This is a genomic window from Psychrobacter alimentarius (genome assembly GCF_001606025.1).
Classification (GTDB): domain Bacteria; phylum Pseudomonadota; class Gammaproteobacteria; order Pseudomonadales; family Moraxellaceae; genus Psychrobacter; species Psychrobacter alimentarius.
This window is the reverse complement of sequence record NZ_CP014945.1, coordinates 115343-346028: the sequence shown is the minus strand read 5'-3', so window position 1 is coordinate 346028 and position 230686 is coordinate 115343. Positions and strand designations below refer to the sequence as shown.

Annotated in this window: 190 protein-coding genes, 7 tRNA genes, 1 pseudogene and 1 riboswitch (2 of these 199 cut by a window edge); of the genes and pseudogenes, 81 read left to right on the top strand and 117 right to left on the bottom strand. The window is 43.4% G+C overall.

The annotated features are described in order from the left end of the window. The 8 genes from gspF to A3K91_RS01455 all read right to left on the bottom strand — a co-directional run. On the bottom strand, positions 1–1011 hold the 5' portion of the coding sequence (gspF, locus tag A3K91_RS01490; RefSeq protein WP_062843699.1) for a type II secretion system inner membrane protein GspF. It extends 192 nt beyond the left edge of the window; only the first 1011 of its 1203 coding nucleotides appear in the window; the start codon lies at positions 1009–1011; its stop codon lies off the left edge, out of view. 85 nt (positions 1012–1096) lie between these two features. Then, on the bottom strand, positions 1097–2173 hold the full coding sequence (locus A3K91_RS01485; RefSeq protein ID WP_062843698.1) for a hypothetical protein: 1077 nt from the start codon (positions 2171–2173) through the stop codon (positions 1097–1099). Between the two features lie 281 nt (positions 2174–2454). Next, positions 2455–3387, bottom strand: a complete 933-nt coding sequence (locus A3K91_RS01480; RefSeq protein ID WP_062843697.1) for an AraC family transcriptional regulator — start codon at positions 3385–3387, stop codon at positions 2455–2457. A 494-nt stretch (positions 3388–3881) separates the two neighbouring features. Next, positions 3882–3957 (bottom strand) — tRNA-His (locus tag A3K91_RS01475). Between the two features lie 40 nt (positions 3958–3997). Next, positions 3998–4074: transfer RNA gene (locus tag A3K91_RS01470), tRNA-Arg, on the bottom strand. Positions 4075–4168: 94 nt separating this feature from the next. Continuing rightward, a tRNA-Pro gene (locus A3K91_RS01465) sits at positions 4169–4245 on the bottom strand. 236 nt (positions 4246–4481) lie between these two features. Next, positions 4482–6029: an McrC family protein gene (locus A3K91_RS01460; RefSeq protein ID WP_228139883.1), complete on the bottom strand. Its 1548-nt coding sequence runs from the start codon at positions 6027–6029 to the stop codon at positions 4482–4484. Between the two features lie 12 nt (positions 6030–6041). Beyond that, on the bottom strand, positions 6042–7520 hold the full coding sequence (locus A3K91_RS01455; protein WP_062843696.1) for an McrB family protein: 1479 nt from the start codon (positions 7518–7520) through the stop codon (positions 6042–6044). A gap of 534 nt (positions 7521–8054) precedes the next feature. Between A3K91_RS01455 and A3K91_RS01450 the strand changes: the two genes are divergently transcribed. Both A3K91_RS01450 and A3K91_RS01445 read left to right on the top strand, forming a co-directional pair. Next, the gene (locus A3K91_RS01450) at positions 8055–8702 is read left to right on the top strand and encodes a DUF4442 domain-containing protein (RefSeq protein ID WP_062843695.1); all 648 of its coding nucleotides are present in this window, start codon (positions 8055–8057) and stop codon (positions 8700–8702) included. 162 nt (positions 8703–8864) lie between these two features. Further along, positions 8865–9356: a RidA family protein gene (locus A3K91_RS01445; protein WP_228139882.1), complete on the top strand. Its 492-nt coding sequence runs from the start codon at positions 8865–8867 to the stop codon at positions 9354–9356. A 21-nt stretch (positions 9357–9377) separates the two neighbouring features. On the opposite strand, the gene gspE is transcribed toward A3K91_RS01445, so the two are convergent. Beyond that, entirely contained in the window at positions 9378–10865 is a 1488-nt protein-coding gene (gene gspE, locus A3K91_RS01440) for a type II secretion system ATPase GspE (protein ID WP_418064588.1), read from the bottom strand. A 574-nt stretch (positions 10866–11439) separates the two neighbouring features. On the opposite strand from gspE, the gene A3K91_RS01435 reads away from it, so the two are divergent. Both A3K91_RS01435 and A3K91_RS01430 read left to right on the top strand, forming a co-directional pair. Further along, positions 11440–12261 carry a thiazole synthase gene (locus A3K91_RS01435; protein WP_062843692.1) on the top strand — a complete coding sequence of 274 codons (822 nt, stop codon included), beginning with the start codon at positions 11440–11442 and terminating at the stop codon, positions 12259–12261. Between the two features lie 172 nt (positions 12262–12433). Continuing rightward, the gene (locus A3K91_RS01430; protein ID WP_062843691.1) at positions 12434–13861 is read left to right on the top strand and encodes a WS/DGAT/MGAT family O-acyltransferase; all 1428 of its coding nucleotides are present in this window, start codon (positions 12434–12436) and stop codon (positions 13859–13861) included. A 62-nt stretch (positions 13862–13923) separates the two neighbouring features. On the opposite strand, the gene A3K91_RS01425 is transcribed toward A3K91_RS01430, so the two are convergent. Further along, positions 13924–14751, bottom strand: coding sequence for an inositol monophosphatase family protein (locus A3K91_RS01425; protein WP_062843690.1), 828 nt, complete (start codon positions 14749–14751; stop codon positions 13924–13926). A gap of 368 nt (positions 14752–15119) precedes the next feature. Next, entirely contained in the window at positions 15120–17195 is a 2076-nt protein-coding gene (gene dxs, locus A3K91_RS01420; protein WP_062843689.1) for a 1-deoxy-D-xylulose-5-phosphate synthase, read from the bottom strand. 581 nt (positions 17196–17776) lie between these two features. Here dxs and ribA point away from each other — a divergent pair. The 3 genes from ribA (at position 17777) to A3K91_RS01405 (ending at position 20349) form a co-directional block, all read left to right on the top strand. Next, the gene (ribA, locus tag A3K91_RS01415) at positions 17777–18448 is read left to right on the top strand and encodes a GTP cyclohydrolase II (RefSeq protein ID WP_062843688.1); all 672 of its coding nucleotides are present in this window, start codon (positions 17777–17779) and stop codon (positions 18446–18448) included. A gap of 11 nt (positions 18449–18459) precedes the next feature. Continuing rightward, complete coding sequence (gene hemF, locus A3K91_RS01410) at positions 18460–19458, top strand: oxygen-dependent coproporphyrinogen oxidase (RefSeq protein ID WP_062843687.1); 999 nt, start codon at positions 18460–18462, stop codon at positions 19456–19458. Positions 19459–19878: 420 nt separating this feature from the next. Further along, positions 19879–20349 carry a c-type cytochrome gene (locus A3K91_RS01405; RefSeq protein ID WP_062843686.1) on the top strand — a complete coding sequence of 157 codons (471 nt, stop codon included), beginning with the start codon at positions 19879–19881 and terminating at the stop codon, positions 20347–20349. A 79-nt stretch (positions 20350–20428) separates the two neighbouring features. Here A3K91_RS01405 and A3K91_RS01400 read toward each other — a convergent pair whose 3' ends face one another. The 3 genes from A3K91_RS01400 to A3K91_RS01390 all read right to left on the bottom strand — a co-directional run bounded on the left by A3K91_RS01400 (position 20429) and on the right by A3K91_RS01390 (position 22898). After that, positions 20429–21433: a mechanosensitive ion channel family protein gene (locus A3K91_RS01400; RefSeq protein WP_062843685.1), complete on the bottom strand. Its 1005-nt coding sequence runs from the start codon at positions 21431–21433 to the stop codon at positions 20429–20431. Between the two features lie 96 nt (positions 21434–21529). Further along, positions 21530–22099: a lactoylglutathione lyase gene (gene gloA, locus A3K91_RS01395; RefSeq protein WP_062845799.1), complete on the bottom strand. Its 570-nt coding sequence runs from the start codon at positions 22097–22099 to the stop codon at positions 21530–21532. 160 nt (positions 22100–22259) lie between these two features. Further along, entirely contained in the window at positions 22260–22898 is a 639-nt protein-coding gene (locus A3K91_RS01390; RefSeq protein WP_062843684.1) for a carbonic anhydrase, read from the bottom strand. Positions 22899–23510: 612 nt separating this feature from the next. Between A3K91_RS01390 and potA the strand changes: the two genes are divergently transcribed. From potA to A3K91_RS01370, 4 genes are all read left to right on the top strand, one after another. Then, positions 23511–24767, top strand: coding sequence for a spermidine/putrescine ABC transporter ATP-binding protein PotA (gene potA, locus A3K91_RS01385; protein ID WP_062843683.1), 1257 nt, complete (start codon positions 23511–23513; stop codon positions 24765–24767). Next, positions 24767–25645, top strand: a complete 879-nt coding sequence (gene potB, locus A3K91_RS01380) for a spermidine/putrescine ABC transporter permease PotB (RefSeq protein WP_062843682.1) — start codon at positions 24767–24769, stop codon at positions 25643–25645. Before potA ends, potB begins: the two co-directional genes overlap by 1 nt. Further along, positions 25645–26475, top strand: a complete 831-nt coding sequence (gene potC / locus A3K91_RS01375) for a spermidine/putrescine ABC transporter permease PotC (RefSeq protein WP_084387216.1) — start codon at positions 25645–25647, stop codon at positions 26473–26475. The genes potB and potC overlap by 1 nt, the downstream gene beginning before the upstream one ends. Before the next feature lie 97 nt (positions 26476–26572). Further along, a complete protein-coding gene (locus A3K91_RS01370) occupies positions 26573–27463 on the top strand; it encodes a LysR family transcriptional regulator (RefSeq protein ID WP_062843681.1) in 891 nt (296 codons plus the stop codon). Positions 27464–27711: 248 nt separating this feature from the next. Here the strand turns inward: A3K91_RS01370 and A3K91_RS01365 are convergent, their stop codons facing one another. From A3K91_RS01365 to A3K91_RS01340, 6 genes are all read right to left on the bottom strand, one after another. Further along, positions 27712–27930, bottom strand: coding sequence for a DUF4926 domain-containing protein (locus A3K91_RS01365; RefSeq protein ID WP_062843680.1), 219 nt, complete (start codon positions 27928–27930; stop codon positions 27712–27714). 91 nt (positions 27931–28021) lie between these two features. Beyond that, positions 28022–28486 carry a hypothetical protein gene (locus A3K91_RS01360; RefSeq protein ID WP_062843679.1) on the bottom strand — a complete coding sequence of 155 codons (465 nt, stop codon included), beginning with the start codon at positions 28484–28486 and terminating at the stop codon, positions 28022–28024. 190 nt (positions 28487–28676) lie between these two features. Then, entirely contained in the window at positions 28677–29048 is a 372-nt protein-coding gene (gene crcB, locus A3K91_RS01355; protein ID WP_062843678.1) for a fluoride efflux transporter CrcB, read from the bottom strand. Positions 29049–29101: 53 nt separating this feature from the next. Next, entirely contained in the window at positions 29102–30160 is a 1059-nt protein-coding gene (gene tsaD / locus A3K91_RS01350) for a tRNA (adenosine(37)-N6)-threonylcarbamoyltransferase complex transferase subunit TsaD (RefSeq protein WP_062843677.1), read from the bottom strand. Positions 30161–30398: 238 nt separating this feature from the next. Beyond that, positions 30399–30920, bottom strand: coding sequence for a c-type cytochrome (locus A3K91_RS01345; RefSeq protein ID WP_062843676.1), 522 nt, complete (start codon positions 30918–30920; stop codon positions 30399–30401). Positions 30921–31009: 89 nt separating this feature from the next. Further along, entirely contained in the window at positions 31010–31417 is a 408-nt protein-coding gene (locus tag A3K91_RS01340) for a hypothetical protein (RefSeq protein ID WP_062843675.1), read from the bottom strand. A 425-nt stretch (positions 31418–31842) separates the two neighbouring features. Between A3K91_RS01340 and rpsU the strand changes: the two genes are divergently transcribed. Both rpsU and A3K91_RS01325 read left to right on the top strand, forming a co-directional pair. Then, complete coding sequence (gene rpsU, locus A3K91_RS01330) at positions 31843–32058, top strand: 30S ribosomal protein S21 (protein ID WP_010195908.1); 216 nt, start codon at positions 31843–31845, stop codon at positions 32056–32058. A gap of 197 nt (positions 32059–32255) precedes the next feature. Further along, a complete protein-coding gene (locus A3K91_RS01325; protein ID WP_062843673.1) occupies positions 32256–32705 on the top strand; it encodes a GatB/YqeY domain-containing protein in 450 nt (149 codons plus the stop codon). Positions 32706–32815: 110 nt separating this feature from the next. On the opposite strand, the gene A3K91_RS01320 is transcribed toward A3K91_RS01325, so the two are convergent. Beyond that, positions 32816–34510 (bottom strand): M48 family metalloprotease, encoded by a 1695-nt coding sequence (locus A3K91_RS01320; protein WP_062843672.1) that lies wholly within the window; start codon positions 34508–34510, stop codon positions 32816–32818. Positions 34511–34917: 407 nt separating this feature from the next. On the opposite strand from A3K91_RS01320, the gene A3K91_RS01315 reads away from it, so the two are divergent. The 4 genes from A3K91_RS01315 (at position 34918) to thiS (ending at position 37263) form a co-directional block, all read left to right on the top strand. Next, positions 34918–35376, top strand: a complete 459-nt coding sequence (locus tag A3K91_RS01315) for a sulfurtransferase TusA family protein (RefSeq protein WP_062843671.1) — start codon at positions 34918–34920, stop codon at positions 35374–35376. 241 nt (positions 35377–35617) lie between these two features. Beyond that, entirely contained in the window at positions 35618–36481 is an 864-nt protein-coding gene (rpoH, locus tag A3K91_RS01310; RefSeq protein ID WP_208855365.1) for an RNA polymerase sigma factor RpoH, read from the top strand. Between the two features lie 128 nt (positions 36482–36609). Next, positions 36610–36984 (top strand): DUF423 domain-containing protein, encoded by a 375-nt coding sequence (locus tag A3K91_RS01305; protein ID WP_062845797.1) that lies wholly within the window; start codon positions 36610–36612, stop codon positions 36982–36984. Between the two features lie 78 nt (positions 36985–37062). Next, positions 37063–37263, top strand: a complete 201-nt coding sequence (thiS, locus tag A3K91_RS01300) for a sulfur carrier protein ThiS (protein ID WP_062843669.1) — start codon at positions 37063–37065, stop codon at positions 37261–37263. Between the two features lie 292 nt (positions 37264–37555). Here thiS and hpf read toward each other — a convergent pair whose 3' ends face one another. Continuing rightward, entirely contained in the window at positions 37556–37936 is a 381-nt protein-coding gene (gene hpf / locus A3K91_RS01295; RefSeq protein WP_062843668.1) for a ribosome hibernation-promoting factor, HPF/YfiA family, read from the bottom strand. Positions 37937–38296: 360 nt separating this feature from the next. Beyond that, positions 38297–39961 carry an RNA polymerase factor sigma-54 gene (gene rpoN / locus A3K91_RS01290; protein WP_062843667.1) on the bottom strand — a complete coding sequence of 555 codons (1665 nt, stop codon included), beginning with the start codon at positions 39959–39961 and terminating at the stop codon, positions 38297–38299. A gap of 455 nt (positions 39962–40416) precedes the next feature. On the opposite strand from rpoN, the gene A3K91_RS01285 reads away from it, so the two are divergent. Continuing rightward, positions 40417–41301, top strand: coding sequence for a nitrilase-related carbon-nitrogen hydrolase (locus tag A3K91_RS01285; protein ID WP_062843666.1), 885 nt, complete (start codon positions 40417–40419; stop codon positions 41299–41301). Positions 41302–41485: 184 nt separating this feature from the next. On the opposite strand, the gene A3K91_RS01280 is transcribed toward A3K91_RS01285, so the two are convergent. The 4 genes from A3K91_RS01280 to lptM all read right to left on the bottom strand — a co-directional run bounded on the left by A3K91_RS01280 (position 41486) and on the right by lptM (position 45723). Next, positions 41486–42508 (bottom strand): tyrosine recombinase XerC, encoded by a 1023-nt coding sequence (locus A3K91_RS01280; protein ID WP_062843665.1) that lies wholly within the window; start codon positions 42506–42508, stop codon positions 41486–41488. 209 nt (positions 42509–42717) lie between these two features. Continuing rightward, positions 42718–43605 (bottom strand): diaminopimelate epimerase, encoded by an 888-nt coding sequence (gene dapF, locus A3K91_RS01275; protein WP_062843664.1) that lies wholly within the window; start codon positions 43603–43605, stop codon positions 42718–42720. 318 nt (positions 43606–43923) lie between these two features. After that, complete coding sequence (gene lysA, locus A3K91_RS01270; protein ID WP_062843663.1) at positions 43924–45276, bottom strand: diaminopimelate decarboxylase; 1353 nt, start codon at positions 45274–45276, stop codon at positions 43924–43926. A 120-nt stretch (positions 45277–45396) separates the two neighbouring features. After that, positions 45397–45723: an LPS translocon maturation chaperone LptM gene (gene lptM / locus A3K91_RS01265; protein WP_062843662.1), complete on the bottom strand. Its 327-nt coding sequence runs from the start codon at positions 45721–45723 to the stop codon at positions 45397–45399. Between the two features lie 685 nt (positions 45724–46408). Here lptM and A3K91_RS01260 point away from each other — a divergent pair. The 8 genes from A3K91_RS01260 (at position 46409) to tdh (ending at position 56385) form a co-directional block, all read left to right on the top strand. Next, positions 46409–47641 carry an acetate/propionate family kinase gene (locus tag A3K91_RS01260; RefSeq protein WP_062843661.1) on the top strand — a complete coding sequence of 411 codons (1233 nt, stop codon included), beginning with the start codon at positions 46409–46411 and terminating at the stop codon, positions 47639–47641. Positions 47642–47770: 129 nt separating this feature from the next. Next, positions 47771–49918 (top strand): phosphate acetyltransferase, encoded by a 2148-nt coding sequence (gene pta, locus A3K91_RS01255; protein WP_062843660.1) that lies wholly within the window; start codon positions 47771–47773, stop codon positions 49916–49918. Between the two features lie 358 nt (positions 49919–50276). Beyond that, complete coding sequence (locus A3K91_RS01250) at positions 50277–51194, top strand: nicotinate-nicotinamide nucleotide adenylyltransferase (RefSeq protein WP_062843659.1); 918 nt, start codon at positions 50277–50279, stop codon at positions 51192–51194. Positions 51195–51324: 130 nt separating this feature from the next. Continuing rightward, a complete protein-coding gene (gene rsfS / locus A3K91_RS01245; protein WP_062843658.1) occupies positions 51325–51738 on the top strand; it encodes a ribosome silencing factor in 414 nt (137 codons plus the stop codon). A 197-nt stretch (positions 51739–51935) separates the two neighbouring features. Continuing rightward, positions 51936–52700, top strand: a complete 765-nt coding sequence (locus tag A3K91_RS01240) for an MOSC domain-containing protein (protein ID WP_084387215.1) — start codon at positions 51936–51938, stop codon at positions 52698–52700. Positions 52701–52795: 95 nt separating this feature from the next. Next, the gene (locus A3K91_RS01235) at positions 52796–53671 is read left to right on the top strand and encodes an N-acetylmuramoyl-L-alanine amidase (RefSeq protein WP_062843657.1); all 876 of its coding nucleotides are present in this window, start codon (positions 52796–52798) and stop codon (positions 53669–53671) included. A gap of 298 nt (positions 53672–53969) precedes the next feature. Further along, on the top strand, positions 53970–55160 hold the full coding sequence (gene kbl, locus A3K91_RS01230) for a glycine C-acetyltransferase (RefSeq protein WP_062843656.1): 1191 nt from the start codon (positions 53970–53972) through the stop codon (positions 55158–55160). Between the two features lie 199 nt (positions 55161–55359). Further along, complete coding sequence (gene tdh / locus A3K91_RS01225; RefSeq protein ID WP_062843655.1) at positions 55360–56385, top strand: L-threonine 3-dehydrogenase; 1026 nt, start codon at positions 55360–55362, stop codon at positions 56383–56385. Positions 56386–56613: 228 nt separating this feature from the next. Here tdh and A3K91_RS01220 read toward each other — a convergent pair whose 3' ends face one another. From A3K91_RS01220 to purL, 3 genes are all read right to left on the bottom strand, one after another. Beyond that, positions 56614–59103, bottom strand: coding sequence for a hypothetical protein (locus A3K91_RS01220; protein WP_062843654.1), 2490 nt, complete (start codon positions 59101–59103; stop codon positions 56614–56616). Further along, the gene (locus A3K91_RS01215; RefSeq protein ID WP_062843653.1) at positions 59076–59897 is read right to left on the bottom strand and encodes a hypothetical protein; all 822 of its coding nucleotides are present in this window, start codon (positions 59895–59897) and stop codon (positions 59076–59078) included. Before A3K91_RS01215 ends, A3K91_RS01220 begins: the two co-directional genes overlap by 28 nt. Positions 59898–60042: 145 nt before the next feature. Further along, positions 60043–64035, bottom strand: coding sequence for a phosphoribosylformylglycinamidine synthase (purL, locus tag A3K91_RS01210; protein ID WP_062845795.1), 3993 nt, complete (start codon positions 64033–64035; stop codon positions 60043–60045). A gap of 369 nt (positions 64036–64404) precedes the next feature. Here purL and A3K91_RS01205 point away from each other — a divergent pair, with 369 nt between their 5' ends. Next, complete coding sequence (locus tag A3K91_RS01205; protein ID WP_062843652.1) at positions 64405–64899, top strand: pyridoxamine 5'-phosphate oxidase family protein; 495 nt, start codon at positions 64405–64407, stop codon at positions 64897–64899. Positions 64900–65119: 220 nt separating this feature from the next. Further along, on the top strand, positions 65120–65614 hold the full coding sequence (locus tag A3K91_RS01200; RefSeq protein ID WP_062843651.1) for a pyridoxamine 5'-phosphate oxidase family protein: 495 nt from the start codon (positions 65120–65122) through the stop codon (positions 65612–65614). 164 nt (positions 65615–65778) lie between these two features. On the opposite strand, the gene A3K91_RS01195 is transcribed toward A3K91_RS01200, so the two are convergent. The 4 genes from A3K91_RS01195 to acs all read right to left on the bottom strand — a co-directional run bounded on the left by A3K91_RS01195 (position 65779) and on the right by acs (position 71338). Further along, entirely contained in the window at positions 65779–66534 is a 756-nt protein-coding gene (locus A3K91_RS01195; protein WP_062843650.1) for a hypothetical protein, read from the bottom strand. Positions 66535–66739: 205 nt separating this feature from the next. Beyond that, complete coding sequence (gene pgsA, locus A3K91_RS01190) at positions 66740–67426, bottom strand: CDP-diacylglycerol--glycerol-3-phosphate 3-phosphatidyltransferase (protein ID WP_062843649.1); 687 nt, start codon at positions 67424–67426, stop codon at positions 66740–66742. A 553-nt stretch (positions 67427–67979) separates the two neighbouring features. Continuing rightward, positions 67980–69158, bottom strand: a complete 1179-nt coding sequence (locus A3K91_RS01185) for an NAD(P)/FAD-dependent oxidoreductase (protein WP_062843648.1) — start codon at positions 69156–69158, stop codon at positions 67980–67982. Positions 69159–69376: 218 nt separating this feature from the next. Then, positions 69377–71338, bottom strand: a complete 1962-nt coding sequence (gene acs, locus A3K91_RS01180; RefSeq protein WP_062843647.1) for an acetate--CoA ligase — start codon at positions 71336–71338, stop codon at positions 69377–69379. A gap of 438 nt (positions 71339–71776) precedes the next feature. Between acs and A3K91_RS01175 the strand changes: the two genes are divergently transcribed. Further along, positions 71777–73060 carry a BaiN/RdsA family NAD(P)/FAD-dependent oxidoreductase gene (locus A3K91_RS01175; protein WP_062843646.1) on the top strand — a complete coding sequence of 428 codons (1284 nt, stop codon included), beginning with the start codon at positions 71777–71779 and terminating at the stop codon, positions 73058–73060. A gap of 118 nt (positions 73061–73178) precedes the next feature. Next, positions 73179–74189 (top strand): pirin family protein, encoded by a 1011-nt coding sequence (locus tag A3K91_RS01170; protein WP_062843645.1) that lies wholly within the window; start codon positions 73179–73181, stop codon positions 74187–74189. A gap of 124 nt (positions 74190–74313) precedes the next feature. Here the strand turns inward: A3K91_RS01170 and nemA are convergent, their stop codons facing one another. Beyond that, positions 74314–75417, bottom strand: coding sequence for an alkene reductase (nemA, locus tag A3K91_RS01165; RefSeq protein WP_062843644.1), 1104 nt, complete (start codon positions 75415–75417; stop codon positions 74314–74316). 285 nt (positions 75418–75702) lie between these two features. Beyond that, a complete protein-coding gene (locus A3K91_RS01160; RefSeq protein ID WP_062843643.1) occupies positions 75703–76599 on the bottom strand; it encodes a DMT family transporter in 897 nt (298 codons plus the stop codon). 266 nt (positions 76600–76865) lie between these two features. Here A3K91_RS01160 and A3K91_RS01155 point away from each other — a divergent pair, with 266 nt between their 5' ends. From A3K91_RS01155 to A3K91_RS01125, 7 genes and pseudogenes are all read left to right on the top strand, one after another. Beyond that, a complete protein-coding gene (locus tag A3K91_RS01155) occupies positions 76866–77870 on the top strand; it encodes a lipoate--protein ligase (RefSeq protein ID WP_062843642.1) in 1005 nt (334 codons plus the stop codon). Positions 77871–78089: 219 nt separating this feature from the next. After that, positions 78090–79100, top strand: coding sequence for a PAAR domain-containing protein (locus A3K91_RS01150; RefSeq protein ID WP_062843641.1), 1011 nt, complete (start codon positions 78090–78092; stop codon positions 79098–79100). 290 nt (positions 79101–79390) lie between these two features. After that, positions 79391–79945 (top strand): hypothetical protein, encoded by a 555-nt coding sequence (locus tag A3K91_RS01140; protein ID WP_062843639.1) that lies wholly within the window; start codon positions 79391–79393, stop codon positions 79943–79945. A gap of 44 nt (positions 79946–79989) precedes the next feature. Continuing rightward, positions 79990–80265: an SEL1-like repeat protein gene (locus A3K91_RS14265; RefSeq protein ID WP_062843638.1), complete on the top strand. Its 276-nt coding sequence runs from the start codon at positions 79990–79992 to the stop codon at positions 80263–80265. A 20-nt stretch (positions 80266–80285) separates the two neighbouring features. Beyond that, positions 80286–80531, top strand: a pseudogene (locus tag A3K91_RS14335) (tetratricopeptide repeat protein); the annotation flags it as partial. Beyond that, positions 80508–80888 (top strand): tetratricopeptide repeat protein, encoded by a 381-nt coding sequence (locus A3K91_RS14260; RefSeq protein ID WP_418064587.1) that lies wholly within the window; start codon positions 80508–80510, stop codon positions 80886–80888. The pseudogene A3K91_RS14335 and the gene A3K91_RS14260, both read left to right, overlap by 24 nt. 79 nt (positions 80889–80967) lie before the next feature. After that, on the top strand, positions 80968–81555 hold the full coding sequence (locus tag A3K91_RS01125) for a lysozyme inhibitor LprI family protein (RefSeq protein WP_062843636.1): 588 nt from the start codon (positions 80968–80970) through the stop codon (positions 81553–81555). Between the two features lie 316 nt (positions 81556–81871). Here the strand turns inward: A3K91_RS01125 and A3K91_RS01120 are convergent, their stop codons facing one another. The 5 genes from A3K91_RS01120 to hemA all read right to left on the bottom strand — a co-directional run bounded on the left by A3K91_RS01120 (position 81872) and on the right by hemA (position 88317). Further along, positions 81872–84007: an NADPH-dependent 2,4-dienoyl-CoA reductase gene (locus tag A3K91_RS01120; protein WP_062843635.1), complete on the bottom strand. Its 2136-nt coding sequence runs from the start codon at positions 84005–84007 to the stop codon at positions 81872–81874. Between the two features lie 236 nt (positions 84008–84243). Next, positions 84244–84663, bottom strand: coding sequence for a DUF6691 family protein (locus A3K91_RS01115; protein WP_062845794.1), 420 nt, complete (start codon positions 84661–84663; stop codon positions 84244–84246). A gap of 51 nt (positions 84664–84714) precedes the next feature. Further along, a complete protein-coding gene (locus A3K91_RS01110; RefSeq protein WP_084387214.1) occupies positions 84715–85152 on the bottom strand; it encodes a YeeE/YedE family protein in 438 nt (145 codons plus the stop codon). Between the two features lie 205 nt (positions 85153–85357). Beyond that, on the bottom strand, positions 85358–86494 hold the full coding sequence (locus A3K91_RS01105) for an aminotransferase class V-fold PLP-dependent enzyme (RefSeq protein ID WP_062843634.1): 1137 nt from the start codon (positions 86492–86494) through the stop codon (positions 85358–85360). A 464-nt stretch (positions 86495–86958) separates the two neighbouring features. After that, positions 86959–88317 (bottom strand): glutamyl-tRNA reductase, encoded by a 1359-nt coding sequence (gene hemA, locus A3K91_RS01100; RefSeq protein ID WP_062843633.1) that lies wholly within the window; start codon positions 88315–88317, stop codon positions 86959–86961. Between the two features lie 535 nt (positions 88318–88852). On the opposite strand from hemA, the gene A3K91_RS01095 reads away from it, so the two are divergent. The 10 genes from A3K91_RS01095 to A3K91_RS01050 all read left to right on the top strand — a co-directional run bounded on the left by A3K91_RS01095 (position 88853) and on the right by A3K91_RS01050 (position 97942). Beyond that, positions 88853–90778 carry a tetratricopeptide repeat protein gene (locus A3K91_RS01095; RefSeq protein WP_062843632.1) on the top strand — a complete coding sequence of 642 codons (1926 nt, stop codon included), beginning with the start codon at positions 88853–88855 and terminating at the stop codon, positions 90776–90778. 184 nt (positions 90779–90962) lie between these two features. Beyond that, a complete protein-coding gene (gene lolB, locus A3K91_RS01090) occupies positions 90963–91589 on the top strand; it encodes a lipoprotein insertase outer membrane protein LolB (protein WP_062843631.1) in 627 nt (208 codons plus the stop codon). A 61-nt stretch (positions 91590–91650) separates the two neighbouring features. After that, positions 91651–92607 carry a 4-(cytidine 5'-diphospho)-2-C-methyl-D-erythritol kinase gene (gene ispE / locus A3K91_RS01085; protein WP_062843630.1) on the top strand — a complete coding sequence of 319 codons (957 nt, stop codon included), beginning with the start codon at positions 91651–91653 and terminating at the stop codon, positions 92605–92607. 240 nt (positions 92608–92847) lie between these two features. Beyond that, positions 92848–92923, top strand: a tRNA-Gln gene (locus A3K91_RS01080). Positions 92924–93162: 239 nt separating this feature from the next. Then, positions 93163–93238 (top strand) — tRNA-Gln (locus A3K91_RS01075). Between the two features lie 110 nt (positions 93239–93348). Next, positions 93349–94296, top strand: a complete 948-nt coding sequence (locus A3K91_RS01070; RefSeq protein WP_062843629.1) for a ribose-phosphate pyrophosphokinase — start codon at positions 93349–93351, stop codon at positions 94294–94296. Between the two features lie 425 nt (positions 94297–94721). Continuing rightward, positions 94722–95405 (top strand): 50S ribosomal protein L25/general stress protein Ctc, encoded by a 684-nt coding sequence (locus tag A3K91_RS01065; protein WP_062843628.1) that lies wholly within the window; start codon positions 94722–94724, stop codon positions 95403–95405. Positions 95406–95634: 229 nt separating this feature from the next. Continuing rightward, positions 95635–96216 carry an aminoacyl-tRNA hydrolase gene (gene pth / locus A3K91_RS01060; protein ID WP_062843627.1) on the top strand — a complete coding sequence of 194 codons (582 nt, stop codon included), beginning with the start codon at positions 95635–95637 and terminating at the stop codon, positions 96214–96216. 98 nt (positions 96217–96314) lie between these two features. After that, a complete protein-coding gene (gene panD / locus A3K91_RS01055) occupies positions 96315–96695 on the top strand; it encodes an aspartate 1-decarboxylase (protein WP_010196068.1) in 381 nt (126 codons plus the stop codon). Between the two features lie 269 nt (positions 96696–96964). Continuing rightward, complete coding sequence (locus A3K91_RS01050; RefSeq protein WP_062843626.1) at positions 96965–97942, top strand: calcium/sodium antiporter; 978 nt, start codon at positions 96965–96967, stop codon at positions 97940–97942. Between the two features lie 64 nt (positions 97943–98006). On the opposite strand, the gene A3K91_RS01045 is transcribed toward A3K91_RS01050, so the two are convergent. The 3 genes from A3K91_RS01045 to A3K91_RS01035 form a co-directional block, all read right to left on the bottom strand. Continuing rightward, the gene (locus A3K91_RS01045; protein ID WP_062843625.1) at positions 98007–98678 is read right to left on the bottom strand and encodes an RDD family protein; all 672 of its coding nucleotides are present in this window, start codon (positions 98676–98678) and stop codon (positions 98007–98009) included. Between the two features lie 180 nt (positions 98679–98858). Continuing rightward, positions 98859–98935: transfer RNA gene (locus tag A3K91_RS01040), tRNA-Arg, on the bottom strand. Between the two features lie 184 nt (positions 98936–99119). Continuing rightward, positions 99120–99209: transfer RNA gene (locus A3K91_RS01035), tRNA-Ser, on the bottom strand. Between the two features lie 331 nt (positions 99210–99540). Here A3K91_RS01035 and A3K91_RS01030 point away from each other — a divergent pair. Beyond that, the gene (locus A3K91_RS01030) at positions 99541–100335 is read left to right on the top strand and encodes a hydroxymethylpyrimidine/phosphomethylpyrimidine kinase (RefSeq protein WP_062843624.1); all 795 of its coding nucleotides are present in this window, start codon (positions 99541–99543) and stop codon (positions 100333–100335) included. A 153-nt stretch (positions 100336–100488) separates the two neighbouring features. On the opposite strand, the gene A3K91_RS01025 is transcribed toward A3K91_RS01030, so the two are convergent. From A3K91_RS01025 to ppx, 5 genes are all read right to left on the bottom strand, one after another. Then, the gene (locus A3K91_RS01025; protein WP_062843623.1) at positions 100489–101058 is read right to left on the bottom strand and encodes a YggT family protein; all 570 of its coding nucleotides are present in this window, start codon (positions 101056–101058) and stop codon (positions 100489–100491) included. Between the two features lie 127 nt (positions 101059–101185). Then, the gene (gene proC / locus A3K91_RS01020; RefSeq protein ID WP_062843622.1) at positions 101186–102019 is read right to left on the bottom strand and encodes a pyrroline-5-carboxylate reductase; all 834 of its coding nucleotides are present in this window, start codon (positions 102017–102019) and stop codon (positions 101186–101188) included. 178 nt (positions 102020–102197) lie between these two features. After that, on the bottom strand, positions 102198–103784 hold the full coding sequence (gene tilS / locus A3K91_RS01015; RefSeq protein WP_062843621.1) for a tRNA lysidine(34) synthetase TilS: 1587 nt from the start codon (positions 103782–103784) through the stop codon (positions 102198–102200). Between the two features lie 344 nt (positions 103785–104128). Beyond that, positions 104129–104932 carry an acetyl-CoA carboxylase carboxyltransferase subunit alpha gene (locus A3K91_RS01010; RefSeq protein WP_062843620.1) on the bottom strand — a complete coding sequence of 268 codons (804 nt, stop codon included), beginning with the start codon at positions 104930–104932 and terminating at the stop codon, positions 104129–104131. Positions 104933–105118: 186 nt separating this feature from the next. After that, positions 105119–106645 carry an exopolyphosphatase gene (ppx, locus tag A3K91_RS01005; protein ID WP_062843619.1) on the bottom strand — a complete coding sequence of 509 codons (1527 nt, stop codon included), beginning with the start codon at positions 106643–106645 and terminating at the stop codon, positions 105119–105121. Positions 106646–107063: 418 nt separating this feature from the next. Here ppx and A3K91_RS01000 point away from each other — a divergent pair, with 418 nt between their 5' ends. Further along, positions 107064–107498, top strand: coding sequence for an Mpo1-like protein (locus tag A3K91_RS01000; RefSeq protein ID WP_084387213.1), 435 nt, complete (start codon positions 107064–107066; stop codon positions 107496–107498). A 67-nt stretch (positions 107499–107565) separates the two neighbouring features. Here A3K91_RS01000 and hemL read toward each other — a convergent pair whose 3' ends face one another. Continuing rightward, positions 107566–108867, bottom strand: coding sequence for a glutamate-1-semialdehyde 2,1-aminomutase (hemL, locus tag A3K91_RS00995; RefSeq protein ID WP_062843618.1), 1302 nt, complete (start codon positions 108865–108867; stop codon positions 107566–107568). Positions 108868–108973: 106 nt separating this feature from the next. Beyond that, a complete protein-coding gene (locus tag A3K91_RS00990; RefSeq protein WP_057758016.1) occupies positions 108974–109327 on the bottom strand; it encodes a zinc ribbon domain-containing protein YjdM in 354 nt (117 codons plus the stop codon). 257 nt (positions 109328–109584) lie between these two features. Between A3K91_RS00990 and ygfZ the strand changes: the two genes are divergently transcribed. Then, complete coding sequence (gene ygfZ, locus A3K91_RS00985) at positions 109585–110352, top strand: CAF17-like 4Fe-4S cluster assembly/insertion protein YgfZ (protein WP_062843617.1); 768 nt, start codon at positions 109585–109587, stop codon at positions 110350–110352. A gap of 56 nt (positions 110353–110408) precedes the next feature. Next, positions 110409–111734: a D-amino acid dehydrogenase gene (locus A3K91_RS00980; protein ID WP_062843616.1), complete on the top strand. Its 1326-nt coding sequence runs from the start codon at positions 110409–110411 to the stop codon at positions 111732–111734. Positions 111735–111935: 201 nt separating this feature from the next. Here the strand turns inward: A3K91_RS00980 and A3K91_RS00975 are convergent, their stop codons facing one another. Both A3K91_RS00975 and A3K91_RS00970 read right to left on the bottom strand, forming a co-directional pair. Further along, entirely contained in the window at positions 111936–114164 is a 2229-nt protein-coding gene (locus A3K91_RS00975) for a molybdopterin oxidoreductase family protein (RefSeq protein WP_062843615.1), read from the bottom strand. Positions 114165–114281: 117 nt separating this feature from the next. Next, positions 114282–114977, bottom strand: coding sequence for a TetR/AcrR family transcriptional regulator (locus tag A3K91_RS00970; protein WP_157769646.1), 696 nt, complete (start codon positions 114975–114977; stop codon positions 114282–114284). Positions 114978–115469: 492 nt separating this feature from the next. On the opposite strand from A3K91_RS00970, the gene A3K91_RS00965 reads away from it, so the two are divergent. Next, entirely contained in the window at positions 115470–115673 is a 204-nt protein-coding gene (locus A3K91_RS00965; RefSeq protein ID WP_062843613.1) for a CsbD family protein, read from the top strand. Between the two features lie 804 nt (positions 115674–116477). Next, a complete protein-coding gene (locus A3K91_RS00960; RefSeq protein ID WP_062843612.1) occupies positions 116478–116945 on the top strand; it encodes a hypothetical protein in 468 nt (155 codons plus the stop codon). Between the two features lie 106 nt (positions 116946–117051). On the opposite strand, the gene A3K91_RS00955 is transcribed toward A3K91_RS00960, so the two are convergent. The 8 genes from A3K91_RS00955 to A3K91_RS00920 form a co-directional block, all read right to left on the bottom strand. Then, entirely contained in the window at positions 117052–117363 is a 312-nt protein-coding gene (locus A3K91_RS00955; RefSeq protein WP_062843611.1) for a YqfO family protein, read from the bottom strand. 64 nt (positions 117364–117427) lie between these two features. Then, positions 117428–118060, bottom strand: a complete 633-nt coding sequence (locus tag A3K91_RS00950) for a DNA-3-methyladenine glycosylase (RefSeq protein ID WP_062843610.1) — start codon at positions 118058–118060, stop codon at positions 117428–117430. A gap of 34 nt (positions 118061–118094) precedes the next feature. After that, a complete protein-coding gene (locus tag A3K91_RS00945) occupies positions 118095–118520 on the bottom strand; it encodes an N-acetyltransferase (RefSeq protein ID WP_062843609.1) in 426 nt (141 codons plus the stop codon). Positions 118521–118929: 409 nt separating this feature from the next. After that, a complete protein-coding gene (gene purC / locus A3K91_RS00940) occupies positions 118930–119643 on the bottom strand; it encodes a phosphoribosylaminoimidazolesuccinocarboxamide synthase (RefSeq protein ID WP_062843608.1) in 714 nt (237 codons plus the stop codon). Between the two features lie 128 nt (positions 119644–119771). Continuing rightward, complete coding sequence (locus A3K91_RS00935; protein ID WP_416231966.1) at positions 119772–120086, bottom strand: hypothetical protein; 315 nt, start codon at positions 120084–120086, stop codon at positions 119772–119774. 124 nt (positions 120087–120210) lie between these two features. Further along, positions 120211–121116, bottom strand: coding sequence for a 4-hydroxy-tetrahydrodipicolinate synthase (gene dapA, locus A3K91_RS00930; RefSeq protein WP_062843606.1), 906 nt, complete (start codon positions 121114–121116; stop codon positions 120211–120213). 418 nt (positions 121117–121534) lie between these two features. Continuing rightward, positions 121535–122740 (bottom strand): hypothetical protein, encoded by a 1206-nt coding sequence (locus A3K91_RS00925; RefSeq protein ID WP_062843605.1) that lies wholly within the window; start codon positions 122738–122740, stop codon positions 121535–121537. A gap of 236 nt (positions 122741–122976) precedes the next feature. Then, the gene (locus A3K91_RS00920) at positions 122977–124341 is read right to left on the bottom strand and encodes a Do family serine endopeptidase (protein ID WP_416231989.1); all 1365 of its coding nucleotides are present in this window, start codon (positions 124339–124341) and stop codon (positions 122977–122979) included. A gap of 673 nt (positions 124342–125014) precedes the next feature. Between A3K91_RS00920 and A3K91_RS00915 the strand changes: the two genes are divergently transcribed. Next, positions 125015–127312: a cation:proton antiporter domain-containing protein gene (locus tag A3K91_RS00915; RefSeq protein ID WP_084387211.1), complete on the top strand. Its 2298-nt coding sequence runs from the start codon at positions 125015–125017 to the stop codon at positions 127310–127312. A 129-nt stretch (positions 127313–127441) separates the two neighbouring features. Here the strand turns inward: A3K91_RS00915 and tmk are convergent, their stop codons facing one another. Together tmk and mltG are read right to left on the bottom strand one after the other, a co-directional pair. Then, positions 127442–128152, bottom strand: coding sequence for a dTMP kinase (gene tmk, locus A3K91_RS00910; RefSeq protein WP_084387370.1), 711 nt, complete (start codon positions 128150–128152; stop codon positions 127442–127444). A gap of 92 nt (positions 128153–128244) precedes the next feature. Beyond that, positions 128245–129528, bottom strand: a complete 1284-nt coding sequence (mltG, locus tag A3K91_RS00905; RefSeq protein WP_062843604.1) for an endolytic transglycosylase MltG — start codon at positions 129526–129528, stop codon at positions 128245–128247. 169 nt (positions 129529–129697) lie between these two features. On the opposite strand from mltG, the gene A3K91_RS00900 reads away from it, so the two are divergent. Next, positions 129698–130462 (top strand): DpnI domain-containing protein, encoded by a 765-nt coding sequence (locus A3K91_RS00900; RefSeq protein ID WP_062843603.1) that lies wholly within the window; start codon positions 129698–129700, stop codon positions 130460–130462. A gap of 97 nt (positions 130463–130559) precedes the next feature. After that, entirely contained in the window at positions 130560–130751 is a 192-nt protein-coding gene (locus A3K91_RS00895) for a DpnD/PcfM family protein (protein WP_062843602.1), read from the top strand. A 17-nt stretch (positions 130752–130768) separates the two neighbouring features. On the opposite strand, the gene A3K91_RS00890 is transcribed toward A3K91_RS00895, so the two are convergent. Further along, the gene (locus tag A3K91_RS00890) at positions 130769–131758 is read right to left on the bottom strand and encodes an aminotransferase class IV (protein WP_062843601.1); all 990 of its coding nucleotides are present in this window, start codon (positions 131756–131758) and stop codon (positions 130769–130771) included. 15 nt (positions 131759–131773) lie between these two features. Continuing rightward, a complete protein-coding gene (locus A3K91_RS00885; RefSeq protein WP_062843600.1) occupies positions 131774–132448 on the bottom strand; it encodes a hypothetical protein in 675 nt (224 codons plus the stop codon). Between the two features lie 386 nt (positions 132449–132834). Between A3K91_RS00885 and aroE the strand changes: the two genes are divergently transcribed. Next, the gene (gene aroE, locus A3K91_RS00880) at positions 132835–133695 is read left to right on the top strand and encodes a shikimate dehydrogenase (protein ID WP_062843599.1); all 861 of its coding nucleotides are present in this window, start codon (positions 132835–132837) and stop codon (positions 133693–133695) included. Positions 133696–133790: 95 nt separating this feature from the next. On the opposite strand, the gene A3K91_RS00875 is transcribed toward aroE, so the two are convergent. Continuing rightward, a complete protein-coding gene (locus tag A3K91_RS00875; RefSeq protein WP_228139881.1) occupies positions 133791–134921 on the bottom strand; it encodes an FUSC family protein in 1131 nt (376 codons plus the stop codon). 407 nt (positions 134922–135328) lie between these two features. Here A3K91_RS00875 and A3K91_RS00870 point away from each other — a divergent pair, with 407 nt between their 5' ends. Both A3K91_RS00870 and A3K91_RS00865 read left to right on the top strand, forming a co-directional pair. Continuing rightward, complete coding sequence (locus tag A3K91_RS00870; protein WP_062843598.1) at positions 135329–137149, top strand: acyl-CoA dehydrogenase C-terminal domain-containing protein; 1821 nt, start codon at positions 135329–135331, stop codon at positions 137147–137149. Between the two features lie 249 nt (positions 137150–137398). After that, positions 137399–137869, top strand: coding sequence for a hypothetical protein (locus A3K91_RS00865; protein ID WP_062843597.1), 471 nt, complete (start codon positions 137399–137401; stop codon positions 137867–137869). Between the two features lie 116 nt (positions 137870–137985). Here A3K91_RS00865 and A3K91_RS00860 read toward each other — a convergent pair whose 3' ends face one another. Continuing rightward, the gene (locus tag A3K91_RS00860) at positions 137986–138360 is read right to left on the bottom strand and encodes a 5-carboxymethyl-2-hydroxymuconate Delta-isomerase (protein ID WP_062843596.1); all 375 of its coding nucleotides are present in this window, start codon (positions 138358–138360) and stop codon (positions 137986–137988) included. Positions 138361–138461: 101 nt separating this feature from the next. Next, a complete protein-coding gene (gene ybaK, locus A3K91_RS00855) occupies positions 138462–138932 on the bottom strand; it encodes a Cys-tRNA(Pro) deacylase (protein ID WP_062843595.1) in 471 nt (156 codons plus the stop codon). A 273-nt stretch (positions 138933–139205) separates the two neighbouring features. Here ybaK and plsB point away from each other — a divergent pair, with 273 nt between their 5' ends. Then, a complete protein-coding gene (plsB, locus tag A3K91_RS00850; protein ID WP_062843594.1) occupies positions 139206–141965 on the top strand; it encodes a glycerol-3-phosphate 1-O-acyltransferase PlsB in 2760 nt (919 codons plus the stop codon). 92 nt (positions 141966–142057) lie between these two features. On the opposite strand, the gene ettA is transcribed toward plsB, so the two are convergent. Next, positions 142058–143719 carry an energy-dependent translational throttle protein EttA gene (gene ettA / locus A3K91_RS00845; protein WP_062845788.1) on the bottom strand — a complete coding sequence of 554 codons (1662 nt, stop codon included), beginning with the start codon at positions 143717–143719 and terminating at the stop codon, positions 142058–142060. Positions 143720–144193: 474 nt separating this feature from the next. Between ettA and A3K91_RS00840 the strand changes: the two genes are divergently transcribed. The 4 genes from A3K91_RS00840 to A3K91_RS00825 all read left to right on the top strand — a co-directional run bounded on the left by A3K91_RS00840 (position 144194) and on the right by A3K91_RS00825 (position 147982). Continuing rightward, positions 144194–145384: a flavin reductase family protein gene (locus A3K91_RS00840; RefSeq protein WP_062843593.1), complete on the top strand. Its 1191-nt coding sequence runs from the start codon at positions 144194–144196 to the stop codon at positions 145382–145384. Between the two features lie 190 nt (positions 145385–145574). Continuing rightward, positions 145575–147011, top strand: coding sequence for a fatty acid desaturase family protein (locus A3K91_RS00835; RefSeq protein ID WP_228139880.1), 1437 nt, complete (start codon positions 145575–145577; stop codon positions 147009–147011). Between the two features lie 270 nt (positions 147012–147281). Further along, positions 147282–147575, top strand: coding sequence for a GNAT family N-acetyltransferase (locus A3K91_RS00830; RefSeq protein ID WP_062843592.1), 294 nt, complete (start codon positions 147282–147284; stop codon positions 147573–147575). A gap of 113 nt (positions 147576–147688) precedes the next feature. Continuing rightward, complete coding sequence (locus tag A3K91_RS00825) at positions 147689–147982, top strand: 4a-hydroxytetrahydrobiopterin dehydratase (protein ID WP_062843591.1); 294 nt, start codon at positions 147689–147691, stop codon at positions 147980–147982. Between the two features lie 112 nt (positions 147983–148094). Here A3K91_RS00825 and A3K91_RS13895 read toward each other — a convergent pair whose 3' ends face one another. Further along, the gene (locus A3K91_RS13895; RefSeq protein ID WP_084387210.1) at positions 148095–148250 is read right to left on the bottom strand and encodes a DUF1328 domain-containing protein; all 156 of its coding nucleotides are present in this window, start codon (positions 148248–148250) and stop codon (positions 148095–148097) included. A gap of 583 nt (positions 148251–148833) precedes the next feature. Here A3K91_RS13895 and A3K91_RS00820 point away from each other — a divergent pair. The 3 genes from A3K91_RS00820 to A3K91_RS00810 all read left to right on the top strand — a co-directional run bounded on the left by A3K91_RS00820 (position 148834) and on the right by A3K91_RS00810 (position 152363). After that, on the top strand, positions 148834–150120 hold the full coding sequence (locus tag A3K91_RS00820; protein ID WP_062843590.1) for a saccharopine dehydrogenase family protein: 1287 nt from the start codon (positions 148834–148836) through the stop codon (positions 150118–150120). Between the two features lie 494 nt (positions 150121–150614). Continuing rightward, positions 150615–151394 carry a hypothetical protein gene (locus A3K91_RS00815; protein ID WP_062843589.1) on the top strand — a complete coding sequence of 260 codons (780 nt, stop codon included), beginning with the start codon at positions 150615–150617 and terminating at the stop codon, positions 151392–151394. A gap of 489 nt (positions 151395–151883) precedes the next feature. After that, on the top strand, positions 151884–152363 hold the full coding sequence (locus A3K91_RS00810) for a hypothetical protein (RefSeq protein WP_062843588.1): 480 nt from the start codon (positions 151884–151886) through the stop codon (positions 152361–152363). A 217-nt stretch (positions 152364–152580) separates the two neighbouring features. Here the strand turns inward: A3K91_RS00810 and A3K91_RS00805 are convergent, their stop codons facing one another. Next, a complete protein-coding gene (locus tag A3K91_RS00805) occupies positions 152581–155130 on the bottom strand; it encodes a Tex family protein (RefSeq protein WP_062843587.1) in 2550 nt (849 codons plus the stop codon). A gap of 389 nt (positions 155131–155519) precedes the next feature. Here A3K91_RS00805 and ompR point away from each other — a divergent pair, with 389 nt between their 5' ends. Together ompR and A3K91_RS00795 are read left to right on the top strand one after the other, a co-directional pair. Next, positions 155520–156278, top strand: coding sequence for an osmolarity response regulator transcription factor OmpR (gene ompR / locus A3K91_RS00800; protein WP_062843586.1), 759 nt, complete (start codon positions 155520–155522; stop codon positions 156276–156278). A gap of 20 nt (positions 156279–156298) precedes the next feature. Beyond that, positions 156299–157486, top strand: a complete 1188-nt coding sequence (locus A3K91_RS00795; RefSeq protein WP_062843585.1) for a CobW family GTP-binding protein — start codon at positions 156299–156301, stop codon at positions 157484–157486. Positions 157487–157576: 90 nt separating this feature from the next. On the opposite strand, the gene A3K91_RS00790 is transcribed toward A3K91_RS00795, so the two are convergent. From A3K91_RS00790 to ubiG, 4 genes are all read right to left on the bottom strand, one after another. Further along, a complete protein-coding gene (locus tag A3K91_RS00790; protein ID WP_062843584.1) occupies positions 157577–157843 on the bottom strand; it encodes a DksA/TraR family C4-type zinc finger protein in 267 nt (88 codons plus the stop codon). Positions 157844–157948: 105 nt separating this feature from the next. Beyond that, entirely contained in the window at positions 157949–158773 is an 825-nt protein-coding gene (locus tag A3K91_RS00785; RefSeq protein ID WP_062843583.1) for a YciK family oxidoreductase, read from the bottom strand. A gap of 83 nt (positions 158774–158856) precedes the next feature. Further along, positions 158857–159567: an HAD family hydrolase gene (locus A3K91_RS00780; protein ID WP_062843582.1), complete on the bottom strand. Its 711-nt coding sequence runs from the start codon at positions 159565–159567 to the stop codon at positions 158857–158859. 67 nt (positions 159568–159634) lie between these two features. Next, on the bottom strand, positions 159635–160483 hold the full coding sequence (gene ubiG / locus A3K91_RS00775; protein ID WP_062843581.1) for a bifunctional 2-polyprenyl-6-hydroxyphenol methylase/3-demethylubiquinol 3-O-methyltransferase UbiG: 849 nt from the start codon (positions 160481–160483) through the stop codon (positions 159635–159637). A 359-nt stretch (positions 160484–160842) separates the two neighbouring features. On the opposite strand from ubiG, the gene A3K91_RS00770 reads away from it, so the two are divergent. Continuing rightward, entirely contained in the window at positions 160843–161463 is a 621-nt protein-coding gene (locus A3K91_RS00770) for a thiol:disulfide interchange protein DsbA/DsbL (protein WP_062843580.1), read from the top strand. A 185-nt stretch (positions 161464–161648) separates the two neighbouring features. Here A3K91_RS00770 and yjgA read toward each other — a convergent pair whose 3' ends face one another. From yjgA to mazG, 8 genes are all read right to left on the bottom strand, one after another. After that, positions 161649–162161, bottom strand: a complete 513-nt coding sequence (gene yjgA / locus A3K91_RS00765) for a ribosome biogenesis factor YjgA (protein WP_062843579.1) — start codon at positions 162159–162161, stop codon at positions 161649–161651. A 55-nt stretch (positions 162162–162216) separates the two neighbouring features. Further along, positions 162217–163182: an RNase adapter RapZ gene (gene rapZ, locus A3K91_RS00760; RefSeq protein WP_084387209.1), complete on the bottom strand. Its 966-nt coding sequence runs from the start codon at positions 163180–163182 to the stop codon at positions 162217–162219. A 41-nt stretch (positions 163183–163223) separates the two neighbouring features. Beyond that, the gene (gene panC, locus A3K91_RS00755; protein ID WP_062843578.1) at positions 163224–164129 is read right to left on the bottom strand and encodes a pantoate--beta-alanine ligase; all 906 of its coding nucleotides are present in this window, start codon (positions 164127–164129) and stop codon (positions 163224–163226) included. A 35-nt stretch (positions 164130–164164) separates the two neighbouring features. Beyond that, positions 164165–164965, bottom strand: a complete 801-nt coding sequence (gene panB, locus A3K91_RS00750) for a 3-methyl-2-oxobutanoate hydroxymethyltransferase (protein ID WP_062843577.1) — start codon at positions 164963–164965, stop codon at positions 164165–164167. Positions 164966–165067: 102 nt separating this feature from the next. Continuing rightward, positions 165068–165565 carry a 2-amino-4-hydroxy-6-hydroxymethyldihydropteridine diphosphokinase gene (folK, locus tag A3K91_RS00745; RefSeq protein ID WP_062845786.1) on the bottom strand — a complete coding sequence of 166 codons (498 nt, stop codon included), beginning with the start codon at positions 165563–165565 and terminating at the stop codon, positions 165068–165070. Positions 165566–165841: 276 nt separating this feature from the next. Then, positions 165842–168007 carry a polynucleotide adenylyltransferase PcnB gene (pcnB, locus tag A3K91_RS00740; protein WP_062843576.1) on the bottom strand — a complete coding sequence of 722 codons (2166 nt, stop codon included), beginning with the start codon at positions 168005–168007 and terminating at the stop codon, positions 165842–165844. Positions 168008–168179: 172 nt separating this feature from the next. Beyond that, positions 168180–168548 (bottom strand): ComEA family DNA-binding protein, encoded by a 369-nt coding sequence (locus A3K91_RS00735; RefSeq protein ID WP_062843575.1) that lies wholly within the window; start codon positions 168546–168548, stop codon positions 168180–168182. Next, positions 168535–169398 carry a nucleoside triphosphate pyrophosphohydrolase gene (gene mazG, locus A3K91_RS00730; protein ID WP_062843574.1) on the bottom strand — a complete coding sequence of 288 codons (864 nt, stop codon included), beginning with the start codon at positions 169396–169398 and terminating at the stop codon, positions 168535–168537. The genes A3K91_RS00735 and mazG overlap by 14 nt, the downstream gene beginning before the upstream one ends. 194 nt (positions 169399–169592) lie before the next feature. Between mazG and A3K91_RS00725 the strand changes: the two genes are divergently transcribed. Continuing rightward, positions 169593–171080 carry a phosphohexomutase domain-containing protein gene (locus A3K91_RS00725; RefSeq protein ID WP_062843573.1) on the top strand — a complete coding sequence of 496 codons (1488 nt, stop codon included), beginning with the start codon at positions 169593–169595 and terminating at the stop codon, positions 171078–171080. 97 nt (positions 171081–171177) lie between these two features. On the opposite strand, the gene A3K91_RS00720 is transcribed toward A3K91_RS00725, so the two are convergent. From A3K91_RS00720 to A3K91_RS00710, 3 genes are read right to left on the bottom strand one after another with little or no spacing between them, the layout of a single operon-like run. After that, positions 171178–172578: a UDP-glucose/GDP-mannose dehydrogenase family protein gene (locus tag A3K91_RS00720; protein ID WP_062843572.1), complete on the bottom strand. Its 1401-nt coding sequence runs from the start codon at positions 172576–172578 to the stop codon at positions 171178–171180. 35 nt (positions 172579–172613) lie between these two features. After that, positions 172614–174287, bottom strand: a complete 1674-nt coding sequence (pgi, locus tag A3K91_RS00715) for a glucose-6-phosphate isomerase (protein WP_062843571.1) — start codon at positions 174285–174287, stop codon at positions 172614–172616. Between the two features lie 3 nt (positions 174288–174290). Then, on the bottom strand, positions 174291–175172 hold the full coding sequence (locus A3K91_RS00710) for a UTP--glucose-1-phosphate uridylyltransferase (RefSeq protein ID WP_062843570.1): 882 nt from the start codon (positions 175170–175172) through the stop codon (positions 174291–174293). A 176-nt stretch (positions 175173–175348) separates the two neighbouring features. On the opposite strand from A3K91_RS00710, the gene A3K91_RS00705 reads away from it, so the two are divergent. Both A3K91_RS00705 and A3K91_RS00700 read left to right on the top strand, forming a co-directional pair. Then, entirely contained in the window at positions 175349–176338 is a 990-nt protein-coding gene (locus tag A3K91_RS00705; RefSeq protein WP_062843569.1) for a capsular polysaccharide export protein, LipB/KpsS family, read from the top strand. 42 nt (positions 176339–176380) lie between these two features. Then, positions 176381–177640: a nucleotide sugar dehydrogenase gene (locus tag A3K91_RS00700; protein WP_062843568.1), complete on the top strand. Its 1260-nt coding sequence runs from the start codon at positions 176381–176383 to the stop codon at positions 177638–177640. A gap of 126 nt (positions 177641–177766) precedes the next feature. Here A3K91_RS00700 and A3K91_RS00695 read toward each other — a convergent pair whose 3' ends face one another. The 16 genes from A3K91_RS00695 to sdhC form a co-directional block, all read right to left on the bottom strand. After that, positions 177767–178996, bottom strand: a complete 1230-nt coding sequence (locus tag A3K91_RS00695) for a glycosyltransferase family protein (RefSeq protein ID WP_062843567.1) — start codon at positions 178994–178996, stop codon at positions 177767–177769. A gap of 171 nt (positions 178997–179167) precedes the next feature. Beyond that, positions 179168–180298, bottom strand: a complete 1131-nt coding sequence (locus A3K91_RS00690; RefSeq protein ID WP_208855352.1) for a DegT/DnrJ/EryC1/StrS family aminotransferase — start codon at positions 180296–180298, stop codon at positions 179168–179170. Continuing rightward, positions 180285–180848, bottom strand: coding sequence for an LbetaH domain-containing protein (locus A3K91_RS00685; protein ID WP_062843566.1), 564 nt, complete (start codon positions 180846–180848; stop codon positions 180285–180287). Before A3K91_RS00685 ends, A3K91_RS00690 begins: the two co-directional genes overlap by 14 nt. 36 nt (positions 180849–180884) lie before the next feature. After that, positions 180885–181790, bottom strand: a complete 906-nt coding sequence (locus A3K91_RS00680) for a Gfo/Idh/MocA family oxidoreductase (protein ID WP_062843565.1) — start codon at positions 181788–181790, stop codon at positions 180885–180887. 102 nt (positions 181791–181892) lie between these two features. Continuing rightward, positions 181893–182921, bottom strand: coding sequence for a glycosyltransferase (locus A3K91_RS00675; protein ID WP_136139169.1), 1029 nt, complete (start codon positions 182919–182921; stop codon positions 181893–181895). Further along, positions 182911–184887, bottom strand: a complete 1977-nt coding sequence (locus A3K91_RS00670; RefSeq protein ID WP_062843563.1) for a glycosyltransferase family protein — start codon at positions 184885–184887, stop codon at positions 182911–182913. The genes A3K91_RS00675 and A3K91_RS00670 overlap by 11 nt, the downstream gene beginning before the upstream one ends. Before the next feature lie 118 nt (positions 184888–185005). Then, positions 185006–186058, bottom strand: coding sequence for a UDP-glucose 4-epimerase GalE (galE, locus tag A3K91_RS00665; RefSeq protein ID WP_062843562.1), 1053 nt, complete (start codon positions 186056–186058; stop codon positions 185006–185008). Between the two features lie 99 nt (positions 186059–186157). Then, positions 186158–187033: a succinate--CoA ligase subunit alpha gene (sucD, locus tag A3K91_RS00660; protein ID WP_062843561.1), complete on the bottom strand. Its 876-nt coding sequence runs from the start codon at positions 187031–187033 to the stop codon at positions 186158–186160. 151 nt (positions 187034–187184) lie between these two features. Beyond that, complete coding sequence (sucC, locus tag A3K91_RS00655) at positions 187185–188351, bottom strand: ADP-forming succinate--CoA ligase subunit beta (RefSeq protein ID WP_062843560.1); 1167 nt, start codon at positions 188349–188351, stop codon at positions 187185–187187. Between the two features lie 157 nt (positions 188352–188508). After that, positions 188509–189963 (bottom strand): dihydrolipoyl dehydrogenase, encoded by a 1455-nt coding sequence (lpdA, locus tag A3K91_RS00650; protein ID WP_062843559.1) that lies wholly within the window; start codon positions 189961–189963, stop codon positions 188509–188511. A 264-nt stretch (positions 189964–190227) separates the two neighbouring features. Beyond that, positions 190228–191469 (bottom strand): 2-oxoglutarate dehydrogenase complex dihydrolipoyllysine-residue succinyltransferase, encoded by a 1242-nt coding sequence (odhB, locus tag A3K91_RS00645; RefSeq protein WP_062843558.1) that lies wholly within the window; start codon positions 191467–191469, stop codon positions 190228–190230. Between the two features lie 142 nt (positions 191470–191611). Next, complete coding sequence (locus tag A3K91_RS00640; RefSeq protein ID WP_062843557.1) at positions 191612–194497, bottom strand: 2-oxoglutarate dehydrogenase E1 component; 2886 nt, start codon at positions 194495–194497, stop codon at positions 191612–191614. Positions 194498–195484: 987 nt separating this feature from the next. Further along, positions 195485–196195, bottom strand: coding sequence for a succinate dehydrogenase iron-sulfur subunit (locus A3K91_RS00635; RefSeq protein ID WP_062843556.1), 711 nt, complete (start codon positions 196193–196195; stop codon positions 195485–195487). 210 nt (positions 196196–196405) lie between these two features. Next, entirely contained in the window at positions 196406–198256 is a 1851-nt protein-coding gene (gene sdhA / locus A3K91_RS00630; RefSeq protein WP_062843555.1) for a succinate dehydrogenase flavoprotein subunit, read from the bottom strand. 358 nt (positions 198257–198614) lie between these two features. After that, the gene (gene sdhD / locus A3K91_RS00625; RefSeq protein ID WP_095569553.1) at positions 198615–199019 is read right to left on the bottom strand and encodes a succinate dehydrogenase, hydrophobic membrane anchor protein; all 405 of its coding nucleotides are present in this window, start codon (positions 199017–199019) and stop codon (positions 198615–198617) included. A 2-nt stretch (positions 199020–199021) separates the two neighbouring features. Continuing rightward, entirely contained in the window at positions 199022–199408 is a 387-nt protein-coding gene (gene sdhC, locus A3K91_RS00620) for a succinate dehydrogenase, cytochrome b556 subunit (RefSeq protein WP_084387208.1), read from the bottom strand. A 1023-nt stretch (positions 199409–200431) separates the two neighbouring features. On the opposite strand from sdhC, the gene gltA reads away from it, so the two are divergent. Beyond that, positions 200432–201718 carry a citrate synthase gene (gene gltA / locus A3K91_RS00615; protein ID WP_062843553.1) on the top strand — a complete coding sequence of 429 codons (1287 nt, stop codon included), beginning with the start codon at positions 200432–200434 and terminating at the stop codon, positions 201716–201718. 117 nt (positions 201719–201835) lie between these two features. Here the strand turns inward: gltA and A3K91_RS00610 are convergent, their stop codons facing one another. Continuing rightward, positions 201836–202795, bottom strand: coding sequence for a hypothetical protein (locus A3K91_RS00610; RefSeq protein WP_062845783.1), 960 nt, complete (start codon positions 202793–202795; stop codon positions 201836–201838). A 66-nt stretch (positions 202796–202861) separates the two neighbouring features. Next, on the bottom strand, positions 202862–203374 hold the full coding sequence (locus A3K91_RS00605; protein ID WP_228139879.1) for a type IV secretion protein Rhs: 513 nt from the start codon (positions 203372–203374) through the stop codon (positions 202862–202864). Between the two features lie 494 nt (positions 203375–203868). Here A3K91_RS00605 and A3K91_RS00600 point away from each other — a divergent pair, with 494 nt between their 5' ends. Both A3K91_RS00600 and ribBA read left to right on the top strand, forming a co-directional pair. Then, positions 203869–205119 (top strand): replication-associated recombination protein A, encoded by a 1251-nt coding sequence (locus tag A3K91_RS00600; protein ID WP_062845782.1) that lies wholly within the window; start codon positions 203869–203871, stop codon positions 205117–205119. A gap of 356 nt (positions 205120–205475) precedes the next feature. Next, positions 205476–206588, top strand: a complete 1113-nt coding sequence (gene ribBA / locus A3K91_RS00595; protein WP_062843551.1) for a bifunctional 3,4-dihydroxy-2-butanone-4-phosphate synthase/GTP cyclohydrolase II — start codon at positions 205476–205478, stop codon at positions 206586–206588. 115 nt (positions 206589–206703) lie between these two features. On the opposite strand, the gene A3K91_RS00590 is transcribed toward ribBA, so the two are convergent. The 6 genes from A3K91_RS00590 to A3K91_RS00565 form a co-directional block, all read right to left on the bottom strand. Further along, complete coding sequence (locus A3K91_RS00590) at positions 206704–207195, bottom strand: acyl-CoA thioesterase (protein WP_062843550.1); 492 nt, start codon at positions 207193–207195, stop codon at positions 206704–206706. A 49-nt stretch (positions 207196–207244) separates the two neighbouring features. Next, complete coding sequence (locus A3K91_RS00585) at positions 207245–208246, bottom strand: hypothetical protein (protein WP_062843549.1); 1002 nt, start codon at positions 208244–208246, stop codon at positions 207245–207247. 57 nt (positions 208247–208303) lie between these two features. After that, the gene (locus A3K91_RS00580) at positions 208304–209263 is read right to left on the bottom strand and encodes a uroporphyrinogen-III synthase (protein ID WP_062843548.1); all 960 of its coding nucleotides are present in this window, start codon (positions 209261–209263) and stop codon (positions 208304–208306) included. A gap of 84 nt (positions 209264–209347) precedes the next feature. Beyond that, complete coding sequence (hemC, locus tag A3K91_RS00575) at positions 209348–210382, bottom strand: hydroxymethylbilane synthase (protein WP_062843547.1); 1035 nt, start codon at positions 210380–210382, stop codon at positions 209348–209350. A gap of 223 nt (positions 210383–210605) precedes the next feature. Next, positions 210606–211343 (bottom strand): LytR/AlgR family response regulator transcription factor, encoded by a 738-nt coding sequence (locus A3K91_RS00570; RefSeq protein ID WP_062843546.1) that lies wholly within the window; start codon positions 211341–211343, stop codon positions 210606–210608. Positions 211344–211567: 224 nt separating this feature from the next. Continuing rightward, positions 211568–212593, bottom strand: a complete 1026-nt coding sequence (locus A3K91_RS00565) for a histidine kinase (protein WP_228139878.1) — start codon at positions 212591–212593, stop codon at positions 211568–211570. A gap of 239 nt (positions 212594–212832) precedes the next feature. On the opposite strand from A3K91_RS00565, the gene argH reads away from it, so the two are divergent. Together argH and A3K91_RS00555 are read left to right on the top strand one after the other, a co-directional pair. Continuing rightward, a complete protein-coding gene (gene argH / locus A3K91_RS00560; RefSeq protein WP_062843544.1) occupies positions 212833–214206 on the top strand; it encodes an argininosuccinate lyase in 1374 nt (457 codons plus the stop codon). A gap of 330 nt (positions 214207–214536) precedes the next feature. After that, a complete protein-coding gene (locus tag A3K91_RS00555; RefSeq protein WP_062843543.1) occupies positions 214537–214827 on the top strand; it encodes an oxidative damage protection protein in 291 nt (96 codons plus the stop codon). Between the two features lie 123 nt (positions 214828–214950). Here A3K91_RS00555 and phoU read toward each other — a convergent pair whose 3' ends face one another. The 5 genes from phoU to pstS form a co-directional block, all read right to left on the bottom strand. Then, complete coding sequence (gene phoU / locus A3K91_RS00550) at positions 214951–215742, bottom strand: phosphate signaling complex protein PhoU (RefSeq protein WP_062843542.1); 792 nt, start codon at positions 215740–215742, stop codon at positions 214951–214953. A gap of 107 nt (positions 215743–215849) precedes the next feature. After that, positions 215850–216785, bottom strand: coding sequence for a phosphate ABC transporter ATP-binding protein PstB (gene pstB, locus A3K91_RS00545; RefSeq protein WP_099046687.1), 936 nt, complete (start codon positions 216783–216785; stop codon positions 215850–215852). Between the two features lie 84 nt (positions 216786–216869). Continuing rightward, the gene (gene pstA / locus A3K91_RS00540; RefSeq protein WP_062843541.1) at positions 216870–217775 is read right to left on the bottom strand and encodes a phosphate ABC transporter permease PstA; all 906 of its coding nucleotides are present in this window, start codon (positions 217773–217775) and stop codon (positions 216870–216872) included. 70 nt (positions 217776–217845) lie between these two features. Then, positions 217846–218799: a phosphate ABC transporter permease subunit PstC gene (gene pstC / locus A3K91_RS00535; protein ID WP_062843540.1), complete on the bottom strand. Its 954-nt coding sequence runs from the start codon at positions 218797–218799 to the stop codon at positions 217846–217848. A 217-nt stretch (positions 218800–219016) separates the two neighbouring features. Then, the gene (pstS, locus tag A3K91_RS00530; protein ID WP_062843539.1) at positions 219017–220195 is read right to left on the bottom strand and encodes a phosphate ABC transporter substrate-binding protein PstS; all 1179 of its coding nucleotides are present in this window, start codon (positions 220193–220195) and stop codon (positions 219017–219019) included. A gap of 254 nt (positions 220196–220449) precedes the next feature. After that, positions 220450–220594, top strand: a riboswitch (TPP riboswitch). Between the two features lie 235 nt (positions 220595–220829). Between pstS and thiC the strand changes: the two genes are divergently transcribed. Continuing rightward, a complete protein-coding gene (gene thiC, locus A3K91_RS00525; RefSeq protein WP_228139877.1) occupies positions 220830–222977 on the top strand; it encodes a phosphomethylpyrimidine synthase ThiC in 2148 nt (715 codons plus the stop codon). 211 nt (positions 222978–223188) lie between these two features. Then, entirely contained in the window at positions 223189–226842 is a 3654-nt protein-coding gene (locus A3K91_RS00520; RefSeq protein WP_062843538.1) for an autotransporter domain-containing protein, read from the top strand. A gap of 95 nt (positions 226843–226937) precedes the next feature. Here A3K91_RS00520 and A3K91_RS00515 read toward each other — a convergent pair whose 3' ends face one another. Both A3K91_RS00515 and A3K91_RS00510 read right to left on the bottom strand, forming a co-directional pair. Then, a complete protein-coding gene (locus A3K91_RS00515; protein WP_062843537.1) occupies positions 226938–227828 on the bottom strand; it encodes a fructose bisphosphate aldolase in 891 nt (296 codons plus the stop codon). A gap of 160 nt (positions 227829–227988) precedes the next feature. Beyond that, positions 227989–228837 (bottom strand): DMT family transporter, encoded by an 849-nt coding sequence (locus tag A3K91_RS00510; RefSeq protein WP_062843536.1) that lies wholly within the window; start codon positions 228835–228837, stop codon positions 227989–227991. A gap of 378 nt (positions 228838–229215) precedes the next feature. On the opposite strand from A3K91_RS00510, the gene A3K91_RS00505 reads away from it, so the two are divergent. Further along, on the top strand, positions 229216–230686 hold the 5' portion of the coding sequence (locus tag A3K91_RS00505) for an ABC transporter ATP-binding protein (RefSeq protein ID WP_062843535.1). Its footprint extends 434 nt past the window's final position; only the first 1471 of its 1905 coding nucleotides appear in the window; the start codon lies at positions 229216–229218; its stop codon lies beyond the right edge, outside the window.

Here is a 230686-nt window from a genome sequence, read left to right as displayed (position 1 = left end):
ACCACTTTTGATCATTTGTACCATCATTGGTGGAAAATATGGTGATTTTTCAAGTTGACTCGATAGGCTTGAGCCTTCAGTCACTCTATCAGCAGCCACAATAATGGTCTGCTTGATATGCAAATTGGTCGTTACGGCAGCGCCTATATGTAGCGCTTCAATTAGTGGCACACCTGAACGTACCAATATGGCAAGTGTACTGGCAAAGCGTGCGGCATTGAGGCCTTTAGACAATCGTGCCAATATGGGCAATCTCAGCACGACACTATCGATGGTCAATTTGCCTGCATTGGTCTGAGCAAACCGATAAAACAAAAACGCCATACTTCCCAATACCAAGAGCATCAACCACCACCACTGGGTGATAATGTTTGAAAGCGTCAAAACCACCTGAGTAATCAGCGGCAACGCTTGCTCAGACTGCTCAAACACTTTGACAATTTTGGGCACCACAAAGCTCATCAAACCCATAATCACCCCAACGGCCATCACCATCAGTACAATGGGATAAACCATCGCGCCTTGAATCTTTTTTTGCAAGGCAAAACGATTTTCGGTGTAATCTGCCAACTGGTTGAGAATTAGGTCCAAGTGTCCTGATTTTTCACCAGCAGCAATAGTGGCAATGTATAAAGGTGGAAAGCTCGCCGCTTGTTGTAATGCCCGCGCCAAACTAAGCCCTTCTAACACATGGGAGCGTACCGCCAGCATTAACGATTTGATATGGGTTTTTGGAGACTGTTTGGCGACCGCTGCTAAAGTTTCTTCAAGCGGAATACCAGCTGCCAATAAGACAGACAATTGGCGTGTGAGTAACGCCAACTCATAAGCGGAGGGTTTTTTGTAGCGGCTTTTATGTTTACTTTGTCGATCATTGACTGCACTGATTTCAACAGGCGTCCACTGCTTGTCACGCAATTGCTGACGCACTTGCCGCGCAGAGTCGCCCTCGAGCAAGCCTTTTTGGACACCGCCGCGATCGTCAAGCGCTTTAAAATGATAAGCGGGCATAGCAGCAAATATCCTAAGGTCAACAAACAAAGGTACAGGTTTAAGCGCCTGCTTTAAGAGAGTCTTTACCTAGCGTATGGCATGTTCAAAAAAGTGGGGTAGAATCATTACTGTCTGGCATTAACCCTTGTAATAACAAGACGTCTAAATGCTGCTGTTGCAACTTCTTATCAAAATCATTGACTTCTGCAATCAGCATTCTCTCGATACGCTTATCACTGGCAAACACACTCAAACGTGCACAAATAACCGCCAGTTGATAAATGCGTTTTTTGCAATAACCATCCAACCCCTGTAGCAGTCTCACCATATGCGGGGTTTCCAGACTGGCATAGTCATAATCTGCTATCACTTGCTGACCAAGCGCTGAGACACCATAACTGATCGACAGATGGGCGCAAAAATAGCAACTGAATAAATACCCAACCACATGCCCTATATAGTAGCCGCGATCATAGGTAAAGCTACTCACACCAAAATGACCGAGTACGTAGCTATTTAAACTGCCTTGATCTCGAATCGGTTTGCCATGTTTGAGCTTACCGACAGTCGCAAAACACAGTGGATTGTGTCCATCTTGAGTAGTGAGTTGCCACCCTGCTGGCTGCTGCGCTGGCATATGGCGTACAATGTCAGCGATGATATCATCGACCACGTGCAGCTGCTGCCACAAACGATCCAATCCATCCGTATCCATCAGACCACGCTTATCAAGTTGCTGGGCGAGTAGATATTGATGATACTCTGCAAATTGCGATTTGAGTGTTTGGACCAAATAAGTGGGACGTATTGCAGCTGATGCGAGGTACAGTAACCGTGTACGCTCATGTTGAGTGTGATAAAGCGCCACTCGTTGCTCAGCAATACTACTTTCAGTCAGCGCAGTAGATGACTCTGCACTTTCTCGAACTTTGGTATTTTCAGCACTGGTTTGTCCAGTAATGTGTTCTTCAGTATCTGGTAATATAAATAGCGCCAATAACGCCGCTTTATCGAGTGTTTCAGTCATGTGACCCTTTGGCGAAGGCTCTACCAAATCTTGATTGTCCTTATTTTCTATCTCAGTATGATTGTCACTCGTCTTGCTTGGTTCTTTGGCAGACGCAGCATTGCCCTGTTGGTTATTCGGGTGTGCGTTTGGCTTTGCGGTCGGTTCAGTCATAACGTACCATCAGCAGCAAAAATAAACATCGTCTAGATCATGCTATCAGACAGCGCTATCAGTAATATGGCGCGCTCACAAACATTTTTGTCTAGATGACTCATCCCTCCATAGTACCTGAACACACACACATTGTCAGCTGTGCATCATCAAAATACCACGTGTCAGAATCAGATTGCTAACCTTATCAAAAAGTCATGCGTATATGCAAAAACAGGCATTAAGGGCGCAGTAACTGCCTTAATGCCTGTCTATAGTGGAAGATATCTGATTGTGCTTAGCTAAGCGATGTTTTGTTGACGATATTGCTGACGGTACGCTTTTGGCGATACGCCATAAACACGCTTAAATGCTTGGCTGAATGTAGAGTCAGAAGCATACCCGACAAGCTCACTGATACGACTGATACTGTTTTGTTGCAAGCGCAGATACCGCGCTGCCAGCCGTAAACGGTAATCGATAAGATACGTCAGCGGTGGCACACCAACCGTATCTTTAAAACGTTGCGCGAAGCTTGAGCGTGACATGCCTGCCGTTTCAGCAAGTCTATGGATGGTCCAGTTTTGACTCGGCGCTTCATGCATCGCTGCCAGCGCTTTGGTCAAAAAAGGATCCTTCATGGCTTTTAGCCAATTCTCTGTCGCCTCTGGTAATTTTTCAATATACACACGCAAACATTCAATCATCATAATGCTTGCCCAATGATTGATAATGGCTGTTTTGCCCATGCGCTCGCTCTCTGCCTCCAACGTCAGAAGCTTGATTTCAACATCAATGACTTCAAATCTGCCTGATTTATCATTAATCTCAGGCAAAATAGACGGCAACATAGACAATAAAGGACGAATCATCTCTTTATCATATTTGCATTCTATCAATATCAAAGACGAATTGGGCTCACCATCGCCATCGATTTCAAGCGTGTGCTCTTTACAATGCGTCAGCATCTCATCTAACGGTTTAGCATCATTGCCATTGTGATTGAGTGCGTAACTGACATGCTGATAGGCATTGGGAATCATAATGATATCGCCAGCATGTGCCTGTCTTAGGCCATTACCAACATCAATACAAAAGCTTCCAGACATGACTAGGTAAAATAAAAGGGTATCCTTTCTGGTAATAGAATAAGACCAATTTCCATTACCATTCAAACGATAATACTTGGTTTCAAACAAATGCACGTTTTGCAACAATACACTTAATGCGTCCATCAATCACTTCCTTAGTTGTACAAGGTCAGTAGTAGCTTGTAAAAAATAAGCAAACACCTACCTACTAATTGCTACCGCCCTAAACTCGCTCAATGTTAAATACATGATGTTTCATTATATTTTTGCACCAGTTCGATAAGACTCGTATGGTAGCGGTTGAATCTTATATCAATTAACAAAGTATGGGTATTCAATTGAGTTACCGTTCTATTCTAATACAACACTTGACCGTTTGTTGCTTTGTGTGAAAGTGATTGTCAAATAATGAGAAAAAAATGCAGCAACACTCGTTATGAACCTATGATAAAAGCGAATCATAAGGAGATTAGTAAATTGAAAATAAGCAAATACTTATTATATTCATAAATACGAATATATTGAATTTAATGTAAAACCAATCAGACACGCGAAAATGCCAAAAATGGCAAAGGCTGATAACAATAGCACATTATGTAATAAGATAGAAATAAAGGGGAGTTTTTGCAGAATAAAAATGGGGCGACTGATGGGACTCGAACCCACGACAACCGAGATCACAACCCGGGGCTCTACCAACTGAGCTACAACCGCCATAACTGTTGCCAAGGACTGGCAAAATATGCAGGCTAAATGGTGCGCCTGGCAGGGCTCGAACCTGCGACCACCTACTTAGAAGGCAGGTGCTCTATCCAACTGAGCTACAGGCGCTCTTAGGGGCTTTTTATATATTACATCAGTTTAAGGAATACTCTAAACTAAATCATTATACATAAAAAAAAGCCTGTAAGGCTCTTAAAATAGATGGTCGGAGTGATAGGATTCGAACCTACGACCCTCTGGTCCCAAACCAGATGCGCTACCAAACTGCGCCACACTCCGAAATTCTCTATTATCACGATAGTTTGTTGACTAACTGGTTATTGGCAATGCCGCTAACTTGTTAATGTTCCTCGCTATCGAGGTGCACATATTAAGGGGTAAAGCCGATTGTGTCAACACCTATTTTTAATTAATTTAAAATAATTCGCAATTATTTGAAAAATACGCATCATTTATCAAAATACGTGAAACCAAAAAACCTTACCAGCCATGATATGCCATCGCCCGTAGCGTGATTATACTACATCTAATGCGGGAAGCAAGTCGCTGTTTATCGACCCTGTCAGGACATTGAAAGGCATAAGCCATAACTGAGCAATACAGGGTTCATTATCGGCGCTTTCGTTCTCATACCGTACTTGTTTGAGTGCAATGGGGTGCCGCTCATCATCTTGAACAGGATAAACCAGCCACACTTGCTGTGCTTGATACGCCTGCGCATAACTTGTCAATTGATAAGCATCACTTGCGCTAATCGCAGCTGCATGGGATAGCGGTTTCCATTTAATATCGATGACATGACTATAACGCCTTAACGCTTTCGCATTAGGTACATCGTTTTTATGGTTCTGACTGTGGTAATGCTCATGGCTAGTGGCTGCCTCATACATTAGTAAATCTGGACGAATGGACAAGCATGCCTGCCCTTCTTCGTCACTGAGCCAAACCCGCTGCGTTTGGTACAACGGTCGATATTGGCTACTTGCCTGCATAAATGTCGATGCAATGCGCTGACTTGCCCATTGTTCAAACGCTTGATTCATATCAATCAACAGGCACAAGCGCAGTTGTGACAGATTATTCTTAGAGGTTTTTTTTGGGTCAATACCATTACCCGCTGCCATATCTGACTGCTGTAATAACCAATATGCCAAGTCTAATAATTGCTGCGCCGCTTGTAATTGCTTCGCTTGTAGTGGCTGTATCTCGATCTGCCGCTTTGCTCGCTGGTAAATCGATGTTAGCTGCTGCCTCTCATGCTGGGTCAGCATAGGCACTTTTTGCCACGCTTGTAGGCATTTGAGTGACATAGATTTAGAAAACATAGGTGCCAATAAAACCAAGGCACTTTTAATCAAGCGATTGCCTAGCATGTCTTGATTTAACACGCTGCTCTCACACATAAATTTATGTGGCTGCATACTATTATGACGCAGCTGCTCCTTGATGAGCAAACGGCCTTGTAATGAAGCTTGATTATGCGTCTGTGACTGATAATGTTTGATGGGTTGATAATGCATCAATCGCTGCAAGAACTGCTCAATCAGCCAATCAGGCAGTGGCAATGTCGCTATGGGCAAAGCCGTCAAATGATGACTCAGTTGACCCAGATTTTTTGTATTGGGTAACTTAGAGTAAGGATGATCGCTACCATGAGTCAGATCAGACAACATATTTTGCACCCATTGACGGGTTTTTCCTATCTGGGTTTGATGCGAGGCGGTATGACCAGGTTGTAGCTGCCTACGAGGGTTTTCATTATCAGCCGCCAGCTTTGGCAATATCTCAAGCATCATGCCACTCGGTAGTAAGACGATACCGATATAATGCCCAACCTTTAACTGCCACGCCCCTTGCTTACGCTTGATAGTAAATACTGCAAACTCTTGTGCCATCAGCCAATAAAAATCAGCGCTGTGTATAAAGTCCTGTGCTATCAGACGTTGATGCTCAAACACCGTAATGACACGATTGCCATGATTGTTAATAGTAAGCGCGTCAATATGGGTGCGACTCGCTTGCCTCAACGTAGGATTCTGATAGGACGCTTGGCTATTTATCACTACGACACACCCTTAGTCATACAAACGCTGATAGACAAAAGGCTTGGCAAATTCGCCTGTCTTGGTGATGAGATCCGTATTGATTCTATAATTACCTGTAGTCATCGACTGCGTCAGAAAAGCGTTATGTCCTGAAAACATTGGATGCTGAGCAGCGTTATTATTTTGGCTATCCATATGATGACTTGCACCATGGTCTATCAGCGCTTGATGGTCTTGAATAAACTGCGCACTCAGCGGCTGCGGCTCATCTTTAAAAATATACTGTAAGACGACCACTTGTCCACCTGCCGCTTGTGCCAATTGTGGAATAACTTGTTCACACAGCGCTATTTGTAGCTGTTCAAGGGTGCTCACCGACCATAAAAAAGCATGTCCGAGCTGAGCCTCTGACCCTAAGACTTGCGTAATACGAGTGTTTAAACCCATCAATAATTTGGACAAATCAATGGTTTCTACAGCATCATCAGTTTGTGCCTCTGTGCTAAGACTGATGATAGGCAACAATTCAGGCTGCGGTGGACAATCTACAAAACGAAAACGACGACGCAGCGCCATATCGAGCGGTGCCAACGAATGGTCTTGCGTATTCATCGTGGCATAAATATCGACGTTAGCAGGCAAACTAAAGGGACGTCCAGAATAGGCAAGATTGACCGTCATCGCATTTTGCATACCGGCCCGTTTATCTGGCTCAATCAGACTAAGTAACTCCCCAAACACTCGTGAGACATTGGCACGATTGATCTCATCAATCAGCACCGCATAACGCTGCTCAGGGTCGTTAGCCGCGCGCTGACAGAGCTTTAAAAATGCACCTTCTTGGATAGCATAACTCATTTGGGCAGGCATATTATTGGCCTGTATATGACTGTCTTTATGGGAATGAGAGGTTGTCATAACGGGGCGAATCCCTTCCACGAACTCTTCATAACCATAGGCTTGATGAAAGCTAACCATACTAAACCGCTGCTGACTAAAGTGATGATCTTGACTTTTATGACAGTCACGCTGCGCCTGCTGAAATTCGGCTAACTGCTGTGATAAATCCTCTAATAGTGTGAGGCTGTCGGGCAACAAATACCACGCGCCGCTATGATCTTTATCAAAGTAAGCTTGGCTGGCTCGATTTTTAGAAACGACTGTTTTTGAGTCAGTAGGACTGTGTGTTTGTAGTACCGCCCATGCCGTGTTTCTCAAGTGATTGTCACGGGCATTTAGTGAGGCTTTTGCAATATAAAACTCATGATTGACAAGTTCAGGCACTTTTACCAAGTCTTGCTTTCTGGATTGAAACTCCAAAAATATCAAACATACTACTTCGCGCCAGCTCAATTCTTGTAAGAGTTGTACCAGCAAATCCTCATAATTGGTTTTAGGCAGATAATCGGTATATTCTTTAGCGATTTGTAGCAGTCGGTAGGTTTTACCCGTACCAGCGACGCCTGTATAAATGATATTGATGGGCTTATGAGGAAACATATCAGGCATGGCATTATCCAGCAGTCAACAATCGCGTGAGAAACAAATACAGCACGCTAAAATCTCACTATTATAGCGCGGCTCGCCACCTAGCATCTAGTAGTGCCGATACGTGAGCAACTGGTGTGACTGAGCCATTTTTTGTACCTACTTGGTTTGGTTGTATGTTATTCATTTGTCTAGAGAGTATGGCTCAGCCATCGCATTGCATGACTGCAGTTTTATGAGCGCAGCAGTTCAAGGTAATAATGGTCGAGATACCTGCGTTAATGTAACATAGTCCAAATAGCTGTTAGGATAAAGCTTGTAAGGTTACGCTTTTTAATCGTTTTGAGTACAACTTTTCATGAGCGCAGCTTACCTGAACGATAGCCGATTGACTTTAAAAACGAGACAGGGCGAGCTGGAACGAGCTTTTCGTAGCCTCTGTGTTAGCAGCAAGCTATGGAAATAAATCCTAGTCGCACGCAACGCTCTTTTATGTCGAACTGACTATACTCTGTCACTAACATGTTGAAACCACTTCACCTTAAGGAATTTTGTATGTCAGGACTATTAAAAAAACTGCCTATCAAACTGGCAAAAAAATCGTCAACCAAAGTTTCTGACAATGCAGGACTGCCAGTCGAACAACCAAACAGTACGCTTAAGCCAATCAGTAACCAATTCACCAAGCTCTTATCTGTCACCAAATATTTGCCTAACAGCGCGCGTTCTAGCATCTTGTCTAAAGCCTTTGGTAAAGTAGTGCCCTACGTAGGAACGACGGGGGTTTATTACGAAATCGTCGAGCCCAATCGCGTCGTGGTCAGCTTAAACAATACCAAAACGGTTCAAAACCATATCGGCTCTATTCATGCCGTGGCCATCACGTTACTGGCAGAGACCGCCACAGGTTTTATTTTGGGTTTAAATCTGCCGTCTGATCGTGTGCTACTGATTAAGTCGTATTCGGTCAATTTTTATCGTCCAATCAAAAAAGGACAAATAGCCGCCATCGCCAGTTTATCGGATGAGCAGCGTCTAGATATTTTAAACACTCCAAAGGGTGAGATGGTGATTCCTTGCGTGATTCATGATCGCGAGTCTGATAGTGAGCGCGATCCTATTGTGGTTGAGATGACATGGGCATGGATACCCAAAGCAGAATTAGAAGCGCGGCGCCAAGGCAAAAACAATGAACCGTCTTAAAAACCGTTACTGATTCTAAAAGTGACTCAATCATTCGACCAAGCCTGCTGCTCATAAGTAGCAGGCTTTCGCTTCATACCCATAAAAGCCATGCCTCAATAGCTCGATAGCGTGTACTTGGTGTATCGATAATCAAAAATAATAATAATGAAGGAGACAGTGATGTCCAAAAAAGCTCAAGTATTGTTTAAAACATTGTCTCAGACGGTGCTCGTTACTGCCTGCGCCTTAGGATTTACGATGGCGACCCATGCAGCGCCAGTAGGAGCAACCACCGCCACTACCACAAAATCTGGCCCTGTATTTCTTGGCGAAGGTGGAGATTATCCTTTTTCAGAAGCGGTACGTGTCGGCAATACCTTATACCTATCTGGTCAGATTGGTATGAGAGAAGGTAGGCTGGTCAAAGGCGGTATCAAATCTGAAACCAAACAAACCTTAGACAATATCAATGCCACTTTATTAACATACGGCTATCAAAAATCAGATATCGTCAAGTGTATGGCAATGCTTGTTGATATGGATGACTTTGACGACTTCAACGACGTCTATAGAACTGAAATGACCAGACCTTATCCTACACGTTCTGCTTTTGGCGTGTCAGAATTGGCAGCTGGTGCTAGTGTCGAGATTGAGTGTATGGCAGTAAAATAATATCGCCATAGAAAAGTACGATTAGCTAATAATCGCCTCGTCAATGAGCGCGCTTTCTTTGGTCACTCGCAGTACCTCTTCTAACGTGGTACGCCCTTCTATGACCTTGCGCAGACCATCGGCACGAATCGAGGGCGTCTGCAAACGCGCGTACTCTTCTAGCTCGTACTCAGCGGTATTACTATGAATCATGCGACGTAACGTGTCATCAATGGGCACGACTTCATATATCGCCGTACGCCCTTTAAAACCTGATTGATTACATTTATCACAGCCAATGGGTTTGGGCAATTGGATAGCGCTATCGACTCCCTTCTCAATCTCCACACCAATCTCAGTAAACAACTTGGCTTGCTCTGTGTCGGCTGCTTGCCAGCCATGACAGTGTGAGCACAAAGTACGCACCAAACGCTGCGCTACCACGCCGATGAGCGACGACGATAATAAAAACGGCTCAACGCCCATGTCTTGCAGTCGTGTGACTGCGCCAATGGCCGTATTGGTGTGCAGCGTTGATAATACCAAATGTCCTGTTAAAGACGCTTGTACGGCAATCTCTGCTGTCTCAAGATCACGAATCTCACCCACCATCACTACGTCTGGATCTTGACGCAACATCGCTCGCAAACTTTTGGCAAAGGTCATATCGACTTTATTATTGACCTGCGTTTGCCCGATACCATCGAGCTGAAACTCAATGGGATCTTCAGCGGTCAAGATATTACGGGTTTGATCATTTAAGTCTGTCAATGCCGAATACAGCGTCGTGGTTTTGCCTGAGCCTGTCGGCCCTGTCACCAAAATAATGCCATGTGGGCGATGAATCAAACGTTTAAGCTCGCTATAGTCATTATCAGACAACCCCAAATACGTCATATTGAGACGCCCTGCTTGCTTGTCTAACAAACGCATCACCACTCGCTCACCAAAGCTTGAAGGCAATGTCGATACTCGCACATCCACCTCACGACCTGCCAATCTTAGACTGATACGCCCATCTTGCGGCACACGCTTTTCAGCGATATCCAGTCGAGCCATGACTTTAATACGTGAGACCAGTAATGGTGCCAACTGTCGTTTTGGGGTGATGATCTCCTTCAATTCCCCATCGACACGAAAACGTACCACTAATCGCTTCTCAAAGGTTTCGATGTGAATGTCCGAGGCATTCAAACGTATGGCTTCAGACAACAGTGCATTAATCAGACGAATAATAGGGGCATCGTCTTGCTGATCCATCAAATCTTCCGTCTCTGGGACACTGTCTGCCAAACTATCAAGATCGGGATGATCTTCTAGCCCAGCAGCAATGTGCTGTGATTCTCCCGTATTACCGGCGTAGGCGGCGTTCATACGCCTTTCAAAGTCGTCCGCGTTGACACTTTCGTAAGTTGGTACAGCGCGCACGCCTTGCTGCTGTAAAAAGCGTACCGCCTCATTGATGGCGGATAAAGGAGTGGCTTTGGTCAGTAGCAATGTCGGCGGCAGCTCAGGATCGATTGCCAGCATGACCAAAATTTGATGACGTTTTGCGAAACTGTATGGTAATTGCAGCATAAAGACGGCCTGATAAAGGAAAATGATTTCAGAAAAAATCGTGCCCAAGCATCGTATAGTCGATGTACTCTAAAACCGATACCCTGCTACTGAGATGAATGTTGCGCAGCCTGTTTTTAGAAGCACGCACGGAACATTTATACCAGTAACACGCGACTATTCACGTATCTATTTTATTTCGACCCAACTATATAAGTAGCGCAAACGCATTGTGCTTGGCTGGCTGACCCAAAAAGAGTGTAAGTAAGATTGCACGAGTTTGTTATAATAGCATTTTGTTTTAAATGAGTATGACTTTATATAGAAGGCGCTATAGACCCATCGTTTTCCGTTTATTTTTAGCATATTCACAAAAAAATTACCGTCAATGCCATTTGAATTTGATACAAAGAAGTGGCGTGCATAGGTACAGGTAGTCCTTTTCCTAACAGTACGTTATGATTAGCCACAGCACGTATTTTTATCACATTTAGATGGCATATTGTTTGCCTTTTACCTTGCCCGCCCGCTATTAGGATTTTTCGTTATGTCAGAGAACGCTAGCATTATCCAACCGACACCCCTTTTACAAGATACTTTTACCGTAGGCAGTCGCACCTTCTCTTCTAGGCTGTTGGTAGGTACGGGCAAATATAAAGACATGACTGAAACGGGTGACGCTATTGCTGCCTCAGGAGCAGAGATTGTGACAGTCGCGATTCGTCGTACCAATATTGGACAAAATAGCAATGAGCCTAATTTGCTTGATGTGATTTCGCCTGACAAATACACCATTTTACCCAATACGGCTGGCTGCTTTGATGCAGAGACAGCGATTCGTACTTGTAAGCTTGCGCGCGAGCTATTGGGCGGACACAATTTGGTCAAGCTTGAAGTGTTGGGTGATGAAAAAACCCTCTATCCCAATGTGACCGAAACCTTAAAAGCTGCCAAAGTATTGATTGATGATGGTTTTGAAGTCATGGTGTATACCTCAGATGACCCTATCGTTGCCCAAGAATTAGAGAGCATGGGCTGCGTTGCTATTATGCCGCTTGGTAGCTTGATTGGCTCAGGTTTGGGTCTGCTCAATCGTCACACGCTCAGCTTAATTATTGAAAATGCCAAAGTACCCGTATTGGTTGATGCAGGCGTGGGTACTGCGTCTGATGCAGCGCTGGCCATGGAGCTGGGTTGTGATGGCGTATTGATGAATTCGGCCATTGCCAATGCGCAAAATCCAGTGATGATGGCTCATGCTATGAAACACGCCATATGGGCAGGGCGTGCCGCCTTTTTGGCCGGTCGTATGCCTATGCGCAAGATGGCAACAGCCAGCTCACCGCAGACTGGCTACTTTTTTCAATAGATTGATACCTCTATTTCTCTAGAGAAAAGAGCAATTATAAAATAATAATAAATAAACGGTATAAGACTTATTTATATCAAGACGCTCTTTTTAATAACCATTTGAGAATTGATTAATGGAGATTTATCAATGATGACTTCTTATTCAACTTATCATCATAAAAGGATTTATTATGCGACTTCTCACCGCAGTTGATCAGTTATTTTTACTTATTGAGTCGCGTAAACAGCCCATGCATGTCGGTGGTTTGTTCTTATTTGAAAAACCAGAAGCGGCGGACAGCGATTTTGTTTATCAGTTAGTCAAACAAATGCAAGAATCCGATGTACCGCCAAGCTTTCCTTTTAATCAGGTTTTAGAGCATCTGATTTTTTGGAAAAAAGACAAAAACTTTGATGTCGAGCATCATTTTCATCATGTTGCTCTGCCAAGTCCTGGTCGTATTCGCGAGCTGCTGATGTACATTTCAAGAGAGCATGGTCGTCTGCTAGATCGTGCGATGCCGCTATGGGAATGTCACATCATCGAAGGCATTCAACCAGAAAACGAGCACAGCCCTGAGCGGTTTGCATTATATTTTAAGATTCATCACTCGCTGGTCGATGGCATAGCAGCCATGCGGTTGGTGCAACGATCTCTCTCGCAATCGCCAGATGAGCCAGTTACGCTGCCCGTGTGGTCATTGATGACGCGCCATCGCAATCAGGTCAATGCTATGCTGCCTGCCAAGCGATCTGTACGGCGCATCATCAAAGAGCAAATCTCTACCATCAAACCTGTCTTTACCGAATTGCTCGACAATTTTAAAAATTATGGCGACGATGGTTATGTCGGCACTTTTGATGCCCCAATGAGCGTTTTGAATACGCGAATTTCAGCCTCACGGCGAATTGCTGCGCAGTCTTATGACATACAGCGCTTCAACGCTATTGCTGAGAGATTAAAAATCAGTAAAAACGATGTCGTACTGGCCGTTTGTGCTGGTGCCATTCGTCAGTATTTGATAGCCATGGATGCGCTGCCAAGCAAACCTTTAATTGCCTTTGTGCCCATGTCGCTGCGTACTGACAACAGTATTGCAGGCAATCAGTTGTCGTTTGTATTGGCAAACTTAGGCACCCATTTGGATAACCCACTCCGTAGGATCGAGCTTATTCATCGCAGTATGAATAATGGCAAACGCCGGTTTCGCCGTATGAATCAGGCGCAAGTCATCAACTACAGTGTGATTGCTTATGCTTGGGAAGGGATTAACGTGGCAACAGGGCTGTTCCCTAAAAAGCAAGCCTTCAACCTTATCATCTCCAACGTGCCCGGTTCTGAAAAACCTCTGTACTGGAATGGGGCGCGCCTACAGTCCCTATACCCCGCTTCTATCGTCTTCAATGGTCAAGCAATGAACATTACCTTAGCCAGTTATTTGGATAAGATTGAGTTTTGCATTACCGCTTGCAGTAAAGCTTTGCCACACGTACAAGATATGCTGGCGCTTATAGAAAACGAGTTGACGCTGTTAGAGACGATGAGTAAAGAGCTTGAGTTTCAAGGGATCACGGTTGAAGATAAATGCACCAGAAAAACAAAAAAGCTGGCTCCATAATGGAACCAGCTTTTTAGGGGTTGTGCTTTTACTCACATACCAGCGTTCTTAAACACTCGTACTTATAATGCATCGCCCCACGAAGGAACGACCGTCTGCATCAATGGTTTCAACAATTTGACATTACAAGCAAAGATAGAGCCTGAGGTCATAGAGTTGTGTGCGCCAGTATGATCGACCACCACACCGCGTGCTTCTGTTACGATAAGCTCGCCCGCTGCGATATCCCAAGGCTTGATAGACATCTCAAAATAACCATCGAAGCGACCAGCAGCCACATAGCATAGATCCAATGCCGCTGAACCTAGACGACGAATTTGACCACCCGCTTCAGAGACTTTTTGTAGGCTCTCAAAATGCTGTTTTGCATAAGAGATTACTTCACCATTGCGCTTACGTTCAAGAGGGTGACCAGTCGTAAATAAGCCACCGTCGATGGTTTTGCGTTCGCTCACACTGATGCGGCGCTGGTTCAGACGAGCGCCTTTACCACGGCTCGCAGAGAACATCTCATCACGAACTGGGTCATAGACAACACCATGTTGCGTGACACCTTTATGCTGTACTGCGATAGACACACAAAACTGCGGCACACCATGGACGAAGTTTTTGGTGCCATCTAATGGATCGATAATCCAGCACCAGTCCGCATCTTCGCCGCGACCTTCTTGCATACCGAACTCTTCACCCAAAAATGAATGATTTGGGTAGCTGGCTTTTAGTGTTTCAATCGTCAGCTCTTCGCTGAAGCGATCGATGCGCGTCACTAGACCATCAAGTCCTTTAGACTCAATGTCCAATTCAATTTTATGACGGTTTTGATGCGCATATAAAATTTCTTTACCAACTTTTTCAGCAGTACGTGCTGCGATGACGACCATGGGTTCCATAAATAACCTATTTGCTTGATGAATGAATATAAAAACGATAAGACCAAATCTGTGTCCACAACATGCCAATGAGCCGTTGCATCACATCGTACCTAACACACACTGTATTCATGCGATGAAAAAAGAGCCTTTTAAAACGCTCTTCTTAAAAGAATCATCGCATTATACTAAAATTGTCCGACAAAAACGAAAAAACCACCATACGCATCAAACCAATCGATAATTCGATGGTCATCACATACTGCCCAAGTTGTAAAAAAGTCAGCACCTACGGCTAGTAGGCGTTCGCTCTATCGAGCTTTTTTCTATTAAAACCCACGCTTTTAATACGCATGGCAAATCTTAAAAACATGTCTTAAAAATATTGCTTACGACAATAGCTGCTTGAGTTGTTTAACCACACCATCAATATCCAAACCGCAGTCAGCAAGCTGCTCTGCTGGCGAACCATGGGCAATGAAGCGATCAGGAATACCAATATTGCAAATAATCGGATGATGGCGTTTAAAAGCAGGCGACTCATTGAGCAAATACTCATTCACCGCACTGCCCGCGCCGCCCATAATCACATGTTCTTCCAACGTCGCAATATGAGTCACCCTTTGCGCCAATAAGGACTCTAGCAATGCCGAATCCAGAGGCTTTACCCAGCGCATATTAACGACCTGCACCTGACAATCTGCTGATGCATCCTCGCTGATAAGGTTTTGGGCGGCTTGCTGAGCGGTTGCCACGGTCGTACCAAACGCTAATAACGCCAGCTTTTTGGGCGCAGTATCATTACCAAGAATCGACTCTACTACGGCCTCACCGATGTTGTACGTTTGTGCCGGCTGAGTAATAACGGCTCCTGTACCCGTACCGCGTGGATAACGTACGGCCGTACAGCCTTGGTATTCATAGCAGGTGTTGAGCAAATGGTAGCATTCATTTTCATCTTTTGGCGCTGCAATCAGCATGTTAGGCACACAGCGTAAAAACGCTAAGTCAAATACCCCAGCATGGGTTGCCCCATCTTCGCCAACCAAGCCTGCACGATCGATAGCAAACATCACATCTAAATCTTGTAATGCTACGTCATGAATCAGCTGATCATAACCACGCTGCAAAAACGTCGAGTAAATCGCTACGATAGGCTTGACACCTTGCGTTGCCATGCCAGCTGCCAACGTGACAGCATGCTGCTCAGCAATCGCCACATCAAAAAAGCGCTCTGGAAAACGACGCGCAAAGTCGATCATGCCAGAGCCTTCTTCCATAGCAGGCGTGATGGCTAGCAATTTATCATCTGTAACTGCTTTATCACATAAAAACTGCCCAAATACTTGCGAGTATTTCAAAGCAGGTTTCGTTGTTACTGTTGAAGCGGCTGTTATGTCTGAAGCTTCTGTGGCCTTGCTCTGTGCGTCGTTCTCAGTTTCCACAGGCAACTTACTGATCGCATGATAACCGACTGGATCCAGCTCAGCAGGCGCAAAACCTTTGCCTTTAGTCGTATAGATATGGATTAAAACGGGACCTTTTAGCTGCTTGGCAATCGATAATACGCGCAGCAATTCAGGGATATCATGACCATCAAAAGGGCCGAAATACGTAAAACCAATTGCTTTGAATAAGTTGTCTTCTAGCTGCGGCACATCGCGCATCTCTTTATGACGTTTGCGACGATCGAACGTTTGCATATCAGGGCGACGACATAAAATAGGCTCGCCTGCGTCAGAGATATCTACCTGATAACCCGACTCCCAAAGCATCGCTAAATGCCGTGAAAAACCGCCAATAGAACACGATATCGACATATCGTTGTCATTCAAGATAACTAAGAGATCAGCGTCTTGCTGTACCGCGTCGTTCATGGCCTCAAACGCCATCCCGCCCGTCATTGCACCATCACCAATAATACAAGCAACGGTCTGCGTCAGGCCTTGATAACGCAGCGCCAGACTCATGCCCAAACCCGCTGATATGGATGTCGATGAATGTCCAACCCCAAAAGTATCATAAGCGGATTCTGCTCGCTCAGGAAAGGCAGTCAAGCCATCTTTTGAGCGAATAGTACCAATCTGCTCACGGCGTCCCGTTAATACTTTATGCGCATAAGCTTGATGTCCCACATCCCAAACGATCTGGTCTTTTGGTGCGTCTAATAAATAGTGCAAGGCAATGGTCAGCTCAACCACCCCTAAATTGGCACCAAAGTGCCCGCCGCTTTGTCCTGCTGAATACAACAAAAACAGACGCAGCTCATCAGCCAACGTGATCAATTGAGCCGTTGTAAAATCATTGAGATCAGAGGGTGTAGCAATACCATCAAGCAGAGGCGTTTCAGGACGCACGCGCGGAATAACAGTATAAGTTTGCTGTAAATTCGACAGCTGGGCAGCAGAATCAAACGCTGACGCAGATACGGAATGAGACTGTGGGGAAGAAGGTGACTGCTGCATAAACCGTACGATACCTACCAATCTGCTGATAAGACGCTGTCTTAGTGCATAATGCGGACTAAGCGACGTCAATAATATCTACATCATTATTGATGTAATTGACTATATAATTATTTGGACAACGTGGAACGTGCCTCTTTCAACGTGCCTACAAATACTAGGGTGCTATCTGTGCTTTTTTAACATAAATACACTGTCATAGTGGACAGTAATGAATCATAGCTATGATACTTCAACGCCGATGGTTGATATTATGCCTGAATTCATCGGCATCAATATCGGATGTAAGTGACGACATAGTAATGTAAGGACAAAGACTTGTCACTGTATCCGTCAAAATAGTATGGCATAATAGCATTTTTTTTTAATTGTCGCTTTAATCATCGTGCGTCGTTTGTGAACTTTGTGTGTTTTCATCCCAAAGACAATCAGCACGCTGTCTCTACGAACAGGTTATACTATATACCTTAATAACTATAATAATGTGTCTTGGAAATAAGATGTCTCGGATCACATGGCTATTTTAATGTGGTGATAACATACCCTTTACCGACACGATTATCGGATTATGTAGGACATTAATGTCATATCAATTTATTACTAGCGCCAAACTACCAACTCGTCATGGCGAGTTTGATATTCATATCTTTGAAAACGATGATGGTCAAGAGCATGTGATGCTGACCGTTGGCTTGTTTGCGGTCGACCAAAACCAAGATCATATCCCAGACGTGCGTCAAGATGACACGCCAATAGAGCGACCGCTTCCGTTGATTCGCATTCATTCAGAGTGCCTGACTGGGGATGCTTTTAGCTCCTTAAAATGCGACTGTGGACCACAGCTCAATACTGCCATGCAAGCAATACAAGAGACGGGCTGCGGGGCTATTTTGTATTTGCGTCAAGAGGGCCGCGGTATTGGTCTGACCAATAAAATTCGTGCTTACGCCCTTCAAGATCAAGGCCATGATACGTTAGATGCCAATCTCATGTTGGGCTTGCCCGCGGATGCGCGTATCTATGATATGTGTGGACCGATGCTGGCACATGTGGGTGTAGATGCAGTCAGACTCATTACCAACAATCCAGACAAAGTGGCATATCTGACTGAACATGGTATTAATGTTGTTGAACGCGTGCCATTATTGGTTGGGGTAAATGATATGAACGCTGAGTACCTAGCGACCAAGCGCGACCGCATGGGACATTTGCTGGATAAAGACTTCAATACCGCCCTACACCTTAATAAATAGGCAGAGATGTTATGAGTATGCCAACTTTAGATAATAAGCAAAATCTGCCAGCAGCAGATGACGCGACGACACCCACCAATGATGATATCGTGCGTGTGCGTGAATTTTTAGTCGATTTACAAGCCCGTATTTGCCAAGCGTTAGAAGCGCAAGAACGCGCAGGCGGTGGCAACGCAACCTTTGTCCCTGATGATTGGGAGCGCCTTGAGGGAGGCGGTGGACGATCAAGCGTATTAGCAGGTGGCAAAGTTATTGAAAAAGCGGGCGTCATGTTCAGTCATATCCATGTGCACAACTTACCTGCTTCCGCTACTGCTCGTCATCCTCATATTGCTGGTCGTAAAGCACAGGCCATGGGCGTCTCATTGGTGGTTCATCCTACTAACCCAAATGTCCCTACCAGTCATGCCAATGTACGACTGTTTGTCGCAGAAGCCGCGGGTGAAGAGCCGATATGGTGGTTTGGTGGTGGGTTTGATTTGACGCCGTTTTATCCGGTGCTCGAAGACTGCGTCCATTGGCACCAAGTCTGTCATGATCTTTGTGCGCCTTTTGGTAACAATGTCTATGCAGATTTCAAACAGTGGTGCGATGAGTATTTTCATTTGCGCCATCGCGATGAGCAGCGCGGTATCGGTGGTTTGTTCTATGATGACGTCAATACTGACAGTCGCGGCTGGGACTTTGAGACTTGCTTTAATTTTATGCAAGCCGTTGGTAATGGTTATCTTGATGGTATCCTACCGATTTTTGAGCAGCGTAAAAACACCCCTTATACCGATGAGCAGCGTGAGTTTCAGCTTTATCGTCGTGGACGTTATGTAGAATACAACCTCGTCTACGATCGTGGTACGTTATTCGGACTGCAAAGCAATGGGCGTATCGAGTCCATACTTGTCAGTATGCCGCCTCTCGCCAGCTGGCATTATCGTCTAGAACCGGCCGAGGGCACCCCTGAGTTTGAATTAACCGATTACTATCTAAAACCGCGTGATTGGTTAACACCATAGTTAGCATCGCTCTCTGAAAAATAAAAGTTATTTTGCATAACCATCATCAACATCAGTATTTTTAAAATATATAAGGTCAGCTATTATTGCTGGCCTTTTTTATAGCGGGTCTTTTTATCATCGTTTCAATAATTATAGTCGCTTCAATAATGATAGTCGCTTCAACAACCTCGAATATAGTCAACTTAAATTAACCCTAATGACCCTATCACTGGTGTAAATTTTACGAGGATATAACAACTATCTTAACTATTGTTGCGTCAATAGTGGTTACAATGGCCTATATTTTCTCGAAAAATGATGTAGGAGTGACGGCGCTTCTAGATTAGGTTTAAATAGCATTTTTATAATAATATTTTGACATGAGGCCAGCACTTTATAGCCCGCCTATTATCAGTCATGTTTAAAGGAGTAATTTATATGACACAGGTTTATACCAACAAATCATTGAAGTCTGTTATTAGTATTACATTGATGACAGCTGCCCTAGGTCTCACCGCTTGTAGCAGCCCAACCGATACTGACGTAAAAACCCGTCAAGACAGTATGAAAAGCTGGGGTGATGCAATGGGTGTCATGGGTGATATGGTGAAAGCACCTGATACATTTGACGCTGCTGTATTCAAAGAACAAGCCGCTTTTTTGGCAGAGGATTCCTCAACACCTTGGAGTCACTTTGAAAACCAAGACGCTGCGGGTAACGCGACTGAAGCAGTCTGGTCTAATGCCGATGGCTTTAGTGCTGAGTCTGACAACTTTCAAAAGGTCACGGCGGAGCTAAGCGCTGCTGCACAGACAGCGACCAGTGTTGATGATGTCGCCCCTGCCTTCAGTGAAGTGGGTGCAAGCTGTAAATCTTGTCATACAGAGTTTCGAGCCAAAGCCAACTAAATGCTCCTCTACGATCATTAAAAAACCGCTCCATCATGTGATGCAGCGGTTTTTGTCATTCTATTTTGTACCAAACAATTTACTCTAGTGCAGATTCATTCGCACCTTTATGACTCTTCGCATTTTGCTCATGATTGATAGCACGTTCGTCATTGAGTTTTTTGACAATGGCTGTCACTGATGGATCACTCAAATCAATCGTCCTAATAGGGAATGGTATGTTCACCCCTGCGGTATCTAGGGCTGTCTTAATCTCAACAATAACTTCGTGAATGGAGGCCACTTTGTTGGCTTGCGTACCATCTTCGATAAACCAGCGCACCATCAAATCGATCGTGGAATCACCAAAACCAGTTGCTATTACACTCGGCTCTGCTTTTTTAGAGACACTATCAGCCTTATTAAGTGCTTGTATGATCTCCGCTTTTGCCGCCTCGATATCATCTTCGTAGCCAATGCCAACCGCGACTTGTAAACGGCGCTGCTTATACGCGGTATTGACGGTCAATGCTGACGTGTACAAATCAGAATTGGGAATCACCACTTGTCGCCCATCATAAGTCCGGATGGTTGTAGCGCGAATTTTGATGTCCTCAACGGTCCCTTCGTATTCTCCCGACACGATCTGATCGCCGATACGAAACGGCTCTGAGATGAGTAGCAGGATACCTGACAATAAGTTCTGAAAAATATCTTTAAAAGCAAAACCAATCGCCACAGAGCCAATACCAAGTGCGCCAATCAACTTGGCAGGAGTGAATCCTGGCACCGCAATTACCATAGCAATCATCACACCTACAAAGATAATCAAGGCGCCGCCTACGCGCTGAAATACCTTCACCAAGTTTTGATGGTGAATGCGACTGCCTAAGACTTTTTGCACCACTTTTTTAAAGATAATCGATAAGAACCAAAAAATCAGGATAACGACGATTGATGCTACAAAATAAGGAATACGTTCAAGAAAGCCAACCACTATCTCATTTGCTGAATTGATGATGCTGTGATAGGTCAGCGCCTCAGGTGGTACGGTTTCGACCGCTGTCGAAACATTGGCTGCTGTTTCTGCCTCAGAGGTAGGCATATCAACGTTACTCCCTCGATTTGCTTGGTTCGTTTACTTTGTACTTACTGGCTATATAGAATTGCCATCAACAGCATGACTCAGTCTGTTTTTATTTTAACGCATCAATTCGGCTTGTACGATCTCAATCCAGTAGCCATCAACGTCTTTGATAAAGGCAATGCCTTTCATCTTGCCATCTTCTGGACGCTTTTTAAACTCAACGTCATTTTTGTCAAACCAAGCCACCGCTTCTTCTAGATTGGGCACGCTAAAGCAGATATGACCAAAACCTTGTGGGTCTTGATTGCCATCATGATAGCTAAAGTCCGCTTGGGTTTCGGTACCATAATTATGGGTCAATTCTAAAATACCACGCTGACGGAAGGCAAAAATTTCTAAATTATCACCTGTCGGTAAGTTTTCTCGTTCACTCTCCGTAAGCTTGGCCAAAAAATATAAATCAAATCCCATCTCAGGGAATTTTTTTAGGGCAAGCAACGTCATACCGAGCATACCCGTATAAAACGCTAAGGATTTTGCAGGGTCTTTGACTCGTAGCATGGTGTGATTGAACGTAAAGCCCGTGGTTTGAGCAGAGATAGCTTGGACGCCTTCGGCCTTGATACTGCTCTCAGGCTGGGCGATGTTTGTTTGATTATTATTGTCGGTCACTGAAGTAGACATAATGGTCATTATCCTAGTTTTTACAGAATATAAAGGTGAAAAACGAGCGAGCCATGTACGTCACGACTCGCTTGACCCTGTCATCATAATAAAAAATAGACAAAAGATTGAGGGGGTTTTGTAAGAAAATACATTTGATAGCACTAATATAACAGCGACATTAGCTGTCTAAGAACCGCACTTTTCCTGTCTCTAAGTCATACTCTGCACCAACGACAAGCAATTGACCACTGTTGGTTAAATCCTCTAGCGCTCGCGAACCATGCTTGAGCTGACTGACTGACATGCGGACATTGGCGCGAATAGAGCGATCAACCAACTCATCGGCATCGACATCTTGACCATTGGCAGTCGCCAGTTCGTGCAAGTTGTAAACGCTTGGGCGAATACGATCGACGATGGATTGTAAGTTAGGAGAGTAGTTTTGTTCTGGGTTGATAAGCGCATCTACGCAAGCCGTGACTGCACCGCAATGTGAATGCCCCAATACAACAACCAGCTTTGTACCGAATTTTTCGGCGGCAAATTCAATCGAGCCGATCTGTGAAGGTGCTACGATATTACCCGCAACCCGAATGACAAACAAATCACCCAAACCTTGGTCAAATACAATCTCAACTGGCACTCTTGCATCCGAACAACCCAAAATAATAGCCAATGGGTCTTGGTCTTTGACCAATTCTGGACGTCGCTGCATCAAAACGTCTGTGCTGCTAAGGCTATCAACGTAACGTGCATTACCTTCTTTTAAAAGCTCAAGTGCTTCTTGACCTGTGTTTGGGCGTTTATCATTAGGCATGGGAAATCCTTTGTTATCAGACAATTAAAATAATGTATGGTTCTAACTTTGCTTTAAGGTTTATCTCTCAATATCTTATCGATACGACTTAATAAAGCGTAAAGGCTTACTATATGGCTTAGCCACCAAGTAATTGTATAGCATCAAAAGCCAAAAAATGACAAAAAATTTTGTTTTAATGTCGTTATATAATCGATCTACTATGCAGTAAATACAGCGTCACTGGTATCACTTTTGCGGAGCCTCTTGAATGCGAAGCGCACAGCAAGCAAGGAAAATTGATACCAGTGGACCGTTATCATATTTGCATTTATTGTATTCAGAACTGTCTTTCGGACTGGCTATATGCTGACAATAATCGCCAATCGTGCAAGAGATACAAATACCATAACGCGCTTTAACCTATCAATACGTGTCAACAACGTCATAAACTAAAAGCGCCCTCTCATCGTCAATCGTACGACTTTAACGAACTTGCACTGATTTATATCACGGGTTTGTTATAATACGCAGCAATCAGACGACCGCGCTTATGCTCATATCACTTATCGGTATTACAGCAGTCTATTTTAAATATTGCACTGGCATATTGGCGGCTTAGGAACAGATACTATGACCAATTCATCTTTGAACCCACACAAAGCCACTGCGCGCGCAGACGAAAGTCCTGTGCTATTGCAACTAACTGGTCTCAAAAAAATCTATGACCAAACTGAGGTCTTGACCGATATCAACCTTGATATTAGGCATGGTGAATTTTTGACCTTGCTTGGTCCATCAGGCTGCGGGAAAACCACCTTGCTCCGCTTGATTGCAGGGTTTGAGCAACCAAATGCTGGAGCGATATATTTGGATGGTGCGCAGATGGCAGGGTTGCCAGCGGATAAACGACCCGTTAATACGGTGTTTCAACAGTATGCTCTGTTTCCACATATGACCGTCGCTCAAAACGTGGCCTATGGTCTTAAGCTCAAAAAAGTACCCAAAGATGAGATTCAAACTCGCGTACGTGAGATGCTGGCCATGGTGCAGCTAGAGCACTTGGCCAATCGTAAGCCACAAGATTTATCAGGTGGTCAGCAACAACGAGTTGCCATTGCACGTGCCGTCATCAATCGCCCCAAACTTTTATTGTTAGATGAGCCTTTGTCCGCACTCGATCATAAGCTACGCCTACAAATGCAATCAGAGCTAAAGCGTTTGCAACGCGAGCTTGGCATTACTTTTGTTTTTGTGACTCATGACCAAGAAGAAGCGCTTTCTATGTCAGATCGCATTGCTGTGATGAAAGACGGTAAGTTTCAACAAATTGGCACACCAATTGAGATTTATGAAACACCGTCCAATTTATTTACTGCCAAATTCATTGGTGAGACCAATCTCTTTAAAGCAGAGGTCAAAGGCGTGTATCCAGACCAGCCTGACCGTGATGGTAAAGTGACCAATGGACGTATCGAGGTCGAGGTCTGCGAGGCACAAGCGCAAGAAGGTCCAACCACCTTACGCAACTTACGTCTTCCTGATTTTGCGAATGGGGTGCAAGTGGGCGATATCGTGAACTTGCTACTGCGCCCTGAAGATTTACGGATTTATGATCCTAAAGATCTGACGCATACGGGCTTGCTGGGTCACGTCATCGAAAGTAATTATAAAGGCAGCACCTTAGATTCGATTATTGAGCTGGCAAATGGTCATGTTATCAAAGCGTCTGAGTTTTTTGATGAAGACGATCCAAGCTTTGATTATAAGTTGAATGAACCAGTCAAAGTCTCGTGGGTTGACGGCTGGGAATGGGTATTGCCAGACGATCCTAATGCTGAGCAAATAGGTGATGGACAAAACTCAACCGTACAAAAGGATGGCAGCTAATGGCACGTACTAGCTTAGGCAATAAAAGTCCTTTTCGTACGGCGACCCTGTGGCTGATTTGGGGTTGGTTGCTGATTTTTGCATTATTACCCAACATATTGGTCATCGCGGTCAGTTTTTTGACGCGTGACAGCAGTGCATTTATCAGCTTGCCGGTCAGCATCGATAGCTATATCCGTATGATGGATCCGCTGTATTTTGAAGTGTTTGTCCACTCATTATGGATGGCAAGTATCACAACCGTTATTTGTTTATTGCTGGGTTATCCCTTTGCATGGCTGGTATCCAAGGCAAAAGTTCGCTGGCAGCCTCTGCTCATGATGCTATTAATCCTGCCGTTTTGGACCAACTCTTTGGTACGGACTTATGCCCTCAAATTGCTATTTGCCAATAATGGTTTGATTAATAAATCCTTATTGTCCATCGGTGTAATCGATGCACCTATTGATATCCTATATACGCAAGGGGCCGTGATTGCGGGCCTCACCTATTTACTATTTCCTTTTATGGTACTGCCCTTGTATGCGGTGTTTACGGATTTGCGCAACGATATGCTGCTCGCCTCACAAGACTTGGGGGCGTCAAAAGCGCAGACCTTTTGGCATGTGGTACTGCCTTTGACCACGCCTGGGATTATCTCAGGCGTGCTTTTGGTATTGTTACCGGCGATGGGCATGTTCTATGTGGCCGATATTTTGGGCGGTTCACGCAACCTACTGGTTGGTAATATCATCAAAAACCAGTTTTTGGATGCGCGCGATTGGCCGTTTGGGGCAGCGGCTAGCGTGCTACTGACAGTGGCGATGGCGGTGCTACTACTGGCTTATCGTGCCAGCAGTCGCCGTATTGGTAAAACTGACTTTAATGAGGTGGCCTGATGTCGAATAACTCATTACACCACTCGCCTAGTCACACATCTATCAAACACAAACGCTCGTTCAAGATCGGTAGTATGGCGGCAAAAGGCTATCTAGGACTGATTTACGCGTTATTGTATTTACCCATCATTGTCTTAGTGGTGATGTCATTCAATAAGTCAAAAATTGGCTATAACTGGGGCGGGTTTAGCTTAAAGTGGTATGAGTCGCTCTTTAACAATCAAGCCATGCTTGACGCTTTTTGGCACTCTATTGTGCTCGGATTGGTTGCTGCCACTGTTTCAACCTTGATTGGAACCTTAACCGCGCTTGCTCTGCATCGGTACAAATTTCGTGGTAAAGGCTTACTTAATGGCCTGCTGTTTGTGTTAATGATGTCGCCTGAGATTGTCCTTGCCATCTCCTTATTGGCACTATTTTTATTAATTGGTATGCAGTTGGGCTTTGTCTCACTACTGCTGGCGCACATCACGTTTTGCTTGCCTTTCGTGGTTATCACAGTCTTTGCTCGTTTAAGCAGTTTGGATGAGCGTCTGATGGAAGCAGCACGCGATTTGGGCGCTAGTGAGTCAACGATGGTACGTACTGTACTGATTCCGGTTATTCTACCAGCCGTCATGGCCGGTTGGTTGCTTGCCTTTACTTTATCATTAGATGATGTGGTGGTGTCGACCTTTGTCACAGGCCCTAGCTATGAGATTTTACCCCTACGTATTTACTCGATGGTACGCGTGGGTCTCAAACCAGAAGTCAACGCTATCGGAACGCTGCTGCTTGCTGCTTCTTTAGTGCTGGTCATTATCTCACAGCTATTGTTACGTCGACGCTAACCAATTACGTAACGGCTATTAACCATAAGCTTTGAGTGAAAGTCAGCGCTATATGGATTATAATGAATGCTTCTCATCTTAGTGGTCAGGTTATCTTATGTTAGAGCTCCGCCATCTCAATACTTTAACAGCGCTACGAGCACACGGCTCGCTTGCTGCGGCCGCCGATGAGTTACACGTGACCGCTTCTGCTGTCTCACACCAACTAAAAGAGCTAGAGAATTATTACGACATCAGCCTAGTCAACCGTCGTACCCGCCCGCTCACTTTTACACCCGCAGGCAAAATGGTGTTGGCACTGGCAGACAGTATCATGCCGCAAGTGACCCGCACCAAATCCAATCTGAAACGCTTAGCGCATGGTCAAGCAGGCAGATTGCGCCTCGCGTCTGAGTGTCACAGTTGTTTTGACTGGCTCATGCCAGTACTCAATCATTATCGCCGCGAATGGTCAGATGTAGAGCTAGATTTTGCGACTGGCTTTGAGCCTGAGCCGCATCACTTATTGATGGAGGGGGATATTGATTTGCTGATTACCACCAGTGACTTGCCAATAGAAGGTATCAGCTATCAACCCCTGTTTGAGTATGAAAGTCGCTTGGTACTCTCACCCACCCATGATCTGGCAGCACAAGACCATATTAACCCTGAAGATTTGGTGGACGAGATATTGATTGCGTATCCAGTGGAAGCGAAGCGTCTCGATATCATTGCCAAATTTATGACACCCGCGCAAGCAAGCTTTAAGAGTATCCGCACAACAGAATTGACCGCCATGCTTATCCAATTGGTTGCGAGTGAACGCGGTGTGGCTGCCCTGCCCGATTGGGTGGTGGCCGAATATGAGAAAAAAGGCTGGGTGGTCTCACGAAAACTGGGCGATGGTGTGCGTTGCCAGCTTTATGCCGCCACGCGTACCGCCAGTCAGGATATTGCCTATATGCAAGGATTTGCCAGTTTATTGGCAGGAATCGTAAAACCAGTTTAATATTTCACTGTTTACTACATTTTTTGATTATGATATATCGTCCGCTTTCCTACGTTATGATAGGCGCTGGGGGGATGATGGTTCCCTAGTGAGGGCTTGAATCTTTGGCTTTAGCCCAAGTAGTTTCAAAGAATATAGACTTTTATATTTAATCAATGTACATCTGAGCGTAATTAATGAGCTTGGATTGATGGTTTTTTAACTAGGTTATTAAGTAGTCATTGATAGTCAGGACAATTCACCGTTAACTATTCGATATATGTTTCAGTGCTAGCAACCCAATAAAGACTCATGTCTTCTTCTTTCAAAGGTACAGTTTCAATTGTACGACCCTGATCATCAGAAAATTCAATTTCATATACGGGAGGAGTCATACCAAAGATATGTACTATAGTTCCCACATCACCCTCTTTGATATTCTCTTGAATATCTTTTGATACCTTAATAACATCGTTTATATTCAACATACTGCTAATCCTTATTTGTCATAAACTCTAATTATGCGAAAAGTGGACTGTTTTTTCAGAGATCTCAATAGTAAGGCTAGACTACGTTCTTTCAAGCTTTACCGTTTGCCTGCTTCCAGCAATAACTGTTTTTTTGCCAGGATATTCTAACTGTAAAATCGCCAGGTACTCCTATTCGATTCTGACTTAAGTTTAGGCTTGTATCACCATAACAATAGCTCTTAAAAATGCCAGGATCATCTTGCACTCTTGGAGAAATTTCTTTCCAATAAGTCTGTGATTGAATATTGTTTTCAACTATATCGATATTAGTACTATAGTTATTATAGTAGTAAGTTAGGCTACTTCCCCAATTTTTAGTCAGCTGAAAAGTATCTTTTGGCTCATTTAAACTTTGTGTGACAGATGACATTAGGGTACTAACTTTTGCTTCCATTGTTTTCAATTTCTTATAGCTGATAACGACATCATCAGCTGGTTCACGAATATAGTCAATAACGTTCCAACCTAGTATTAAGGTAAAAATTAGGTAAATTAAAATAGATGAATGCTTCATGATATTCTGCTTTGCTTTTTAATGAGATTATCTGCCTCAGTACGAGATAAGATATATTTTTTTTAAGCTATACCCCAACAGAACCAGTGATTTCACCCCTCAAACTTATTAACAGACCATTTAAAACAGACTATATTTCGGTAACTACTTAAATCAGATCACTAATTAAGCAGGTGATATCGATAAAAGCTCAAAGTACGCACTTAAAGAAATAAAAGCCAAGCGCGGTTGCCAGTAACGTCAGTCCAACGTGCAGACCTATTAACATCAAACCTGATAATAGACGACCATCATTTATCAAAGCAAAGGTCTCAGCACTAAACGTACTAAACGTGGTTAATCCACCCAAAAACCCGGTGACAATAAACAGTTTGACGTTGGGAGGCAGACCACTTCCCATACGCTCAAACCACACCAATGCCAGTCCTATCAGCAGTCCACCCAAGATATTAGCGCTCAAAGTGCCAAGTGGTATCCAATTGTGTAGCGCATTAAAGCGCGACAACCACGCCCGCAAACAAGCACCAAATGCTGCTCCCAAACCAATAGCGAGCCACTGCATAGACGGTTCCTAAATCAAATAACCATTAATAAATGTACGGCCAAATAAAGCAACTATACGGCCGGTAGCTCGGTCATTGGCCAACGAGGCACACAGCTGACCGCCAAATCATCTGACTGCCCAGCTTGTAGGCGCTCGTAACCAGCATAAGCAATCATCGCGCCATTATCAGTACATAAAGCAGGCGGCGCATAATGGACCGTTGCATGTATCTTGGTCAGCTCAGCTTCTAACGTCTCACGCAAATGAGTATTGGCACTGACACCGCCGGCAATCACCAATCGGCTCATATCTGCTTGCTTAAGAGCTTTGACGCATTTTTTTACCAAGGTATCGACCACGGCATATTGAAAGCTGGCAGCAATATCGGCACGAACTTGTGGGTCGCTATCAGAGCCGTTTCCTGAGCCGCCTGAGAGTGGCGTATCTTTAATCAGATTATGTACCGCTGTTTTCATACCACTAAAAGAAAAATCCAAGCCGCGATGTAACATGGGACGCGGTAAGTCGTAGGCATTTGGATTGCCAGTTTCGGCCAATTTGGCGATATTGGGGCCACCTGGGTACGGCAAGCCAAGCATCTTGGCGGCTTTATCAAAGCACTCCCCTGCAGCATCATCTATCGATTCGCCTAATATCTCATAGCGACCCACACCATGAGCAGCTATCAGCAAAGTATGGCCGCCCGACACCAATAACGACACAAAAGGAAATGCTGGCGGATTGGCGCCCATCAGCGGTGCAAGCAAGTGCCCCTCCATATGGTGAATACCAATCGCTGGAATATCTAAGCCATACGCCAAGCTACGTCCAAATAACGCACCCGTCATCAAAGCCCCAATCAGTCCCGGTCCTTTGGTATAGGCAATCGCATCAATCTCATTTTTACTAATGTTGCATTGTGCTAACAACTCATTTAATAAAGGCACAAGCTTACGTATGTGATCACGACTGGCAAGCTCAGGCACCACACCACCATAAAGCGCATGCAGCTCTATTTGCGAATACAACACTTGACCGAGCAAACCTTGATTATCACTATCCATTTGCTCACTATCAAAAATCGCAAGTCCCGTCTCATCACACGATGTTTCTAACCCCAATACCTTCATACTTTTGCCTTTATATCGTCTTGTGCCGCGTTTTTTATTTTATGCCATTTGCTAACATCTCAGTAGTAAAAAAATGAGTGTCATCATCACAGTTATTACACCAAATGCGTTTAAAACCGCCGATGGCATTTGTGAGCAAGGCATTGATAAAAACGAGCATAAAAAAACCGTCATTGTCAGTCACAATGACGGTCAGTTTAGCAAATTTCAATGGCTGCTATACTCTATATATACCGTATCAGCTGACCGATGCCAGCATATAATCAACAGCCGCTTTTACTTGCGCGTCCGTGACACCGTTTACCGCTTGTGCAGGCATTTTATTAAACCCTTTAGCAGAATGCATATAAAGGGTTTCTTTATCCTTGGTCAGACGCGTCGACCACGCCATCTTGTCACCATACTTGGGTGCATTTAGCAGTCCTGCGTCATGACACACTTTGCAGTTGGACTCATATAAAGTCTTGCCTGCATCTGCAGCCAACATTTCAGGTCCAGCAGACACCGCTTGCCCTGCCGCTTCTTCAACGACAGGCTTGACAGCAGACTCTGCTGCAGGTGTTGCAGTGTCGGGTTCATCGGTCGGTGCTGCTTCTGTCACCTCAGCGGTAGCGACAGAGTCACTCACCGCGGTCGAGTCTTCAGCAGGCTGATTACTACCGTCATTACCACTATCACTGCTACAGGCACTAAGTAGCAGTAGCGCGCTTATACCGACAGCAGATAAAGTAAGTATGTGTGTACCCGATTTCTGTCTCATGCTGACATCTCTATTCGATCATTCATATTGGCTACTGCTTATCATAATATTGGCTTATGCCACGCTTATCTAACATACGCATCTAGCGCTTATTGAGGAGCCGCGTCAGTTGTTGCCGTTTCAGTAGTAGCAGCGGTATCGGTACTATCTGTAGCAGCATCAGCGTCCGTACTAGTCATGGCTGCATCTGTGCTGTCAGTAGCAGTCGCGGTATCAGCTGTTCCTGTTTCTGTCGTGGCCATATCTGTAGTTGCCGTGCCTGCTGCCGCATCCCCTTCAGCTGCTGGCATTGGCGCTGCGGCTTCTGGAAAATCCATCTTTTCGGCTTCAGGCGCCTTTGCACGAGCCATTTCAGCTGCTTCATCTACGCGATCTATTGCTAATACTTCATGTGACTCATGTTCACCTTCTTTGTCACTACTACAAGCACTCACACCAAAACCAAGCGTGACGATAAGGGTGGTGCTTAGTGCCGTATTCAGTACAGATTGTCTCATTCCAACATCCTCAATAAAATGCATATAAAACGGTTGATATGCTGACTACTATTTGCAAATATCATAGCATAAAGTCTAGACAAACCGTTATAGACAGTAGGGTTTTTTATTATTGCTCTATAAGGCGACTCACCATCCTTTTCCGTTATTTTTCGTGCATTTGCAAGCCATATTCTATAATCTTCATACCCTTCATACACCGTTATGATTGTCGCAATCTTCTTCTGCAACTTAATGATAAATAGGGATTAATCCATTAAAATCATTGACTTTGTTGGTATTTTTGATTAAAATACGTGCCCTTGCACCAATGCGCAAGATTGTCCTAGTTTGAGCTGATGCCTGTAATCTTGAGATATTACGGCTAAATACTAATACACAGCCAAACTAATGCCCTTATATCTCATCCTAATCGAGGAGTCTTCATGCCTGCAGTTAAGGTTAAAGAAAACGAACCAGTTGATATTGCTATCCGTCGTTTCAAGCGTGCTTGTGAAAAAGCTGGCGTATTATCAGACGTACGTAAGCGTGAGTTTTATGAAAAACCAACGCAAGTACGTAAGCGTAAAAAAGCAGCTGCTGTAAAGCGTTATAAGAAAAAGTTACAACGCGAAACTATTCGTACCACTCGTATGTACTAATCAATACTCTGATTAGTTAAGTACAAGCGCTACACTAACGCCACTGTTATCCATCGATATCAGTGGCGTTTTTTATGCTACAATTTTTGTTATTATTGCTTATATCATTTTGCTCAAAAACTGCATCAGCAGGCGTTTAGCCAAATATTCACAAATAGCATGTATCAAATAAAATTTAACGTACAAGGATAATAACAGTGAGCCAACTTAAACAGACGTTATCAGACACCATCAAAATTTCTATGAAAGCTCGTGAGCTTGAGCGTGTTAAAGTTTTGCGCAATGTGCAAGCCGTCATCAAGCAAATTGAGATTGACCGTCAAACAGAGCTTGACGATGCGCAAGTATTAGAAGTGCTACAAAAACAGCTCAAGCAACGTCAAGAGTCGCTGACTATTTTTACAGAAAACAGCCGTGATGATTTGGCAGCCAAAGAGCAGTTTGAGATTGATATCATCAATGAGTTTATGCCAAAACAAATGAGTGATGACGAGATCAGTGCTTTAGTCAATGCCGAAATCGCTGAACAAGGTGCCACATCAATGCGTGATATGGGCAGCGTCATGGGCGTATTGAAGAATAAAACGGCTGGTCGTGCGGATCCAGCTTTGATCTCAAAACTGGTAAAAGACGCACTCCAAGGGTAGAGCGATAGACAGTCTGCAATAAACCAAGACGTTCACAACCTACTCTAAAGACAGTACGGTTCATAAATATAGTGCTATTCATAAAGAGAAAGCACTATGAAAATGACCGCCTAAGGCTCAAAGTCTTTGGCGGTTTTTATGGCTTTGAGCTCGGCATTTATATTGGCGAGTAACGGGCGTGCGCTATTGGCTTGAGGCGTATTTTGCAAGTTCTCCGCCAGTTGTTTGGCCTGTGTGAGCGACGTGAGGGCGCGCTCGTAGCGACCGCTCCATAGTTGGTCATGGCTGCGATAGCGTAACGCGTTGATGGTCGCGATACTGGCAAGCTCTGGCGAGGTTGTGGTTTTGGCAAGTTTTTCATTGGCCAACTGTAGGCTTTGCCAAGCAAAACGATCGCTTGGCTCCTGCTGCGTCAATGGTTTGAGTAATGCTTGAGCCTTCATAGGTTCATTACTATTGGTCAGCGCTTCTGCGAGATACAGGCGTAAATCACGACGCTCAGGATATAAACGCTGCTGGCTCTCCAAAATGTCAGCGGCCTGTGTCCATTTATCTTGTTCACTTAAAATTTGGCTCTGGGTAATGGATAGCAAAGGCTCTAAGGCTTGACGCTGCACCGCTGGCAATGCATTGATGCTCGCCAACAACTCATTGGCATCTTGAAAGCGTTGTTGTTCACCATACCAATGCATTAGTGCCAACTTCGCACCCACACTATTTTTAGCAGCCGTACTTAATTCTGTCTCAGAAGCATGCTTACCCGTACTTTTTACGCGCCAGTAGAGCAAATCAAACAAGGTCTGATAGCGCTGCTGCTGTTTCAATGATAAAGAAGGATAATTCTGCGCGCGACTCTGTGCTTCACTCAAACGCTCATTACTGAGCGGATGCGATTGAACAAAACTGGGTAAAAACCGATTTTCGACTTGGTTGAGCTGACTTTGTTGATTCATGGTGGCAAAAAACCGTGGCATGGCTCTTGGGTCATAGCCAGCTTGGGTCATGATTTGCATGCCTACGCGATCGGCTTCACGCTCATTGCTACGACTAAACGCCATACTGCTATTCATTGTAGCCGTTTGACTGCCCATCATGACTGCCGCAGCTGCATCACCATCGACCGCTGATGCTGCAATAGCAGCCAGCATACCGCCCAGCTGCATGAGTATGGCCTTTCTGCGTTCATCTGCCCCACTCTCATAATGATGTTGGCTAATATGAGCGACCTCATGAGCCACCACACTGGCAAGCTCATCCATACTTTTGGCGGACAGTATCGTCCCTGTGTTGAGACCAATGACCCCGCCTGGTGCTGCGAACGCATTGATACTTGGACTATCGATAATCACCACAGCCATTGGTGCTTGCTGCCGCGCTTGCGCATTCAAACGCCACGTCATGTCTTTTACCGTCTCTTGAATCCAAGGATCGTGCTCCATCTTGATTTGACTATTGGCTTTTCGTAGTGACCATTCACCGAGCAATTTATTTTGATATTGCTCATCGAAGCTCAAGCCCTGTCCGCGTAAGCTCGGTAAACTTAACTCTTTTGGGTCAGTGGTGCTCCATGAATTATAAGCAAATGATGATGCTTGGTTATTACCGCTGTTACTCATATCATTATTACTAATGACATTATTGATATCGCTACTATTGGCGCTCGTCGCTACCAACAATACTGAGGACACACCAAACCTGATAGCGCTTGATACTGCCATAGACAGACGGGTTTTTTGTCGATTGTATAAAGGCGATGTGGTTTTTAGCAAGCCTTTGGTAATCGTATATGTATTGAAAAAATTCATGGTTGCTCCACCAAATATCGACTGTCTATCAGCTCGGGACAAGTACGCATCCTATGCAAGTGAAAGATGTTTTTCGACTATACGAGTTTGCCTATGTTAGGTCAATTCTCATATGCATTTAACTACCAATCACTTAGCGGCGCGTCACTATTGTGAAACATGACTGTGTAATTCTAATGAACCGAATATTGTGTTGATAATATTCAACTGCAATTGCGCATCGGCTCTTTGGTATAATAGCAATAGGGTCAGACTGCTGGTTGATTAGTGCTAATACTTCAATGCGCTATAACAACTGGTATCAGACAGTGATATGGTTACTATAAACATTACCGTCCTAAACCCCAAATACTGCTCATAATCATAGTAACACATACCAACTGATTGATATTTATAAGGTTTAGTTTATGTCCACTGATAGTCAGTCATCCATCACGAACGCTCTACCCTCTATCAGCTTGGCAGCCACTTTGTCTGACGCTGACGAGCAAAAGGTCAATGGCCTACTAGCATTGTTACAGGCAGCGACTAATACGCCAAGCCATGACGCGGACGTAAGCCAACAGACTATCGTTATCAAGCGCTTTGTCGATGGCCGAGGATTTGCCTGTCCGATGCCATTACTAAAGACTAAGGTGGGACTGCGCGATGTTGTAAATGGCGAATCTTTATATGTAGTTGCCACTGATGCCAACTCACAAGCAGACATCACCGCTTTTTGTCGTCAAAGCCAGCAATCGAATACAGAAAACCCGTTATTATTAACTGTGAATAAGTACACTAATGAGCCGCCGACTGATGGCTCTTTAACCCAGCATTTCGATACAATATATCACTTCATCATTACCAAAACTGATAGCAACTAAACGTTGCTATCCTTTACAATTAGAACTATAAAGATTTTTATCTGACTATTTGTGTAACTATCTAATCAAGGTCAAGAATATGGCTAATACTACTACTGATGCTGCAAAAACGAGTAAAAAAGACAGCGCAGCACCCATAAAAAATGACGCACGTGACGCCGCGTTAAAAGCCGCTGCCCAGCGACCCCCTTATGATGCGAGCGCGCTTGGCGATACCAGTACTCGTGATTTAGTACCGGCTATGCCGACTCATTTGTCAGCGCCTGGCGTCAACTTGGGTGCTTATATCAATACTGTGCATCAAATCCCAATTTTGACCCCGTTACAAGAACAGGAATTGGCGCATCGCTATTACGATGAAGGTGATGTGGAAGCTGCGCGACTGCTAGTTATGTCGCATTTGCGTTTTGTGATTCATATTGCCCGTAGCTATTCAGGATATGGCTTGCCGCAAGCAGATTTGATTCAAGAAGGCAATTTGGGACTCATGAAGGCGGTCAAGCGCTTTGACCCAAATAAAGGCGTGCGTCTGGTTTCTTTTGCTGTCCATTGGATCAAAGCTGAAATTCATGAATTCGTCATTCGTAACTGGCGCATTGTTAAAGTTGCGACGACCAAAGCGCATCGCAAACTGTTCTTTAACCTTCGTAGCCTCAAAAAAACCAACAACCAACTGACGTTGGAAGAAGCGGACGCGATTGCTGCTGACTTGAATGTCACGCGTAAGCAAGTGCTCGAAATGGAATCTCGTCTCACTTCTTACGATGCATCGTTTGAAGCACAATCGAGTGATGATGACGATGGCCGCTATGCACCGCAGCTGTTCTTAGAAGATGGTATTGATCCTGCTGAACAGTTAGAAGAAGAAGACTGGGAAGAAAACAATTCATCCGCCTTAATAGCAGCGATGGGCACATTGGATGATCGTTCGCGTGATATCGTCGAGCAGCGCTGGCTCTCTGAGCAAAAATCTACTTTGCATGAGTTGGCAGCGGTCTACTCCATCTCGGCAGAGCGGGTACGCCAAATCGAGAAAAACGCCATGGATAAAATTCGTGACGCGATGACCATCGATAGTGTTATCTTGCCAGAAGACATTCAGTAGCAAGGAGCAGTCATCGCTAGGTTTGGACAATAACTGTCGATGATTGTGGCGGTTAACGACCTTTTGAGCTGTATATATTGAATATATTGATACGCTATTAACGGCTTTTAGATAATATGAGTGTTGCCATGATAAATTGGATAGGTGTTGCTGCAATCAATATGGCGATAGCAGTCGCTCTAGGCGCCTTTGGCGCTCACGGTTTAAAAAGCTTGGTCAGTGCTCAGCAGCTTGAATGGTGGCATACGGCAACCTTATATCTATTTGTCCATGCACTTGGTTTGCTACTCGTGGGTTTATTGATTCAATTAAAATATATCTCTCATACCACAGCGTGGTTATTACAGATTGGCGTTATTATATTTGCTGGTAGTTTGTATGCCATGACGCTGGGTGCGCCGCGCTGGTTTGGTGCCATCACCCCTATCGGTGGTATTTTGATGATTGCAGGTTGGCTATGGCTTGCCGTATCGGCTTTTCGTTTGGGTCACGCCAGCAGTTAATTGATTCGCTATTAGGTCAAGTCGATGGTAAGAACGGATTGGCAATAAGGACTACCAAATTATCAAGGAGATCGTTGTATGAGTAATATCAGTGTGAATGGCAAACACTTACAAACCACGCATCAGACCGTGCAATTGGTCATTAACGAGCTTGGATTAAGTCAAGGCCGTTATGCGGTAGAAGTCGATGGTGAGCTTATTCCTAAAAGCGAGCTGACCCAATTACATATCGTTGAAGGTATGAATATCGAAGTCGTCCAAGCAGTCGGTGGTGGCTAATCACTGGATCAAGTTTATACGTCGCCTTAAGCCACGACCGTATTGTTTACTGTAGAGTATATTTGCTGAATAAGTGTTCTGCACGACTATTTATTGAACAGTATTAAGAGTGAATAACATTAATCAGAAGCCATATTAATCAAAAGTCACTAATAAAAAAAGACCTCAACGTATTGTACGTTTGAGGTCTTTTGTAGATATTAGGGTCTCGAAAATTAAAATGACACGGGGTTTTATATACTTATTATACTATTAACCCACACTCATTTGATATTCCCAAACCTCAATATAATCAGACGGCTGGTTCAGCATCAGCAACGGTCAAGTCTTCATAACGATGATCGCGCCCTGCTCCCTGAGTCTTCTTACGTTCTTGACGCGTTTTATACTTACGCACCTGTCTATCAAGTTTGTCGGCCATTTCGTTAATAGCTTTGTACATATCATCTTCACAGGCTTGTACAAACATTTCTTGACCTGAGACTCGCATAATCGCTTCAGCTTTATGGCTTTTTTGACCGCCATCACTCGCGCCGCTATTGTCTAAAGATAAGATCACTTGAATACTTTGTATCTGATCAAAGTGTCGTTCAACTTTTACAAGCTTTTCGCGAACCGCTGTGTCCATAGCTTCGGTAACACTGATATGGTGACCACTGATAGAAACATTCATATTATTGTCCTTTTATTATTACTTGCATTGTTACTTTTAATCAACAGATGAGCCAGCGTTCTTGCCTTTGTCATCCTGCCTTACCAACAATAATCTAAACATTTGGAATATAAGAAAGACGTCTCCTTTCGTCATGCTTTCTTTATTACTGTAGAACAATGATTAGCGATTCATTGTTGGTATGGCTCTAATTTGTCATGAAACTGAAATAGTAGCAAGACGCTAAGTTGTAATTAAATGTAAAAAACGCTGTTGTTTCATAAATGTTTCTATATAATCAAAAAATTTTATTTTTTATATTTGACTGGTTTATCAATAGATATAGGACAAATTGGCTTATAATTCATTACCTTATCAGCATTAATATTTCTGTTTACGCTGGGTAGATGAGCCAATATTCATTGCTTCACGATACTTGGCCACTGTTCTTCTGGCTATATCAATTCCCTCTGCCAATAAACAATCTTTTATGCGACTGTCTGATAAGGGCTTTTTGAGGTCTTCATCGGTGATCATTTTTTTGATCATTGCACTGATGGCAGTCGATGAGATGTCACCGTCTGCACTGCTGACATGAGATGAAAAGAAATGCTTGAGGGAGAACAATCCTTGCGGCGTCAAAATGGTTTTACTGGTGGTCAAACGTGAGACCGTGGATTCGTGTAAATCCACTTCTTCTGCAATAGCCTTTAAGATAAGGGGCTGCATTGCCGTCGCACCGTATTGCAAGAAATCTTGTTGATAACGAACGATGCTGGTTGCGACTTTGAGTAGGTTTTGATTGCGCTCTTCGATACTGCGAATGAACAACCTGGCGTCAGTAAGGTGTTCACGTAGATATTGATTGTCTGGGCTATCATCGCCGCGTCTGACTAGATTGGCATACTCTTGATTGACTTGTAGTTTTGGCAACGTATCAGGGTTGAGGCGCACATGCCAGCCCGTTTCTTGGGCCTCTGAGTCGCCATTACTATCGCGGCGGCGAATGGGCGTGACCAACACATCAGGAATATCATAACTGTCAGTCGAGCGAGTATAGTCTGGCTGATTACTCTGAAATAACAGGCCTGGCGAGGGGTTTAGTGTGCGTAGTAGATTGAGCGCAGGTGTGAGGTCTTTAGGTGCAAGACCAGTGCATTCAGTGAGTGCTTTGATATTATTGCTGACCAAATGCTCACTGGCCAATAATAGCGCGTGTGCTTCTTTTAGATATGGCGTATTTGTATCGAGTTTGGACAACTGAATTGCCAGACATTCATTCAGATGGCGCGCACCCACACCCAATGGATCGCAAGATTGAATGACACGCAGCACCGCCATGACTTCGTCATACTCAACCCGCTCATCCCACTGATAGAAGTTTGCCATGGTATCAAAGCTTTGCAATAGCTCATCGATATCCAGTCGAATAAACCCCATGTCATCCATAGAATCCATCAAATACGTGGCAATTAAGGTGTCCACTTCTGACAGTCGCTTAAAATTAAGCTGCCAGCGTACGTGGTCTTGAATAGTGGCAGAAGTGCCGCCTTGATAACTATCAAAGTCCTCATCACTTTTGCTGTTACTAGAATTCTTAGTTGCAGATGCATAGTTACTGTTATCGAAATTATTCGTGTCAAAAAGGCTATCGCCATCCGCCGCATAATTATCGATGGCACCGTCATCAATACTGGCTTGCTGTAACTTATCTAAGCTGTCACTAAATTCATCACTGTAGTCAGAATCATAGTCAAACTTCGACTCATTACCATCATAATCTTCACCAAAAGAATCCGCGCCAGTGCTTTGGTTCCAACTGTCTAGTGTCAATGAGGTGTCTGACTCATTGACACTATCGTCAGTACCATACTCGTATTCGTCTTCTTCAATCCGCTCAAGCAAAGGGTTGCTGTCCAGCTTGATCTGCACCTCTTGCGCCAGCTCAAGACTAGAGAGTTGCAGCAACTTGATGGCTTGCTGCATCTGCGGTGTCAGTTTTTGTGAGGTATTCAGCGTGGTTGCCAATCCGAACGACATATTCATGGGTGGCTTATTACACTCCGATGGTGGTGATAGTCTATATATGTTGCCAATTCAGGCAGAGATTTAACGATCTTAGGACACGACGATAGCATTTTTTGCTGCGATTTTGCTATGATAATTTATGGTCTACCCAGATATAGTCAGTTCATTTAAAGACAAAAATGCCGTTACGAGCAATTTTTACAGCTGCTGGCAAGCAAAATGTACGACCAATGAAAAGAGCTTATCTTGTCACAATACTATTTGAAATACCCTTTTGCTACTTTGAAAATACCATGCATTTGTTATGTATCTTTTATCATCATTGATTATTTTTTTACTTTGGCGGTGGTTACTCAATACTAAGCAATGTAAATATATTCAAAAACCCAAGCGCTTGATAAAAAACGATGGGATTTATACTCTAAAACCTTAGAATCACTCTCATAAATCATAAACCAGCTGAGAACAATACTATGAATAATAAAGCAAATAACCATCCATTTATCACGGCGGCCATTCAAATGAATAGTCAGCAAGATGTCGAAAAAAACCTAGCCGATATAAAAGCCGCTATTGCTGATGCGTGTAATCAAGGTGCACAGCTTATTATCTTACCTGAAAACTGCTGTAGCATGGGTGAGCAATTTGCCACTGCAGAGCGGTTCGATGAGCTGTCAGCGACGATAGCCCATTATGCCAGTACTTACAATGTCTATGTGCTGATAGGTTCACTACCCTGCACTTACCGTCCTGATGGCATGCTTGTGCCTAACGATAGGCTGAGACAGGTCAGTCAGCTGTTCGCCCCTGATGGCACACGCGTGGCACGCTATGACAAGATTCATTTGTTTACGGCGACCGTGGCTGACAAGCAAGGTAATTACAATGAGGCGGCAACATTTGAGCCAGGTACCCAAACCGTGGTCACACCGCTTGAAATCAATGACGTGGTCTATCAATTGGGTATGATGGTGTGCTTTGATCTGCGCTTTCCTGCATTAGCGCAGCGTCTGCGTCAGGCAGGTGCCGACTTGTTGAGTGCTCCGTCAGCCTTTACCTACTTGACAGGTCAAGCGCACTGGTCGCTGTTATTGCGCGCGCGTGCCTTGGACAGCCAGTGTATGGTGATTGGCGCCGCTCAGGGCGGTGACCATATTTATAAAGGCGGCAACATTCGTCAGACATGGGGGCACACAGCGATTAGCGCTTATGACGGCACCATTATAGACAGTTATGATGATAGCAAGTTGAATCAAGACAATAAGAATTATGCCATTGTCATGGCTACATTTGAGAAGCAAGCACAAGTACAAGGTCGACAAAAACTGCCTATTTTTGATTGCCATCGTTTGGCATAAGACTGTTTATATAAGTACAGTCGACTCCAAATAAAACAGATACGTTGTACTCCAACGCGGCACTGGCATATATTTTTCTTGCTTGCTGTGCCTACGCAGACAGAGGCTACGAAAAACGCATTTCAGTTCCGCTGTATCACTTTTATACTGAACTCACTATAGATGTAAAGTTATATAAGTAAGCTTAAAGACTCTCGCTCTCATTTTGTGCGTGCGTCGCTCGCGGATGAGCGCGGTCATAGACCTGTGTCAATTTAGCAAAATCAACATGGGTATAAATTTGCGTGGTACTGATATCACTGTGCCCAAGCATTTCTTGAACTGCACGCAAGTCGCCACTGCCTGATAGCATGTGTGAGGCAAAGCAATGACGCAGTAAATGTGGATATAGGTTTTGCGCGATGCCAGCACGAGTCGCCGCCACCTTTAATCGTTGTTGCACGGCGCGCGTCGATAAGCGAGTTCCCAGTTTTTCGCTGATGAACAATGCCCTATCTTGTTGCTCTACCCATAAATCACGGTGCGGCAGATAGCGCATGATGGCCTGTGCGGCCTTGGCGCCCAAAGGCACCAAGCGCGTTTTATTACCCTTACCCGTGACTCTCACCCGTAAATCAGACAAATCTACATCTGCCATATCAAGTGCGACCAATTCACCAACGCGTAGTCCACTACTATAAAGCAACTCAAACATGGCTTTATCGCGTAACCATAAACGGGCTTGCTCGGGCGTGTCAGGCATGTCTTGATCGAGCAGCTGCGTCAATAAATCCACATCCGCGATAGACGGCAACGGTCTCGGGCTACGCTTTAACTGATAACCTGTGGTTGGATTAATACGTGCCAAATTCTCTTCAATTAACCAACCATAAAAATGGCGAATAGCCGATAGCTCTTGTTGCACACTAGCCAGTGCCAACTTATCCTCATCTAGACGATGGCCGATATGTTGTGCCAATTGACGCTTATCACAGCGTGTCCATGACAAACGCTTACCGCGCAAAAACAGTGCCAACTGATTGAGTCCAGCAAAATACGCCGTTAGCGTATGCGGCGAATGGTTACGCACCGACAAAGTATTGAGCCAACGGTGGACAGGCGATAGTAGCTCTTGTAGTGCGGTATCCAGCTCTACCGCAGCGGCCAGCTCGGCTGATAGCCATGGCGCCGCGTTCGTAGATTGTTCGTCTTGATTGGACATCACCATATAAAAACCTGCCTTAACATTGGCTCGATCATCAGTGTATAGTCGATACTAAATAAAATAGATACATTGCGTCAATACGCAAGACTGGCAGCAATTTTTCTTGCGTGCTGTGCCTCTTCCGACAGAGGCGACAAAAAACTGATGCCAATCTCGCTATACCTTTTTTATATTGACCTGACTACGTGCAGCTTATCATTGATGACACGTGCTTAGTCTTCTGAGTGAGGTTTGAGACCGGCTTGTGCCATCAGCCCATCAGGGCTAAATACACCCTCATAGACAAAGGCTGTTGGGCCAGTCATCATGACTGAGTACCCTGGCTGCCATCTGATAATCATACTGCCGCCATAGAGCTGCGCGCGCACATCTTCGCCTTCATCAAGCCAGCCTTCGCGTATACCGACAGCAACAGCAGCACAAGCGCCCGTTCCGCAAGCTTGTGTTTCACCAACACCGCGCTCATAAACACGCAGACGAATATGACGCTGATTCATCACTTGCATAAACCCGACATTGACGCGATCTGGAAACGCAGGATGCGACTCAATGGCTTTACCCAGTGTTTCGACATCGGCATCAAGTACATCATCGACTTTGATCACCGCATGTGGGTTGCCCATGTTGGCAACATAGAGCTGCACTGGCGTACCATTGACATCCAAATGATAGGCATTTTGGATTTTTGTGGTGGCTCTGGGTGTAAATGGAATCTCATTTGGCTCAAATTTGGGCTTGCCCATATCGACTTCGACCCAACCATAACGGTCGGTCGTCAAAGAGATAATGCCACTTGCAGTCTCAACACGCAGACGCTGTTTGAATGACAGCTTACGTGCTTGAACAAAACGGGCAAAACAACGCGCCCCATTGCCGCACTGCTCAACCTCTGTACCGTCGGTATTGAAGATGCGATAGCTAAAGTCAACGTCAGGGCGCATCGGTGGCTCGACCACGAGTAGCTGATCAAAACCAATGCCTAAATGACGATCTCCCAATAACTGTACCAAATCCTTGGTTAACTCTAAGCGTTGGGTCACCAAATCAATGACCATAAAATCGTTGCCCAGACCATGCATCTTAGTGAATTCTATTAGCATACCCTTGATATCCTATCCTATTTTTATGTATGCCTTATATTAGCACGCTGTCAGATACAATCATAATTATCACTGCTATCAAATGTCCAGTTATCTCAGCGTTGTACCGTCTCTCAAACCTATATTTGACATCATCGCACTCTTTAATGCGGCTCACATGGCGGTTTATATTTATTTTGTGAGACATTTAAGCCGTTAGCTATAGCACGACTTTCCTCGTTGCAGCGTCAATTGCTCTCAAATTCGCCCATAAAAAAACCCATTGCTGTTATCACAATGGGTTTTGTAGCGGTTCTGAATACTGCGCTTTACTACTCTTTAGTCTTGCCACAAAACTTCATCAGCGTACAAGGATTCAATCGTCTCACGTTTGCGGATCAGTTGATGACGATCCTCTGACACCATCACCTCGCTTGCACGTGGGCGCGAGTTGTAATTGCTGCTCATGGTAAATCCATAAGCACCCGCACCCGTAATTGCTAAGATATCCCCTTCCGCTAGGGATAATAGACGGTCTTTGGCCAAAAAATCGCCCGTTTCACAAATAGCCCCGACAATATCCCATGCTTTCGTGTCATTGGTATCAAGGCCAGCGTCAGGCAATACGTTTGGAATGACTGCCATTTCTGCTTGATATAACGCTGGGCGAATCAAATCATTCATCGCTGCATCGACAATAGCGAAATTCTTATGCTCAGTTGGCTTGAGCACATCGACTTGGGTTAAGAGCACGCCAGCATTGGCAACGATACTACGACCCGGCTCAAAGAACACCGTTAAACCAAGCTCACTCAGTTTGGGCAGTAATGCTGCTGCGAATTCTTCAATAGACACAGGGGTTTCATCAATATAACGCACGCCCAAGCCACCGCCCAAATCAATATGACGCAGCTCAATACCATGCTCCCGTAGGCTATGTATCAACTCAATGACTTTGTCCAAAGCGGCAACAAATGGCTCAACTTCCGTTAACTGTGAGCCAATGTGGCAATCGATACCGACAATATCGATATGAGACATTGCTGCTGCCTGTTGATAAACTGCAAGCGCATCTTCGTGCGTGATACCGAATTTGTTGTCTTTTAGACCAGTCGAGATATAAGGGTGAGTTTTAGCATCGACGTTTGGATTGACGCGTAATGAGATTGGTGCAGGCTTATCAAGTGTCTTTGCCACCTCATTGATGAGGGTCAGCTCACTGATAGACTCAACATTGAAGCAGCCAATGCCTTGGGTCAGCGCATACTCGATATCGCCATAAGTTTTTCCCACGCCTGAAAATACCAGGCGTGACGCCTGAGCTCCAGCCGCTACCACACGCATTAGCTCACCACGTGAGACGATGTCAAAGCCTGCGCCTGCTTGTGCCAATACGCTCAGCACTGCCAGATTGGAGTTGGCCTTGACGGCATAGCATATCTGATGGTCTAGACTGGCAAAGCTGTCGGTATAAGCTTGATAAACATCCAATATGGCCTGTTTTGAGTAGACATAGCATGGCGTGCCATACTGTTTGGCAATGCTCTCAATACTGACTTGCTCCATATACAGCGCCTCATCACGATACTGCAAGGCTGGCAAGTGATTGGTTAAAGCCTTGGGATCGACATACAATCCTTGCTCTGTTTGGGTAGTGACAGATTCGCCAGTAGGTAACTCAGAATGACTCATATAAACATCTCTAATATAATCGGGTATCAAATGAAAATGAAGCTAAGAAAGGGACAAGAGCGCATTAGACAAAGGCATGCTGTCGTAAGCCCTCTTTTTAATAAAAAATCTGAATTGGCATTAATAGTCGTTGGGATCAGTACTCGGTTCTGGTAGCTCAAAATCCTGCGCGTTTTGCGTATTTGATACGTTGTTAGCATTATTAGTACTGTCATCATCGATACCCGCAAAGGCAGCGTCTTGTGGATGACTGGTACTGTCCAATACAGCAGTGCTACTCTGTGCTGATTGACCATCAGCATTTGCCAAGTATAAATCGCCTTTCTGTCCACAGCCTGACACACCCAGTATCGCAACACTACTGATGATAAGCGTTGAGACGGCACATCGACTGATGGTAATCATATTGGCGTACTCGGTTTTTGAAGTGCGGCGGATAGTAAGCATAAAGTAGGCAACCTGTGACCTTACAGCGGTGTAAGTATGTTAAAAAACGTATGATAGAGAAAACAATATCAAGTGCCAATCACACTATAACAAGTGAGCACTGACATATAGGGGCAGTCCATTGCTACTATGAGCAATAGGACTGCTTTAAATCATAGCATTATTACATAAAGCGATGCTGATACTGAATACAACTGGCAATAAATTTGGTTAGATACTTACTCAACCTGACAAACAATAAATTTTAACATAGTCAACAATTTTTTACTAAATACTATTGGTTATGTTCATAGCTAAAGATGCTTTGGCTAATACTTGGAAAAACTTTCTTACAATTTTTATTAAGTGTCATTTTCTCTGATTGTCTATGATCAGCCCTAACTACAATCGGTGTACAGTTGTTATCGATGTGTATACATCTTAGGTGCCAATCCTCATAGTTATCATGGTATAGCTTCAAAAATATGGTACATTATGGTCAGCCTTGTGGCCATCACTATAGAGCTAGGGTAAGGTAATAACATGACTGAACCCGCTCTCATCAGTAGAGTCAGCCCAAGTGTGATTGAAATCAGCGATATCATTGCCATTGGTATATCAGCAGGGATGTGGCTGGTTTTTGTTTATTGAACCGGTATTCATTGAGAATGAATATCTTTATAAAAATATAATCTAAGGATAGAGTATGAGCGCGAGTCTAACCAACACTTTTGATGACAAAAATTCTGAAACATCAACCCTAACCAATCCTACCTTAGTCCTCAACTGTGGTTCTTCTTCCATTAAGTACGCACTGATTAGTGACGATAATGCAACTCGTATCACAGGTCTGGCCGAAAACTTAGGACTCGATACCGCCCGTATCAAACACACCACTTTAAACGGCGAGAAGCTTGAAATCTCAATACCAGGTGGTAATCATAAGTTCGCCCTACAAAAAATTCTTGAGCTATTAGAGCAATATCATTTCATCGCGGTCGGTCATCGCGTGGTTCATGGCGGCCGTGAATACTCTGAAGCGGTACGTGTCGATGATCATGTCCTTGACGAAGTTAAGCGTCTAAAAGTATTGGCACCGCTACATAATCCTGCTCATGCTTTAGGTATTGAAGCCGTTCAAGCCATTTACCCTGATATTCCACAAGTCGTCGTTTTTGATACTGCGTTTCATCAAACTATGCCTCCTGTTGCCTTTCGCTATCCGCTACCAAAAAACCTGTACGAAGAACATAAAATCCGTCGTTACGGCTTTCATGGTACGTCTCACGCTTACGTCTCAGAGCGCGCAAGTGATATCACCGATGCAAGCGGCACACATGGTTGGCTGACCGCACATTTGGGTAATGGCTGTTCAGCGACTGCGGTCTATGATGGCAAGAGTCTTGATACCAGCATGGGCTTGACGCCACTTGAGGGGCTTATGATGGGTACGCGCAGCGGCGATGTCGATCCAAGCTTACATATTCATTTAAAGCGCCAGCTGGGTATGAGTTTAGAAGACATCGATACCATGCTCAATAAAGAAAGCGGTCTGCTGGGTATTTCAGGGTTGTCGAATGACTTGCGTACCGTTGAGCAAGCCGCCAAAGAAGGTCACAAAGACGCCCAGCTTGCTATCGAGATGTTCTGTTACCGCGTGGGTAAATACCTTGCCAGCTTGAGCTGTGCGTTGCCTGAATTTACTGGTATCGTCTTTACTGGCGGTATTGGAGAAAACTCGGTCAGCACACGTACGCGCATTTTAGAAGTGATGCGTCATTTTGGTATTAAGGTCGATGCAGATAAGAACGCAAACTTGGTTGGCGGTAACGAAGGCAGCTTCCATAGTAGCGATAGTAGCCTTGAGCTATGGGTCATACCAACCGATGAAGAAGGTCGCATTGCTCAAGAGACGCGTGAAGCGTTGCATCTGGTCTAAGTGCACAGTTTTTGAGTCGTTTTTTAAACGCGCGCTTCTGGCAAATCTTGTGATAAGAAGCGTGGTGTTTTACGCATTTTGGCAATGATAAATTGAGCCTTAAAAATATAATAAACCGTAGGATACACTATGCAAACCATTTTACTTGTTCCCATTAGTCGCGGTATCGGTGTCACGTCAGCCGCGCTTGGACTGATTCGTGCTTTTGATTACAACGGTATCAAAGCTGGTTTTATGAAACCGTTTTTGCAAGATGATACACTGGATAAGCAGCGCAGCTTGGACAGCTCAAGTGCTTTAACCATGCACGCTTTTGGGCTAAAACCGCCCAAATCCATCAGCCGTCAGCGCGTTGAGCGCATGATTGGTGATGGTAACCTTGATGATCTGATGGAAGAAGTGGTCATCAATTATCACACCATCGGTGATGGTCATGACGTCATCATTTGTGAAGGACTAGTACCAACCACTGAGACATCTTACGCCTCACAAATCAACCGTGCCATTGCTCATGCACTGGATGCCAAGATCATCTTCGTCAGTACGGCTGATACCAGCAACCCTGCCTATCTGGCTGACAAACTCGATGTTCACGCTCGTGAGTTTGGTGGTATTGCCACTGCGCGTACACTTGGGGTGATTTTGATGCGGGTACAAGACGTACCCAATACTTTTGAGACCCAACCGGTCGCACCAGGTGAAGCTGTCGTGCACTTGGATGACTCGTTCATGCAAGAAGTAAAACGCTTGTCCCCCCACTTTGACACTGATGCCTTTCGCTTGATCGGTGTGGTGCCTTTTAGCGACTCACTCTCTGTGCCGCGTACGTGGGACATCGCCACTGAACTTGATGCCAAATGGCTCAATGTGGGTGAAGCAAAAACGCGCCGCATTAACCGTATTAGCTTAACCGCTCGCTCCGTTGCTCGCGTCGACGAGGTGTTCAAACGTGGCACTTTAATCGTCGTCCCTGGTGATCGTGATGACTTACTACTGGCAGCTGGCTTGGCCTGTATCAATGGCATCCCGCTGGCAGGTTTGGTTTTAACGGGCGGCGTTGAGCCAAGTGCAACCGTTGCGGAATTGTGGCAATCAGCGCTCAAGACGGGTATACCTGTCATGAGTGTGGAAGATGACAGTTATGAGACCGTACAGAGCTTGGTACACATGAGTTCTGAGATTCCAAGTGATGACACTGAACGTGCGGAAGAAGTGGCACGTTACGTGGCAGCGCATCTAAACTTGGACTGGATTAAAGAGTATTTCAGCCGTGATTATGAGCGACGCTTGTCTCCTTCTGCCTTTCGTCATCAAGTGGTCAAAAAAGCACAAACGGCCAAAAAACGTATCGTCTTGCCAGAAGGGTCTGAGCCGCGCACTGTCGAGGCCGCCTGTATCTGTCAGAGTCGCGGTATCGCCAATTGTGTGCTACTTGCGAAGCGTAGCGACGTTGAACAAGTGGCCAAAAATCGTGATTTGGTCATTCCAGAAGGGTTAGAGATTATCGATCCTGATGATCTCGATATGAGCAAATATATCGCTGCCGTCGTTGAGCGCCGTAAAGGTAAAACCAGCGAAGATGTCGCTGCTGAGTATCTCAAAGATACAGTGTATTTGGGTACGACCATGCTACAGATGGACGAAGTCGACGGCTTGGTTTCTGGAGCGATTCATACTACTGCCAACACCGTACGCCCAGCGTTTCAGTTGATTAAGACAGCACCGCAATACTCTTTGGTATCGTCCATCTTCTTTATGCTATTGCCTGAGCAAGTGGTAGTTTATGGTGACTGCGCCATCAACCCTGATCCAACCGCAGAAGAGCTGGCTGAGATTGCTATTCAGTCCGCGCAATCGGCTGCGGCTTTCGGTATTGATCCAAAAGTTGCGATGATCAGCTACTCTACTGGCTCATCAGGTGCCGGTGCAGATGTCGAAAAAGTCACTCGTGCCACTCAAATTGTGCGTGAGCGCGCGCCAGATCTAAAAGTCGATGGCCCCCTACAGTATGACGCCGCCTCAGTCATGAGCGTCGGCAAACAAAAAGCGCCAGACTCACCAGTTGCTGGACAAGCCAACGTCTTTATTTTCCCAGATCTCAATACAGGTAATACCACTTATAAAGCCGTACAACGTAGTGCCAATGTCGTCAGTGTTGGTCCTATGTTGCAAGGATTGAACAAGCCTGTGAACGACTTGTCACGTGGCGCCTTGGTCGATGATATTATTTATACCATCGCGCTGACGGCCATCCAAGCTTATAGCGATGAGATTTAATCGCTATAGCTTGATTGCTATCTGGTCAATGATAAATAAGAGTCATGCATAGAGTAACGCTGTACTACTGAGATGAATTTTTCTTCGCTGCCTGTTCGCAAGCGTGACAGAAGCTTTGAAAAATCCATCTCAGCAACATCGTATTATTTTTAGTTTTATTATGCTGATTAAAAATAGATTTGATATTACCGACTGTCGTTATGATGGTCGGTTTTTTATTGGTCATTTTTGATGACTTTTGAGGGCTTTTAATGACAGATGCTGCTGCGCCCTCTACAATAGCGATTTTCTGTTTCGCCTTTTCGCTTCCCTATCCGTGCCAAAGCATCTCTACGACAAACCATATCTGTGCCAAACTATGCCAAATACCACTGACAGTCTCGATGATAAAACCTCTAGGCCTGCCATTCGTGCTTACTTGGGTGGCTCGTTCGATCCTGTGCATCAAGGTCATGTGCAAATGGCCATGTATGTGTATGAGCGTTTGTTACCGATAGCGGCGCAGCAGCAGCGCGACCTGCATGTGTCATTATTGCCAAACTCACGCTCCCCATTTAAACAAAAAAGCACAGACCCTCACCATCGTCTAGCGATGTTAAAGCTGGCGACCCTAGAGACACCCATTCAGATTGATGAGCTTGAGCTATGGCAAACGCCGCCTGTTTATACCATCGATAGTGTACGTACGTTAAGGGAGCGCTATCCACGTGACAGTTTGATCTTTATCATTGGTATGGACAGCGCGCTGAGCTTGCCGCATTGGAAAGAAGGGCTGGCGCTGACGAATCATGTCAATCTCTGGATCTTTAGTCGCAGTCATGTCAGTCGCATCTTTGATAAAGATGATGCGGATAAAGATGATGTGGATAATGATATTCTGCCAGACCCAGACAATATGCCGAACACAGACACCATTCAAGCCAAACTGCCCGTGCCGCTACAATCATTAGTCGTTGGCACACCGACAGAGCTAGTCACGCCCATTACTAAAGCGCTTGCGACGAATACTGGCTTGAAAAGCACGCATCAAGGCCATATTTATATAGACGCGCGGCCTGTCGCAGCCGTGTCGAGCACGCAGATACGCGAGCAGCTACAGTCTGTGCAAGATCGATTGAATATAATGCAAGCAGCCGACAGGCAAATGACCTCTATACCACCAATAAATGATATCATGAGCCATACTGCCATCAATCCGTTACCTAAATGGCTAAATTCGGCTGTTTATCACTATATTATCGCCCATCAGCTATATTCTGCTGCTCAATTCCGTTAAAATCGCCTTATCTTTGTCATTTTGCCCATTTTGTCTGTACATACGGCTGGCGACAAATGGTCATTTGGACAATCCCTATTAATGCTTTACCTTTTATTTTACATATTTACGATTCAAGAGATTAAAATTTATGACCAATACCATGACTGAAGAACGCATAAAAGAGTGTTTGACCCTTGTAGACAGTGCGCTGAACGATATGAAAGCGAAAAATATCACTGTAATGGATGTAGCAGATTTGACTGACGTTATGGAACACATCGTCATCGCTGATGGTACGTCGAAGCGTCACGTGCGCGCCATGGCCGATAGCGTCGGTGCTGAAGCCAAAAAATCTGGCTTTATGCCACTTGGCCGTGAAGGCGGTATCGACTCTGACTGGACGTTGATTGATTTGGGTGCTGTTGTTGTGCACATGATGACGCCGCAAGCTCGTGAGTTCTATGACTTAGAAGGCTTATGGTCATCACCTGATCAGTTGGCTGAGCTGGTTGCAACCCCGCGTGAAAAGAAAACCGCAGGCCGTCGCAACAAAAACAAATAAGTGTATTGAGTTCGATATATTTATTGCCTTAAAAAGACCAGAGACTGATTCTGGTCTTTTTTTATGGGTGACTGTTCAAAATAGCTTTATAAATACACATGGTATAAATAAGCTGAAAGCTGTCTATGATTACGCTAAGATGATGACAATCATCCAATCGTATTTGCCTAAAAAATGACCAGCCGTTAGGAACCCCAATGCGCATAGAATCAACCGAAACATACGTACAAGAAAACACTAACCTTGATTTTAACCAACCCCTGCCCTTGCATATCGCCACTCTCATCTGTGTCCGCGCTGGCAAAGCCATGCCCTTCACTCGTGAAGAGATGAGCGCCATTGATAAATATCCAATCGATGCGCCTGTCGCCGTCAACTTTATGGGCTTGACCACCGACGAGCAAGCCGATCGTAAGCATCACGGTGGCCCATTAAAAGCGGTGCATCAGCTAGCCCCTGCGACTTACGATAAGATTAACGCTGAGTTTGGTCTAAAGGTACACGTCGGTACACTCGGTGAAAACCTCACGACCGAAGCCGTCAATGGCTTGCCTGAGATGACCGAGTCTACCGTCTGTATCGGCGACGTTTTTCAATATGGTGAAGACAAAGTAGGTGGTGAAGATAGCGTGCAACTGCGCATCGTCCAACCGCGCCGTCCGTGTTACAAGATCAATGATCAAATTGGTCAATTTACCAAAGTGCCAAATATTGCGTCTTGGGTCAGTAAGCAAGGTATCTCGGGTTGGTATTTTCAAGTGGTACGTGATGGGATGATTAACGCGGACTTACCTGTGTATTTGATCGAACGTCCCTATCCGTTTGCCACGCTTGAGACACTTTGGCAATTGTCCAATTCAAAGGAAAAGTTCGATGCCGAGGTGATTGAGCCGTGGCTTGAGATTGAATGTTTGGAAGACAGTTGGAAAAAAGTATTGGCGAAGAAGATTCGGAAGGGTTAAACACAAGTACCAAACCTTAGACATCATTTAATAATACTATTCACTTAAGATAAAGATTGGTTTAACGGCACACCTTTATTCACACAGAGCATTTCATGGTAAAAAACATCTTCTTAGCACTTAGCTTAACTCTGCCTTTAATTGGCTGCGTAACCACTGCCCCGCACGTAGCAACCACCAAAAATTACAGCGTCGATAGCGATACTTACCAATCGACAGGCAAAAGCCAGCGTATCAAAACCATCGTCTTGCACTATACGGTCTCAGACAATGAGCGCTCCATCAAAACCTTGACCACGGGCAACGTGAGCGCCCATTATTTAATCTTGGACAAAGACGACAATAAAATCTATAACCTCGTACCAGAATCTGAGCGCGCGTGGCATGCAGGGGACGGCGGCTTTTCAGGTAGAACCATCCTCAACGATACGTCTATTGGCATCGAGATTGTAAATGCAGGTATCAAGCCTGAATACCGAGATGCGCTAAAAAATAGCACGCTCGACTATCATCCTTACGACCATTATGTCGAATTTAGTGAGCTGCAAATTAAGAAAGTCGCAGAGCTGGTGCAAGATATCGCCACGCGCTATGACATCTCACCCAAAAATATCATCGGTCATGCGGATATGGCACCCTCGCGCAAGATAGACCCCGGTGCAAAATTCCCTTGGGAGCGTTTATACAAAGAATACGGCATTGGCGCTTGGTATGATGAAGCGGACAAGCAAGAAATTATGAATCGTCGTACCTTGGTCGCGCCAAGTGTGCAGGAAATCAAGCAAGCCTTTCGCAAATATGGCTATCAAATCAATAATAGCGACGAGTGGGACAAAGCCAGCCGTGATGTCATTTATGCGTTTCAATTGCATTTTAGACCGCAGCAGCCCACAGGTGTGATAGATAGCGAAACCTATGCGATATTGCAGGCGCTCAATATGAAATATGCTGGTCGGGATGATTTTTATTAAGTAGTACAGAATATCAGGAGACATCAAGCATGAGCGATTCTCAAAAAGATGAGCAAAAAGCATCCTCATCCAAGCAGAACGACAGTTACTCAACATAGGATTGCTACTTGGGCTACTTATTGCGACGGGCTAATGATAAAATTAGCGCTTACGGATTACAGATAGCATCACTGCTCACCTCATATCATTGGTCTTACTAAAGGCTAGGATGATGCGTGGCTTTAATGATTGATCCTATTAGCAGTCCTAATATCTGCATTGCTAATGCAGACTCTAATAATAGTAACAAGGAATATGTATGTACCAAGCCTTTCAAAAACATCTACAACAAGAAATCAGCGACATACGCGCGGCAGGACTATATAAAAACGAGCGCATCATCACCTCTCCACAAAATGCCATGATTAAAATCACTGATGGCCGTGAGATGCTGAACTTCTGTGCCAACAATTATCTTGGCTTGTCCGATCATCCTGAGATTAAACAAGCAGCTATCGAGGCCATTGAAAACTCAGGTTATGGTATGTCATCGGTACGTTTTATTTGTGGTACGCAAGATTTGCATAAGCAATTAGAGGCGTCGATTTCTAAGTTTTTTAATACCGAAGACACGATTCTTTATGCGGCTTGTTTCGATGCCAATGGCGGTGCTTTTGAGCCACTGCTGACCAGCGAAGATGCCATTATTTCTGACTCGTTAAATCATGCATCAATCATCGATGGTGTGCGCCTGTGTAAAGCGGCGCGTTATCGCTATGCCAATGCGGATATGCAAGATTTGGAGACGCAATTGCAAGCGGCGCAAGCACAGCGTTTTCGTTTGATTGTGACCGATGGTGTGTTTTCGATGGATGGCAATGTGGCGCCAATGGATGAGATCTATGCGCTCGCACAAAAATATGATGCCATGGTGATGATTGACGAGTCGCATTCAGCAGGCGTTGTCGGTCGCACGGGTGGCGGTGTGACTGAACTGTTTGATCTGCGCGGTGATGTTGAGCTGATCACGGGTACGTTGGGTAAGGCGTTTGGCGGTGCGATTGGCGGCTTTACAACAGGTAAAAAAGAAATCATTGAGATGCTGCGTCAACGCTCACGCCCGTATCTGTTTTCCAACTCCATTCCGCCTATGGTAGCTGCCGCTGGGGTAAAAGCGTTTGAGATGCTGTCACAAGACAATACGCTACAAGACAAACTGCATGAAAATACCGCCTATTTTGTGAAGCAAATGCAAGATGCAGGCTTCGACATTAAGCCTACTGAATCGGCCATTTGTGCAGTGATGCTCTATGATGCCAATGTCTCGCAACAAATGGCAGACGCACTGCTTGAAGAAGGCATCTATGTGATTGGCTTCTTCTACCCTGTCGTACCCAAAAATGAGGCTCGTATTCGTGTCCAGCTCTCTGCTGCCCATACGCGCGAGCAGCTCGACCAATGTATCGCCGCCTTTATCAAAGTCGCTAAGCAAATGAAGATGATTGATTAAAATATAGTCAGCGAAAAATTACATCGATAGATCAGATACTGCTGGTATAAAATTTCCTCGCTGGCTGTTCGCAAGCGTGACAGAGGCTTCATAAAGTTCATCCCAGCAGTACCGCAGCTAAACTATTGTTCTTTGGCTATAGTTCAGTATTTATCTAGACTCAATAATAAAATGCAACACCGTTAAATAAGAGAAAAATATGAAAGCACTGGTTAAAGCTCATGCCAAAAAAGGCATCTGGATGCAAGACATGCCAGAACCGACCGTCGGCATCAATGACGTAAAAATTAAAATTAAAAAAACCGCCATTTGTGGGACAGATTTGCACATTTATAAGTGGGATGAGTGGTCACAAAACACCATCAAGACGCCAATGATTATCGGACATGAATACGTCGGTGTCATTAGTGAAATGGGCGATGGCGTCAAGCATCTGGAAGTGGGTGACCGAGTCACAGGCGAAGGCCATATCGCTTGCGGGCATTGCCGTAACTGCCGCCGTGGTAAGCTGCATGTGTGCGAAAACACCATAGGCGTGGGCGTTGACCGCGATGGCGCGTTTGCCGAATATTTGGTGATCCCTGCCGATAATGTTATCAAACTCGATGAGCGTATCAGCGATGAGATGGCCGCCATTATGGACCCCTTTGGCAATGCCACTCATACTGCCCTTTCATTCCCGGTACTGGGTGAAGATGTGCTAATTACGGGTGCAGGGCTGATCGGGTCAATGGCAACCGCGATTTGCCGCTTCGCAGGCGCACGTAATATTGTGGTCAGCGATATCAGCGATTATCGCCTAGAGCTTGCCAAAAGAATGGGCGCGACGATGACCATCAACCCAGCTAAGGGTGAAACCATCGAAGGCGCTATCGAGGATCTAAAAATGCACGGCTTTGACATTGGGCTTGAGATGTCAGGCTCGCCTCAGGCCTTTGATTCGATGATTAGTAACATGTATAACGGCTCTAAAATTGCGCTCTTGGGCATTTTACCCAACACCACCACAGTGGATTGGAGCAAGATTATTTTTAAGGCTTTAACCCTAAAAGGTATTTATGGCCGTGAGATGTGGGAGACGTGGTATCAAATGGAGCAAATGCTGATTAGCGGTATTGATTTGACACCAATCATTACCCACCGCATGCACATTGATGACTTTCAAGAAGGCTTTGATATCATGGAAAGTGGGCAATGCGGTAAGGTGATTTTAAGCTGGGATTGATTTTGGCGATTTAGTATTTGAAGAGTCGTGGTTAGCTTTGTCACGATTTATAAGACGGCACTGATTTCAGTGCCGTTTTTTTTGGTATTAAAAATTAAGACGATTCATGAGTTGATTGCTGAGGCTTAGAAGGATGATTTAGAAGAGTAAGACGAAAATGTACTTTAAAGGAACTTCTCTGATTAATATACTTATGGTGGACTACGCTTGCTAACCCACCTTAGCAATCTATCTTCGATAAGTTGGGAGAAATTTTAAAAACCTATTTATCTTAGAGAGTACTTTATTTCCATCCAATTCTTCTTGAGGAATATCAGCAGTATGTTCTTCAACGGCTTCTTCGTCATTCTCGATATTTTCTGGCACTAAACTTAGTTTAATAAATGGTCTAGTTTTATCAGTTTCAATATCTAATTTATAATCAAATGATAAATCACCTTTTGTTTTATCCTGTTCATTCTCATTGAAGACAACATTTACGATATTACCATCTTCAAAGTCTTCGATAATCAAGGCTTTGAATCTATCTTTCGTTGTAAGAATACATGAATTTAAAATATTAAAACTACAATCATAAACCTCACAATCACCAATTTTGCAGAAATATTCTTCTGAATAGTACTTGGTAACTTGCAATCTTTCAAGCTTTTGTTCATCTTCATTTAATAAGTCAAATATTAAATCAGATATACTTTTATGACATAGAAGAACAGCATCAGGCATTTTAATTTCATTTAAAATATAAAACAACATGTCCTCTAAAGAGTCAAATGACTCATAGCTTGTTGGGATGTTTACGACTATTTTTCTTAATATGGCATTTCTTAGATCGCCTGACACTTCTTCGCCCAAACCTTCAACCAAATTATGAATTGGAGGACTATCTTGACTCATAATATAAGATTTTTTAAAATCTCTTGTAACAATCTGATTATGAATAATTAGTCCAACTCCATTTCTTCTTATTTCATCAAACATATTAAGTGGAGATTTCGTTTCATTAGCTATGAAGTCATTAGATGCTACTTTAGCGATTTCAGAAAGCATCGTTTTGTCGACATCAGAATTTACAATATGATTATTATTAATGTACTCAATCTCCTTAATCAACTCTTCCATTGACTCTACAAAATTTTTGCGATAGCTCACAACTTTTTCAGGTACCATTTCAGCAGATAACAACTTGTACTCAGACGTTCTTTGAGCAGTATCAATTAAGGTTCTAAAATTATGAGTCATTTTTTCTCTGTTTGAAAAGCTATAGATGTCTGATTTAAAGATATTCAACCAATCTCTCGATAGTTTCCACTTACTTGATGAGTAAGAAATAATTAGTTGAATAAATTCGTTATCTATACTTACGTTACGCTGTCCTGCATACATTCTGCCAGAAACCATTTTCTGACTAAATTTATTATTGTACTTTTCAAGCAGATTTTTTTGCCAGTTAAACTCACTCTCTATACCACCAAGATGAAATTTTTTGTGTCTAATATAAATACCCAATAGTTGACTAGCTTGATCGATACTTTTAACTATAGTATCGCTAGTACCGGTAGGATAGACTCTCTTCTCTTCTAGTAATGCATCAATATAAGGTTTGACTCTTGGAACATCATCGCTGTTAGCTAATATGCAACATACTGTTAAAAATCTTATATCAACATAGGCATTTTTCAGAGCTATGTTGATGGCTGACTCTACATTCTCATCTTTTCCTTTTCTAATCTTAATCCACAAGTCAGAATTCTCTTTAAATAGCATTTCTATATCGATAACTCCTGAATGCCATGAGTACTCTTCCTTATAAGTCTGCACATCTAAAGTTCTATTCTTCCAGTGAATTAACATATCGACAGACCAACCGAATGCTTGATCATTCTCGACTCTTAATGACTCTACCACCATTTCAGATGTATTTTTTAGATGCTCAAACAATACTGGATACGATTTAGTAGTATCTTTATATTTATATGTAATATATAAATTCTTCCATTGCTCCCAAACTGATACAAAATTATGTATAGCATCGTTGAAACTACTTTCAATTATTACATCAGAACCATTAGATTGGTCTTTCCATTTTAAAAGAGCAACCCATAAATATAATACATTTCCAAAAATAGCGTTAGTTTCGGTATGACTTATATTTTCTCGACTAGAATAAATGCTTCTATAAAAATGTAATGCATAATAAAAATATTGTGTACTAGCAGGAATTTTATTAATAGTCTTTTTTAGTAGAATATGATAATTTCTCATAAAATCCGTGAAGTAAGAACTACTCCAAGCACCTTTGGTTACAAACAACCAATTATCAGGCTCGCTATTAGAATTTTCGAAATCTAAAACCTCAACTAATTGTATATGATACTTTTCTAGCCTCTTTAGTGATTCGGTAAAATAGCTTTCATCATTATTATCCAATGCAGTATATACAGGACTAGTAAATACTTCTAAGGCAGATGATATCCCAACACCTGTTCTATTATTATTTTTCTTATATTTTACAGAATTTCTTATCAACAATGATATAAAGTAATTGACCTTAAAGCCAGAATACTTTGCAAGAGTTACTTTCTTTCTTCTATACGTAGATTTGGGAATACAGACGTATAAATTAAAATTGTTTGGCTCAACTTTATTTTTAGAATGCTTTAATATCTCTATTTGCAACCATAGTGCTAAATTTATCTTCCATAATGAAATATTACGCAATTCCTTACTTTTTTAGTAAAATAAGTAATTTCGCCTTCATATTTTTTTAGCATTAAAACATTCGATGTTATTAACAATTTACTGTCACTAACTCTTAATAAATTATATTTAAATAGATCTTCAAGATATAAATCTCTTATCAAATTTTTTAAGTCAAATTCACAAATTTGATTCGTTACGAATCGAAATATAAAATTATCTTTTTTATCTTCATCCAAAATACTTAATGTTTTTACAAAAAACCAAATCATTAAGAATAAGTTAAAAACAAACCAAAATGTTAGGGTTGTATTTAATATGAAGCTTAGTTTATCTGTCAAATTTGTATTAAAAATTAAGCTAAATGCGAGAATAATGGTTAATGATAGACCACTTAAACCAGCAAACATAAAACCTGAGAATTTCTGATATAGAGAAAAAACGACTTTTTTTCCTACTTTATCTTGAAATAGAATACTAACAAGTGAAATCACTAAAGGATAAATTAGACCTATGATCGTAATTTGACCAGTTAACAACACGCCTAACAAACTAGAATCTTTCTTAATCTCAGCATACGCTGATATGTAATCTATCCATAGATATGTATTTATACTGACTGTCAAGCATAAAAACATTAGCAAGAATAGATATTTTCTATAAGAATTTGACCAAGAAACTATACTTGCTTCAAGAAAACTTGAACGGTTATCTTTATAAGCTTCGTTTTTAAACAAGGTTTCTTTAATCTCTTTATCAACATAATGAGATAGAGGACGAAACTTATTTAAGAAACTATCAATCTTTTTTAGCATATGTCTCCCTCTCAGAATTTAGGATATTAAGACTAATCTTTCATCAGAAAAAACTAATAAATATCTACATATTAGCTCAAAACACAAAAAAGGTGAGCCGAAGCCCACCTTTTTTTATTATCTAAAATAACCAAATCAAACTAGCCTATCTAAACCAAGCGCGAGCGTTACGGAACATACGCATCCACGCGCCGTCCTCGTCCCATTCTTCTGGTTTCCAGCTGTGGTTATACGCTTTTAGGTTACGCTCAGGATGCGGCATCATGATGGTGACGCGACCGTCCGTGCTGCATAGACCCGTGACACCGCCGAGCGAACCGTTTGGATTGAGCGGATAGGTCTCGGTTGGATGACCTTGGCTATCGACATAACGCATGGCGAGCTGACCGTGGTTTGCCATACCGTCGATCTCAGTATTGTCTAGCGTGGCATAGCCTTCACCATGCGCCACCGCGATTGGCAAGATACTGTCTTGCATGCCTTTAAACAGGATCGACTTGGTACGCTCGATTTTGACATTGACCGTACGCGCTTCAAAACGCGCAGATTTATTAGCGATGAAGCGTGGGAAGTTCTCTGCACCTGGGATGAGGTCTTTTAACTGCGCCATCATCTGGCAACCGTTACAGACACCTAAGCTAAAGGTATCAGGACGGGCGAAGAAGCGCACAAACTGCATGCGTAGCTCGTCATGGAATAAGATAGAGTTCGCCCAGCCAGAGCCTGCGCCGAGTACATCACCATAACTAAAGCCACCACAAGCGACCAGACCGTCGAAGTCACGTAGATTGATACGGCCACTGAGTAGATCGCTCATGTGGACATCGACCGCTTCAAAGCCCGCTCGCGTAAAGCCTGCTGCCATCTCCGTTTGACCATTGACGCCTTGCTCACGCAAGATAGCGACTCTTGGCTTATTTTCACGACTGTTTAAGTACGGCTCTTCGACTTTTTGATTGAGATCAAAGTTTGGTGCAGCGATAAGCCCTTGATGGCTGGCATCACTGATTAAGTCATACTCCTGCTGTACGCACGCAGGGTTATCACGGCGGCGCGCGATCTGATAGCTGACCTGCGTCCACGCTTGCTGTAACTCACTACGGCTAAAGCGTAAGGTGTCGTCACCCATGCGTGATGGCGTTTGGATAAGCAGACTGTCTTCTTCAGTGCTTTGACCGACGAGACTTAGCATATCGCTGACATTAAATTCTTCTGCCAATTGCATGAGTGCTGCGACGTTTTCTGGCAATACTTGGATGACTGCACCCAGCTCTTCGCTGAATAGCTGACCAAGTAAGTTATCATCGCTCAATGCCAGCTTGATACCTTGGCGACTGGTGAACTGCATCTCTGCGATGGTCGCCAATAGACCACCATCACCGATATCGTGATAGGCGCTGATGACGCCTTGCGCGTTACCTGCCTGCACAAAGTTAAAGAAGTCGACCAAGTCGCTTGGCTGTCCCAAATCTGGGCAGTCGTTACCGAGTTGGCTTAGCGTTTGCGCGAGGATAGAACCGCCTAGACGCAGTTTGCCTTTAGACAAGTCAATACGGTAGAACGCGCTGTCACCATTGATTAGCTCTGGCGTTAGGGTTTTTGCCACATCGACGACTGGCGCAAACGCCGTCACGACCAAACTCATTGGCGATACGACAGATTTGTCCGTACCATCTTCGTCATTCCAGTTAGCACGCATCGATAGCGAGTCTTTACCAACTGGGATCGCGATACCGAGTGCTGGGCACAGCTCTTCACCGATAGCATGTACCGCATCAAATAATGCCGCATCTTCTGCATCATCGCCACAAGCCGCCATCCAGTTCGCTGACATGGTGATATCAGACAACTGAGCGATACGCGCACCCGCAATGTTAGTAATCGCTTCACCTACGGCAAGACGTGCAGAGGCTTTTGGATTGATTAGCGCAACAGGCGTACGCTCGCCCACACTCATTGCTTCACCAGTCATTGGCTGACCATCTAGCGCCACCAAGCCAGAAGCCGTCACCGCGCAATCTGAAACAGGCACTTGATAGCGACCCACATACTGATCGCGCACGACCATACCGGTGATAGAGCGGTCACCGATGCTGATCAAGAATGATTTGCTCGCTACCGTTGGGTGACGCAATACATCGGTAATAGATTCGGCTAAATTAACGTCATCAAGCGCTAATGCTGACAATGTATTATCAGTACGCTCAAAGCTACGCTGCATTTTTGGTGTACCGCCGAGTAGTACTTGCATCGGCATATCGACTGGTTGTTCAGCCAATAGCTCATCATCAACGATTAGCTGACGGATATCCGTCGCCTCGCCCAAGATGGCATAGGGGCAGCGCTCACGGGCACAGATCGCATCAAACTGATCTTTGCTCTCTGGACGAATCGCCAGCACATAACGCTCTTGCGCCTCATTAGACCAGATGGCCATTGGCGACATGCCCGCTTCTAACGATGGAATCTTACGCAAGTTCAGATGCGCGCCCATTTCATGGTCATTGACCAGTTCTGGCATCGCATTAGACAGACCACCTGCCCCTACATCATGTAGTGAGACAATTGGGTTGCCGTCTTTACTGTTATTACTCGCGTCTACATCATCACCAGCTAGCGCCCAGCAGCGATCGATGACTTCTTGGCAACGACGCTCCATCTCAGCATTGTCGCGCTGGACTGAGGCAAAATCCAAGCCTTCATCAAGCTCGCCACTATCGACCGATGAGGCTGCGCCGCCGCCCAGACCGATTTGCATCGCAGGGCCACCCAGAACGATTAGCAAATCGCCTTTTTTAATGGCATTTTTTTCAATCAAATTGCGTTTAATATTGCCGTAACCACCTGCCAGCATGATTGGCTTATGATAGCCACGCATCTCGCTACCATCTTTTGCCGCAGAGGTATCTAGCTGAAAGCTACGGAAGTAGCCGCATAAGTTCGGACGACCAAATTCATTTGAGAAGTTGGCGCTACCTAATGGCGCTTCGGTCATAATCTCAAGGCTGGTTGCCATACGGTCTGGCGTACCATAAGCTTGCGTGCTCAGCTGACCTGACTGCTCCCATTTCTCAGCAAGCTCTGGGATATGTAGATGCGACACGTGGAAGCCTGCTAGACCGGCTTTTGGCTTACCGCCGCGACCCGTTGCGCCTTCGTCACGTATCTCACCACCAGAACCAGTCGCTGCACCTGAATACGGCGCAATTGCGGTTGGGTGATTGTGCGTCTCAACCTTCATCAAGATATCGATGTCTTCTTGATGGAATCCATAAGGATGGATTGAATTGGCATCCATCGCGTCCGTTGGGATAGGATAAAAACGCATGCCATCAGAGCCTGCCATCACAGCGGCGTTGTCTTTATACGCTGATAAGATACCTTGTGGATTCGACTGGTACGTGTTTTTGATCATTTGGAACAGTGATTTTGGCTGTACGTCGCCATCAACGGTCCACTGAGCATTAAAGATCTTATGACGGCAATGCTCTGAGTTTGCCTGTGCAAACATCATCAGCTCAACGTCGGTTGGATTACGCTTTAGCTCATTGACATAAGCATTCATTAAATAGTCGATGTCTTCGCTGGATAACGCAAAACCAAACTCGGTATTGGCAGACTCTAGCGCTGACTGACCTTCGCCAATGACATCGATATGGTTTAGTGAGGCTGGCGCTTGATCGTCAAACAATTTGCTGACATCGCTCAAGTCATAAACCAAGCTCTGAGTCATACGGTCAAACAACAACTGCTCAGCGGCAGCGGGTAGCTTGTTGTCAGCCGCTTTATTCTCAAGCGTTAGCGTGTAAACCACGACACGCTCAACGCGGTTGATTTTGATTTCACAGTTATTAAAGATATCGGTGGCTTTACTCGCCCATGGTGAGATGGTGCCAAAGCGCGGCGCAACGATCACTTGCAGTTGGTTGTCTTGTGGCGCTAAAACGTCAATACCTTCATGAATCCCAAACAAGTCCAAGGCTTTTTTGTGCTCATCACCACTTAACTCGCGTGATAGCACATATACTTGCTGAGTATGGATTTGGCTAACATTTAGCTCGGTTTTTTGCTGAAACTGACTGATGAGTTGCTGCGTCTGAAAATCGGTAAGAAACGGTTGTCCGGCGATGGTCATCATAAAGGCATAATCCGTAAGATCAAGGCATCTCTGCCATGCAAAGTAAATGGTCTGCGTATTATAACAAGAAGCCATATAAGAAGCAGGTCTAAACCAAGATAAATTGCCCATCGTACTTATAAATTCAAATGCCACTCTTTATCTTTACCCAATTTTTCTATAGCAGTAAGGTTTCGCTTGGCGGGTCACATTTTTTACCTAACCTTTATATACCTTACAAACACTAACATCGCATTACGCTCAGACTATATAACTATGAGGGTCTCTGTCGGTACTCTACCACTTGACAATAATTAAAACGATCAACAATTAAAACGACTTACCAACATTTTATTTTTTACCAAAATTCTAACGCAATAAGGATATATCATGAACAAGCAAGAACAAATCGACAAAATCCAAGACGTGATCAAAGACGTAAAATTTGCCATGATGAGCACCGTCAACAGTAAAGGCGATGTCCATGCTTGGCCAATGACCACGAGCGAAACCAGCATTGGTGCCAAAGAAATTTGGTTCATCGGTGATAAAACCTCAGACGTCGTCAAAGACATTCTAGACAATCCAAAAATCGGTCTTTCTTACGCCTCTGAAGATGAAAAAAACTATGTGTCTGTGAGTGCCAATGCAGAGCTATCATCAGATCAAGCCAAGTTAGATGAGCTATGGTCACCTGTTTACAATGCCTTTTTTGAGCATGGTAAAGAAGATCCTAATGTACAATTAATCAAAGTCGTCCCACATGGTGTCGAGTGCTGGTTAAGTGGTAGCTCAACTGTCAACATGTTCAAAATGGCAGCCGCTGCCCTACAAGATGGCAAAACAGCTGAAGACATGGGCGAACAGTTTTCGGTCGCTCTATAGTTCAGTAACTGTTCTCCATAAACCAGTATCTGTATAGTAGAAAATAATAAAGTTAGTAAAAAGCAACAAAACATAAAAATATTCTACGATAGATAGTATGTATTTAAAGCGTCAATAGGCAGTGGTTTATTGGCGCTTTTTATCTCTTAAAACTGGTTATAGTAGATTTTGAACAAAATAATTCCAAACCTTACCTGTTAAATAGTAAAGGATAACTATTATGAGTAAACAAGCGCAAATGGATACCATCCAAGCAATGGTAAAAGACATCAAATATACGATGATGACCACTCGTAATGATGAAAATCATCTACATTCTTGCCCGATGAATACTACTGAAACCAGTATCGGCGCCAAAGAAATCTGGTTTATTGGTCACAGCCCTTGCGAAACCGTGAGCAGTATTGAAAAAAACCCTGAAGTGAACTTGGCTTATGTCAGTGAAGATGGCAAAAAATATCTTTCTATAACGGGTAAAGCCGAGCTGGTTGAAGACGAAGAAAAACTCAATGAGCTGTGGTCACCTATGTACAATGCCTACTTTGAAAAAGGCAAAGAAGATTCACGCGTTCAGCTGATTAAAGTCGTGCCACATGGCGCTGAATACTGGACGAACGGCAATGCTATTACTAGCGCTGTCAAAATGGCAGCGGCGGCAGTCACAGATACTGCCATTGAAAAAAGCTTGGGTGAGAATTTTTCAATAGAGTTATAATACCTTAAGCGTTTAAGTAATTTAAGCGTTTAAATATTAGAAGTAGACAGTAAAAAACGCCAGTCACATGAGCCACTGGCGTTTTTTATTGTCTGTATTTATAGTTCGTGTTTATGGTTATCATTTATGTGATGGTCTATATTCGTGACTGCCGTTATTCATAACTACTGCGGTGGTTTTGCATAACCCTTGTCTGCTGGATATGCTTGTGGTTGTCGCGGTTTGGGCTTAGAAGGATCGTATAGCTCATAAATCACCGTACCAATAACTCCCGTATTTTCTATAGAGCCACTACTGGTATTCGCTGCATAAGCATTGTCTGGTTTGCTAAAAATAAAGGAGGCCACTGCACTTTGACTTTTGCGAAAGCCTTCAATCACCAAATCATCATTAGGTCTTAAAACGTATCCATCATCATAGCGACTGGCGGCACTACCATTGAGAACATTTAGACCATCGACACTGGCAACGATTTCATAAGTATTGGCGCTGTTATTATGATACACCAGACGATAAGCTTGACCAGCCATACCTTTAAGATAGTAGTTACCAGCATCACGATACAGTGGTAATTTACCATTGTCAGTGTGTACTGAAAACTCAACTTTTCCTGCCAATAATGACATACTGTTTACCGCACGCCCTTGATAATTTTTATCAGCATACGATATCTGCATCTCCTGAAGTGGATTGTCACTGGTACGACTCAGATCGACAGTAATAATCTCTGAATCAACATCATCACCCCACTGTGTACCCAACCGCTCTGATTCAGCTGCGTCTTGCATAGATTCTGCTTGCACAGCCTCTGCTTGGATACTCGGTGCTGTTTCTCTCTGTATACTTGGTGATTGTGAACACCCTGCTAGTATTACCAACCATAAAGCAGCAGCGAGCAATTTTTTCTTGTGTAATACCATTGTTGTGTCCTCAGTCCAATGACGTTGTTTTATATTTTATCTAAAATCCTTGTCATTTGTTTGTTTTTTCGAGTATATAGGAACCACCCAAACAATCAAAGTAAAATACAACGGCTCTCTCGCACCTTTAACAGCCAAACAATAAAAAACGCCAGCGGCTGATGCGACTGGCGTTTTTTGTGCATATGAATTTGACTATAAACAGCTACCCACTTTGTTTTAAGTAAGGCCAAGCCGCCTTTAGATAAATCATCATCGACCATAATGTCAAAATGACAGCGCCAACCATCAAGATATAGCCAATCATTTCAAGTGACTGCCAGTTCAGCAGCAGTACTGTGATCGCGACCATCTGAAATGTGGTTTTAAGCTTACCCACATAAGACACTGCCACGCTGGTGCTTTTACCCAACTCTGCCATCCACTCACGCAGCGCCGATACCGCGATTTCGCGTGAGATAATGACGATAGCGGCGATCGCCATAATAATATTGGGGTGCCACTGTACCAAAACGATCAGTGCGGCGGCGACCATAAGCTTATCAGCAACTGGATCCAAAAAACGACCAAAGGCTGACATCACATTGAGTTTACGAGCAAAATACCCATCAAGCCAATCAGTAATCGCGGCAATGATAAAGACGCTGGTCAATAATAAGTGGCGTAATAAGCTATCACTGAACTCGCTCATGCCTACCCGTGCAATCACGTTATCTGAGATGGCAGGCAAGCCAATACCCATGGCAGGTGGCCAATAGGCAATCACCACAAATAGCGGAATCATCAGGATACGTGCAATTGTCAGATTATTGGGCAAGTTAAAAATACTTTTTTCACTTTGCACTGGCAATGATTCTGGCTCTGGCTTATGCAGCGGTGTACTCTCGGTCATGGAAAACCCAGTCTATGGTGGACGTAAGAATGCTGGTTGCTAGCTTAGCACTTTTCATGGATGCCGTCATGCCATCTCTGTATCTTCCTCGATACTGGACATATCTTGCAACCTTTACTGCTTTTCTTACTCATACTTTATCAATCATTCTACTTATTTAAGCGAATTATTTGTTATAGATATCTCAGAGTAGCAGCCTCATAGTATTTTAAAGCCACGGCTACAGTTGTACACCAGAAGTTGTAAGCAGATGTAAGAATTTATTGAAATCTGACGCTTTGGTATTATCTTAATCATAACAATAATAAAATGTTAGCCACTTACCTTGCAGCCTTATCGCATAATAAGTTTCCTCAGCCCACAGTCTCCTCCTCTGTGGGCTTTTTTTTGTCTACTCTATGATGAATGAGACATTGTCCTTTTATTACTGAACAGCGTCATGTTTTGAAACCCGGCCAGTCACAACAATATGCGCTTTATATTCGTATATCATTACCTTCTATCGTTGGTCATTTTACTCAAAGGCTGTTTTGCCCAAGTACATAATTATCTCTTAGTAAGAGACAATAGCGGCGACGGCTTCTTGTGCCATTTGATAACAGCTTTCGATATTGCCTTGTCCGCACCAATCGCCACTGACAATCCAGCGATGTTGGCGATCAACCAAAGCGCCCAATATCTCACGACTGTCTTTACCATCAACCACGGTTGCGGCATAACGCCAGCGATGACAGTCGATTTGGCTGGGCGCACTGCAATTATTCCAATGCAATAATTGCTGCGCCGCTGCTAGCAGTTTTGCTTTTACTGTCTCAATATCGTCATCGACGTGCTCCTCTGACCAATCATTGCGAGTATGAATAGTGATACTCGGTAGCAACTCATGATCGGCAGGCTTTTGATGTTCGATGAACACTCGGTCTAGTATTGAGTCCTTAACATAAGCCACATCCCAGCAGTCTATTTTTTGATGGTCTAACGCCTCAGGCAAGGATTGGCCTTTCTCCCAACCTAACATCAAGGTATAACACGCCAGCATTTGCGACGTGGTAATATCCGCCTGCCGCTCAAACCCACTGTTTGCCATCAGCTCTACTGCCTGAACGTTAGGCGCTGTACAAATCACCCAATCAAACAAGCCAAGACTGGTACCCGTATCATCGAATAACTCGGTTTGTTTACCAGCTTCATGCTTTGTGTACTGCGCGAGTGGCGCAACTCGCGTCTGAAACTCGATGGTTGTGTGTGCCAACTCATCAGCCAATGCACGTCCCCAAGCCGTCATCTTTGGCGTGCTGATATAGCGCGGTTGCTGCGTATTCCATTGCTCTTTGTGTTCGATATTGAGTAATGCCTCATTTTCATCTTTAGTTACTGACGCTGGTGACAAGGTGACCACCTGCGCGTACCACGGCTGTAGCAAACCTGTCACGAGCCAAGGCTTGATAAACTGCTGAAACGGCGCGGTCTTCGCCGTAAAAAACTGCGCGCCAAATGCCCATTGCCAATTTTTGCCTGTGGTACTGTTAGTACGATAACGAGTCGCTAGTCGACCCACACTACGAGATTTTTCAAAAATAGTAATGTGCGGGCTGCGAGATGGTTGTTGGTTTTGGCCTTGATTGAACGCCCGCTCTAGTAACGTGGCGGTAAATAGCCCAGTCAGCCCTCCACCAATGATAGCGATTTTTGGCAATGCGGTTTTGGTGGCAGATATAGAATGATTGGTCATAATGACGGTAGGCCTTGTATAGCGTTCAATGAAAAAGTGTGTAGATAACATTGAACCTTTAAAATCCCTTGATAGCAATATCATCTGCGTAAAAAAGCCATGCTATCTTCTATAACATGGCTTCTCTTAGACATGACTACGATGGATTTACGTGCTTACTCTCACTTGCTCTCAATGAGCACAGTTAGCCATCGTCTTTAATAAACTTGTATCCCAGCTTATTTTTTACGTTCCGCTTTGACGATATCAATCAGCTCAACAATGACTGAGCTGTCAGCCAGCGTAGACAAGTCGCCCAACCCGTCATATTTCCCCGCTGCTAAGCTCCGCAGAATACGACGCATGATTTTACCCGAACGGGTTTTTGGCAGCGCATCGACAATATAAATGGCATCTAAATTGGCAATTGGCCCAATCTCGGCACGCACATGACGATTTAGCTCAGTTTTTAGGGATTTTGTTGCCTCTTCACCAGATTTTAGGATAACAAAGGCGCAGACACCAGTACCGCGAATCTCATGCGGCATACCCACAATCGCAGCCTCAGCAGTAGCAGGATGCGCAACGACGGAGCTTTCAATTTCGGCAGTGCCCAAACGGTGACCTGATACGTTGAGCACATCATCAACACGCCCAGTAATCCAGTAGTGTCCATCTTCGTCGCGCTGCGCCCCATCACCCGTAAAATAATAGCCCGGATAATCGCTAAAATAAGTGGCCAAAAAGCGTTTGTGGTCGTTATAAACTGTCCGCATTTGTCCTGGCCAGCTGCTGTTAATCAGTAGATTTCCTTCGGCAGCACCTTGTAGTATCTCTCCATCACCATCGATAATTTCTGGTTTGATCCCGTACAGAGGATTCATCGCAGCCCCAGGTTTGAGGTGGTCAGCGCCTGGCAATGGTGCCATCAAGATGCCGCCTGTTTCGGTCTGCCACCACGTATCAACGATGGGGCAACGACCATCACCGACCACATGATAGTACCAATCCCATGCCTCAGGATTGATCGGTTCACCAACCGACCCAAGCAGGCGTAGGCTTGAGCGATCCGACTCACGAACGAAGGCATCGCCCTCTTTCATCATCGCTCGAATCGCTGTCGGAGCTGTATACAAAACCGTCACGCTATGTTTGTCGATGATATGACCGATACGCGCCCACGTCGGATACTCAGGCACCCCTTCAAACATCAAGGTCGTTGTGCCATTGGCAAGCGGTGCGTAGGTGGCATAAGTATGCCCTGTGATCCAGCCGACATCCGCTGTACACCAATAGACGTCATTGTCTTTTATATCAAACACATCTCGGAAGGTAGACAGTGCATAGGTAAGATAGCCACCCGTGGTGTGTACCACGCCTTTTGGCTTACCTGTAGAGCCTGAGGTATACAATAAAAACAGCGGATCTTCAGCATTCATCACCTCAGGTTCACAGTGCACAGATTCGCCATCGACCAAACTGTGATACCACACATCACGGCGACCGCTCATCGGTACTGAGTTGCCTGTACGATGGACGACAATGACATTTGTCACACTCTCTGTCCCATCCATATCCAAAGCGCGATCGACATTGGCCTTAAGCGGGGTATGCTTGTTGCCACGTACACCTTCATCAGCGGTGATGACGATTTTTGATTGGCTATCGATCAGACGATTGCCCAAACTCTCAGCAGAGAATCCACCAAAGACCACTGAATGTACAGCGCCAATACGAGCACACGCCAGCATCGCAATCATGGCTTCAGGAATCATCGGTAGATACAGCGTCACACGATCGCCTTTTTCTACACCACGCTTACGCAGGGCATTGCCTAGCCTGCAAACCGCCGCATGCAATTCTTTAAAGGAGATGATTTTGTGTAAAGAAGGATGATCGCCTTCCCAAATGATGGCAGGCTTGTAAGGATTGTCTTTTAAGTGTCTGTCGAGACAATTGACCGAGAGGTTTAGCTCGCCGTCCTCGAACCATTTGATGCGAAAATCGTTTACGTCATAACTGACGTCGCGGATTTTGGTGGGTTTTTTTATCCAATCAATCAGCTCGGCACGCTGCGCCCAAAAGTTAGCATTGGCGTCAGGTGATTCAATCGATTGCTGATACTCTTTGCTATATTGTTCGGGTGAGGTGTTGGCAGCAGCGATAAATTCGGCGGCAATGGGAAATGATTTCTGTGTCATAGTGTTCATCCTTGTTGATTATTATAATCTGTGTTCATAAACGTCGATCGCGACGTCTCGTACAGGTAATCAGAGGCGTCTTCCCTAACGTTTAGTACCTTCTACAACATTTTACACTTAACATCAGTTTGCCAAATAAGCCAGGTGGTTGCAAGGTCTCAACAGCCAATCATAACAATTCCTCTGTACAGATATATACTTGGTAATTTATGATAAATCCCATTAACGCCGTCACTGACTCATTAGAACACTTACTGATTCAAAATGGCTGATTTCTGATGGGTTACTGCGGTGATATGGCATTTAATCCTTGTAACCTGATAGTAAATATGGACAATAGCCACTCAAGTCATCGCTTCAAACAATGAGATCGCTTTGATTGTTTCACTATTGTCGATTGGCTTTGACCTTTTATCTTTATCACTTTATGAGAACACCATGAGTCATCCCCAAAGCGCACCACACCACACTCACTACGATGTCATTATCATCGGCGCTGGCGCGTCTGGATTATACTGCGCGCTCACTGCCGGTCGCCGTGGTCGCCGCGTACTGGTGTTAGACCATGCCAATAAAGCGGGTAAAAAAATCCTCATGTCAGGTGGTGGCCGCTGTAATTTTACCAATTATTTCGTAGAGCCTGAACACTTCATCGGTGACAATCCTCACTTTTGTAAATCAGCGCTTAGTCGCTATCCCAGCTGGGAATTTATTGGCATGGTTGAGGCGCATAAGATTCCTTACCATGAGCGCGAACATGGTCAGCTATTTTGTGATGACTCTGCCCAAGATATTTTGACCATGCTGCTGGATGAATGTGCGGCAGCAGGTGTGCAGGTAAGGCTGAATACCAATATTGATCGTGTACAAACACTCAACCAAGACAATCAAACACGCTTCCAACTGACAACCAGCAAAAAGCTGGGCAAAAAAGACATCGCAAGCGAGAGTAAATCGTCGCAAACGAGCTATCGCTGCGAGTCGTTAGTCGTCGCCACAGGAGGATTGTCCATTCCAACCATGGGCGCAAGCGGTTTGGGTTATGAGGTGGCGCAGCAATTCGGTCATACACTCATTGCCACTGATGCCAGCTTGGTTCCCTTTACCTTTACGGATAAAACAGGCGAGTTGATTCGTGCGCTGGCTGGTATCAGTCTGCCCGTGATTGCCAGCAACGAGCGCATCTCTTTTAAACTGCCGGTACTGTTCACCCATCGCGGACTCTCTGGCCCTGCCATGCTCCAGCTCTCAAACTATTGGCGTACTGGTGAAATCATCCGTATTAATTTGTTGCCAGAGACCGATGTGACAACCCTCCTGCTTGCCCGCAAAAAGTCACACCCAAGACAACTCATACGTACCGTACTGACAGAAAATACGGATGGTGCGCTGCCCAAAAAGCTACTGGCAGCTTTGCAAACGCACTTATGGGATGATATAAAAGAGACCGAACTTGCCAATATTAAAGATGAGCGACTGGTTGAGCTGGGTGACACGCTAAACGGTTGGCAGCTCAAACCCTCTGGTACAGAAGGCTATCGTACGGCTGAGGTGACTCGCGGCGGTGTCAAAACCGATGAGGTGTCGTCAAAAACCATGCAAAGTCATTTGCAAGAAGGCTTGTACTTCATCGGAGAGGTGCTCGATGTGACAGGCTGGCTTGGCGGTTATAACTTTCAATGGGCATGGGCCAGTGGTTTTGTATGTGGTGAGGTCGTATAGCCAAACCCTGCTTGATAAAACATACTTAATAAACCCTGTGTGATGAATCCTGATATAAAACGTTTTAACCACCCTTTTTATGAGTAGCAATCACACATATCGTATGATGAGGTGACAAATGCGTGCAATTAAACATGTTCATGGTGATAAAGCGCCCTATTGGGTCGGCGATGGTTTTTTTGTCAGAACCCTCATTAACTATGTAGATAATCATCCTGATTTTAATTATAGCCACACCGATCCTTTTTTATTGTTCGATTATGGCGAGCCCACGGTTTTTGAGCCCAATCCTGAGTATCAGTCGCAGCCTCATGGTATCGGTAAACATCCGCACAAAGGTTTTGACATCGTAACCATCGCTTATGCAGGCGAGATCACACATGGCGACTCGATGGGTGGTCGCCATGATATTTCGCCAGGCGATGTACAATGGATGACCGCAGGGCGCGGTATTACCCACGAAGAGTTTCACTCGGAGGCATTTGGTCAGCGCGGCGGTGTCTTTAGTATGGTACAAATGTGGGTCAACTTGCCAAGCACTCACAAACTGACTGATCCTAAATATCAAACCTTTAAACGGACTGATATGCCAGTCGTTACTCTGCTAGACGACAACGCTACAGACCATCAAACGCCTATTGGTAAAGCTGTCATTATCACTGGCGAATGGCACGGTATCACAGGCGCTGTCAGTACGTTTACGCCTGTCAATGTCTGGGATATTGAGCTGCATACTAGCGGCAAGGCGACCTTGCATGTACCCAACCTGCACAATACGTTATTGCTGGTGCAAGAAGGCGAATTGCTCGTTAATGGGACGGCTGTGAATGCGGGAAGCTTGATTCAATTTGAAGCGCCTTCTGATCAAAACGTCCATACTCAAGGCAATCAAGCCCAAAGTAAGCAAACTGAAAGCGAGCAAAATACTCACACTTCTATACCGTCTACTGACACGATTGAGCTGCGCTACCGAACTTCAGATGAATCATCCACACCCGTCAAACTCCTGCTGCTTAGCGGTGAGCCTATTGGAGAACCTGTGGCAGGTCATGGGCCGTTTGTAATGAATACGCAAGAAGAATTGCGCCAGACGTTTCGTGACTATCAAACGGGGAATTTTGGTAAATAGTTAATGATGCTGCACAAAAAAAGCCAGCTAACGGTATCATGTAGAGACCGCTAACTGGCTTTTTTGGTGAGTAGCCTTTTAATGAGTGACGTTTGTACTGTCCCCTACCTCAGCTACCAAACCTTTATGCTTGATTTAAGAATGGATAGTCGGTGTAGCCTTCAATACCGCCACCATAAAAAGATTCTGGACGCTGCTTATTGAGCGCGGCACCTGTGCGAATACGCTCAGCCAAATCAGGATTGGCAATGTAGTCACGGCCAAACGCAACCGCATCGATATAACCTTCTTTGATATTGCGCTCAGCTTTTTCGGCGGTATAACCACCAGCAGCGATAATTAAGTTGTCAAAAGCGTCACGCACATTTTGACGGAATTCATCGCTATAAGGCGTACCACCCGCCCAATCAGGCTCTGATAAATGTAGATACATCAATCCACGTTTATTGATCTGCTCGACCAACCACACATTGTCCTCTTCATTGTAGCCAGCTTCCACATTGTTAAACGTACCCAGTGGAGAAATACGAATACCCACATGATCGGCGTCCCACGCATTGACACAAGCATCAATGACATCAAGCGTTAAACGCGCACGGTTCTCACGACTGCCACCATATTCATCATTACGCTGATTGGTCTGCTCAACCCAGAACTGATGCAACAAGTAACCATGCGCACCATGAATCTCTATCCCATCAAATCCTGCTTCTTGCGCGTTTTTGGTGGCTTGCGCAAAATCAGCAATCACTTGCTCAATCTCATCAAGCGTGGCAGGACGTGGCGGTGTTGCATCAACACGAATCGCTTGATTGTCGCTATCACGTAGAGAGGTACGTATACCAACATCGACATCAGAGGCAGAAATAGGCGCTTTACCATCAGGCTGTACGCTTTTGTGCGATACAAGACCGGTGTGCCATAGTTGTACGACGATTTTTCCACCTTTTGCATGGACATTATCGACAACCGTTTTCCACGCGACGATTTGCTCTTGAGTGTGGAGACCAGGCGCGCCTGCATAGCCTTTTGCCTGAAAAGAAACCTGCGTCGCCTCCGCAATGATCAGCCCAGCCCCTGCGCGCTGTGAGTAGTACTCTCCTGCAAATGGAGTCGGTACGTCACCTGGTTCGATTGAACGAACACGCGTTAGCGGTGCCATGATAATGCGATTTTTTAACGTCTGCGTACCCATTTTTACGGGTTCAAATAAGCTGTCGTGTGCCATAAAATATCCTGTTGTTATCTATTATAAAGATTATTTTTCGTGGAAAAATGCTGATAAAAGCATCTGTAGATATGCTTTTATTGATTTTCTTTATAAGGGATAGATGAGGTTATTCAAGGAAAATTTACAAACAAAAAGGCCAATACGACATGATATCGGTATTGATAATACTCATTATTCAAATCTTCTTATTACCTTATTAAGTGAATGCCTTTAATAAGATTTGCTAACAAAATTATCGATCCGCAAAGTCGCTGTCTGCCTGAGCTTTTAGATGCTTAAAGCTCAAGATTTAAGCATTTTTTTGATAGACAGATTCAAGGATAAATAGGTGCCAAACAGTATCACCACTGAACCGATGATCGCTGGCGTATCCAACGCTTCACCCAGCAATAAGTAACCCAAAATAATCGCAAAAATCGGAATGACTAACGTAATACTGGTGGCGCGCATCGGACCAATACTTTTAATCAACTGATTCATAAAAATCAAAGCGATGGCTGTTGAGAGCACGCCAATACAAATGACAGACACCCACGCGGTGAGACTGATACTCTTGCCATAAGGGAACTCATAAAGGGCAACTGGTAGCATTATCACACTGGCAATAATGAGTGAGCCTGCGGTAATCGCCACTGGTGAGACATTGTCTAAATAGTTTCTGGTGATGTTTGCCCCCACGGCATACCCAACACAGGCCAATAATGCGTAACCCATCGGCAATAACCCAGATCCTGATGTGGCACTCTGCTCGCCAAACAGATTCTCACTCATCAAAATAATGACCCCGATAACCCCAATCACCAAGCCTAGGATTTGTTTCTTTGAGAGTCTGTCTTTAAAAAACGTACTGGCGATAAAGCCACTCATCATGGGTACAGAGGCGTTGAGTACTGCCAATACGCCCGCATTTACCGAGCGCGCTGAAAAAGAAAATAAGATAAAAGGTATGGCAGCAGAAAACAGCCCAACTAGGGTCAGTACCTTCCAGTTTTTAACGATGCCTTGTCTGTTTTTCTTTTTGATCAGCACAAAAACCAACATGGTCAGCCCTGCCAATACCACTCGCAAGCTGGCAAAGGCCAATGAACCAAACTCAGGAACGCCAATACGATAAAAAATAAAGGACAGCGACCACATAAAGGAGAGGGTTATAAAAATGATGAGGTCACGGTTGGTCATGGGTTGATCCTATCAGGCGTTGGACGGCATGGGCATATTATAAAAATGCGCAGTCGTAAAAGTAGCAGGGAGATAAAAAACCTCGATGATAACTTTTTACGCGCTCAATGGGTATGATGTTTTCTGTATTTCTTACGGGTTTTGTCTCAATACATTTGCCAGATAACCATTGAGTTTTGACCATGCATCAGTAAAAATGATTTCATCTGTTTTATAAATCGATTAATAACGCCTAAAACACAAAACCATTCTAAAAAGGAGCTCTAATGAACCTGCGTATTTTAAAGTCTGCCGTGACTAACCCTTGGTTTAACCTCGCTACCGAAGACTGGATATTCCAAGCATTGGACGCCAATTCTCATACGCTATTCTTATGGCGTAATTCTGAGACCGTCGTCATCGGGCGCTCACAAAACCCATGGGTAGAATGCAAAATCGATAAGATGGAGGCAGACGAGGTATTTTTAGCGCGTCGGCAGAGCGGCGGCGGCGCGATGTTTCATGATCTGGGTAATACCAACTTTACTTTTTTGTCGCCCAAAGACAGCTACGACCAAGCAGCGAATTTTACCATTATCATCAATGCGCTCAAAAAACTGAGCATAGACGCTCAGCTTTCAGGTCGCAATGACATTCAAGTCGGCGATCGTAAGATATCGGGTAATGCCTTTAAACACGCAGTGGATCGCAGCTTTCACCATGGGACATTACTCGTGAATGCCGATATGCAAAAGCTGGGTGACTACCTCAATCCACACCCACTTAAGCTAAAAGCCAAAGGCATCAAGTCGGTACGCGCGCGCGTCGCTAACCTAATTGAGTTCAATGAAGACATCACTCATGAAATCTTATCTAATGCGCTTATTGAGGCGTTTTGCGAGTATTACGGAGAGATTGCACCAGTAGAAGAGCTAGATGAGGCCAGCCTTGCTGAGCAACCAACGCTTAATCAGTACTATGAGCAAATGGCGGACTGGGACTGGCGCTTCGGCAAGACGCCTGAATTCACCCATCATATCGAAACGCGCTTTGATTGGGGCATCATCGATATGCATCTCGATGTGAAGCAAGCCGTCATTTCCGATGTGGTCATCTTCTCTGATGCGCTGACTGTAGAATTGATTGATTTATTAAAGGATGCTCTAACTGGTATTAAATATAATAAAGATAACATCAAGACTAGGCTTGATGAATTGAGTCGAGCAAATACCGAGTTGGCAGCGCAAATTGACGATGTATCTCGTTGGTTGATTGATGTACTAGAAGGTTAGATTTTTGCTGGTTATTGCTGTCAGTAAAAATAGCCTGCTTTTCTTCATGACCTCATATTCAAAGACCTCTACATTCAGTATAAGCCCAAGCTGCTATATAAGCCAAAAAATTAGACGAACTTAAGTTTGATATTTAAGGTGTTAGCCCTCTATAATGCTCTGCAAATAATGGATTCGCTGTAAGAGTCTGAACATTGGGCATTTTAGCAAGGTAGCATTATGGCAGCCTATATCACAGTTGGCGCAAAGACCTCTCACGGTGGGACAGTCATGACTGGCTCGCCGCACACCACTCATAACGGTATTCCTGTCGCTCGAAAGGGCGATCAAGTCATGTGCAAAAAATGCAAAAAGATGACCGTTATCGTGAGTGGCGATGCGTCTTTTATCGTCGATGGTGCGCCCATTGCACGTGGCGGTGATGTGACGAGCTGCGGCGCGAAACTGATCGCCAATCAGCAGGCGTTTGCGGAGTCGGATTTTAGTGTCGGTAGTATCGCGCAGGCAGCGCCTTTGGTGTTTCCTAAACCTGATTCAGAAACTGTATTTTCTAGCTTTGCAGCTTCTGACAACAAAGATTCTGAAGATGAAATGTCTGATGAGGAGTTAGGGATGTGGGTTGACGTATCTACTGAACAAGCATTGAAAGACGGTGGGCTTTGGGCAGGAGCAGGTACTCCCGAAGAGCTAATTTATCAAGAACGTCTTAATTCTCTCTGGATAGATGTCAATGGTGATCGTAAGAAATACCATGAAGGTGTGCAAAAAATTGGAGATGAGGCTGGATTGGTTTTTGACATTATGTCATTTCCGCTAGGTTTGGGTGCTTTATCGGCTAAGACTAGTGTTAAAGCTGGACAGTACGTGATTCGAAAACGAGCGATAAGTAATAACAATATTTACAGAGACTCTGAAAAAGGTTTCGACTGGACTTCTACTAAGAAAAGATCTCCTAATACAAACCTAGCAGAGCATTGGAGTAAACATAGCAAAGAATTTCCTGAGCTAAAATCTCAAAATGACTACTATCGTCATGCTCAAGAGTTTGTCAGTGACCCTCCGCGTGGAACTTTAAATAAAACTAGAAAGAATGGTGATACGGTTTTATATAATCCAAAAACAAACACATTTGCCGTCAAAACGAAAGATGGTGCACCTCGAACAATTTTTAAGCCTGATGCTTCAACACATCCCTACTCAACTAATTTGGAATATTTTCATGCTCAATAGAAAGTTACACAGTTGTAAAATATGCGGTTACTATGATGAGGATTTCTTGCCATGGGGTCTTGACGGTGAATTCCCATTATATGAAATATGCCCTTGTTGTGAAGCGGAGTCTGGTTATGAGGACTTTACCTTAGAATCAATTATTCATAATCGTAATAAGTGGATTGAATCTCCAAAATTTAAATCGGATAAGAAATATAGAGAACAATTAGTTAACTACTTGGAATATTTAAAGCAGATTAAATAACCTAGTTTTGAAAAATATTATTAAGTATGTAGGAAAATAATCAGTGAAAACAAGAGGTAAAAAATATAAGTTATCTGATATTTCACTTATTGCTTTCGTTATTATTTTATTTATATGGACTGTAGACTTAGAACCAGATAAAGAGCTAGAAATATATCAACAAGAATTAGTTGCGAAGGAAAGTTGGTTAATATCTCAATTAAATGATATCGCCAATTTTATTAACTTCAACAACAGTGAATATGATTACATTAATCGAGAAGTTTGGTTCACTGCTTGGTATGTCAGTCCCGAGTTTGATAAGAATAAAATGTTACATTTACATAGCTTTCTTCTCAAGGAAGGCTGGATAGATATGACTGATAAAATTGACAAAAACGATTATATAGCTAAGACCTCAAGTAGATCTGATAAAACAGCCAAACGTGTTCGCATTCTATGCAAAGATAAAGCTACCGTTTTCATGTATATGACCGACATGCAAAATGATTATGAATATGAATCTTTTGAAGCACGTACTTTAGTAGACTTACTATATGACTATAGTTTACCTTGCTATGACTTAAATGAAAAAAATATGACAATCCTAGTGCTATAGCATTGGATAATTAATAGTTATAACAATTAAAAAAAGGATATTCAATGCATCAAAGAAAAAATACTACTCTCATTCAGTCTTTACTATTAGCTACTTTATTATCAAATATATTAATCGTTTCCGCTTGTTCAGCTGAATCATCAAACGCACCAGTACTATCAAATCAAAGCACTCCTGCTGAGACCTATGATTTTGGCCTTGCCTACTATGAAGGCAACTCAGTTCCTGAAGATGATAACAAAGCTTTTGAACTATTTGAAAAAGCTGCCAATCAAGGCTATGCCCCTGCTAAACATTATCTAGGTATTATGAAGGTTTAGGCGTAGATCAAAATTATCAAAAAGCATTTGAATGGGTTAAGCAAGCCGCTAACCAAGGAGATTCTGATGCTCAATTTGATTTAGGTGTCATGTATCACGAAGGTATTGCTGTTAAGCAAGATGATTTCAAAAAATTTGAATGGTTTCAAAAATCTGCTAACCAAGGAGATTCTGATGCTCAATATCGTATAGGCATCATGTATTATGAAGGTAGTGGTGTTGAGCAAGATTATCAAAAAGCAATGCAGTGGTATCTATTAGCAGCTAACAACGGATCTTTTGATGCTCAAAATAATATTGGTAATTTTTATGAACACGGTTATGGTGTGACGCAAAATTATGATAAAGCTTTTGAGTGGTATATCAAAGCCGCCGATCAAGGATTAGATGTAGCACAGCTTAATATTGGCGGTCTCTACGAGAATGGTTATGGTGTACCGCAGGACTATGATAAAGCTTTTGAGTGGTATCAAAAGGCAGCAGATCAAGGCAATCAAGAAGCCAGTAATCGCATCGGTAAATTGGTCATGAATGGTAAAATCGATGATAAAGACATCACTATTTTTAGCACTCAAGAGACAGGGCTTACCTTGGGTGATTTAGAGGATAGTTCAGAGAATTAATTAGTACTGAATTTATCCTACATTTACATCTTTCCTATCTCCATTCAAGTGTAATCAAATCATAAAAAATGAGGATAGTATGAAAAAAAAGCTCTTAACCCCACTAATCATTTTAGGCACTGCCCTACTACCCGCTGCAGCACATTCAGCCAGTTTTGATTGTAAAAAAGCGGCTACTTGGATAGAAAAGAGGGTTTGTGCGAACACTGAGTTATCAAAGCTTGATGACGCTATGGCAGAAAAATATAAACGAGACCTTGCTAATACTTCTGATTACGAAGACAGCGGAATTTTTAAAGATAATATGATTATCGATCAACGACGTTGGCTTAGATTTCAGCGCAATACGTGTACAGATACAGAATGCCTTATACGAGAGTATAAAGAATATATTGAAGATAAAAATTATAATGGTGTAGCTTGGGATTTCCCAGATGAGCTAAATCGTTCTAACTTACCTAGCAAAAAGTCATTTGGTGAGTTTTTTCAAGATGTGGAAGTTCCGATGTATAACTCAGAAACTAACGACTGGAAGGTAGTAGCAAAGACAACAAATAGTGTCTTGATTCATAGGGTCGCTAATAAGCCTTATCTTGCCATTATCGATGGCATTTTAGTGTTTACTAATGGACATACCTGTGAGATTGAAGAGAGTAAGGCAACGTGATCAGAAAACCATTGGGTCATCGACAATGACCTGCAAAATGAAACCGCTGAACTGCGTTTGTATCCAGCACTCTATAAAGGTAAGACTCAATTATTATTAAAAGACATGGATAATAAATATAGAGAAGTACATTGTGGTATGAGAGGCTATTTTGACGGTATCGTATTAGAACGAGAGTAAGTGCGCTGCATCCCTCAACTCTCTCAAAATCATCATAAGCTGAACTGAAGCTTTAATATCAAAAACTAGATTCACTAAACCAAAAAAGCGGCAAGATAATTCACCTTGCCACTTTTTTATTCAAACTGTAAAGCTATTAAATCCCCGCCGCAACCTCTGCCCCATCACGAATCGCGCGCTTGGCATCCAGCTCAGCGGCCAGTTTTGCGCCGCCAATAATATGGTATTGTGCATCTGGCGCATCACCCACATTTGGCATCAGCTCAACCACGGATTCTTGACCGGCGCAGACAACCACACTATCGACTCGCAACAGTTGCGTTTGTCCTTGGTTGTTGGTGATCCAAATTCCTTCATTGGTGATTTTATTATATTGAGCGCCTGATACTTGGATGACACCGTGCGATTTGACATGAGCGCGATGTACCCAGCCTGTGGTTTTGTTCAGACCACTACCTAGGCGACCTTTGGTACGCTGCATGAGGTAAACTTGGCGAATCGGTTTAATACTTTCAGGCTTAGTCAATCCACCATCGGTTTGATAGGCCGTATCTTCAGTCACGCCCCACTCTTCACGCCACTCGCTCACTGACTGGGGTTTTGGACGGTAGCTTGGGTCTTTTAGCAACTCAGGGCCTAGCTCATCAAGTGGCTGCCCGTGTCGCGCGGTAAGGTATTCACTGACATCAAAGCCAATACCGCCCGCCCCAATGACGGCAACGGTATCGCCAACAGACTTCTCGCCCGAGAGCAATTCAGCGTAGCTCATGACTTGCGGCAGATCTGCCCCTTCAAGCTTACCAGCAAGGCTTCTTGGTACGACGCCTGTTGCGACAATGACGTGATGGAACTTGGCTTTTTCAAGCATGGCTTTATCGACTTTGGTGTTCAGTTTCACGTCAACGCCTAAGTGCTCAAGCTCATTGATATAGTAGCGAATGGTCTCAAAAAACTCTTCTTTACCTGGGATGACTTTGGCGTAGTTAAACTGTCCACCCAAGATATCTTTGGCCTCAAACAGCGTCACGTCATGACCACGCAGCGCTGCCACGTGCGCCGCTGACATGCCAGCCACCCCGCCACCGATGACCGCCACCTTTTTAGGCTTTTTCGCCTTTTTGTAGACCAACTCCGTCTCATAGCAAGCTTGCGGATTGACCAAACAGGTGGAGCGTTTGTGCTCAAAAGTGTGATCGAGGCAAGCTTGATTACAAGCGATACAGGTATTGATACGATCTGCTTGACCATTTTTGGCTTTATTGACCCAGTTTGGATCGGCCAAAAACGGACGTGCCATTTGAATCATGTCCGCTTGACCACTAGCGACAATTTCTTCTGCCAAGTCTGGCATGTTGATGCGGTTGGCGGCCATCATAGGAATGCTGATGTGTTTTTTGATTTCAGCACTAAAATCAACAAAGGCGGCACGCGGTACACTCGTCACAATGGTTGGTACACGCGCTTCATGCCAGCCAATACCAGTATTCATGATGGTCACGCCAGCCGCTTCCAGCGCTTTGGCAACCGTGATGACTTCGTCCATGACGTTGCCGTCTTTGACCAAATCAATCACCGACAGACGGAACATAATAATAAAATCTTCTCCCACTGCTTCACGTACGGCTTTGACAATGTCAACGGCAAAGGTCATACGACCTTGGATATCACCGCCGTACTTGTCCGTGCGTTTGTTTACATGACGCGATAAAAACTGGTTGATCAAGTAGCCTTCAGAGCCCATGATTTCGACGCCGTCATAACCTGCTTGCTTGGCAAGACGAGCTGAGCGCGCGTAATCTTTAACCGTTTGCTCAATGTTTTTGATGCTCATCTTGCGTGGTTTAAAAGGCGAGATTGGTGATTTGACAGGACTGGCTGATACGACAAAAGGATGGTAACCATAGCGACCACTGTGCAATATTTGCATGATGATTTTGCTGTCGTATTTGTGGGCTGCACGGGTGACGCGTTGATGATTGATCACATCAGCTTTTGTATTCATAGTACCGCCAGCAGGCAGTAACCAACCTTCACGATTAGGCGAGATACCACCTGTAATCATCATAGCCACGCCGCCTTTGGCACGCTCTGCAAAATAAGCAGCCAGCTTACCGTAATTATAAAAACGGTCTTCAAGTCCTGTATGCATAGAACCCATGACCAAACGGTTTTTTAGTGTGGTAAACCCCAAATCTAGCGGCTCAAACAAATGCGGATAGTGTTCGTTGGTGCTGGCGGTATCAATCATACTGGCAGTGGCGCTGGCGGTCATGTCATTTTCCTTATGAATCGTTGGTGAGACTAAGCAAGCTATAGAATTTTGTGTTGTTGTTATCGTAACACACCGCCCTTATTATCAGCTATGCAGACAAACGACTGATGAGTGAGCACTATGTTGGTCACGCTATTTTAATCAGGAAATCTGCTCATCATATCGATTATAAGAGCGCTTCAAGTCAGCTCAATTTATTTTAAATTGACCGTATCCATATCTTATTAAAACTGCTCTTACCCAAGCTTAGGCTCAAACCACTGATATATCAGCATGCCTACGATCATCGCGGGAATAAATACATAAGCCTGCCATTGTCCAGCTCCTAGCAATACAATGCCTGGTCCCGGACAGATACCTACCAAACCCCAGCCAATGCCAAACAGCATCGCGCCGATAAGCAGCTTTTTATTAATAACGGTTGTGGTTGGCATCTCAATTGAGCTGCCGATCCAACTGGTTGGTTGAAGTCTAGCAATTTGCACCCCAGTGATGGCCACGATCAGACCACCGCCCATCACCAGTGCCAGAGAAATATCCCATGCACCAAAAACGTCTAAAAACCCTTGTACCTTGGTAGGATCTGTCATACCAGATATCAGCAGTCCTAAGCCGAATAGTAGCCCCGCTAGTAGTCCAATCATATTTTTTAGCATTGTCTGTCTCTCTATTTTTTTATGTAGGTAGTAATCAGCCATCTTACTCGTTTAGATCAGCCCCAAAAAATGGCGACCAATATAAACCGTCACCATGCCAAATAACATAAAGGTCACCGTTGCCACCATCGAGCGTGGAGACAGGCGCGCATTACCGCAGATACCATGTCCACTGGTACATCCTGAACCCAGTCGGGTGCCAAAACCAACCAACAACCCTGCACCAATCAACAACGGCAAAGACGTACTCATTTCTATAGCAGGTAATGGTTTGACCAGACCATATAGCACGGGTGATACAACCAGCCCCACTATAAACAACACTTGCCAAGCTTCTACTCGCTTGGGCTTAAGCAAGCTTGAAAAAATACCACTGATACCGGCAATTCGTCCAATGCCCAATAGCAGTATGACTGTCGCTACGCCCAGCAACAGACCGCCTACCAAAGAGATGGGCGTAAATGCTTGCCAATCTATTTGTATGTTCATCATAGTTCTCTCAACCCATTGGTAGCAAAAGCAAATGTGATTTTTAATTTATAAAAATACATTATATTATTAAATATAATAAAAAGGTAAAAAAATACTGAACCTAGCGTGACACTAGCGTTCAGTATTTTAGCTAAACGTTTACTACTCTTATATCTTGATACTTACTATTATTGATACTTACTATAAAGGTAAACGACTTGAATTAGTGAGCCAGCACCTCTTCTAGCGCTGATTCAAAGCGGGTCACCGCACCGTCAATGTCGGTCAATTTATCCAAACCAAATAGACCCAAGCGGAACGTTTTAAAGTTATCAGGCTCACCAACTTTGAGAGGGACACCAGCAGCAATCTGCATGCCCGCTTCAGCGAAAGCGCTACCTTTATGCATATCATCGCGATCAGTATAAGCAACGACCACGCCTGGCGCTTCGAATCCTTCAGCCGCGACGCTTTCTATGCCTTTGTCTGACAATACCTTGCGGATACGTGTGCCCAACTCCCATTGAGCATCGCATAATGTATCAAAACCAATCTTTTTGGCTTCCAATAGCGTGTCACGGAATTGGCGTAAGCCATCGGTCGGCATGGTTGCATGATAAGCATGACCGCCATTCTCGTAGGCACGCATGATAGTCAACCATTGCTTCAAATCTAAGCTAAAGCTATCTGACTCTGTATTGTCTACTTTTTTAATCGCCGCATCGCTTAGCATCACCAGACCCGCACACGGCGTGCTGCTCCAGCCTTTTTGCGGGGCGCTGATGAGGACATCAATGCCCAGTTCTTTCATGTCCAACCAAACACAGCCCGACGCAATACAGTCAATGACCAGTAAGCCGCCCACGCTATGAACCGCAGCACTCAGTGCTTTGATATAGTCTGTTGACAAAATCATGCCTGACGATGTCTCAACATGCGGCGCAAAGACCATCGCGGGTTTTTCCGCTTTGATTTTGGCGACTGCCGTGTCGATATTCACTGGTGCAAATGGTCTTGGGGACTCGCTATCGTCTGCGCGCTCTGCGGTTAATACCGTAGACGACTTGGCGATTTTGCCTTTTTCTAAGATTTGTGTCCAGCGATAACTGAACCAGCCGTTACGGATAATGAGGCAATCTTCATCGTTTGCCAACTGACGCGCCACCGCTTCCATACCATAAGTACCAGAACCTGGCACAATCACGACAGCGTCAGCGTTATACACTGATTTTAACTCGCTTGATAGGTCTGTCATCACTTGCTGAAAGACTTGGGACATATGGTTGAGGGCGCGGTCTGTATAGACTACTGAATACTCTAATAAGCCGTTTGGATCAATATCTTGACGTAATGCCGTCATAGGACGCTCCTTGTTTATGGTTAGATCATTGAATATTTCTCTGAAATTGGCTGCCACAAAACTCTGGTACGCTTTTACCAATTATTTGAATAAGTCAGCTTGCACTATAGTTAATATAAAATAAATACAGTACTGCCAACATCAAGTGTGTAGAACGTAAGGCAGAGATGACAATATAGCACTATATCTTAGCGCCACTGTCATTGCTAAAGATGTCTTGTACTCATGAGTTTTTTCGATGGTTTATGAGAGCATACCAAATAAAATCATCAATTTTATGATTGAGACAGAAAATAAGGACTAATAACATCAGGCTTACCGAATGCTAGTACAAGAGATTTTGAAGAAGATTGAGTTAGCGGAATGGCTTAAGGATGGAGAAGGAATATAAGTAGCTGTATAGCAATCAGTAAGCGAGAAATAATCGATAATTTTAGACAATAAATGATGGTATGAGATACAAGTTAGCGACCACGATGAGTATCTTTTAATCCTGATACAACAAAATTGAGCAATTCACTGTCACCTTCGCGGGCTGCCTTACGCATCAGCTTAGATGGCGAATGGGTCAGCGACTGGGTGAGACGACGTGACAACTCGATGAGAATCTCTTCCGGACTGGCGTCATCTTGCTGTAATTTGGCAATAGACTCGTGTAGTAGCTTATCGACTTTATCCTGAGTATGCGCACGATACTGCTGAATGTCTTTACCCACTTGTCGTACCTGAAAGCGACGATCGACCTCAACGACTAACTGGCTGACCAGTAACTCAGCATCGACTGCCGCTTGGCGACGCTGCTCGATATTACCAGCAATGACATGCTGTAAGTCATCAACAGAATATAAATAGATATCATCTATACGGCTGATCGAGGAGTCAATGTCACGTGGCACGGCCAAATCAATCATGAGCATGGGCTGATAACGACGGCGCTTGAGTGCCTGTACGGTCATGGTTTTATCAATCAATAAATCCATACTACCGCTACAGCTGCTGACAATATCCGCTTCTGCCAGTACCTGAGGCAATTCTTGTAGGGTTCTGACTTCCACACGGCGGTCAGGATGACGCAGTTCAGCGGCTAGCGCTTCTGCTCGCTCAGGGTTACGGTTGCAAATAATCACGCGTCCCACACCCAGCCCAGCGATATGTGTGGCTACCAAACGGTTCATCTCGCCTGCCGCAACGACCAACAAAGTACGGCTAGGTAAATCATCAAATATTTGCGTCACCAGCTTGGCCGCAGCAAAACTGAGAGACACTGCTTGAGCGCCAACTTTGGTCTCATTACGCACACGTTTGGCGGCAGCAAACACTTGATCGACGATCCAGCCAAGCTGATTGCTTAGTACTTTTTGCTCTTGCGCAAGGTGTACTGAGCGTTTGATTTGACCCAATATCTGCGGCTCACCCAGTATCATAGAGTCCAGCCCTGCCGCGACTCTCAGCCAATGAGTCAGTGCATGAGTATCACGATGCACATAGAGATATGGGTCGATATCAATAAGCGATAATTGCTTAAAATCAGCCAGCCATGTTTTAATTTTGACAACATGGGCGTTGATATCAGCCGCAGAGACATGGTTACTACCGCTCACAGCCGTCGTTTCTTGTGCCTCAGATTGTGACGCTGCTTCTGTTACTACAGGGACAAGAGCATAAATCTCAGTACGATTGCAGGTAGAAACAATCACGCTACCATCCGTGAAAGTCTCTAATTGTTTGAGAGCGATATTCACGTCGTCACCCACAAGCGCCAAACGCTCGCGCAGAGCAACTGGTGCAGTTTTGTGATTGACCCCAATGACCACTAATCTCATTATCAATAGACCATAAATATGATGCTCACCTGCCCATCACGCTGTCTTCTTTCTGTTGAAAGACAGTCCTGATGAACAGCGCTGAGAGGAAGAACCTAAAAATCGCTTATTATATCATTATTGCTAGCTTTAATTAACACTCGCCCTTCTATGAAGCGTATTTGCCTGTATCTGGGCGTATATATTACAAATCAACTACCCTTATGATTGATAAAACCAATGGTCGGGTTTTGGGGTGTGATCATAGAAGTAGACATAAATGGGTCGCTTAGTTCCTCGTAACTTGCTATATTTTTAAAGTATTTTTCAATAATTAACTGCGTGACGGATTTTGGTCAAAAGCAGACAATATAGAATAAAAATACGTTTGGTGGCAAGATTGCTGCCACTATCAAGTAACATGGACACTATTGTTTATCGTCTTGTTCTACTCGTATAATGCTTGTAATGAGTACTCACTACCAATATTTGGTTGATATGATTAAATAAAATTGCTTTATCACGATAGATAAGCAATGGGCGAATACGGCTATCTATGATTTTTTTTGGGTCAGTGTTTCAATCACAGTTTCGATTATTACTTGTAAATGGCGAATCGTTTAGCCTTCGTGCTTTGCTGCGTGTCATTGTGGATAGCCTATATCGACGTTATAAACTGACGTTGTCATTGGCGGTTTGTCTGTGCCTGATGACACCAGCACACGCCAGTCATGCGGACTTGGGGCAAGAGACAAATTTGCCCGAGATATCCACGCCGTTTATTAATTCTAAAACCTCTATAAATGCGCCTAGCGATGATCAAACACAGCCTATAGAAACGGTCGATAATATCAATGGCTTAGCACCGACGAGTATCTGGCAACCTGAGATGCAAGAGCCAAGCCTATATGCCCTATTGGATGCCGAGTTTGCAGCAGATCGTGATGACAAACGACGAGCCCTCGCCATCTATAAACAGCAATCCTTTAAAGATGATGCGACTGCGGTATTTGAAAGGGCGCTGAGTCTGTCTTTACGCAGTGAAAGAGTTGAGGATTCGTTGCAGTTTGCTAAAGCTTGGCAAGATCAAAACCCGGACCATGTACCTGCATGGTTTTATGTCGCGCATCTCGCACTTCGAGCCCATGACTACCTGCTGGCTGGTGAAACGCTTAACCGTATTTTACGTTATGACCCTCGCGCTGATTTGAGCGAGATTCTGATTGGCATTTATCCAAATAATGATGAAGACAAACGTGAACTGCTAGCCGCGCTACAACCACTCGATAGCGAACAAAATGCCTCATTGTCTGTTTTAAAAGCAGGTCTCCTCTATCAGTTTAACGAGCCTGAGATTGCCATCGTACATATCAACCGCGCTTTGGAGCGTCAACCTGATTATGTGCCTTTTATCACTTTAAAAGCTGATATATTGCGCAAAATCGTCACAGCGGAAACGGTTGTTAATTACCTAAACCAAGCCCGTATGCGTAATCCTGATAGTAAAAGCTTATACTTATACGAGATTCGCTACTTACTGGACATCAAACAAAGTCAGGAAGCATGGGAATTATTGCTTAACGCTCACAGTCAGTTTATAGACGACGAAGAAATCACTTTATTGGCAGCGTTGGTCAGTTTGGATATTGAAAAATACGACAGCGCCGATCAGCTACTCAATACGCTCGCCAAAACACCCGCTTATCTTGATCGCGCCTATTATTATCTTGGTATCAGTGCCGAGCGTCAGCAAAACGTGGAGCAAGCAAAACGTTATTTTAATAATGTCATGCAAGAGGATTTGGTACTAGAAGCACGTAGAAAAGTCGTGGCGTTTGAGCTGTTAAATGACGATACCGATGCGGCTATCGCCACGCTAGAAAAACTGCGTAAAGACTTTAGCGTATTCGCGCCTGACACTTATGTACTACAAGCCGATATTTTATGGCAGCAAAATGAGCCTGAAGAAGCGCTTCGCCTCTTAACGCGCGCCGCTCGTAAGTACCCTGATAACGAAACACTTCTGTTTGCACGCGCCCAGCTGCTTGATGACAAAAATGACTACATTGTCAAACGTACATTGCTCAACCACTTGCAAGCATTAGACCCTAGCAACTTGTCGTATCAGCTGAGTTATGCTCAACTACTCCTCGCCAACGAACGCAGCTCCGAACAAGGATTAGCATTGGCCACAGCTATCATTCAAATTCGTTACGATGACCCACGTTACGACAATGATCTACACTTGCAAGCACTCAATGTACTGGCCAGTAATTCATTGGCCAACGAAGACTATCAACAGGTCATCGACTACCTACAAACGCCTTATGATGTATTCCCAACTTTGCGTTCAGGTACGTTGCTATTACGCGCTTATCAAGGTCTAGGCAATAATGAAAAGGTCGAAACATTGCTAGCAGATTTGCAGCAGCGTTTTTCGTTCGGACAAAGCAATATCAGTGACCGCATACAACTGTATTAATTCATGCTTAGAGTAAACCACTGGTTAGCGCCAAACATTTTGATGCCTTACATATATGACTTGGGCTACTTGGGTATGATGATTACAAGGTCATTATAAGAAGCTAACAACCACGTATAACTGAGTAACAAATAAGAATTAAGCTAATATTTTGTCACTTTGTCCATTTTGAGGAAGCAATATTATGTCAACACGCCCTTTTTACAAAACCAATAAGTTAGCTTTGTTCTCTGCTTTGACGGCAGCAATGGTGATTACCTCTGGTTGTCAGTCGTTGAAGACCGCAAATGCGACCAATCAACCAACCATGATGCAAGGTCAAAACGCAGATCAACCTAAAAAGCTTGAAAACTTTAACATTACAGGCAAAATCGGCGTTACTACTCCGGCCAATGACACCGCAGGAAGCCAAGGCGGCAGTGCGTTTTATGCGTGGGGACAAGAGAACGATCGCTTTGCCATTGAGCTGATTGGCGCATTGGGTATTGGTAAAACCAACATCGAATACAATGGTCAAACTGCCACCTTGGTCAGCGAAAAGACAGGAACCTTGACCGCTGATGATCCTGAGACTTTATTGCAAAAAGCCACTGGTTGGAAAGCGCCCATCTCACAACTGCCTTATTGGATATCTGGTCGCCCAGCGCCTTCAGATAGCGCCCCACAGCTTGATGCTCAAAATCGCTTAATCAGCTCGGTCAATGGCGAATGGCGTGCCAGCTTCACATATAAAGGGAATGACAAGCTGCCTAATAAAATCAGTGCGGTACAGTCACAAGGTAATAAAGTTGTCATGACCATCAATCATTAAACTATTATTAATGAATTGGTATTAATGAATTAGATTTTTGTGTTTATTAAGATCGTTTTTTATGATTAACCCCTTAACTTCTGCCTCTACTATCAGCCGCTTATCCCATGCAAAAATCAATCTGTTTTTGCACATTACGGGCAGGCGTGCTGACGGCTATCATAATTTGCAAACGGTATTTCGTCTTCTCAATTGGGGCGATTATTTGCATTTTTCGGTGGCTGAAGCTCCTGTGATACAAACAGCTAAAACCGAAATAGATGCTAATACCCTCTGTCATCAGTTATTGGTATTGGCTGGTGCTGAGAGCATCACTGCCGAGATAGAAGACAACTTAATCTTTAAGGCGGCGTGTGCATTGCTCGCGTTTGCCATACAGTCAGATACGCTACCTAAGCAGTTGGCGCAAGTAGTTATTACTTTAGACAAGCATTTGCCAATGGGTGCAGGATTGGGCGGTGGCTCTTCCAACGCGGCAACGACCATGCTTGCGCTCAACGAGATTTGGCAGCTTAACCTCACTTGCGATGAGCTGATAAAAATCGGTGCAAAGGTCGGTGCAGATGTGCCTATCTTTATCTTTGGCCGTGATGCCATCGCGACGGGTATTGGTGAAAAATTGACTGCCATTGACTTACCTGACCAGCAATATTTGCTCCTCACTCCTAATGCGCATGTCAATACCGCTACCCTATTTGCTCATACCAAGCTAAAGCGAGATATCGTCCCTATTTCGATTGATACCATTCAAAGCCAATACACTGACTATGTTCAAACGCTCACCGCGTCCTATCATAATGTCTTCACTCCAGTAGTGACAAGCCTCGCTCCTGCTGTTGCAGAGGCATTACATTATCTGCAAGGGTTAGAGGCACAAGCAATGAGCATAGCACGCATGACCGGCTCTGGTAGCTCGGTGTTTTTGCCGTTAGATGCAAGTATTGCCTCTGATAAAAAGCTATTGGCGAAGTGGATTAAAGAGGCGCCTTGTGCAGGATATGTGGTGGGGAGTTTATAAGTGGTTATTTTCCAAAATAGCTTTTAAGCGAAAAAGATGCGTATCCTTTAAAGATTCTGTACAGAACATCGTATACATAAGCTTCGAACTATCACTAGTCGTAGATATCAAATACAATCTTGTACCTTAATATTTATCTGTCAAAATGCCTTCAACGTCAATTTAATATGAATAAATCCTAGAAAAAGGCGCAAATGACTTGCAAAATCTGAAAATTTACTTATAATAGGTCGCCTCAATAGGGGTATAGCCAAGTTGGTAAGGCATCAGGTTTTGATCCTGACATCCGTTGGTTCGAGTCCAGCTACCCCTGCCATTTTTTAGTACGAAGCGTTTGAGATAGATTTATTATAAGCGGCTTATAAACAGTCACTTATCTTAATGTCATTGACAACGTTATCCCAGTTTCGGTATAGTTCGCAATGGACACCGCTAGGGAAAAGTTATGTTTTGGACGGTTTATCCGTTTCTTAGATAACTAACAGGTCGTGAGCCCATTCTGAGAGTGACTAATTGGTTACTATTAGATATCGGAGTCCACAGCCTAGACATTACAGGGGTATAGCCAAGTTGGTAAGGCATCAGGTTTTGATCCTGACATCCGTTGGTTCGAGTCCAGCTACCCCTGCCATTTTTTACTGTAATAGTATACTTCAACTTTTTTCACCACTCTTTTCTTAATTTGAGCAGTTTGTCACTGCTTAGCGGTCGCTGCTTGAGTCAATCAATAGGACTTCTGTCATGCCTTATTTGGCGATTTTTACGGGCAATGCCCACCCAGAATTAGCAAAAACCGTAGCCGATCACCTTCATATACCTCTTGGTAAAGCTGACATCACGCGTTTTTCTGATGGCGAAATTGCCGTGGAAATCAAAGAACACGTACGCGGTAAAGACGTGTTTATCATGCAGCCTACTTGTGCACCAACCAATGACAACTTGATGGAAATCATGATGATGGCCGATGCTTTGCGTCGTTCTAGTGCTGGCCGTATCACAGCCGTCATGCCGTATTTTGGTTACGCTCGTCAGGATCGTCGTCCACGTTCAGCTCGTGTGCCTATTTCTGCTAAGGTCGTCGCTGACATGCTCAACATCGTCAGTATTGATCGCGTGATGACGGTTGACTTGCACTCAGATCAGATTCAGGGTTTCTTTGATATTCCTGTTGATAATATCTACGGTACACCAGTTCTATTGAATGACCTACAAAAACAAGACTATGACAACATCATGGTGGTTTCACCTGACGTTGGCGGTGTGGTTCGTGCACGTGCAATGGCGAAACAGTTGGGCGATACGGATTTGGCAATTATTGATAAGCGCCGTGCACGTGCCAACGAGTCACAAGTCATGCACATCATCGGTGATGTCCGTGGCCGCGATTGTGTGATTGTTGATGATATGGTTGATACCGCAGGTACCCTATGTAAAGCGGCTGAAGCACTAAAAGAACATGGTGCACGCCGCGTCTTGGCTTACATTACCCACCCTGTTTTATCTGGTAACGCGCTAAAAAATATCAGCGAGTCAGCATTAGACGAAGTGGTTGTGACTGATACTATTCCCTTATCAGATGAAGCCAAGGCTTGTAATAAAATCCGTCAGGTAAGCATTGCACCAATGCTGGCTGAAAGCTTACGCCGTATTAACAATGAAGAATCTATTAGTGCGATGTTTGACGCTTAAGCTCAAAACGTAAACAATCATTACGGTGATTTTTATAATCATACGTGTGATAATAAATTGTCAGTAGCCAAATATAAAGCGTCAAGTGTCTTCACTTGGCGCTTTTTTTACTGAATAGTTTGTACAGTCATTTTGCGTAGGTCTTTATTATTACTACAAAACCACGTATAATGCGCGCCTGTGTCGACCACTTTTGACTTTGTCAGGTCGATATTACCAAAAGTGCTGATCAAGCTTAGCAATAACGATTTTTAATGACTGTAATAGACATATCAGTCGTTATGATGAGCGAATGGCAAGATTTGAGTGTTGTCTGTTTTATCAGCAACGACAAATTTTCGCTATCATCACCCATTAGTGGATTGGTCGCAAATCCACTTTTTTATGACCAGACACTTCATCATTCTTTTTATAGGATTATATCCATGAGCACTAATCATTTTGAGCTAAATGCAGTTGATCGTTCTGCTGACCTACAAGGTAAAGGTGCGAGCCGCCGCCTACGTAAGCAGAACCTAGTTCCTGCTATCATCTATGGTGGCAACGCAGAGCCAACAGCAATCTCTATCAAGCTAAACGAGTTGGTAAAAGCGCTTGAGTTTGAAGCATTCTTCTCACACATCTTGACCATCACTGTTGATGGCGAAGAGCATCAAGCCGTTATCAAAGACTTGCAGCGTCATCCTGCAAAAGGCTTCCCAATGCATGCTGACTTCCAGCGCGTTGTAAAAGGTCAAAAAATCCACATGAACGTTCCTGTGCATTTTGTTGGTCGTGAAGAAGCACCAGGTACAGCTGCTGCAGGCGTACTATCTACGCTAGTATCTGATATCGAAGTTGTTTGCTTACCATCACAATTACCTGAATACCTAGAAATAGATGTATCTGGTATGGAAATCGGTGATTTGTTCCGTCTATCAGACATCACTCTTCCTGAAGGTGTTGTGATTCATGAGCTTGAGCTAGAAGACGGCCATGACCGTACTATCGTTAACATGCAGCCACCAACGGTTGAAGAAGTTGACGAAGCTGCTGACGACGTTGATGCTGATGAAGTACCAGCTACTGAGCAAAACGACGGTACTGAAGAAAACAAAGACAGCGAGTAATCATTCCTTTATATAGCCACTCGTTGTAGTGCATATAATCGATGATTTATTCAGTCAAAAAAACAGCAGGTGATTCAGATCTCCTGCTGTTTTTGTAAGTAGGGTTTGGACACCATTATTGGTAAGCTAAGACAGTTCTGTCACACCATCTTTTTGAATATGACTCGACAATGTTTTATGCTGTAGCAAACCTTACCACTCATTTATTACATTCAAGCAGGGTGTTTTTATGGCCATAAAGCTTATCGTCGGTCTTGGTAATCCTGGTGAGCAGTATATGTTTACGCGGCATAACGCTGGATTTTGGTTTGTCCATCATTTGGCTCAGGAATTTAATATCACCCTCTCCCATGACAAAAAATTTCATGGCGTGACGGGGCGTGGACGTATTCATGGGTCTGATGTGCGGCTTTTGATGCCATTGACCTTTATGAATAAGTCTGGTCAGTCAGTGGTGCCGATGGTCAACTTTTATGGAATCAATAATGACGAATTATTGATTGCTCATGATGAGCTCGATATTCCTGCTGGAAGTATCAAGCTCAAAACCAATGGTGGACATGGTGGTCATAACGGTCTACGGGATATTACGCCTCATATCGGCAATGATTTTCATCGTCTACGCATTGGTATTGGGCATCCAGGCCATAAATCAAAAGTCAGTGGCCATGTGCTTTCCAAAGCTGCTCCTAATGAGCAGATTGCCATCGATAGCGCTTTGACAGCTGCTTTTGAGGCATTACCCTTATTGTTAGCTGGGGATGTCGAAAAAGCGCGTGCACAAATCAATGGTTTTAAATTGCCTGAATAACACCATATACAGGTCAGCAGTCTTTTATTTTAGCAAGTTAATCTCTATTAACCTTTTGATTTAGTTAACTAATATCAGCTACGCTAAGGAAGCAACCTATGCTACTTAATATGCTTAAATGCAAGTTACACCGTGCCCGTGTCACCCATGCCGAACTGCATTACGAAGGCTCGTGTGGTATCGACGGTGATCTGCTCGATCTCGCTGGACTACGTGAAAATGAGTCTATCGATATCTATAATGTGACCAATGGCAAGCGCTTTCGCACCTATGCCATCCGTGCTGAAGCAGGCTCTGGGATTATCTCATTAAATGGTGCTGCAGCTCATATGGCAGACTTAGGTGATATCGTCATTATCTGCGCTTACGCCCATTTTGATGAAGTGGAAGCATCAACGTATCAACCAAAGCTTGTCTACTGCAACGAAGACAACACGGTGAAAGATACCGCCAACATCATTCCTGTCCAAGTGGCTTAGATTGAAAAAACACAAAATCTTCGGACAGAATAGACATAACTGATCAACTAAACTGTTGAAGTTATTGTTATTATTTAGTCAAAACCTTTATACTAATACAAAAGCTGAATCCACATGTAGATTCAGCTTTTTTTATACCTTTATGCTTAGGATGTGTTATTAATTAGCCCATTGATACAGCGAGTGGTCTTAAAATCTGAGTAACAACACATCCTAGGAAATTTATATTTTTTATGACGATTTTTGATAATTGATAAGGAACAATACTAATGTGGCTGGCTGTTATTGCGATACTCATTGGATTAGCAATTTTGGTTTGGAGTGCGGATGTTTTTATTGACGGGGCGACCACACTGGCAAAGAAGTTCAGTGTACCTAGCTTTTTGATTGGTGTTTTGATATTAGGAATAGGAACGTCAGCGCCTGAAATGGTTGTGTCAGTGCTGGCAGCAATAGAAGGCAGCCCTGAGTTGGCGCTGGGTAATGCTTATGGCTCTAATATTATCAATATTGCTTTAGTCCTAGGCGCAACGGTATTAATTAGCCCTATTATCATTCGTAAGGCTATCGTAAAACGTGACTTGCCCATCTTAGTAGGGATTACCGTTATAGCGGCATGGCAACTGCGTGATGGCGCATTGAGCGCAGTTGACGGCATTGTCCTAGTGGTATTGCTCATCGCGGTATTGGGGATGCAGATTTTTCTGAGCCTACGTGAAGGCTATCATGAACATGAAGACGATGTAGTAACAGAAATAGACGAAGAAAAAGCCGAACAAAGCGTTGCACGAGGACTTGGCTCTTTATTTATCGGTATTCTAATGCTGGTCATAAGCTCACGTGCAATCGTTTGGGGCGCGGTGGAGCTGGCCACTTTTTGGGGATTGAGCGAGCTGATTATTGGATTGACAATTGTCGCTGTCGGCACGTCATTGCCTGAGCTGGTATCGAGCTTGTCAGCGGCACGCAAAGGCGAACATGACATGGCACTGGGCAATATTATTGGCTCTAATATATTCAATACGCTGGGCGTCGTTGGTCTTGCAGCCTTGATTGCACCCATCACTGTCAACCCTGTTATCTTGTCGCGTGATGTCCTGACAATGGGCGCAATTACCTTATTGCTCGTTGCTCTATGTGTTTATGTGTATATGACCAAGCGTAAATTTGGCCGTCTTTCTGGTACCACGCTGGTACTATTTTTTGTAGGCTATACAGGATGGCTTATTCAAACCGTCAACATGTAGTTTTTGCTATTTAAAACAATGTGCTTAAACGAACGACAGACAGTAGACTGAGTGCATTTTTACCCTACTGACTTTTCTGGTTTTTCTTACGATTTTTGAATCCACTCCATAACCCTTCGTGTGCTACTTTTGGCATTTTTAGGGTAATGGTGTTGGATAGCATATCTTGCACCGCAAGACCACGACGATTGAACACACAAAATGCGTAATTAAATATCAAACCCAAAAAGGCGCTGGTTAATAATAAAGCACGCGATCCGCCGATAAGACTACCAATAATACCAAATAGTAATGGCATCAAACATGCCGCTAGGATACGTTTAAAAGACTGTCCCCATGTCAGCAAGTGACCTGAGTTGTTCACCGTTTTTAATCGCCAAGTTTGCATACCCAATGTCTGCCCACCGCGGCGCCAAAATATGCCATAAAATGCGACCAGCGTTAGTACAAAAGATGGCGTCATTACCACGTTCTGATACCATGTCGGTAGCGACTGTGCTTGCGATGATTGTGTCCCTGTCTGCATCGTCAGCACTGTACCTATCACGGTAAGTATTGTCCCGACCAGAAACAGCAATGCCAAAATTAACATACCATCATAGATAATCGCCACAACGCGAGTCGTTGGCTTAGCGATCGTTGGTTCTTTATCAGGCAGTGGTTGTGTAGAAGGGTTGCGCTTAGGCATTGACTTATTGGCCGCTTTTGCTGGGCGTTTGGATAAACTCTTTGACATGGACAAGCTCATAGCAAGCAGTGAATAATGTCTCTATTGTACCGTAATTCACAGTCTTAGCGTACATTATCATAAGGTGTCACTGTGTGACAAAATAATGGTATCAGACAAAACCTATAGACATAAAAAAATCGCCAAGTTGTCATAAGACAGGCGATTGATTTAATTGATTATGCAAAATGGTGCGCTTGGAGAGATTCGAACTCCCGACCCCTTAGTTCGTAGCCAAGTGCTCTATCCAACTGAGCTACAAGCGCGTACTTTGCAAATCATTTACCGAGTTGTTAAAAACAATTTCAGTAAATTAGGTTGGCTATTATATAGATAATATCGCTTGTGTCAATATCTTTTTTTACTAAATTCAAATTAATTTTTGATCTAATAACTAAAAAGACTTAACGCCAATATATTGCTTTATTACTCTAATAACAACTGAATAAATGGCGGTGAAGGAGGGATTCGAACCCTCGATACGCTTACACGTATGGTTCCTTAGCAGGGAACTGGTTTCAGCCACTCACCCACTTCACCGAACGATATAAAACGCTTATAAAATAACTATAAACTCAGTATCATTGCTAACGATACGTCTTATGTCGTGGGCGAGTATTATAGCAAAGCCAAAACGAATTGCAAGCGTTGTCTACAGATTTATGAGAGTTTTCGTATAATTATTTATTTATAGGCATTTATAGACGTTTGAGTAGATAAAACTTTGGCAAAAATAGTCCTTTGGCTCTCTAACGTGATATTTATCGATGTGTCATGTATCTAAGCGCAGCATTTGGACGACTATGGCTTTTTTGCCGGTAGATGGCTATAGTATTTGCTGTTCATTTCAAACCATATAAAAGGAAGTGTTATGCGACCAGTGGTACTGTGTTTTTCAGGATTGGATCCCTCAGGCGGCGCCGGACTACAAGCAGATATTGAGGCCATTGGGCAAGCAGGTGCCTACGCTACCGTCGCGTGTACAGCAATTACCATACAAAGCTCACAGCAAGTATTTGGTTTTGACGCCTGTGCTGCAAACCTAGTCAAGGCGCAAGCCACGACAGTGCTCGATGATTTACCAGTCGCTGTCATCAAATCAGGTATGCTAGGCACAACTGACAACATCGCAATGCTGACCGGCCTATTTGCTGAGCGCGTGATCGCTGCTACGGTGCCTTTCGTGTTAGACCCTGTATTGGTCGCCAACAGTGGCGGTAGCTTGGGTGACGAAAAGACACTAGTAGCTGCCTTCAAGAAGCTGTTGCCTTACGCCACTTTAGTGACGCCCAACAGTCATGAGCTGCGCGCTTTGAGCGGTGAGCAAGATCTACACGCTGGCGCACAAAAACTATGCGCGCAGGGTACGCATGCGGTCCTTGTCAAAACCTCGCATGATTTTGATAGCGGTGATATCGAACAGTATCTATATGTCAAAGGCGAGATGATACATCAGAGTACTTTGCCACGCTTAGAGGGTGAATTCCACGGATCAGGCTGCTCACTCGCCAGCTTTATTGCGGGACGTTTAGCCATGGGGGATGAGCTTGTTGATGCCGTCAAAGCAGCAGACAGGTGGATTACCCAGACACTGCGCGCGGCTGATGTTCCGCATCCTGACAATGCCGACGCCCAACTGATACCCAATCGCTTCGTTCGCATTTAATGTATTGGTCTTCCTATTCATGTAGTCACACAGATAATACGCTATCTTAAACAGGTTCAACTGAATTAAAAAAGGCGCTCTAAATAGATAGAGCGCCTTCTTGGTTCAAAATTTTATAAACAGTCAATGCTGATTTCAGTAACTAACGTCAGCCTATCCCAGCATGGGCATAAAATTGGCTGTCAAACCACCAATAAATATCTCAAGCAAATAAAATGCAAAGAAAGCAACCATTGGTGATAAATCCAGCATACCTAAGTTTGGCGTGATGCGGCGAAACGGCGCCAAGATAGGCTCAGCAAGATTGATAATAATACCAATGATGGGATGCTCAGATCGGGTAAACACCACAATCCAGCTAACGATAATAGAGCCTATTACCAAATAGCGGCATAGACGCAAGAAATCTAACACTAAACTTGTTGTACCCGTAAAAAATAACGGCACGGGGGCAATGCCTTTATGCGTGAGCGCCGCTTTCCCTGAAATATCAATAAGGCGAATCAAAAACATAAGCACAATGGCAGCAATACTGATACGACCTTGGGCGACAGTTGGAAAAATACGTCCAAATACGTCGACAATATGTGTCGCTTTATAGGCTGGGGCAATCATGGGGTTTCTGGCGTCCATTCCTGCAAACTGTAGCATAAAGCGAATAAATACCAACATCATGGCGAATGTGGTGACCAAATCAAAGATTTGAAATAACATGTTGTTCATGAAGTGCTACTCAATATGATCTTATTAACAGGTTATAGGGTGACAAGTGTCATGTAGGTGTGGGCGCGGTATTACTTCAAGTGCATTATCGGTTGCAGCAATAACGCACTTGATACCATAGAGTAAACTATTTACTCATCTCTTCACTTAACGCTTGGCTGCGATCATAACAAGCTTGCATGGCTTCACCAATTTGGCGACCAATATCATTGGCTTGCATGGACTCAATTGCCGCTTGAGTGGTGCCATTTGGAGACGTTACTTTGCGACGTAATTCAGCGGGCGCATCTTCACTATCCATCGCCATTTTTGCGGCGCCTATCATAGTTTGTAGTGCCAGTGCCGACGCCTGCTCTGTATCTAGTCCTAAGGCGATGCCTTTATCGACCATCGATTCGATAAAGTAAAACATATAAGCGGGCGCTGAACCTGACACGGCCGTAACCGCATGCATATGCGCTTCATCTTCAACCCACATGACCAAGCCTGAAGCTTCCATCACAGCAGTGGCTAATTGTTTTTGCTCAGCAGAAATATTGTCCGTACCATATAGCCCTGTGGCACCCATCTGAATCATAGCGGGTGTGTTCGGCATCGCACGTACAATATTGCGGTAACCATTTAACATGTTAGATAACAGCTCCGTCGATAAGCCTGCCGCGACTGAAATCACCAATTGACTGCTCAAGGCGTCAGCAAACGCGCCAATAACCGCTTTCATGACTTGTGGCTTTACCGCCAGTACTACGATGTCAGCATCGATAACCGCTGCATTTGCATCGGCAGTAGGATCGACGGTGTTCAATCCTTTCGCTGCCAATTGTTCACGTACAGACAGATTAGGGTCAGCAACCGTAATTAGATTCGGTTGGATACCGCAGCCAATCAGCCCACTAATCAGGGCCTGCGCCATATTACCGCCGCCAATGAAGCTGATTTTCTTGTTATCTAATACTGACATACTTGTCTCCTACTCGCAAAATTCAAAGGCATTAAAACTAACATAATGCTAGGTAAAATGACACTCAGTTTAACATACTGCCACCGCCATCGTTTGAGAAATTCAAACGGTCAAAACGCGTATCAAGTAACAAAAAACTCAATGCAGCTAAACAACGTCATCCGTTTTTTAACAGATACTATTGAATACGCAAATGACTATTCACCAGCTCACTGAGTAGACTTTCTGTGAGCTGACTAGATAGATCAGCAGAACTCAAATGCCAGCTCTCAAAAGGTGATAGTAATAATATCGGAATCTCCTTTGCTGGCTCACTTGCAATTTTTTCATTTCTGGCTTCATTTTCTAAAGCTACACTTACCACCACCAAACTCTCTCGCAACCAAAGTGGAATACCCAGTGTTTGGTACAGCTTTTTGCCTGATTGTGGGCTTGAAGCCTGTCTAGTTTGAATGCGCTGCTGGCGATTTAATGGCGCTATTTTTAATACTTGTTTAGTCGCTGTTTCACCGTTTTTACTATTGCTATTATGATCTGATAGTTGCGCCAACACATTTGGGGTCACGTGCAGTTGCCACATAAAGTCTGGACTCATACGCAAGCTTACGAGCGTAGATTTGGTAGCAGCAACATCAGGAACTAAATTAAGATTACAATTTAACTCTACCTGTTCAGTAAGCGGCATCTTAAGCCATTTTAGCCAATCACTGCTCAAGCGATACAGCTGCTGGCGGTAGCGACGAATGGTATAGGACTGCTTGCGACCTTGCCAAAATAACTCGGTTTGATGATCATGATCACAGCGTTGGCTTAGCTGTATCACATCATCTATCAGTTGTTTGGCTGGTGGTAACGGCTCATCTTGACCAAGCCAGTGGTGCAATAGTTGGCGCTGTCGATGCAACGGTAGCGCTGCTAATTTATCAATATCGAGTACTCGCTGAGCAGAAGACAATTGTAATGAGCCAATAGCGGTTTGCTCTACATCTTGTATCGCTTGAGCTCGAACAGTCGCCTCTGCATCGCTCAGTAGCTGCGCGCTACGAGCAATATTATCGATGACATTTGGATTGTATTCCGCGAGCATTGGCATAATATCCCGTCGCAGACCACTGCGTACGTTATCGCCAGTCTCATTGGTCGGATCGTCAATATAAGGGAGCTGCAAGCGCGTGGCATAAGCACTGATATCGGCGCGCTGAACGGTGAGCCAAGGTCGCCATAATATAATGCGATGCGCCCCTTGCGTTTGTACTCGCCAAGGCTGTATACCAGACAGACCGTTAACGCCTGCTCCTTGAATCAGACGCATAAGCACTGTTTCTGCTTGGTCATCAGCGTGGTGCGCCAATAGTAATACATCGTCTTGATTCATATGGGCGCGTATAACGTCATAGCGTGCCTGCCGCGCGGCTTGCTCATCATGACCGTTCACTTGTGCTTGTAAGACATGACACGGCAGTTGCTGCTTTTGCGCCCACTGTGCCACATGCATCGACCAGTGGTGACTGTCCGCTTGCAGACGATGATCGACATGTAAAAGCTGTGGCAAAAACGGTAACTTCCCTTGGCGATAAAGCTGGACACATAATGCGGCGAGCGCCAATGAGTCACGGCCACCACTACAAGCCAGCCAAATACGCCGACCATGCAGCCGTGCACCATAGTCAGATAAGCTATTCAAAAATGCGGCTGCCAATTTGGCATCGGTAGGTCGCGCTGCTATGGGCTCAATGGGATGTGGCACGATGGCACTACTGGTCATAGTTAACCCTGCTTATTTGATGGTCATATGAATTGTATAGTCGATTGACTTTAAAAAGGAATACTTATAGCAGTCGCACGTAGCCTCTCATGTATCGTTTTCATGTTGTACCGGCTACAGTCAATGTACTTTAAAATCGACATTATACGCATGGCATGAATTTTCATAAGCGTTTGTAATCTTATAAAGTTTGATCCTAAAAAGCCTATGGTTAATGTTGCTTAACCGTTCTGTTCTATCCGTTCATAGATTAGTTCATAGGCATAAAAAAACGCGCCATTAAATGACACGTTTTTATTTTAGCACTAAGCTTGGCGCTCTCACATAAAAAGCTCGAGCTCAAACTAGCAAGGCAACATCACATCTGAGTTAAAAGACTTCAGCTTCTCATAGCGTAACTCACAACGCTTTTGTGCATCCAAATCTATAATCTCGTCCAATTGCTCAGCAATCAGCGCCTTCAAAGCATTCATCACAGGCTGCGGCTGGATATGAGCGCCTTCCCCTTCTTCGATAACGGCATCAATCAAACCCATCTGATGCAGATTAATCGCATTCAGTTTCAACGCTTCACTGGCATCTTGTGCTTTTTCAGCCGTTTTCCACAGGATAGAAGCACAGCCTTCAGGAGAGATGACCGAATAGATACTGTTTTGCAGCATGTTTACTTTGTCACCCACCCCAATCGCCAATGCACCACCAGAACCACCTTCACCAATAATAGTCACAATAATAGGGACTTTTAGGCTAGAAAAAACAGCGATACTTTCGGCAATAGCTTGTGCTTGTCCACGTTCTTCAGCGCCAATACCCGGATAGGCACCTTGGGTGTCTACGAAAGTCATCACTGGAATATTAAAGCGCTCAGCCATTTTGACCAAACGAATCACTTTGCGGTAACCTTCAGGGTTTGCCATACCAAAGTTATGAGCAATACGCTCACGAGTGCTACGACCACGATGTTGACCAATGACCATCACAGGTTTACCGTCGAAGCGCGCAAGTCCGCCTAGAATGGCTTTGTCATCGGCATAAGCACGGTCGCCATGCAACTCATCAAATTCGGTAAATAGCTGATTAACATAGTCCATAAATAATGGACGCTTGGCATGTCGTGCAAGCTGCACACTATCCCAGACAGTGCTCATAGACGCTTCCCTTTAATCGTTATACATAATAATGGTATCGTTATCTATTTTTAGATAATGAAAGTACAGTTGTAAACTCAATAGAAGCTATAGTAGCACATCTTATTTGGCATGGCATTACTGACAAAGCAGCTTTTGTTACGTTAATCTTTAACGCCATCATTACAATAGTAACCACTCACCGTTTTAAGCAGCGACAATGCTTAGCTTCACGCCCCACTTTGCAAATTGATCGACTTCAGTATAAAGGTCAGGCAGCAAAAAAGCATAATGTTCACTATCATTAGCCACCGTGATTTGCCAGCAATTATCTTCAATGATTTCTAGCTGCAGCTCTGGTAACTCCTGATCGCTACGGCTGTGATGCGCCAGCACCGCAAGACGCAACAGTAGACACAAATAAACGAGCTGATCACCACCGATGTTAAGAGTTTGCTCCAGCATATCTGCTTTGAGCTTACGACGATGATTGAGCATCAGTTGTGCCATACGCTTTTGATCAACTTGCGAAAACCCTGGGATATCAGAATACTCGAGCAAATAAGCACTGTGTTTATGATAGCTACTGTGACTGATCGCAAGGCCAATTTCATGCAAAAAAGCCGCCCGTCTGAGCAAATCACCATCATCACTACTCAAAAGCAATCTTTTCTTCACTTGCTCGAACAAAGCCCGGCTGGTTTTTACCACTTGTTTTGCTTGCTTTTTATCGCCTGAATAGCGCTTAATGAGGGCGAGTACACTACGGTCACGCACATCTTCACTCGCAAAGCGTCCAAGCATGTCATACATGACGCCTTCACGTAGCGCCCCGTCTGAATAGCTGATGGTGTCAATACCCAATACTTGCATCACAGCGCGCAGTACTGCTACTCCTGCAGGAAATATGGCTTTACGGTGTTCCTTGACACCTTCTAGATCAATATTATCGACATGACCTGTTTTGAGCAGTAATTTTTCGAGATTTTTAACGCCTTTATAGGTGATGCACTCTTGCTCATCAGCCCAGCCTTTTGATACCAAGACATTGCGCACCGCTTTAATCGTACCACTCGAGCCAACCACACTGGTCCAGCCCATTTTTTGGTAACGACCATTGATAGCGAGCACTTCTTTACGCGCACCTGACATGGCTTTGGTAAAAGCTTCTTTGGTAATTTGACCATCAGCAAAATACTTTTGCGTGAAAGCCACACAACCCATTTGCAAGCTTTCGGTCAATAGCGGATCGAAGCCTTGACCGATGATAAATTCTGTTGAACCGCCGCCGATATCAATGACCAAGCGCTTGTCGCTACTGGCATTGGTGTGAGAGACACCCAAATAAATCAATCGCGCCTCTTCTCGCCCTGCAATAATTTCGATGGGCTTTGGCAAAATTTTATTGGCATGAGCGATAAAATCGTTGGAGTTTTTGGCTTGTCGCAACGCGTTTGTTGCTACCACACGAAGACGTTCGGGTGGTACCGAATCCAAGCGTGCCACAAAACGGCTTAAGCATTCAAGACCACGCTTTTCAGCGGCCGCACTTAAGATATTATTTTCGTCCAGTCCAGCCGCCAGCTGAACCTTTTCAGACATAGAAACTACTTTTCTCACCTCACCATGATCAAGACGAGCAATGGCCAAATGAAAACTGTTGGAACCGATATCGATAGCTGCCATCATCTCATCGTCAGTGAGAGGTGGGTTTTTAAGATAGTCAATAGGCATAGGAGAAATCGTTACCATGTCAGATAAATAGGAAGAATAGGGATTAAAAGTGAGACAAAGAACCGATAGAAATTACACGGGCAGAAAACATGACATTTATGCGAACCGATGTAATTGCCACCATTAAAGCATTTATGCCAAAAACTGGCAAGAGACACAACATTGGCACATAAAGACAAATACACTATTCATGAAATAATGGACGCATGCGGCGCATCTGTTACTTGTATTCACCAGATTGGTTTGCTACATTAAAATTTAAGAATATTATAATAGATAACAGTTACTTACTGAGTAGTTATACATGTAGAGTAAAAATAAAAGCCGCCATGATGTCTATTCAAACGTGTTTTGATCGGTGCATAAATGGGTACATCATACGTGATATATAATAAATGACTAGCAAGGATGCTAAACCATGAACCTCAATGACACAGCGCTCTCGACCGAAACTGCAGCCACTCAGGATGGCGATTACACCAATAAAACTACCAAAACAGACCTTATAAAAGCCGATCCTTCGATAAAACAAAATTTTTACGATTTTTATTTGGGTGAACATCAAAACATGGCATGTCGCCGTTTGCATTTTGCTGGCAGCAGCTTTGGTCTATTAGGTCTAGCAAAATCTGTCAAAGACCGCTCTCCAACCCCCTTACTAAAAGGTATTGCTGCCGGCTACGCCTGTGCATGGGTTGGGCATTTTTTCTTCGAAAAAAACAAACCAGCCTCTTTTAAATTTCCGCTCAAAAGCTTTGCCAGCGATTTTCGCATGTATAGTGATGTACTACGCGGTAATCTAAGTTTAAAAGATCGCAAATACGACAGAGCCAGAAAAAAACCAGCACAGTAATGGATTTACTTGTGCTGGCAATGGTTTAAAACCACGTATTCTAAAAAAACAGCGTTAAGCGGTCAAATTATTGCTTTGCCATGTTTGCAAAAATCTCATCAGCAGCAGCAATCGACGCATCAATATCTTCTGCACTATGTTTGATAGACATAAAACCTGCTTCATAAGCCGATGGCGCAAGGTAAATACCACGATCGAGCATACCGTGGAAGAAAGTATTGAACACATCCATATCGCATTCTGTCACGTCATCAAAGTTTTTTGGCGTTTCAGTTGTGCTGTCTTTGACAAAGAACATACCAAACATACCGCCAAGCTTATTAGTACGTAGGTTGATACCATGCTTGTCAGCTGCCGCTTGGAAGCCATCGACCAGATGATCGACTTTAGCAGATAAGTCTTCGTAAAAACCCTCTGCCGTTAAGTCTTCAAACATCGCAATACCAGCACGCATTGCTAGCGGATTACCTGATAATGTACCAGCTTGATACACGCCGCCAAGGGGTGCGATACAAGACATAATCTCTTCTTTACCGCCAAACGCACCGACTGGTAGACCTGCACCGATGATTTTGCCAAAACATGTCAAATCAGGGGTGATACCAAAATGTGCTTGCGCACCGCCCAGACCCACGCGGAATCCTGTCATGACCTCATCAAAGATAAGCACAGCGCCATTGGCGGTACATTCTGCACGCAGGGTATCATGGAATTCTTGCGCCGGAATGACCATGTTCATGTTGCCAGCGATAGGCTCCAAGATAACGCAAGCAATCTCGTCGCCCCATTTCTCAAAACAGTCTTTGATCGCCTGTGGATCATTATAAGGAATCGTAATGGTATGCTTCGCAAAATCCGCTGGCACGCCTTTAGACGTTGGCTCACCGATATCGAGCATGCCTGAGCCTGCTTTTACCAGCAGACTGTCTGAATGCCCATGGTAGCAGCCTTCAAATTTGACGATTTTGTCACGCTGAGTGTAGCCGCGCGCCAAACGAATCGCACTCATGGTCGCTTCTGTCCCTGAGCTGGTCATACGAATCATCTCAACACTTGGCACAATCTCACAAATCTTGTCAGCAACCGTCGTTTCAAACGGCGTTGGTGTCCCAAAGCTCAAACCATCGTCAGCGGCTTTTTTGACCGCATCAATGACTTTTGGATGCGCATGACCCAAAATCATTGGGCCCCAAGAACCAACATAATCAATATAAGCATTGTCTTCGGTGTCATAGATTTTGCTGCCATTGGCACGGTGCATAAAGATTGGCGTACCACCGACCCCTGCAAAAGCGCGGACGGGTGAATTGACGCCACCTGGGATATGTTTACGGGCTTGTGCAAATAGCTGTTCGTTTTTAGTACTCATAGCTGTTCTCTATTTATAGGTTTTATATTCTATACGGTCTGTATTTTCTAAATGTCGTCAGTCTTATATTTGTTTACTATCAAATCTTTCAAGACATTTTTACAATTTATGCTTTTTTAACCACAGAAGATTTGAGCTTCATAGGACCATAACCATCAAGTTTGCAGTCAATATCGTGACCATCGGTCGCGTCTGGCAACAGGCGAATGCTTTTTGCTTTAGTGCCCACTTTGATGACGATTGAGGAACCTTTAACTTTTAAATCTTTAATCACGGTGACCGCGTCGCCATCCTGTAACTCATTACCCACCGCATCGCGGATGACGGCATCTTGGTCTTCAGCTTGCGCCGCATCCGTCTCAGCCGCCGTCCACTCGTGAGCGCACATCGGACATACCAGTAACGCACCATCTTCGTACGTATATTCAGCATCACATTTTGGACAATTAGGTAAGCTCATTATTTCCTCGGCAGCCATCGTAAATTAGGGGTATTCTGGAGCTCACATTGTACCGTAACTCGTCACCTTTAACCAATTTGTACCTTTGAAAATTGGGTGTCGGCCCCAAGCTATAGCCAAGCGATGACATTTTTTATGACTGTCGGTTTTGTGGTACTCTTTGTAGCTACATCCAGATTTATTTTTACGCTTTTTTCTCACTCAATTTTGCTGCTCATACCTTTACTAAATACACTTTTATTAGAAGGATAATAATAATGACTCAAGTTTCAGACACATCAATACTGCCGCAGTTTGCCCAACTCACCATTCAAGGGGAAGACGCGGAAAAATTCCTCCAAGGTCAGCTTACCTGTGATGTCACTAAACTTGGACTGAGCTACCAAGCCGCAGCTATCGGCAATTTAAAAGGTCGGATTGAATTTGGTATTTGGATTAAAAAACAGGCAGAAAAACAATATGATGTGGTCATTAGTGCCGATTGTGCCGCATCTCTACAATCGCACTTGAAAAAGTTCGGGGCATTTTCTAAATTTGATACCAGCGAACCGATTGCTATTTATCCCTGTGTACTGGCAGATGAGCCCACTTTTAGTCATAAAGAAGATCATAATACGCCCAAAGACACGCAAGCGTGGATGCAATGTAGTCTTGCTACGGGCAACTATTGGATCGTTGCCGCCACTCAAGGTGAGTTCCAACCACAAGAGCTGCGCCTGCATCAGCGTGGCGGCATGGACTACGACAAAGGCTGCTACTTGGGTCAAGAAGTCATTGCTCGTATCTATTTTAAATCTGCCCCAAAAGCATTTTTACACTATGTAAAAGGCTCCAGTGTAAAAGGCGCAGGTACCGCGCCAACAGCAGGGGATAAGCTGGACAAAATCCAAGTGGTCAATACCCTAACGACGGCTGAGGGTTTTGAAGCGCTCGTGGTGGCTCGCCCAGAACACCTTGCTGAGAGTGAGTTAACGGTATTGGATTTACCGCCTGCCCTACAAGCAGATGTTGCTCGCGCAAAATAGCCCCAAACAATCCGTATATCTCTTACCTATTTTACTAAAACGCAGCAGAGCGTCCTATGACACATATTGTGGTACTCGGAGCAGGTGTGGTGGGCGTGACCACCGCATGGTATCTACGTCAAGCTGGTTATGACGTGACTGTGATTGAGCGCGAATCAGCGGCAGGCATGCAAACGTCTTTTGCCAATGGTGGTCAGATATCGGTCTCGCATGCCACGCCTTGGGCCAATCCAGCCACGCCGATGAAAGCGCTTAAGTGGTTGTTTAAAGAGGACGCTCCGTTGCTTTATCGGCTTCGTGCGGATAAAGCGCAGCTCAAATGGGCCATGCAGTTTTTGCAAGAATGCCGCGCTGACAAAGCCGATGCCAATTTGGTACAAATGATACGTCTGGGGCTGTATTCACGGGATGCCTTGCAACAATTGCGGGCTGATATTGGCATTGATTACGAGCAGCAGACTCGCGGTATCATGCATTTTTATACCAGTCAGGCCGAGTTTGATGCCGCTCTCAAACCCACAGAACGCATGCAAGCACTTGGCTGTGAGCGCTACGTCATTGATATCAATAACGCCGTGAGTCTGGAGCCAGCGCTGTATCACATTGCTCACAAACTCACGGGAGCGACGTATACCAGTCGCGATGAGTCTGGCAATGCGCACCTCTTTACCCAGCGGCTTGCTCAGCGCTGTATAGAAGCGGGCGTCCGTTTTTTATATGACACCGAGATTTTAGCTCTCAATACCGACACGCAAGCCAGTCGACCACGTATCCATAGTATTACCATCAGACCCAAAGGCGAAAACGCCCAAACCTTTAGTGCTGATAGCCACGTATTGGCGCTTGGCAGTTATAGTGCGCCATTGATGAAGACGCTTGGTATTCATCTGCCTATTTTTCCTGCAAAAGGCTATTCAGCCACTTATCAAGTTAATCCTCGTGCGCCGCACCATGCTCCTTTTATCAGCCTTATTGATGACGAATTTAAGCTGGTGACTTCACGTCTTGGTGACAAACTACGAGTCGCAGGGACGGCAGAATTCAATGGCTATAATTTAGATTTGAATACGGTGCGCTGCGAAGCCATTACCAAGCGCGTACAGCAATTATTTCCAAAAGGCATCATTGCAAACTCTGTCCAGTATTGGACAGGACTGCGACCTATGACGCCCTCTAATGTGCCTTTAATTGGACGCGCCCATGTGGGTCAAGTTCGTCACGGCAGTCATAATGTGGATTCGACCTACGATAATTTGTGGCTCAATACCGGTCATGGAACGCTTGGTTGGACACATGCCTGCGGTTCGGCAAAGGCGCTGAGCTTATTGATGCAAGGCGAGACACCCGCTGTCGATTTTGACTTTGTGGGCATAACCGCATAAGAAAGGCGCTTAATGTAACGATAGTCAGTCCTAAATAAAAAAATAACATCCATTATCATGCAATACTGATATAAACTTTTCTTACTTGCTGTACCTTTACAGACAGAGGCGGCGCAAAATTTATATCAGTCTCGCTATCTTTATTTTATAGTGGATGAACTACATATGAGCGCTTTTTTATACAAGCTAAGTCTGTCTAGCCTAGGCTGCACTGCTGGATTCGCTATCAGATGTAGTGGTTGGTGAATCAGTTTTTGAGTCAGTAGTGTCCAGATTAGACGTTTCAGGCGCGACTGCCTCTAATTGCACTGGCACGCCATTCACCGCTGCATTACCACTTAATGTATCAATCAATGTATCGTCTGTCAGATCGTTCACACTGACACCAGCATGGGCTTGCGCAATTTTTTGCTTAACGCCTTTACGTCCATGACCAAAACCATGCGGAATACTGACAACACCTGGCATCAGCTCATCGGTCACTTCTGCTGTAATGACCACGCTGCCTACTCGAGAGGTCACTCTCACATCTTGACCGTCTTTAATACCGTGCTGCTCTGCTGTTTCTGGATGCAGCATGAGCGTACAACGAGACTTGCCTTTGACCAAGCGCTGGCTGTTATGCAACCAAGAATTGTTGCTACGTACATGGCGACGACCTATGAGTAAGATTTGTGTGTCGTCATAATCTTGCATCATCGCTTGTACACGGTCTAAATCTGCTTGATAAAAATCTACATTTAGATGGATTTTCTGATCTTTGTGCTTTAAGGCTTGTGGCAGCATTGGTTTGAGCGGCCCCAAGTCAACGCCGTGCAGATTTTTTTTCAATTTTTTTAAATTCAAACCTTTATAGGGGCCGCGTCTTAGGCCTTGATCAAGTATGAATTTCGGTCCCAAGACACTGATGAGTAGGCGTTCAACCTTAGTAGCCATCGATACTTTTTTATCCAGACGCTTTGCCAGCTCTAAATAAATCTGCCAATCGTGTTTGGCTTTTTTATGTTTACGAAACAAGGCTTTTGAATATTTAGCGACATTGTGTACCGCAAAGTTGTTAAAGGTCACGTCGTAATGATCGCGCTCTAAAGGTGAGACGGGTGGCAAAATAATATGGGCATGACGACTGGTTTCATTGATGAAATAATCCAACGACACCATAAAGTCCAAGTTTGCCAGCGCCGTATCCAATTTTTCACCATTGGGGGTACTCAAAACAGGATTGCCTGCAACCGTCATAAATCCTTTTAATTGTCCTTCGCCTTCTACCAACATCTCATCCGCCATGGCAACCACTGGATAATCGCCATTGAAGTCGGGCAAATTATTCACTCGGCTGTGGCGCTTGCCCAAATAGCCAGGGCCTGAGTTATTGACCACATCCACCGCAGGTTTAGGGAACATCAAGCCACCGGCTTCATCTAAGCGCCCAGTGACGATATTTATCACCATAATCAGATACTGGCTTAACAAGCCAAACGCTTGTACTGAGACGCCCATACGGCCATAACAGACGGCGCTCGGTGCTTCACAAAACTCTGTCACCATGCGTTTGATGTCAACTGCGGCAATACCAGTAATGCTGGCCACTGACTCTGCACTATAATCTTTGGCAAAGTCTGCGATTCGCTCAATCTCTGGAGCTAACGACACCGCTTTATTATTGTTAAGCCGCGCTTTATCGGCATAACCTTGCGCGTAGGTTTCGTTCAGCATTGCTAGTAGCAATAACACGTCGGTCGCTGGGCGTATGAAATGATGCTCGCTTGCAATCTCTGCGGTTTCGGTCCGTCTTGGGTCAATCACCACCACTTTACCATCGCGAGCTTTGATGTCTTTTAGTTTTTGGCGCATGTTTGGTGCGGTCATAATACTGCCGTTAGACGCCAGCGGATTACCACCTATGATGAGCATGTATTGGGTACGATTGATGTCAGGAACAGGAATACGCAGCATATGACCGAATAAATGCATACTCACGATGTGATGGGGTAACTGGTCGATGGAAGTGGCAGAAAAACGACTGCGCGTCTTGATGCTACCCAGTAGATGCTTAATCGTTAGCATCCCGCCCAAGTTGTGGACATTTGGATTGCCAAGGTAGATCCCAAGGGCGTTTTTGCCATGTTTTTGCTGTACGAATTTGATGCCTACTGCTACTTTGTCCAAGGCATCAGGCCAGCTAATTTCCTTCCAGCCATCTTTCGTTCTCTCGACAGGCTGGCGCAAACGATCAGGGTCTTCATGTAAATCCTGCAAGGCAGTCGCTTTTGGGCAAATATACCCTTGTGAGAACGGGTCATCCTTATCACCCTTAATCGATAGTACTTTGTCACCATCATGTTTGATAACGATACCGCACATCGCTTCGCACAAATTACAGGTCCGAAAATGCGTTTGTTCGTTGTCCTGCACAGCTTTGCTACTCATGGTCACGCTCCTTATTATGTGTTTACGATCATCCCTGCTATATAAATTCCATTTCATAATAATGTGATAACCATCACTTTTTTACGAGGTTGCTCACCACAGTACTTTTTATATTGATTAGTGACAGCTTTCGTGAAAAAAACTACTAAACAACACATCAAAATTTTTGCACAAGATAGCAATGGCCTGCGACCTTGAGTATCGCTCTTGGTGGCAGCCTATTATCAACTCATGGACTTGCGCCACAGCCACATCAACGCAGAGATTGACTTGAGAGGCTTCAAAAGAACACTGCGCTGACGTCAATCCTTGGGCAAATATTTCTGCCCATGACTCTTTTATCTCACCAATCAAGCGACCCAAACCTTTATCTGATAAACGATCAGTGACACCGCCCTTTTGGCATATCTCTTGATGTTCTGCCTGCGTTGTCGCACGCAAACCATCTTCGATTAAGCGCTGAAACAGCTCGATATTTTGAAAAGCTGCATCAAAAATCATGATCAAACAATACTGGCAACGCTGATAAAACTGCTCGCTTGTCAACGTTGTATAGTCCTTGAGCATGGTTATCCAAGCCGTACGCATGGGTGAGAGATAGTGATGTTTGAGCTGCTCACTCAACTCGTTTTGTAGCGCCTCCAAGCTATCGAAATGATTGTAAAAACTGGGCTGTGCAATACCAGCGTTTTTTGCAATCTTGTTCATACTCATGCCACAAGCGCCTTCTGCACTATAGAGTTGCAACGCACTTTTTAGCAGAGCATGCCGTGTTTTGGCTTTGGCTTGCTCACGCTTTGATTCTGTAGGCATTTCAGTCGCTATGTCTATCAAATTCATTGGGTCAAATGTATCCACTGTCTATCTATAGAAGCTTTATAAAGTACTTACTAAATATGATGATTATTAAATATAAAAATAATTTCAACTATAAGCCTATAGCCATTTCTCTAAAAAGTATATCATTAAGTGTTTAACACCCGTACATAGATTTGGGACAAAGGTGTTAAGCGACGCTATAACCGCAATTATTTTTGCTAAATTTGCTTACGGTTTTTACGTAGATTACTGAGAAAGCGCGTCAGTTATTACACAAATAAGCGGCTTATAACACAGAAGTGTAAATCACTATAATGGAGAAACACTCTAAACATTGCCTATACAGACAAGTGGATTAGGAATGCCTATATTAGATATCACCAGTTGGCTCATATATGAGCTTGCTGAGTAAAAAGTTAATGAATAAAAGACAGATGGAACAATTGTCTTTACAACCACTTTGATAATAATAGAAGGAATATAATAATGAACGAACATACTCTAAAAGGTGACTGGAACCAGATGAAAGGCTCAGTAAAACAAAAATGGGCTGATCTTACTGATGACGATTTATTACATGTTGAAGGCAGTCGTGATAAGCTAGTAGGTAAAGTCCAGGAACGTTATGGTCATAACAAAGAAGACGCTGAACGTGAAGTTGATGCTTGGCGCACTGAAAATAAATACTAATTTTATTCAGTTACTACTTGATAAAAGTTAAATCGTCTTATGAGCAATAGATAAATTAAAGATACCAGACAATAAAAAACCGTATGATGATTCATACGGTTTTTTTAGTTTGCGCCATTCATGAAAAATCAAACGATCGCGTATTTGCCATTTGATAGATGTTAACACGATAATAAATAAGCAAAACCCAGATACGATAAAACCGCATAACACTCTTGTTATGCGGTTTTATTGTTAACCATCCATGTTACCTATCACCACTGCTTCCTATGCATCCTTGCATGATATTCAGTATATTGTGATACTGGGCATCCTGCCCTTTTTACTACACTTAACAGCATACTACTGCTGTCACTGGCAAAACTTATGTGTCCTTACTTCATTTATCATCATCATCCTGATTCTAATAAATGACTCATTATCCTTAATGCGGTTCACTCAATCATTGAGTCACACTTCCTAATGCCGTATGAACATAATGCTTGAATCCTAACCTGCTGTTAAGTCGCGTAAGCGTCATTACGTGTAAGCATATGCTTACAACACTCTTATTATTAAACAATAATTACAACTTATTAACGCACAGGACACGTAATATCAAGCTTTGTCACTTATTATAGATAATGTAAGAAAAGATTTCTAAATATAGAAATTGTCTTTTATATTTTAATTATCTTCAAAAGCTACCTGATATACGTATTTTGAAATGTGATTTTTTACCATTCATAACATGCAATACCTTTTTGGCCACTAATAACCTCACTATTAGCCAGCTATCTTAACCCTATCATAGGACATTGGATTATGAACTTCTCAAACCTTTTTTCATTTAAGACAGTGGTCTCTACGAGTCTGGTCGCTGCATTCTTAGGTACTACTGTCGGCTGTACCGTTGCAGGTCCAGGTTATGGCTATGACAATCGCCCTGTTTATCGTGATAATAGTAATAACGACAATGCTAACTATAATCGCGCTAAGCAGCAACTACGCGAAAACTTGCGCCGTCAAGGCTATCAAGTCATGGATATCAGATCTGATAACTACCGCGGTGATCGCGCCCTAACGGCCCATGTTAGAAAAGACAATCAAAACTATGAGCGTCAGTACGCCTACCCTAGTCTTAGACTGATTAGCTCAAATAGAACTGGTTGGTCAAATAATGGGGAGCACAATAAATATGATAAAAAGCATCCTAATAAAAATAAGTACAAGAACAAGGGCAAACATAAAGACAAGTATCATGATAAGCGCAACAAGCATCGTTGGTCTTAAAACGCGTTTACGACTTTGACATCACTACGCTATGGATACTTTAGGTCAAATAAACCCACTGCTGGTTTATTTGACCTTTTTTATGCTTTAAATAATATCAATGCCTTTAAAGTTCCAATACCTTAATCACATCATAGGCGGGCGTTTCATAAGGGTGGGTATGTTTTAATGCAGCAATAGTCGCTTCAATGGCGTTTTCCTCAACCACCATCTCCACTCGCCACTCATCAACGGTTTCAAGACAATTGTGTGTGCCAATATGCGGTGTACTACCAGTCAATGGCATGAATTGTCCTGTGCCCTGCACTTGCCAGCAGCACTGTTCATAATCACCGATCGTCCCTGCGCCCGCGGCAAACAAAGCCGACTTTACTGTATCTAGGGCATCATTGGGAATGAATACTGTCAGCTTATACATGTCTCTACCTCATAAAATGGCGTTAAGATAAAAGTGGCTATGTGCACAGCATTTGCACAGATGCCTATTTTTTGGATAAAGAAGGGTGATCCGTCCATACATAGCGTAATAGCCAGTCTTTGGCGTCACCAGCATAATCGATCCCAATACGAGGGCGCAATGATATGGGCGGTGCACAGCCATCATCTTCTATCCAGACATCGGATGTAGGCTCAATTGATTTTCCATATAAGTCACGGTCAATCTGCAAACGTTTTGTGAGTTTGCCCGGACCAGCAAACTGTTTGGGATGAGTCAGTTGCTTGTCTGCGCTTTGATATTGCTCATCAATCAGACGATCACTATCTTCTGTCAAAAACCCTGCTCGAATCAAAACCGATTCAGGCGACTCGGCAACCGCTGTAATCATATTGAGTAAGTAATGGATGCCATAGGTTAGATAGACATAAAATACGCCGCCTTGTGCATACATGATCTCAGTGCGTTCCGTCCGCGTTCCTGCATGGGAATGACAGGCAGGATCTTCTAAACCAATATAGGCTTCGGTCTCAGAAATGCGCATTCGCAAAACTTTTTCTGATCCGTCGCTGTCGGTCAGTTTTCGACATAGGACCTTACCTACCAAATCAGCGGCCACCACACAGGTTGGACGCGTAAACCAAGCTGGCTCTAAAACAGTTGATGAAGCAGTAGACATTAGCGAAGCCTTTTCTTACTTGTGAAATTGGAAGTTATATACTTGTGCTCATGGTGTATTCCTGACGTCCTGTATGCTCATCAATTTGTTCGCTGACAACAGTAAAACCTTGCGATAGATAAAAGTTAAAACTTGGCTCATTTTCTTTATAAACAGAAAGAACAATATTTTCCCTTTGCTTTTTTGCATGGTTCATTAATTGCTTACCGATACCTGCTCTCTGATTCTCAGGAGATACAAAAATAGCAGCCAAAGTATTTTCATGTAAAGAATAAAAACCTAGTACTTTGGACTCTCTTTCGTAAACATAATTTTCTGAAGCTGGTATGTAGATATTCCGCATATTATTTACTTGCGACCTCCAAAAATCAGGCGCAATAAAATCATGTGCTTCGATAGACGCTCTTAACCAAATATCCAACAATATTTCGATGTCATCTTTTCTGTATTTTCTAATCATCTCTAATTTCAACTCATAAATAAGAATTTAGGGTATACTCTAATATGATAATATCTTTTTAACATTTAGTAGTTTGGCTGGTTCATATCTTTGTCTATCAGAGTAGAGTGGTCAATTTTAAATATCGGATACACCTCAATAATAATTCTTTTAGCGTATGGCTCTTGATAGTTCAAGTATGCTCAATATTAATGTTTCATCTTGATATATAAGCAGATATAGCTGAAGGCTTAATATCTGTATAGTGCGCCAATTGTAAATAGACTATGACTATTTTAGTACGTTAAGACGTCGATACTATTGGCCTACAACCAAAAATTCAAGTCCTCATTAGGAAACCCAAATTAATTTAATACCATAAAAAAACTGAGCACATGGCTCAGTTTTTTTAACGTTAACTATTAAATCCTTAGCTCAGTGGCACACCAATACGGTTAGCTACTTCTTCATAGGCTTCGATCACATCGCCTAGTGACTGACGGAAACGATCCTTATCCAGTTTCTTCTTAGTCGTCTTGTCCCAAATGCGACAACCATCTGGAGAGAACTCATCTCCTAATACGATGCGGTCATGGAATACGCCAAATTCTAATTTAAAATCAACCAGTATCAAATCGCCTGCTTCAAACAACGCTTTTAATACATCATTAACTTGATATGTCAGCTCTTTCATTCTAGCCAGCTGTTCTTCAGTTGCCCATTCCAGCGATACTGACAATGATTCATTGACCATCGGATCACCAAGGGCATCATCTTTATAAAACAACTCATAAGTAGGCGGCGTCAATGCTTGGCCTTCTTCTAAGCCCAAACGACGAACCAAGCTGCCTGCCGCAAAGTTGCGAACCACGCACTCAACTGGAATCATGTCCAAACGCTTGACCAATACTTCGTCATCAGACAACTGCTTTTCAAAATGCGTTTCAATGCCAGCATCTGCCAATTTTTGCATGATAAAAGCGTTAAAGCGATTGTTGACGACACCTTTACGTGCCAATTGTTCGATACGCTTGCCATCAAGCGCTGAGGTGTCATCACGGAAATGTAGAATCAAAAGATCATTGTCTTCTGTTTCATAGACAGATTTGGCTTTACCTTTATACAGCAGTTGTTGCTTTTGCATGAGAGGAGTCCTGTTCGTTCAAGCTTATGTGGTAAAAACGCGCAGCTACCGCTGAGTCTTTATATTACTACATTAATCTCATTAGATTAATTGCAATAAAAGCCAGCGGTATAAAGAAGGAAATAGAATTAGTTTGCGGGTGTGCTCACCGTGCGCTGAGGTTTTGGCAGTTGATACTGACTACCTGATTCATTCTGTAGTATCAGCGTATTTGCCCCTGCATTTGGTGTTGGGTACAGTGGTACAAATGGGGCCGTTTCTTTATCAGCTGGTAGCGCTATTGGCGCAAGCTTTTTACTTTGCTGATACTCTAAACTGCCATTGTCACGCTTACCAAGTACGTTTTTCACACTTTGGCAGCCACTTAATACGATGGTACTACCTAAAACTAGGGTCAGCATCGCAGGGAATATTTTTGCAGTCTTTGATGATACTGTCATCATGTTATCTCTCTGAGTTAGCAATGATTGCTCATTTGAGCAATTGGCTTATTGTGTTTACAAGATCTTAGATAGTCATGCAATGCTTATGTTATCACTCATATGCTTCGCAATTATCTGCTCAATTTTACAATAAGTTCGCTTTGACTAAGGCGTTATCAATGGTCGCATGATGTTGTTCTGCCAACCATACTAATGGTAAGCGAATACCTGTATCTATCATGCCCATTTTATGTAGGGCGTATTTCGCTGGAATGGGGCTCGACTCAATAAATAAATCACGGTGTAAGTGCTTAACGACATCATGGGCTTTATTGGCCGCATCAAAATCACCGCGTAAGCCTGCGGCAAAAGTGTCGCTCATAGCTTTTGGCGCGACGTTGGCAGTGACTGAGATATTGCCTTTACCGCCAAATTTCATCAATTCAAGCGCTGTACCGTCATCGCCTGATAGCACAACCATTCTATCACCAACCGCTTTGATGAGTTGCTCACCGCGTAGTGCAGAACCGGTAGCGTCTTTAATCGCAACGATGTTTTCGATATCAGCCAAACGTTCAACCGTTTCTTGAGCAATATCCACGACCGTGCGTCCAGGGACATTATAAAGCATCTGAGGTATGTTGACCGCCTTGGCAATCGCTTGATAATGCTGATATATGCCTTCTTGAGGGGGCTTATTATAGTAAGGCGCGACCAACAAGGCACAGTCTGCACCAGCATCTGCTGCATCCTGAGTCAGTTTAATCGCTTCCATCGTATTGTTAGCACCTGTTCCAGCGATAACCGGTACGCGACCTTTGACATGCTGCACAAAATAACGAATGACATCGCTGTGCTCTTGCATAGATAGGGTTGCCGACTCACCAGTTGTACCGACAGCAACAAGACAATGAGTGCCTTGCTCAATCTGCCAATCTATGAGGTCTGCCAGACGTTTATAATCAACCGTGCCGTCAGGATGCATGGGCGTTACCAAGGCTACCATTGAGCCTTGTAGTCGGGTTTTGATCTCGTCGTATGCTGTGCTCATAACCGTGCCTTACTGTATTATCCTAGCTTTTGTCAAAGCTGTCACATGATAGGTCGTTTGCAAGTGTCCATTGATATGGTAGCACCCATGAATGTGTGCACTTATAAAGACCATGGCCAATTTCTTGCTTGATAACTTCTTGCTCAGTATTATGCTGAGTATTTGGCTGTTATTTATGGCATTGATAGCGTAGATTTTGAACGCTAACACCAGTATTGCCAGTATTGTTGCCAATCACCAAATATGCCTTTTAAATAAGAAACTCATAATAATAAAATCGCCTGCTAGTGTAGCATATTTTGATTTAACCGCTATCAATCAATTATCCGTCAATAGCATTAATGAATACCAAATCGCCTCTTATTTTTCTTTTTAAGCATGATAGCGATGGCCTCAACCTCATATCTTTTCGGCTTAATTAGCGAATGGTCAACACATCGATAGTAGGACGATATAAGCGAAAAGGCAAGCCTCGCGTGCCGACACCACTACTCACAAATATCTGTGCGCTACCATATTGATATAAACCGTGCTGTTTACTCATACGGTTGTTTCTTAGCAAGGCGGAGCGTTCTTTATTGCGCTGGATATCTTTTTGTTTTTGCGCCAACCATATATTTTTTTGAGTTGTTTTTGCCGCACCCGTGATCAATAAAGGGCGTGGTTGCACCGATCTTGGCAAATGACTAATACTATCAAATCGTGATGCTAAAATAATAACAGGCTGAGAGGCATGAGTAATTTTGTCAGCAAGCGCCGCTTTGGCTGCTTTACTGGGAGTTTCAACCTCAGTCGTTGGTTGAGGAATATCTTGCCAGCCGCACAGCAATGCGACCACAGGATTATTTTTTGTGCTTTTTTTCTTGGTTAGCTTTTGAGCATTTCGGGAGTAACTTGACACGCTGGCTACTGAATGGCCCTTTGCAGTTGCCGCGCAGGTCAGGGGCAATGACGTACACTGCTGACCAATATAACTGATATCCAGTATGTCAAAAGCGCTGGCCAACGTATCTTCTAATAAAGGCTGACCTTGCTTTGTAGTATTAATCGACTGATAACGCAGATCTGAGACGCTCATCACAGTATAGATGGGCTTATTCACACCTTTGAATAGCATGAGCTGCCCAACCAAATCAGCGCTCGGGTAATACAACCAGTCGCCTGTAATCATGACCGCATCCGCTGATAGCGCATTGATGGTAGCAACCAATTTACGAATGTGGCGCGGCTTGCCACTATATAAACCAATACGCAAATCCGCCAGTACAGCGACAGTCAGCGGTGAGGACAAACTCAAATCAACCGCATGATGCTCTACGCGCAAACGATTGGGCTGTACAATCACTGTATAAAAATACAACCCCATGACCAGTATTGCCAAGACTAAGAATGATACGGCGTCTTGCATCATCGGTAGCGTCTTTTGTAACCACCCCAAAACCAACAGCACTATCCAAACAGGCATGGTATAAGCAGCATAATACAATATCAACTTGACCCAAATACGCAAAAAACGCTTGGTGGGATTGGCATTGAATGTCTGTAGCCCTGACCACAGTACTATATACGCTAGCAATGCTGCTGCCGTAGAAGTACTGAGTATATAAAAAGCATGGTCAGTCATAATTACCTGGTAGTTACTGAAGAATAGGAGCCTATCAAATGGCTTACTCTATGTTAGAACGCATTGAGCAATAAATCTATCACTCATGGCGTCAGTTAGTGACGGCTTTTGGTCATTTGCCAAAAAAATCAGCCATTATAGAGGTCAAGCTCTGTGATAGACAAGTACAATTATCGACTCGCTCTCCATACTATCCTGAAGCCCAGTCTCTATTATTGCATCTGCGACAGTGCTATTTACTCAATGCGTAGACCGATAATACCAGGCACACCTTGACGAATAACCTCGATAGTCACCACACCTTTTTTGGGTAATGATGAGATCGCACTTGAAAAATCTGCCACTTTTCTGATTGGTTTTTGGTGGAAATTGGTAATCACATCGCCTGCCATGATACCAGATCGCGCTGCCAAACCAGTTGGATCAACGGTGGTCACCAAGATACCTGAGCTTTTGTCTACACTGATTTCTGCTTGTTCATCGGCTGTCAGGTTACGTAGACGCAAACCCAGTTGTATATCGTTACTTTGCTGATCGCCACCTTGTGCTCGCACGTCATCGGGTGCATAAGTAAGCTTACCACTCACTGTCATCTGCTGACCGTTACGTTGGATTTGGGCGCGAAATGTATCGCTGGGTTTTGCACGATTTAGCAGATTGAGTAAGTCTGAGGCACGCATAATTTGTACATCATTATATTGCAAAATGATATCGCCCGATTTTAGACCTGCTTTTTGAGCGGGTGAATCTGGAGAGACACGGGTCAATAATGCCCCTTGCGGACGTGCTAAATTGTAAGCTTCTGCCAAATTGCGATCAATGTCTTGAGGATAAATACCCATATAGGCGCGCGCCACTTCTCCGTTCGTTTTTATCTGCTCATAAATATCCATGGCAGCATCAATCGGAATCGAGAAGGACAGCCCCATATAGCCGCCAGTACCACTGAAGATACGTGAGTTAATACCAATCACTTCACCGCGCTGGTTAAACAATGGACCACCTGAATTGCCAGGGTTGAGTGCCACATCGGTTTGGATAAAGGGTACACTGATCTCGCGTGAAAAGCTGCGTGATTTGGCACTGACAATGCCCGCTGATGCTGAATAATCAAAACCGAATGGCGAACCAATAGCAAGTACAGGCTCCCCTACTTTTAAGGCATTTGAATCCCCAATGGGTAGCGCTGGGAACTTACTGCCTGCCACCTTAAGTACTGCCACATCTGAGCGCTCATCACTACCCACCAAGGTTACATCCAGCTCTGTTCTGTCATTAAGCGTGACCGTGATTTTATCAGCCCCTTCTATCACATGATGATTGGTCAGCATATAGCCATCAGAAGTCACAAAAAAAGCCGTGCCATAAGCATGCTCAACCGCTGGTGTGGTGGCCTGATCTGGAATACGTAGGCGATCACCAAAGAATTGTCGCAATAATTCGGCCGTTTGCGCTTTTGCAAGCTCCTCCTCACTGACTGTTTTTGTGACGTTGACGCGCGCAACCGCAGGCGTGACTTGTTGTACGAGATTAGAAAAATCCGCAGTGGTTACGGCGGCTTGAGCAGAAGTCAAGGTCGTTGCAGTGATGCCAGTTGCCATTACTGTGCCAACAGCAAGCGCCAATGCACTGCGGCGTAACCAATGTTGCATACTAAGTTTAGTGCGCGCTTTGAATATAGTGATAGGCATATCGTCCTCTGCATGAATGATCAATTATTATTAAGGGCCATATTGGCTGTTATCGGTCGTGACTTGTATAAGCTAAAGTGATCTTAGATAATGTCGCCTGCATAGCTTTCGCTCTGTTTAGCGTTTTATTAGATCAGTTATTGATGTCGTTGAGGCTGTTTATTCTTACTCACGCTTCTGCAGTTACAAAGTATTTGTGCTGATACGGTGGTAATTCCTATCATGATAGGTAAGAAATAAAATCATGGTATGATAGCAGCCAAATAATTTCTCAAAAAACAAACGTTGAATTTACTGACAGTAAGTTTATCAAATTGACGATCATCACTCTTATTTTTCATCTTTTGCATTTCTAAAATGGCGTTATATGTTTGGGAATGCTTTTGTCTCTACTACTTTATAGTATATATATCATATTTAGCTCATGTTGTGATTCATGATGGCTATCATTGTTGTAGCTCAGACTTTATAAAAAGATGCCATTATCAACAGACGCTTCTAATTATCACGCGACTGGCGACAGTTTTTCTATAAAAACGATTGATAGATATAAAATATGACAAGATTATAAAAGGATCAACTTATGGATACCGCCCTATTATTATCTGGCGTGGTTGGGATTGGTATTGCCGCCCAATGGTTGGCTTGGTATTTAAAGCAACCGTCCATTTTATTTTTATTGCTAATTGGCATTATTGTAGGACCCGTATTAGGCGTTTTCGACCCTGATTTGGTGCTTGGGGAACTCATGTTTCCTTTCATCTCTTTGGGTGTGGCCATTATCCTGTTTGAAGGCTCACTGACATTGGAATTCGATGAGATCAAACAGCATGGCACCGTTGTGCAGATGCTAGTCTCAGTTGGCGTTCTGATTACCATTGCTATCGTTGCCCTATCGACGTACTTGTTATTCGATGTGGACCCATTGGTCGCTCTATTGTTCGGTGCGCTGGTTTGTGTCACAGGTCCCACCGTAATCATGCCTCTACTGCGTAGTGTGCGTCCCAATAAGACGATATCTAATATCCTAAAATGGGAAGGCATCATCATTGACCCAATCGGCGCCATTGCCGTGGTATTGGTCTATGAGTACATTATTTCAGGCGGCGAAGCCAGCAGTATCTTACTGTTTGCTAAAATCGTGGTATTGGCGACCGCACTTGGTATGGCTGGTGCTTGGCTGTTGGCGTTTCTGATGCGCCGTCACATGATTCCTGAGTTTTTGCGTAATGTGTTTACGCTTGCCTTTGTGCTGGTATTGTTTTCGGTCTCCAATCACTTAGAACACGAATCAGGTCTTTTAACCGTCACGGTCCTAGGTGTTGCCTTGGCAAATTGGCCAAAATTTCCACGCGAGACCATTTTAGAGTTTAATGAGTCTTTGACCATTCTTCTGATTTCAGTGCTCTTTATCATTCTTGCAGCTCGTGTGGAGTTGGCAAGCTTGCTCAGTGTTGGTTTTGCAGGCTTAGTATTACTCGTTATTGTCATGTTCGTGGCGCGTCCACTATCTGTGTGGGCCTCTTCGATCGGCTCAAACCTCAAAACCAGTGAAAAATTCATGATCAGCTGGATTGGGCCACGTGGTATCGTTGCGGCTGCCATTTCGTCGTTGTTTGCTATTCGTTTGCAAGAGTACGATATTCAAGGGGTTGAGTTATTAGTGCCGCTCGTCTTTATGGTCATCATCGGTACGGTCATGATTCAAGGCTTGGGTGCAAAGGTAGTCGGTAATTTGCTGGGCGTACGTGAGCCTGAAACCAACGGTATTCTGATCGTCGGCTCAAACCCTATTGCCCTTTTGGTGGCCAGCTCTTTGAAAGACCAAGGTTTTGACGTCATTGTCGCCCACAACAACTATACCAATATTGCCCGCGCTCGCATGAGTGGGCTACGTACTTATTTTGGTAATCCCATTTCTGATCATGCTGATCGACACCTTGACCTGATCGGTATTGGTCGTTTATTTGCCATGAGTATGGATAAAGAGATGAACACCTTGTCTGAGATTCATTACCGTCATGAATTTGGTGAGCGTAAACTGTATCGTCTCAAATTCAGCGACGAAAAAGCCAGAAGTGAGCGTGATGACAAGCAATCAAACTTCCATTCGCAGTGGCTGTTTGGCAAAGATGTGACTTATACCAAGCTTGCCAGTATGCTGTCAAAAAAGGCCCGTATCAAAATCACCAACATTACAGACAGTTATAGTTTTGAGCAGTATAAGGCAGATAACAAACAATTTGTGCCGCTCTATACTATTGACAAAGAAGGTAAGTTGCACGTTATTACCGATAAATTCGATGGCAATGTGCCACGCGATCGCAAGCTTATCTCACTGGTGGTCGAGGATGAAGTACAGCCAAAGCCTGTAGATGTCACCCCAAAGCAAGAGCAAGCGCGAATGGCAGCCGATGCCAGCTTTGAATCCAAATCCAAAGCGCCTGAAAAGCGTAAAGAAAAGGAGCTGAGCGATATCAGTGCTCAAGCAGCAGCGCAAGAGTCTGTGGCAAATATAGAAAAAGACGGTGAGCAAAACATAAGCAATGATTCCTCGCCAAAACCAAGCAGCTCAGAGACTTTATCGGACACCGTAACATCCTCTAAGGATAAAGCGACAGAGTCAAAAGATGCCTCTACTAACCCTGCGAATAAAGGCGTGATGTCCGCCAACTCAACAGCGACGTCGAAGACCAAAACCTCTGGCAGTAGTACCAATGGTAATGGCAATGCCCCAAAAAACAAAAAAGGAGGCCTTGACCCAAATCGCCTGCCTGATTCTGGTCAAGACAATACGGCTAGTGCAGACGTTGATAGTCCTAAAACGTCTGAACAAAAAGAGCCTGAGAAAAAAGACTCAAGCAACGCAGACAAACGTTAAAAGTTTCTACATAAAATGCTTATAACGAAAAAAGCCTCAACGTAATGTTGGGGCTTTTTTATGCTGCTTATGGCACAAGGCTTTTAACCTTACTATGCTTCTTCAAGGCTGTTATTTTTTTAAAGGTTGCTATTGGGCAAGCAGTTTTTCTTGTACCATCTGCCAAACTCGCACGCCAACCTCATCTGCACTGCCTGACGCATCAATACGTTGTATCCGCATAGGATAATCACTAGCTAGCACGCTGAACCCTTTATGAACCCACGTAAAAAACTCGGTGGCTTGCTGCTCAAACCGATCAGCAGCACCGCGTTTGTTAGCGCGTGCCATCCCTTCTAATACTGGCAAATCTAACCACAATGTCAAATCAGGTAGTTGCAGTACAAACTGACTGATCAGCCCATCGATCTTAGCACGCATAACATCATCGCCATGTCCGCGTCCAAACCCTTGATAAGCAATGGTCGAATCAGTAAATCTGTCACAGATCACCCATACACCACGCTGCAACGCTGGCAAAATGACTTGCTGCATGTGATCGCAGCGCGCCGCAAATAACAGCAATAGCTCAGTATCGTCCGTAATATCGGTGGCTGGATCTAATAATATCTCACGTAGACGCTCTGCAAACGGACTACCACCGGGCTCACGAGTACGCAGATAGTCGATGCCATTTTCCTGCAAGCGTGAGCATAATTGTTCAATCGCTGTGGTTTTACCCACACCTTCAGTGCCTTCAAAACTAATGAAGCGACCTTGATTGGTCACGTGTGACGTTTTCGGTACGTTAGATGAGACATGATTGGATAAGGAAGAATCGGCTTGCGAAGAGACTGACATGGTATGACCTTTTGCCATTAATGAGCGTTATATGTGCTGTTATAACGCTCATTAAATGATAGGTTGCTTGATAAACAATGACTAAAAATAACTTACTGCGGCGGTGTTTGCGATCTCTTTTCACGCATGACACCCAAATACTCTTTTACGGCTTGATTGTGTGCATCTAAGCTATTGGTAAATTTGTGCCCACCTGTACCAGTGGCGACAAAGTACAAGGCATCGCTATCGGCTGGATGTAAGGTTGCTTCAATAGCAGAGGCGGAAGGCAATGCGATTGGCGTTGGCGGCAAACCATCAATTTGATACGTATTATACGACGTTTTCTCATCGATGTCGCGGCGGCGAATATTGCCCTCATAACGACTTCCCATCCCATAAATAATGGTCGGATCCGTTTGCATACGCATGCCTTTATTCATACGGTTATTAAACACCGCTGATACCAAAGGACGCTCGTCAGGCACACTGGTCTCTTTTTCGATAATAGATGCCATGACTAAAGCTTCATAAGGACTCTTATATGGCAAATCTGGGGCACGATTTTCCCAAGCGTCCGTGAGTGCTTGCTGCTGACGTTTGTATAAATCCGTCAATACCTGTTTGTCGCTGGTGCCTTCTCCATAATAATAAGTATCCGGAGCAAACCAACCTTCAAGATTGTGATTGACGATAGGATCATTACTGTTGACCACCTCATCTGGCAATATACCAGCCAAATCCAGCGCTTTCGCGATACTGGCATTGTCACTATCGGCAGTCAGTACCTCTTTTTTGATGCCCGGATTGTCACGTAGCGATTGATATAAGTCTTTAGATGTTTTGCCTTCGATAATCTGTACTTTTACCATGGCAGCTTTTGCGCCTTGTTCGAGCACTTGCAGCGCCTCAGCCATGGTCGGATTTTCTGGTAGTTGGTAAATCCCTGCATGTAGCGGCGCATCAACTTGCGACTTGATATATAGCTTAGCAATACTGGCAGAAAACAGAGGTATCTGCTGTTGCCACTGCGGTAGCAAACCATAATAGGTCTGACCTTTCTCAATCGTGACCATCTTTTGTGGCTGATCGATGCGTCCAAACAATGTCTGATACACCATGACTAAGAAAAACGCCGCAATGAGTCCAAGCACAAGCAATATTTGATAGCCGCGCTGCATAAAAAACGATTGGTTGTCCGTTTTATACTTACGCGGCTTATTATCACCACTGATGAGTGAGACATCTGTCGCAGGTTTACCCTTTACTTCTTCTACGGCAGGCACATCTGAGTCTGTGGGCGTGGTATCAGCACGTTGACCAACATCACTATCTTGTTGATTTGATGAGGTATCATTAGGACGTTCAGGAGGCGTTTCAGATGTAGGCTTACTCATGGCAACTCGCGAGGCAGATGTTTGCTAGAATTTAGCACTGAACTGTGGGATTTTCAATGGTATTTGCTTAGCTTGTGAATTAACTGGATACTGGCACTAAGCAGCATGGCTTAATATTCCCACTTTAGATATGTGCTTTTGCGACCCTCTTTTAATAAAAGAAGCTATTATGAATCTACATTTTGATCAACGTCTTGCCAAAAATTATCACTCTCAAGCGCAGATTATTCGTGTGCTGAGCGAAGCTTGGGTCAAAAATAATGGCTACTGCCCGAATTGCAACACCCAGCCGCTAAGAGAATTTGCGAATGGTAAACCTGTTGCTGATTTTTATTGCTCTACCTGTACTGAGCAATATGAGCTAAAAAGTAAAAAAGCGACCTTAAGCAATATTATTAACGATGGCGCTTATAAGACAATGATTGAGCGTATCAATAGCGACGACAATCCAAGCTTCTTTTTTTTGACATACTCAAAAGCGCTGACGGTAAATAATTTTATGATTATTCCTAAGCACTTTTTTACACCTGATATCATTATTAAACGCAATCCTTTATCAGCAACGGCCAAACGTGCAGGTTGGATCGGCTGCAATATCGACTTACGACACGTACCAGAATCGGGAAAAATCTTTTTAGTAAAAGACCAGCATGTGATACCTCGTGATAACGTCACACAGCAATTTCAAAAAACCTTGTTCTTACGTGAGCAATCTAGTACTTCGCGTGGTTGGACACTGGATATATGGCAATGTGTTGACAGACTTGATACCCATTTTTCTCTCAATCAAGCTTATGCTTTTTCTGATGAGCTACAGCTCAAACATCCTAATAACAATCACATCAAGGATAAAATCCGTCAGCAATTACAAGTCTTGCGTGATAAGGGTATTATTGAATTTATAAATCGCGGGAACTATAGAAAACTATACTAAGCATTTTGCATTTTTGATTACAGAAGACGATCATTTGTATTTGCTCTTTTTGCTAGGATCACAGGCACAATAAATCTAGCTAAAGGGAAAACGGCACATGACGAACGAAATAGGCTTAACCACTTATCAAATAGAAATCGTTGAAACTATGAGTCGTATTGTTGAAGTAATGGCGACAGATGATTCGTCAGCCATTCTACAAGCTCGGACAATATATAGAAACGAAGACGTTGAGTTGTTTTACGATGACTTGATAGATACCAAATTTAATATTTTTGATAAAAAATAGTGTTTTGTACACACGTTTTACAGCATTGTCACTACGCTATCATTCAATAACGTCAGATTAGCCATCGGCATGATACCGCGCAAGGCATTGCAAAAAAACAAGCGCCTTAAAAGTGGCAAATCATCATCTTGCAATGGCCTGATGATAACTGGATAGGCTGTATGGGACAAAGCATCTATAATCACTTGTCGCATCACGCCAGCAACGCCCGATTGCGTCAAAGAAGGCGTATACCATTGACCAGTCATCAGATAATTAGAATCCTCTTGGACGGTATCAATGATGTTTTCCGACTCTAGAGACTGTGGTTTTGTTACTGGCGCATCCGCTAGCTGATAGAACACATTACTCATCGTGCCCTCAATCCAGCAGCCATTCATGTCTCGCAGCAGCCCTTCTTCAATGCTTGGCTGTGCAGGAGTATGTGATGATGAGTCAGATGATAATAAGTGTGATTTGATGCGTTGTAGCTCAGCACTTGCCATCACGGTATCGAGCCGGTTAAGACTTTTTAACCCTGCTAATGGTGGCGGCAAGCAAGCAATTTGTGCTGATAAGCAAATGGCTCGACTAACTGGCTGTATAGGAATGAAGCGCCCATCTGGTAAGCACAGCTGCTTATCAGTTGCGACCACCATATCTGAGGATTTTAGCCAAACGTCACAAGCGCTCCCAGACGCATTGGATATGTAGCCATACCCACGGATAGCTTGCGCGGCTCGCACAACGATAAGCTTGAGCACCCCTTGTTGTAAGCACTGAGCATGCGTTGTTAAGGCAGTTATTAAAGAATGACTATCTAAATCGAGTTGCAGTGCTTTTTGATGGGAGATGAGACGCTGATGATGATAATCCAACCACAGTATCTGCCCGTCAATCACACCCATGGTGGTAAAAAAACCATCGCCATATGCCAGTCCACGATTGTCCAACGACAAAGTAGCTTGCGTAAGATCTGTCTCATTTTCTGATGAGTGTAGACAAAACCAGCTGCTAGACATCGGCATTGCTTCTCTCACAGCTTAACTGTTATTTTCTGGCGCTTCAGATTTATTGATGACCAGCATACAGCTATAAAATTCACATTTTGCCAGTTCTACTTTTTGTCCGCCGACCACTTTATTTTTGGTGATTTGACTGTTAAGCATATCACCAACCATCTTACCGCCTTCATCACCCATTAATTGACGGGCAATTTTGTATGCTTTTTTGGCATGGTTTTGGCTCAGCTCTTTTTCTTTATCAGAGTCGGTAGGATTGGCATAATACCAGCCAAGCTCCAAGTATTTTTCAGAGTCAATCAGATCCAAATAAGGCGCATCAGCCTTCATAAAACGGTATTTGGTAGCCGCATTACTGGCGTAGTCCAAGCTGTTCTCATCGGTGCTTACCACTTTACCAAAAGTCGACTTAATCTCCTCTAGCTTGTCAATACCAAGCGGCGTCACCTCACCCGAGCCCCAAGATGAAACATCATATCTCACCGGTGTGGCTTGCGCAGTAGTTGCCCCATCCAAGTCAGCAGTCCCAGCAGCACTGTCTTTTGCTGGCGCATCATTGGCGCTTGCCTGCTCGCTAGTGTTTGCATTAGCATCTTGATTTTGGGCATCGCTTTGGCTATTGTCACAGCCACTGAGCGATACACCAACCGCCATTATCATACCGACCATTAAGGTCTGCAGGTTGTTATTCCACATGGACAATTTACTCACACTTTTAGATTGGTCTCAAAATAGTATTAACGAGCGATCAAAGAAGCCGCTGATAATGAACAATGTTTTTACTGACAAGCTTGTTTAGCTCTTAGCGTTTTACAACAGAACCATCACTAGAGCAGACCCATATTTTTTTGCAATCTATAGTTTACCCAACTGCTTAACACTTGACTACCCTTTACGTTACGGATAACGGTCCCAGAGAGTACAGATTTGTTAAGGACCTTCCATATCAAAACCTCTTGCTTATTCAAATGGTTATTCGCTCCGTCTCCAGTTTGTCAAACCTTACCGTATCCCTTATGATAAGCGAGCTTTAACGACGCTCTTATTCATGAGTTTTGACTCTCACCGCCAGCGGAATATTTATGACTCAGCATTTTATAGTGATTGGCAATCCGATTGCCCATAGTAAGTCTCCCAAAATCCATACGCTATTTGCCGCACAAACGGGCATGGATATCAGCTATCAGCGTCAATACTGTCCCAATGATGCAGACAGCTTTACCGCGGTGGTCGAGGCGTTTTTTTACGGCGGCGGCGTTGGTGCCAATGTCACTGTGCCATTCAAACAAATTGCTTATGCATTCTGTGCGGCGCGCGGCGGCTTGTCAGCACATGCCAAAATTGCAGGCGCAGTCAATACGCTCTTATTAAACAAGGCTCTGTTGGATAAGGGCGTACCGCTAGCAGAGGCTATTTATGGCGATAATACCGACGGTCAAGGATTGGTCAATCATATAAAAAGTCTGAACTGGCCACTAACATGCGCGCGCGTTGCCATTATCGGTGCCGGCGGCGCTGTTCGCGGTATCATACTGCCCTTGATTGAGTCAGGCATCGCAACAGTAACCATCGCCAATCGAACCGTAAGCAAGGCGGTAGAACTGGTTGAAGAGCTGAGCACAGCCAGCACTGTTATTGATGAGCAGCAGATTAAAACATGCAGCACCGCAGAACTAGAGGGATCATTTGATATTATCATCAATGCCACTTCTATTGGCTTATCAGATGATAAACTACCACTTAGCCATGATTTAAATTGCCAATACGCCTACGACTTGATGTACGGGCGCCCGCTACCATTTTTGCAGCATTTTGAAGCTCGCGGGGCACAGACCTCTGACGGTTATGGCATGCTAATTGGACAAGCGGCGTTAAGTTTTGAGCGTTGGACAGGCCACCGTATTGATGTTACAAAGGCGACGGAAGACTTAAATAAAAGCTAAGCGGTCTATATGCTAAGTACGCAAAAAAGCGCATAAACTGAGTCTATGCGCTTTTTTTACGTACTTTTTTGAACACATACTATCTAATACATCATTTATGAAAAACGCGCCAGTAGCCAATTTTCCATACGCCGTAACGGCACACGTAAATTGGTCGAGTGCATGACGACTCCGCCAGCCAAACCCACTAAACACCCAATCGCTGTGTCGTATAAACGCGCACGCATCACCACTTGATAGGCTTGTTCAGAAAATGGCAAACCACTGCCATATTCAGCAATAAATATGGTCAGCGGCGTGATAAATATTACGGCCAGTCCATAATGCCGATCAACCAAATTTTCGATAAACAGCATCATGATCAAGACTGTTAATGCCACCCCCCATATCGACAAGTTCCAAGACAACATCCAACTGGCCAGTCCCACACCCACGATCGTCCCGAGCAGACGATGTATTTGTTTGATCCATACCGTACGTAAATAAATCCCTTGAATAATCAGAAAACAGCTGATTGCTGCCCAATAGGGATTGGAGAGGTTCAAAACCAAGGTGACAAACAAAGCCAAGCTCACAAAACCCGCCACAATGATACTTTCGGCAATCGTATCTGGCTCATAACTATAGGTAGGTGTGGGCGTAGAGGGACGTGTGGCAAGTAAAAACAGCGAATACAGTAGCGACAAGACAATCGCAAAACCACTCCCCAGCATCACTAGGCCTGTGGCTGGCATGATATCTTCTAAAGGCAGCGGTATAAATAATGCAATCGCTCCTGCCATCAATATAAACAAACCTGCTGGCGGCGGCTGACGATAATAACGACCAAGAATGACCACACCAAAAGCCATGAGTGTAAATATCGGTAATATCAATGCGGGAATATGCTGTGCCATCAAGCCTAGGGCAAAGCACAATGACATCGCAAAGCCCCATGCCATCACTGTCACCAACCGATAAGGCAACTTACCAACCAGTGGGGTATTCAAGATAATCATCGCCCCAAGCGATGCCTTGATACCAGAGGGCAATGCTTCAAAATAAGCGCCGACAAATACAGGAAAGCTGATAGCGATTGCAGCGATAATCGGCATATGCCAAGGTCGCTTGCTACGGTTCACTGTCAATAAATGCGACAGCTCACCACTGAGTAAAATTTTGATGCGAGCAAACCATTCTGTTAGCCAAGATGCTCGCTTTGGCTGGTGCTTTAATGCACTCATCATTGGTGCTCCTTATACTATAGACACGCGTAAACGTCGTACTTTGGATACGATGCCGCCCATTATAAAGCCATTCTTATTAATCAATATTAATAAAAACCTAATTCAGCTATTTATAACTTATATTTTTATCTTATTAGATATCTTATGAATATTAGTTATTAGTTGTATATTTGTCTTCATAGAAGACTTATACTGCTATGACGACTACAGCAATCATGGTCGAATGAGAAAGGGTTCAAATTAATCGAAATTAATCATCTTTTTTTGACAAATCTAAGTAATGAGCAACGATATTGTTTACATTTATCTAAATAATCAAACAATAGTTTATAATGTTAATTTGTGAACGTCATGGCTTACGGACTAAGCTGACCATCTATGATAATGAATAACTAAAGAGAACGACTATGTTAACTTACAAAGCACCTTTACGTGATATCAAGTTTTTGATTAATGATGTCTTTGATTATCAAACCCATTACAAAAGCTTGGATAACGGTGAAAACGCTGATCCTGAAACGATTGACATGATCCTACAAGGCATGGCTGACTTTTCTGAGAATGTCCTCGCTCCTATCTATCAATCAGGCGATGAAGAAGGCTGTCATTTTGAAAATGGCGAAGTAACCACGCCAAAAGGCTTCAAAGAAGCTTACAACCAGTTTGTAGAAGGTGGCTGGCAAGGTATCTCATATCCTGAAGAATACGGCGGGATGAACTTACCGACGTCAATTAACTTGATCAAAGCTGAAATGATCGGTACTGCTAACTGGCCATGGGCGATGTACTCTGGCCTATCAACAGGCTGTATCAACACGCTACTGCAATACGGTACGGATGAGCAGAAAGCTCTTTATCTACCGAAGTTGGTCGAAGGCTCGTGGGCAGGTACGATGTGTTTGACTGAGCCACAGTGTGGTACGGATCTGGGCCAAGTAAAATCAAAAGCCATCCCGCAAGATGACGGTACCTATAAAATAAGTGGTACTAAAATCTTTATCTCAAGCGGTGAGCATGACCTAACAGACAATATTATTCATATTGTCTTAGCACGCCTACCAAATGCTCCAGAAGGCACACGCGGTATCTCACTATTTATCGTACCAAAATTCACGCCGAATGCTGAAGGCGAATCTGGCGAGCGCAATGCGGTTGTCTGCGGCTCAATCGAGCACAAAATGGGTATCAGCGCCTCTTCTACCTGTGTCTTGAACTTTGATAGTGCTACTGGCTACCTAATTGGCGAACCGCACAAAGGCTTAAAAGCGATGTTCACCTTTATGAACACTGCTCGTATCGGCACTGGTATCCAAGGTCTAGCGCACACTGAACTATCTTTCCAAAACGCGTTACCCTATGCAAAAGAACGTCGTTCTATGCGTACGCTATCTGGCACCAAAGACCCTGAAAAAGTAGCTGATGCTATTATTCACCATGCCGACGTACGCCGTATGCTGTTGACGCAAAAAGCCTTTGCTGAAGGCGGTCGCTCAATGATTTATCATTCAGCACGTTATGCGGACAAAATGGCACAGGGTATCGTTAATGGCGATGATGAAGAGTTCGAAAAATGGGATGACAAGCTAGGCTTTTACACCCCAATCCTAAAAGGTTTTTTAACTGAGCTGGGTATTGAAGCAGCCAAGCACGGTCAGCAAATTTATGGCGGTCACGGCTATATCAAAGAATGGGGTATGGAGCTAATCGCTCGTGATGCTCGTATCGCGACCATGTACGAAGGTACGACTGGCGTACAGGCACTGGATCTATTAGGCCGTAAGGTTATTTTACAGTCTAAAGGTAAAATCATTCGTGATTATACCTCAAGCATCATGAAGTGGTGCGGTGAATATGCCCTTGATAAAGACATGCGTAAATTTGTTTGGGCACTCACTAAGCTATGTGCTGAATGGAACACATTGACAGTACGCTTGATGCTGATGGCTCGTAAAGACCGTGAAATCATCTCAGCGGCCTCTGATGATTTCTTAATGTACTCAGGTTATGTGATGATGGGTTACCACTGGGCACGCATGGCAGCCGTTGCTTATGAAAAGCTTAAAAACGGTGGCACTGAAGCACCAGAGTTCTATCAAGCAAAAATCCAAACTGCCGAGTTCTATTTTGATAAGCTTTTACCACGTACGTCTGGTCACGCTGAGGCAATGGTGGCGCCAAGTGAAAGCATGACGTCAATGGAAATCGAGCATTTTGCTTTTCTAGACTAGAATCACATACAAGTCATACGATAACTGATGAAAAAGCGCCTAAATCATAGGCGCTTTTTTGTGCCCAATTAACACTCACTATTTGCTTAAGTGCTTATTTACTTATGTAGATTCGCTTACGCTGACTCACTTACGTAGTTACTAAAGACAATCGATATTTATCAGAGCACCATAGTTTTACGACTCTGTAATCGAGTTTTTACTGCCTTTTTTATCTTAATAGCCAGATTGTCATGTTAGGAGCCAACCATGTTATCCATTAACCATCAAACAGTATCGTTAGCATCAAAGGGTATACAAGCGTTATTGCTCAGTACGGCGCTTGCCGTTATCACCGCCCATAGCGCCGTTGCTAAAAATAGCGATACCCCTATTCACTTTGCAAAAGGTGCTATTACTAGTACAACAACGGGGAAGCTCAGTCCCAATGAAGATGAGCACTGGTATCGTTTTCAGGCGAGTAGCTCGCAATATGCGGTGATCAATATTTTGCCATTAGCGGGCACGGCTGAAACAGCCAATGTGGGGGTATTGCACATGCCAAATGGTACACAAGATGGCACCAAAGGCGGCATCATTTATCAAGGCTGTCTGCCAACCACGGGGGATTATCGATTGCGTATCGCACGCAACCTTATGGCAACACAAGGCAAAACCGCAAGCTATAAAATAGAGACCATGATACTGCCTAAATACGCTAGTCAGTCGCTATGTAAATAGTGATTTTGAAATACCTATCCTAAAAATAAAAGCAGCCTACTTTCAATAGCAGGCTGCTTTTATTTGGGTCAATCAATGACAGATAAAGGCTTTAAGTAACAAAAATATTGGGACGTTTAACTGCCTAGCATTTTTTTATGATACACCGCGCTGATTTCTTCGACTTCAACGCATACTTGTAAGGCGGCGCGCCCTGACTGTTTTGGGCCTAACTCTTTTTCTATAGTGCTTACCAATAGCTCTGCGAGTTGATTGCGAATCACCAAATCACGGCCTGTCATTATTTTTAAGCTGGCATAGATAAAGCCGTTGGTTTGTTCATCGTCTTCTACCCCTACCAAAAACGTCTCAAGCGGTATGATACGGCTCTTGATATCCGCTGGATTACCAAAATGTCCACTATCCCACAGCACTTTGTTCAACGATTTGAGTAAAGATTCTTCATGAGAAATACTGACATTGGGCGTCGCTTGGATGGTTAAATGCGGCATGGATATATCCTTATAAAGTACAAGTAAAAAACAACAGATCAGTAGCAACATGCCACTGAATTTATAAACTGTTAACGACTAATCTTTTAATAGCTAGTCTTTTAATCATCAGTAATAGCACCAAAGCGAGCAGTAAGCGTGGCTGATAGCTGCTCAGGTGGTAGCTCAATCTCTAAACCTCGACGACCGCCACTCACATAGATGGTGGCATAACTTTGTGCCGAGTCATCGATGATCGTCGTCAAACGCTTTTTTTGTCCTAATGGACTGACGCCGCCCAATACATAGCCAGTCGTACGTTCTACTTGCTTGGGATCTGCCATTTGAATCTTTTTACAGCCCACTGCCTTGGCCATTTTTTTAAAATTCAACGTCTTGTCTACTGGTAAGATTGCAACGGCAAGTACATTACTTTCTGTCGACACCACCAAGGTTTTAAAAACCTGCGTGACATCCACGCCAAGCTTTTCTGCGGCTTCTAAGCCAAAAGAGGTTGCCTGACTGTCATGAGTATATTCGTGTAATTGGTAATTAAGACCACGTTTTTTGGCAAGATCCACGGCTGGTGTCATAATAGTTTACCTTATTTTATTGGCATGAATGCAATAGCATACATAGGCTTTATTGTTTTTAGGCACACACATTATTAAGCCAAAACGCTTCTTTTTCAAATAAAAGTCTATCTAACATTTTGTGCTTATATTGAGTCCCTTCACTCATATTGGATACCCCATGTAATTGTTGGGCACTATGAATAATAGCAGTATATACAGACACTATATATCGCTTTGATGGCTTTTATGGCATTATAAGCGCAACATATTTGACTATTTCTGATACTGATTATGATACCGAAGTTCCTGAAAAAACGGATTTTTACAGCGCCAACGACTACTGATAGTGCTATGACAACTGATGGCAACCCAGTCGCCTCTACGCCTTATGCAAAAGCCCCGATCAATCAGCTGTACCGTAAGCTCTCGGGTCAGTTACTTGACGTCGCAGTCAAACCCAAACTATTAGGGGAGCTGCCGGAGTTCGATGCAGACGATCAGACACTCATATTTTATGTGTTGCAAGATTATTCGCGTTCAAACAGTATTTTGATTGACTTGCAGACACAAGAGCATCGATTGCCGCCCGCATTGGTTGGGGTCAACGATGCCGCTCATCGTATCAAAGAAAATGCGGCTATCGTTTTTTTGAATCATCCTCATGCCAAAGACACGCCATTGTCACCGCGCCTTTCACGTCTCGTGTCTGCGGTATTGCAATATCCAGAGCTAAAGGTACGTTTGGTACCTGTATCTATCTTATGGGGACGGGCGCCAGAAAAAGAAGATTCGCTCTTTAAGCTATTAACAGCCGATAACTGGGAAGATCCTAGCATCACAAAACAGCTGTTTAATATCGGTGTGATGGGACGTGATACCTTTGTCCAGTTCCATCCACCCCAAGATTTACGCACCATTATTGACACTCATCTTAAAGACGATACAGAAGACTCTGACCTCGTCGATGCGGTCACCACTGACTTAAAAGACCCATCAGAACAAGCGACCAATAGCGACAGCAAACAAGACGCCGCTGCAACACCACATTATGCATTGGTCGCAACCGCTGACAGCAACCGTGAATTGGTGCGTAACATACAACAGCAGCTCACGATTTATTTAGACAAGCAACGGGCCAGTATGTTGGGTCCTGACTTATCAGATAGGCGCAATTTGGTTGATAAGCTGGTGTATTCGCCAGCGATCAAGCACGCCATAGAAGCGGAAGCCGAAAAGACGGGCACCAGTGTTCGTGATGCTCGTTTGCTTGCCAAAGGGTATGCCAATGAGATGGTTAATGACTATTCGCACTCAATTGTGCGAGGTTTTTATAAGTTCTTAACCTGGTTGTGGACGCAATTGTATGATGGCGTAGAAGTGCATCATTTCGAGCGTGTTCGTGAGATTGCCACTGACTACGAACTGGTTTATGTGCCTTGTCATCGTAGTCATGTTGACTATCTGTTGCTGTCTTATGTGATTTATAAAAGTGGTCTTAGTATTCCGTATATCGCCGCGGGCGACAACTTAGATGTTCCTGTATTAGGGCCATTATTACGGGGCGCTGTTGCCTTTTATATACGTCGTAGTTTCCGTGGTAATGCACTCTACACGGCGGTTCTACGTGAGTATATGCATACGCTCATCACTCGTAATACGCCAATTGAATACTTTATTGAGGGTGGTCGCTCACGTTCAGGGCGTTTGTTACCGCCTAAAATGGGTATGCTAGCGATGACCGTACACAGTCAATTGCGTCAGACCAATAAACCTGTGGTATTCATTCCGACTTATATCGGCTATGAGCGTATCATGGAAGGCGGTACGTATGTTGGTGAGCTAAAAGGTAAACCAAAAGAGTCCGAATCTTTAATCGGTCTGCTCAAGGTGGGTCGTAAAATTGAACGTATCTTTGGTACAGTTCACTTAAGCTTTGGTAAGCCTTTATACCTAAGCGAATTCATGCAAAAATTCGATGTGTCTGCTAATAGTCTGCCTGCTGATCGTACCGATACACCATTAGACGACAAAACCAGTGCCATGGTCGATAACATTGGTGTCAAGGTGATGCAGCATATCAATAAAGCAGCGGTAGTCACGCCAGTATCGCTGTTGTCATTGGTACTGCTCTCTGCCCCCAAGGCAGCATTGGATGAGGAAAGCTGCCGCGAGCAAATCGCCCTTTATCAGGGTCTTGCTCAGCAGCTGGCGTATTCAGATGACACGGTCATCACAGACATGAGCCCGCAGCAAATCATTGATTATGGTATCAAACTCAAGCTCATCGAACGCACACCACATATTTTAGGCGATATTATTCAGATCGCAGGCAAGCAGGCGGCATTGCTGAGCTATTTCCGTAATAACATTTTGCACGTCTTTATTTTATTGTCTTTCTTAGCGGCACTGGTCGCGCGTAACGGTCGTATGGAGCGCAGCCGCTTAGACAGTATCGCTGAGCAGCTATATCCATTCTTACAAAGCGAGCTGTTTTTATACTATCCAGCGCATGGCTTAGCCGATACCATCAACAAAAAAGTCGATACCTTACTGTCTCATGGTCTGATTGTAGAGCTTGGTGATGGTAAGCTCAGCGTGCCTGAGTCAAATAGCAAGTGCTATCAGCAGTTGCAAGTGCTGGCAACACCAGTTGGTCAAAGCCTTGAGCGTTATTTCATGACGCTTGCTCTACTCGCTCAGCAAGGCTCAGGCAATTTGACCGAAAGCGAGGTTGTTGATTTATGCCACCTGCTTGGACAGCGTTTGTCTGTACTCTATGCCGATGACATTCCTGATTTCTTCGATCGAGCTTTATTCACCAGTTTCCTCAGTGCATTGACTCGTCTTGATTATTTACAAAAAGACGAAGAGACGGGGGTCTTGACCTTTGACCATCGTATCAATGACATCGCTCACCATGCCAAGTACGTTCTCACGCCTGATATGATGCAAATCCTACATCAGGTGGCAAGTTTGGATGAAAGCGAGATCACTCACGCGATTACCGAGATTAGCAATAAGAAGCAGCGTAAATTTGGGCGTAAGCGCTAATAAATAGCCAATTAAATCCAGCACAAAAAAAGACCTCTAATCATTAGAGGTCTTTTTTATTACTTAAGAATTAAGCTGTTAAGGCCAAACTCCTAGGTAGAAATCTTTTTATATTTCATGCGCTTAGGACTGGCGTCATCACCCATGGTCTTTTTGCGATACGCTTCAAATTCAGTGTAATTCCCATCGAACCATACTGGGCCTTCATCTTCAAATGCCAAAATATGCGTCGCAATACGGTCAAGGAACCAGCGATCATGCGAGACCACCATAACCGTGCCTGGGAATACTTGAATTGCATCTTCTAGGGCACGTAAGGTTTCGATGTCCAAATCGTTTGAGGGTTCATCGAGCAGCAGTACGTTTGCGCCTTGTTTCAGTGTCTTCGCCAGTTGCAGACGGTTACGTTCACCACCTGATAGTTGACCAACGTGCTTTTGCTGATCTGAACCTTTGAAGTTAAAGCGACCAATATAGGCACGGCTTGGCGTGGTGTAGTCGCCCACGGTAATGATATCAAGGCCGTCAGAAACTTCTTCCCACACGGTTTTATTGTCATCTAGATTGTCACGCACCTGACCGACATAAGCCACTTTGACACTCTCGCCCAAGTCAACTGAGCCAGTATCTGGTTTGTCGCGCTCGGTAATCATGTTAAATAGCGTGGTTTTACCAGCACCATTGGGACCAATAATACCAACAATCGCACCCGCTGGTACGTTAAAGCTTAAGTCTTTATAAAGTAAGCGATCACCAAATGATTTGGAGATGTCATTCACTTCAATGACTTTATTACCTAGACGTGGACCAGGTGGAATATAAATCTCAGACGTCTCATTACGTTTTTGGAATTCGGTTGAGTTCAACTCTTCAAAACGCTGGACACGAGACTTAGACTTGGCTTGTTGGCCTTTTTGGTTTTTGCGAATCCACTCAAGCTCTTTTTTCAGTGCTTTAGCAAATGATTCTTCTTGCTTGTTTTGCTGCTCAAGTCGGTTGTTCTTTTGCTCTAGCCACTCAGTATAGTTACCTTCATACGGATAGCCATGGCCACGGTCAAGCTCCAAAATCCACTGAGCAACGTTGTCCAAGAAATAACGGTCATGGGTAATGGCCACAATCGTACCACTATAGTTCTGTAAGAACTGCTCAAGCCATGCGACAGATTCAGCGTCCAAATGGTTGGTCGGTTCGTCAAGTAATAGCATATCAGGACGTGATAGCAGCAAACGACACAATGCCACGCGGCGTTTTTCACCACCTGACAGTTTGCTTACATCCGCATCCCATGGTGGCAGTCGTAGCGCATCAGCGGCTTTTTCTAGCTGCGTGTTTAGGTTATGCGCATCCCATGCTTGAATGATGTCTTCCATTTTGCCTTGCTCTTCTGCAAGCTTATCAAAATCGGCATCAGGCTCTGCATATTCTGCATAAATGGCATCTAAACGTGCCAGCGCATCTAATGCTTCGCGCATACCGTCTTCGACGTTACCACGGACATCTTTGCTGTCGTCAAGCTGTGGTTCCTGCGGCAGATAACCGACTTTCGTACCTGCTTGCGCACGTGCTTCGCCGCTAAACTCAGTATCTACACCCGCCATAATACGGAGCAAAGTTGATTTACCAGAACCATTGATACCTAAGACACCAATCTTGGCACCAGGGAAAAACGACAGGTTAATATTTTTGAGAATTTCACGTTTAGGGGGAACAAGTTTTGACACGTTGTTCATCGTGTAGATATATTGAGCCATTAACACTCCGATAGACTGCATAGAAGAGGCAAGCGAATCATACTCAGCCATGATGCCAAGCACGCTGCACCTCAAAATCAGGGTTACAAATTATAAGTCATTATCGCATTGTGACGCATACCCTGCAAGCTGAGAGGTTGTTTTAACACGTGTTTTACCCCTTTTGTCGCAAAGCGCTGTCATTTCTATCTGGTCACTGCTATAAAATTAGAAATAAGCTGGGTTAACTGAGCAATACAAGTCACCAAGCTGTTGTAAACGGCTTTATAAATTGCACAAAAAAAATCATTAAACCTTTCGATAGTTTAACCAATAGCCGTTAGAATGTTAGCATGTCTTAATAAAAAAACATTAGTATCAAGCAGTTTTCGCATGTTCGTCTCAGTTAGACTTAGCTTAGAAACAGTAAAGATGCTCAAAGACTGATAGGACACTGAGCACGTCATTCACAATCATCACAAAGGTAAGAGTTTTATGGCCACCGGCTACCGTCCTGAATGGGTTCAAGGTGCTTTCGTTGATTTTATTGAATCACGTTTGCATCCGTTTTGGTCATTGAGTATGCCCAAGATACGACTATTAGCACGGCATCGGCTGAGTGATGATTTAATCGCGCTACGATTTGAGACCAATCGCGCTTTTAGACAGCAAGCACTCCGCACACAAGAGGGCTGGCAGGGTGGACAATACCTCAATGTGAGCGTTGCCCTTGCAGGAATTTTTCATCAGCGCAGTTACTCGCTAGTGGGCTTGCCAGAGCACCCACTTTGGTGGATTGATGACAGCACCAAGGCTAAAACCAGTAAAAATCCACTGCGTCACACTGTCACTGTCGCGATCAAACCGCAAGGGTTGGTGTCGGATTATTTGACCAAACGTATGCCAATCGGCACAACCCTTCAAAGCAGCGTACCAACAGGCTCTTTTACCTTGGCACAAGCATCATTGGTCAAAGAGACAGAACACAATCAATTAGCACCATTATTATTTATTGCTAGTGGCAGCGGTATCACGCCAATGCTGGGTCTCATCACTGAGGCATTGCACAATGGCCACCACGTCATTCTATTGCATTATAATCGCACCATTCTACTCCAAAGCCAATGGCAACAGCTGGCAACCGCCTACCCAGAGTTTACTTATCATTTGATTGATACAGCAGACGCTAGTACTTATTTAGCAGGTACGCGGCATCTAACTGCCGACAGTTTATTAACACTCGACCTCTCATTGGCAGAAACACAGATATTCGCTTGCGGTTCGCGCGCCTTGTTAACGAGTTTATATAACGCCGCTGCCCAGATCACCTTACCCGATGGGAAATCGCTGCGTGATAACATCATTGTAGAAAGCTTCGGCACCAACTTTTTTGATGCAACCCATGAGCCAACCCTCAATAAAGAATCGACAGCACCGCCACAGACGGTCTATTTACGAGCACGGCAACGACAGTTTAGTAGTGATACCACCCTATTGGCTGCCGCCGAAAAAGCAGGCATCCGCCTAACTCATGGTTGCCGCCAAGGTATTTGCCAATTGTGCCGTTGTCATAAAATCAGCGGCGTGGTCAAAAATATCCAAACAGGCAAGCTAAGCCACGATGGTAATGAATTCATTCAAACCTGTATCAATGTTGCGGTAACGGATGTGGTGCTAGATGTGTAACAACACCATAACCGCTTGATATGTGTCACTGTCTATCATTGAAAGTTTTTAAGCGAACGTCTGTTAATGACGGACTAGCCTAATTTTTTTATTAACCTGCTTTTATGCTTTTTATTATGCGTTAGTCAACTCACTACATTGAACCGAACCCAATACCCATAAGTTGGATGGTTTGGACTAAGGATCATTTATGCGCTTACTACCGATTACCAAAGCTCAATCAGCTGTACCCTATTTGCCTCTTTCAAATGAAGGACAGTTGGAGACGTCTCAGCCTTTAGCATCAGAGAAAACTCATAGTATGCCTAAAAAAGAGAACGTAGCGATGGATGAGAGCCATCATTATGACAATAGTCATGCTAACAGGCAGCCACAGTCTGGACATTATCCAATACTGACAGGCAACCCTTTAACAAAGGCTCAGACCGAAGCACTCGGCGAAGAGTTAAACGCACTGTATCAAGAGGTAATGGCGTCGCTTGGGAGTGACGAAGCGCGTTACATACAACGAATTTATGCCGCAGTCGCCTGTAGCGAGATGGCTGGTCGCGGACTGCTCGCAGTGGCAGGCCGATTGTCATCGAAGCGCTATCAAGGTGGCACTTGGTTATTGGGGACCGCCCTACTCAGTTTTAGCAAAATAGTGAACAATATGGAGCTTGGCCATAATGTCATGCATGGCCAATATGACTGGATGCAGCATCCGCACCTTAATAGCCAAAAATTCGATTGGGACAATGTTTGCCCTGCGCCATTATGGCAGCATTCGCACAATTACTTACATCATACCTTTACCAATATTTTTGGTCTCGATCACGACGTAGGCTACCACCTTATTCGGATTACTGAAGAGCAGACTTGGACGCCAAGTGACCGTAACAATCTGTTCAAAACAGCTGTCTTAGCACTGGGTTTTGAATGGGCAGTTGCTTTTCATGACATTCAAATCAGCGTTGAAGAATATGCCGACTCTACCGAGTTGCACCAAACGATGCAACAAAAAACACGGGCCTTACTTGCCAAAATCGCAAGACAATTGGCAAAAGATTACGTCGTCTTGCCAACTGCGATTGGATTGACACTCGGTGGTCGTAGTGCATTGACTACCTTGAGCGGCACTGCCACTGCCAATGTTGCCCGCAATCTGTGGACATGGGCTGTGATTTTTTGTGGACATTTCACTGAGCAGGCACATATTTATACGCATATTGATGCCAATGAGAGCAAAGGCGATTGGTATGTACGACAAATCCTTGGCTCTAGTAATATCAAAGGCAGCAAGTGGTTTCACATTTTAACAGGCAATTTATCCCATCAGATTGAGCACCATATTTTTCCTGATATGCCCGCCAGCCGCTATGCTGGCATTGCGCCGCAAGTGCAAGCACTGTGTCAAAAATACAATCTGGAATACAATACGGGTCGCTTTAGCCAGCAATTATGGCAAGTATTAAGGCGCATTCATCACTTTAGCCAGCCCACCACCGAAGAGTACCACGCTTATACGCAATCGTTGGCTAAAGCAGATACTGCTGCTGACAATATTGATAAGAGTGAGCACCGTTTGGGTAGTTGGAGCCGATTCTTGCCACCTACCCTTCGTCATACTTTGGCGTATGCAAAATAATATATTGTGAAAAACGATGCTGTGATCGAGCACATCAGTAGCCAATGCCACTTTTTTAGGTAGGGGCACACGTAAATATATTAACATTCATACTATCTAGATTTACGGTAAGTTCCTAGATAATTGTACGCCATTCATCCATAATTGGATCTATAACATGGCATTTTTTGACTATTCACTAATGAGTAATAGAAAATTATCAAAATGCCATGTATGACACTGAATAAATACTAAAAATTCGATAATAATATTCAATATTGGAGCATCACTATGAGCAACCAAATGTCTGATCCAACACCAGAGATTATCCATAATCAATCAGCAAACCGTTTTGAGACTTCTATCGACAATCAAACGGGTTACATCAGCTATCAAGAACGTGGCGATGCCCTTGTTTATGACCATACCATTGTACCGCAAGCCTTGGGCGGACGCGGTATTGGCTCTGCATTGGTAAAACAAGCTTTAGATTATGCGCGTGAAAATGATAAAAAAGTGGTACCCCAATGCTCGTTTGTATCCGCGTACATCAGCAAACATCCAGAATATCAGGACTTACTATAGTTTGATCGTCATTCACCATAGAGACAATCATAAAGGCATTAAAATCTTACGGCCTATTTTGTCATCCATATAACTTTAATAAACCAACCCCACATAATAATAAGGTTATTAATATGAGCAGTTTATCTGACAAGCAAATCGATTTGCAGCTAGAAGACCTAGCAGGCTGGCAGCGTGATGGCAATAGTATCGTCAAAAGTTATCACTTTGGCGATTTCATCGAAGCCATGAGCTTTATGAATCAAGCTGCTTTTCATGCTGAAGCGCTAGAGCATCACCCTGAATGGCACAATGTTTATAATGTGGTTAAAGTTCGTTTGACCACACATGATACTGGCGGTATCTCAAGTTTGGATATTCGTCTAGCAAAACGTATGGAGCACATTATTCAACCAAAACGGTTTTAGTTAATTATGCATTTTTTGGTTAACCATCTATCTATAGCGCAATAAGTTTTATGATACGCATAAAAAAAGTCCTCAATTGAGGACTTTTTATCTAAACCAATCAAACTTAGTATTACATCTTGCGACCGACAAACGCAACGATGAACAAAATGACAGCAACTGCTAAGAAAATATATGCCAAATTAGCAGATAGTCCAGCAACACCGCCGAAACCTAATAAACTTGCTATCAACGCAACCACTGCAAAAATTATAGCCCAGCGAAACATAATATTCTCCTCAAATTATTGTTGAAAGATCGAATAGGTAAACATATACAGTAGATACAGTAGATTCAAACTGAATGACTTATACTAAAAAGTCACTACCAATATTTGCTTTAATTCCCCTAACCTTCCTTTAAATTACTTCTTATTTTTTTAGTATGCTTTCTAACCGTTTACGATTATAGAGTAGCAATATCCAATTAAAAAAAACGTTCACTTTAGTAATGATAGCGATAACTTATGTAATCTTTGTAGCAAACCTTATTATTATGACGCGTTTGTCCCTCTTTATATGACTTATGTGTCTCGATGGTGAATGACACTAGATAATAAATGCCTTCATTTTATAATTTGCTATAAATATTAAGGATAAATAAAGCATTTTTATAACTACATACATTCCGCTAAATATTTATTATCTAAAACATCGGCGCTAAAAATCTAAGCAGTAATAGATATAAATACCAATAGTAAGACTGAGCGAGCAAATAAACCTATTGCTCAAAGAGACGATTTGGCTCAGTATTTACTAACACCATCATTTATACAGATTCCATTTATCAAAATACCAATAAGGACAGTCAATATGAGCAACAATATGGATACGACAAAAACCACATCAGAAACCGCGACAGAGAACCGTCCCTATGCGGTGGTTCTGTATGGGGCAACCAGCTTCGTTGGCAAGATAACCGCGCACTACTTAACCAATTTTCTATCAAACGCCAAAGACAAGAATGGCGCGAATGTCACTTGGGCGATCGCAGGTCGTGATGAGGAAAAACTCAATAAATTGCAGTCTGAACTTGAAAGTCCAGTCGACATCATTATTGCAAACAGTAATGATGCAAGCAGCCTAAATGAGATGACCAAACAAACCCAAGTCATTATCTCAACGGTTGGCCCTTATCTGAAATATGGTGAGCCTCTGATTAAATCTTGTGCTGAGAATGGTACCGACTACGTTGACCTTACTGGCGAAGCCATTTTTATTAAAGACATGATGGATAAGTATCAAGATGCTGCTAAGCAAAGTGGCGCTCGTATTGTCAACTCCTGTGGCTTTGATTCGATACCATCAGATTTGGGCGTTTACTTTACCCAAACCAAAGCAGAAGAAACGTTTGGCGAAGCTTGTGACGTGGTACATATGAGGGTAAAAGCAGCCAAAGGTGGTTTGTCAGGCGGTACCATTGCTTCAATGGCCACTATTTTTGAAGAAGTTGGACAGGATCCTTCACGTCGCAAACAAGTGGCAAATCCTTATTTGCTTAATAACGATGAAGCAGCACCAAGCGTGCGTCAAACCAATATTAACAAACCAGAATATGACGATGAGCACAAACGCTGGCTAGCGCCTTTTGTTATGGCGAGCATCAATACTCGTATCGTTCATCGTACCAACCAGCTACTCGACTATGAGTATGGTCGCGACTTTAAGTACGACGAAGCAATGTGGATGAAAGATGGCGTCAAAGGGCAACTATCAAGCTACGCCATGAGTGCTGGCCTGTTTGGGTTTGCCACAGCCATGATGATAAAACCAAGCCGTGAGTTTTTATCCAAGCATGTGTTACCCAAATCAGGCTCTGGGCCGTCTAAAGAAGAGCAAGACGATGGTTATTTTGATATTCGATTCTTTGGACAAACCGCTAAAAACGATACCATTCAGACCAAAGTGACCGGTGATAAAGATCCAGGTTATGGCAGCACCTCGCAAATGTTGTCACAAGCGGCATTGTGTTTGGCACAAGATATTAGCAAAGACGATGTTGGTGGTGGTTTTTGGACCCCTACTTCTGCCATGGGTGACAAACTGTTGACCCGTTTAGAAGAACATGCAGGTTTGAGTTTTGAAGTGATCAATGACTAGTAGTGCCACTGGGCTATATGAATAAACTCATATCGCTTATATTTTCTGAGTTTTTGAATCCATCGTAGGTTATAGCTTTCAACGGTCACAGCCGTGCCTTGCATATAAGGCACGGCTTTTTATTGCCTGAGATTCTGCTTGAGTAATGTTAAAAAAGAATAATAACGTTATTTTCAGGTAAACGATGTTGCTAATTTTTGAGTTTCCAACACACTATGCTACATATCTTCTGCTTAATGTCACAGCCATATTGCAGTGAATGGCGTAGGATTAGACAGGTTGTGGCATCAACTGCATTCTACTGTCTGTTTATTTGAATGTTGAGCGTATTGATTTTCAAAAATTAATTTATTCTTTTAAACATAATCAATGCCTTTTATATAGTGAATGCCAGCAAAAAATTTCGTTATAACAAACGGCATTCTGAAATTTTCGCTGTTTTTATCTGCGACGTTTTTCATTGAAAATTTATCTATTATTTAGAGGAAACCATTATGAAATTAAATATATTAGCGGCTGCTGTATTAGGTTCAGGCTTTGCCATGTTTGCCAGCTCGGCGAGCGCGGCTATGGTAACGGATAGCCATGGTAATGTGGGTTACGATAGCTATGAAGAGTGCGTCACTGCTGTCAAAGATGGCTCAGCTAAGTTTTATACGCCTTATACTTATCAAAACCCCAAACGCCAAGCAGGAGAAGCAAGCGTCAAAAAAATGCGCTTGTCAGAAGTCATGATTCCTCAAAGTGTCGTTGATAGTAACCGCTTGACCACGAGCGATTATGCGGCAGGTGCTTGTGACTTAGGCGTCGGTCAATCAAATGGACGCTATGGTGTCTCAGGTGCCTTGGTAGGAAAATATGTGCCTATCGCCGCTGACATGCCTGTCAACGTTTATATGGATGCGGCAGGCAATCCAGTGCGATTGACTATGCAGCAGTGTGACAATCACTTTGGCAACAAATTTCCTACTCCCATTGTCAGTGAAGTCAAAGAGCCAGAGGCACAAGTAGCAATTGCTGAGACTCGTACCATGGAGCCTGTCGTTGTTAACACCACTCGTGTCATCCGACCCGCTAAATACAGTGTAAAAGAAGTCATCATAGCGCCCTCAGATCAGATCAACCGTGTGAATACCGCACAAGGAACAGCAGTTGCTATTGAGGGAGCGGATCGTACGGTTGTCGTTGGTGAGGAAGCAGATGCAGACATCATCGATAATACGGAGATCAATCAAACTTTCCCTGTTAAACGTGTACCTGATACCAATCCTTAATCGTAAATAATACGTTGAGAATGGCAAACTGCTAATGGGTTAGTAAACCGTAAAAATCTCTGCTGTATTTATATTAGTTACTATCGATATTAATAGAGGCAGTGATAACGTCAGAGACAGTGTCTTTTATGACGTTATTCAATCTGACAATAAGCGTACAGTAGTTGCACAAAGTCACCTGCCAACATCAATCTGTTAGACTTTTAATCTATGCACTACTGAATCATTGATTGTTTAATTGCTATTCTCCAACTCAGAGTTTGTAACCCATTTAGTTTAGCTTATAAAACTCTTCATCCAAATCGATCATGATAATCGCTTAATGGTTATCATGATTTTATTTTTTCTATAGATTGAATGTTAGAGATATTAAATATATATATTTGAAATACTACATTAATTTTTTATATATAAAACAACGCTAAACAGTCATGAAGTTTAAATCCCTTTAAACTGACACTATAAGACTATAAATTAAGGAATCCATTGATGAAAAAACGTACTCTACCTTTATCGCTACTTATTGGTGCCACACTTACTCTCCCAAGTTTGGCTATGGCCGCACCTGCTGATACTGCGCAAGCAAATGTGCAAACTGCACAAGCAGACATGGAAGCTGCGCAAGCGAATATACAAACCGCACAAGCAGAGATGCAAGCTACATCTGCCAATGATGGTATGGAGACTGAGGCTACCAGTCCGAATGTCGAACAGGGTGCTAATCAATCCAGTCCGTTTGTAATTAATGAAACTCAAACCATCTCAAGAGCCAGTGTGAATAAAGTTAGTAACCCTGCCAGTGCTCAGCAAGCAATGCCTACGGCGATGCAAGCTCAACAAGACATGCAAGCTCAACAAGACATGCAAGCTCAACAAGACATGCAGTTACAAGTTGAACCACAAGGCATGCAAGACTCACAAGAAGACATGCTACAAGAAGAGCAAGAAGCAGACATGATGGATCAGTAGATCCTGATAACTAGTTTTAAATATGTCAAATATATAAAAAGATTCAGGCACGGATTGGTTTTGAAGGTTGAATAAACTCAAATACTCAAACAGTACTTGGAAGTTTCTTTTTTAACACATGTTTAATGCTCATCTCCACAAATACTATATACAAAAAAGGCAGCCCGATGGCTGCCTTTTTTATTATTTGAAATTATTCATATCAAATGCATATGAGCTATTTTTTTGTTTTCGTCACGCCTGCTTCTTTTAACAAGGCACCAAATGTACCCATCTTGCTAGGCACTTCCGTGCTCTCATTTTTAGCAGCTTTACCACGCGTATTAGTACTGCTCTTGTCCTGTCGGCCTTCTTGGCGATTGTCTTGACGACTGCCACGTGGTTTTGACGATGACGGACGCTTATCAGCTGCAGGACGGCTACTGCGAGGACGAGTAGCTTTATCATCGTGACTTGAGTTAGCCTCAGCAGCCTTTGTCGCTGTGCGAGTTGGCTTTTCAGCTTCAGGCTTCATACTAAAGCCAATGCGACCGCGTTTTTCGTCGATAGAAATGACGCGTACTGAGACAATATCGCCTGGCTTAACACGGTTCATAGGATCAGCGACAAAATCATTGGCCATCTGTGAGATATGCACTAGACCGTCTTGGTGCACGCCAACATCAATAAAGCAACCAAAAGCAGTGACATTCGTAACCACACCTTCTAGAGTCATACCTTCGCTAAGGTCTTTGATGCTATTGACATCATCACGGAAGTTAGCTGTTTTAAACTCAGGACGTGGGTCACGGGCAGGCTTAGCAAGCTCATCTAGAATGGCTTTTATACTGACATTATCATCGTTGGCTGCAAGCGCTGTGGTATCGATGGTGTTTAGCACCCCTTCATTACCAATAAGGTCTGGTAATGCTTTGCCCGTTTGCGTCAATAAGCTATCGACCAACGCATAGCTTTCTGGATGAACACCAGTGGCATCTAGTGGGTTGCTACCATCATGAACACGTAAAAATCCTGCCGCTTGCTCAAAGGTTTTTACCCCTAGACGTGGGACATTTTTTAGCGCTTCACGGCTCTCAAATGCACCATGTTCTTTGCGGTAAGTGACAATTTGCTGTGCGACATTCTTATTCAGACCAGCAATATGCGCCAAGATAGCAGGACTGGCCGTGTTTACATCAACGCCGACCGCATTCACGCTGTCTTGAGTGACTTTGTCCAAACTATCAGCCAATTGGTTTTGATTGACGTCATGTTGATACTGACCCACGCCAATCGCCTTTGGATCGACCTTGACCAGCTCTGATAGTGGATCTTGTAGACGACGAGCGATAGATACGGCGCCGCGCACTGACACGTCTAGATTTGCCAACTCATCACTGGCAAGCTCACTGGCTGAATAGACAGAGGCACCTGACTCATTGACAATAACGGCTTTGGCTTTTAGGGCATCATTGGCGGCCAAAATCTCTTTAATCATCGCATCGGTTTCGCGACTGGCAGTACCATTGCCGATAGCAACCAAGTCGACCTGATAGGTGCTTAGTAGCTCATCGATGACTGCTTTGGCTTCATCTATCTTGTTATCAGGCGCGAATGGATAGACGGTTGCGACAACAGGCTTGTCTTCGCTATTCAACATCACATGACCTTGAGCATCAACAATAGCCATTTTTACACCATGACGGATACCAGGATCAACGCCCAAGATCACTTTGCGGCCAGCAGGTGCTGACATCAATAAATGCTGCAAGTTATTCGCAAACACTTCAATGGCATCTGCTTCGGCTGTCAAACGCTTTTCAGTCAATAGACGGTGCTCAATATGCGGACGCCATTTGTCTTTCCACAAACTGCTAGCCGCTTCTGCCAAAAACTCGCGACGGGCGGCAGGGGCTTTTGCATCAATATCAAAATGATTGATGATTTTTTCGATGAAAGGTGCGTCTTCGCCCTCAACCTTTAACCCTAGTACGTTTTCTTGACGACCACGCAGCATCGCTAATAAACGGTGGTTCGGTAGACGCTGAAGGCTTTCACTATGCTCAAAATAATCTTTGAATTTCTCACCGACTTCACGTTTTTCTTCACTGGCCACAGTCGAGACGATACTGGCAGTTTTGGCAAAGCCATTACGTAAGTTATCCAGCAAATCTAGGGCTTGCGTCCATTCATCGACAATAATGGCTTGCAGACCAGCCAATTGCTTTTCAATGTCACTGAAATCAACCTCAATTTCTTGACCGCTATCATCGGTCACATTTGACTGAATCTGATAATCGGCCAAAGCATCGGTGGGCGCTATTTCTTGAGTAAGAATCGCTTGGGCAGCAACGTCAAGGCCCGCAGCTCTTGCTTTGGCAGCTGGCGAACGACGACGTGGACGATATGGCAAGTAGATGTCTTCAAGCTCAAGCTTAGACGTCGCATTATCAATACGGGTCTGTAGCTCGTCAGTCAAATTACCCTGCGTGCTCAAAAGCTCAGTGATCTTAAGGCGACGAGTGGCCATGTCGCGCTCATAATTAAGCGACTTTTCTAAAGCGCGTAATTGAGCATCGTCAAGATTCTGAGTCTTCTCTTTGCGGTAACGGGCAATAAACGGAACAGTCGCGCCTTCATCGTAAAGTTTGACAAACGCATTGACTTGAGCAGTCTTAATGCCAAGCGCGCGAGCAAGCTTGTCGTGAATATTCGCGTGTGTGGTTGCATCAAAAACCTGCGCATTTGTCGAGGTTTGAGATGGCGTTAAGGTATCAGTGCTACTCATATACGTATCAATCGTTGAGAAATGTAGTTTTGCATTATAGCAAAAGCTGCATGAATAAAAATCCTTTTTATCTTTTCGTTATTTATCGCGTGTTTTGTAGCAAAAATCCTCTTATATCATAAGTTCTGTCGCCTTGTTAAACAAACGCATACAGCATTTTTCTTTATGGGTGATGCAATTGGGACTGCAATCTTATACACTAAAGTATCAATAGCACAAATATCGCTAAGTACTGCTGTATTGAACAAATGTTTTAAAATTTTATACCGTTTTGCTAGGTTATGGACTGATTCGAAAGTATTGACCCAAAAGCAATGACAATACTTTATAAACCATCTTATTTTTACCCATTGTTTTGCTGATAATAATTTTTATAAGAGGATGCTTATATGACTGACAACAATAGCCCTGACACTTTAACTCAGCGCATTCTAGTGGTTGATGACGATGCCCGCTTGCGCTCTTTGTTACAACGTTTTCTAGAAGACGATGGTTTTGTCGTACGTACGGCGCATGATGGCAGTCAGATGGACAAACTGATGCAGCGTGAGCTTTTTTCACTGGTGGTATTGGATTTGATGTTGCCAGGCGAAGACGGTATCAATATCTGTAAGCGCCTGCGTGAAAACAATGGCGATATCCCCATTATTATGCTGACAGCCAAAGGTGGCGATGCCGATCGTATCGCTGGCCTTGAAGCAGGTGCGGACGATTACCTGCCTAAGCCGTTTAACCCAAAAGAGCTACTGGCTCGTATCAAAGCGGTATTGCGCCGTCAGAATCGTGAGCTACCTGGTGCGCCAAGCCATCAGCTTGAAGTTGTTGAGTTTGGTCCATGGACGCTTGATCTCTCCACGCGTACACTCAAACGTGATGGCAATGTAGTTACGTTAACAACCGGTGAGTTTTCGGTATTAAAGGCCTTGGTTCAGCATCCACGTGAGCCATTGACTCGTGACAAACTGATGAATTTGGCCCGTGGTCGCGAATGGGGTGCCATGGAACGCTCAATCGATGTACAAGTATCACGCCTACGTCGTCTGATTGAAGACAACCCTTCACAAGCGCGCTATATCCAAACCGTATGGGGTGTGGGTTATGTATTTGTTCCTGATGAAGCCGAAATTGAAACCATCAAAAGTGAATAGTTTGTTTTAATGTCATTATTATGATGAATGTTGCTTTGAAAAAATCTACTGTTTTCCAAAACATACCCTGCACTTTAGTGACAGGGTTTTTGGGTGCGGGCAAAACCACGGTTATCAACCAGCTGTTAGCCAGTAAGCCTGTCGATGAGCGCTGGGCATTATTGATCAATGAATTTGGGCGTATTGGCATCGATGGTTCGCTGTTGGCAAGCTCCCAAGACGATACAGTCAATAAGAATAGCATTGCTATTCGTGAGGTCAGTGGCGGTTGTATTTGTTGTACCAGTCAGCTGCCGCTCCAGATTGCCATTAGCCGTCTGCTCAGTGATCATCATCCGCAGCGCCTTATTATTGAACCCACAGGACTTGCTCATCCGCGTGAGCTGATACATCAGCTTAGTGCGCCGCATTGGCAGACCGCTCTACAAATGCAAGCAGTCATCGCAGTGTTGAGCGGTGCGCAATGGCAGCAAGACAAGTATCGTACCCATGACGGCTTTCAAGCTCATGTTAAAGATGCCGATGTCTTGGTAATTAACCGCTATACACACTTGAGTGATAGCGATAAGCAAACACTACAAGCATGGGTAACCAAACTCAATGCGCAGGTACATATTATCTGGGCAAGTGCTGTACAAGCTGTGCCTAACAATGACAGCTTGTCGACTACAGATATAATCACGCTAAATAACCAACTAGCGACGCCCAGCCATATTATCGCGCAGCAGCGCACTATTAATATTAATTATCCTCAAAAACGCTCTGTTGGCTTGCGACCACCGAATACCGTTTTATCGCCTACTTCACGCTCAAATTCTATGCAGGCCAATGATGATAATCCGGTCAGTCCAGATATTGAGCTGCCTTATCGTTATCATGAAAAGCAGCAAGACATGCTATTGGCGGGTTGGCGACTACCAGCACACTATGTATTGCTTGCTGATGAGTTACAAGAATGGTTGTTAAAACTGCCAAGCTGGCAACGTATTAAAGGCGTGGTTCATACTTCTGACGGTTGGTTACAAATCAACTTTACCCCTGACAGTTTGACCACGAGCACTGTTGCCAGTCAATTAGACAGCCGACTTGAGGTTATTTTACAGGCAGGGGATGAAAGCGATCAGATGGACTTGGACGACGCTTCTCCTGTGACGTCTGCTATAGATTGGGAAGTGCGCGACCGAGAATTGATGGCATTAGTGATATAGTGACTTTATTTTCAACATCATTGCCTTAAAAATGAGAATAAAAAAGAAGCCTACTATGTATGCATAGTAGGCTTCTTTTTTATCCTGCCACTAACGCAGTTGACTGTCTTTACTACCGCGGCGATTGAATAGCTCCGCCGCCCTTGCCTCTTGCTCAAGCTCAGTTTGACAGCTCACGCAGTGCTGAATACCTGGCACTGCCAATCGCCGGGCTTCTGGAATGGGATTGCCGCATTCATCACAAAACTCAGCGCTCTCGCCCGTTGGCAATGCACGCCGAGCGCGCTCTAACGCATCATTAACGGTTGCATCCATTTGTTCGTGCTCTGCACCATCTCTTGACCAGCCACCTGCCATAGTTTTATCCTATTTGTTATTATTACTTATATATAAATTCTTTAATAACAAATAGATGGGGTATCTGCCAACTGATTGCAACCTAAAACTATATAAAATATAAAGCTAGTCTTTTGGTTGTAACTCAATCACTTGTCCGCGCACCCCAATACTGTCATCACTCATCAGACAGACATACCCTGGCATAATGTCCTCAGGTGTTTTTAAGCTCATGGGATTTTCTCCTGGATAAGCATGAGCACGCATATTGGTGCGCGTACCACCAGGATTGACACAATTGAATCTGAGATTGGTGGTGTTTTGCGTCTCTTGGGTAAAAATATCGCTCATACCCTCTACCGCCTGTTTTGAGAGCGCATAAGCACCCCAGAATGCACGCGGATGCGTACCAACCGTGCTGGACGTAAAGACGATAGAACCATGATCGGCGTCTTTTAACAGCGGTAGCAAAGCTTGGGTGAGCATAAAGGTTGCCGTAAAGTTAACCTTCATCACTTCGGCAAACATATCAACGTCATACATCTCAAGAGGTGTCAGTTGCCCCAGCATACCAGCATTATGCAAAATACCATCCAGCTGACCAACTTCTTTATTGATCAGTCCTTCTAGTTGCTGCATCTCGGCATAGGTTGCGCCTTCTAAGTTCATCGGGAGCATGGCTGGCTGCTTACCACCGAAGCTCTCAATTTCATCATAAACGTATTCAAGTTTACTGCTGGTACGACCGAGTAGCAAAACGGTCGCGCCATAACGGGCATAAGTTAATGCAGCCACACGACCAATACCATCGCCCGCACCTGTCACCAGAATAGTCTTTCCATCTAAACAGTTATCAGGTGGCAAAAAGTTACGGATAGCGTCATGAGTCAAAGGCTCGGTACGGCTTTGAGTGGCTTGCGTCTCCACTGATTGATCAATTTTTGTGCTCATGGTATGGCTCACTACTTATCGTTTAAGAATTGGGAATACTGGCCTAACATTGACGCTAAATAACGCCTTACATAAAAAGCTATTTATATATACTCAAAACGACCAGAAGACAGTAACAGCTCATTCAACTGTTTAGGTGTATCGACAATATAATCAGCGCCCCACGTTTTTAGGCTTTTTTGATCTTCAGGAGGAATATAACCATAGGCTGCTAAAATTGTCGGCATACCCGCAGCCTTACCAGCTTCGATATCACGTATGTGATCGCCCACATAAAGTACACAGCCAGCAGCACCGCGAGGAATACTGAGCTTCTCTAATGCCATATACATGGGCTCTGGATCAGGTTTTGAGCGAGACACATCATCAGGGCAGATCAACACAGCACAGCGCTCATCTAACGCCATCTTTTGCAATAACAGCTCTGCCAAATAGCGCGGCTTATTGGTCACAATACCCCATGGCACGCTTTGTTTTTCAAGCGTGGTCAAGACCTCTTCTAACTCAGCAAACACGCAACTATCTACGCATATATCTGCTTCGTAGTCATCTAAAAACTGTTGACGAAAAGTCAGTAAAGCGTCTTCGCTCACTTCAAGTTGATCATTGTACCTTAGCATCAGCTTTACCATTGCTGACGCACCTGCCGAAACTTGCTCACGGATTTCTGCTTCAGGTGGCGCTTGCAAATCGTTTTCGAGACTCATTTTGCCAATGATACGGACAAAATCAGCAGCGGTATCGATTAGCGTCCCATCAAGATCAAACAAAACCGCTTTTACAAATTCAGTCATAATTAAGGCTCTTAATACGGATAACATGTTGAGTAAAATAGGAGGTCACAAAACCATTAAGCACAGTTTAAGCAACGGGTTTTTGTACGGCAATCATATAATTGACATCGACGTTTTGTGCCAGCCAGTAGCGTTTGGTCAATGGATTGTAATGCAAACCAATGATGTCTTGGCGCGTAAAACCGGTATTGATTGCCATTTTATCAAGCTCAGCAGGGGTGATGAATTTGGCATAGTCATGCGTACCGCGATCAAGCAAGCGTAATACATACTCTGCGCCAACGATGGCAAATAAATAAGATTTAGGATTGCGATTGATTGTTGATAGTACGCACACACCGCCTGGCGCCAGCAATTCAAAACACGCCTGCACAATCGAGCTTGGATTAGGCACATGCTCCAGCATCTCCATACAAGTCACCACATCAAACTGACCTGCATGCGTTTTTGCTAAGTCTTCTACTGGAATATGCTGGTAGCGTAAGGTATTTTCTAAACCGCTTTGCTCGGCATGCAGTGCTGCCGCTTTTAGATTTTCGGTACCCAAATCAATTCCTGTAACATCAGCACCGCGACGCGCCATCGATTCTGACAATATACCACCGCCACAACCGACATCCAGCACTTTTTTACCACTAAGCCCTGTCTCAGCCGTTTTATTCAGGGCGTGAGGCGCTTCATTGCTTTTATTGAGATCTTTGCTTTGATAACCACGCTTAACGTTTTCTTCTATCCAGTTCAAACGTAGCGGATTGATCTCATGTAAGGTGGCAAAAGCACCCGTGTTGCTCCACCATTCACTGGCCAATTTATTGAATTTTTCTACTTCACTAGGATCTACATTGATAGTACTAGTCGCTGTGTCATTGAGATTGCTGTCTGCGTGCTCATTTGAAGAAGGAATAGCTGAACCCATAACGGTTTTCCTGTATTGTCGTTATCGTTATTGTTGTCTAAAGCGTACGATTATGCGCTCAATATTAGCATGAGACAGCCGACTTTGTCGTAAGTACATCGTCACTGATTGTGAGCAGTTTTAACCAATGCAAACGTTTGTAAGAAATGTACCTTAAATAATAACTGACAGCTTTACAACTGTTAGTTAAGATTCGGATTCACAAGCACACGCGTTTTACGTTATCATAGTCGATACGCTACTATGGCTAGATTATACTTGACGCTATATCGTTTATGTACTTAAAGCCATCTATCTGTCGATATTCAAACAAACCGATATTCACACAAACCTAAGTTTCCACACCTCAAGGATAAAGTATGAAACGTGTCATTACACTGACTGGTCTGGCTATGGCCGTTGGATTTGCTACTATGGGCGCACAAGCTGCCAACTACGTTGCTGGAAAAGACTATCGCGTGATAGACAATCCAGAAAAAATCAGCGGTGATGCTATCATTGTTCGTGAATTTTTCTGGTATGGTTGCCCGCATTGTAATGTGCTTGACCCGCATATGGAAAAATGGGCGAAGACCAAAGATAAAGACGTGGTATTTCTCAAGACTCCAGCAGCGCTTAACCCAGTATGGGAAGCCAACGCTCGTGGTTTTTATGCCGCACAGCTTTTAGGATTTGAAAACAAAACCCATAGTGCACTATTCAATGCGATTCATAAAGATGGCAAAAAGCTATTCGATCAGGCGTCTTTAAGCAAATGGTATGGTTCAAAAGGGGTTGATGAAAAGAAATTCAACAGTCTTTATAACTCATTTGCGGTTGGTACAAAGATTGGTCGTTCACAAGCTGGTGCTAAACGCTATCAGCTTTCTGGTGTACCTGCTGTCGTCGTACAAGGTAAATACGTTGTGACTGGCGAAAATGCGACTGTTCCTAAAGTGGTCGAGTTCTTGGTAGACAAAGTTCGCGCTGAAAAAAAATAATGTAGTGCTTCTTGCTGATAGGTCATGTATGAGTAACTGCTAGCTGACCTATCACTCTACAAGAAAGCCACCCATAAAAAAGCCAATCCTTCAAAGATTGGCTTTTTTTCTTAAGACTGTATGACTTTGCATCAAAATGATCATTAAATCAGATTACCCAATGTTATAACCATTCTGTTTTATCTTTATTTTTTCAACTGCGACAAGATAGCCACTTCACGAATGTAACTGGCCAAATCTTCTTTAGACTCAGCCATCAGCTCGTCATCTTGTGTGTGTTTGGCATACTCAATCCATAGCAGCAGTTGATACATGCTGTTGTGCTCAGAAGCCTTGTACTGTTTAACAAATTGTTTTAGCGTCCCTTCATCATTGATATTCAAGCGATCAGCCCAGCTTTCTATCTTTGAGATTTGTTCTTTAGGGAACACAGCATTAAACAAGGCTTTGACCAATTCATGGCGATTTTCTTCACTAATAAGTTTACCGACGCGCTTGGTCTGGCGATTACGAGCATTGGCGCTAGTGATATCAGCCAAAGCCATCAACTCTGCCATAAAATAATCACTGGCTGGCAGGGTTTTTAGCTGCTTTTTTGATAGGTTAGCAAGCGGTATCGACAACTCTTGCAAGCGCTCATGAGCTTTTTTGAGTTCTGTGCGCGAGACACGCATATCCTGTTCTGACCAGTCAATCATAAACACTTTCCAAAATAATGAATAAAAAAATTAATAATCTTTAATAAAATAGTAGCTACCAACGATGCTTTTCGCGGTGCTTCGCCAGTACTTTGATGCCTTCTGGCATAGTAGCAGCAAGGCGACGTTGCAAATTATCCGTAATAAATACGGAGCGATGCTTACCGCCAGTACAGCCAATGGCCACTGTCACCGTGTGGCGGTTGTTGTGTAAAAACTCTGGCAACCAGCGGGTTAAAAATACAGCGATGTCACTGGTCATTTCAGCCACTTCTGGACAATCAGCAAAAAAGGTGGCAACTTCAGCATCAAGACCTGTTGCCATGCGTAGCTCCGGATTCCAATGAGGATTTGGCAAAATCCTTACATCAAATACAAAGTCTGCATCAATAGGACTGCCATATTTAAAGCCAAAAGACAGTAAATTGACGACAATTTGATTGTCCATGCCGATGTATTCACGTAAAAGATCTTTCAGCTGATGAATATTGAGATCACTTGTATCAATTCTTATATCTGCATGATCTGCTATTGGTTCTAGTAGCTCAATTTCTCTTTTAATCGCGGCTGGTAGATTAAAAGCGACGTGCTTAGCATGCTCGTCATTAACGTCTTGAGACATTAATGGATGGACACGGCGAGTTGCATTGAAACGTGCTACCAATGTGCTCTCTTGAGCCGTGACATATACCACCTTGACGGCATGATCACCATATTCAGCCTTTAAGGATTCGTGCATCTCTGCAAAGTTGGACAAATCCGCACGAGGCGTTCGAATATCGACACCCAGTGCAATGCGACGAATACCGCTTTCATTGATCAATTTATGAGTGGCATTCGCAAGCAAAGATAAAGGTAAGTTATCAATAGAGTAATAGCCTAAATCTTCTAGTATATTCAATACTGAGGTTTTACCTGACCCTGACAGACCTGATATGACCAAAATACTGAGCTTGTCAGTAGCGACTTTACGCGCTGCCTGCTCAGAATGATCGTTACTTTTATCCTGACTTAAATCCATGATCTATCTACCCTAGTCCATTGCATTTGCAGGTTGCTCTGTCATAACGGTCGATTAACCGCTACTAATTGGTTGTCCAATAAGCGTGCACGTCCCAGCCAAGCGGCGACCAGAATGATTAAATTTTTGTTTTCTGTATTAAAAGCTGCAGACTCTGTGATATCGTTCAATTCATCGGTTTTGATTTCTAGATAATCAACCGTGAAACCAGCCTCATTAATACGCGTCTGTGTTTGCGCCAATAATGAATCCGCTTCTTGCTGACTCAGCTTACTACTGGTTAACTGATGTGCCAAATGTTGTAATTCTTGATGCAATACGGGTGCGATCTGTCGCTCGCTTGCGCTAAGATATTGATTGCGTGAAGACAATGCCAATCCATCATTAGCACGGACGATAGGCGCCCCTATAATATCGATAGGATAGCTTAAGTCACGTACCAATTGCTTGATGATGGCCAATTGTTGATAATCTTTTTGTCCAAAAACAGCAATATCAGGTTGTACAATGTTAAATAACTTAGAGACAACAATACCAACACCGTCGAAATGTCCAAGACGCGACTGACCACATAGCTGAGCAGTAATCGCCCCTGCACGAACCGAAGTGGGCGGTGGCAAGACTGGATACATCTCATCAATGCTAGGAGCAAAAACAAAATCTGCATCGACCGTAGCGAGCTTGGCAACATCTTCATCTAACGTACGAGGATAGCTATCAAAATCTTCCCCTGCCCCAAACTGTGTAGGGTTGACAAAGATACTGACGACCACAATATCAGCATGTTGTTTCGCAATTCTGACTAATTCAAGATGGCCTTCATGCAAATTGCCCATCGTCGGTACCAAAGCAATACGCTGTAAGTTACTTTGTTCGATATTTTTTTGGTCACGATAAGGCTGTAGGGCGGTACGCAATGCTGATATGTGATGATGAATAATGGGCATGGTTTAGTCGTCTTCTCTTCCAAATTTTGGACAAATTAGCTAAATTGGTGCTGTTCGGTTGGAAAAAGCCCTTCTCGTACTGACTGCTGGTAAAGGGCAAATGCGCCTTCGATACTGCGTGCACTATTGCGCTCATCGGTCAAAAAATCATGTACAAAGCGCGGCACACGACCATGCGCCATACCTAGCATGTCGTGCATCACCAAGACTTGCCCATCAGTGTCTGCACCAGCCCCAATGCCAATCACTGGCACGTCAACAGCTTCTGTTATGGTTTTGGCAAGTGCCGCTGGCACACACTCTAAGACAAGCAGCGCCGCCCCTGCAGCAACCACAGCCTTGGCGTCAGCCAGTACTTTATCAGCCGCGGCGTCACCACGTCCTTGAATTTTGTAGCCACCAAAGACGTTGACTGATTGCGGTGTCAAGCCCAAGTGTACACAAGTGGGTGTCCCAGCTTGCGCCAAGGTTGTGATGAGATCACAAAGCTCACTACCACCCTCGATCTTGATAACATGGGCGCCTGCTTGCATCAGTTGGCGACTATTGGCCACTGCCTCTGGCAACGTCACATAACTCATAAATGGTAGATCAGCCAATATCAGGGCGTGCTTATTACTACGAGCAATATTGGCGGTATGATAAGCCATATCATCAACCGTCACAGGCAACGTAGAGTCGTGACCTTGTACCACCATACCCAAGCTATCACCAATCAAAATGGTATCAATTTGCACTTTATCCATCATTCTGGCAAACATCGAGTCATAGCATGTCAAGCAAGTAAACTTGATACCCTCTTTTTTAAACTTGTTTAAAGTGGATAGCGTTGTCATATGATCCTCAATATTTTTAATTATCAATCAACCACTGATGTCATGAATTTTTGAATAAACATCTCTAACTATTTTTAATGTTTGATAAAACTGCCACCGTTCCTAACTATTGGATAAACGTGTTAAACCTGTCCAGTCCGCACTTTGTGAATACTCCTGTATCGGGATTCCCGAAATTTTCAGATCTGGCGCCAGCTCTTTCAGCGGTATCAATACAAAATTGCGCTCGGGCAAGCCTGCATGCGGTATGGTCAGCTGAGGATCTGTCATTTGTATGTCACCATACAGTAGAATATCGACATCTAAACTGCGCTCACCCCAGTGTCGTAGGCGCGCCCGCTTCGCTTGTTGCTCTAACTGCTGACAAAACATCAGTAACTCAAATGGCGTCAATGTCGTCTGAAAGCTGGCAACGGCATTGACAAAATCTGGCTGATCTTGTGGTCCCATAGGCGCAGACGCATAGAAAGAAGACACACTAACGTCACGTATATTCTTATGGTCTTGCATGCTAACAAGTGCTTGCTGCAAGTGCTCTACTGGCGAGCCCAAGTCATTAGCTAAATTACTTCCCAAACCAATATAACAAGTGACCCACATGATCTCCTCTTGACTGCCCTCTATAACGGCAGCGCGTTGTGGATGATGAGATTTGTTACTGGCTTCGACGTTATTCATGATGATCACTGTGTTCTAAAGTCTCAGGTTAATATAGCCAGTTCAACATAACATCTGTACATTAGTGGCTACGTACAACTGGCATAACTTTTCCTTGCGTGCTGCTAATACAGAGGATGCAAAAAACTTATACCAATCGTATCGCACCGTTGTTAAAGTCAATTGACTATATCGCTATAAACCTCAACACTACCAACGCTAGACTTTATCCGCACTTGGCTGACGACGGCGACGCTTTGCCGGTACAGGACCTTTATGTTCAGGTAGTGCATCGGCTACAGATTGACTGTCAACTGGCTGGCTAATTTTAGTAGACGTTTTTTGCGTGGATGTTGCCTCTGCTGATTTTCGAGACTTCTTAGCTTTAGTTGCTGGCTTGTCGCTAGACTGAATCGCTGGTTTTGGAGCTTTTTTTGCATATTTTGCAGTCGTTGGTTCGTTATGAGCAGCGTCTTGCGTCTCTACATTATTTACAGTTTGAGAGACCTCTACGCTAGGCTGACGACGGCGACGCTTGTAAGGTATCGGCTCGTTATTCATACTGACCAATGCAGGAGACGTTGCGACCGAACGAGTGACCTTGGCAGCGGTTTTAGCAGATGTATCCTTAACTTCAGCGTACTCGGTTTTTGGTTGCGGTGCTTTCTCAGTTGGCGCTCTGTTAGCAACAGATTTTTTCTCCACCGTTACTGCGGTAACAGGGTTAACCTTTTTATCACTTGCCAGCTGTCTCTTCAATGGCGGTACTACTTTTTCGTGCTCTATGACGAACAGCGGCTTCGGGCTAGCATGATGGCGTTTGGCTGTGCTGCTATTGGCAAGAGACAATTGCTGTAATTGCGCAAGCTCACTGCTGTCTTGTTTTGCTTGCTGCGTATCATAACCTTTATCATGATGACCACCAGATTGCTTAGCCGATGAAGATTGACTAGTCGCACGTCGTCGGCGTGATGGAATATTTGCTGGATCGTTTACCATAGTTTGCTCATTCACATCTGTTCTAGTGTTGCCAGTGGCTTTACTATGCTTGGTATTTTGTTGGTTGGTAGCAAAGGTATCAACGCTATTTGACTCTGGTTTTTGGCGATTGCGTCCGCGACCACGCTGACCTTGACCTTGCTTGTAAGCTCCGCGACGGATATTTTCGTCAAATGCGTCAATAGCTTGCTGTTGCTCTCTCTCAGATAAGGTCTGATAGGTCTGCCACCACTCACCCATCTCATTGGTTGATTCCGATAATGGATGCTCTGCATCACCGCATTGCTCACGCAACAATAAGAAGTCAAAACCTGCGCGGAAACGTGGATGTTCAGAGAGCTGCACGATTTGTTTGCTACGCGGCGCGGCAAGCTTTGGCTGCAATATCCAGATATCACGAATGAACTGCTCAGCAAATTTAGGAATAGCCGTTTTGATGCGTTGACGGTCAATCACTTTGCCAGCGGCATGCATCTGTGCTTCAGCAAAGGGCATGTTGCGCTTCTTGGCTTTCGCTAATTGATGCAAATAGTTTTCCCACAAAAGCGCCGCATAGAAAAACGCTGGATTGATGCTTTTGCCCGCGGCGATACGTTTGTCGGTATTAATCGCCACTTGTTTGACCAGCGCACTTGGCTCAGAGGGTGGATAGATAATTAAGCTATCAATTGCTCCTGACTCAAACAACAACGGCAGCAAGGGCACCAAGTAGCCACCTGTAAACATTTTTTGCGTCTCATCGTAAAGACGGTGCGGTGATATTTGCTCAAGTAAGGTCCAATTGCCATCATGAAATTGCGCAGCCAACGCGTCGTCAAATTCGAAGCCCAGTTTTGCCTTAAAACGTAAGGCACGCAACAATCGTACTGGATCTTCTTCAATGCGAACGGGCGCATCACCCAATAGGCGAATAATCCTATTATCAATGTCTTCAAGTGCACCGCAAAAATCGTGGACGATGCCTTTGAGCGGCTGATAATAAAGGGCATTAATAGAAAAATCACGGCGAGAAAAATCTTGCTTGATGTCGCCCCACACATTGTCACGCAGGATCATACCATCTCGATTGGTATTGGCGTCACTTGTTGGTGGACCACGGAAAGTTGCCACTTCAATTAACTCTCGTCCTGAGTACACATGAGCCAATTGGAAACGGCGACCAATAATGCGGCAACGCTTACCAAATACATCTTTGATTTCATGCGGCTTGGCATCAGTCACAGCGTCAAAGTCTTTTGGACGCAGGCCTAATAAGGTATCGCGCACACCACCACCGACGATATAGGCATCAAACCCAGCGCGGGTCAATGTCGCAATCACTTCAGTAATGGAATTGGGTAATTCAGATTTATTCAGTTCTAACTGCTTGGCGGCACGCTCGGCCATGCATCTACTCCTCGCCGGTATTCTTTAACCACCCTTGACAAACGAAGCGTTTATCAGGCGGATGTACCCACTAGTTTAACAAATTTTGTGAGTGGTAGGTGTGTTATGACACTTACTTACGTGCTATTTTGTCAATATTAAGGTTAATTAATCCAAAATATGGCACTGTTTTCTATACTCTCAAACGCGCTCGGTTTTTCTCAATGGTTTTTGCACCAATCCCTTTGACCTTTGCCAATTCATCTACGGTTTTGAAATCACCAAACATGTCACGGTACAAAATGATGGCTTGTGCCTTGCTGCTGCCAATGCCATGAAGAGACGTAAGCTCACCTTCACTGGCACGATTGATATCAATTATTTTTTGATCACGGGCTTGTATGGCTGATTTTTCTTGTGCCAATAAATACTCATAAGCGCGCTGTGGATTGTCAAAACACGGAGCTGCACTGGCATTATTAAGCGCAAGTAGCGCCAATAATAAACAGCCACCAGCATGGACTATCCAACTTATAAACACGTTTTTGCTATAAACGTTCATGGCGTTTGGCCGCATCCCATAGTGCATCCATCTCTGTGATATCGCTTTCCTCGAAGCGTTTGCCAACCGCTGCCAACTGCTCTTCGATATAACCGAAGCGCGATTTAAATTTATGCACACAAGTGAGCGTTGCCGTCTCTGCATCCAGATTGAGCTTACGCGTGACATTGACTAGCGCAAACATACAATCGCCAAGCTCTTTTTCTATGTCCCTAATATTGGCCTTAATCTCCGCTTTGGATTTGTTCGTCAGCTCAGCCTTTAGCTCATCAATCTCTTCTTCCAACTTGTCAAAGGCTCCACTGATACCGTCCCAATCAAAGCCAAGTTTTGATGCTTGTTTTTGTACATCTTGAGCTTGCATCAAGGCACTGCCTGCTTTGATAGCATCTAAACGGCGCGGTGGTTTACCTCGCGCCTCGCGTGCCTGATTTTCCTCAGCCTTAATCTCATCCCAGCGCTCTTTGACGGCTGCATCATCTTTGAGCGTTTCGGCTTCAAAAACATGGGGATGGCGTCGAACCAGCTTTTCTTGTAAGGTGGTAATGACATCACTCATATCGAAGCGACCTTGCTCTGCATACATCTGGCAATGAAATACCACTTGTAATAGCACATCCCCAAGCTCACCTTTGATGTCTTCATCGTCCTCACTTTGTACGGCCTCGCCCAACTCATACGCTTCTTCAATCGCATAAGGAATTAAACTGTGATTGGTTTGCTTTTTGTCCCACGGACAGTCGGCCCGCAGTCTTGCCATGAGCGCCAAAAGATCTTCAAGCTGCCCACTGCCGGCAGGCGTACCTTGTACTGGTGTTGGCGCTACGATTTTATTGTTTAAAGTCGTCATAAAGGAGGCTCTTATATGCTTAACGTTTTTTCGGATTATTAGGGCATGTCCTTATTTTTAATCTTGTCAGATAACTCTCGATTAGAGTGAGGACATGCGCCAATGTTAGTGTATCATTGAACACTGATTGACTTATAATTGTGTCTCTTACTTCTTCATTCTATCACTACTCACGCGCAAGGAATTTTATTACTATGTCCACTTCTGCGACCACCAGCTATCAACCAGCAACTGAATTCAATCCTATAACGATCAATTCATTTAAGGCTTATGATATTCGTGGCGAGCTTGGTGTTACTCTTGATGAAGACATTGCTTATCGTATCGGCCGTGCCTTTGCACAAATTTTATATCAGCGCTATCACACAGTCTCTGACAGTCAAAGTAGCGATATGGCAACACTACAGCCTGCTATTGTCATCGGTAGTGACATCCGCCATTCAAGTGAACAACTCAAACAAGCAGTTATCAAAGGTATGCTAGATGCTGGCGCTGATGTCATCGACTTAGGTATGACAGGGACAGAAGAAGTATATTTTGCTACCAGCCATTATCAGGCGCTAGGTGGTATTGAAGTGACTGCCAGTCACAACCCGATTAATTACAATGGCTTAAAATTGGTGAAAGATCAGTCAAAACCCATCAGCGCGGATGATGGTTTGGCAGAGATTCAAGCATTGGCCGAATCAGGAGAGTTTGCCACCAACATCTCACCAGGTAAATTGCAATTATTAACCGATAAAAGCGCTTATATCAACCATGTGATGACTTTTATCGATACCGATAAACTCAAACCCCTCAAACTGGTGATCAATTCAGGCAATGGCAGTGCCGGCCCTGTTGTGGATTTATTGATTGATAAATTGATCCAAGCTGGTGCGCCAATCGAAGTCATTAAACTCCACCATGAGCCTGATGGTAGTTTTCCAAATGGCATCCCCAATCCAATGATTGAAGCCAATAGAGTCGCAACTCAGCAAGCGGTGCTAACGAACAAAGCCGATCTTGGTATTGCCTTTGATGGTGATTTTGATCGCTGCTTCTTATTTGATGAACATGGCAAGTTTATTGATGGCAGCTACGTAGTGGGTATGCTGGCGCAAGCATTTTTAAACAAATATCCAAACGAAGCCATTGTCTACGACCCGCGCGTAATATATAACACTGAAGCGGTAATAGAACAGCATAATGGCAAAGCCGTGATCAGTAAGTCTGGTCACTCCTTTATCAAGCAAGTCATGCGTGACTCTGGCGCTGTCTATGGCGGCGAGATGTCGGCGCATCATTATTTTCGCGATTTTTTCTATTGCGATAGTGGCATGATTCTATGGCTGTTGACCATTGAGCTATTGTCCATCACGAGTAAGACTTTGTCCGAATTGGTCACAGGCTACATACAGGAGTATCCAAGCTCAGGTGAACAAAACTTTCACCTGACCACCCTCGATGCGCCAACCATTATTCAGGCGATTGAAGAAAAATTTAGCACTCAACAACCAACCAAATCTACCCTCGATGGTTTAAGCCTTAACTTTGGCGAATGGCGTTTTAACTTACGAGCGTCCAATACCGAACCACTCATTCGATTGAATATCGAAAGTCGTGGTGATGCGGCGTTATTGGCCACCAAGATTCAAGAAATCCAGCAATGGTTGGCACTGCAAGGTGCCGTACCAGCTTAAGGTTATTAAAAGACCATGTATATTTGAAGATAAAAAAAGGCTCACTAATATATATTAGCGAGCCTTTTTTAATGAAAACAACATTCAAATAAAACGGTTAGTTGGAGCGACCAATACCTCTATAGTCGCCCACTAACTGCTGAATTTGGGTGCGTGTCAGGGCATTTTGTGCATCAAATACAGGCATTGCTTGCTGATTGATTTTGACAATATCAAGCTCGTCTCGGGGTGACCAGCTAATGATAAAAATTGCCTGAGCTTCATTCATCTGATGATAAGGACTGGCAATCAATTTAAATAGGGGTTGCTGATTATAAAGTGAGACCAATTCAGGTTGGGCTTTGTCGCTATAAATAAGAGTTCGAATATTATAAGACCATAATAAGTCTAATAACGGGTGAATGGCTGAACCTGCCGTACGTCCTGAGCCAGACTTGTAACTCCCGCCCCAAATCATCACGGTTCTATTATCAATAAATCCATCAAAATACTGCCAAAACTTGCGAAATATCAGCTCTTTTTGATCTTCATTGATATGAATAATAGACTCTAATAATGGCATCTCCAAACTGTGCGCCTGACTCGACTGCTGTAGCTTAGATAGCTCTGCTGGTAACGTATTACCACCAAACCCCCAGCCAGCTTGCAGATAACTACTGCCCACCCGCTCATCTAGCCCCATGATATGACTCACCTGTTTGATATCGACCTGTTGGCTGTCTGCCAAGCGTGACATCTCATTCATAAAGCTCACCCTTGTCGCAAGCATTGCCATGATGCTACTACGTGCAAACTCTATCGTTGCGATATCAGCATGATGCGTGGCGCGTGCCTGCTGCATCAAAGGCTTTAGTGCCTGTAAATGATTGCTACTGTTTACCGTCTTTTCACCAAGCAACCATAATGACGGGTTTAACATCGAGTTGTAGGCGTCCCCATCTTTTAAAAAGACAAAGGGTACGTAATACACCCAAGCCCGCTGTAAACGTTGAGCAAGCGCTGATACATCTCCCAATTGCTCAATGCCACTCATGATCAAAGGCAATGCTTGGCGATTGCTGTGATTAAAGGCGGTAATCCAGTGATCTTCTGTCCAGCTCGTTCTCATACTGTTTAAAAATAACCAGTATAGTGCGGCTGTTGGGGGGTGAGTATTAGGATTGTCGTTGTCGATATTATCACTATCAGCACAGTTTGTTTTTTCATAGCCTTGTATGAGCGTATCAGCACTACTTGGTAACGCTTGGCTAACAATCATTTGCTGCTGCTCATACATCTGCCACAGCGCGTGCAAATGATGCTCAAAGCCATATTGATGTAATTGCTGTGACAATATATCCAAATCTGCATATAAGTGAACGCGCTGGCCTAAACTGGCAAGCACGACCGCACTGGTGATGGCTTCAATACTATGGCCGACAAGCACACAAACGTCAGATTCATTCGATAGACTGGGTGCGTACTGATAATGGTGATTATGACTTACGTCAGCGCTCATAAGGATACCCTATAGCATGGTTGAGATATTGGCAGTTATTGAGATAGCTGTCTAATGTGCTGTAGTAATTGGTCAGTCGAGGAGTCGAACTGACCTCCTGTGCCCTGCTCCATAGCAGCATGTACAGATTCTGCCATTTGCTTGCCCATCTCAACCCCCCACTGATCAAATGGATTGATGTCCCAAATACTGGCCATGACATAAACTTTGTGCTCATAAAGGGCAATCAAAGCTCCCAAGCTATGCGGGGTCAGCTCATCAATCAATAATGTGGTTGAAGGCTGATTGCCTCGATAATACTTGTATTTGTCCGCCTCAACATCCGCTTTAGTATTCGCGATATTTGCAACGGCTGTATTACCAAAGGCTAGGACTCGGCTTTGTGCCAAACAATTGGCCAAAGACAAGTCGTGCTGCTGCTGTAATGAGGCATTTTTTACCTCGGTACTATAACGACGCACACAGGCGATAAAGTCACAAGAGACCTGCTGCGTGCCTTGATGAAGCAACTGATAAAACGCATGCTGGGCATTCGAACCAATCTCGCCCCATAAAATTGGACACGTATTATAATCAATACGGTCGCCGTGCTGGGTCACCGATTTACCATTACTCTCCATCTCAAGCTGGGTTAAGTAACTTGGCAAATAGATTAAACGACCATCGTAAGGCAATACCGTATGCGCATTCACTCGTAAAAAAGTACTATTCCAAACTGCCAACAAACCCAACAGTACTGGCAAGTTTTCGGCAAAATCTGCCTGCGCAAAATGCTCATCCATACTATGAGCGCCGCTTAATAGCGCCTGAAATTGAGACATACCAATACGAATGGCAATCGCCAATCCAATCGCTGACCATAAAGAAAAGCGGCCACCAACCCATTCCCAAAGCTGTAGTTGATGCTCGGGATGGATGCCCCATGCATTCATTTTCTCACTATTGGCGGAAATACCAATAAAATGTCGGCGCAACACACTGTCTTCAGTACCAGCGCGCAATTTGGCAGTAGCAAGTAACCAAGATAATGCCGTTTTGGCATTTGATAAAGTATCAACTGTACTAAAGGACTTGGACGAGATAATAAATAAGGTCGTTTCAGGATTCAAATGTTTTAGTAAGTTGTCAAGCTGAGTGCCATCCATGTTAGAAACGAAGTGTACTTCAACCTCTGTATCTGCCCACTCATCTAGTGCTGTTGTCGCCATCAGTGGACCCAAATCAGAGCCGCCGACGCCAATATTGACTACATCGGTAATGGCCTTTCCTGAAAACCCACGCCATGTCCCTTGACGGACTCGCTCTGATAGTTTTGCAACTTGTGCCAGACTATGATGCACATCGGCGACTACATCCTGTTCACCCGTCTTTAAGGTTGATGTAGACGGTAAACGCAGCGCTGTATGTAAAGCTGCACGTTGCTCACTGGTATTGACCATAGCACCTTGCATGAGTGCTTCAATTCGAGCGGATAACTCGCAACTTTTTGCCAGTTTTAAAAGGTTTACCAGCACTTCCTCATCGAGACACTGCTTGCTGTAATCCATGTACAGTGCATCAGCTCGCGTACTAAAGTGTGCGGCACGGTCAGCATCTTGCGCAAATAACGTAGACAACGACCATTCTTGCGTGGCCAACATTTGCAGTTGTTGCCAGTAGGTAGAATGTCGAGCACTACTATACGCTCTATCCTTGCTAATCTCTGCCATCAGCTATTCATCATCTGCTAATTGCTGCTCGGCAAAATAGATAAATGCTTGCATGTAAGAGTGCATGTCGCCTGCATCATAACTATCGCCACGCATGGTGGTTACATTAACTCCATACTCACTAATCAGTGCATCGATGGCATCGGTTAGCTGTATCTCGCCACCCACTGAGGCAGTCGTATTAGCCAAATAATCAAAGATTCTATTGCTAAATACATAGCGACCTACGACGGCAAGTTTTGAAGGTGCTTCTGCCAAACTGGGTTTTTCTACAAAACCTGCAACCCCAAAGCTAGTATTCACGTTCGTATCATCTACTTTACTATTATCACTTTGCTCTTCATTCAATTGAGCAATACCATACTTATGGACATCCTCATCGGCCACTGTATTTACGAGGATTTGTGAATGGTTGTCTTTAACAAACGCATCAAGCATAAAAGCCAAATTATCGGTAGCAGCGTCGGTCATAAATGGATCCAGCACCACATCAGGCAATAATACAGCAAAATCGTGCTCACCAATGATAGGACGAGCAGCAAGTACGGCGTGACCTAAGCCCAATGCCTTCCCCTGACGTATCATTGACACCGTCACGTCAGCTGGTAACCAGTTTAAGCTATCTGCCAGCTCATTCTTGCCTTTATGACGCAATTGAGTGTCTAGCTCAGCATTAATATCAAAATAGTTTTCGATCGCGCTCTTTTGGGCGTGACCAACCAAAACAATGTGCTTAATACCAGCGGCAATCGCCTCTTCGACAACATAATGAATGGCGGGCCGATTACCAAGAGGTAGTAGCTCTTTTGGTACAGACTTAGACAAGGGCAGCATGCGCGTACCAAAACCTGCGACGGGAATGACAGCGTGGGTTATTTTTTTCATATTATTTGGGCTGTGTTAAAGAGAAAAGTGAAGTTAAGGTGATTATAAAGTATCATTAGAGAATTATAACTCAATAAATTTTAAGTAACCCAAGTGTATAACTTAGATGTATTCTCTGGGTATATCATTTATGTGTCTTCGGTTGTCTGTTACTAACTTAGCTCATTAAGCCTACTATGAACTTCAACTCTTATATTCTACCTCTATTATCAGGTTATTGCAGACACTACTGGCAACCGCACCAGCGCTTGGCTTTGGTTATCGGCATGTTGCCATGGAAAGATAACGTTGGAAATTGGATATTAGAATTGTCGCACATACAAATACAGCGCCATTTTGATGAAAACTATTTTCAACAATGGCTCAAACCTTTTATCAAACGCGTAAATCCTGTTGTATATATTTGGGGTTACAAAGCGCCTGATTTTTTCATTGATTATATACGTGAGCAAGAACTGGATATCTTCTTTTTAGAAGATGGCTTTATTCGCTCAGGGCCTTATGATGAGAGTAGCGCTCCTCCATTATCTATCATGATAGACAGTCAAGCGCCCTATTTTGATACCACTCGTCCCAACGATCTGACCAATCTGATTGCTAATTTTGACTTCGAACAGGATGGCTATGATGAGACATTAGCACAGGAGATGCTTGATTATTATGTGTCAAAGCGTGTGAGCAAATATAATCATCAACCTTATGTCGATGTCGTACCAATATATGGTATTAAGAATAAGAAACGTATCTTAATATTAGGGCAAGTACCATATGATGACTCATTGAAATATGGTGGCGGCATTGATATTACATTGCTAGATGTGGTTAATAAAGCAGTAGCAGAAAATCCTAACGATCAAATTATCGTCAAACCGCATCCAATGACACTCAATGACCCTTCTATCATCGACACTCTTACTGAATTGGATTGTCTAGTCCTTACCCAATCTATTCATTTGGTAGATGCTTTAGAGACCGTAGATCATGTCTACACGATTACTTCTCTGGGCGGGTTTGAAGCTTTGTTAAGAGGTAAAGAAGTTACGGTATTAGGAAGGCCTTTTTACACCCACCTATGTACTAGTCATATAAAATCAAACACACCGTCACTTTCTCAGTTATTTTATATCTGCTATTATGCTTACAATTTTACAGCTACTACTTCGTAGTTAATATTAATATCTCATTAGTTCATGTCAAAAGGCCATTCAATGAATTCCAAAAAGATCGCGATCATAGGGTTAGGCTATGTAGGTCTACCACTAGCTTGTGCGTTTGCAAAACAATATGATGTTATAGGCTTCGATATAAATACAACCCGTATCAATGAGTTATCCAATAATATTGATAAAACTCGCGAAGTGACTAGTGAATATTTACAGAATATCTCTCGCCTTAATTTTATTTCTGATACTAGTGAGTTAGCCACAGCGAATGTTTTCATTATTACGGTACCAACACCAATTGATGATAATAACTTACCTGACTTATCACCATTGGTTAAAGCTTCACAGATGCTAAGTAATATTCTCAAAAAAGATGATATTGTTATATATGAATCCACGGTATATCCAGGTGCTACAGAAGAAGTTTGCATTCCAGAATTAGAGGAATCTGGTTTGAAATTAAATAAAGACTTTGGTGTAGGCTACTCTCCAGAACGTATCAATCCAGGTGACAAACTCCGTACTGTGGAAAATATTTTAAAAGTAACGTCAGGTTCAAACGCTTACTACACAGATGTGGTAGATGAACTTTATGGCTCAGTTATCACTGCTGGCACATTTAAAGCTTCTTCAATAAAAGTTGCTGAAGCTTCTAAGGTGATCGAAAACACCCAGCGCGATGTCAATATTGCTTTGATAAACGAGCTGGCTCTTATTTTTAACGAAGTTGGTATCGATACCCATGAAGTAATTGAGGCTGCCGCTACTAAGTGGAACTTCATCAAGCTTATGCCTGGCTTAGTAGGTGGACATTGTATTGGTGTAGATCCTTATTATTTGGCTCACAAAGCGTCATCTTTGGGGCTCAACCCTAATTTGATTTTGACTTCCCGTGCAATTAACAACTCTATGAGTAAGTTTGTTGCTGAACAGACTATCAAGAAGCTTATCTCATACGGAAAGAACATTAAAGATGCTCGTATTTTACTTTTAGGAGTTACCTTTAAAGAAAACTGTCCTGACGTAAGAAATACCAAAGTTACAGATATTGGTAGTGAGCTTGAAAAATACGGCGTAAAAATGACTTATTCAGATCCTTGGGTTACTGAAGAAGACTGGAATAATCTAAATGTTGAGTGTGTGGACTATAAAGCTATTGAACAAAATAGTTTTGACGCTGTTATTGTAGCTGTTAACCATTCAGAATTCATCGATGAAGACAAAAAAATAGATAGCTTCTGTACTAGGCCTAAAGTAGTCATCGACGTCAAGGGCACATTAGTAAATCCAGACTGGCGCTTGTAATTAAATTATTACTTTATAGGTAAGAGTATCACAAAGTGCTCTTGCCTATAATCTAATTTTTTTACATTTATAATTATTTCTTTTTTAGAAACAATCAATAATTATGATCGTAAAGAATATTTCTGACTATAATTTCTTACAAACTATAGCTTTTTCTATATCTATTTTCATAGATGTTTTCATACTAACATAAATTTCTTCACTAATATTATTCAAAAAATTTACATCAGTTTTATCAGAAAAAATTAGCCCACATTTAAACTCCAAAATTATATCTGCTAGATAGGTTTTTTCGTATGCAATAATAGGACATCCAATAGCTTGAGATTGAAAAAACTTATTAGGTAATGCGTATCTATAACTAGGGTGATTTGGATTTATTAGAATTAAAAAGAAGGGATATCGATATTGTTGAATACTTTCGGATAGTATATCCTGATAGTCCATTCCTTTAAATATTTTAAGACGGTTCAAGTCACTATTTTGTTCTAAATAATTAATAGCTTCTTCTTTATAATTACATGCGATAATTAATATATCATATTCGAAAGAAAGTCTAACTATGTCTTCAAGACCTCGGTCCAATGATACGTTACCTACATATATCAATAAATAGTTATCTACATTAGAATTCTCGTTAAACAAAACTTTTGGACTACTGAAGTTTCGGTTATAAATGCAGTTTATTTTATAAGGTTTATAACAGTACATATTAGACAAAGTTTTAGCAAGATGGCTACTAATAGTAATTATATTCTTTTTATTATTTAACTCTTGCATCTCATTAAGATATATATAAAAAGATCTTTGTATTGATGGTTTATTCCTATTTCTAAAAACCTCAAGCTCATGAATGTCATATATATATTCAACTTGATCATGAGAATCTACAATACTTGCAGATATTAAGTTATTACAAATTACGCAAGTATAGCCTGAAGTATCAATTTTCTCTGATAAAAAGTAGCTATGATCGTTATAAATTCCTTGTTTCGCCTTAGTTCTGAAATTTAAACGTGGATGATGCATCATAACTAATATAAAAAACCATGGAAAATATAGAATTTTCTTTAAAGATTCTAAATAAAGACTTTTTAAGATATTATTTTTTTGAATAGAAGTATAATGATTATTTGGTATTACTCTTAAAATAGTTATGTCTTCAGTTTTTTCCCGTAATGCTACCAACTGATTAAGTACTCGTACATCTGTTTCTATTTTTTCGTCAGTAACAAGTAAAACACGTTCTAGGTTAAAATCGGAAAAGTACTCAGAAAAATCTCTAATAATTGGTGCTGTGTGCTCACCTTTAATAAGATGAATAATGGAATCAAAATTTATTTCTTCAATCAACATGTAAATATAGCCTGCTGTGTTTCTACTTATTAATTGACCTTTATGCTTTTACATAAAAGTTTCTATCAGAAAGACTCAAAAATTTTAATATTTTTTCTACCTAAGTGTAGCAACATTATTTTGAAGATAGTTATAAACCTTAGCTCAAAAGAATTTAACTGAGTGTGATTTTTAACGACTATAAAATTTTAATATCTTTTCACAGATGTAGTTAACTTCGTTATCAGTTAAGTAAGCATGCATGGGAAGACTTAATACCGATTGAGCAAATTTTACAGAATTTTTTAGTTCTCCAATCTGGTATTCAGAAAATAAATTTAACGCTTTAGTTTGACTCATCGTCTTAGGATAGTACACGGTGGTTGGAATACCTTGGGCTTTTAAATAAGACATCAGCTCTTCTCTTCTTTCTACCCTTAGAGTATATTGTGCCCAACTACTACCATAACCCTCTGGAACTACTGGCACATTAATTTCAGATATTTTTTTCAAAGTAGATGTATACATAGCTGCTACTTCATTCTTCCTTAAAACCTCACTATCAAATATTTTTAGTTTTTCGAGTAGAATTGCAGCTTGGATGGTATCAAGTCTACTATTATATCCGATATTAACGTTTTCGTATTTATGCGATCCTTTACCATGTACTCGTAGTGATCTGATGTATTCTGCTACTTCTAAGCTATCTGTAAATATAGCACCTCCATCGCCATAACAACCCAAGGGTTTGGCAGGGAAAAAGCTAGTGGTACTTATATTTCCAAAACTACAAGCTCTACTAGTATTTAGTTTGCCCCCAAAGCCTTGTGCAGCATCTTCAATATGCCACAATCCATAAGTTACTGCTAATTTATCTATTTCAGTATGATTAGCAGGAAGTCCAAAGAGATCGACACTAAGAATACCAGCCAATTTTTTGTTATTACTTTTCAGCTCTAGTATCTTTTTTTCTAAATCTAAAGGGCAGATATTATAAGTTTCATCAATATCGACAAAGATAGGTACAGCACCTAGTTCTGCTATGACCTCAGAAGTTGCAAAGAAAGTAAAGTCAGTAGTAAGTACGAAATCCCCTTTTTCAACACCAAGCGCTACTAGTGCTATACGAATCGCATCTGTTCCATTTGCGCAGCTAATACAATACTTTCTACCTGTATACTCAGCTAATTGCTTTTCTAAATCCAAACATTCTTGACCCATAATGTATTGACCGGACTTCAGAACGCGCGAGATCGCTTCATCTACTTCTTTTTTTATCCTATGTTGCTGTCGTTCTAAATCTATAAAATTAATTGTCATCATTATTCTCGAAATTATCGATTAACTGTTTAAGTGTTAAACTATCAACTTTATTACGTTCTAACCCTATTTGATTGATGCCTATCTTCTTGGAAGGATTTCCTGCATAAATACCACCTGGTAAGATTTTAGCCTTCTTAGTTATTACAGTTCCCATACCGATCATCGCGTAACTACCTATTCGTTGACGAGGATGGGCAATAGCACCCATACCTATATTCACGAATTCGCCAACCATTACATGACCACCTAGACAAGTATGAGCTGATAGAATAGAGTTTCTGCCAACTATTACATCATGAGCTATATATACGGCTTTCATGATAAAGCAACCTTCGCCAATAACGGTATTTCTGCGAGAACCTGCATCTATAGTAATATTACCTGTAAGAACAACATTATCTTTAAGCTCAACTGTATAATCTAGCTTCGTACCAAACCCTTCTTTATATTCGGCTGGAAAACCAATAGTACAGTTGGGCCCAATATATAGATTATTTCCTAGTATAACGTTCTCATGAATAACGGCAGACGGATGGATTGTATTGTTCATAAAAAAAAATACACCTTTAAATAATCTAATAAATAGTTACTGATTTCTAATTGATTCCGTCATCTCAATGCAGCAAGCAGCTTCTTGTGCACCAAAACCTCGACCTTCTAGAACTTCTTTATAACTGATTGTATGCAAATCAGTAAAACCTTTTGAAAATTCTACTAAATCATCACCAATCTTGATTGCACGAAAAGTAGGTTGTTCACCTTTTACTTCTTCAGGTAAATCATCAGAATTTACAGATAAAAACCAATTAACATCAGCATTCTTGAACTTCAATTTACCTTTTGAAGAATGAGAACCTTGAAAATCTTTCTCATTATAAGTAGGTTCACCAAAAAGATGATATAGAAGATCGAAGAAGTGTACACCAATATTTGTCGCTATACCCCCTGATTGATTTACATCTCCTTTCCAACTCTCTTGATACCATTTCCCGCGAGAGGTTATATATTGAATCTCGCAATCATACCTTTTTTCAGGGTTTTCCAAAAGCTCTTGATCAATTTTAGACTTTAAAGAAATAACAGCATTATGTAAACGTAACTGAAGTATATTGTAAAGACGTTTCCCAGTCTCATTTTCTACCAATTGTATCTCTTTTAAGTCATCTACACTCAATACCAAAGGTTTTTCGCATATAACATCACAACCCATTCTCAAGGCAAGAGTAATATGAGATAAATGCAAATAATTAGGAGAACATATAGAAATATAATCTACTCTAGTACTTTCTTCTCTTTGGAGCTGATATATATAGTGTGAAAAACGCTCAAACTCTGTAAAAAACTCAGAATCAGGTGAAATACTATCGATAACGCCTACTGAATCCGACTTATCATAGGCTGCCACTAAAGTACCGCCTAGCTCTTTAATCGCCTTCATGTGACGTGGCGCTATGTAGCCTGCAGCTCCAATCAGCGCAAATTTTTTCTTCATAAAAAATCACCTATAGGATAATCAATTGATAAAAAATGATATAAAGCTATTCATAAAACTTTTTTAAACTATTGATTGTATTTAAGTTACCTAAGCTAAGAACTATATAATTAAATCGGAAAATTGTTTGCAAAGATAATCTCCCTGGCTTTCAGTTGAAAACATTTCATAGCGAAGCTTGAGTTGCTCTACTATTTTATTTCTAAAGAAATGATTTTCTAATATAAACTTAGCAATGAAATAAGCTTCTTCTTCTGAGTTATAGAATCCTAAATAATCTTTCCCTAACTGTTCTTCTCTAACTGCACTTCTATAAGATAAGATTGGAATACCAGCAGCAATTGCGTCTAAGACCTTCCCAGAACCAAGGTACTCAGTTTCAACACCTTCATTTGCAATCAGACATGTACAAGTTTGTATATAATTAGGTATACTTTCATAGGGAAGATACCCTAAGTAATTAACTTTGTTAGGAATTACAGTATTTTGATATTTTTTACCTGCCGCTATGATATTAATTTCATAACCATTACTAATCATTCTCTGTAAAGCCTTAATAGCCAAATTTGGAAATATTTGCATTGCCAAACTACCGAAGAAACCAAACGTTGGCTTCAGACCAAATGATATTCTATTTCTCATTAGGCTATTTGCATCAATTTTTTCCATGAAGTTAGAATCAATAGTTTGACGTATATTTATAATTTTTTTTGGAACAATTATCTTTTCACTGTTTCCATACCAATCCCCGACTAGTTCTCTGTAGTAAGCAGAGTCATTATAGTTTAGTATAGCCTGCTTCCAACTTTCTGTCGTGGTTATAACTGCATCTACATGATGATATAGCCAACTACTATAAGGTATACCCATAGCAACTTTAGGTCTTGGACAATTATAAAGAATTCTGTTATTTGCTCTAATGTAGTAAAGATCGTAATTATCTTCAGGAATTTGAATTGGAAGATCTTTGATTCCATAATCTCTTGCATGAGGGTTAAATAATTGCCCGTTATAGTAAACTTCAAAATGCTTACTGAGTGCAGTATAAAATCTTATTTCATTAATTTTGTCCCCACCAGTAGTATTTAACGTTGTGTTATTACCTAATAAGGTAAATATTTTAGGCTTCATAAACTTTTCCCATAAATTCGTAAATGTTTTTAGATATTTTTTTAGGATCATGCATTGATTGCATTTTCTGACTTAGCTCTAGTCTCTCTGCACTATAATAATGATGTAAATTTTTAGTACTTATTAAATCTGATCCTTCTATATCTTCAAATATATAATCTTTAAGGAATGGGTATAATTTACTCACACCTCCAAACTTTTTGACCATTGCCCAATCTATGATTAAGGGAATAGATCCTGAAGATACACCTTCTACTAAAGCTTCATGTGTACCTTCCCTATCACTTACCGATAGTATAAAGCCGATACCTTTTAACCATTGGGGAATATTTTGATAACCATCAAATATAATTACTTCTTGCAAGTTGTTATGTAAAATATAAGGTTCACATACATTCTTCCAATATCCATAATCCAGTGAGTCAGTTACAAAATGATCTCCTGCTAACCTTAACTTCCACCTATTATCTTCTGTATGTAGCTTTTGGAATATTTCTAATGCTCTAATAAGACCTTTATTAATTTTGTTAAAACCAGCAAGACCTAAAGTAAAAGCAGATTCTTTATCTTTTTCTGTTGTGATAGATGAGTAATCTTTGACGTTAGGAAATACTTCAATATGATTGTTCATTTCACGATCATAATGGATAGAAGATGCATTTTTTAGAAAAATATCTTTAATATGAGGGGCAACAAAGATAAAACCATCGACTCCACCTAAATTTATAAATAAATGCCAAAAAGTGAATACTTCGTAACTATGTATTCTAACAATTATCTTTGTATTTGGAGGTGCAAACTTAGATAAAAATACGGCTGTCTCATTGCCCCATTCGCAAAATACAATATCAGCATTTTCTAGCTTTTCAAAAAATACTGGGTCTATTTCTTTAAGATAGTTTCTATTTACTGTATGCTCTTCCAATGTAGTAGATAGAGGAGAATATAAAACCTTAGCATAAATATTTTTATCTTGTCTCTTCATTATTTTAGAAAAAGAAGAATAATCATAAACATCAATATCAGTGTGTAAGGACTCAATTTCTGAAATCAATGTGGTCAGAAAATTCCAGTTAGCATCTGTAACAAAAAGTACTTTCTTATTGGATCTAAATTCTTTTATATCTGTACTTTTTTTAGAAGTTTTCCTTAATTCATGATCAATGCTTAAAGCTTCTTTCCAAGTATCGGTATAATAACTATGAATAAATTCGGAGTGATTTTCAAAAAACCTAGTAGCTACTTTATTATCTAATAACGGATGCGCGACAAGGCTGTCATTTCTTTGAAAAAGTTTATTGATGAATAATTTATTATTATTTCCTATTACATAATTTATAGAAGGAGTAGTTTTATAAAACAATGTATACTTAAAATAGCTATCCCTTGATTGACCTAAGTTCATAGCTAAAGTATAAGCTTGAGACAGTCTCAAACGTAAATAATTTATATCACTGTGTTTTACAGCCTCTTCTAAATAGGTAATAATATTTATCAAATATCTCTTATCTTCTTTCGTACATTTACTTAGCCACACATCCAAAAACTCATCTGTTACCTCTATATTCTCACTGTTCAGTATAGAAGATATTTGATAAAAATTCATTTGCTCTTCTTGAAGTCTATTAAATACTTTATTTGATTTAATCATTTCTGGAATTTTGAACAAGTTACTTACTGAGTTGCTATCGACAATATCTAGCTTATTGTCTAGTAAGTTAATACCAGTATCATATTTTTTTAATAGAGTCCCTAGTTCTCTGTTTATATCCGTATTCTGATAGCCTTTTTCTTCAATTTGTTTAGCCAGAAGACTGACACTTTTTCTCCCCCAATTAGTCTTTATCGCCCTACCTATAGCAACATTATATTTAACTTGAGTTGGAAACCATTTAGGATTCTTTATTAATATATAATCTGCAAGTCTGGCAGATCTACTTCCAGCGTAGATAAAGATGTTTTCCACAAAAATCTCTCTTTAGTTAGTTATTTAGTTAGTTATTTCAAAAGTCAAATAACTCAAGCCTTTAATGATAGAATACAATAAAAGCTATGTTTTATTTAGTAAGCTTTTCAAATTTAGCTTAAATATCTTTAACTCTATAACCATTCGGGTTATTACTTTGCCAATTCCATGTATCCTGACACATTTCAGTGATAGATAGCTTAGCCTCCCATCCTAATAAAACTTTCGCTTTATAGGCACTAGCGCAACAGCTAGCAACATCGCCTGCACGGCGACCTACAAATTGATATGGAATAGCTTGTCCTGTAACTTGAATAAAAGCGTTGACAAGCTCTAAGACCGAGGTTCCTCTTCCAGTACCTAAGTTAATAGGTAAAAAACCTACTGAACGATTTTTATTTAAACTGGTTTGTTGTTCTAAGTGATTTAGTGCTGCTACATGACCTTGTGCTAGATCGCTAACATGAATAAAATCACGTACACCTGTTCCATCTACGGTAGAATAGTCGTTACCGAAAATATTGAGTTTATCAAGTTTGCCGACTGCTACCTGAGAAATATATGGCATCAAGTTATTCGGAATATCGTTAGGGTCTTCACCAATTTTCCCTGATGGGTGCGCACCTACTGGATTAAAATATCTTAAAGAAATAAGATTCCAGTTATCATCTGATATGGCTAAATCTTCTAATATATATTCAACTGCAAGCTTACTTTGTCCGTAAGGATTAGTACAAGAACGTGGTGAACTCTCATCGATAGGTAGCTTTTCAGGATCGCCATAAACGGTGGCAGAGGAAGAGAATACTATATTTTTAACATCATACTCCGCCATAACTTCTAGCAGATTGATAGTACCGCTAATGTTATTATTATAATATAGCAAGGGTTTGGAGACTGATTCTCCAACCGATTTTAGACCAGCAAAATGAATGACGCCAAAGAAATAATTGGAGGAAAATACTTGTCTCAGCATCTCAGTATCGCGGATATCGCCTTTGATAAACTCAATCGGCTTTCCAGTTAGGATAGAGACACGGTTGATCGCTTCACAACTACTATTTGACAAGTTGTCGTACACTACAATATCGTAACCTGCTTCATGCAAGGCAATACAAGTATGAGAGCCTATATACCCAGCACCACCGGTGACTAATATTTTATTCTTCATAATATTACTTTCACCACAAAAAAAGACACCCCATTGTAGGGGTGTCTTTATTTCTTTTCAATGCCATTTTAGTAGTTAGACTGTAGATTTTTGCCTACATTACCAGCCAGTAACTTCTTTCAACTTTTCACCAAGCTTAGACGGGTCGCGCGTGTATGCGATACCAGCATCTTCAAAGGCTTTGAATTTTTCTTCAGCAGTACCTTGACCACCAGAGATAATAGCGCCAGCATGACCCATACGCTTACCTTCAGGAGCAGTAACACCAGCGATGTAACCAACAACTGGCTTAGTGACATGGTCTTTGATGTAAGCGGCTGCTTCTTCTTCAGCAGTACCACCGATTTCACCGATTAGGATAATCGCTTCAGTTTGTGGATCAGCTTCGAACAATTTCAATGCATCAATCTGGTTCATACCAGGGATAGGATCACCACCGATACCGATACAAGTTGACTGACCAAAACCAAGCTTAGTCGTTTGCGCGACGGCTTCATAAGTCAATGTACCAGAGCGTGAGATGATACCCACTTTACCTGGCTGATGGATGTGACCTGGCATGATACCAATTTTGCACTGACCTGGCGTGATAACACCTGGGCAGTTAGGACCAACAAGACGTACGTCGCCTGCTGCTTCAAGATAGCGCTTGGCTTTTAGCATATCAAGCGTTGGAACACCTTCAGTGATCACAACGATTAATTTAACACCTGCATCGATTGCTTCGATGATAGAGTCAAGTACGAATGGTGCTGGTACATAGATAACAGAAGCATCCGCTTGAGTGGCTTCCATCGCCTCACTCATCGTGTTGAATACTGGTAGGCCTAGGTGGGTTTGACCACCTTTACCAGGGGTTACACCGCCAACAACTTTCGTACCGTATTCGATGGCTTGCTCAGAATGGAACGTACCATTTTTACCAGTAAAACCTTGTACCAATACTTTGGTATCTTTATCGATTAATACACTCATTATGTTTTCCTTGTATTCGGTTGTCTTGTGATAACCACTTGCTGACTTGTCGACTGATCAATATTGATGGTCTGTTTTGTATCAACAAGCTGCTATCACGCTTTGACTACTATGCTTAAGCGTCTATCTCTAAACACTTAGGTTTAAAGACTTAGGCTTTAACAGCATCGACAATTTTTTGAGCAGCGTCAGATAGGCCTTGAGCAGAAATAAGCTTCAAACCAGACTCTTCTAAGATCTGTGCACCTTTCTCAGCGTTGTTACCTTCTAGACGAACAACGACTGGCACTTTTACGTCAACTTCTTTGATAGCAGCGATAATAGCTTCTGCAATCATGTCACAACGTACGATACCGCCAAAGATGTTGATAAGAACGCCTTCAACACTGCTGTCTTCTAGGATGATTTTGAACGCTTCAACAACGCGATCTTTGGTTGCACCGCCGCCAACGTCCAAGAAGTTAGCAGGCTTGCCGCCGTACAATTTGATGATGTCCATCGTCGCCATTGCAAGACCAGCGCCGTTGACCATACAACCGATGTTACCTTCCAGCGCAACGTAGTTTAGATCAAACTCAGCCGCTTTGAGCTCACGCTCATTTTCTTGCGTTTTGTCTTGTAGCGCTGCGATTTTTGGCAGACGATATAAAGCGTTTGAGTCAATACCGATTTTGCCATCAACACAAACGATTTCGCCATTTTCACGAACGGCCAATGGGTTGATTTCCATCAAAGCAAAGTCATTTTCAACAAATGCTTTATAAGCGCCAGTCATCAATTTAACGAACTGATTGATTTGCTTGCCTTCTAGGCCTAGCTTGAACGCAACATCACGTGCTTGGAAAGGCAATAGGCCAACTAATGGATCTACATTTACTTTGAAGATTTTTTCTGGCGTGTTGTGAGCCACTTCTTCAATATCCACACCACCTTCAGTAGATGCCATGAAAGTCACGCGACGAGTCGCACGATCAACCACTGCACCAAGATATAGTTCAGTTTGTACTGGATACATATCTTCTGCAACCAATACAAAGTTAACTGGCTGACCGTCAGCATCGGTTTGGAACGTTACTAGGTTGGTACCAATTAGTTCCTCAGCAACTTGCTTGGCTTCCTCACGAGTCTTAACCAGTTTCACACCACCCGCTTTACCACGACCACCTGCATGTACCTGTGCTTTGATAACCGCAATGTCAGTTGGTGTCTTATCAAAAGCAGCGGCAGCTTCGTCGCCGTTGTGGGCAATAATACCTTCTTGAATAGGCAGTCCGTAGCTCTTTAATAGCTCTTTTGCTTGATACTCATGTAGATTCATTGATTGTATCCTTTATTTTTTACAATTAATAAAAAGTGAAAACAAGTGCGCCCTACATAACTGTTAGACGTCCGTCTGACGCACTCATGATCGTAGCAACCGCTATGCTAGCGATGCCACAATCAGGTTATAAGTCGGTACTTATGAAAATAACTACTTATTTCTTACGCTTTTTACGCTGAATGGCGTGAATAGCACGACCATCAGCAGACAGAGCAGCTTCATGCACTGCTTCTGAAATGGTTGGATGAGCAAACGTCATCAGCTGTAAATCTTCGATACTAGAGACAAACTCCATCGCGATCATGCCTTGATGGACGATATCGCCCGCGCCCGCAGAAATAGCATGCATCCCTAATAGACGATCTGTTTTGGCATCTGCGACGACTTTGATAGAGCCTTGAGCTTCGCTTTGCGCCAATGCACGGCCGTTAGCCGCTAAATTGAACGAGCCAGTTTTAACTTCATAGCCTGCTTCCTCAGCTTCTTGCTCAGTCAAACCAACCCATGCGATTTCTGGATGCGTATAGATAACGTTGATGATGGTATCATAGTTAACTTGCGCTTTTTCGCCATGGATACGCTCAACCGCCATCATGCCTTCTTCCATCGCTTTATGCGCAAGCATAGGGCCACGTACTAAGTCACCAATCGCATAAACGCCATCAAGGTTGGTTTTGCACTGATCATTGACATCAATCAAACCACGTTCAGTCAACGTGATACCGCTATCATCGCCGAGCAGTTTTTCGGCGTAGGCACGACGTCCAACACAAACGATAAGCTTATCGAAACTTTCTTCAGATGACTCACCTTTGCTTTCGCTAGTGACAACGACTTGGTCACCTTTGACTTCAGCATTGGTTACTTTGGTATCCACACGGATATCAAGGCCTTGCTTCGTCAGCATTTTACCCGCTTCTTTAGCAATATCTTTGTCAGCAGCGGCAAGGAAGCTTGGAAGCGCTTCATAAACGACTACTTCAGCGCCTAGACGACGCCATACTGAACCTAGCTCAAGACCGATAACACCAGCACCAATAACACCTAAACGCTTAGGAACTTCTGTGAAATCAAGAGCGCCAGTAGAATCAACAATGCGATCACCGTCAGTTTTTGCAACAGGGATATCGATAGGGACAGAACCTGCAGCAAGAATGACGTTTTTAGCAGTAATAGTAGTTTCAGAATCATCTTCTAACGCAGTAAATTTCACTTTTTTATCAGTGCCCGTGCCATCAACCAGTGTGCCCCAACCTTGTAACCAATCAACACCATTGCCTTTTAATAATGCAGCAACACCGCCTGTTAATTGCTTAACAATACCTTCTTTACGGGCAATCATTTGCTCGATATCAATGGCTACGTCGCCAGTAGTAATACCATGTTCTTGTAGATCATGTTTGGTCGCTTCATAACGATGCGAACTATCAAGCAAGGCTTTTGATGGGATACAACCCACATTCAGGCAAGTACCGCCAAGCGCAGGCTCACCTTTATAAACACGTTTTTCGATACAAGCAACGCTCATACCCAACTGGCCTGCACGGATAGCGGCTTCATAACCACCAGGACCGCCGCCGATGACGACTAGATCATAATTGTCTTTCATAGTACGTTCCTATTTTTCAATTCTAAGTTTATGTATTATTCAAACTGCGGGCTTTGTTATCAATGAATAAAAGCCTGACTCTCATCATAGTTAATACACTATGACAGCAGATTACGCTCTTACTCGCTGATAAGAAGTACTCAATAATAATGACCAGATTGCTTTAACATACCAATCGATACACAAATTATTGACCACCTTGCCCAACATCTATACTAAAGTTAAAAAGCTTGTATCAGCGTTTGCCAATACAAGCTTAGAAGCTTATAAGTCTAGTAGTAACATGGCTGGATCTTCAACCAACTCTTTGATCGTTACTAAGAACTGCACGGCTTCTTTACCATCAATCATACGATGGTCATAAGACAGCGCAAGATACATCATTGGTAAGATTTCAACTTTACCATCAACAGCCATAGGACGGTCATTGATAGCATGCATACCTAAGATAGCCGTTTGGGGTGGGTTCAAAATAGGCGTTGACATCAATGAGCCAAATACACCGCCGTTCGAGATCGTGAACGTACCACCAGTCATGTCGCTAATACCAAGCTTACCTTTTTGAGCAAGGCCACCAAGTTCACGGATACGGCTCTCTACATCTGCCATGCTCATGCGATCGGTATCACGTAATACTGGAACGACTAGACCGCGATCTGATGATACGGCAACACCGATATCATAAAAACCATGATAAACAATATCATCACCATCTAGTGAAGCGTTTACTGCTGGGAAGCGCTTGAGTGCTTCTGTCGCAGCTTTTACGAACAATGACATAAAGCCTAAACGTACGCCATGACGCTTCTCAAATTGATCTTTATACTTAGCACGCATATCCATCAGCGGCTTCATATTGACTTCGTTAAACGTCGTTAACATGGCTGTTTCTTGAGACGCTGCTAGCAAACGATTTGCAACTGTCTTACGAAGACGGGTCATTGGGACACGTTTTTCAGTACGCTCACCTGTTGACTCAGCAACTGGACGGCCACTGTCAGACTTAATGCTGCTGTCTGCTTTCAACGTTGGGTTTGCCATATCTGTTTTGGTAACACGGCCACCGCGACCACTACCTTCAACTTCTTTAGGATCTACGCCACTTTCTTTTGCCGCTTTACGAACTGCTGGGCTTTGATCTTTATGATCATCTTCGTTCTTTTTATCTGTTACTTGTACAGGCTCGCCACCATCGGCTGCTTGTTTTGCTTGTACTGGTGCTGCTGGTTGATCTGGATCTACAGCTGGAGCAGAATCTGCACTGGCGCTTGCACCCGCTTCAAATTCAGCAATAAGCTCGTCAGACAATACTGTATCATCTACTTGTTTAACGATTTTAGTAACAACGCCATTATCAGGCGCTACCACTTCTAATACGACTTTATCGGTTTCGATTTCGGCCAATAGATCATCACGATTTACTTGCTGACCTTCAGTAACATGCCATTCAACGATTGTGCCATCGGCAACCGATTCTGGAAAAACGGGGGCTTTGATATCAGCCATCGATATACTCCTTAGATTTGGATATTCATACTTATTATTAAGTCGTGATAAGCAGTCAGCACTATGCTGAATAAGATTACATTGTGCTGCCTGTTATCGCCTGATTCATTTATCTTGTATAGTCTTTCAATTATATAATCTGTTACTGAGATAACTCATCAACACTTATGCCAAGGCCACCAGCGATCAACGCTTGCTGCTGCTGAGCATGGATTTTTGGTGAGCCTGTCGCAGGTGCTGCACTAGGAGGACGTGCCACCGGCTCCATGACTTTCGCCTTGGTTGGGTGCGGTACGACAATACGGAACATATGCGGTGCTAGATAATACCAAGCGCCTTGGTTAAGCGGCTCTTCTTGCGTCCATACGATTTCTGCCAAGTTGCTATACTTTTCAATCTCAGCAATCAAACGCTTTTCTGGCAATGGATAAAGCTGCTCAATACGAACGATAGCAACATGCTCTAATCCTAGAGCGCGGCGTTGTTCGAGCAAATCGTAATATACTTTGCCACCACATAAGACCATACGAGTCACTTTATCTGCATTGTGATCGTCCATCTCTGGCAATACGGTTTCAAACTTACCATTAGCAAGCTCTTCTAAGTTCGACGTTGCCAACTTATGGCGTAACAAACTTTTCGGTGACATGACAATCAATGGTTTACGAATTGGACGTACAGCCTGACGACGTAGCGCATGGTAAATCTGTGCTGGCGTGGTTGGCGTAATTACTTGCATATTGTCTTCAGCACACAGCTGCAAGAAACGCTCTAAACGTGCAGATGAATGCTCAGGACCCTGACCTTCAAAGCCATGCGGCAATAGCATAGTTAGACCACAAACACGCTGCCACTTGGTTTCGCCACTCGCGATAAACTGATCAATCACTACCTGTGCGCCATTGACGAAATCGCCGAACTGCGCTTCCCAAACGATTAATGCGTTCGGTACTGTGGTGGCATAACCATATTCAAAAGCCAAGACGGCTTCTTCTGATAACAATGAGTTATAAGTAGCAAAACGGGCTTGCGTGTCACTCATATGAGCCAATGGCACATACATACTGCCATCATTTACATTATAAATTTCGCTATGACGATGTGAGAACGTACCACGGCCTACATCTTCGCCAGTAATACGGACCAATACATCATCATTGTCTACTAATGACGCATAAGCCAATGTCTCAGCTGCACCCCAGTTCAATGGCTCTTCACCCGTTTGCATGGCTAAGCGTTGCTCTACCATCTTCTGAACCTGGCGTTGTAGCTTATAGCCTTCTGGCATTTCAGCCATACGGCGTCCATAAGCTTTGAGCTTTTCAATATCAACACTGGTATCCCACTCGTCGACCAAATCATGACCCAAATAAGGCTTCCAATCGACAAATAGCGCTTCATTAGGCTCATTGACTAATGAGTTGGCAACATAGTCACCACGATCTAACGACTCACGGTAATCATCTTCATACTGTTTTTCTTCATCAGCACTCAAGATACCGTCTTCGATAAGTTTCTGTGCATAGATAGTACGTGCAGTCGGTAGCTTCTTAATCACAGCATACATCAGTGGCTGCGTGGCTGAAGGCTCATCTGCTTCGTTATGGCCGTTGCGGCGATAACAGAACAAGTCAATAATAATGTCTTTGTCAAATTCGCGACGATAGTCCAATGCCAATTGAGCGGCGAACACGACAGATTCAGGATCATCACTGTTTACATGTAAGATTGGCGCATGAACCATCTTCGCAACGTCAGTACAATACTCAGTTGAACGAGCATCTTCTTGACGGCTGGTAGTAAAACCAACTTGGTTGTTGATAACAATATGTACCGTACCGCCTGTGGTATAAGCACGGGTTTGTGACATTTGGAATGTTTCTTGAACCACGCCTTGACCAGCAAACGCTGCATCACCGTGAATAACGATTGGCAATACTGAGTTGCCATCGGTATGCTCCATTAAAGGCTCATCGTTACGACGAACTTGACGTGCGCGTACTGACCCTTGTAATACTGGGGCTACGATTTCAAGATGCGATGGGTTAAATGCCAACGCCAAATGTACTTCACCACCTGGGGTCATTACATTCGATGAAAAACCATTATGGTATTTAACGTCACCTGAGCCTTTTTCTGGCTGCACTTTACCATCAAATTCGTCAAACAAGTCGGCTGGGTTTTTACCTAAAATATTCACCAATAGGTTTAGGCGCCCACGGTGGGCCATACCAATAACCATCTCTTTGGTGCCATAATGACCCGCACGTTGGATGATTTCATTGATAGCAGGGATAAAGCTTTCGCCACCCTCTAAACCGAAACGCTTAACGCCCGTGTATTTACGCGCCAAATATTTTTCTAAACCTTCAGCCGCTGTTAGGCGCTCAAGAATAGACAAACGCTTTTCTTTATCAAACTTGATGTAACCCAAATTGGTTTCTAAATACTGTTCCATCCAGCGTTTTTCTTTGCTAGTGGTTACGTGCATATATTCGATACCGATGTAGCGACAGTATACGCGCTCCATGATCTCGATGATTTCACGTAATGTGGCTTCATCTTTGCCAATATTCAAATCATTGGTAGGGAATACAGTATCAAGATCCGCTTCTGAAAGGTTATGGTAAGCTAGGGTCAAATCTTCCACTTCTGCGCGTGGATGTAGATCTAATGGATCAAGCTTAGCACGGCGATGACCACGACGACGATAAGCAGAAATCAGCTGCTGAACACCCATTTGCTTTGGATCAGCGCAGTCAGAGGCATTATTGACGTTTGAATCGGTAGTTTGAGCACTACCTTTGTTGGCGGTTTGATTGCGGGCAAGCAATAAAAATTGATCTTTGATAGCGTTATGCGGTGCATCGTTTGGCGATCTGTATTGTTCAAAATACGTTTGCCAATCTTGATCTACGCTACTAGGATCATTGAGATATTGCTCATAAAGCGCTTCTACATAACTGGCGTTATCAGCAGCCAGTTCTGTATGGTCGAGACTCACTGCTTCTTTAGTTATACTATTCATAATAATCGTCTATTTTGATAGATAAATGAATGGAATCGTGCTTATTCTTGTGAAATCTGTCGTATATTGACCAGTTTGACACTGTGTCAGATACCATCTAATATCGTTCGATAAAATAGTACCGCACGATAAAATAGTATCATTCGATAAAAACTACTTATCGTCATAAAAATCTGAGGGCATTATTTACGATAACAAGATCTGCTAAATAGTAATAACCGTCATCATTTCAATACTGCTATTAAAAAATAATTATTTGTGAACGTGCAGTTTTCTTATCTAGCTCGTTCCACAACATTAATTTATATATACTCTTTTCAGACATAACCAATTTGTTAGTAACTGTATTAACAACAAAGTATGACTGAATATTCGGCAATTTTAGCCAACAAAAAATTCGCTAATGACGCGAATATTCTTTGACGTTTCTGAAATATTTATTATTATCGGGCAGACATACATTGCTGCATATCATAACATGCTTGGTATTTGAGCCATAGTTTGTTTGTTCAATACTAAACATTTAGGTAATGAATACCTAGTATCACTCTTTGTATATCACTCTTTGTATATCACTCTTTGTATATCACTCTTTGTATATCACTCTTTGTATATCACCGTGTATTGTCACGTTTTTATAGTCTATACAAACGAGACAATTCGTAATAGATATCATCATGCGTGTCTAAACAGACGACTAGCAAACTTATGCACTATTCTAACATTTAACTTACCCAATATCTCTTAGTGAATGCGTTTTTCTCACAGTAATTATATAGATTGCTCGCGTTTATATCATGTGTTCTTACATACGACCAACGTATTGTAAGTACAACCTTAACCTACCTACCTTAACGTTATTTTCATTTCTATAATCTATCTTAATGCCATATCTGGTTTTGGAATATACTCAATAAAAAACACCACCCAGTGATTGGATGGTGTTTTTTTTACTATAAATATAAAAAACGTCGTATCAACAAAGCATTAACCTGCTTGATCAATAAGCATACTGCGTAGATGACCAATCGCTTTAGTTGGATTCAAGCCTTTTGGACAAACCGATACGCAGTTCATGATACCGCGGCAACGGAATAGACTGAATGGATCGTCTAAACGCGCTAGACGCGCTTGGGTATCCGCATCACGACTGTCTGCCACAAAACGATAGGCATGCAATAGTGCTGATGGACCTAGGAACTTGTCAGGATTCCACCAGAATGATGGGCAGCTGGTTGAACAACAAGCACATAGGATACATTCGTATAGACCGTTTAATTTCTCACGCTGTTCAGGAGACTGTAGACGTTCCGTCGGTGGTGCTGGCTGGTCATTGATTAAGTACGGATGTACTTTTTCATATTGCTCATAGAACTGGTTCATATCTACCACAAGATCACGAACGACTGGTAGACCAGGCAATGGGCGAACGGTGACTTTTTCTGGCAGTGTGTTCATATTAATTAGACACGCAAGACCATTTTTACCATTGATGTTAACGCCATCAGAACCACAAATACCTTCACGGCAAGAGCGACGGAAGGTGATTGTTTCATCTTCCTTTTTTAGGCGTAATAACACGTCAAGCAACATACGATCTGAATCAAGTAATTCAATCGTATAGGTCTGCATGCGCGGTGCTGCGTCCACATCAGGATCGTAGCGATAGATTTCGATGGTGCGAGTACCTCGGCTCATAATGCTAAACTCCACACATAGGTGATGGCGGGCATACAAAGATTGCAACATAATGGCGCTAACTGTCGATCAGTACTCATAATCGATATGAGCACTGGTTAATAACAGGATAGTGCTGGCATGAGCATGTAGCTGGCGGTCACCTTTTAATAAATTAATAAAGGATAAAACGTTTATACGGTTCTAATACGTCGAAAGTGTGTTCTAGAATTAATAGACACGAACTTTTGGTTCGATATAGTCAACCGTTAATGGAACTTTGCGAACTGGCTTATAAATAACGCGATTGCCTTCAGAATACCATAAAGTATGCTTCATCCATTCATGGTCATTACGGCCATTTGGTGCATAATCATCATCTTCTGGACGATCATAATCAGATACGCTATGCGCACCGCGACTTTCATGACGCTTCGCGGCTGATATCATTGTGGCTTTTGCCACTTCATATAAGTTCGCAACTTCAAACGCTTCAATACGTGCTGTGTTGAATACTTGTGATTTATCACCCAAGTGAATTTTTTCAATCTTATCACCCAGTGCCAAAATCTTCTCAACCCCTTCATCCATCATAGCTTGTGTACGGAATACGCTTGCATGTGTTTGCATGATGGCACGAATTTCATCAGCAACGTCTTGTGCATTGTAGCCTTCAGTAGACTGTTGTAGCTTGTCTAGGCGACGCACTGTAAAGTCAAGAACGCGAGGGTCAAGTGGCTTATAGTTGTGATCCGCATGATGGAATTCATCAACAATGTGTTTACCAGCCGCACGACCAAATACTACTAAATCTAGCAGTGAGTTAGTACCCAAACGGTTGGCACCGTGAACACTCACGCAAGCGCATTCGCCGATAGCATAAAGACCTTTAACCACATTGCCTTTGGCATATAAGCCGTCTTCATCAGTGCCTGCTTCTAGATCTGGCATAATGACTTGACCATGAATGGTGGTCGGAATGCCGCCCATCATGTAGTGAATGGTTGGAATAACTGGAATTGGCTCTTTAGTGATATCGACGTTGGCAAAGTTTTTACCAATCTCAAATACTGACGGTAGACGCTTCATGATGGTTTCTACCCCTAAATGCGTCATATCCATCACGATATGATCGGCATTTGGACCACAACCACGGCCTTCTTTAATTTCTTGGTCCATAGAACGTGATACTAGATCACGCGGTGCCAAGTCTTTTACGGTTGGCGCATAACGCTCCATGAACGCTTCGCCATCTTTGTTACGCAAGATAGCGCCTTCACCGCGACAACCTTCGGTCAATAGTACGCCAGCACCGTGAACGCCAGTTGGATGGAACTGCCAGAATTCCATGTCTTGTAATGGAATACCGGCACGAACTGCCATGCCAATACCGTCACCAGTATTAATGTAAGCATTGGTAGACGCGGCAAAGATACGACCTGCACCGCCTGTCGCTAAGACAGTAATAGGTGACTGGAAGACCGCCACAGTACCTGTCTCTTGCTCGATTGCCACAACGCCGTTGATATTGCCCGCTTCGTCTTTGATCAGATCAAGTGCGATCCACTCAATGAAGAATTCAGTGCCTTGCTCTAGGTTTTTCTGATAGAGCGTATGTAGTAACGCGTGACCAGTACGGTCAGCTGCAGCACACGCACGTTGAACGGCTTTTTCACCATAGTTTGAGGTATGACCACCAAACGGACGCTGATAAATCGTACCATCTTCGTTACGGTCGAAAGGCATGCCCATGTGCTCAAGCTCATAAACCACTTTTGGCGCTTCACGGCACATATATTCGATAGCGTCTTGGTCACCCAACCAATCTGATCCCTTAACGGTATCATAGAAGTGAAAGTGCCAGTTGTCATTGCTCATGTTGCCCAAACTTGCACCAATACCACCCTGTGCTGCGACTGTATGCGAGCGAGTTGGGAATACTTTGGTCAGGACCGCAACCTTCATGCCTGCTTCCGCCAAGTGTAGCGAAGCACGCATACCTGAGCCGCCACCACCAACGATGACTGCATCATAGTTTAGAGTCTTGATATTACTAATGGTGTTATCTTGTCTAGTTGCCATTACGGTTTTCCTAATGCCTGTTAATGCTTAAAAGTAAATAAAAAGGCTATTTTGAACATCATGTAATTACCAAACTAATTATCTTCATACTTGGTCAATACATACCATTATTCAAGCGGATGTTACAAACAACCTTTGACCACTTAATTCGCATATCTATCGTTATATTAGGCTATGTTTGTTTATCCCATATCGACTTAGCTTTTTATTTTCTAAGTCCTTGGTCAAACCAGCATCAGCCCAATGCTATGACTATTTTTGGCTAATAACGAATGACTTTTTGATGTGCTAGTAGCAAATAATCTTGCGACAGACATTCGTTATGATGTATAGATATTAAAAGGTAATAACGGAGCAATCACACTGCAACAGCGCTAAAGCCTGTACCCCAAAAAATCATGATGCCCCAAAATAGAAACACTAAGATGGCGATAATCATTAAAGTCTGTAATACCAAACGTAGTTTCGGTGCGCTTTCGCCCATTTTGCCAGACGTAATGTAATCGGTGAATACCGTCCACATGCCAACCCAAGCGTGACCAGCTAAAGCCAGTACAGCCACCAAGCTAAATAAGCGCATAGGAAGGCTTGTCATAAATGACGACCATTCAATGAAAGTGACATTACCATGAGTCAAAAAGAATCCTAGTAATACCACACTATAAACAGCCAAAACGACAGCACTAATACGTTGTACTATCCAATCACGAGAACCTGATCCTGTCAGACCAGTCGCACTTTTGATTCCTGAGTTATTTTTTATCATTAGAACATCACCCATACAAATGACGCGACAATTAGAATCGCTGAAATCACAAAACTGACCATCGCAGCAGTACGGCCAGATTTTAGCTCTTCAGTCTTGCCCATATCAGCAATTAAATGCTTGATACCCATCACAAAGTGATAAGCAATTGAGGCCACAAAAATCCATGCGATAAAGCGTACAAGTACGTTATCAAATACGGTCTCAAAACTCTCAGGCGACGCCAAAGAATTCTGTAGTAACCACAGCATGACAGGAATCAGTAAAAATAAAATAATACCAGAGATACGATGCAAAATTGAGGCGATTGCAATCGGTGAGCGATTAACACTAATCACTTGGCTTAAAGGCAGATCAATAGGTCGGTTGCTTTTCACAGCGGGCATCCTTTTTGCGGTTATACTCCTGTATATGCTATCCATGCTTAACATAAATGGTATTAAACACTGAGCAACACACGAGACGAATAAAGTAAGGAAGAGCTAGCTGACTTCGTTTAGTTTATGCTAAATATGAAGAGACGATCATTTGGTATAAGGCATTGATAAACGGTTTAAAATCGCTCGTCAAACTGACAGATTTATAAAACAACCCATCTAATATAGGACAATGGAAATAAACACACGTGAGATCGATTAACTAGTCTATTTTTACTGTTTATATCGATAAAAATAACGCTGCTCTGTTACTTGTACCAATACAAACCTTGTGCTAAGCAGTTAAAATAAGTACTTAAAAATAGAACAGTTAACAAGAACGCTTGAACCGCAAATGGCGATTCTTGTCTATCAAGACATCATTGAGTCGTAACCAAGTATCAATAGAGAAGACTCTAAACGATATTATATCATGACCACTTATCAATTCGCACAAAGCTAGTGCCAGTTAAATTCCTCTAATTATAAAATGACTGAGCAATAATTACAAATTTATCCCCTAAATAGTCAAAGAAGAACATTGGGTTAACAAATAAACAGGGATTAGTAATACCAAATATAGAGAATTGCCTCATTTTATCAAAACTGGGTTTCAATTTAACTGACCTGCTATTCATACCCCGTCTGTTTTTGACTCGTAAAATTATTGAGAATTACTTATTTTGTCGTTGAGAAAGTCTAAAAACTGCCATAATAATAGGGTCTTAGTTACTGTCCCAAAAAAGAAGTTTTTAAGCAAAATAACTAAGCAGACATATTTTGATACAAAAATTACAGTGAATAAACACGTCTACACCGCGCCAATTAGGGGTACTGTTGGTAAAAGTCTTTTCAAATCATAAAGAATTGCTGCTAATATACCTTGCGTATCAAATGAGCTAAGTTCAAATTACTTGTTTGACTAATGACGACGCGAGGGTATGCGTCCGAGATAATTTTATTCTAACAAGCTAAAAAAATGGAGATTAAATTATGGCTGATAATCAAGCCACATTGACTGTAGATGGTAAGGATTACCAACTTCCTATTATTGAAGGTACTTTAGGCCCGTCGGTAATTGAGGTTGCTGCCTTCCAAAAAGCTGGCTACTGGACTTATGATCCAGGTTTTATGGCGACAGCGCCTGTCGAATCAAAAATTACCTTCATTGATGGTGGTAAAGGCGAGCTATTACATCGTGGCTACCCTATCGATCAGCTAGCAAACAATGCAGAATATCTAGAAGTGGCTTATGCGTTGATCCATGGTGATCTTCCTAACAGTGAGCAAAAAGCCGATTTCTTCAAAAAAATCCGCGAACATACGGGTGTTCATGATCAACTGCGTAAGTTCTTTGAAGGCTTCCGCCGTGATGCACATCCAATGGCTATCATGGTTGGTGTTGTTGGTGCGTTATCAGCGTTCTATCATGAGCATTTAGACGTAAGCAACGAAGAGCATCGTGAAATCACTGCGATTCGTCTGATTGCAAAAATGCCAACGCTTGCTGCGATGAGTTATAAATACTCACGAGGCGAACCGTTCATGTATCCACGTAACGACTTCAACTATGCAGAAAACTTCTTGTACATGATGTTTGCAACGCCTGGTGATGTAGATTACAAACCTAATGATGTCATCACCCGCGCCATGGACAAGATCTTTACTTTGCATGCTGACCATGAGCAAAATGCGTCAACGTCTACTGTACGTTTGGCCGGCTCTACGGGTGCCAACCCTTACGCTTGTATTGCTGCTGGTATCGCAGCATTGTGGGGACCATCACATGGTGGCGCAAATGAAGCCGTTCTTGAAATGTTAGATGAAATCGGTTCAGTAGAAAACGTACCTGAATTCATGGAAAAAGTGAAAAGCCGTGAAGTGAAATTGATGGGCTTTGGTCACCGTGTTTACAAAAACTTTGACCCACGCGCACAAGTCATGAAAGAAACTTGTGACGAAGTCCTTGGTGCCCTTGGTATCAACGATCCTAAGCTTGAGCTTGCCATGGCACTTGAGAAGATCGCTTTGGAAGATCCGTTCTTCGTTGAGCGTAACCTATATCCAAACGTTGATTTTTACTCTGGCATCATCCTAAAAGCCATCGGTATCCCAACGTCAATGTTCACGGTTATCTTCTCACTAGCGCGTACCTCTGGTTGGATCAGCCATTGGTTAGAGATGCACAGCGCACCATTCAAAATCGGTCGCCCACGTCAGTTATACACGGGTGAAACGCGTCGCGATTTTGTGAAAGTTGAAGACCGTAAGCAAAAATAATTTTTATCGATAAAAAATCCCGCCAGTGTGCGGGATTTTTTTTGCTTTTATCATTTAAACGTCATAGATTTTATTTAAGGATAAACAGCATGGCCACCACTCTTTTAACTTGATCGATTATTGAAATTGTCTCAAGGTCTGCTCATATTTAGCGATTTGCTCATCATATCCTTGAATCGTATCATTAAATTTGTTCATGAGCGTTTCAAACTCTTTTTGTTGATCCACTTTCATTTGCTGCATATCTACGATTTGCTGAGCTTGTATTTGCTCCCAAACTTGATGCTGAATAATGAGTCGTGCCAGCGCAGGGCTTTTTGCGCTAACGCGCCCAGCAATTTCAGCATGCTCAAACAATTGCGGCACCAAAGTTGCTACATCAATCAACGTGTCTATTTCTTCCGCCGTCAATGGCGTGGTCACTGGCTGATAAAGCGCGTCCATCACTTGCTGATAGCGGTCAATGATTTGATCTTCGGTTAGCATGGTGGGTTTGCGCGGTTCAAGACTGATGCGTTTTAAGACAGTTAAATCACGCTCACCGACTTCTGTACTGGTATTAATATCTTCTTCAGTAGCCAATCCCGTTTCGCTGTCTATGGCAGTATTTGGCGCCACACTAGGTTCAATATTATTGTCTGTATTCGCATTTATTTTTGCATCATTAGCAGCGCCATTGCTGGCAGCAGCAGGGTCCGTCAACAAAGAATTTTCACTGTCGGAAGTATCCGCCGCTTGCAATGATTCATACTCTGCTTGCAGGCGACGCTGTAAGTTTTGCGCTTGTACAACATATATTGGTTGGAATTGCTCTATGCGTGCGGCTGCCGAATCGCTCTTTTTCATAGGCTTGCTGTCTTCAGCAGCGGTTTTTTCAGTAGGCTGAGTATTTTCTGGCACAGGCTGTGTGTCAGATTGCTGACATCCCGTTAAGAACAGTGCGCCCGCCAATGCCGCCATGAGTAAAGTGGGTGATTGCCATGAAGAAGCATTCGCTTGCTGATCGTTATAAACCATACCTGCATCAGCCTTCTGGCTTTCATCAATTGCAGACATTGCTGGCAAAAATTTAAACATGAGCATCTTTTTCCTTATGAAGGCAAATATTAAAAACTAACATTGTCATCGTTATTGCTGCTTAAGCTACGTGGTTTTATTCATTGACTGAACCGCTAAAAAGGGAATACAAGCTTCTAAATCTCGACAGTCCTGTCCACGCTGACGGCGAGTAAAATAATCCTGTACCATACGTGCTTGCTGCTCGATACCATATTTAAAAAATGACTTACCTGTGACCAGTACATAATCATAACGTCGATTGATAACAGCACCCCGTACCACCTTTAAACCGCGCTGTAATTGCCACACATGAGTCAACTCATGTATCAGCCAACTCTGTTTGCTGAGGGAAGCAAGGCTAAAATCTTCGATCCAATCGGCAGGATGAAAGTAAATATTGCCATTAGGACTGACCGCATAGTGTCTTAGAACCCACCAAGCCGTCTTTAGCTGAACCGCATCTAGGCAAATACTGTCACCAAACACCGAGCGCGCCAGTGCTATTTCGCCAGCCGTTAGCAAGCGCGTGTGCTGCCTCCTGATCTTGATAGGTAAATGGCGATCCGATAAGCGCTTAAGCATTGGTTGAAGCCTCATTGACGTCGTACCTTGTTTATTATAGGTATTTACTTTTTTATATGCATTTACAGTTAATAGTTTCAGTAAGAGGGTGAATTAATTAAAGTTATGCGTATCGATATATCTTTAATAAGGGTAAAAATAGGAAAAATAAAGCGTTGGGGACATAAGCTGTACATTTGATTGACTTTTCTTAACGTAAATATGCGTTAGCCTATTCCTATTGTCGATCCACTATAAAATAAATACAGTGCGACTGGGAGACATTTATAACCGTAGCACGTTGTAATCTCCGTATTCTTTTTATTCAGGATTGACCATATATAATAGCAATCAATTTATACGTCTAAGTTAGCGCATTTTTACGATTCGTGTCCAAAACTATTACTGTCGCATCGTTGTATGCCATTTATCGCTTACACACTGACCTTATAATTTTTATATATTTTATCACCTTCATAGAGAGTTCTATATTGTCTAATTTTCATGCTGACACTCCCCTTGCCCAGCGTATGCGCCCAACTAGTCTTGACGCCATTATCGGTCAAGAGCATCTATTGGCAGACGGTGCGCCGCTGCGACGTTTGGTAGAACAGGGTCATTTACCCTCCATTATTTTGCATGGTGAAGCGGGCATTGGTAAAACCACCATTGCCATGCTATTGGCAGATGCAGTTGGTAGACCATTTCATGCGTTGTCTGCTTTAAATACGGGCGTCAAACAGTTGCGTGAAGTATTGGAGACCAAAGACTCACTCAGCTTTGAGTCACCTGTGGTTTTCATTGATGAGATTCACCGTTTTAATAAGGCCCAGCAAGATGCGCTATTGGGCGCGGTAGAATCAGGCGATATAACCTTGATAGGTGCCACCACAGAAAACCCTTCTTTTAGTGTCAATAATGCGCTGTTGTCACGCTGCCAAGTCTATCGTTTAGAACCACTGACACCTGAGCAAATCACCGCCGTATTACAGCGAGCACTATCGGAAGACAACATACTCCAAAAAATGAGCATTGACCTGCAAGCCCAAGAGACCATCAGTCAATTGGCACATGGTGATGCAAGAAAAGCCTTGAACGTATTGGAGCTTGCTATCCAAACGGCGGACACCAGCCAAACCCCATTTGTGATTAATGATGAACTGGTCAGCCGCGTCGCACAAACTGCCTTAGTGCGTTATGACAAAGATGGTGAGCAGCACTACGATATCGTTTCGGCCATGATAAAGTCTGTACGCGGCTCTGATCCTGATGCGGCATTATATTGGATGGCTCGGATGTTGGTAGGCGGTGAGCCTGCCGATTTTATTGCACGGCGTCTGGTGATTTTGGCCAGTGAAGACATTGGTAATGCCAATCCCAATGCCTTGCTTCTCGCCGATGCTGCCTTGCGCAGCGTGCAATCCATCGGTATGCCAGAGGCGCGTATTATTTTGGGACAAGTGGTGGTTTATCTTGCCACCAGCGCCAAAAGTAATAGCACTTATAAGGCCATTAATGCCGCGATGGCTTTGGCAGAAAAAGATGCCTCACCCGTTCCCTTACCTCTGCGTAATGGTGTAACGAAGTTGATGCGCAATCAAGGATACGGTCAAGGCTATATCTACCCTCACGATTATCCCAACCATTATTATCCCCAAAGCTACTTGCCTGAAAATTTAGTGGGCACCCGCTTTTATGAGTTTGGGGACAATCAACGAGAGCAACACAGCAAACAATTTATGGATTGGCTAAAAAACCAAGCCGCCAGCAATGATACCTAAATGGAAAGGGCTGCTCATGGTCAATAAATGAAAGCTGCTACAGTCAACATAGTCATTTAATAACAGTCAATCAATAACAAGCGCCATGATCATTGATAAAACTGATGGCTATTTTTTAGAGTCTAGTCAATATAGTTCAGAGATGACGCAGCACGCTAGGATAAAAAACGTTAAAATGTCCCCATAGTGGTAGAGACAAGTAATGATTGATGTATATCGAGAGTTACTTGCGCGAACCACAACGTATTTTGCTTAACCATAACAGTGCTTTTTGCCATCTGCTGCTACAATAGGCAGATAGCTTTTTATATTCCAAATCACACTGATTTATAAATAATAAAATATTGAGATTTACTATGAGTTTACATACGATTCCTGAGATTATCGAAGACATTCGTGCTGGTAAAATGGTCATCTTGATGGATGACGAAGACCGCGAGAATGAAGGCGATATCATCATGGCAGCGACCCATGTGCGTCCTGACGACATTAATTTTATGATTACCCATGCTCGTGGCTTGGTCTGTCTGACCTTATCGCAAGCCCGCTGTCAACAATTGGCGTTGCCACTGATGTCTGATCGCAACGAAGCCAAATTTAGTACCAACTTTACGGTGTCTATTGAAGCGGCTGAAGGGGTCACGACTGGCATCTCTGCCGCTGATCGCGCGCGCACCATTCAAGCGGCCGTTTCTTCTTCAGCAAAACCAGAAGACATCGTGCAGCCTGGACATATTTTTCCGATCATGGCACAAAATGGCGGCGTCCTTCATCGCGCTGGTCACACTGAAGCTGGGTGTGATTTGGCACGATTGGCAGGTCTTGAGCCAGCCGCCGTGATTGTAGAAATCATCAATGCTGATGGTACGATGGCGCGCCGTGATGATCTTGAGATATTTGCAAAAGAGCATGACATCAAGATAGGAACGATTGCTGACCTTATTAACTACCGTATCGCCAATGAGCAAACGGTAGAAGAAGTTGAAACCTATCCTTTTGAAACCGAATATGGCACCTTTACGTTGCATCGTTTCCGCGAGTTTGGCGCTGATGAAACGCATTTGGCATTAGTCAAAGGAGATGTGAGCGAAGGCGTCAGCACGGTACGTGTACATGGTTTCCATCCATTGCGTGATTTGTTCGCTGCCAAAAATGACACCACTGGTCGCGGTGGTTGGAGTGTACAATCAGCGCTACAAGAAATCAGTGCATCAGATCGTGGGGTTTTGGTTTGGGTCGGTAGTCATCAGCCCGTTGATTTGGGAGAGGCACTAGACAATGCTTCAAGCAACCAGCCGTCATCGACCATTACCAAGCAGCCGTATCGTAGCATTGGGGTGGGCGCACAGATATTACGCCATCTTGGGGTTCGTGACATGCGTCTATTGTCATCGCCCATGAAGTTTTATGCCTTATCAGGCTTTGAGCTAAATGTGGTGGATTTTGTTCATTCACCAAACCAAGATTGATCGATTCTGCATAGTTAAGTGAAGAGCAAACAGAAAAAAGGCACGCCCATCAAAGTTGGCGTGCCTTTTTTTATTCAATACGTTTATTTTTTGACTGATCAAAGTTTCTCTTACTTCAAGTCTTAGGTATGTGACCAACCTTTTCCTCTAATGCAAACAACCGTTCACGCTCTGCTTCTGTCCAAGGCAGTTTGTCTTTACCATTACTCTCTAAACGTACTATAACTGCTTCGGCTGTCGCAACGATGGCTTTTTGTGCGGTGCTATAATAGCTGTACTCCATCACGATACTGGTAGTGCCCAAACGCTGGCAACGCACCCCCAGCAATAAAGTGTCTGGATAGGTGACCGGGCGCAAGTATTGGCAACTTGATTGCGCTAGTACTGTGACCATACTACCGTCAAACATCCCTAACGCTTGCAAATAGCCAATCCGTGCAGATTCAGCATAACGATAGTAGACCACATTATTTAAGTGGTTAAAGGCGTCCATCTCACCCCAATGTATAGGCTGTTGATGCATGATGGGATAATGTGCCAACTCTTTAGGATAATCGCCATCTAAAATGTCAGAAGTGAGATTTGCGGTTTGTTCAAAACGATCCATAGTGTCCTGTCTCTTATTTTTCATCAATATAGCGCTAGCGCATTGGCGATCAACGTTGCGGCTTTTCTAAAATCTGGGTGGTCAATAATGGGGTTGTTTTTGGCGCATTGGCAATCAACTGATCCAAACCATCTATCACTTCTGGAATATCCGTAGGAGACGATTTGGTTTGTAAACGACCTTCGTCAGATACTTCGGTCTCAACGTCCAAATCAGAATTTTTTGAATCCCCATTGGTAGTGGTTTTTTTGGCTTTTGACGCCGGTGCTGACATTTGTGGCACGGTGCTTCGCGACAGCAAATCTTGCGACACTAAGGCTTGTAGTTGATTGCGCGCTTGCCTCAAATAGACAATCAACTGCTCTCGTTCGCGCATGTTGCTCGCCTGAATCGCCAAGTTCAAGGTCATAATCACCTCGTGAATCACTAGTTGCTGGCGCGTTAGGCTCATTTTATTGTCAGCACTTCGACTCAGCGCATTGGCGGTCATGGTCCGCTCATAATCATGCAAAAAATCTTGCATATTTTGGATAGCAAGGTTTTGTAGTTGCCAAGGGCTGGGCTGAGCACTTTTGGCTTGCAAGCGCTCAATGTCTTTTATCAAGCTTTGCTTGATGACAACGGTGAGAGCTGGCGCAATCTCATTATTGCTTTGAGAAAGCTGCCAATGTAGACCTCGCAACAACTCTATCGCTGCACTGCCATTATTGTCCACCAGCAATCTATCCGCCGCTTTGGTTTGAATACGCAATAAATCCAACTGGTTCTGAGCTTGGCTACTGGCCACCGTACTTGGCTCTGGCAATGTTTGCTGACTCATTGCAAATATTCGATCATCCATCTCATTGAGACGTCCAACGACGTGTTCATTGCTTTGCAAGCGCTCATTGATGTTTTTCTGAAAACGCTGTTGGCTAATATATAGCGCCAATAATGCAGCAATCAGTAATAAAATGACCACCCACTGCAATCTCAGCAAAAACATAGTCGCTTGCCGGCGCTGTTGTACAGCAGAAGGTTCCTTAGATAACGATTCAGAATTCATGGGCATAAGGCAGTACCGTTATGGATAAATGTGAACATATTTATCGCAAGTAAATAAAAAATATTAAGTGTTTGAGACTATAGCAGTCAAAATGGTTTCGGGTGACAAATCATCCACACGCCAATGCGTTAATTGTTGTTTTGCTACCCAGTGGGTTAAACGCTCACCTAATACAACATAAGCAAAGTCTGACAATGTCAGTGCCATATTTGGTATCACAGCGTTCTTTGCGGTTTCATTAACCACAGTCGTCCAATGTTCAAAAGCAGTCCCGCTACTGACAATAACAATAGGCTTGGGCTGGCTGGATGACGTAATATTTTGCGGCGTATGATAACTCGAAACATTATGCTGTATGTACTCTTGTAGCCACTGCTGATACTGCGCTGTTGCCTCAATTGGCATGACACGCTCATACCAAGCAATACTATCGATATGGACACCGCGCGCTTGTAACGTATCGACTAACAATCGTCGTCCACCAAGACCGCGCCATATCAGTAACTTGTCTCCCGCTTGCAGACGCTCAATTTCAGGCATGGCCAGCATGCCTTCGTTGTTCGCAATTTTGGGTTGACGTACTTGGTAGTTTGTCGTGTTTAATTTGGCACGCTTCAAAACCGCAGCAGTGGCGTCACCAACAGCAATAAGAGGACTTGGTACAGCTAAAGTCTCACATGTCACCTTGTCTACCTGATGCTCGCTATCGTCTTGTGCTTCACACTTAAGCGCTTGCCAAGCTGCCAAACCTGATGCGGCAGCAGTGGGACTGACAACTACCAGTGCTTTGTACGCGCCTGCTAACCATTGACGCATCGTCACCATATCGCCATCAGTCATAGCCCGTGACTGCAATGTCAACATCGGCATGTCAATCACGATCAACCCTGCTGCTTGTAAGCACTGTGTCAATGGCGCCGCACGCTCTACTGGTCGTGTATTGATGACCAATTGCGGCGCAGATAATGCTTGGCTGATAGACTGGCAGGCGTCTGTAGACTTAAGATCGGTGGACGATAACATACGAGTACCATGGTAAAAGACTGATAAAATCGGTTCACTCAAAGGCCGATATGTCTAACGGTTTATGACCAGATGGCTCACATCTTATTCAGGGTGATAAATCGCTGATAAGATATCACCTGCGCCATCAGCAAGTAGCTTCTTGGCAACGTCGATACCCAACTGATTGGCCTGTATTTCTAAATCAGCCTGTGTGCCAACCAATGTCACCCGTTTTTCTGCTTTTAACAGCTGACTACCGTCTGCTGCTCCCACTCGGCCACGTAGCCATAGTACGTTACCACCGTCATTATTACCGTTATCACCATTGTGATCATTATTGGCATCGGTTTCATCAGCCATTTGGAGCACCGCATAAGCGGCAATGGGAACCTGACAACCGCCGTCTAAATGACGGTTTAGTGCACGCTCTGCAATGAGTCGAATGCGAGCTTTATCGTCATTTAACGGTGCTAATAGCTTTAATACCTCATCATCGCCTTCACGGCATTCAATCGCCAAGGCACCTTGCCCAACGGCAGGTAAGCAAGCATCGATATCAAGCTCACCACGTATACGCTCATCCAACTCAATACGCTGTAACCCACTGGTCGCTAAAATAATGGCATCATACTCGCCTGCATCTAATTTACCCAAACGAGTACCCACATTACCGCGCAACGTTTTTATCTGTAAATCTGGACGGTAGGCTTTGATTTGACACTGGCGGCGCAAGCTTGATGTTCCAACAACGGCACCTTGTGGCAACTCATCAATACTCTCATAAGTATTTGAGACAAAAGCATCGGTGGGTGACGCACGCTTACAGTAGACGCCCAATGTTAGGCCTTCTGGTAACTGCATCGGCACATCTTTTAGTGAATGCACGGCAATGTCTGCCTGTTTATCATACAAAGCTTGTTCAAGCTCTTTGACAAATAAACCTTTTCCGCCAATTTTGGCCAAAGGTGTGTCCAAAATCTTGTCACCCTTAGTGACAATTTTTAGTAATTGAATTGTCAATTCAGGGTACATCTCGAGCAGACGAGCACGAATATGCTCAGCTTGCCATAATGCCAATGGACTCTGACGGGTGGCAATCGTTAAGGTAGTCAAAGCAGATTGCTGCGGGTTGCTCATAAAGGACCTCGATAAATTTGATACTATAATGTCAGTACGTAGATACCAATATTCAAATATCAGCACTTAAAAATTTCAGTACTTAGAAACATGGATAATTTGCCACAGTTCATGGGCAATATCCGTCACTCACTGTAAATACTGACACAAAAAAATACCCCTATTTAAGCATAAATAAGGGTTTGATGATATGGGATGATGATGTCGATATGGGTATCAAAGGTTACATGCTTTGGATTTTATCGCGCAGCGCAGGCAAGTGACGACGACTAACTGCCAATGTCTCAGCGATCCCTTTAAAGCGTATCTGATACTGCCCTGCATCCAGCGTCTCTAAAAAATCTAAAAAACTGAGATTGATAATCGCATTACGATGCACGCGGAAAAGTCGATCACCAAACTCTTGTTCCAGCTCTTTTAATGTTTCGTCGATCAGTACTACTCCATCCTTGTGACGTACTTTGACATACTTTTGATCGGCCGTAAAATAGTAGATGTCTTTAAATTTAATCAGCTCAACCCCTCGATGAGTACGAGCAGCAATGTGTTCACGTACTGGTCGGGCCGCTGGGTTTTCAAGCTTACGGATCTCATTTAACTGAGCAGCGTTTAGATTTTTGGCTTTATTCAACGCTTCTAATAACTCATCTTTATTGGCAGGCTTTAATAAATAACCAATCGCACTGGCCTTGAGCGCTGCTATCGCATAATGGTCATAAGCGGTAACAAATATAATCGCTGGCGGATGTTCAAGTTTCGCAAGCTCTTGCGCACAGTGTACACCGTCCATTTCAGGCATACGAATGTCTAACAGTATAATGTCTGGCTGCTTACTTTTGACAGCAATAATGGCCTCTGCTCCTGTTGTTGCCTGAGCAACGACCTCATGGCCTGACTCTTGGACAATTCTGACCAAACGCTCACGCGCTAGCGGCTCATCATCACAAACTACGATACGCATGTAAACTCCTATCTTCGGGCAGACTTAATATGTGTCTCTACTAGCAATTACTAACTATTATCTGAGGCAAAAGCTCAATCCTTGAATACGGAGGGCCCGAATGTACTCATCCTTGGTATAGTCAATATGTTTCTATTACTAGTAAGTTTATTATAAGGAATGCAATAAGTGTGCCATGCGCATTTTTGGCGCAAACAAAGAAGGAATTTTATGATGTAAAAGGGTCATAAACTGACGTCATGTAACGGATAGTCCATGACAGTGATGATTTGGGTACTGGTAATGATACTTTTAATATCTGAGCTGTGACCAAAATAGGCACGTAAGCGCTCCGTTTGAATATGAAAATCCATATGTTGACGCAAATTATGATTCACAATCAATGTCTTTTTGGGTAGATCAACACTGATAATCGTGACAACTCGATGCTGCTCCCACGTCACTTTAATATCTATGTATATGGTCTCAGTGGTCATTTCGACCACATTAATCAGCATTTTTTCTAGCACACTTTGTAACGTGAGCGCCGTGATAACCATGTCATACATGACATCCTCGTCAGGCAGTTGCCAACTTACTTCAAGCTTATCTGCCAAACGACTGGATTCAATGGCTAAGTAATGCTCACAAAGGGCGATTTCTTCTTCAAAACTGACTTCATGCGCGCCTGTAAAACTGGCTCGGAACAGCGCAGAAACGTGTTGTAATAATAGAGAAGCTCTTGCTGGGTGAGATTCTATGAGCGAAGTGAGGGTGTTGAGCGTATTAAAGAAAAAATGGGGGGCGATACGGGCTTTTATTATGTCGTTTTGTGTGGCCAACTTATACTCGAACGAGGACTTGAGCGCATTAAGCTCACGATGAATACGCAAAAAATAGAGTAAAAACACTAAGGTAAAGCCGCCTGTGAACAACGTATCAAACAGCACACTGAAGACAAACGCTTGTAAATCGTATTCTTCCCAGCCCATATTTACCATAACCAGCATCACCAAAGTCATGGATATGACAGAAGCCAGCATCATTAGTAAGACGACACGTATAGTCACGCTTGAAATACTGGCGTTTTTAAAAATGGGTCGAAGGTAGTCAACCAGATATAGTGAAGGCATGACGATTAAAACGTTTTGAACAAACCTACAAAAAAATTTGATCAGAAAATCTGACCAAGTGGCTAAGCCATGGCGTTCCATCACGGTCACGAACAATGACCAAAAAAAGATATACAGTAGCCACTGCCAAGGTCTCATGATTTCCATGAGCTTGGGAATAAAAAACTCTAAGCGCTCCGCTAGTAAGGCAACCTCATCCTTTGCTATACTTGAGTTCTTATTCTCTTGACTTGTCCTGTACCGATATGAATGCCAATTCTTCAAACCATAGTAATCCTGAATCAAATGTAAACGTTTCTGCTCCTGATTCTAGCACAGAAGCTTCTATAACCAATACTGCTTCGCAAAGCACCACTGCAGGCAGTCAGGGCCAGCAGATGTGGGGTGGCCGATTTAGTGAAGCAACCGACAGTTTTGTGGCCGCTTTTACCGCCTCTGTTGGTTTTGATCAACGCTTTGCACGTCACGATATCCAAGGCTCAATCGCTCATGCGACCATGCTTAAAGAGTGCGGCATTTTGGCTGCTGAGGAAGTGGCGACCATTATCGAGGGTCTCCAGCAAGTGTTGCGTGAGATTGAAGTGGGTGACTTCAACTGGTCAATCGCGCTCGAAGACGTACACATGAACGTTGAATCGCGCTTAACAGACATTATCGGTTCAGTCGGCAAAAAGCTACACACTGGACGTAGCCGTAACGATCAAGTCGCCACTGATATCCGTCTTTGGTTACGTGAAGAGACAGACAACATCATTGCACTATTGGTACGTCTGCAAAGCGGGCTGCTTGATCTGGCGGAACAACACACCAATACCATCATGCCAGGCTTCACCCATCTACAAACCGCGCAGCCTGTTAGCTTCGGTCATCATGTCATGGCATGGTTTGAGATGCTATATCGCGATACCGAACGCCTCGTCGATGCACGTCGCCGTATCAACCAGATGCCACTTGGCAGCGCTGCCCTTGCTGGTACGACCTTCCCTATCGATCGTACCATTACGGCTGAGTTATTAGGCTTTGAAGGCATTTGCCAAAATTCACTTGATGCCGTCTCAGACCGTGATTTTGCCATTGAATTTACCTCAGCGGCTTCTATTCTCATGATGCATATGTCGCGCATGAGTGAAGAAATCATTCTGTGGATGTCAGCGCAATTTAACTTTGTACAAATACCAGATCGCTTTTGCACTGGCTCCTCTATCATGCCGCAGAAGAAAAACCCGGATGTACCTGAGTTAGTACGTGGTAAAGCCGCGCGTGTGTTTGGTCAACTCATGACCTTACTGAGCCTAATGAAAAGCCAGCCACTTGCTTATAATAAAGACAACCAAGAAGACAAAGAACCTCTTTTTGATTGCGTAGATACGTTAACGGGTTCGCTACTTGCCTTTGCTGATATGCTGCCGAATATCACACCAAATAAGGAAAATATGCGTGCTGCTACTATGAAAGGTTATGCAACTGCAACTGATCTAGCAGATTATCTGGTACGTAATGGTGTGGCGTTCCGTGATGCACACGAAGTGGTTGGTAATGCCGTCGCTTTAGGTATCGCCGAGGGCGTTGATTTGAGCGACTTGTCTTTGGCACAGCTCAAACAGTTCAGCGATGCCATTGGTGATGATGTGTTTGATTACCTAACGTTAGAAGGATCATTGGCAGCTCGTGATCATTTGGGCGGCACCGCGCCTAACCAAGTAAAGCAAGCCGTGGTCAATGGCCGTGCGCGTTTAAAAGCGTTTGCTTAATATGTCAATAGCACAGTCTGCTGTATCTTAATATAAAAAACACCCGTCTCAATAGCGGGTGTTTTTTATTTGTCATACCGCCTGCAAACTATAGTCAATTCATCATAAAAACACTGTGCTGCTAATATTGGAATAAGTTCTCGCAGCCTCTACCTGCGTACGCACGGCAAGTAAGAATTATTCCAAAAGTACGTTGTCATGGATTTATTTATTTTGTTTAAGATTGGCTGTATACACCAGATACCCTTTGCTAAATCTGCCAAGACCGTTATCATAGACCAATGAATTAATCTGATTTGACCACTTACTATAATAAATAAGGAACGCCTTATGACTGAGACATTTAATCCGCAAGCCAATACCGTGTTTTGCCGTAAATATAAGCAAGAATTGCCAAAAATGCCGCATCCGCCTTTCCCTAACAAAAAAGGTCAGGAGCTACAAGAGACGGTATCTGACAAGGCGTGGAAAGAATGGCTTGAGCATCAAACCATGCTGATTAACGAAAATCACTTGAGCATGATGGATCCTGAAGCCAAAAAATTCTTAACAGAACAACGTGATAAGTTTTTAGATAACGAAGACTATGAGCGCGCCCAAGGCTGGACGCCAGAAAGCTAATGGGTACTCGTTGATTACATTTCATAAAAAACGCGCTATACACTCATTGATAGCGCGTTTTTTTATGAGCTAAATATAACGCTGCGAAAAATAATGCTACCAAAAACATTGGCAAGCGAACTTTTATTCCTCGTCACGGTCTGATGTGGCAATATCCGTCAACGACATGGCTGACACAGTGCCTACTTGACGCGCTGCCATTCGATCATTGGCAGCTTGGACGGCTTTTTCGACTTTGGTGTAGTCGGAATGACGCACATCTTGACCGCTGATATAGTTGATGACGAGCTCAGCCACGTTTTGTGCATGATCGCCGATTCGTTCAAGCGCGCGCAAGACCCACATGATATTAATCACTTTTGATACATGACGCGAATCTTCCATGATGTAGGTCATCAAGGCACGAATGGCTGATTGATACTCATCATTGACCACGTCATCATTGCGCATGACTTCAAACGCTTGCTCAGCATTTGACTGACCAAAAGCTTCTAACGCATTGTGCAGCATAAGGCGAACTTGGTTGCTAAGATGCTGAACCTCAGCATAACCATAAGAGGACTTACCTTGTGCGGCGATCTTTTTGGCCATTTGAGCAATCTTGACAGCTTCATCCCCGATGCGCTCTAAATCAACCACCCCTTTACTGATAGACATCACTAAACGTAAGTCACTGGCAGCGGGCTGGCGTTTGGCAACCAATAGCAAAATATGCTCATCCAAATCTACTTCCATACGATTGATGTCGAAATCCATATCAATGACTTCTTGTGCCAGTGTCTCATCTTTATCAATCAGCGCATGGATGGCTTTGGCAACTTGGTTGGCCGCGCTATCACCCATGTATAAAAACAGACGGATGGCTTCATCGAGATCTTGGTCGAAACTTTTTGAGATATGCTTTTCACTTTGCATCAGAAGAATTCCCTAAAATCTATACTTTTAATAGCGAAGGTGCTTTTGAGCCGAACCCATCAGCTCATAAAACATGCCGAACACCCCTGCCTGCTCAAACCTTGTCCTTAACCATAACGACCCGTAATATAGTCTTCCGTCGCTTTTTGATTGGGTTTGGTAAATATCTGATCGGTCTCACCCATCTCAATCATATCGCCCAAATACATATAAACCGTATAGTCCGATACCCGTGCGGCTTGTTGCATGTTATGGGTCACGATAGCAATGGTATAGTCGTTTTTTAAGTCTTCGATCAAATCCTCAATAGCGCCCGTCGAAATAGGATCTAGCGCTGATGTAGGCTCATCAAGTAACAATACTTCAGGTTTGGTGGCGACGCTGCGAGCGATACATAGACGCTGCTGCTGACCACCTGATAATGACAATCCAGATGCCTTTAGCTTGTCTTTTACTTCCGGCCACAATGCCGATTTTCTGAGTGCCCACTCCACACGATTATCCAGCTCCGCTTTGCTCAATTTTTCATACAGGCGCACGCCAAAGGCAACATTGTCATAGATCGACATCGGGAATGGCGTTGGTTTTTGAAACACCATGCCAACTTGAGCGCGCAGCAAGTTCACGTCGATGTCTTTGTCTAAGATGTTTTTGCCATCGAGATTAATATTGCCTTCTGCACGCATCCCTGGGTACAGATCATACATGCGGTTAAAGGTACGTAATAGCGTCGATTTGCCACACCCTGAAGGACCGATAAAGGCCGTCACTTTTTTATCTGGAATGTCGATATTGATATTTTTTAGGGCTTTAAAATCACCATAATAAAAATTTAAGTCACGAATCTGCAGTTTGGCAGGTGGCATATTCTTAGGAATGTCATGAAGCGTTTGCTTGGTCAGACTGGCGATATCTGGTTGCTCTTTTTGTCCGCTAGTAGACTTGGTTCTATTCAACAGGTTGCCGGTTGTCTTAGTGTCTGTTGCCTCATTGAAGCGATCAGCCGTCTTATTTTTGCGAACTTTGCTTATGACGTCATTCATAGTCTTATCCAACCTAGCTCAATTAAAATTCATATAAGTTCAAGTAATGCTTACTATCTATTGTCAGTAAGCTGTGGTCAGGTTTTATTTTACCTGACCTCTAGCGCCGATGAATCTGGCTGTCACGTTCAATACCAAGACCGAGGCGGTGATGAGAAGTGCCGCCGCCCATGCCAACGTATGCCAGTTTTCGTAAGGACTCATCGCAAACTGATAAATGGTGTTGGGTAAGTTAGCCAGTGGTTGGCTCATATCGGTACTGAAATATTGATTGTTCAGCGCAGTAAATAGCAAAGGAGCCGTTTCACCTGTAATTCTCGCAAAAGCTAGTAACACACCTGTAGTGAGACCCGCTTTGGCGGCTTTGATGGTTACTTGCGTCACCATTTTCCACTTGGGTGTTCCAAGTGCATAAGCGGCTTCACGAATGCTATTGGGCACCAAGTTGAGCATGTTTTCGGTGGTACGTACAACCACCGGAATGACAATCAGCGCCAATGCCAACGCACCTGCCCAACCAGAGAAATTTTGACCTTTTACCATCAGTGCATAAATAAACAGACCAATCACAATAGAGGGCGCCGACAATAAGATATCATTTAAAAAACGTGTCACTTTGCCAAGCATACTCCCTTGAGAGAACTCAGACAAATAAATACCCGTCATCAGCCCAATCGGAGCGCCAATTAACAACCCTGAAAACGCCAACATGACTGAACCAACAATGGCATTGCGTAAACCACCAACACTCATTGGCGGCGGTGTATCGGCGGTAAATACTGGTAGTTGTATAAGACCCTGAAAGCCTTCAATAAAAAGCGTGAACAAAATCCAAAACAGCCAAAACAAACCAAAAACCATCGCCGACATGGCAAAGCCCAAACCAATCTTATTGGCCCAGCGACGCTTGTTATAGAGACTTCGGTTATAACGACCTTCAAAGCCTGTATTCGCTGGTAGGGGCGCATTGATTGTATTGTTAGAAAGCATAAAGTTTGTGTCCCGTTTTTTTGTCAATACCAATAACCATCAAAACTTCTCAAGACAACCAGATATCTATCTACCGATTGCCCGCTTTGCTGTCCATGCGCATCAGCATCAGCTTTGCAAGGGACAAGACGATGAAAGTAATGACAAATAGGATTAAGCCTAAATGGAGTAACGAAGCCAAATGCAGCTCACTCGACGCTTCAGCGAATTCATTGGCCAAGGCAGAAGTGATCGTGACGCCAGAGGTGAATAAGCTTGGGCTGATATTAAAGGCATTACCAATCAAGAAAGTCACCGCCATGGTTTCGCCCAATGCACGGCCTAATCCCAAAATAACACCGCCCACAACGCCCGCTTTGGTATAAGGCAAGATAATCTTAAACATGACTTCCCATGTCGTGGCACCCATGCCATAAGCCGACTCTTTTAATAAGTCTGGTACCACCGAAAAAACATCGCGCATGGTGGCCGCAATAAAAGGAATGATCATGATGGCAAGCACCAAGGACGCGGTAAATAAACCAAGCCCCATTGGCGCACCAGTGAATAGCTTGCCAATGATAGGCAAAGGACCCACATGCTCGATAAACCATGGCTGAATGTGGTCGCCAAAAAATGGTGCAAACACGAATAATCCCCACATACCATAAATGATAGAAGGAATACCGGCTAAAAGCTCAATCGCGATACCCAAAGGCTTTTTTAAGAACTTCGGGCACATCTCAGTCAAAAAGATAGCGATACCAAAGCTGACTGGTACAGCAATCATAATCGCCACAAATGACGTCACCAACGTGCCGTAAATAGGCGCCAATGCACCGTATTCATTGGCAACCGTATCCCAGTTATTGCTGGTATAAAAACCAAGTCCAAACGCTTGAATGCTGGGCCATGCTCCAATAATTAAGGAGACTAAAATACCGCCTAAAGAGAGGAGTACCAGTATGGCAAAAGCCTTGGTTGCATTGACAAACAGCGTATCGTAACGTTTTTGTTTGGCCAATTGGGACCTTAAGTCATTCATAAGTGTCTCAGCGTTGTATAGGATCAAGTCAAAATGTTAGAAAGGTTACGCAGGTTTTATGACAGTAAACTTAAAAAGTAGGATGAACTATCTATAGAGACAACCCACCAGCATCGTCCTTAAATTCACTGTGATAAAACCTCTCAAACCGCTACCGGAGAATAGTGGTTTGAGAGGGCGTTTAGAGATGTATGAAACAGTCTCTAAAGTAGGTCAATTACTGAGCAGGCTTATAAACAGGCTGTCCATCACTACCTTTCACCTCATTCCATTTTTCTTTGAATAATGCGACGGCAGTATCAGAGAAAGGAACGTAATCTAACGCCATGGCATCATCATCGCCTTGGGTATATGCCCAATCAAAGAAGTTCAACACACCAGCCACTTGCTGAGGATTCTCTGGTTGCTTGTGTACCAAGATGAATGTCGCAGCAGCGATTGGCCATGCTTGAGCAGTCTCAGAGTTGGTGATGACTTTATAAAAGCCTTCTTGTTTTGACCAATCGATGTCACCTGCCGCTGCAAAAGTCTCTGCAGAAGGCTGTACAAAGTTACCGGCGGCATTTTTAAGAGCCGTATGTGACATGTTGTTTTGCTTAGCGTAAGCATACTCAACGTAGCCGATAGAGTTTTTCATACGATTAACGTAGCTTGAAACGCCTTCGTTACCTTTACCACCAGCACCTGTCGCAGAGGTTGGCCATTTAACCGTTTTATCAACACCAACGGTATTGTTCCAATCCGGTGACACTTTGGCGAGATAATCTGTGAAGTTAAAAGTCGTACCTGACCCGTCTGAACGGAAAACAGTAGTAATGGCTGCATCAGGTAGGGTCAAATCTGGGTTCATGGCTACAATAGCTGGGTCATTCCATTTACTGATTTTGCCTAGATAAATATCAGCCAATGTCTGACCATCCAATTTTAGCGCGCCTGGCTCAACACCATCGATATTGACAATTGGTACAACGCCGCCAATAACGGTTGGGAACTGGATAAGACCAGATTCTTCAAGCTCTTCAGGCGTCATCGGCGCATCAGAGGCACCAAAATCGACTGTTTTTGACTGAATTTGTTTGATACCACCAGAAGAACCGATTGATTGGTAGTTGACCTGACCACCAGTATCAGCATTGTAGTCAGCAGACCATTTGGCATAGATAGGCTGCGGGAAAGAAGCACCTGCGCCAGTGATGTTCATGGCAATGTTTTCAGCAGACTTGAACCCTGAAGTAGCAGCAGATGCTGTGCTGGTGGTTGCATTGCCAGTTGTTTCAGTCGTTGCGGCAGCGCTACTGCTAGTATCAGCAGCCGGCTCTGTCGTATCGGTCGATTTGTTACACGCCGTAAGTACTAAGGTACAGCTGACGGCCACTGCTAATAACGAATAACGCATGTAAGACTCCTAAAGTTTGACAACGATACAAAAAAACATTGTTTGTGACATGCGAGCTATAGTGACAAGTTTTTATGACAGTTTAATGACAATGACTTTAATCTTTTAGTTTCGCCCATAACAGCGCATTGTTCCCTTCTACCTGCCTTTATAAGCTCAGTACATAAGGCAATCGTTTCTCGAGCCCAAGGTTTTCTCCAAATACCATTAGCCGTTAGAACAGAATTTTGCTAGTATGAAGTTGATTTACAACACTGACAGACTCGGGGTGCGGTGTCATATTGGCCTGTTTTATTAAACTTGCTTTACTAAAACAATTGCCTTTATACATTCGCTGAGAGATCACCCGCCGAACCTGATGCGGTTAGTACCGACGCAGGGAAGTCTTAAGCCTATGTTCTATATGTACAAAGGGCGCGCAGAAATGCCTTTTTATTATTGCCAATGTTTAACAGCGGTTTTTTGCCGATGTATGGTGCTAATAATTTGTGTCCATCAAACTTTTAGTGACTCACTACGTCTCATTTCGGGCGCACGTTTGCTTTTTGATTGTATTTGTTCGTATCACATGGCTTTACCCCGCAGCTACTGGCGGTGTTGATTTTATTCAAAAACCAACACGCTAGGACAGCACATGAAACCTTCAAATATTCAGACAACGACAAACACTCAAAACCCTCAAGTCCATACTCCAAATAGTGACGCGCTTGTTAAGCCGACAACTATAGATGAGACCAGCAGTAAATCCGATAAAAAATCTGAGGCGCTAAAAACCCCTGCTCACCGCACGGCAAGTGATGCGCGTTTTGAAGAAGACGCCCGTGACCTTCATCGCATTCTCCCCGCCTCTCGTAAAGTCTATATCGAAGGCTCGCGTCCTGATATTCAAGTACCGATGCGCGAAATTTCTCTTGATCCAACCCCTATTCAAGGCACGGATGAGGCGAATTGGGAAAAAAACCCACCATTTTATGTCTATGACACCTCCGGCGTTTATACCGACCCCAATGTCGATATTGACCTCACCCGTGGCTTGCCAAAACTGCGCGAACACTGGATTGCAGAGCGCGGCGATACCGAACAGCTCAGCAGTTTATCCAGCTCATACGGACAAGCGCGCGCACGTGATATTAGTACCGCCAACTTAAGATTTGCTCATATTGATAAGCCGCGCCGTGCCAAAACAGGCAACGGCTTGTCAGGCAATGTCACGCAAATGTATTACGCGCGCCGCGGCGTCATCACCCCTGAGATGGAATACATCGCCATTCGCGAAACGCAGAAGCAACATGAGCTGACGGATACACGCCAACATGATGGGGAAAATTTTGGGGCCAATACACCCAAAATCATCACACCTGAATTCGTGCGCAGTGAAGTGGCCGCTGGTCGCGCTATTATCCCAAATAACATCAATCACCCTGAGTCCGAGCCGATGATTATCGGGCGCAATTTTTTGGTAAAAATCAATGCCAATATTGGCAACTCAGCGCTTGGTTCCTCAATCGACGAAGAAGTATCAAAGATGACATGGGCGACGCGTTGGGGCGCAGATACCATCATGGATTTATCAACGGGCAATCATATTCATGAAACGCGCGAATGGCTGATTCGTAACTCGCCTGTACCCATCGGTACGGTACCAATCTATCAAGCGTTAGAGAAAGTCGATGGGGTGGCAGAAGATTTGACGTGGGAGATTTTTCGAGACACCTTGATCGAACAAGCTGAGCAAGGGGTGGATTACTTCACCATTCACGCGGGCGTCCTACTTCGCTACGTTCCACTGACCGCCAAGCGCTTGACGGGTATTGTGTCACGTGGCGGTTCTATCATGGCACAGTGGTGCTTGGCTCATCATAAAGAGAGCTTTTTATACACGCATTTTGAAGACATTTGCGAGATTATGAAACAGTATGATGTGGCGTTTAGTTTGGGCGATGGTTTGCGCCCTGGCTGCTTGCAAGATGCCAACGATGAGGCACAGTTCGGCGAGCTACGTACCCTTGGTGAATTGACCAAAGTCGCATGGAAGCATGACGTACAAGTGATGATCGAAGGGCCTGGGCACGTAGCGATGAACCGTATCAAAGAAAATATGGACTTACAGCTTGAGCTGTGTGCGGACGCGCCTTTTTACACCTTAGGACCTTTGACGACTGATATTGCTCCCGGTTATGATCATATCACCAGCGCGATTGGGGCGGCGATGATTGGCTGGTTTGGCACAGCGATGCTTTGTTATGTCACGCCAAAAGAGCACTTGGGTTTGCCCAATAAAAAGGACGTCAAAGACGGCATCATCACGTATAAGATTGCTGCCCATGCCGCTGACCTTGCCAAAGGCCATCCGGGTGCGCAAGCGCGTGACAACGCCTTGTCAAAAGCCCGCTTCGAGTTCCGCTGGGACGATCAGTTCAACCTCGCACTCGATCCAGATACGGCGCGAGAGTTCCACGATGAAACCTTGCCAAAAGACGCTCATAAATCTGCGCACTTTTGCTCAATGTGTGGACCGAAATTTTGTTCGATGAAAATCACACAAAATGTGCGTGAGTATGCAGCAGGATTGAATACAAAGGCCACTGACAAAAAAGTAGCTAACGAAAAAGTCACGCCGCAATCAGGAGATTTGACCGATGCCGATCATCTGATTAAAGAAGTAGATACGGAACTTGTTGGGCAAGTTGGCGAAGCCAGCGTTGAGGAAGTCCGCCAAGGTATGGCGGAGATGACAGCAAAATACAATAAGGAAGGACGTCAGCTATATAAAGAGGTTTAACAGACGCTAGTATAAAAATATTAAAAAAGCTCGAACCTAGTTGTTAGGTTCGAGCTTTTTTAATGAGTAATGCAATATTTATCTTATATATGGAATCTAACATATAAACATTTGTGTAAAAATAGATAGACAAAACCATTACTTGGAGTAAGATACGGGTAACTTTACAAGCAATTGTTATGTCCTCATCATCTACTAATAAGGTCCATTTATGAATCATGTCTATCGTGTTGTTTTTAATCATTCTCTAGGTGTTTATCAATGCGTGTCTGAACTTGCCAAATCTCGTGGTAAGTCTTCTGGTAAGTCTCAAGTAGCGAGCAAGCTTTTATTAACTCCATTGGCGGTAGCGATGCTTTGCGCTTCTGGCTCAGCACTGGCTGATGTGACTTATGATGATGGCGCAACAACAGCTTTGCCGAGTAGTTTTGCTGTGGATGAAGTCGTAACAGTCAGCAATGGCTCTAAAGTCACTGGTAGTGAGATGGTATTTGGGTTTGCAGACGCCGCTGCTCTAAATATCAATACTGCTGGTAGCGTGGTCTCAAATGATCTCATTAGTCTGGCAGTAAGACCTGATAGCGTTAGTGTCGTTACCATTGACGGCGCTGGTAGCTCACTGAACGCCGAATTCCTTACTATCTCTGAAGAGGGTCAGGCTGAGCTGACCGCACAAAACGGTGCTAATATTACGATAAATGATTTAACCGTTTTGGGATTAGAAGTAGGTAGCGTCGCTAATATGACTTTGACGGATAAAAATACCGTATTCAACGGTAAGTCCATCTTAGTAGGCGATAAGGGCGAAGGTACTCTGACAATAAAAAATGGCGCAGCTGGCAAGTTTCAGTCTGAGGTAGGTGCTGGCATCGCTAGCGACTCTAAAGGTCAGATTACTATCACAGGTGCAGGTTCCAGCTTAAGCACTGATAGAATTATAGTCGGTGATACAGGCGAAGGCACTTTAGTGGTCAACGACTCGGCCAAACTAACAGCCACTAGTGATATTGGTGTTGGTATTGGCGTTGGTAGTAACGGTACTGCTACTGTCGATGGCAGCGGCACTACGGCTACAGCAGCGCGAATTGTTTCTGGCGGTAGAGGGACAGGTTTGTTGATCATCAGTAATGGTGCCAAAGTAACTAGTACAATAGCTGCAGGTACAGGCCTTGTCCGAGACAGTGATGGGACTATCGACGTCAAAGGTACAGACTCTGTATTAATAGCACCAGAGATTACTATCGCTCAAAGCGGTAACGGTACTTTAAAAATTCAAGATGGTGCCAAGGTAACTATAGATAATTCAAGTATCATAGGAGATGAGTTCTCAGGTGAAGGCTTGATTGAAGTAACGGGCAATAACAGTACACTTATTAGCGAAAATATCATCATAGGTAATAATGGTCAAGGCAGTCTTAGCGTCGCTCAAGGTGCCAAAGCGTCGGCTAATGATATTGTGCGTTTAGGTCAAGGTATAGGCAACAACAAAAATCGCGTCAGTATCAGTGATGCGGGCTCTACCATGGATAGTAAAGAACTACAAGTTGGCTTTAATAATAACGGACAGTTAGATATTGCCAAAGGTGGCAAGGTAACTGCTGACTTAACAGTCATTGGCCTACAAGGTATGGGTCGAGGTATTGTCAATATCACTGATGCTGACTCAGCGCTAACTACCGATAACCTTTCAATAGGTGGCAGTGGTAGCGGTACTTTAACTCTTGACAATAATGGTAGAGTGGAAGTTGCTGAATCTACTCATTTAGGTGAAGATATTAGTGCAGCAGGGTCATTGGATATCAGCAGTAATAGTACCTTTGCTACCAAAGATTTAGTAGTCGGTAATAATGGCTCAGCCACTGTCAATCTAAATAGTAAGGGTGTATTGTCAACTGAGTCACTCGTGCGCGCTACTAGTGCCACTTCAAATTCCGTAGTTAATTTTGATGGTGGTACTTTGCGCTTGACAGCCGATCAAGATGCTCTATTTAATGGCTTTGGCGGTTTTGGTGAAAGTAGCATTAACGTCAAAGCAGGCGGTGCTAATATAGACACGCAAGGCTTTAATACGAAGGTAGTTAATAGTGCTGTTATCACTGGTGCAGGTGACTTTGCCAAAGAAGGCACTGGCTTACTAGCTATGGCGACAACTGCCAAACAATGGACAGGCGCTACTAATATCAATCAGGGAACACTACGTCTTGATGGCAACTATACCATGAGAGATGGCGAAATCTTGGGAATTGGATTAAACACGCTTGATGATTACGGTCAGTTGATTGTTCAAGGAAGAGCCAATATCAGTCAAGGTCAGTTAGAAGTCAATGCCTCAGAAGCAGTTGCTAACTTGTCCGGCAATAATGAATGGAAGGATATTGTAAAAGCCACGACTCGCGTAGGTGAGTTTACACAAGTAAGCGATAATAGCCCATTAGTAAACTTCTATGCAGACTATAGTGATCCTAATGCCGTTCATCTAAAAATGGGAGCACCTACTCCACCAGTAGTCACGCCTGAACCGCCAGTAGTCACGCCTGAACCGCCAGTAGTCACGCCTGAGCCGCCAGTAGTCACACCTGAACCACCAGTAGTCACACCTGAACCACCAGTAGTCACACCTGAACCGCCAGTAGTCACACCTGAGCCGCCAGTAGTCACACCTGAACCACCAGTAGTCACACCTGAACCACCAGTAGTCACGCCTGAACCGCCAGTAGTCACACCTGAGCCGCCAGTAGTTACGCCTGAGCCGCCAGTTACTGATACTACCTTTGTAGAGTCAGTCAATACTCAATCACAACGTAATGATGTCGGTATTGCTTACGCGCTAGACCGAGCCATTCAAGATCAAATTGTAAATGGCGATAATGATCTGGCTAAAGCACTTATTAGTTCAACCACCAATTTTAATCAAAATCAGTTGGCAGTCGCTGCCAACCAACTGCAACCATTATTCATGGGTGCAGCCAATCATATCATTACAGATACTAATTATGCGGCAAGTGAGGCTGTTACTGAGCATCGCGCTACTACAACCGAGCGAAATGTTTGGGCGAAACTGATCGGTAATACAGGCAGTCATGACGCCGAAAACGGAGTGACAGGCTATGAAGCAGATAGCTATGGCGCTATTGTTGGTTTAGATACACCAATAAATAGCGACCTTAATTTAGGCTTAGCAGTGTCTTATATTGACACTGATGCCGATACTGATGGTAGCCGTCTGGATCATAAACTGATTGCCAAAAATTGGCAGGTCTTAGGCTACGGTAATTATGGAGCGAGTGATGCCACAGATGTGAATTTCCATATTGGCGCTGGTAGAAGCTCAGTTAAAGGCGAGCGTCATTTGTCCATCCTGACTAATGCTGTTGCTCGTTCTGACTACGATGTCGATACCTTACGAGCGGGATTGGGTGTCGATCATCGCATTGGTAGTGAACAGCGTCATGTAACACCATTTGCAAAAGTAAATTATGCGCAAGCGAAGAGCGATAGCTATCGTGAAACAGGCGCTGGCGTTTATAACTTAAACGTTGATGAAAACAGATATGAGTCCATGCGCTGGACGGCAGGTCTAAAAATGTCACAGTATCTTACGCCGCAGTTTGCTATTACAGGACAGTTAGCAGCCGCTATCGAAAATGGTGATCAGCACTCAGACATCACTGCGAACTTCGTTGGTATGCCAAATGATAGTTTTACAACGATTGGACAAGAAGTTGGACGTGAGATTGGTATCGTAGGTATTGGCATCAGCTACATGCCTACGCTTAAAACCACCTTATCTGCCGGCTATCGCAGTGAGTGGCGCGAGAATTATGATGACCAAGGTGCTAGTATCGCGCTTCAAACCACCTTTTAAAGCTTAATATATTTTTAGCATAAAAAAGCCCGAACCTAATTACTAGGTTCGGGCTTTTTCACAAATTAGCTTGAAGAAATGAGATTACTACTTACCTAAACCTTCGATGCCTCATAAATCTCTTGGATTGAAGTATCAATCGTATTAGCAAAGGCTTCATCGCTTTGCTGTTTGCTCAATCCTTCAGTGAAAGCACGTGAGAAGCTGGCAATCATACCGGGGTTTTGCTTGAGCTTGGCGCACGCCTCGCTACGACTATAACCACCAGATAATGCGACCACTTTGAGTACTTTGGGATGATCAATCAACTCTTGATAAAATCCTGCTTCTTCAGGCAGCGTCAGTTTGAGCATCACTTGATGATCGTCATTCAAACGCTCTAGATTATGCAAAATACTGGTTTTAAGTATCAGCTCACTCTCATGTTTTTTGTCACTGTTGATGTCCACTTCTGGCTCAACAATCGGCATCAAGCCTTTTGAGATAATTTGCTTTGCTACATCGAATTGTTGCTGTACGACCAGCTCGATACCATCAACGCTTGGCTCATAAATAACAGAACGCATTTTGGTGCCAAATACTGGATAATTTTTGGCCTTGTCCAACAATTGGTCTAACTCTGGCATAGGACGCATGACTTGCACCCCATTCATTTGCTCAGCCAAACCTTTATCTACTTTCAGAAATGGGACGATATTTTTGTCTTCCCAAAGATAGTTGGCAGTCGATTTGCCATTGACCTCACGCTCCATCGTATCTTCAAATAAAATCGCACCAAGCACACGCTCATTGTCAAAAGCATCACAGGTTATGATACGCGCGCGCATCTCATGCACCAAATCAAACATCGCTTCGTCACTGTCATAAGCATCGCCATTGACACCATAGTTTTCTAGTGCCTTTGGGGTGCTGCCGCCACTTTGATCGAGTGCTGCAATAAAACCTGAACCGTTTTTGATACGTTGTAATTGTTTTTCGTATTCCATTGAGAGTGCATCCTATTTTTATCTATTGAAGTCAAAGGTCACAAATGATTGGCTTATTATTAGTGCTATAAGCCTCACTATTTTTAGCTAACCTTAGCATAGGACACTCTGCCTGCCTATATACGATACGTTAACGCTTTTATAAAACTGGATTCTGTTTTTAGGCCAAAAACAAAACACCCACACAACAAACCGCAAGCAATAGACCGACGATGTTAACGCGATTAAGCGTTTCATTAAATACACCAACACCGATCAGGGTAGCGACCGCAATGACGCCAACGTTCATACCCGTAAAGACGATACTTGGTGACTCGGACAATACTTGATGGGCGCGAACATAGGCATAAATATTTCCCATGTTAAGCGCTCCTAAGAGTAGCCCCGCTGCAAGCGCTTCCCCTTGCCAGCGTACGCGAGTGAACAGTAGATAAATAAACAATAGCAGTCCTGCCAAACCAAAACTGACAAACAGCGTGAGTGGAAAAGCCGTTCCATGCTTGGCAACTTGCTTGAATAAAATATCGACGATCCCATAGCCGAGCCATACGCCCAACAGCCAGAGTGGCGTATTTTTGGCTACTTTATTGATGCTGCCAGACTGTGGGCGATATACCAAAGCGCCGAGTGCTAAGAACCCCAAGGCCAATCCGAAAACACGTGTACCCGTCAATACTTCACCAAATAATAAAAAAGCGGCCACAATCGGAATGATCAAAGATAAACGCTGCGCGGCATCGGTTGCCACCATGCCGACGGCTTCAATGGCACGTCCAAGTAAGATGAACACAGTCGGCAGTATGATACCAAGTGCAATAATGACGCCCCATGCATTGCCAAGTGTATTGATTGCGCCAAGGTCTGGTTTTAATAAAAACCAAGTCAACAAAAAGGCCACTGGATAACCAGCAACAATGGTTTGACGAATGTCTATCTGTTTTTGCCGTAATATTTTTAGCAACACTGACACAGCGACACTACAGAGTACCGCCATCGTTAAATACATCATTTACTTCTACCTTTTAAAGCCGCCATTTTCGTATGATGACTATTTATATATTGAGTCATTTATATCGTGATTTAGAAATGAGATCGATACATCGACAGCCATATGCTGCTGGTATAAATTTTATGAGCCTAGAATAAAGATTCTCAGGTGTTTTAAACCTATGGAAGGTAACAAAGTATTTCTATTACAGCAATGCATTTATACATGAATTGATGAATGGTAAAGACAGTATAAAGGGTGCAAATTACAATTCGCCTGCAGGTCTAATTATGAAATTTGTTAAAATAGCCCATATCCCTAATAACAACAGTAACGATTCAAAATAACGAGTGATATCGTTGATTTTGGCGTACTGCTATTGATGCTTTATGACTGCCTATGAATGCTCTATTTCGATTTTTTGAAAACCGCCTACCTGCCTTTCCTGAAACGCCTATGCCACTGCCCTCACCTCGTGACGGCATGCTTAAATTTTTGTGGGCGTGTACCAATGGTCTACGCGGCTGGCTTTTGCTATTTATGGTCTTGTCAGCAGGAATCGGTATCTATGAGGCCATGCTGTTTGCTTGGATTGGTAACATCGTTGATTGGCTGGGTGTCTATACCCCGCAAAACCTATGGGCAGAAAAAGGCGATATGCTACTCTTGATGCTTGCCGTCATGATAGTGAGCCCCATCTGGATTACCTTGTCATCATTGGTGCACTTCCAGACCTTGCAAGGGGTGTTTCCCATGCAGATGCGCTGGCGCTTTCATCAACGCATGCTCGGGCAATCGATGCAGTTTTATCAAGATGAATTTTCAGGACGCGTGTCAGCCAAGGTGATGCAAACGGCTTTGGCTGTACGTGATACCGTTATGACGGTCACCGACATGTTCATGTATGTTGCCGTCTACTTTATCACCTCAGGTGTTATTCTCTTTAATCTAGACAGCCTACTGCTGATTCCTTTTATCGTCTGGTTTGTCTTGGTCGCTTTGTGCATCTGGTATTTTATTCCTAAGTTAAAGCTCACTGCCATCGTACAAGCCGATGCCCGTGCGCTGATGACTGGGCGTATCACGGATGCTTATGCCAATATCATGACGGTTAAGCTGTTTAGTCATTCGCGCCGTGAGTTGAGCTATGCCAAAAACGCCATGGGTCAGTTTTTGGGTACTGTACACGCACAAATGCGCTGGGTCAGCTATTTAGAAGTATCAACCCATATGATTAGTGTGATTTTGGTCAGTGGCACTGCAGGTATTGGTATTTATTTATGGCAACAAGGTGCCGTCGGTGTGGGTGCTATCGCAGCCGCGACAGCAATGGCACTACGCCTAAACGGTTTGACACGCTGGATTATGTGGCAAACTGCCAGCCTATTTGAGAGCATCGGTACGGTACAAGATGGCATGCGCACATTATCTGCGCCACAAACCATCGTCGATAAACCAAATGCACCGACGGTCAAAGTCACCGAGGGCCGTATCGTATTCGATCATGTTGATTTCAGTTATGAGCATGATGATAACAGTGATATAGAAGGTGAGCATATAGACGAAGTCAATGCCTCCGCGACCAAGACGACCAAACTTCTTGATAACTTTTATCTAGATATCAAACCGGGCGAAAAGATTGGCTTAGTTGGACGTTCAGGCGCAGGTAAATCTACGTTGGTTAATCTGTTACTGCGCTTCTTTGATGTTGATAAAGGCAAAATCTTAATCGATGGACAGGCTATCGATGACGTCACTCAAGAGTCATTGCGTCAACAGATCGGCATGGTCACTCAAGACACTTCACTACTCCATCGTACGGTGCGTGAAAACATCGCTTATGGTCGTCCTGATGCAACTGACGAAGAGA

Excerpts from the sequence above, each read along its gene's own strand:
- aroE (WP_062843599.1), top strand. The coding sequence starts at position 132,835 with ATGACTCAGCATTTTATAGTGATTGGCAATCCGATTGCCCATAGTAAG.
- sucD (WP_062843561.1), bottom strand. The coding sequence starts at position 187,033 with ATGAGTGTATTAATCGATAAAGATACCAAAGTATTGGTACAAGGTTTT.
- pstA (WP_062843541.1), bottom strand. The coding sequence starts at position 217,775 with ATGCTTTCTAACAATACAATCAATGCGCCCCTACCAGCGAATACAGGC.
- A3K91_RS01485 (WP_062843698.1), bottom strand. The coding sequence starts at position 2,173 with ATGACTGAACCGACCGCAAAGCCAAACGCACACCCGAATAACCAACAG.
- A3K91_RS01250 (WP_062843659.1), top strand. The coding sequence starts at position 50,277 with ATGCCAAATACCACTGACAGTCTCGATGATAAAACCTCTAGGCCTGCC.
- A3K91_RS00975 (WP_062843615.1), bottom strand. The coding sequence starts at position 114,164 with ATGAGTAGCAAAGCTGTGCAGGACAACGAACAAACGCATTTTCGGACC.
- A3K91_RS00895 (WP_062843602.1), top strand. The coding sequence starts at position 130,560 with ATGACGAACGAAATAGGCTTAACCACTTATCAAATAGAAATCGTTGAA.
- pgsA (WP_062843649.1), bottom strand. The coding sequence starts at position 67,426 with ATGACCGAGAGTACACCGCTGCATAAGCCAGAGCCAGAATCATTGCCA.
- A3K91_RS01215 (WP_062843653.1), bottom strand. The coding sequence starts at position 59,897 with ATGCTAAAAAAGATTGATAGTTTCTTAAATAAGTTTCGTCCTCTATCT.
- A3K91_RS01205 (WP_062843652.1), top strand. The coding sequence starts at position 64,405 with ATGAACAAGCAAGAACAAATCGACAAAATCCAAGACGTGATCAAAGAC.
- ettA (WP_062845788.1), bottom strand. The coding sequence starts at position 143,719 with ATGGCTCAATATATCTACACGATGAACAACGTGTCAAAACTTGTTCCC.
- pstB (WP_099046687.1), bottom strand. The coding sequence starts at position 216,785 with ATGAATGACGTCATAAGCAAAGTTCGCAAAAATAAGACGGCTGATCGC.
- sdhC (WP_084387208.1), bottom strand. The coding sequence starts at position 199,408 with ATGCCCGCTGTGAAAAGCAACCGACCTATTGATCTGCCTTTAAGCCAA.
- A3K91_RS00945 (WP_062843609.1), bottom strand. The coding sequence starts at position 118,520 with ATGATTAGAAAATACAGAAAAGATGACATCGAAATATTGTTGGATATT.
- A3K91_RS00830 (WP_062843592.1), top strand. The coding sequence starts at position 147,282 with ATGAGCAACCAAATGTCTGATCCAACACCAGAGATTATCCATAATCAA.
- A3K91_RS00825 (WP_062843591.1), top strand. The coding sequence starts at position 147,689 with ATGAGCAGTTTATCTGACAAGCAAATCGATTTGCAGCTAGAAGACCTA.
- purC (WP_062843608.1), bottom strand. The coding sequence starts at position 119,643 with ATGCAAAAGCAACAACTGCTGTATAAAGGTAAAGCCAAATCTGTCTAT.
- A3K91_RS01405 (WP_062843686.1), top strand. The coding sequence starts at position 19,879 with ATGACACAGGTTTATACCAACAAATCATTGAAGTCTGTTATTAGTATT.
- tilS (WP_062843621.1), bottom strand. The coding sequence starts at position 103,784 with ATGACCAGTAGTGCCATCGTGCCACATCCCATTGAGCCCATAGCAGCG.
- ompR (WP_062843586.1), top strand. The coding sequence starts at position 155,520 with ATGACTGACAACAATAGCCCTGACACTTTAACTCAGCGCATTCTAGTG.
- lysA (WP_062843663.1), bottom strand. The coding sequence starts at position 45,276 with ATGAGTCATTCTGAGTTACCTACTGGCGAATCTGTCACTACCCAAACA.
- acs (WP_062843647.1), bottom strand. The coding sequence starts at position 71,338 with ATGACACAGAAATCATTTCCCATTGCCGCCGAATTTATCGCTGCTGCC.
- gspE (WP_418064588.1), bottom strand. The coding sequence starts at position 10,865 with ATGCTGGCAATCGATCCTGAGCTGCCGCCGACATTGCTACTGACCAAA.
- potB (WP_062843682.1), top strand. The coding sequence starts at position 24,767 with ATGGCACGTACTAGCTTAGGCAATAAAAGTCCTTTTCGTACGGCGACC.
- A3K91_RS00510 (WP_062843536.1), bottom strand. The coding sequence starts at position 228,837 with ATGATGTATTTAACGATGGCGGTACTCTGTAGTGTCGCTGTGTCAGTG.
- mltG (WP_062843604.1), bottom strand. The coding sequence starts at position 129,528 with ATGAGTAAGCCTACATCTGAAACGCCTCCTGAACGTCCTAATGATACC.
- panB (WP_062843577.1), bottom strand. The coding sequence starts at position 164,965 with ATGACAACGCTATCCACTTTAAACAAGTTTAAAAAAGAGGGTATCAAG.
- crcB (WP_062843678.1), bottom strand. The coding sequence starts at position 29,048 with ATGCAGTGGCTCGCTATTGGTTTGGGAGCAGCATTTGGTGCTTGTTTG.
- A3K91_RS01445 (WP_228139882.1), top strand. The coding sequence starts at position 8,865 with ATGTCCAAAAAAGCTCAAGTATTGTTTAAAACATTGTCTCAGACGGTG.
- A3K91_RS00935 (WP_416231966.1), bottom strand. The coding sequence starts at position 120,086 with ATGATGACAGTATCATCAAAGACTGCAAAAATATTCCCTGCGATGCTG.
- nemA (WP_062843644.1), bottom strand. The coding sequence starts at position 75,417 with ATGGCACACGACAGCTTATTTGAACCCGTAAAAATGGGTACGCAGACG.
- A3K91_RS01285 (WP_062843666.1), top strand. The coding sequence starts at position 40,417 with ATGAATAATAAAGCAAATAACCATCCATTTATCACGGCGGCCATTCAA.
- phoU (WP_062843542.1), bottom strand. The coding sequence starts at position 215,742 with ATGCAAAGTGAAAAGCATATCTCAAAAAGTTTCGACCAAGATCTCGAT.
- A3K91_RS00690 (WP_208855352.1), bottom strand. The coding sequence starts at position 180,298 with ATGATGACAATTAATTTTATAGATTTAGAACGACAGCAACATAGGATA.
- A3K91_RS00640 (WP_062843557.1), bottom strand. The coding sequence starts at position 194,497 with ATGAATAGTATAACTAAAGAAGCAGTGAGTCTCGACCATACAGAACTG.
- yjgA (WP_062843579.1), bottom strand. The coding sequence starts at position 162,161 with ATGATTGACTGGTCAGAACAGGATATGCGTGTCTCGCGCACAGAACTC.
- dapA (WP_062843606.1), bottom strand. The coding sequence starts at position 121,116 with ATGAGCACAGCATACGACGAGATCAAAACCCGACTACAAGGCTCAATG.
- A3K91_RS01185 (WP_062843648.1), bottom strand. The coding sequence starts at position 69,158 with ATGACCAATCATTCTATATCTGCCACCAAAACCGCATTGCCAAAAATC.
- A3K91_RS00785 (WP_062843583.1), bottom strand. The coding sequence starts at position 158,773 with ATGAGCACAAAAATTGATCAATCAGTGGAGACGCAAGCCACTCAAAGC.
- A3K91_RS00900 (WP_062843603.1), top strand. The coding sequence starts at position 129,698 with ATGAATCTACATTTTGATCAACGTCTTGCCAAAAATTATCACTCTCAA.
- A3K91_RS00635 (WP_062843556.1), bottom strand. The coding sequence starts at position 196,195 with ATGAGCCGAGGTACTCGCACCATCGAAATCTATCGCTACGATCCTGAT.
- A3K91_RS01170 (WP_062843645.1), top strand. The coding sequence starts at position 73,179 with ATGCGTGCAATTAAACATGTTCATGGTGATAAAGCGCCCTATTGGGTC.
- dapF (WP_062843664.1), bottom strand. The coding sequence starts at position 43,605 with ATGCTAATAGAATTCACTAAGATGCATGGTCTGGGCAACGATTTTATG.
- A3K91_RS01175 (WP_062843646.1), top strand. The coding sequence starts at position 71,777 with ATGAGTCATCCCCAAAGCGCACCACACCACACTCACTACGATGTCATT.
- A3K91_RS01260 (WP_062843661.1), top strand. The coding sequence starts at position 46,409 with ATGAGCGCGAGTCTAACCAACACTTTTGATGACAAAAATTCTGAAACA.
- A3K91_RS01095 (WP_062843632.1), top strand. The coding sequence starts at position 88,853 with ATGATTTTTTTTGGGTCAGTGTTTCAATCACAGTTTCGATTATTACTT.
- pgi (WP_062843571.1), bottom strand. The coding sequence starts at position 174,287 with ATGGCAGAGATTAGCAAGGATAGAGCGTATAGTAGTGCTCGACATTCT.
- A3K91_RS01000 (WP_084387213.1), top strand. The coding sequence starts at position 107,064 with ATGAACCTCAATGACACAGCGCTCTCGACCGAAACTGCAGCCACTCAG.
- A3K91_RS01435 (WP_062843692.1), top strand. The coding sequence starts at position 11,440 with ATGTCAGAGAACGCTAGCATTATCCAACCGACACCCCTTTTACAAGAT.
- A3K91_RS01425 (WP_062843690.1), bottom strand. The coding sequence starts at position 14,751 with ATGGAACCCATGGTCGTCATCGCAGCACGTACTGCTGAAAAAGTTGGT.
- A3K91_RS01105 (WP_062843634.1), bottom strand. The coding sequence starts at position 86,494 with ATGACGGCATTACGTCAAGATATTGATCCAAACGGCTTATTAGAGTAT.
- ispE (WP_062843630.1), top strand. The coding sequence starts at position 91,651 with ATGATTAACCCCTTAACTTCTGCCTCTACTATCAGCCGCTTATCCCAT.
- sucC (WP_062843560.1), bottom strand. The coding sequence starts at position 188,351 with ATGAATCTACATGAGTATCAAGCAAAAGAGCTATTAAAGAGCTACGGA.
- pta (WP_062843660.1), top strand. The coding sequence starts at position 47,771 with ATGCAAACCATTTTACTTGTTCCCATTAGTCGCGGTATCGGTGTCACG.
- A3K91_RS01030 (WP_062843624.1), top strand. The coding sequence starts at position 99,541 with ATGCGACCAGTGGTACTGTGTTTTTCAGGATTGGATCCCTCAGGCGGC.
- potC (WP_084387216.1), top strand. The coding sequence starts at position 25,645 with ATGTCGAATAACTCATTACACCACTCGCCTAGTCACACATCTATCAAA.
- A3K91_RS14260 (WP_418064587.1), top strand. The coding sequence starts at position 80,508 with ATGCAGTGGTATCTATTAGCAGCTAACAACGGATCTTTTGATGCTCAA.
- A3K91_RS00805 (WP_062843587.1), bottom strand. The coding sequence starts at position 155,130 with ATGAGTAGCACTGATACCTTAACGCCATCTCAAACCTCGACAAATGCG.
- A3K91_RS01120 (WP_062843635.1), bottom strand. The coding sequence starts at position 84,007 with ATGACCGCCAGCGCCACTGCCAGTATGATTGATACCGCCAGCACCAAC.
- A3K91_RS01010 (WP_062843620.1), bottom strand. The coding sequence starts at position 104,932 with ATGAGCACTGTCTGGGATAGTGTGCAGCTTGCACGACATGCCAAGCGT.
- A3K91_RS00685 (WP_062843566.1), bottom strand. The coding sequence starts at position 180,848 with ATGAACAATACAATCCATCCGTCTGCCGTTATTCATGAGAACGTTATA.
- A3K91_RS00925 (WP_062843605.1), bottom strand. The coding sequence starts at position 122,740 with ATGACTGACCATGCTTTTTATATACTCAGTACTTCTACGGCAGCAGCA.
- gltA (WP_062843553.1), top strand. The coding sequence starts at position 200,432 with ATGGCTGATAATCAAGCCACATTGACTGTAGATGGTAAGGATTACCAA.
- A3K91_RS00720 (WP_062843572.1), bottom strand. The coding sequence starts at position 172,578 with ATGAGCGCTGACGTAAGTCATAATCACCATTATCAGTACGCACCCAGT.
- ppx (WP_062843619.1), bottom strand. The coding sequence starts at position 106,645 with ATGCCTATTGACTATCTTAAAAACCCACCTCTCACTGACGATGAGATG.
- pstC (WP_062843540.1), bottom strand. The coding sequence starts at position 218,799 with ATGAATGACTTAAGGTCCCAATTGGCCAAACAAAAACGTTACGATACG.
- A3K91_RS00820 (WP_062843590.1), top strand. The coding sequence starts at position 148,834 with ATGAGCAACAATATGGATACGACAAAAACCACATCAGAAACCGCGACA.
- A3K91_RS01450 (WP_062843695.1), top strand. The coding sequence starts at position 8,055 with ATGTCAGGACTATTAAAAAAACTGCCTATCAAACTGGCAAAAAAATCG.
- pstS (WP_062843539.1), bottom strand. The coding sequence starts at position 220,195 with ATGCGTTATTCGTTATTAGCAGTGGCCGTCAGCTGTACCTTAGTACTT.
- A3K91_RS01240 (WP_084387215.1), top strand. The coding sequence starts at position 51,936 with ATGCGCATAGAATCAACCGAAACATACGTACAAGAAAACACTAACCTT.
- A3K91_RS00950 (WP_062843610.1), bottom strand. The coding sequence starts at position 118,060 with ATGTCTACTGCTTCATCAACTGTTTTAGAGCCAGCTTGGTTTACGCGT.
- A3K91_RS00890 (WP_062843601.1), bottom strand. The coding sequence starts at position 131,758 with ATGCCGATGTCTAGCAGCTGGTTTTGTCTACACTCATCAGAAAATGAG.
- lolB (WP_062843631.1), top strand. The coding sequence starts at position 90,963 with ATGTCAACACGCCCTTTTTACAAAACCAATAAGTTAGCTTTGTTCTCT.
- A3K91_RS01125 (WP_062843636.1), top strand. The coding sequence starts at position 80,968 with ATGAAAAAAAAGCTCTTAACCCCACTAATCATTTTAGGCACTGCCCTA.
- A3K91_RS13895 (WP_084387210.1), bottom strand. The coding sequence starts at position 148,250 with ATGTTTCGCTGGGCTATAATTTTTGCAGTGGTTGCGTTGATAGCAAGT.
- hemC (WP_062843547.1), bottom strand. The coding sequence starts at position 210,382 with ATGAGCAACCCGCAGCAATCTGCTTTGACTACCTTAACGATTGCCACC.
- A3K91_RS01065 (WP_062843628.1), top strand. The coding sequence starts at position 94,722 with ATGAGCACTAATCATTTTGAGCTAAATGCAGTTGATCGTTCTGCTGAC.
- A3K91_RS01155 (WP_062843642.1), top strand. The coding sequence starts at position 76,866 with ATGAACCTGCGTATTTTAAAGTCTGCCGTGACTAACCCTTGGTTTAAC.
- ribA (WP_062843688.1), top strand. The coding sequence starts at position 17,777 with ATGTCATATCAATTTATTACTAGCGCCAAACTACCAACTCGTCATGGC.
- A3K91_RS00955 (WP_062843611.1), bottom strand. The coding sequence starts at position 117,363 with ATGTATAAGCTGACAGTATTCATTCCCAATGATGCCCTAGATACAGTA.
- rapZ (WP_084387209.1), bottom strand. The coding sequence starts at position 163,182 with ATGGATTTAAGTCAGGATAAAAGTAACGATCATTCTGAGCAGGCAGCG.
- A3K91_RS01235 (WP_062843657.1), top strand. The coding sequence starts at position 52,796 with ATGGTAAAAAACATCTTCTTAGCACTTAGCTTAACTCTGCCTTTAATT.
- hemL (WP_062843618.1), bottom strand. The coding sequence starts at position 108,867 with ATGAGTACTAAAAACGAACAGCTATTTGCACAAGCCCGTAAACATATC.
- ygfZ (WP_062843617.1), top strand. The coding sequence starts at position 109,585 with ATGACTCAAGTTTCAGACACATCAATACTGCCGCAGTTTGCCCAACTC.
- A3K91_RS00795 (WP_062843585.1), top strand. The coding sequence starts at position 156,299 with ATGATGAATGTTGCTTTGAAAAAATCTACTGTTTTCCAAAACATACCC.
- panD (WP_010196068.1), top strand. The coding sequence starts at position 96,315 with ATGCTACTTAATATGCTTAAATGCAAGTTACACCGTGCCCGTGTCACC.
- A3K91_RS00980 (WP_062843616.1), top strand. The coding sequence starts at position 110,409 with ATGACACATATTGTGGTACTCGGAGCAGGTGTGGTGGGCGTGACCACC.
- A3K91_RS00870 (WP_062843598.1), top strand. The coding sequence starts at position 135,329 with ATGTTAACTTACAAAGCACCTTTACGTGATATCAAGTTTTTGATTAAT.
- A3K91_RS01070 (WP_062843629.1), top strand. The coding sequence starts at position 93,349 with ATGCCTTATTTGGCGATTTTTACGGGCAATGCCCACCCAGAATTAGCA.
- sdhA (WP_062843555.1), bottom strand. The coding sequence starts at position 198,256 with ATGGCAACTAGACAAGATAACACCATTAGTAATATCAAGACTCTAAAC.
- mazG (WP_062843574.1), bottom strand. The coding sequence starts at position 169,398 with ATGACGACTTTAAACAATAAAATCGTAGCGCCAACACCAGTACAAGGT.
- A3K91_RS00725 (WP_062843573.1), top strand. The coding sequence starts at position 169,593 with ATGTCCACTTCTGCGACCACCAGCTATCAACCAGCAACTGAATTCAAT.
- A3K91_RS01305 (WP_062845797.1), top strand. The coding sequence starts at position 36,610 with ATGATAAATTGGATAGGTGTTGCTGCAATCAATATGGCGATAGCAGTC.
- argH (WP_062843544.1), top strand. The coding sequence starts at position 212,833 with ATGTGGGGTGGCCGATTTAGTGAAGCAACCGACAGTTTTGTGGCCGCT.
- gloA (WP_062845799.1), bottom strand. The coding sequence starts at position 22,099 with ATGTCTACTTCAGTGACCGACAATAATAATCAAACAAACATCGCCCAG.
- A3K91_RS00605 (WP_228139879.1), bottom strand. The coding sequence starts at position 203,374 with ATGAGGCTTCAACCAATGCTTAAGCGCTTATCGGATCGCCATTTACCT.
- A3K91_RS00920 (WP_416231989.1), bottom strand. The coding sequence starts at position 124,341 with ATGGCAACTGGCATCACTGCAACGACCTTGACTTCTGCTCAAGCCGCC.
- A3K91_RS00700 (WP_062843568.1), top strand. The coding sequence starts at position 176,381 with ATGAATTCCAAAAAGATCGCGATCATAGGGTTAGGCTATGTAGGTCTA.
- A3K91_RS01345 (WP_062843676.1), bottom strand. The coding sequence starts at position 30,920 with ATGAGACAGAAATCGGGTACACACATACTTACTTTATCTGCTGTCGGT.
- A3K91_RS01280 (WP_062843665.1), bottom strand. The coding sequence starts at position 42,508 with ATGGTGATGTCCAATCAAGACGAACAATCTACGAACGCGGCGCCATGG.
- A3K91_RS00610 (WP_062845783.1), bottom strand. The coding sequence starts at position 202,795 with ATGTTTAAATTTTTGCCAGCAATGTCTGCAATTGATGAAAGCCAGAAG.
- hemF (WP_062843687.1), top strand. The coding sequence starts at position 18,460 with ATGAGTATGCCAACTTTAGATAATAAGCAAAATCTGCCAGCAGCAGAT.
- A3K91_RS01340 (WP_062843675.1), bottom strand. The coding sequence starts at position 31,417 with ATGAGACAATCTGTACTGAATACGGCACTAAGCACCACCCTTATCGTC.
- rpsU (WP_010195908.1), top strand. The coding sequence starts at position 31,843 with ATGCCTGCAGTTAAGGTTAAAGAAAACGAACCAGTTGATATTGCTATC.
- A3K91_RS00695 (WP_062843567.1), bottom strand. The coding sequence starts at position 178,996 with ATGTTGATTGAAGAAATAAATTTTGATTCCATTATTCATCTTATTAAA.
- A3K91_RS01150 (WP_062843641.1), top strand. The coding sequence starts at position 78,090 with ATGGCAGCCTATATCACAGTTGGCGCAAAGACCTCTCACGGTGGGACA.
- A3K91_RS01480 (WP_062843697.1), bottom strand. The coding sequence starts at position 3,387 with ATGGACGCATTAAGTGTATTGTTGCAAAACGTGCATTTGTTTGAAACC.
- kbl (WP_062843656.1), top strand. The coding sequence starts at position 53,970 with ATGTACCAAGCCTTTCAAAAACATCTACAACAAGAAATCAGCGACATA.
- A3K91_RS01365 (WP_062843680.1), bottom strand. The coding sequence starts at position 27,930 with ATGTTGAATATAAACGATGTTATTAAGGTATCAAAAGATATTCAAGAG.
- A3K91_RS00770 (WP_062843580.1), top strand. The coding sequence starts at position 160,843 with ATGAAACGTGTCATTACACTGACTGGTCTGGCTATGGCCGTTGGATTT.
- A3K91_RS00875 (WP_228139881.1), bottom strand. The coding sequence starts at position 134,921 with ATGATGAGTGCATTAAAGCACCAGCCAAAGCGAGCATCTTGGCTAACA.
- A3K91_RS01360 (WP_062843679.1), bottom strand. The coding sequence starts at position 28,486 with ATGAAGCATTCATCTATTTTAATTTACCTAATTTTTACCTTAATACTA.
- A3K91_RS01200 (WP_062843651.1), top strand. The coding sequence starts at position 65,120 with ATGAGTAAACAAGCGCAAATGGATACCATCCAAGCAATGGTAAAAGAC.
- A3K91_RS01320 (WP_062843672.1), bottom strand. The coding sequence starts at position 34,510 with ATGAATTTTTTCAATACATATACGATTACCAAAGGCTTGCTAAAAACC.
- ubiG (WP_062843581.1), bottom strand. The coding sequence starts at position 160,483 with ATGGGTTCAGCTATTCCTTCTTCAAATGAGCACGCAGACAGCAATCTC.
- A3K91_RS00590 (WP_062843550.1), bottom strand. The coding sequence starts at position 207,195 with ATGGATCGTTTTGAACAAACCGCAAATCTCACTTCTGACATTTTAGAT.
- A3K91_RS00835 (WP_228139880.1), top strand. The coding sequence starts at position 145,575 with ATGCGCTTACTACCGATTACCAAAGCTCAATCAGCTGTACCCTATTTG.
- A3K91_RS00815 (WP_062843589.1), top strand. The coding sequence starts at position 150,615 with ATGAAATTAAATATATTAGCGGCTGCTGTATTAGGTTCAGGCTTTGCC.
- purL (WP_062845795.1), bottom strand. The coding sequence starts at position 64,035 with ATGATGACCATCGCCGGACAACCGTTTCTTACCGATTTTCAGACGCAG.
- A3K91_RS01110 (WP_084387214.1), bottom strand. The coding sequence starts at position 85,152 with ATGAACATACAAATAGATTGGCAAGCATTTACGCCCATCTCTTTGGTA.
- A3K91_RS00515 (WP_062843537.1), bottom strand. The coding sequence starts at position 227,828 with ATGGAATACGAAAAACAATTACAACGTATCAAAAACGGTTCAGGTTTT.
- A3K91_RS00585 (WP_062843549.1), bottom strand. The coding sequence starts at position 208,246 with ATGCCCATGAATTCTGAATCGTTATCTAAGGAACCTTCTGCTGTACAA.
- A3K91_RS00885 (WP_062843600.1), bottom strand. The coding sequence starts at position 132,448 with ATGTGGAATAACAACCTGCAGACCTTAATGGTCGGTATGATAATGGCG.
- tsaD (WP_062843677.1), bottom strand. The coding sequence starts at position 30,160 with ATGAAGGTATTGGGGTTAGAAACATCGTGTGATGAGACGGGACTTGCG.
- A3K91_RS00580 (WP_062843548.1), bottom strand. The coding sequence starts at position 209,263 with ATGTTATCGTCCACCGATCTTAAGTCTACAGACGCCTGCCAGTCTATC.
- A3K91_RS14265 (WP_062843638.1), top strand. The coding sequence starts at position 79,990 with ATGCATCAAAGAAAAAATACTACTCTCATTCAGTCTTTACTATTAGCT.
- A3K91_RS00600 (WP_062845782.1), top strand. The coding sequence starts at position 203,869 with ATGCGCCCAACTAGTCTTGACGCCATTATCGGTCAAGAGCATCTATTG.
- lpdA (WP_062843559.1), bottom strand. The coding sequence starts at position 189,963 with ATGAAAGACAATTATGATCTAGTCGTCATCGGCGGCGGTCCTGGTGGT.
- A3K91_RS01115 (WP_062845794.1), bottom strand. The coding sequence starts at position 84,663 with ATGCTAAAAAATATGATTGGACTACTAGCGGGGCTACTATTCGGCTTA.
- plsB (WP_062843594.1), top strand. The coding sequence starts at position 139,206 with ATGATACCGAAGTTCCTGAAAAAACGGATTTTTACAGCGCCAACGACT.
- A3K91_RS00780 (WP_062843582.1), bottom strand. The coding sequence starts at position 159,567 with ATGACTGAATTTGTAAAAGCGGTTTTGTTTGATCTTGATGGGACGCTA.
- ybaK (WP_062843595.1), bottom strand. The coding sequence starts at position 138,932 with ATGACACCAGCCGTGGATCTTGCCAAAAAACGTGGTCTTAATTACCAA.
- hemA (WP_062843633.1), bottom strand. The coding sequence starts at position 88,317 with ATGAGATTAGTGGTCATTGGGGTCAATCACAAAACTGCACCAGTTGCT.
- thiC (WP_228139877.1), top strand. The coding sequence starts at position 220,830 with ATGAAACCTTCAAATATTCAGACAACGACAAACACTCAAAACCCTCAA.
- A3K91_RS00555 (WP_062843543.1), top strand. The coding sequence starts at position 214,537 with ATGACTGAGACATTTAATCCGCAAGCCAATACCGTGTTTTGCCGTAAA.
- A3K91_RS00990 (WP_057758016.1), bottom strand. The coding sequence starts at position 109,327 with ATGAGCTTACCTAATTGTCCAAAATGTGATGCTGAATATACGTACGAA.
- A3K91_RS01045 (WP_062843625.1), bottom strand. The coding sequence starts at position 98,678 with ATGTCAAAGAGTTTATCCAAACGCCCAGCAAAAGCGGCCAATAAGTCA.
- A3K91_RS00790 (WP_062843584.1), bottom strand. The coding sequence starts at position 157,843 with ATGGCAGGTGGCTGGTCAAGAGATGGTGCAGAGCACGAACAAATGGAT.
- A3K91_RS01050 (WP_062843626.1), top strand. The coding sequence starts at position 96,965 with ATGTGGCTGGCTGTTATTGCGATACTCATTGGATTAGCAATTTTGGTT.
- A3K91_RS01160 (WP_062843643.1), bottom strand. The coding sequence starts at position 76,599 with ATGACCAACCGTGACCTCATCATTTTTATAACCCTCTCCTTTATGTGG.
- A3K91_RS00865 (WP_062843597.1), top strand. The coding sequence starts at position 137,399 with ATGTTATCCATTAACCATCAAACAGTATCGTTAGCATCAAAGGGTATA.
- thiS (WP_062843669.1), top strand. The coding sequence starts at position 37,063 with ATGAGTAATATCAGTGTGAATGGCAAACACTTACAAACCACGCATCAG.
- A3K91_RS00960 (WP_062843612.1), top strand. The coding sequence starts at position 116,478 with ATGAACTTCTCAAACCTTTTTTCATTTAAGACAGTGGTCTCTACGAGT.
- panC (WP_062843578.1), bottom strand. The coding sequence starts at position 164,129 with ATGCCCATTATTCATCATCACATATCAGCATTGCGTACCGCCCTACAG.
- rpoH (WP_208855365.1), top strand. The coding sequence starts at position 35,618 with ATGCCGACTCATTTGTCAGCGCCTGGCGTCAACTTGGGTGCTTATATC.
- A3K91_RS01025 (WP_062843623.1), bottom strand. The coding sequence starts at position 101,058 with ATGAACAACATGTTATTTCAAATCTTTGATTTGGTCACCACATTCGCC.
- A3K91_RS00680 (WP_062843565.1), bottom strand. The coding sequence starts at position 181,790 with ATGAAGAAAAAATTTGCGCTGATTGGAGCTGCAGGCTACATAGCGCCA.
- dxs (WP_062843689.1), bottom strand. The coding sequence starts at position 17,195 with ATGCAGCAGTCACCTTCTTCCCCACAGTCTCATTCCGTATCTGCGTCA.
- potA (WP_062843683.1), top strand. The coding sequence starts at position 23,511 with ATGACCAATTCATCTTTGAACCCACACAAAGCCACTGCGCGCGCAGAC.
- A3K91_RS00970 (WP_157769646.1), bottom strand. The coding sequence starts at position 114,977 with ATGCCTACAGAATCAAAGCGTGAGCAAGCCAAAGCCAAAACACGGCAT.
- A3K91_RS00565 (WP_228139878.1), bottom strand. The coding sequence starts at position 212,593 with ATGAGACCTTGGCAGTGGCTACTGTATATCTTTTTTTGGTCATTGTTC.
- A3K91_RS00840 (WP_062843593.1), top strand. The coding sequence starts at position 144,194 with ATGGCCACCGGCTACCGTCCTGAATGGGTTCAAGGTGCTTTCGTTGAT.
- hpf (WP_062843668.1), bottom strand. The coding sequence starts at position 37,936 with ATGAATGTTTCTATCAGTGGTCACCATATCAGTGTTACCGAAGCTATG.
- A3K91_RS01370 (WP_062843681.1), top strand. The coding sequence starts at position 26,573 with ATGTTAGAGCTCCGCCATCTCAATACTTTAACAGCGCTACGAGCACAC.
- pth (WP_062843627.1), top strand. The coding sequence starts at position 95,635 with ATGGCCATAAAGCTTATCGTCGGTCTTGGTAATCCTGGTGAGCAGTAT.
- A3K91_RS00705 (WP_062843569.1), top strand. The coding sequence starts at position 175,349 with ATGAACTTCAACTCTTATATTCTACCTCTATTATCAGGTTATTGCAGA.
- A3K91_RS01390 (WP_062843684.1), bottom strand. The coding sequence starts at position 22,898 with ATGCCTAATGATAAACGCCCAAACACAGGTCAAGAAGCACTTGAGCTT.
- A3K91_RS00810 (WP_062843588.1), top strand. The coding sequence starts at position 151,884 with ATGAAAAAACGTACTCTACCTTTATCGCTACTTATTGGTGCCACACTT.
- rsfS (WP_062843658.1), top strand. The coding sequence starts at position 51,325 with ATGACCAATACCATGACTGAAGAACGCATAAAAGAGTGTTTGACCCTT.
- A3K91_RS01430 (WP_062843691.1), top strand. The coding sequence starts at position 12,434 with ATGCGACTTCTCACCGCAGTTGATCAGTTATTTTTACTTATTGAGTCG.
- A3K91_RS01315 (WP_062843671.1), top strand. The coding sequence starts at position 34,918 with ATGTCCACTGATAGTCAGTCATCCATCACGAACGCTCTACCCTCTATC.
- A3K91_RS00915 (WP_084387211.1), top strand. The coding sequence starts at position 125,015 with ATGGATACCGCCCTATTATTATCTGGCGTGGTTGGGATTGGTATTGCC.
- tmk (WP_084387370.1), bottom strand. The coding sequence starts at position 128,152 with ATGTCAGTCTCTTCGCAAGCCGATTCTTCCTTATCCAATCATGTCTCA.
- tdh (WP_062843655.1), top strand. The coding sequence starts at position 55,360 with ATGAAAGCACTGGTTAAAGCTCATGCCAAAAAAGGCATCTGGATGCAA.
- A3K91_RS00860 (WP_062843596.1), bottom strand. The coding sequence starts at position 138,360 with ATGCCGCATTTAACCATCCAAGCGACGCCCAATGTCAGTATTTCTCAT.
- A3K91_RS01455 (WP_062843696.1), bottom strand. The coding sequence starts at position 7,520 with ATGCCTGATATGTTTCCTCATAAGCCCATCAATATCATTTATACAGGC.
- folK (WP_062845786.1), bottom strand. The coding sequence starts at position 165,565 with ATGTGGGTCACTTGTTATATTGGTTTGGGAAGTAATTTAGCTAATGAC.
- A3K91_RS00520 (WP_062843538.1), top strand. The coding sequence starts at position 223,189 with ATGAATCATGTCTATCGTGTTGTTTTTAATCATTCTCTAGGTGTTTAT.
- proC (WP_062843622.1), bottom strand. The coding sequence starts at position 102,019 with ATGTCAGTATTAGATAACAAGAAAATCAGCTTCATTGGCGGCGGTAAT.
- A3K91_RS00570 (WP_062843546.1), bottom strand. The coding sequence starts at position 211,343 with ATGCGTATCGTAGTTTGTGATGATGAGCCGCTAGCGCGTGAGCGTTTG.
- galE (WP_062843562.1), bottom strand. The coding sequence starts at position 186,058 with ATGAAGAATAAAATATTAGTCACCGGTGGTGCTGGGTATATAGGCTCT.
- ribBA (WP_062843551.1), top strand. The coding sequence starts at position 205,476 with ATGAGTTTACATACGATTCCTGAGATTATCGAAGACATTCGTGCTGGT.
- A3K91_RS01400 (WP_062843685.1), bottom strand. The coding sequence starts at position 21,433 with ATGCCTACCTCTGAGGCAGAAACAGCAGCCAATGTTTCGACAGCGGTC.
- pcnB (WP_062843576.1), bottom strand. The coding sequence starts at position 168,007 with ATGGCCGAGCGTGCCGCCAAGCAGTTAGAACTGAATAAATCTGAATTA.
- rpoN (WP_062843667.1), bottom strand. The coding sequence starts at position 39,961 with ATGAATATGTCGTTCGGATTGGCAACCACGCTGAATACCTCACAAAAA.
- lptM (WP_062843662.1), bottom strand. The coding sequence starts at position 45,723 with ATGCTTACTATCCGCCGCACTTCAAAAACCGAGTACGCCAATATGATT.
- A3K91_RS00675 (WP_136139169.1), bottom strand. The coding sequence starts at position 182,921 with ATGAAGCCTAAAATATTTACCTTATTAGGTAATAACACAACGTTAAAT.
- A3K91_RS00710 (WP_062843570.1), bottom strand. The coding sequence starts at position 175,172 with ATGAAAAAAATAACCCACGCTGTCATTCCCGTCGCAGGTTTTGGTACG.
- A3K91_RS01195 (WP_062843650.1), bottom strand. The coding sequence starts at position 66,534 with ATGGTATTACACAAGAAAAAATTGCTCGCTGCTGCTTTATGGTTGGTA.
- A3K91_RS00735 (WP_062843575.1), bottom strand. The coding sequence starts at position 168,548 with ATGAACGTTTATAGCAAAAACGTGTTTATAAGTTGGATAGTCCATGCT.
- odhB (WP_062843558.1), bottom strand. The coding sequence starts at position 191,469 with ATGGCTGATATCAAAGCCCCCGTTTTTCCAGAATCGGTTGCCGATGGC.
- A3K91_RS00965 (WP_062843613.1), top strand. The coding sequence starts at position 115,470 with ATGAACGAACATACTCTAAAAGGTGACTGGAACCAGATGAAAGGCTCA.